At 40.5% G+C, this 230,686-nt stretch carries 218 protein-coding genes, 25 tRNA genes, 1 rRNA gene, 2 riboswitches and 3 other annotated features (1 of these 249 cut by a window edge); of the genes, 192 read left to right on the forward strand and 52 right to left on the reverse strand.

Annotation, left to right across the window (positions count from 1 at the left end; all coding sequences use genetic code 11):
- Window positions 1–7: 7 nt before the first annotated feature.
- The 34 genes from rrf (at window position 8) to IW510_RS00170 (ending at window position 12,676) form a co-directional block, all read left to right on the forward strand.
- Window positions 8–123: ribosomal RNA gene (gene rrf / locus IW510_RS00005) — 5S ribosomal RNA — on the forward strand.
- 15 nt (window positions 124–138) lie between these two features.
- Window positions 139–211 (forward strand) — tRNA-Val (locus IW510_RS00010).
- Between the two features lie 3 nt (window positions 212–214).
- Window positions 215–287: transfer RNA gene (locus IW510_RS00015), tRNA-Lys, on the forward strand.
- Between the two features lie 6 nt (window positions 288–293).
- Window positions 294–375, forward strand: a tRNA-Leu gene (locus tag IW510_RS00020).
- A gap of 5 nt (window positions 376–380) precedes the next feature.
- Window positions 381–453: transfer RNA gene (locus tag IW510_RS00025), tRNA-Thr, on the forward strand.
- Between the two features lie 7 nt (window positions 454–460).
- A tRNA-Gly gene (locus IW510_RS00030) sits at window positions 461–532 on the forward strand.
- A 12-nt stretch (window positions 533–544) separates the two neighbouring features.
- A tRNA-Leu gene (locus tag IW510_RS00035) sits at window positions 545–630 on the forward strand.
- 12 nt (window positions 631–642) lie between these two features.
- Window positions 643–716, forward strand: a tRNA-Arg gene (locus IW510_RS00040).
- Between the two features lie 11 nt (window positions 717–727).
- A tRNA-Pro gene (locus IW510_RS00045) sits at window positions 728–801 on the forward strand.
- Between the two features lie 16 nt (window positions 802–817).
- Window positions 818–890 (forward strand) — tRNA-Ala (locus IW510_RS00050).
- Between the two features lie 12 nt (window positions 891–902).
- Window positions 903–976: transfer RNA gene (locus tag IW510_RS00055), tRNA-Met, on the forward strand.
- A gap of 18 nt (window positions 977–994) precedes the next feature.
- Window positions 995–1,068, forward strand: a tRNA-Ile gene (locus IW510_RS00060).
- Between the two features lie 37 nt (window positions 1,069–1,105).
- Window positions 1,106–1,195: transfer RNA gene (locus tag IW510_RS00065), tRNA-Ser, on the forward strand.
- A 12-nt stretch (window positions 1,196–1,207) separates the two neighbouring features.
- A tRNA-Met gene (locus tag IW510_RS00070) sits at window positions 1,208–1,281 on the forward strand.
- A gap of 16 nt (window positions 1,282–1,297) precedes the next feature.
- A tRNA-Asp gene (locus tag IW510_RS00075) sits at window positions 1,298–1,370 on the forward strand.
- A gap of 4 nt (window positions 1,371–1,374) precedes the next feature.
- Window positions 1,375–1,447 (forward strand) — tRNA-Phe (locus IW510_RS00080).
- 11 nt (window positions 1,448–1,458) lie between these two features.
- A tRNA-Gly gene (locus tag IW510_RS00085) sits at window positions 1,459–1,529 on the forward strand.
- Window positions 1,530–1,534: 5 nt separating this feature from the next.
- Window positions 1,535–1,608, forward strand: a tRNA-Ile gene (locus IW510_RS00090).
- Window positions 1,609–1,610: 2 nt separating this feature from the next.
- A tRNA-Ser gene (locus tag IW510_RS00095) sits at window positions 1,611–1,698 on the forward strand.
- Window positions 1,699–1,704: 6 nt separating this feature from the next.
- Window positions 1,705–1,776 (forward strand) — tRNA-Glu (locus IW510_RS00100).
- Between the two features lie 20 nt (window positions 1,777–1,796).
- Window positions 1,797–1,886 (forward strand) — tRNA-Ser (locus tag IW510_RS00105).
- Window positions 1,887–1,898: 12 nt separating this feature from the next.
- A tRNA-Met gene (locus IW510_RS00110) sits at window positions 1,899–1,972 on the forward strand.
- 138 nt (window positions 1,973–2,110) lie between these two features.
- A tRNA-Asp gene (locus IW510_RS00115) sits at window positions 2,111–2,183 on the forward strand.
- Between the two features lie 11 nt (window positions 2,184–2,194).
- Window positions 2,195–2,265 (forward strand) — tRNA-Gly (locus tag IW510_RS00120).
- 8 nt (window positions 2,266–2,273) lie between these two features.
- Window positions 2,274–2,347: transfer RNA gene (locus tag IW510_RS00125), tRNA-Ile, on the forward strand.
- Window positions 2,348–2,367: 20 nt separating this feature from the next.
- Window positions 2,368–2,439, forward strand: a tRNA-Glu gene (locus IW510_RS00130).
- A 244-nt stretch (window positions 2,440–2,683) separates the two neighbouring features.
- Window positions 2,684–3,526 (forward strand): BglG family transcription antiterminator LicT, encoded by an 843-nt coding sequence (gene licT, locus IW510_RS00135; RefSeq protein ID WP_202055508.1) that lies wholly within the window; start codon window positions 2,684–2,686, stop codon window positions 3,524–3,526.
- Between the two features lie 138 nt (window positions 3,527–3,664).
- Window positions 3,665–5,560 (forward strand): beta-glucoside-specific PTS transporter subunit IIABC, encoded by a 1,896-nt coding sequence (locus tag IW510_RS00140; RefSeq protein ID WP_202055510.1) that lies wholly within the window; start codon window positions 3,665–3,667, stop codon window positions 5,558–5,560.
- A 127-nt stretch (window positions 5,561–5,687) separates the two neighbouring features.
- Window positions 5,688–7,118 (forward strand): 6-phospho-beta-glucosidase, encoded by a 1,431-nt coding sequence (locus IW510_RS00145; protein WP_202055512.1) that lies wholly within the window; start codon window positions 5,688–5,690, stop codon window positions 7,116–7,118.
- Window positions 7,119–7,374: 256 nt separating this feature from the next.
- Window positions 7,375–8,838, forward strand: a complete 1,464-nt coding sequence (locus IW510_RS00150) for a family 1 glycosylhydrolase (protein ID WP_202055514.1) — start codon at window positions 7,375–7,377, stop codon at window positions 8,836–8,838.
- A 91-nt stretch (window positions 8,839–8,929) separates the two neighbouring features.
- Entirely contained in the window at window positions 8,930–9,739 is an 810-nt protein-coding gene (locus IW510_RS00155; protein WP_202055515.1) for a histidine phosphatase family protein, read from the forward strand.
- A 159-nt stretch (window positions 9,740–9,898) separates the two neighbouring features.
- Window positions 9,899–10,378 carry a nucleoside deaminase gene (locus IW510_RS00160; RefSeq protein WP_202055516.1) on the forward strand — a complete coding sequence of 160 codons (480 nt, stop codon included), beginning with the start codon at window positions 9,899–9,901 and terminating at the stop codon, window positions 10,376–10,378.
- A 323-nt stretch (window positions 10,379–10,701) separates the two neighbouring features.
- Window positions 10,702–11,019: a cupin domain-containing protein gene (locus tag IW510_RS00165; protein ID WP_202055517.1), complete on the forward strand. Its 318-nt coding sequence runs from the start codon at window positions 10,702–10,704 to the stop codon at window positions 11,017–11,019.
- Window positions 11,020–11,089: 70 nt separating this feature from the next.
- Window positions 11,090–12,676, forward strand: coding sequence for a peptide ABC transporter substrate-binding protein (locus IW510_RS00170; protein ID WP_442896386.1), 1,587 nt, complete (start codon window positions 11,090–11,092; stop codon window positions 12,674–12,676).
- Window positions 12,677–12,750: 74 nt separating this feature from the next.
- Here the strand turns inward: IW510_RS00170 and IW510_RS00175 are convergent, their stop codons facing one another.
- Window positions 12,751–13,671, reverse strand: a complete 921-nt coding sequence (locus IW510_RS00175) for a helix-turn-helix transcriptional regulator (RefSeq protein WP_202055520.1) — start codon at window positions 13,669–13,671, stop codon at window positions 12,751–12,753.
- A 130-nt stretch (window positions 13,672–13,801) separates the two neighbouring features.
- Between IW510_RS00175 and IW510_RS00180 the strand changes: the two genes are divergently transcribed.
- The 15 genes from IW510_RS00180 to IW510_RS00250 all read left to right on the forward strand — a co-directional run bounded on the left by IW510_RS00180 (window position 13,802) and on the right by IW510_RS00250 (window position 31,331).
- Window positions 13,802–17,083, forward strand: a complete 3,282-nt coding sequence (locus tag IW510_RS00180) for a DUF5107 domain-containing protein (protein ID WP_202055522.1) — start codon at window positions 13,802–13,804, stop codon at window positions 17,081–17,083.
- 319 nt (window positions 17,084–17,402) lie between these two features.
- Window positions 17,403–18,407, forward strand: a complete 1,005-nt coding sequence (locus tag IW510_RS00185; protein ID WP_202055524.1) for an aldose epimerase family protein — start codon at window positions 17,403–17,405, stop codon at window positions 18,405–18,407.
- Window positions 18,408–18,507: 100 nt separating this feature from the next.
- A complete protein-coding gene (locus IW510_RS00190; RefSeq protein WP_202055530.1) occupies window positions 18,508–19,776 on the forward strand; it encodes an ABC transporter substrate-binding protein in 1,269 nt (422 codons plus the stop codon).
- Between the two features lie 131 nt (window positions 19,777–19,907).
- Window positions 19,908–20,801, forward strand: a complete 894-nt coding sequence (locus IW510_RS00195) for a carbohydrate ABC transporter permease (protein ID WP_202056546.1) — start codon at window positions 19,908–19,910, stop codon at window positions 20,799–20,801.
- A gap of 14 nt (window positions 20,802–20,815) precedes the next feature.
- Window positions 20,816–21,643, forward strand: coding sequence for a carbohydrate ABC transporter permease (locus IW510_RS00200; RefSeq protein WP_202055531.1), 828 nt, complete (start codon window positions 20,816–20,818; stop codon window positions 21,641–21,643).
- Between the two features lie 27 nt (window positions 21,644–21,670).
- Window positions 21,671–23,872 (forward strand): alpha-galactosidase, encoded by a 2,202-nt coding sequence (locus IW510_RS00205; protein WP_202055532.1) that lies wholly within the window; start codon window positions 21,671–21,673, stop codon window positions 23,870–23,872.
- A 249-nt stretch (window positions 23,873–24,121) separates the two neighbouring features.
- Window positions 24,122–24,817, forward strand: coding sequence for a DUF1003 domain-containing protein (locus IW510_RS00210; RefSeq protein WP_202055533.1), 696 nt, complete (start codon window positions 24,122–24,124; stop codon window positions 24,815–24,817).
- 170 nt (window positions 24,818–24,987) lie between these two features.
- Window positions 24,988–25,419 (forward strand): hypothetical protein, encoded by a 432-nt coding sequence (locus IW510_RS00215; RefSeq protein WP_202055534.1) that lies wholly within the window; start codon window positions 24,988–24,990, stop codon window positions 25,417–25,419.
- A gap of 299 nt (window positions 25,420–25,718) precedes the next feature.
- Window positions 25,719–25,830, forward strand: a riboswitch (SMK box riboswitch).
- Window positions 25,831–27,018, forward strand: a complete 1,188-nt coding sequence (metK, locus tag IW510_RS00220; protein ID WP_202055535.1) for a methionine adenosyltransferase — start codon at window positions 25,831–25,833, stop codon at window positions 27,016–27,018. It abuts the riboswitch before it with no gap.
- Between the two features lie 94 nt (window positions 27,019–27,112).
- Complete coding sequence (locus IW510_RS00225) at window positions 27,113–28,594, forward strand: MDR family MFS transporter (RefSeq protein WP_202055537.1); 1,482 nt, start codon at window positions 27,113–27,115, stop codon at window positions 28,592–28,594.
- A gap of 24 nt (window positions 28,595–28,618) precedes the next feature.
- Window positions 28,619–29,413, forward strand: coding sequence for an alpha/beta hydrolase (locus tag IW510_RS00230; RefSeq protein WP_202055539.1), 795 nt, complete (start codon window positions 28,619–28,621; stop codon window positions 29,411–29,413).
- 252 nt (window positions 29,414–29,665) lie between these two features.
- Window positions 29,666–30,226 (forward strand): alkaline shock response membrane anchor protein AmaP, encoded by a 561-nt coding sequence (amaP, locus tag IW510_RS00235; RefSeq protein ID WP_202055548.1) that lies wholly within the window; start codon window positions 29,666–29,668, stop codon window positions 30,224–30,226.
- A gap of 14 nt (window positions 30,227–30,240) precedes the next feature.
- The gene (locus tag IW510_RS00240; RefSeq protein WP_202056547.1) at window positions 30,241–30,435 is read left to right on the forward strand and encodes a DUF2273 domain-containing protein; all 195 of its coding nucleotides are present in this window, start codon (window positions 30,241–30,243) and stop codon (window positions 30,433–30,435) included.
- A 65-nt stretch (window positions 30,436–30,500) separates the two neighbouring features.
- Window positions 30,501–31,037 carry an Asp23/Gls24 family envelope stress response protein gene (locus IW510_RS00245; protein ID WP_202055550.1) on the forward strand — a complete coding sequence of 179 codons (537 nt, stop codon included), beginning with the start codon at window positions 30,501–30,503 and terminating at the stop codon, window positions 31,035–31,037.
- 51 nt (window positions 31,038–31,088) lie between these two features.
- A complete protein-coding gene (locus IW510_RS00250; protein ID WP_086349902.1) occupies window positions 31,089–31,331 on the forward strand; it encodes a GlsB/YeaQ/YmgE family stress response membrane protein in 243 nt (80 codons plus the stop codon).
- 185 nt (window positions 31,332–31,516) lie between these two features.
- On the opposite strand, the gene IW510_RS00255 is transcribed toward IW510_RS00250, so the two are convergent.
- Entirely contained in the window at window positions 31,517–32,173 is a 657-nt protein-coding gene (locus tag IW510_RS00255) for a TetR family transcriptional regulator (RefSeq protein WP_202055552.1), read from the reverse strand.
- A gap of 229 nt (window positions 32,174–32,402) precedes the next feature.
- Here IW510_RS00255 and IW510_RS00260 point away from each other — a divergent pair, with 229 nt between their 5' ends.
- The 3 genes from IW510_RS00260 to IW510_RS00270 all read left to right on the forward strand — a co-directional run bounded on the left by IW510_RS00260 (window position 32,403) and on the right by IW510_RS00270 (window position 36,799).
- Entirely contained in the window at window positions 32,403–34,121 is a 1,719-nt protein-coding gene (locus tag IW510_RS00260) for an ABC transporter ATP-binding protein (protein ID WP_202055554.1), read from the forward strand.
- On the forward strand, window positions 34,118–35,887 hold the full coding sequence (locus IW510_RS00265) for an ABC transporter ATP-binding protein (RefSeq protein WP_202055557.1): 1,770 nt from the start codon (window positions 34,118–34,120) through the stop codon (window positions 35,885–35,887). Before IW510_RS00260 ends, IW510_RS00265 begins: the two co-directional genes overlap by 4 nt.
- 687 nt (window positions 35,888–36,574) lie before the next feature.
- The gene (locus tag IW510_RS00270; RefSeq protein ID WP_202055558.1) at window positions 36,575–36,799 is read left to right on the forward strand and encodes a hypothetical protein; all 225 of its coding nucleotides are present in this window, start codon (window positions 36,575–36,577) and stop codon (window positions 36,797–36,799) included.
- A gap of 207 nt (window positions 36,800–37,006) precedes the next feature.
- On the opposite strand, the gene IW510_RS00275 is transcribed toward IW510_RS00270, so the two are convergent.
- Complete coding sequence (locus IW510_RS00275) at window positions 37,007–38,284, reverse strand: PTS sugar transporter subunit IIC (RefSeq protein WP_202055559.1); 1,278 nt, start codon at window positions 38,282–38,284, stop codon at window positions 37,007–37,009.
- 261 nt (window positions 38,285–38,545) lie between these two features.
- Here IW510_RS00275 and IW510_RS00280 point away from each other — a divergent pair, with 261 nt between their 5' ends.
- A complete protein-coding gene (locus tag IW510_RS00280) occupies window positions 38,546–39,427 on the forward strand; it encodes a hypothetical protein (RefSeq protein ID WP_202055561.1) in 882 nt (293 codons plus the stop codon).
- 204 nt (window positions 39,428–39,631) lie between these two features.
- On the opposite strand, the gene IW510_RS00285 is transcribed toward IW510_RS00280, so the two are convergent.
- From IW510_RS00285 to IW510_RS00305, 5 genes are all read right to left on the reverse strand, one after another.
- Window positions 39,632–40,195 carry a class I SAM-dependent methyltransferase gene (locus IW510_RS00285; RefSeq protein WP_202055563.1) on the reverse strand — a complete coding sequence of 188 codons (564 nt, stop codon included), beginning with the start codon at window positions 40,193–40,195 and terminating at the stop codon, window positions 39,632–39,634.
- Window positions 40,195–41,163, reverse strand: coding sequence for a TIGR01212 family radical SAM protein (locus IW510_RS00290; RefSeq protein WP_202055568.1), 969 nt, complete (start codon window positions 41,161–41,163; stop codon window positions 40,195–40,197). The genes IW510_RS00285 and IW510_RS00290 overlap by 1 nt, the downstream gene beginning before the upstream one ends.
- Window positions 41,163–41,828 carry a phosphatase PAP2 family protein gene (locus IW510_RS00295; RefSeq protein ID WP_202055569.1) on the reverse strand — a complete coding sequence of 222 codons (666 nt, stop codon included), beginning with the start codon at window positions 41,826–41,828 and terminating at the stop codon, window positions 41,163–41,165. Before IW510_RS00295 ends, IW510_RS00290 begins: the two co-directional genes overlap by 1 nt.
- Before the next feature lie 223 nt (window positions 41,829–42,051).
- Window positions 42,052–43,095 carry a DUF4097 family beta strand repeat-containing protein gene (locus IW510_RS00300; RefSeq protein ID WP_202055570.1) on the reverse strand — a complete coding sequence of 348 codons (1,044 nt, stop codon included), beginning with the start codon at window positions 43,093–43,095 and terminating at the stop codon, window positions 42,052–42,054.
- A 1-nt stretch (window position 43,096) separates the two neighbouring features.
- Window positions 43,097–43,759, reverse strand: a complete 663-nt coding sequence (locus IW510_RS00305) for a DUF1700 domain-containing protein (RefSeq protein ID WP_202055571.1) — start codon at window positions 43,757–43,759, stop codon at window positions 43,097–43,099.
- Between the two features lie 322 nt (window positions 43,760–44,081).
- Here IW510_RS00305 and IW510_RS00310 point away from each other — a divergent pair, with 322 nt between their 5' ends.
- Entirely contained in the window at window positions 44,082–46,121 is a 2,040-nt protein-coding gene (locus tag IW510_RS00310) for a LysM peptidoglycan-binding domain-containing protein (protein WP_202055580.1), read from the forward strand.
- A gap of 64 nt (window positions 46,122–46,185) precedes the next feature.
- On the opposite strand, the gene IW510_RS00315 is transcribed toward IW510_RS00310, so the two are convergent.
- Window positions 46,186–47,091 (reverse strand): LysR family transcriptional regulator, encoded by a 906-nt coding sequence (locus IW510_RS00315; protein WP_202055582.1) that lies wholly within the window; start codon window positions 47,089–47,091, stop codon window positions 46,186–46,188.
- Between the two features lie 139 nt (window positions 47,092–47,230).
- On the opposite strand from IW510_RS00315, the gene IW510_RS00320 reads away from it, so the two are divergent.
- From IW510_RS00320 to leuS, 6 genes are all read left to right on the forward strand, one after another.
- The gene (locus tag IW510_RS00320; protein ID WP_202056549.1) at window positions 47,231–48,460 is read left to right on the forward strand and encodes an MFS transporter; all 1,230 of its coding nucleotides are present in this window, start codon (window positions 47,231–47,233) and stop codon (window positions 48,458–48,460) included.
- 184 nt (window positions 48,461–48,644) lie between these two features.
- A complete protein-coding gene (locus IW510_RS00325) occupies window positions 48,645–50,687 on the forward strand; it encodes an oxidoreductase (protein ID WP_202055584.1) in 2,043 nt (680 codons plus the stop codon).
- A gap of 173 nt (window positions 50,688–50,860) precedes the next feature.
- Window positions 50,861–51,739 carry a shikimate dehydrogenase gene (locus IW510_RS00330; RefSeq protein ID WP_202055585.1) on the forward strand — a complete coding sequence of 293 codons (879 nt, stop codon included), beginning with the start codon at window positions 50,861–50,863 and terminating at the stop codon, window positions 51,737–51,739.
- 11 nt (window positions 51,740–51,750) lie between these two features.
- The gene (locus tag IW510_RS00335; protein WP_202055586.1) at window positions 51,751–52,986 is read left to right on the forward strand and encodes an MFS transporter; all 1,236 of its coding nucleotides are present in this window, start codon (window positions 51,751–51,753) and stop codon (window positions 52,984–52,986) included.
- Between the two features lie 75 nt (window positions 52,987–53,061).
- On the forward strand, window positions 53,062–53,814 hold the full coding sequence (gene aroD, locus IW510_RS00340) for a type I 3-dehydroquinate dehydratase (protein ID WP_202055587.1): 753 nt from the start codon (window positions 53,062–53,064) through the stop codon (window positions 53,812–53,814).
- 75 nt (window positions 53,815–53,889) lie between these two features.
- Window positions 53,890–54,107: a binding site (T-box leader), on the forward strand.
- A 137-nt stretch (window positions 54,108–54,244) separates the two neighbouring features.
- The gene (leuS, locus tag IW510_RS00345) at window positions 54,245–56,758 is read left to right on the forward strand and encodes a leucine--tRNA ligase (protein WP_202055589.1); all 2,514 of its coding nucleotides are present in this window, start codon (window positions 54,245–54,247) and stop codon (window positions 56,756–56,758) included.
- A gap of 144 nt (window positions 56,759–56,902) precedes the next feature.
- On the opposite strand, the gene IW510_RS00350 is transcribed toward leuS, so the two are convergent.
- Window positions 56,903–58,027: a hypothetical protein gene (locus IW510_RS00350; protein WP_202055591.1), complete on the reverse strand. Its 1,125-nt coding sequence runs from the start codon at window positions 58,025–58,027 to the stop codon at window positions 56,903–56,905.
- 187 nt (window positions 58,028–58,214) lie between these two features.
- Between IW510_RS00350 and fosX the strand changes: the two genes are divergently transcribed.
- Complete coding sequence (gene fosX, locus IW510_RS00355) at window positions 58,215–58,613, forward strand: FosX/FosE/FosI family fosfomycin resistance hydrolase (RefSeq protein WP_202055593.1); 399 nt, start codon at window positions 58,215–58,217, stop codon at window positions 58,611–58,613.
- Between the two features lie 349 nt (window positions 58,614–58,962).
- Window positions 58,963–60,570: a ribosomal protection-like ABC-F family protein gene (gene abc-f, locus IW510_RS00360; RefSeq protein ID WP_202055595.1), complete on the forward strand. Its 1,608-nt coding sequence runs from the start codon at window positions 58,963–58,965 to the stop codon at window positions 60,568–60,570.
- 75 nt (window positions 60,571–60,645) lie between these two features.
- Here abc-f and IW510_RS00365 read toward each other — a convergent pair whose 3' ends face one another.
- The 3 genes from IW510_RS00365 to IW510_RS00375 are packed head-to-tail and all read right to left on the reverse strand — an operon-like array spanning window position 60,646 to window position 62,771.
- Entirely contained in the window at window positions 60,646–61,464 is an 819-nt protein-coding gene (locus IW510_RS00365) for an amino acid ABC transporter substrate-binding protein (protein WP_202055597.1), read from the reverse strand.
- A gap of 13 nt (window positions 61,465–61,477) precedes the next feature.
- Window positions 61,478–62,113, reverse strand: a complete 636-nt coding sequence (locus IW510_RS00370) for an amino acid ABC transporter ATP-binding protein (RefSeq protein ID WP_202055599.1) — start codon at window positions 62,111–62,113, stop codon at window positions 61,478–61,480.
- A gap of 16 nt (window positions 62,114–62,129) precedes the next feature.
- Window positions 62,130–62,771 (reverse strand): amino acid ABC transporter permease, encoded by a 642-nt coding sequence (locus tag IW510_RS00375; RefSeq protein WP_202055601.1) that lies wholly within the window; start codon window positions 62,769–62,771, stop codon window positions 62,130–62,132.
- A gap of 90 nt (window positions 62,772–62,861) precedes the next feature.
- Window positions 62,862–63,111, reverse strand: a binding site (T-box leader).
- Window positions 63,112–63,161: 50 nt separating this feature from the next.
- Window positions 63,162–63,386, reverse strand: a binding site (T-box leader).
- A 258-nt stretch (window positions 63,387–63,644) separates the two neighbouring features.
- Here IW510_RS00375 and IW510_RS00380 point away from each other — a divergent pair.
- Window positions 63,645–65,282, forward strand: a complete 1,638-nt coding sequence (locus IW510_RS00380) for a peptide ABC transporter substrate-binding protein (RefSeq protein ID WP_202055603.1) — start codon at window positions 63,645–63,647, stop codon at window positions 65,280–65,282.
- Window positions 65,283–65,369: 87 nt separating this feature from the next.
- On the opposite strand, the gene IW510_RS00385 is transcribed toward IW510_RS00380, so the two are convergent.
- The 3 genes from IW510_RS00385 to IW510_RS00395 all read right to left on the reverse strand — a co-directional run bounded on the left by IW510_RS00385 (window position 65,370) and on the right by IW510_RS00395 (window position 67,032).
- Window positions 65,370–65,696 (reverse strand): DUF960 domain-containing protein, encoded by a 327-nt coding sequence (locus tag IW510_RS00385; RefSeq protein ID WP_202055605.1) that lies wholly within the window; start codon window positions 65,694–65,696, stop codon window positions 65,370–65,372.
- A gap of 264 nt (window positions 65,697–65,960) precedes the next feature.
- Entirely contained in the window at window positions 65,961–66,170 is a 210-nt protein-coding gene (locus tag IW510_RS00390; protein WP_202055607.1) for a hypothetical protein, read from the reverse strand.
- Window positions 66,171–66,420: 250 nt separating this feature from the next.
- Window positions 66,421–67,032 carry a 50S ribosomal protein L25/general stress protein Ctc gene (locus tag IW510_RS00395; RefSeq protein WP_202055614.1) on the reverse strand — a complete coding sequence of 204 codons (612 nt, stop codon included), beginning with the start codon at window positions 67,030–67,032 and terminating at the stop codon, window positions 66,421–66,423.
- Between the two features lie 396 nt (window positions 67,033–67,428).
- Here IW510_RS00395 and IW510_RS00400 point away from each other — a divergent pair, with 396 nt between their 5' ends.
- The 5 genes from IW510_RS00400 (at window position 67,429) to IW510_RS00420 (ending at window position 69,354) form a co-directional block, all read left to right on the forward strand.
- Entirely contained in the window at window positions 67,429–67,686 is a 258-nt protein-coding gene (locus IW510_RS00400; protein WP_202055616.1) for a CPCC family cysteine-rich protein, read from the forward strand.
- 66 nt (window positions 67,687–67,752) lie between these two features.
- A complete protein-coding gene (locus IW510_RS00405; protein ID WP_202055617.1) occupies window positions 67,753–68,133 on the forward strand; it encodes a hypothetical protein in 381 nt (126 codons plus the stop codon).
- Window positions 68,134–68,185: 52 nt separating this feature from the next.
- Window positions 68,186–68,560, forward strand: a complete 375-nt coding sequence (locus IW510_RS00410) for a DUF1801 domain-containing protein (RefSeq protein WP_202055618.1) — start codon at window positions 68,186–68,188, stop codon at window positions 68,558–68,560.
- A 127-nt stretch (window positions 68,561–68,687) separates the two neighbouring features.
- Window positions 68,688–69,107 carry a hypothetical protein gene (locus tag IW510_RS00415; RefSeq protein WP_202055619.1) on the forward strand — a complete coding sequence of 140 codons (420 nt, stop codon included), beginning with the start codon at window positions 68,688–68,690 and terminating at the stop codon, window positions 69,105–69,107.
- Window positions 69,100–69,354: a hypothetical protein gene (locus IW510_RS00420; protein WP_202055620.1), complete on the forward strand. Its 255-nt coding sequence runs from the start codon at window positions 69,100–69,102 to the stop codon at window positions 69,352–69,354. Before IW510_RS00415 ends, IW510_RS00420 begins: the two co-directional genes overlap by 8 nt.
- A gap of 118 nt (window positions 69,355–69,472) precedes the next feature.
- Here the strand turns inward: IW510_RS00420 and IW510_RS00425 are convergent, their stop codons facing one another.
- Together IW510_RS00425 and IW510_RS00430 are read right to left on the reverse strand one after the other, a co-directional pair.
- Window positions 69,473–69,865, reverse strand: coding sequence for an SH3 domain-containing protein (locus tag IW510_RS00425; RefSeq protein WP_202055621.1), 393 nt, complete (start codon window positions 69,863–69,865; stop codon window positions 69,473–69,475).
- Window positions 69,866–70,230: 365 nt separating this feature from the next.
- Window positions 70,231–70,848, reverse strand: a complete 618-nt coding sequence (locus tag IW510_RS00430; protein WP_202055624.1) for a hypothetical protein — start codon at window positions 70,846–70,848, stop codon at window positions 70,231–70,233.
- 193 nt (window positions 70,849–71,041) lie between these two features.
- Between IW510_RS00430 and IW510_RS00435 the strand changes: the two genes are divergently transcribed.
- The 4 genes from IW510_RS00435 to IW510_RS00450 all read left to right on the forward strand — a co-directional run bounded on the left by IW510_RS00435 (window position 71,042) and on the right by IW510_RS00450 (window position 75,308).
- Window positions 71,042–71,779, forward strand: coding sequence for a pseudouridine synthase (locus IW510_RS00435; protein ID WP_202055626.1), 738 nt, complete (start codon window positions 71,042–71,044; stop codon window positions 71,777–71,779).
- Between the two features lie 5 nt (window positions 71,780–71,784).
- Window positions 71,785–72,471, forward strand: a complete 687-nt coding sequence (locus IW510_RS00440; RefSeq protein ID WP_202055628.1) for a YjjG family noncanonical pyrimidine nucleotidase — start codon at window positions 71,785–71,787, stop codon at window positions 72,469–72,471.
- A 278-nt stretch (window positions 72,472–72,749) separates the two neighbouring features.
- Window positions 72,750–73,955, forward strand: a complete 1,206-nt coding sequence (locus IW510_RS00445; RefSeq protein WP_202055630.1) for a hypothetical protein — start codon at window positions 72,750–72,752, stop codon at window positions 73,953–73,955.
- Window positions 73,956–74,288: 333 nt separating this feature from the next.
- Window positions 74,289–75,308, forward strand: a complete 1,020-nt coding sequence (locus IW510_RS00450) for a hypothetical protein (protein ID WP_202055631.1) — start codon at window positions 74,289–74,291, stop codon at window positions 75,306–75,308.
- Window positions 75,309–75,503: 195 nt separating this feature from the next.
- Here IW510_RS00450 and IW510_RS00455 read toward each other — a convergent pair whose 3' ends face one another.
- Window positions 75,504–75,953: a GNAT family N-acetyltransferase gene (locus IW510_RS00455; protein WP_202056552.1), complete on the reverse strand. Its 450-nt coding sequence runs from the start codon at window positions 75,951–75,953 to the stop codon at window positions 75,504–75,506.
- A 128-nt stretch (window positions 75,954–76,081) separates the two neighbouring features.
- Here IW510_RS00455 and udk point away from each other — a divergent pair, with 128 nt between their 5' ends.
- The gene (udk, locus tag IW510_RS00460; RefSeq protein ID WP_202055632.1) at window positions 76,082–76,705 is read left to right on the forward strand and encodes a uridine kinase; all 624 of its coding nucleotides are present in this window, start codon (window positions 76,082–76,084) and stop codon (window positions 76,703–76,705) included.
- A 115-nt stretch (window positions 76,706–76,820) separates the two neighbouring features.
- Here udk and IW510_RS00465 read toward each other — a convergent pair whose 3' ends face one another.
- Complete coding sequence (locus tag IW510_RS00465; RefSeq protein ID WP_202055633.1) at window positions 76,821–77,156, reverse strand: hypothetical protein; 336 nt, start codon at window positions 77,154–77,156, stop codon at window positions 76,821–76,823.
- A 321-nt stretch (window positions 77,157–77,477) separates the two neighbouring features.
- Here IW510_RS00465 and IW510_RS00470 point away from each other — a divergent pair, with 321 nt between their 5' ends.
- The 27 genes from IW510_RS00470 to lepB all read left to right on the forward strand — a co-directional run bounded on the left by IW510_RS00470 (window position 77,478) and on the right by lepB (window position 105,013).
- On the forward strand, window positions 77,478–77,819 hold the full coding sequence (locus tag IW510_RS00470; RefSeq protein ID WP_202055634.1) for a type II toxin-antitoxin system PemK/MazF family toxin: 342 nt from the start codon (window positions 77,478–77,480) through the stop codon (window positions 77,817–77,819).
- A gap of 362 nt (window positions 77,820–78,181) precedes the next feature.
- Entirely contained in the window at window positions 78,182–79,138 is a 957-nt protein-coding gene (locus IW510_RS00475) for a Gfo/Idh/MocA family protein (RefSeq protein ID WP_202055635.1), read from the forward strand.
- 551 nt (window positions 79,139–79,689) lie between these two features.
- Entirely contained in the window at window positions 79,690–81,558 is a 1,869-nt protein-coding gene (locus IW510_RS00480; RefSeq protein WP_202055636.1) for a BglG family transcription antiterminator, read from the forward strand.
- Between the two features lie 4 nt (window positions 81,559–81,562).
- Window positions 81,563–81,904, forward strand: a complete 342-nt coding sequence (locus IW510_RS00485; protein ID WP_202055640.1) for a PRD domain-containing protein — start codon at window positions 81,563–81,565, stop codon at window positions 81,902–81,904.
- Window positions 81,905–81,931: 27 nt separating this feature from the next.
- Window positions 81,932–82,288 carry a glycine-rich SFCGS family protein gene (locus IW510_RS00490; RefSeq protein ID WP_086350006.1) on the forward strand — a complete coding sequence of 119 codons (357 nt, stop codon included), beginning with the start codon at window positions 81,932–81,934 and terminating at the stop codon, window positions 82,286–82,288.
- A gap of 594 nt (window positions 82,289–82,882) precedes the next feature.
- The gene (locus tag IW510_RS00495) at window positions 82,883–83,236 is read left to right on the forward strand and encodes a DUF4312 family protein (RefSeq protein ID WP_202055642.1); all 354 of its coding nucleotides are present in this window, start codon (window positions 82,883–82,885) and stop codon (window positions 83,234–83,236) included.
- Window positions 83,237–83,332: 96 nt separating this feature from the next.
- On the forward strand, window positions 83,333–84,112 hold the full coding sequence (locus IW510_RS00500; RefSeq protein WP_202055644.1) for a DUF4311 domain-containing protein: 780 nt from the start codon (window positions 83,333–83,335) through the stop codon (window positions 84,110–84,112).
- Window positions 84,113–84,138: 26 nt separating this feature from the next.
- Window positions 84,139–84,840 carry a DUF4310 family protein gene (locus tag IW510_RS00505; RefSeq protein ID WP_202055646.1) on the forward strand — a complete coding sequence of 234 codons (702 nt, stop codon included), beginning with the start codon at window positions 84,139–84,141 and terminating at the stop codon, window positions 84,838–84,840.
- A gap of 116 nt (window positions 84,841–84,956) precedes the next feature.
- A complete protein-coding gene (locus IW510_RS00510) occupies window positions 84,957–86,258 on the forward strand; it encodes a PTS sugar transporter subunit IIC (RefSeq protein WP_202055648.1) in 1,302 nt (433 codons plus the stop codon).
- Between the two features lie 90 nt (window positions 86,259–86,348).
- Window positions 86,349–86,609, forward strand: a complete 261-nt coding sequence (locus tag IW510_RS00515; protein WP_202055649.1) for a hypothetical protein — start codon at window positions 86,349–86,351, stop codon at window positions 86,607–86,609.
- Window positions 86,606–87,694 (forward strand): DUF871 domain-containing protein, encoded by a 1,089-nt coding sequence (locus tag IW510_RS00520; protein ID WP_202055651.1) that lies wholly within the window; start codon window positions 86,606–86,608, stop codon window positions 87,692–87,694. The genes IW510_RS00515 and IW510_RS00520 overlap by 4 nt, the downstream gene beginning before the upstream one ends.
- A gap of 9 nt (window positions 87,695–87,703) precedes the next feature.
- On the forward strand, window positions 87,704–88,813 hold the full coding sequence (locus IW510_RS00525; protein ID WP_202055653.1) for an amidohydrolase/deacetylase family metallohydrolase: 1,110 nt from the start codon (window positions 87,704–87,706) through the stop codon (window positions 88,811–88,813).
- Window positions 88,803–89,897 (forward strand): DgaE family pyridoxal phosphate-dependent ammonia lyase, encoded by a 1,095-nt coding sequence (locus IW510_RS00530; protein ID WP_202055654.1) that lies wholly within the window; start codon window positions 88,803–88,805, stop codon window positions 89,895–89,897. Before IW510_RS00525 ends, IW510_RS00530 begins: the two co-directional genes overlap by 11 nt.
- A 76-nt stretch (window positions 89,898–89,973) precedes the next feature.
- The gene (gene dagF / locus IW510_RS00535) at window positions 89,974–90,714 is read left to right on the forward strand and encodes a 2-dehydro-3-deoxy-phosphogluconate aldolase (RefSeq protein ID WP_202055655.1); all 741 of its coding nucleotides are present in this window, start codon (window positions 89,974–89,976) and stop codon (window positions 90,712–90,714) included.
- Between the two features lie 115 nt (window positions 90,715–90,829).
- Window positions 90,830–91,840 carry a sugar kinase gene (locus IW510_RS00540; RefSeq protein WP_202055656.1) on the forward strand — a complete coding sequence of 337 codons (1,011 nt, stop codon included), beginning with the start codon at window positions 90,830–90,832 and terminating at the stop codon, window positions 91,838–91,840.
- Window positions 91,841–92,123: 283 nt separating this feature from the next.
- A complete protein-coding gene (locus tag IW510_RS00545; protein ID WP_202055657.1) occupies window positions 92,124–93,128 on the forward strand; it encodes a hypothetical protein in 1,005 nt (334 codons plus the stop codon).
- 164 nt (window positions 93,129–93,292) lie between these two features.
- Window positions 93,293–93,751: a YaiI/YqxD family protein gene (locus tag IW510_RS00550; protein ID WP_202055658.1), complete on the forward strand. Its 459-nt coding sequence runs from the start codon at window positions 93,293–93,295 to the stop codon at window positions 93,749–93,751.
- Between the two features lie 337 nt (window positions 93,752–94,088).
- Window positions 94,089–95,168, forward strand: coding sequence for a D-alanine--D-alanine ligase (locus IW510_RS00555; RefSeq protein ID WP_202055659.1), 1,080 nt, complete (start codon window positions 94,089–94,091; stop codon window positions 95,166–95,168).
- 161 nt (window positions 95,169–95,329) lie between these two features.
- On the forward strand, window positions 95,330–96,700 hold the full coding sequence (locus tag IW510_RS00560; protein ID WP_202055660.1) for a UDP-N-acetylmuramoyl-tripeptide--D-alanyl-D-alanine ligase: 1,371 nt from the start codon (window positions 95,330–95,332) through the stop codon (window positions 96,698–96,700).
- A 358-nt stretch (window positions 96,701–97,058) separates the two neighbouring features.
- Window positions 97,059–98,615: a degradosome RNA helicase CshA gene (cshA, locus tag IW510_RS00565; protein ID WP_202055661.1), complete on the forward strand. Its 1,557-nt coding sequence runs from the start codon at window positions 97,059–97,061 to the stop codon at window positions 98,613–98,615.
- A 168-nt stretch (window positions 98,616–98,783) separates the two neighbouring features.
- On the forward strand, window positions 98,784–99,134 hold the full coding sequence (gene acpS / locus IW510_RS00570; protein ID WP_202055663.1) for a holo-ACP synthase: 351 nt from the start codon (window positions 98,784–98,786) through the stop codon (window positions 99,132–99,134).
- 35 nt (window positions 99,135–99,169) lie between these two features.
- On the forward strand, window positions 99,170–100,291 hold the full coding sequence (gene alr / locus IW510_RS00575) for an alanine racemase (RefSeq protein ID WP_202055664.1): 1,122 nt from the start codon (window positions 99,170–99,172) through the stop codon (window positions 100,289–100,291).
- Window positions 100,292–100,302: 11 nt separating this feature from the next.
- Window positions 100,303–100,677, forward strand: a complete 375-nt coding sequence (locus IW510_RS00580) for a type II toxin-antitoxin system PemK/MazF family toxin (protein WP_202055665.1) — start codon at window positions 100,303–100,305, stop codon at window positions 100,675–100,677.
- 321 nt (window positions 100,678–100,998) lie between these two features.
- Complete coding sequence (locus IW510_RS00585) at window positions 100,999–101,688, forward strand: hypothetical protein (RefSeq protein ID WP_202055666.1); 690 nt, start codon at window positions 100,999–101,001, stop codon at window positions 101,686–101,688.
- Window positions 101,689–101,739: 51 nt separating this feature from the next.
- A complete protein-coding gene (locus IW510_RS00590) occupies window positions 101,740–103,086 on the forward strand; it encodes a hypothetical protein (protein ID WP_202055667.1) in 1,347 nt (448 codons plus the stop codon).
- Between the two features lie 492 nt (window positions 103,087–103,578).
- Window positions 103,579–103,992, forward strand: coding sequence for a LysM peptidoglycan-binding domain-containing protein (locus IW510_RS00595; protein WP_202055668.1), 414 nt, complete (start codon window positions 103,579–103,581; stop codon window positions 103,990–103,992).
- Between the two features lie 139 nt (window positions 103,993–104,131).
- On the forward strand, window positions 104,132–105,013 hold the full coding sequence (gene lepB / locus IW510_RS00600) for a signal peptidase I (protein ID WP_202055669.1): 882 nt from the start codon (window positions 104,132–104,134) through the stop codon (window positions 105,011–105,013).
- Window positions 105,014–105,304: 291 nt separating this feature from the next.
- Here lepB and IW510_RS00605 read toward each other — a convergent pair whose 3' ends face one another.
- Window positions 105,305–106,783, reverse strand: a complete 1,479-nt coding sequence (locus IW510_RS00605; protein WP_202055670.1) for a helix-turn-helix domain-containing protein — start codon at window positions 106,781–106,783, stop codon at window positions 105,305–105,307.
- 177 nt (window positions 106,784–106,960) lie between these two features.
- On the opposite strand from IW510_RS00605, the gene IW510_RS00610 reads away from it, so the two are divergent.
- From IW510_RS00610 to IW510_RS00630, 5 genes are all read left to right on the forward strand, one after another.
- Window positions 106,961–108,304, forward strand: a complete 1,344-nt coding sequence (locus IW510_RS00610) for an FAD-dependent oxidoreductase (protein WP_202055672.1) — start codon at window positions 106,961–106,963, stop codon at window positions 108,302–108,304.
- Window positions 108,305–108,647: 343 nt separating this feature from the next.
- Window positions 108,648–108,869 carry a hypothetical protein gene (locus tag IW510_RS00615; protein WP_202055674.1) on the forward strand — a complete coding sequence of 74 codons (222 nt, stop codon included), beginning with the start codon at window positions 108,648–108,650 and terminating at the stop codon, window positions 108,867–108,869.
- A 510-nt stretch (window positions 108,870–109,379) separates the two neighbouring features.
- Complete coding sequence (locus IW510_RS00620; protein ID WP_202055676.1) at window positions 109,380–112,079, forward strand: YhgE/Pip domain-containing protein; 2,700 nt, start codon at window positions 109,380–109,382, stop codon at window positions 112,077–112,079.
- Between the two features lie 327 nt (window positions 112,080–112,406).
- Window positions 112,407–113,570, forward strand: a complete 1,164-nt coding sequence (locus tag IW510_RS00625) for a cation diffusion facilitator family transporter (RefSeq protein WP_202055678.1) — start codon at window positions 112,407–112,409, stop codon at window positions 113,568–113,570.
- A gap of 104 nt (window positions 113,571–113,674) precedes the next feature.
- Entirely contained in the window at window positions 113,675–114,172 is a 498-nt protein-coding gene (locus IW510_RS00630) for a hypothetical protein (RefSeq protein WP_202055680.1), read from the forward strand.
- 60 nt (window positions 114,173–114,232) lie between these two features.
- Here the strand turns inward: IW510_RS00630 and IW510_RS00635 are convergent, their stop codons facing one another.
- The 3 genes from IW510_RS00635 to IW510_RS00645 form a co-directional block, all read right to left on the reverse strand.
- On the reverse strand, window positions 114,233–115,000 hold the full coding sequence (locus IW510_RS00635; protein ID WP_202055683.1) for a nucleotidyltransferase domain-containing protein: 768 nt from the start codon (window positions 114,998–115,000) through the stop codon (window positions 114,233–114,235).
- A gap of 94 nt (window positions 115,001–115,094) precedes the next feature.
- Window positions 115,095–117,656, reverse strand: coding sequence for a metallophosphoesterase (locus IW510_RS00640; RefSeq protein WP_202055684.1), 2,562 nt, complete (start codon window positions 117,654–117,656; stop codon window positions 115,095–115,097).
- 3 nt (window positions 117,657–117,659) lie between these two features.
- On the reverse strand, window positions 117,660–118,937 hold the full coding sequence (locus IW510_RS00645) for a class I SAM-dependent methyltransferase (protein ID WP_202055686.1): 1,278 nt from the start codon (window positions 118,935–118,937) through the stop codon (window positions 117,660–117,662).
- Between the two features lie 120 nt (window positions 118,938–119,057).
- On the opposite strand from IW510_RS00645, the gene IW510_RS00650 reads away from it, so the two are divergent.
- The 3 genes from IW510_RS00650 to IW510_RS00660 all read left to right on the forward strand — a co-directional run bounded on the left by IW510_RS00650 (window position 119,058) and on the right by IW510_RS00660 (window position 122,492).
- The gene (locus tag IW510_RS00650) at window positions 119,058–120,302 is read left to right on the forward strand and encodes a WYL domain-containing protein (RefSeq protein ID WP_202055695.1); all 1,245 of its coding nucleotides are present in this window, start codon (window positions 119,058–119,060) and stop codon (window positions 120,300–120,302) included.
- A complete protein-coding gene (locus tag IW510_RS00655; protein ID WP_202055697.1) occupies window positions 120,283–121,269 on the forward strand; it encodes a WYL domain-containing protein in 987 nt (328 codons plus the stop codon). Before IW510_RS00650 ends, IW510_RS00655 begins: the two co-directional genes overlap by 20 nt.
- Before the next feature lie 335 nt (window positions 121,270–121,604).
- On the forward strand, window positions 121,605–122,492 hold the full coding sequence (locus tag IW510_RS00660; protein ID WP_202055698.1) for a helix-turn-helix domain-containing protein: 888 nt from the start codon (window positions 121,605–121,607) through the stop codon (window positions 122,490–122,492).
- A gap of 105 nt (window positions 122,493–122,597) precedes the next feature.
- Here IW510_RS00660 and IW510_RS00665 read toward each other — a convergent pair whose 3' ends face one another.
- The 5 genes from IW510_RS00665 to IW510_RS00685 all read right to left on the reverse strand — a co-directional run bounded on the left by IW510_RS00665 (window position 122,598) and on the right by IW510_RS00685 (window position 127,445).
- Complete coding sequence (locus IW510_RS00665; RefSeq protein ID WP_330932569.1) at window positions 122,598–123,269, reverse strand: ABC transporter permease; 672 nt, start codon at window positions 123,267–123,269, stop codon at window positions 122,598–122,600.
- Entirely contained in the window at window positions 123,269–124,207 is a 939-nt protein-coding gene (locus IW510_RS00670) for an osmoprotectant ABC transporter substrate-binding protein (RefSeq protein WP_202055699.1), read from the reverse strand. The genes IW510_RS00665 and IW510_RS00670 overlap by 1 nt, the downstream gene beginning before the upstream one ends.
- On the reverse strand, window positions 124,204–124,842 hold the full coding sequence (locus tag IW510_RS00675) for an ABC transporter permease (protein ID WP_202055700.1): 639 nt from the start codon (window positions 124,840–124,842) through the stop codon (window positions 124,204–124,206). The genes IW510_RS00670 and IW510_RS00675 overlap by 4 nt, the downstream gene beginning before the upstream one ends.
- A gap of 5 nt (window positions 124,843–124,847) precedes the next feature.
- Window positions 124,848–126,035, reverse strand: coding sequence for a betaine/proline/choline family ABC transporter ATP-binding protein (locus IW510_RS00680; RefSeq protein WP_202055701.1), 1,188 nt, complete (start codon window positions 126,033–126,035; stop codon window positions 124,848–124,850).
- Window positions 126,036–126,554: 519 nt separating this feature from the next.
- Complete coding sequence (locus IW510_RS00685) at window positions 126,555–127,445, reverse strand: VOC family protein (protein WP_202055703.1); 891 nt, start codon at window positions 127,443–127,445, stop codon at window positions 126,555–126,557.
- A gap of 430 nt (window positions 127,446–127,875) precedes the next feature.
- Here IW510_RS00685 and queA point away from each other — a divergent pair, with 430 nt between their 5' ends.
- The 3 genes from queA (at window position 127,876) to IW510_RS00700 (ending at window position 132,287) form a co-directional block, all read left to right on the forward strand.
- On the forward strand, window positions 127,876–128,907 hold the full coding sequence (gene queA / locus IW510_RS00690) for a tRNA preQ1(34) S-adenosylmethionine ribosyltransferase-isomerase QueA (RefSeq protein ID WP_202055704.1): 1,032 nt from the start codon (window positions 127,876–127,878) through the stop codon (window positions 128,905–128,907).
- Between the two features lie 228 nt (window positions 128,908–129,135).
- Entirely contained in the window at window positions 129,136–132,024 is a 2,889-nt protein-coding gene (gene lanM, locus IW510_RS00695) for a type 2 lanthipeptide synthetase LanM (protein ID WP_202055705.1), read from the forward strand.
- Between the two features lie 95 nt (window positions 132,025–132,119).
- Window positions 132,120–132,287, forward strand: coding sequence for a hypothetical protein (locus IW510_RS00700; protein WP_202055706.1), 168 nt, complete (start codon window positions 132,120–132,122; stop codon window positions 132,285–132,287).
- 221 nt (window positions 132,288–132,508) lie between these two features.
- Here IW510_RS00700 and IW510_RS00705 read toward each other — a convergent pair whose 3' ends face one another.
- Both IW510_RS00705 and IW510_RS00710 read right to left on the reverse strand, forming a co-directional pair.
- Window positions 132,509–132,841, reverse strand: coding sequence for a hypothetical protein (locus tag IW510_RS00705; protein ID WP_202055707.1), 333 nt, complete (start codon window positions 132,839–132,841; stop codon window positions 132,509–132,511).
- A gap of 31 nt (window positions 132,842–132,872) precedes the next feature.
- Window positions 132,873–133,121, reverse strand: coding sequence for a helix-turn-helix transcriptional regulator (locus tag IW510_RS00710; RefSeq protein WP_086350045.1), 249 nt, complete (start codon window positions 133,119–133,121; stop codon window positions 132,873–132,875).
- Between the two features lie 625 nt (window positions 133,122–133,746).
- On the opposite strand from IW510_RS00710, the gene IW510_RS00715 reads away from it, so the two are divergent.
- The 8 genes from IW510_RS00715 to IW510_RS00750 all read left to right on the forward strand — a co-directional run bounded on the left by IW510_RS00715 (window position 133,747) and on the right by IW510_RS00750 (window position 142,757).
- Window positions 133,747–136,380 carry a cation-translocating P-type ATPase gene (locus IW510_RS00715; RefSeq protein ID WP_202055708.1) on the forward strand — a complete coding sequence of 878 codons (2,634 nt, stop codon included), beginning with the start codon at window positions 133,747–133,749 and terminating at the stop codon, window positions 136,378–136,380.
- 225 nt (window positions 136,381–136,605) lie between these two features.
- Window positions 136,606–136,908: a TIGR04197 family type VII secretion effector gene (locus IW510_RS00720; protein WP_202055709.1), complete on the forward strand. Its 303-nt coding sequence runs from the start codon at window positions 136,606–136,608 to the stop codon at window positions 136,906–136,908.
- Entirely contained in the window at window positions 136,896–137,276 is a 381-nt protein-coding gene (locus tag IW510_RS00725; RefSeq protein WP_202055711.1) for a DUF3958 family protein, read from the forward strand. The genes IW510_RS00720 and IW510_RS00725 overlap by 13 nt, the downstream gene beginning before the upstream one ends.
- A 399-nt stretch (window positions 137,277–137,675) precedes the next feature.
- A complete protein-coding gene (locus IW510_RS00730; RefSeq protein WP_202056556.1) occupies window positions 137,676–139,628 on the forward strand; it encodes a KUP/HAK/KT family potassium transporter in 1,953 nt (650 codons plus the stop codon).
- A 234-nt stretch (window positions 139,629–139,862) separates the two neighbouring features.
- Window positions 139,863–140,720, forward strand: a complete 858-nt coding sequence (locus IW510_RS00735; protein ID WP_202055713.1) for a M15 family metallopeptidase — start codon at window positions 139,863–139,865, stop codon at window positions 140,718–140,720.
- 2 nt (window positions 140,721–140,722) lie between these two features.
- On the forward strand, window positions 140,723–141,448 hold the full coding sequence (locus IW510_RS00740; RefSeq protein WP_202055715.1) for an epoxyqueuosine reductase QueH: 726 nt from the start codon (window positions 140,723–140,725) through the stop codon (window positions 141,446–141,448).
- A gap of 85 nt (window positions 141,449–141,533) precedes the next feature.
- Window positions 141,534–141,956 carry a methylglyoxal synthase gene (mgsA, locus tag IW510_RS00745; protein ID WP_202055717.1) on the forward strand — a complete coding sequence of 141 codons (423 nt, stop codon included), beginning with the start codon at window positions 141,534–141,536 and terminating at the stop codon, window positions 141,954–141,956.
- 127 nt (window positions 141,957–142,083) lie between these two features.
- Window positions 142,084–142,179, forward strand: a riboswitch (THF riboswitch).
- Between the two features lie 26 nt (window positions 142,180–142,205).
- Window positions 142,206–142,757, forward strand: a complete 552-nt coding sequence (locus IW510_RS00750) for a folate family ECF transporter S component (RefSeq protein ID WP_202055719.1) — start codon at window positions 142,206–142,208, stop codon at window positions 142,755–142,757.
- A gap of 51 nt (window positions 142,758–142,808) precedes the next feature.
- Here IW510_RS00750 and IW510_RS00755 read toward each other — a convergent pair whose 3' ends face one another.
- On the reverse strand, window positions 142,809–144,581 hold the full coding sequence (locus tag IW510_RS00755) for an ABC transporter ATP-binding protein (protein WP_442896383.1): 1,773 nt from the start codon (window positions 144,579–144,581) through the stop codon (window positions 142,809–142,811).
- Window positions 144,571–146,307, reverse strand: coding sequence for an ABC transporter ATP-binding protein (locus IW510_RS00760; protein WP_202055720.1), 1,737 nt, complete (start codon window positions 146,305–146,307; stop codon window positions 144,571–144,573). Before IW510_RS00760 ends, IW510_RS00755 begins: the two co-directional genes overlap by 11 nt.
- Before the next feature lie 181 nt (window positions 146,308–146,488).
- Here IW510_RS00760 and IW510_RS00765 point away from each other — a divergent pair, with 181 nt between their 5' ends.
- The 5 genes from IW510_RS00765 to IW510_RS00785 all read left to right on the forward strand — a co-directional run bounded on the left by IW510_RS00765 (window position 146,489) and on the right by IW510_RS00785 (window position 150,470).
- Window positions 146,489–147,328 carry a putative ABC transporter permease gene (locus IW510_RS00765; protein ID WP_202055722.1) on the forward strand — a complete coding sequence of 280 codons (840 nt, stop codon included), beginning with the start codon at window positions 146,489–146,491 and terminating at the stop codon, window positions 147,326–147,328.
- A 211-nt stretch (window positions 147,329–147,539) separates the two neighbouring features.
- A complete protein-coding gene (locus tag IW510_RS00770) occupies window positions 147,540–148,649 on the forward strand; it encodes a 3D domain-containing protein (protein WP_330932570.1) in 1,110 nt (369 codons plus the stop codon).
- A gap of 237 nt (window positions 148,650–148,886) precedes the next feature.
- Window positions 148,887–149,093 (forward strand): hypothetical protein, encoded by a 207-nt coding sequence (locus IW510_RS00775; protein WP_236674562.1) that lies wholly within the window; start codon window positions 148,887–148,889, stop codon window positions 149,091–149,093.
- Window positions 149,094–149,114: 21 nt separating this feature from the next.
- On the forward strand, window positions 149,115–149,942 hold the full coding sequence (locus IW510_RS00780; RefSeq protein WP_202055725.1) for a MerR family transcriptional regulator: 828 nt from the start codon (window positions 149,115–149,117) through the stop codon (window positions 149,940–149,942).
- 48 nt (window positions 149,943–149,990) lie between these two features.
- Window positions 149,991–150,470 (forward strand): SAM-dependent methyltransferase, encoded by a 480-nt coding sequence (locus tag IW510_RS00785; RefSeq protein ID WP_202055726.1) that lies wholly within the window; start codon window positions 149,991–149,993, stop codon window positions 150,468–150,470.
- 131 nt (window positions 150,471–150,601) lie between these two features.
- Here the strand turns inward: IW510_RS00785 and IW510_RS00790 are convergent, their stop codons facing one another.
- Entirely contained in the window at window positions 150,602–151,360 is a 759-nt protein-coding gene (locus tag IW510_RS00790) for an IclR family transcriptional regulator (protein WP_202055727.1), read from the reverse strand.
- Between the two features lie 336 nt (window positions 151,361–151,696).
- On the opposite strand from IW510_RS00790, the gene IW510_RS00795 reads away from it, so the two are divergent.
- The 13 genes from IW510_RS00795 to IW510_RS00855 all read left to right on the forward strand — a co-directional run bounded on the left by IW510_RS00795 (window position 151,697) and on the right by IW510_RS00855 (window position 163,975).
- Window positions 151,697–152,470 carry a 2-keto-4-pentenoate hydratase gene (locus IW510_RS00795; RefSeq protein ID WP_202055728.1) on the forward strand — a complete coding sequence of 258 codons (774 nt, stop codon included), beginning with the start codon at window positions 151,697–151,699 and terminating at the stop codon, window positions 152,468–152,470.
- A gap of 15 nt (window positions 152,471–152,485) precedes the next feature.
- Window positions 152,486–153,355 carry an acetaldehyde dehydrogenase (acetylating) gene (locus IW510_RS00800; protein WP_202055731.1) on the forward strand — a complete coding sequence of 290 codons (870 nt, stop codon included), beginning with the start codon at window positions 152,486–152,488 and terminating at the stop codon, window positions 153,353–153,355.
- A gap of 14 nt (window positions 153,356–153,369) precedes the next feature.
- Entirely contained in the window at window positions 153,370–154,377 is a 1,008-nt protein-coding gene (gene dmpG, locus IW510_RS00805) for a 4-hydroxy-2-oxovalerate aldolase (RefSeq protein WP_202055736.1), read from the forward strand.
- 17 nt (window positions 154,378–154,394) lie between these two features.
- Window positions 154,395–155,183, forward strand: a complete 789-nt coding sequence (locus tag IW510_RS00810) for a 2-keto-4-pentenoate hydratase (RefSeq protein ID WP_202055744.1) — start codon at window positions 154,395–154,397, stop codon at window positions 155,181–155,183.
- Between the two features lie 12 nt (window positions 155,184–155,195).
- A complete protein-coding gene (locus IW510_RS00815) occupies window positions 155,196–155,387 on the forward strand; it encodes a 4-oxalocrotonate tautomerase (RefSeq protein WP_202055745.1) in 192 nt (63 codons plus the stop codon).
- Window positions 155,388–155,402: 15 nt separating this feature from the next.
- Window positions 155,403–156,401, forward strand: a complete 999-nt coding sequence (locus tag IW510_RS00820) for a VOC family protein (RefSeq protein WP_202055747.1) — start codon at window positions 155,403–155,405, stop codon at window positions 156,399–156,401.
- 241 nt (window positions 156,402–156,642) lie between these two features.
- A complete protein-coding gene (locus tag IW510_RS00825) occupies window positions 156,643–157,470 on the forward strand; it encodes an alpha/beta fold hydrolase (protein WP_202055749.1) in 828 nt (275 codons plus the stop codon).
- 448 nt (window positions 157,471–157,918) lie between these two features.
- Window positions 157,919–159,457: an adenosylmethionine decarboxylase gene (speD, locus tag IW510_RS00830; protein ID WP_202055752.1), complete on the forward strand. Its 1,539-nt coding sequence runs from the start codon at window positions 157,919–157,921 to the stop codon at window positions 159,455–159,457.
- Between the two features lie 302 nt (window positions 159,458–159,759).
- A complete protein-coding gene (gene sapR / locus IW510_RS00835; protein ID WP_202055754.1) occupies window positions 159,760–160,434 on the forward strand; it encodes a two-component system response regulator SapR in 675 nt (224 codons plus the stop codon).
- Window positions 160,435–160,452: 18 nt separating this feature from the next.
- Window positions 160,453–161,481 carry a two-component system sensor histidine kinase SapS gene (gene sapS, locus IW510_RS00840; protein WP_202055756.1) on the forward strand — a complete coding sequence of 343 codons (1,029 nt, stop codon included), beginning with the start codon at window positions 160,453–160,455 and terminating at the stop codon, window positions 161,479–161,481.
- Window positions 161,482–161,713: 232 nt separating this feature from the next.
- On the forward strand, window positions 161,714–162,040 hold the full coding sequence (locus IW510_RS00845; protein ID WP_202055758.1) for a DUF6442 family protein: 327 nt from the start codon (window positions 161,714–161,716) through the stop codon (window positions 162,038–162,040).
- Window positions 162,041–162,044: 4 nt separating this feature from the next.
- Window positions 162,045–162,251: a helix-turn-helix transcriptional regulator gene (locus tag IW510_RS00850; RefSeq protein ID WP_202055760.1), complete on the forward strand. Its 207-nt coding sequence runs from the start codon at window positions 162,045–162,047 to the stop codon at window positions 162,249–162,251.
- Between the two features lie 338 nt (window positions 162,252–162,589).
- Complete coding sequence (locus IW510_RS00855; protein WP_202055762.1) at window positions 162,590–163,975, forward strand: amino acid permease; 1,386 nt, start codon at window positions 162,590–162,592, stop codon at window positions 163,973–163,975.
- 121 nt (window positions 163,976–164,096) lie between these two features.
- On the opposite strand, the gene IW510_RS00860 is transcribed toward IW510_RS00855, so the two are convergent.
- Complete coding sequence (locus IW510_RS00860; protein WP_202055763.1) at window positions 164,097–164,678, reverse strand: YdcF family protein; 582 nt, start codon at window positions 164,676–164,678, stop codon at window positions 164,097–164,099.
- 397 nt (window positions 164,679–165,075) lie between these two features.
- Here IW510_RS00860 and IW510_RS00865 point away from each other — a divergent pair, with 397 nt between their 5' ends.
- From IW510_RS00865 to IW510_RS00875, 3 genes are all read left to right on the forward strand, one after another.
- Entirely contained in the window at window positions 165,076–166,560 is a 1,485-nt protein-coding gene (locus IW510_RS00865; protein ID WP_202055765.1) for a L,D-transpeptidase, read from the forward strand.
- Between the two features lie 80 nt (window positions 166,561–166,640).
- Window positions 166,641–167,033, forward strand: a complete 393-nt coding sequence (locus tag IW510_RS00870) for a HEAT repeat domain-containing protein (protein WP_202055767.1) — start codon at window positions 166,641–166,643, stop codon at window positions 167,031–167,033.
- Between the two features lie 181 nt (window positions 167,034–167,214).
- Window positions 167,215–167,394 (forward strand): 2-hydroxymuconate tautomerase, encoded by a 180-nt coding sequence (locus IW510_RS00875; RefSeq protein WP_202055769.1) that lies wholly within the window; start codon window positions 167,215–167,217, stop codon window positions 167,392–167,394.
- 194 nt (window positions 167,395–167,588) lie between these two features.
- On the opposite strand, the gene IW510_RS00880 is transcribed toward IW510_RS00875, so the two are convergent.
- Entirely contained in the window at window positions 167,589–167,849 is a 261-nt protein-coding gene (locus IW510_RS00880) for a zinc-ribbon domain-containing protein (protein ID WP_202055771.1), read from the reverse strand.
- A gap of 249 nt (window positions 167,850–168,098) precedes the next feature.
- Between IW510_RS00880 and IW510_RS00885 the strand changes: the two genes are divergently transcribed.
- From IW510_RS00885 to rpmG, 4 genes are all read left to right on the forward strand, one after another.
- Window positions 168,099–168,299 carry a hypothetical protein gene (locus IW510_RS00885; protein ID WP_202055773.1) on the forward strand — a complete coding sequence of 67 codons (201 nt, stop codon included), beginning with the start codon at window positions 168,099–168,101 and terminating at the stop codon, window positions 168,297–168,299.
- Between the two features lie 196 nt (window positions 168,300–168,495).
- Window positions 168,496–170,433: a threonine--tRNA ligase gene (gene thrS, locus IW510_RS00890; RefSeq protein WP_202055783.1), complete on the forward strand. Its 1,938-nt coding sequence runs from the start codon at window positions 168,496–168,498 to the stop codon at window positions 170,431–170,433.
- Window positions 170,434–170,652: 219 nt separating this feature from the next.
- Window positions 170,653–172,788, forward strand: a complete 2,136-nt coding sequence (locus IW510_RS00895) for a penicillin-binding transpeptidase domain-containing protein (protein ID WP_202055785.1) — start codon at window positions 170,653–170,655, stop codon at window positions 172,786–172,788.
- A 126-nt stretch (window positions 172,789–172,914) separates the two neighbouring features.
- Window positions 172,915–173,064, forward strand: a complete 150-nt coding sequence (gene rpmG, locus IW510_RS00900; protein ID WP_202055787.1) for a 50S ribosomal protein L33 — start codon at window positions 172,915–172,917, stop codon at window positions 173,062–173,064.
- Between the two features lie 208 nt (window positions 173,065–173,272).
- Here rpmG and IW510_RS00905 read toward each other — a convergent pair whose 3' ends face one another.
- Window positions 173,273–173,701: a hypothetical protein gene (locus IW510_RS00905; protein WP_202055789.1), complete on the reverse strand. Its 429-nt coding sequence runs from the start codon at window positions 173,699–173,701 to the stop codon at window positions 173,273–173,275.
- A 371-nt stretch (window positions 173,702–174,072) separates the two neighbouring features.
- Here IW510_RS00905 and IW510_RS00910 point away from each other — a divergent pair, with 371 nt between their 5' ends.
- The 10 genes from IW510_RS00910 (at window position 174,073) to IW510_RS00955 (ending at window position 183,176) form a co-directional block, all read left to right on the forward strand.
- Window positions 174,073–174,381, forward strand: coding sequence for a hypothetical protein (locus IW510_RS00910; protein WP_202055791.1), 309 nt, complete (start codon window positions 174,073–174,075; stop codon window positions 174,379–174,381).
- Window positions 174,382–174,575: 194 nt separating this feature from the next.
- Window positions 174,576–174,959, forward strand: a complete 384-nt coding sequence (locus IW510_RS00915) for a hypothetical protein (RefSeq protein WP_202055793.1) — start codon at window positions 174,576–174,578, stop codon at window positions 174,957–174,959.
- 210 nt (window positions 174,960–175,169) lie between these two features.
- Window positions 175,170–175,790, forward strand: coding sequence for an accessory gene regulator AgrB (locus IW510_RS00920; RefSeq protein WP_202055795.1), 621 nt, complete (start codon window positions 175,170–175,172; stop codon window positions 175,788–175,790).
- Window positions 175,775–175,885, forward strand: a complete 111-nt coding sequence (locus IW510_RS00925; protein ID WP_202055797.1) for a cyclic lactone autoinducer peptide — start codon at window positions 175,775–175,777, stop codon at window positions 175,883–175,885. Before IW510_RS00920 ends, IW510_RS00925 begins: the two co-directional genes overlap by 16 nt.
- Before the next feature lie 175 nt (window positions 175,886–176,060).
- The gene (locus tag IW510_RS00930) at window positions 176,061–177,362 is read left to right on the forward strand and encodes a GHKL domain-containing protein (RefSeq protein ID WP_202055799.1); all 1,302 of its coding nucleotides are present in this window, start codon (window positions 176,061–176,063) and stop codon (window positions 177,360–177,362) included.
- A gap of 12 nt (window positions 177,363–177,374) precedes the next feature.
- Entirely contained in the window at window positions 177,375–178,106 is a 732-nt protein-coding gene (locus IW510_RS00935; RefSeq protein WP_202055801.1) for a LytR/AlgR family response regulator transcription factor, read from the forward strand.
- Window positions 178,107–178,638: 532 nt separating this feature from the next.
- Window positions 178,639–179,028, forward strand: coding sequence for a bacteriocin (locus IW510_RS00940; protein WP_202055803.1), 390 nt, complete (start codon window positions 178,639–178,641; stop codon window positions 179,026–179,028).
- A 193-nt stretch (window positions 179,029–179,221) separates the two neighbouring features.
- Window positions 179,222–181,357 (forward strand): hypothetical protein, encoded by a 2,136-nt coding sequence (locus tag IW510_RS00945; protein ID WP_202055805.1) that lies wholly within the window; start codon window positions 179,222–179,224, stop codon window positions 181,355–181,357.
- On the forward strand, window positions 181,354–181,986 hold the full coding sequence (locus IW510_RS00950; RefSeq protein ID WP_202055806.1) for an ABC transporter ATP-binding protein: 633 nt from the start codon (window positions 181,354–181,356) through the stop codon (window positions 181,984–181,986). The genes IW510_RS00945 and IW510_RS00950 overlap by 4 nt, the downstream gene beginning before the upstream one ends.
- Window positions 181,987–182,243: 257 nt before the next feature.
- Window positions 182,244–183,176 carry a hypothetical protein gene (locus tag IW510_RS00955; protein WP_202055807.1) on the forward strand — a complete coding sequence of 311 codons (933 nt, stop codon included), beginning with the start codon at window positions 182,244–182,246 and terminating at the stop codon, window positions 183,174–183,176.
- A 216-nt stretch (window positions 183,177–183,392) separates the two neighbouring features.
- Here the strand turns inward: IW510_RS00955 and IW510_RS00960 are convergent, their stop codons facing one another.
- Window positions 183,393–183,791, reverse strand: a complete 399-nt coding sequence (locus tag IW510_RS00960) for a VOC family protein (protein WP_202055808.1) — start codon at window positions 183,789–183,791, stop codon at window positions 183,393–183,395.
- 209 nt (window positions 183,792–184,000) lie between these two features.
- Here IW510_RS00960 and IW510_RS00965 point away from each other — a divergent pair, with 209 nt between their 5' ends.
- From IW510_RS00965 to IW510_RS00985, 5 genes are all read left to right on the forward strand, one after another.
- Window positions 184,001–185,659: a MutS-related protein gene (locus IW510_RS00965; RefSeq protein WP_202055809.1), complete on the forward strand. Its 1,659-nt coding sequence runs from the start codon at window positions 184,001–184,003 to the stop codon at window positions 185,657–185,659.
- A 127-nt stretch (window positions 185,660–185,786) separates the two neighbouring features.
- Window positions 185,787–186,596 carry a TraX family protein gene (locus tag IW510_RS00970; protein WP_202055810.1) on the forward strand — a complete coding sequence of 270 codons (810 nt, stop codon included), beginning with the start codon at window positions 185,787–185,789 and terminating at the stop codon, window positions 186,594–186,596.
- Between the two features lie 188 nt (window positions 186,597–186,784).
- Window positions 186,785–187,549: an alpha/beta fold hydrolase gene (locus tag IW510_RS00975; RefSeq protein ID WP_202055815.1), complete on the forward strand. Its 765-nt coding sequence runs from the start codon at window positions 186,785–186,787 to the stop codon at window positions 187,547–187,549.
- Between the two features lie 292 nt (window positions 187,550–187,841).
- On the forward strand, window positions 187,842–189,851 hold the full coding sequence (gene metG, locus IW510_RS00980) for a methionine--tRNA ligase (protein ID WP_202055820.1): 2,010 nt from the start codon (window positions 187,842–187,844) through the stop codon (window positions 189,849–189,851).
- 66 nt (window positions 189,852–189,917) lie between these two features.
- Entirely contained in the window at window positions 189,918–190,283 is a 366-nt protein-coding gene (locus tag IW510_RS00985) for an HIT family protein (RefSeq protein WP_202055821.1), read from the forward strand.
- Window positions 190,284–190,339: 56 nt separating this feature from the next.
- Here IW510_RS00985 and IW510_RS00990 read toward each other — a convergent pair whose 3' ends face one another.
- Both IW510_RS00990 and IW510_RS00995 read right to left on the reverse strand, forming a co-directional pair.
- Complete coding sequence (locus tag IW510_RS00990) at window positions 190,340–190,606, reverse strand: DUF2187 domain-containing protein (RefSeq protein ID WP_202055822.1); 267 nt, start codon at window positions 190,604–190,606, stop codon at window positions 190,340–190,342.
- Entirely contained in the window at window positions 190,603–190,845 is a 243-nt protein-coding gene (locus tag IW510_RS00995) for a hypothetical protein (RefSeq protein ID WP_202055823.1), read from the reverse strand. The genes IW510_RS00990 and IW510_RS00995 overlap by 4 nt, the downstream gene beginning before the upstream one ends.
- A 447-nt stretch (window positions 190,846–191,292) precedes the next feature.
- Here IW510_RS00995 and IW510_RS01000 point away from each other — a divergent pair, with 447 nt between their 5' ends.
- The 5 genes from IW510_RS01000 (at window position 191,293) to IW510_RS01020 (ending at window position 196,326) form a co-directional block, all read left to right on the forward strand.
- Window positions 191,293–192,585, forward strand: coding sequence for a PTS sugar transporter subunit IIC (locus tag IW510_RS01000; protein WP_202055824.1), 1,293 nt, complete (start codon window positions 191,293–191,295; stop codon window positions 192,583–192,585).
- Entirely contained in the window at window positions 192,586–193,686 is a 1,101-nt protein-coding gene (locus tag IW510_RS01005; protein WP_202055826.1) for a DUF871 domain-containing protein, read from the forward strand. It begins immediately after the preceding gene.
- The gene (locus IW510_RS01010) at window positions 193,683–194,762 is read left to right on the forward strand and encodes an alanine racemase (RefSeq protein ID WP_202055828.1); all 1,080 of its coding nucleotides are present in this window, start codon (window positions 193,683–193,685) and stop codon (window positions 194,760–194,762) included. Before IW510_RS01005 ends, IW510_RS01010 begins: the two co-directional genes overlap by 4 nt.
- 17 nt (window positions 194,763–194,779) lie before the next feature.
- On the forward strand, window positions 194,780–195,241 hold the full coding sequence (locus IW510_RS01015) for a RidA family protein (protein WP_202055830.1): 462 nt from the start codon (window positions 194,780–194,782) through the stop codon (window positions 195,239–195,241).
- A gap of 89 nt (window positions 195,242–195,330) precedes the next feature.
- The gene (locus tag IW510_RS01020) at window positions 195,331–196,326 is read left to right on the forward strand and encodes a LacI family DNA-binding transcriptional regulator (protein ID WP_202055832.1); all 996 of its coding nucleotides are present in this window, start codon (window positions 195,331–195,333) and stop codon (window positions 196,324–196,326) included.
- Window positions 196,327–196,551: 225 nt separating this feature from the next.
- On the opposite strand, the gene IW510_RS01025 is transcribed toward IW510_RS01020, so the two are convergent.
- A complete protein-coding gene (locus tag IW510_RS01025) occupies window positions 196,552–197,142 on the reverse strand; it encodes a hypothetical protein (protein WP_202055840.1) in 591 nt (196 codons plus the stop codon).
- A 205-nt stretch (window positions 197,143–197,347) separates the two neighbouring features.
- Here IW510_RS01025 and IW510_RS01030 point away from each other — a divergent pair, with 205 nt between their 5' ends.
- From IW510_RS01030 to IW510_RS01085, 12 genes are all read left to right on the forward strand, one after another.
- The gene (locus IW510_RS01030; protein ID WP_202055841.1) at window positions 197,348–198,118 is read left to right on the forward strand and encodes a TatD family hydrolase; all 771 of its coding nucleotides are present in this window, start codon (window positions 197,348–197,350) and stop codon (window positions 198,116–198,118) included.
- Window positions 198,115–198,687 (forward strand): ribonuclease M5, encoded by a 573-nt coding sequence (gene rnmV / locus IW510_RS01035; protein ID WP_202055844.1) that lies wholly within the window; start codon window positions 198,115–198,117, stop codon window positions 198,685–198,687. Before IW510_RS01030 ends, rnmV begins: the two co-directional genes overlap by 4 nt.
- Window positions 198,684–199,571 (forward strand): 16S rRNA (adenine(1518)-N(6)/adenine(1519)-N(6))-dimethyltransferase RsmA, encoded by an 888-nt coding sequence (gene rsmA / locus IW510_RS01040; RefSeq protein ID WP_202055849.1) that lies wholly within the window; start codon window positions 198,684–198,686, stop codon window positions 199,569–199,571. The genes rnmV and rsmA overlap by 4 nt, the downstream gene beginning before the upstream one ends.
- Before the next feature lie 200 nt (window positions 199,572–199,771).
- Window positions 199,772–200,383: a hypothetical protein gene (locus IW510_RS01045; RefSeq protein WP_202055851.1), complete on the forward strand. Its 612-nt coding sequence runs from the start codon at window positions 199,772–199,774 to the stop codon at window positions 200,381–200,383.
- Between the two features lie 173 nt (window positions 200,384–200,556).
- Window positions 200,557–200,871 (forward strand): hypothetical protein, encoded by a 315-nt coding sequence (locus IW510_RS01050; RefSeq protein WP_202055852.1) that lies wholly within the window; start codon window positions 200,557–200,559, stop codon window positions 200,869–200,871.
- Between the two features lie 6 nt (window positions 200,872–200,877).
- Window positions 200,878–201,180, forward strand: a complete 303-nt coding sequence (locus tag IW510_RS01055; RefSeq protein ID WP_202055853.1) for a hypothetical protein — start codon at window positions 200,878–200,880, stop codon at window positions 201,178–201,180.
- Window positions 201,181–201,196: 16 nt separating this feature from the next.
- Window positions 201,197–201,820, forward strand: coding sequence for a DUF5081 family protein (locus IW510_RS01060; protein WP_202055854.1), 624 nt, complete (start codon window positions 201,197–201,199; stop codon window positions 201,818–201,820).
- The gene (locus IW510_RS01065) at window positions 201,813–202,139 is read left to right on the forward strand and encodes a WXG100 family type VII secretion target (RefSeq protein WP_202055861.1); all 327 of its coding nucleotides are present in this window, start codon (window positions 201,813–201,815) and stop codon (window positions 202,137–202,139) included. The genes IW510_RS01060 and IW510_RS01065 overlap by 8 nt, the downstream gene beginning before the upstream one ends.
- 2 nt (window positions 202,140–202,141) lie before the next feature.
- Window positions 202,142–203,179 carry a hypothetical protein gene (locus IW510_RS01070; RefSeq protein WP_202055863.1) on the forward strand — a complete coding sequence of 346 codons (1,038 nt, stop codon included), beginning with the start codon at window positions 202,142–202,144 and terminating at the stop codon, window positions 203,177–203,179.
- Between the two features lie 3 nt (window positions 203,180–203,182).
- On the forward strand, window positions 203,183–203,758 hold the full coding sequence (locus tag IW510_RS01075; protein ID WP_202055865.1) for a hypothetical protein: 576 nt from the start codon (window positions 203,183–203,185) through the stop codon (window positions 203,756–203,758).
- Between the two features lie 309 nt (window positions 203,759–204,067).
- On the forward strand, window positions 204,068–204,229 hold the full coding sequence (locus IW510_RS01080; protein ID WP_202055868.1) for a hypothetical protein: 162 nt from the start codon (window positions 204,068–204,070) through the stop codon (window positions 204,227–204,229).
- The gene (locus tag IW510_RS01085; RefSeq protein ID WP_202055870.1) at window positions 204,210–204,392 is read left to right on the forward strand and encodes a hypothetical protein; all 183 of its coding nucleotides are present in this window, start codon (window positions 204,210–204,212) and stop codon (window positions 204,390–204,392) included. The genes IW510_RS01080 and IW510_RS01085 overlap by 20 nt, the downstream gene beginning before the upstream one ends.
- Before the next feature lie 105 nt (window positions 204,393–204,497).
- Here IW510_RS01085 and IW510_RS01090 read toward each other — a convergent pair whose 3' ends face one another.
- From IW510_RS01090 to IW510_RS01100, 3 genes are all read right to left on the reverse strand, one after another.
- The gene (locus tag IW510_RS01090) at window positions 204,498–205,649 is read right to left on the reverse strand and encodes a pyridoxal phosphate-dependent aminotransferase (protein WP_202055876.1); all 1,152 of its coding nucleotides are present in this window, start codon (window positions 205,647–205,649) and stop codon (window positions 204,498–204,500) included.
- Between the two features lie 191 nt (window positions 205,650–205,840).
- The gene (locus tag IW510_RS01095) at window positions 205,841–206,563 is read right to left on the reverse strand and encodes an amino acid ABC transporter ATP-binding protein (RefSeq protein WP_202055878.1); all 723 of its coding nucleotides are present in this window, start codon (window positions 206,561–206,563) and stop codon (window positions 205,841–205,843) included.
- Entirely contained in the window at window positions 206,556–208,019 is a 1,464-nt protein-coding gene (locus IW510_RS01100) for an ABC transporter substrate-binding protein/permease (RefSeq protein ID WP_202055880.1), read from the reverse strand. The genes IW510_RS01095 and IW510_RS01100 overlap by 8 nt, the downstream gene beginning before the upstream one ends.
- Before the next feature lie 176 nt (window positions 208,020–208,195).
- Here IW510_RS01100 and IW510_RS01105 point away from each other — a divergent pair, with 176 nt between their 5' ends.
- The 15 genes from IW510_RS01105 (at window position 208,196) to IW510_RS01175 (ending at window position 221,914) form a co-directional block, all read left to right on the forward strand.
- Window positions 208,196–209,284, forward strand: a complete 1,089-nt coding sequence (locus IW510_RS01105) for an iron-containing alcohol dehydrogenase family protein (protein WP_202055882.1) — start codon at window positions 208,196–208,198, stop codon at window positions 209,282–209,284.
- Window positions 209,285–209,723: 439 nt separating this feature from the next.
- Entirely contained in the window at window positions 209,724–210,869 is a 1,146-nt protein-coding gene (gene tgt / locus IW510_RS01110; protein ID WP_202055884.1) for a tRNA guanosine(34) transglycosylase Tgt, read from the forward strand.
- A gap of 83 nt (window positions 210,870–210,952) precedes the next feature.
- On the forward strand, window positions 210,953–211,333 hold the full coding sequence (gene yajC, locus IW510_RS01115) for a preprotein translocase subunit YajC (RefSeq protein ID WP_202055887.1): 381 nt from the start codon (window positions 210,953–210,955) through the stop codon (window positions 211,331–211,333).
- A 177-nt stretch (window positions 211,334–211,510) separates the two neighbouring features.
- Window positions 211,511–211,798 (forward strand): post-transcriptional regulator, encoded by a 288-nt coding sequence (locus IW510_RS01120; RefSeq protein WP_202056566.1) that lies wholly within the window; start codon window positions 211,511–211,513, stop codon window positions 211,796–211,798.
- A 158-nt stretch (window positions 211,799–211,956) separates the two neighbouring features.
- Window positions 211,957–212,262 carry a TIGR04197 family type VII secretion effector gene (locus tag IW510_RS01125; protein ID WP_202055888.1) on the forward strand — a complete coding sequence of 102 codons (306 nt, stop codon included), beginning with the start codon at window positions 211,957–211,959 and terminating at the stop codon, window positions 212,260–212,262.
- A complete protein-coding gene (locus IW510_RS01130) occupies window positions 212,262–212,660 on the forward strand; it encodes a DUF3958 family protein (RefSeq protein ID WP_202055890.1) in 399 nt (132 codons plus the stop codon). The genes IW510_RS01125 and IW510_RS01130 overlap by 1 nt, the downstream gene beginning before the upstream one ends.
- On the forward strand, window positions 212,650–213,966 hold the full coding sequence (locus IW510_RS01135) for a hypothetical protein (RefSeq protein WP_202055891.1): 1,317 nt from the start codon (window positions 212,650–212,652) through the stop codon (window positions 213,964–213,966). The genes IW510_RS01130 and IW510_RS01135 overlap by 11 nt, the downstream gene beginning before the upstream one ends.
- A gap of 10 nt (window positions 213,967–213,976) precedes the next feature.
- Complete coding sequence (locus IW510_RS01140; protein ID WP_202055894.1) at window positions 213,977–214,480, forward strand: hypothetical protein; 504 nt, start codon at window positions 213,977–213,979, stop codon at window positions 214,478–214,480.
- A gap of 76 nt (window positions 214,481–214,556) precedes the next feature.
- On the forward strand, window positions 214,557–214,709 hold the full coding sequence (locus IW510_RS01145; RefSeq protein WP_202055896.1) for a hypothetical protein: 153 nt from the start codon (window positions 214,557–214,559) through the stop codon (window positions 214,707–214,709).
- 349 nt (window positions 214,710–215,058) lie between these two features.
- The gene (gene adhE / locus IW510_RS01150; protein WP_202055900.1) at window positions 215,059–217,656 is read left to right on the forward strand and encodes a bifunctional acetaldehyde-CoA/alcohol dehydrogenase; all 2,598 of its coding nucleotides are present in this window, start codon (window positions 215,059–215,061) and stop codon (window positions 217,654–217,656) included.
- 155 nt (window positions 217,657–217,811) lie between these two features.
- Entirely contained in the window at window positions 217,812–218,276 is a 465-nt protein-coding gene (locus IW510_RS01155) for a MarR family winged helix-turn-helix transcriptional regulator (protein WP_202055904.1), read from the forward strand.
- A 25-nt stretch (window positions 218,277–218,301) separates the two neighbouring features.
- Entirely contained in the window at window positions 218,302–219,159 is an 858-nt protein-coding gene (locus IW510_RS01160) for a DUF6544 family protein (RefSeq protein WP_202055905.1), read from the forward strand.
- Between the two features lie 564 nt (window positions 219,160–219,723).
- Window positions 219,724–220,899: an RtcB family protein gene (locus tag IW510_RS01165; RefSeq protein ID WP_202055909.1), complete on the forward strand. Its 1,176-nt coding sequence runs from the start codon at window positions 219,724–219,726 to the stop codon at window positions 220,897–220,899.
- A gap of 18 nt (window positions 220,900–220,917) precedes the next feature.
- Window positions 220,918–221,454, forward strand: coding sequence for a GNAT family N-acetyltransferase (locus IW510_RS01170; RefSeq protein ID WP_202055910.1), 537 nt, complete (start codon window positions 220,918–220,920; stop codon window positions 221,452–221,454).
- A gap of 7 nt (window positions 221,455–221,461) precedes the next feature.
- The gene (locus IW510_RS01175) at window positions 221,462–221,914 is read left to right on the forward strand and encodes a GNAT family N-acetyltransferase (protein WP_202055911.1); all 453 of its coding nucleotides are present in this window, start codon (window positions 221,462–221,464) and stop codon (window positions 221,912–221,914) included.
- Between the two features lie 81 nt (window positions 221,915–221,995).
- Here the strand turns inward: IW510_RS01175 and IW510_RS01180 are convergent, their stop codons facing one another.
- On the reverse strand, window positions 221,996–222,787 hold the full coding sequence (locus IW510_RS01180) for a MurR/RpiR family transcriptional regulator (RefSeq protein ID WP_202055912.1): 792 nt from the start codon (window positions 222,785–222,787) through the stop codon (window positions 221,996–221,998).
- A 237-nt stretch (window positions 222,788–223,024) separates the two neighbouring features.
- Between IW510_RS01180 and IW510_RS01185 the strand changes: the two genes are divergently transcribed.
- Window positions 223,025–224,473, forward strand: coding sequence for a glycoside hydrolase family 1 protein (locus IW510_RS01185; protein ID WP_202056569.1), 1,449 nt, complete (start codon window positions 223,025–223,027; stop codon window positions 224,471–224,473).
- A gap of 75 nt (window positions 224,474–224,548) precedes the next feature.
- Here the strand turns inward: IW510_RS01185 and fni are convergent, their stop codons facing one another.
- The 7 genes from fni to IW510_RS01220 form a co-directional block, all read right to left on the reverse strand.
- A complete protein-coding gene (gene fni, locus IW510_RS01190; protein WP_202055917.1) occupies window positions 224,549–225,595 on the reverse strand; it encodes a type 2 isopentenyl-diphosphate Delta-isomerase in 1,047 nt (348 codons plus the stop codon).
- Window positions 225,576–226,673 carry a phosphomevalonate kinase gene (locus IW510_RS01195; protein ID WP_202055919.1) on the reverse strand — a complete coding sequence of 366 codons (1,098 nt, stop codon included), beginning with the start codon at window positions 226,671–226,673 and terminating at the stop codon, window positions 225,576–225,578. The genes fni and IW510_RS01195 overlap by 20 nt, the downstream gene beginning before the upstream one ends.
- The gene (gene mvaD, locus IW510_RS01200; RefSeq protein ID WP_202055921.1) at window positions 226,666–227,667 is read right to left on the reverse strand and encodes a diphosphomevalonate decarboxylase; all 1,002 of its coding nucleotides are present in this window, start codon (window positions 227,665–227,667) and stop codon (window positions 226,666–226,668) included. The genes IW510_RS01195 and mvaD overlap by 8 nt, the downstream gene beginning before the upstream one ends.
- Window positions 227,664–228,605 carry a mevalonate kinase gene (mvk, locus tag IW510_RS01205; protein ID WP_202055923.1) on the reverse strand — a complete coding sequence of 314 codons (942 nt, stop codon included), beginning with the start codon at window positions 228,603–228,605 and terminating at the stop codon, window positions 227,664–227,666. Before mvk ends, mvaD begins: the two co-directional genes overlap by 4 nt.
- A gap of 18 nt (window positions 228,606–228,623) precedes the next feature.
- Complete coding sequence (locus IW510_RS01210) at window positions 228,624–229,979, reverse strand: tripartite tricarboxylate transporter permease (RefSeq protein WP_202055925.1); 1,356 nt, start codon at window positions 229,977–229,979, stop codon at window positions 228,624–228,626.
- A gap of 2 nt (window positions 229,980–229,981) precedes the next feature.
- Window positions 229,982–230,209 carry a hypothetical protein gene (locus IW510_RS01215; protein WP_202055927.1) on the reverse strand — a complete coding sequence of 76 codons (228 nt, stop codon included), beginning with the start codon at window positions 230,207–230,209 and terminating at the stop codon, window positions 229,982–229,984.
- Window positions 230,210–230,531: 322 nt separating this feature from the next.
- Window positions 230,532–230,686, reverse strand: partial view of a pentapeptide repeat-containing protein gene (locus tag IW510_RS01220; RefSeq protein ID WP_202055929.1) — the 3' end only. It continues 478 nt past the right edge of the window; the window shows 155 of its 633 coding nt (coding positions 479–633); its start codon lies beyond the right edge, outside the window; it ends in the stop codon at window positions 230,532–230,534.

A 230,686-nucleotide genomic window follows, 5' to 3' on the forward strand; every position in this document is an offset into this window, starting at 1 on the left:
ACACCAGTGTGGTGGCGATAGCGAGAAGGATACACCTGTTCCCATGCCGAACACAGAAGTTAAGCTTCTTAGCGCCGATTGTAGTGAGGGGTTTCCCCTTGTGAGAGTAGGACGCCGCCGCGCGATTGTTGTAATTATGGAGGTTTAGCTCAGCTGGGAGAGCACCTGCCTTACAAGCAGGGGGTCAGCGGTTCGATCCCGTTAACCTCCATATGAGTCGTTAGCTCAGTTGGTAGAGCATCTGACTTTTAATCAGAGGGTCACAGGTTCGAGCCCTGTACGACTCATAACATGCGGGTGTGGCGGAATTGGCAGACGCACTAGATTTAGGATCTAGCGCCTTACGGCGTGGGGGTTCAAGTCCCTTCACCCGCATAGAAGCCGGCTTAGCTCAGTTGGTAGAGCATCTGATTTGTAATCAGAGGGTCGAGGGTTCAAGTCCTTTAGCCGGCATAGAAATGCGGAAATAGCTCAGTGGTAGAGCACCACCTTGCCAAGGTGGGGGTCGCGGGTTCGAACCCCGTTTTCCGCTTTCGGCAACCTAGCCGGGGTGGCGGAACTGGCAGACGCACAGGACTTAAAATCCTGCGGTGAGTGATCACCGTACCGGTTCGATTCCGGTCCTCGGCATGAGAATAACTTGCACCCATAGCTCAACTGGATAGAGTGTTTGACTACGAATCAAAAGGTTAGGGGTTCGACTCCCTTTGGGTGCATTAGGTTTATACGGGAAGTAGCTCAGCTTGGTAGAGCACTTGGTTTGGGACCAAGGGGTCGCAGGTTCGAATCCTGTCTTCCCGATTTTAATTTGTGATTTGGGGCCTTAGCTCAGCTGGGAGAGCGCCTGCTTTGCACGCAGGAGGTCAGCGGTTCGATCCCGCTAGGCTCCATTTTCATATTTTCGCGGCGTAGCTCAGCTGGCTAGAGCGTCCGGTTCATACCCGGGAGGTCGGGGGTTCGATCCCCTCTGCCGCGATTGTTTTGCTTAGAGCCAGGACCTTTAGCTCAGTTGGTTAGAGCAGACGGCTCATAACCGTCCGGTCGTAGGTTCGAGTCCTACAAGGTCCATCGTGACATTGTAATAGATTAGACTATCAGCTATTATGGAGGATTACCCAAGTCCGGCTGAAGGGAACGGTCTTGAAAACCGTCAGGTGTGTAAAAGCACGCAAGGGTTCGAATCCCTTATCCTCCTTTTTAAAATTATCGCGGGGTGGAGCAGTCAGGTAGCTCGTCGGGCTCATAACCCGAAGGTCGTAGGTTCAAATCCTGCCCCCGCAATTGAAATAAGAATAAAGGTTCCGTGGTGTAGGGGTTAACATGCCTGCCTGTCACGCAGGAGATCGCGGGTTCGATTCCCGTCGGAACCGTTTTGGCTCGGTAGCTCAGTTGGTAGAGCAATGGATTGAAGCTCCATGTGTCGGCAGTTCGATTCTGTCCCGCGCCATTTCCATTTATGCGGGTGTAGTTTAGTGGTAAAACCACAGCCTTCCAAGCTGTTGTCGCGAGTTCGATTCTCGTCACCCGCTTTAATGGGCCTATAGCTCAGCTGGTTAGAGCGCACGCCTGATAAGCGTGAGGTCGATGGTTCGAGTCCATTTAGGCCCATTGGGGAAGTACTCAAGTGGCTGAAGAGGCGCCCCTGCTAAGGGTGTAGGTCGGGAAACCGGCGCGAGGGTTCAAATCCCTCCTTCTCCGTTTCATGGCCCGTTGGTCAAGTGGTTAAGACACCGCCCTTTCACGGCGGTAACACGGGTTCGAATCCCGTACGGGTCATAGCATTAACTTACCAGCATGGAGGATTACCCAAGTCCGGCTGAAGGGAACGGTCTTGAAAACCGTCAGGTGTGTAAAAGCACGCAAGGGTTCGAATCCCTTATCCTCCTTTTTAAAATTATCGCGGGGTGGAGCAGTCAGGTAGCTCGTCGGGCTCATAACCCGAAGGTCGTAGGTTCAAATCCTGCCCCCGCAATTGAGGTTGTGAAAAAAGCGTTTAGCTCTGAGAAATAAGTAGGAGTTATCGAAAATCGCACTTCGGTTTTCAGAAAACTGCAGCTTATTTCCGAGAGAGTTGCTTTTGGAACACCGTTCGTCTTCTGAAAAGAATAAAGGTTCCGTGGTGTAGGGGTTAACATGCCTGCCTGTCACGCAGGAGATCGCGGGTTCGATTCCCGTCGGAACCGTCCTTTTTACTGCGGGTGTAGTTTAGTGGTAAAACCACAGCCTTCCAAGCTGTTGTCGCGAGTTCGATTCTCGTCACCCGCTTTTTTTATGGGCCTATAGCTCAGCTGGTTAGAGCGCACGCCTGATAAGCGTGAGGTCGATGGTTCGAGTCCATTTAGGCCCATTGAAATACTTTTTATGATTGGCCCGTTGGTCAAGTGGTTAAGACACCGCCCTTTCACGGCGGTAACACGGGTTCGAGTCCCGTACGGGTCATAAGCGGTATAGTTACCGCTTTTTCATTTATTTTTATTGAAAGCGTTGACAAATCTATACCCATCATGTAATCTATTGGTATAGACGGTGCACAATTGAATAGTGTTGGATAGTGATTGTTTAAGTACAAGCTAAACCTAGTTATTTCAAAGGAGATGAATTATCGTCTTTTTTGAAGTGGTTAGGTTTTTTTTTGAATAAACGAGTAAAATAAGTATTTGTTTTATTCAGAATGGGGGAAAACATGTTAATTCATAAGATACTTAACAATAATGTAATCATCACTGTTGATGAACATGATCGTGAATTGATTGTGATGGGAAAGGGCTTGGGGTTTAGAAAAAAGCCCGGTGATTTCATTTCCAAGGACAATGTTGACAAGGTCTACCAGCTGACAAATGAGAAAATTTCCCTACAGTTTCAAGAGTTGCTGGAAGACTTACCAATGGAATATTTGGAGATATCCGATGAAATTATTGAGTATGCCAAGAAGGAAATCAATGAGAACCTGAATGAAACGATTTATATATCATTGACGGATCACTTGCATACAGCAATCGAGCGTGTCAAAAAGAATGTCGAAGTCAAAAATGTTTTGTTGTGGGATATCAAACGGTTTTTCCCTGATGAGTTTAAGGTTGGTATGATGGCTATCCAAAAAGTGAAAGAAAGATACGATGTGGAGCTGTCGGAGGATGAGGCTGGATTTATTGCATTACATATTGTGAATGCACAGCAGGATGGCGATGGATCAGGAAACACTTATGAGATTACAAAGATTATGCAGGAAATTATGAATATTATTAAATATTATTTTAAAATCTCATTTGATGAAAGCTCGGTCTATTTCTATCGTTTTACGACACATTTAAAATTTTTTGCCTATCGGATGCTTTCTAAAGGTCAATCTGAGGATGAGACCGATCAGGAATTATTGGAAATCATTAAAACTAAGTATCAAAATGCCTACAACTGTATTGAAAAAATCGACAAGTATCTAATTGCTGCTTATGACTATAAAATCTCGAATGATGAAAAGCTTTATCTGACTATTCATATTGCACGTTTAGTCATTAAAAATAGTTAAAATCTAATCAACCGAAGGAGGGACGAGGTACACCAAGAGAATACCCCTGCGATACCAAAATGGTATGGCTTTGGATCGTGACATTAAGTTGGCGAAACCTCTAAATAAAAAATACACATAAATTTGGAGGAAAAAACAATGGGTAAATATGATGAATTAGCAAAAAATATTGTAAAAGAAGTCGGAGGTAAAGATAACATCAATTCTTTGACGAACTGTATCACGCGTCTTCGTTTTAAACTGAAGGACGAGGGCAAAGCCAATACAGAAGTCTTAAAGAATATGGATGGTATCGTTACGGTAATGCAGGCTGGTGGACAATACCAAGTAGTTATTGGAAACCATGTTCCCGATGTACGTAAAGCGGTAGATGAAGTGATAGGAGTTTTGGAACCGGTGGCTAATGATGGCCCCAAAGGCAATTTATTCGATCGATTTGTAGATATGATCTCATCCATTTTTCAACCAATTCTTGCTCCTTTGTCTGCTGCCGGTATGTTAAAAGGTGTGAATGCTGTTTTAGCATTTGCCTTGGGAGCTACTTATTCAGCTGGTCCGACGTATGCAGTTTTCAATGCAATGGGTGATGGATTATTCCTATTCTTACCAATCTTTATTGGTTACACAGCAATGAAGAAGTTTGGTGGATCCCCGTTCTTAGGAATGATGATTGCTTCCAGTTTGGTTTATACAGGATTTATTGACGGATCAGCGACGGCTGCTTTTGCTGAAAGCGGGGGATTGAATTTCTTTGGTATCCCGTTCTCTATTCCAACTGCTGGTTATGGTTCAACAGTAATGCCGATTATTGCTTCCACAGCGTTTGCGGCGTTACTTGAGAAACAGTTACGGAAAGTTATTCCAGATGTAGTGAAGCTTTTCTTGGTTCCGTTTTTTGCAGCGTTGATTACAGTGCCGTTGACTTTCTTGGTAATTGGTCCAATTATGAATGTTGTGTCTGATGCTTTAGGAAATGGTTTAATTGCGTTGCAAGGCTTCAGTCCGATTCTATTTGGTGCTATTCTTGGTTTCTCTTGGCAAATTCTCGTTATGTTCGGTATGCACTGGGCGCTCATTCCGTTTGTTATTATTGCGTTGTCTCAAGGTCAACCAACACAGCTTCTAGTAGCTTCAGGTGGTGTATCCTTTGCGCAAACAGGTGCGGTTCTTGCAGTAATGTTGAAAACAAAGAACGCGAAGCTGAAAGAACTATCTATTCCAGCATTTATTTCAGGTATCTTTGGTGTAACTGAACCGGCTATCTACGGTATTACTTTACCGAAAAAGAAACCTTTCTGGGCTTCTTGTGTAATCGGTGGTATAACAGGTGCAATCGCTATGAGTTTAGGTATTACAGCATACCAAATGGGTGGTTTAGGTATCTTTAGATATACAGGTCAAATTTCTCCGGATGGAGATATCAAATTTGCAATTTGGAGCATGATTTTGGATGCTGTTGCATTTATTGCTGGTTTTGCATTAGCTTATGCTATTGGATTTAAGGATGATGAAGATGTATCAGCACCAATGTCAAAAGAAGAAGCGAAGCTTGCAGCAACAGGTCAACAAAACAAAATTGGTAAAGATGAAGTAGCTTCTCCGGTTAAGGGGTCTGTATTACCATTAAGTCAGTGTAAAGACCAAGCCTTTGCACAAGGTGCATTAGGTAAAGGTGTACTGATTGAACCAACAGAAGGTATCGTTAGAGCACCATTTGATGGAACTGTCATGACATTGTTCCCAACAAAACATGCGATTGGTCTGATTTCTGATCAGGGGATGGAGCTATTAATTCACATTGGTATGGATACAGTTCAATTAGAAGGTAAGCATTTTGAAGCAAAAGTAGCACAGGGCGACAAAGTGAAAAAAGGTGACGTATTAGTAACCTTTGATATTGAAGCGATTAAAGCAGCTGGATTTAGTGTAGAGACTCCGGTAATTATTACAAATACAGGGGACTATCTGGATATCGTTGAAACACAGAACGGAAAAGTAACTTCAGATGATACACTGATTACAGCCTTAGCTTAATCATATAAAGTTATTAAAATTAAGAATGACAGCTCTCGACAACTGAGGATGAGAGGCAGTGAGTTACTTGCTTTTATCCTTGGTTGACGGGAACGAATCATTTTTACAGTAGGAGAGGATTTTGTAGATGGCATTTAGAAAAGACTTTTTATGGGGCGGCGCAACAGCAGCCAATCAATGTGAAGGCGGATATAACGAAGGCGGACGTGGACTTGCGAATGTAGACGTTGTTCCTATTGGAAAAGATAGATTCCCGATCATTGCCGGAAAGATGAAAATGTTTGATTTTGATGACGAGCACTTCTATCCTGCGAAAGAAGCAATTGACATGTACCATCGTTATAAAGAAGATATTGCTTTATTTGGTGAAATGGGCTTCAAGACTTATCGTTTATCTATTGCATGGACAAGAATTTTTCCAAATGGAGACGAAGCTGAGCCGAATGAAGATGGCTTGAAATTCTATGAAGACCTATTTAAGGAATGCCGTAAATATGGTATTGAGCCATTGGTAACAATCACTCACTTTGATTGTCCAATGCACCTGATTAAAAAATATGGCGCATGGCGTAGTAGAGAGCTTGTTGGTTTCTATGAAAACTTATGTCGTGTGATTTTCAACCGCTATAAAGGGCTGGTTAAGTATTGGTTGACATTTAATGAAATCAATATGATTTTGCATGCACCATTTATGGGCGCGGGTCTTTACTTTGAAGAAGGCGACAATGAAGAACAAGTGAAATTCCAAGCAGCGCACCATGAACTGGTGGCGAGTGCGGTTGCAACAAAAATTGCACATGAAGTAGATCCGGAAAACCAAGTGGGCTGTATGTTAGCTGCAGGAAACTACTACCCTTACACATGTAAACCAGAAGATGTGTGGGCTGGAAAACAAGACGACCGAGAAAACTATTTCTTTATTGATGTGCAATCAAGAGGAGAATATCCTGCGTATGCACTAAAAGAAATGGAACGTAAAGGCATCGAAATCAAGATGGAGGAAGGCGATAAAGAGTTACTGAAGGCTCATACAGTAGACTTCATTTCATTCTCTTATTACTCTTCTCGTGTTGCAACAACGGATCCGGAATTGTTGGAGCAAACAGCTGGGAATATCTTTGCTTCTGTAAAGAACCCATACTTGGAAGCAAGTGAGTGGGGCTGGCAAATTGATCCTCTGGGCTTGAGAATCACAATGAACGATTTATATGATCGTTATCAAAAACCATTGTTTATTGTTGAAAATGGTTTAGGTGCGGTAGATACACCAGATGAAAATGGTTATGTAGAAGATGACTATAGAATCGAGTATATTGCAGCCCATCTCCAAGCGATGAAGGATGCTGTAGAACAAGACGGTGTTGATCTGTTAGGCTATACAACTTGGGGCTGTATCGATTTAGTTAGTGCCGGTACTGGTGAAATGAAGAAACGCTATGGCTTTATTTATGTCGATCGTGACAATGATGGCAATGGAACATTGAAACGTACCAAGAAAAAATCATTTGACTGGTATAAAAAAGTTATTGCCTCTAATGGTGAAGACTTAAGCGTATAGATTTCATTGAATAGTCTATTACATGATGTCTTTTAAGTTGTTTACTAAAGATGCGTCAGGTAAAAGATATTTGCTGGAATCTAGGAACAAAAAAATAGAATAAAAGGCTGAGACGATTTCGGATGTTGATTTCAGCCTTTTAGTTTTGATGGAATGAAACCGATTTATATTTTACTTTTTTATAAAAAAACATTTCCTATTGAGTGGTATGGTTTGATAGACCTAATCGTAAAGGAATTTAGAAGGAGACGAAAACATGGCATTTCCAAAAGATTTTTTATGGGGCGGAGCTACGGCAGCCAATCAATATGAAGGTGGTTATTTATCTGGGGGAAAAGGTCTCAGCACATTAGATGCGATTACCGGGGGAAGCCACACTGAGCCGCGAATGATTACTTACAAGACAAAAGATGGCGCTATTGCGTCCTGTACAAGAGAGCAGGCGCTGCCTGAGGGAGCAACTGGTTATATCGATCCGGAAAGATATTATCCAAGTCATGTAGCGACTGATTTTTATGGTCATTACAAAGAGGATATTGCCCTATTTGCTGAAATGGGCTACAAATGCTTTAGAATGTCGATTGCCTGGTCACGAATTTGTCCAAAAGGAACAGAAGAAATCAATGAAGAAGGCTTGAAATTCTACGATGACGTATTCGATGAGCTATTAAAGCATGGTATCGAACCCGTTGTAACGATTAATCATTTTGATATTCCAATGTATTTAGCAGATGAGCTGGATGGCTGGTCCAATAGAAAAGTAATTGATTATTTTCTGTTTTTCTGTGAAACCCTATTTAAACGTTATAAAGATAAAGTAAAGTATTGGATGACGTTCAATGAAATTAATTTCCTGAGAAGCTGGACACAGATTGGTATCCACAATAATGACCGCCAGTCAAAATATCAAGCAGCACATCATTTGTTTGTTGCCAGTGGGAAGGCTGTAAAATTAGGACATGAAATCAATCCTGATTTCCAAATTGGGATGATGGTTGCCTACATTCCAAGCTATCCTATGACTTGCCGTCCGGAAGATGTCATGGAAGCTTTGCAATTCAATCGCGAGCAGGAATTTTATATTGATGTTCAAGTGAAGGGCTATTACCCTGCACATAAACTGAAAGAATTTGAACGTGATGGAATTGTTATTAAGACTGAGCCGGGAGACGCTGAAATTATTAAAGAAGGAACAGTAGATTATATTGGCTTCAGCTACTATATGTCTACGGTTTCAAGTGCAGATCCGAAAGATGTAAAATATGTAGGCGGCAATCAAATGCCAGCTGTTAAAAATCCATATTTGGAAGAATCCGACTGGGGTTGGGCAGTTGATCCGTTGGGACTGAGAATCTCATTAAGCAGTTTATATGACCGTTACAATGTTCCGTTATTCGTAGTGGAAAACGGTTTTGGTGCAGTCGATCAGCTGGAAGCGGATGGCTCGATTAAGGATGAGTATCGCATTGACTACTTCCAAAAGCATATCCAAGCAATGAAGGATGCGATTGAGTTGGATGGCGTTGATTTAATCGGCTACACACCATGGGGCTGTATCGACTTAGTTAGTGCAGGAACCGGTGAGATGAAAAAACGTTACGGATTTATCTATGTTGACATGGATGACAATGGCAATGGTACACTGAAGCGATCAAGAAAAGATTCATTTTACTGGTATAAAAAGGCAATCGCAACAAATGGGGAAGATTTGTCAAAATAATACGAGAAAATTTGATAGTAAGTAAAAAAGATGGAGCGGGTCTAGGGGGCCAACCAACTCGTTACCGTCACTAAAGAATAGGAGCGAGAAGATGAAAAAGATAGCTAAAGCGATAGGAATATTAGGATTAACATTATTATTTGCAGGATGCGGAAATGGTGCAACGAAAACAGATACAGCAGAGAAAGCTGAAACACCGGAAGAATTAACTATTTACGTTGTTCGTCATGGGAAAACAATGTTGAATACAACAGACCGTGTGCAGGGCTGGTCAGATGCAGTATTGACACCGGCGGGTGAAGAAGTAGTTACTGCTGCCGGAATTGGTTTGAAAGACGTTGATTTCCAAAGTGCATACAGCAGTGACAGTGGTCGTGCGATGCAGACAGCTAAGCTAATCCTTGCTGAAAATAAAACAGCTTCTGAATTGAACTTGAATACAGACGAACGTTTCAGAGAGTTCAACTTTGGTACGTATGAAGGCGATTTGAATCATACAATGTGGCAGGATATTGCAGACGATCAAGGTGTGACATTAGAAGAGTTCATGAAAAATATGACACCTGAATCCTTTGCCAATAGTGTTGCGAAGTTAGATGAAGGTCGCGATGAAGAAGGTGTAAACTGGCCGGCAGAAGACTATAAGACAATTGCAAGTCGTTTGACTGAAGGTCTTGATGCCCTGGTTGAAGCTGAAATGAAAAATGAAGGCTCTGGAAATGTGTTGCTTGTTTCTCATGGTCTGAGTATTTCAGCAATGTTAGATACATTGTTCGATGACTTCAAGATTCCGGAAGGCGGACTGAAAAATGCCAGCGTTTGTACCATCCAATATAAAGATGGTGAATATACATTAGATAAAGTTAATGATTTGAGCTATGTAGAAGCTGGACAAAAATAGAAATAACTATCGAAGTGTCGAAGGAGCGTTTTCCGAAATACGGTTCATTCGACTTGCAGAGGCTGCGACAATTTTATGTCGAGCCTCTGTTTTTTCTTATAAAAAATAGTACAATAACAGGTATAGGATTTGATAGAAGGAAAAGTTTAGGAGGATTACATGGAAAACAGACATATTGATTTATTAAAAAGATGTATTGAGATTTCTAAAGATGCTCGTGCCCATGGGAATACGCCTTTTGGGGCTCTTTTAGCGGATAAAAATGGCAAGATACTTCTGGAGCAGGAGAATGTCGAAATCACGGAGCATGTCTGTATTGGCCATGCGGAGACAATGCTGGTAGCCGCCGCTTCAAGGAAGTTTGAAAAAGAATTCCTTTGGGAGTGTACCTTATATACGACAGCCGAGCCTTGTGCTATGTGTACAGGAAGTATCTATTGGGGGAATATCGGATGTATTGTTTACGCGATGACAGAGAAGCGTCTGTTGGAGCTAACTGGAGACAATGAGCAAAATCCAACCTTTGATTTACCTGCGAAAGAAATCTTGGCAAGAGGACAAAAGGAGATACAGGTCATCGGGCCATTTCCAGAACTGGAAAAGGAAGCAGCAGCTGTTCATGAAGGGTATTGGAACTAAAAAATGGTTATCTGAAGTGAGGTTGGGCCAAAAGTGTTTTGCTTCAAAGACTTGGCTCTTTAGAGCTTAGCATTTGATGAGATCGAAACGAAGTGTAGTGCAGCTTTTGGACCACCGTTTATTCGGATTTTAGGTGTAAGAAGAGTTGGATGTTTATTTCTGTCCCAGACACATTTTTTTGTGGTGAAGTGCATGAGCTAGTTATTTATTCAATAAAACACTAAAAATTCTGAATTTTCTAAAAAAACATTGACTTCTACTTTTAATAAAGCAATAATAAATACTATCACAGTAAAAATGATTGAGGAACAGGAGGAGATAAGATGATCATAAAACCAACATTACCACAGGAAATGAACATCTTCTTTGATCAGGAGAATCACCCAAACAAACGGGTGCAAATGGGAGTAATTACCTTACAACCAGGAGAAAAGAGACCGCTTGAAGGATTTTCCAGACACGATCAGGATGAATACTCTTATGTTATTTCAGGAGCTGCTCACACTATTTTAGAGGATGGTCAGGACTTGGTCGGGAAACCAGGTGATGCTCAGCTGATTGAAGCAGGAGAAGGGCACATTAACTATAACGATGGAGACGAGCCAGCAGTGGTTGTTTGGATGCTGGTGGAACGCGAGTAAAAAAGAAGGTACGGGGGATAAGAAAATGAAAAAACAATTGATGATAGCAGGAGTTGTCGCAGCGGGGTTGATGCTGACTGCCTGTTCTGGGAATGATGATAAGAAAGAAACGAAGGAGACGACACCACTACAACTGATGTCTGTTTCAGAGCTGACATCCTTAAATACTTCAGTCATGCTGGATTTTCCAGATGCGATTGTACAGACTGCTGCATTTGAAGGACTTTATGCTTTGGATGAAAATGACGAGGTTATTCCGGCTGTTGCTAAAGAGATGCCTGAAATTTCAGAGGATGGAAAGACATATACCATCAAGCTGCGGGAAGATGCGGTCTGGAGTAACGATGAACCGGTGACCGCCAATGATTTTGAATTTGCATGGAAGAAAATGATTGATCCGGCGAATGGCTTGGTATACAGCTTTTTAGTTGTTGAAACGATTGAAAATGGTGCTGAGATTTCCAATGGAGAGAAAGATCCGGATGAGTTGGGTGTCAAGGCACTTGATGATTATACGCTTGAAATTAAGCTGACAGATGCTAAGCCGTATTTCACCTCGTTATTGGCTTTCCCAACATTTTTCCCACAGAATGAGAAGGCTGTAGAAGAATACGGGGATGCTTATGGAACAACTAGTGAAGATGTTGTGTACAATGGTCCGTTTGTCGTGGAAAATTGGAAGCAGACAGATATGAACTGGGATTTGGTAAAAAATGAGAAGTACTGGGATAAAGAAAATGTGAAATCAGATGAGATTCATTACGAAGTGGTAAAAGAAGCCTCTACGGCTCTGAACCTGTTTGAGGATGGTCAACTGGATGTCGCAACAATCACAGGGGAAATTGCCAAACAGAACCAAAACAATGATGATTTCCACTCTTATCCAACTGCTACGATGAATTACATTCGTTTGAATCAGGAGCGGGCCGGTAAAGACACGCCGCTGAAAAATGAGAATTTGAGAAAGGCGCTGGCTCTGGGAATCGATAAGGAGACCTTGGTTAATAATATCATTGCTGACGGTTCTAAGCCGTTATACGGAGCGGTGACAGAAGGCTTTGTGTCGAATCCTGAAACGGGAGAGGATTTCCGTGCAGAAGCCGGAGATTTAATGACCTATGACAAGGAAGCTGCGCTTTCCTATTGGAAGAAAGCACAGGCTGAATTGGGAGATAAGGTCACTTTAGAGCTGATGGTAACGGACGACGGTTCTTACAAGAAAATGGGTGAAAGTATCCAAGGAGCATTGCAGGAGCTGTTTGAAGGACTGACAGTCGATGTTAAAGCACTGCCGACAGAAACAGCATTGAATTTTGGTAGAGAAAGTGATTATGATATGTTCCTGATTTACTGGACGCCGGATTACAAAGATCCTATTTCTACATTGAAAATGCTGTATAGCGGAAATGATCGCAACTATTCCAACCCAACCTATGATCAATTACTGGATGATGCGTCTACGAAATACGCATTAGAGCCTGAAAAACGTTGGGAGACATTGATTGCAGCTGAAAAAGAAGTGATTGAGACAACGGCTGGAATGATTATTATCAGTCAGAATCAACAATCTGTCCTGCAAAATGCAAACGTCAAAGGGCTGAATTATCACACTTTTGCTGCACCGTTAACCCTAAAAAATGTGTACAAAGCTGAATAAGATATAGTAAAAAAGACTTAGGAGCTGAACAGTCACTGTTTGGCTCCTGAGTCTTTCTTTTGGTTAGAGGACGATTATTGTGAGGTAACAGAAGGAGGGCTATCTTGGAAATCTTGATTTGACTGGTTTTTGGCACGGTATTCCTTTGGGGACATCTGCATAATTTTTTTGAAAATTCGGGAAAAATAGTACGGGTCTTGATAGCCGACTTTTTTTGAAATCTCATAAATTTTCAGTTTTGACAGCTTTAAGTATTTACATGCCTGCTCAATACGCATTTCAATTAAATAATCGATTGGGGATTTTCCGGTGTATCTCTTGAATAAAGAGCTTAGATAGCTTGCTGAAATTTTTAGATGCGCGACTAAATCGTTCAATGTGATTTCTTGTTCAATATGTTCATGCATGTAGCGGATGCTTTTTGTTAAATAGATGTTTTGCTGATCCGCCGTTAAATGATCCTTTAGAAAGTAAATTTCAGATAGTATCAGCTTAAGTAGTTGGGACATACAGATAACTGTCTCAAAAGAGCTGACAGTTTCTCCTAAATCGAATAAATCAATAAAATGTTTTTGGAGTAAAGAGTTCTTTTCTTTCGAACGAACCTCAATCATTTTCTTATCATTGAGATGGAAAGCATCGGCAAAATCTGTACTGAAATGCATCCATAGAATGGACCAGGGATCGTACTCGTCTGAATAATAATAATGTCCAGTTCTTCTGGGGATACAAAAAATATCTCCACGTTGGAGTGTTACGGCCTGTCCGGTGCTCAGCTCGACATGTCCTTTTCCATCAATACAATAAATCAGGATATATTCGTCCACACCGTTTGAGCGCTCCCGATAGTGGTATTTAGCATTAGGATAGTAACCAAGCTCCAATAAAAAGGTATTGGAAATTAAAGGATGGGAAGTCAGTTCGGTTGATGAGTCATAGGGAATAATAATATGCCGCTCATCCTTGAACCCGTCTTTTTTCTTAATAAAGTTCATAAACATTTCCTCCTATATTTTAGCATTATAGCAAGAGAGAATAATATAGTCCATGATTGATTGATTTAACCTATTTTTTTGAAAGGGCTGTCATATTATGATGAAGCTAATAAATTGATAGGAGGAATCAATGTTGAAGGGACAAGTAACTGCAATTGAAAAAAATCTAGTCATCCCCACATATCTAACTTCTGAACCGGATAAAAATCCACTGTTCTTTGAAAAGCGTGTATATCAAGGAAGCAGCGGAAAAGTCTATCCACTGCTGATAACCGAGAAAATATTTGATGAAAAAACCGAGGTTGAGTACCCGGCGGTGATTTTAGAAAATGACTATCTTCAGGTAACCATCTTACCGACGTTAGGCGGACGAATTCAAAGAGCTTTAGACAAAACAAATAACTATGATTTTGTTTATTATAATCACGTGATTAAGCCTGCACTTGTTGGGTTGATTGGTCCCTGGATATCAGGCGGCATCGAGTTCAATTGGCCGCAGCATCATCGACCAACAACCTTTATGCCGACGGAATACCAAATTGTGCAGAATACTGATGGCAGCCAGACAGTCTGGGTCAGCGAAATTGATCAGATGTACGGAACCAAGGGGATGGCTGGTTTTACTCTGTATCCGGATAAGGCTTATATCGAGATTACAGGGAAAGTATACAATCGAACAGATATTCCACAGACTTTTTTATGGTGGGCGAATCCGGCAGTTCCGGCGAATGACCATACCTTGTCAGTTTTCCCTCCGGATGTACATGCAGTAATGGATCATGGAAAACGAGCAGTTTCAGATTTTCCAATTGCTACAGGAACCTATTATAAGTACGACTATTCAGCAGGAGTCGATATCTCCAAGTATAAGAATATCAAGGTACCGACCTCTTACATGGCGTATCATTCTGATTATGACTTTATTGGCAACTATGACGAACAGCTGCAGGCAGGTCTGCTGCATGTTGCCGATCACCATATTTCTCCCGGTAAAAAGCAATGGGTTTGGGGGAACAGCGATTTTGGACAGGCTTGGGATCGAAATCTAACAGATGAGGATGGTCCGTACGTTGAGCTGATGACGGGGGTATTTACCGATAATCAGCCTGACTTTACTTGGCTCAAGCCATATGAAGAGAAGGAGTTCAAGCAATACTTTATGCCATATAAAGGTGTTGGGCGCGTCAAAAATGCTACGATTCAAGGAGCGGTCAATGTCGAAATTATTAATGGAGAGATTCAGTACACGGTGTATAGCACAGAAAAGCAGACACAAGCGACTATCAGAATCTTTAAAGACAAAGAGCTGCTATATAGCGAAACAGTAGACTTATCGCCTGAAAGCTATCAACAAAATAAGACCGGTGTGGCTGCAGCAGCGTTTGATGAACAGTTTGAGATTCAAGTGGTGAATCAGGAAAATCAGCTAATCGTTGCGTACCAAGGGTTCACTTCAAAAGAGCAGGAACTGCCCGAACCAGCGGAAGAGCTGCCGAAACCGGAAAAAGTCAAAACTACAGAGGAGCTGTTTTTAGCGGCCACACATATTGAACAGTACCGTCACGCAACCTCTGATGCAGAAGCGTACTATCTGGAAGGCTTGAAACGGGATCAGGAGGACATTCGCCTGAATAATGGCTATGGCATGTTCTTATATAAGCGTGGTGAATTTACCAAGAGCATCTCTTATTTGAAACAGGCCGTCCAAAAGCAAAAATGGAAATCACCTAATCCGTTGTATGGAGAACCGCTATTTAACTTGGGCTTGGTTCAGCTGCAGCTTGGTAACTATGCAGAAAGCTATGACAGCTTTTATAAAGCAACATGGAATGCTGATACGCAAAGCGCTGCATTCTTTCAGCTGGCTTGTTTGGAAATGAAGCAAGGCAAGATACAGGAGGCTTTGGATTTTGTAGAGAAATCTTTGGTACGTAATGCATATAACATGAGAGCAAGAGCTTTAAAGGCTGCGATTCAGCGGAAACTAGGGTTGGATTCAACAGAATGGTTATCAGAAACTTTATCAATCGATCCGTTGGACTTAGCCAGTCATTTCGAGCGTTATCTGGTTACTGTGGATACAACATGGAATAAGGTTATGAGAAACAGTTTAAACAACTACTTGGAGCTGGCATTGGATTACTATCATTTTGGCTTATATAGTGAGGCACAGATTATTTTAGAGGCGTGTCCATCAGATTCGCCGTTGCTGTCTTACTATCAGGCATATTTTTATCTTAAGCAGGGAGAAAAAGAAAAAGCCATTAAGGCCATCCGCAAGGGAGAGCTAGGCTGTCCGGATTACTGCTTCCCAAATAAATTGGCAGAGATTCATATTTTACAGACGGCAATTAATCTGCTGCCAAACGAGACGGGCTATGCGTCGTACTATTTAGGAAATCTGTTTTATGATAAACGCAGGTATGAGGAAGCTATTCAGCTATGGGAAAACAGCCGAGCACAGCTGCCAGACTTCCCAACAGTGTATCGAAATCTGTCCTTTGCCTATTTCAATCAGTTGGCTAATCTGCCGCAAGCTTGGCAGCTTATCAAGCAGGCTTCAGATATTGACCCGACGGACGCACGGATTTTGATGGAAAGAGATTTAGTTGCTCAGAAACTGGGTATCAGTGTAAGTGAGAGACTGGCAACGCTTGAGTCGCGGATGGAGACAACCGCTTATCGGGATGATTTGTTCATTGTATATATCAGTTTGCTGAACAATCAAAAGCGTTACAAGGAAGCCTTGGAGCTGTTAAAAGCTCGCCGTTTTCATCCATGGGAGGGGGGCGAAGGCAAAGTCAGTGCACAGTATATGTACAGTTTAATTGAACAGGCAAAAGAGCTGCTGCTTACTAATCCGAAACAGGCGATTCACTATTTACTGGAGTCACAGACGTATCCGGAAAATCTGGGCGAAGGCAAGCTGCCGAATGTAGAAGACAATTTATCTAACTACTACATTGCAAAAGCCTACGAGACGCTTGGGGATACCCAACAAGCAGCTGCCTATTACGAAATGGCCGGCTGTGGTACAAATGAGCCGGAGAGTGTTCTTTATTATTATGATCAGCCGGCAGACTCTATTTTGTATCGGGGCTTGGCCCATGAAGCGCTCGGGCATGAAGAGGCAGCACACAGCTGTTATTATCAGTTGATTCGCTATGGGAAGAAGCATTTGTTTGAAGAGGTTGCCTATGATTTCTTTGCGGTATCTATGCCGGAGACAGTGGTATTTAAGAATGATTTGACGAAAAATAATCAAGTATATTGCCGATATTTGATTGCGTTAGGGAATATCGGTCTAAAGGAAAATGAAAAGGCTGAAAAGCTGCTGCAGGAAATTTTGCTTGAGGTGCCAGATCATCAAGGAGCTATTCGACATTTGGCAATGGTTCAACAGGAAGGGTAAAAAAGTATAGAAGGATGGAACAGAAGAGTGGCCCCAATGTGTAAAAGCATGGGCTGCTGCTTCTGTTCTGTTGTTGCGTCGGCAGACAGATTAATGTATGTTAACCAGCAATTATGCTTAGTGCCATTGTGACTACTATGAGCGGTGAGTCAGTGTTATACTTGTTCCGGCGCAGCAAAAACGATGCAAAGAGGCTTCAATTTGGCATACCGGTCAGCGGTCATGCTAAGCTGGGAGCGACTTTGGAAAGGAGAGGGAAACAATCGAAAAGACAGAATTTAGCGTAGAGGTAACCGAAGAAAGAAACGGTCAGAAAAAATTGAGCACAATCAAAATAAGTAAAGCAGATTTTTCCATAGAGCTGTTCAACTATGGCGCGTCGGTTACTGCGCTTTATCTACCGAGGCGAACAGGAAAACTGGAAAACGTTATTTTGAGATTTCCGGATAAGCAGAGGTATCTAGCGGAGCGCAGTTTTTTAGGTGCTTCCGTTGGGCGTTGTGCCGGCAGGATTGCTGGGGGCGTCTATCCTCTTTTTAAGCAACAGCTTCAATTGGAAAAGAACGAAGGGGAAAATCATCTTCATGGCGGTAGTAAAGGCTTTAACACAGTTTGCTGGTCTTATGAAATCAGCCAGGAGGAAGGAGCAGTCACTGTTGTTTTTTCTCATACCTTTGAGGATGGAGCGAATGGCTATCCCGGAAATTTGTCTATGACAATCAGCTATACTATTTTCTCAGATAAGCGAGTCAAAATTAGCTACCAAGGACTGTCTGATAAGGATACGCTGCTTAATCCAACAAACCATACGTATTTCAATTTATCAGGAGGAGCAGACGCAACCGTTGCAAAGCATTACTTAAAAATACCTAGCGAACGATTTGCATTACTGGATCAGGCACATGTTCCTAGCTTCCCGTTGGCAGTATCCACCCAAACAATATTTGATATGAATCAACCTATACTATTACGAGATATTTTTGACAGTAAAAATCATCAGATAGTACAAGAAAAAGGACTGAATCATCCATTTTTTTTGAAGAGGGAAGCACATTCAGCGCAGCTGCCTATTGAGCTTTGGCATCCTGAATCTGGCAGAAGGTTAAGCATTCAAACAAGTAATTCCTTTGTTATCTGCTATACAGGGAATCATTTTGAAACTGGCAAGGAACCAGCCTTTCACGGAGGAATTGCGTTGGAAACACAGGAGTTGTATCAGGCGATGAGTGAGTCAAAGACGGGACAGGAAATCAAGCTGAAACGAGGTCAGATATTCTCAAGCTGGACAGAATGGACTTTTGGTTTGCTGGATGATTCAGTGTAAGAAAGTCTATCTTTCTGATTTATCGTCCATTCTAGAATTGAAAGCGCTATATTATACTGGATTCAAAGAGAAATACCAACAAATGAAAAAGGATGGATGAATGATGAAACCAATACTTAAAAAGCTTGCTCTGGGAATAACTGCAGCAGCAGCTGTTGGAATGCTTACGGCCTGTGGTTCAAGTGAAGGAGAGTCTTCCGGCGATACCACTCTTACTTTTCAAATTTGGGATAAAAATCAGCAGCCGGGGATGGAAAAAATGGCAGCAGCTTTTACTGAGGAAAATCCTGACATCAAAATAAAAGTAGAGGTAACGCCTTGGGATCAGTATTGGACGAAGCTCCAAGCATCCGCATCCGGTGGGGAAATGGCGGATGTTTTCTGGATGCACCCCGATCAAGTCTATAACTTTGCCAACGGTGAAGCGCTGCTGGATTTAAGCGATCAAATCAAAGAGAGTGATCTAGATATGTCGTTGTTCCCGGAATATATTGTTGACGGGTTTTCTGTCGATGGGCAACAACTGGCGATTCCTAAAGACTATGGTACGTTGGGGCTATGGTACAACAAGGATTTATTTGATAAAGCCGGTGTTTCCTATCCTGACGATACTTGGACCTGGGATACGTGGATGGAAGCAGCAGAGAAGCTGACAGATAAGGATGCAGGAGTCTATGGAATGATTGCTCAGCCGGATGGACAAAACTTCTGGTACAACCTGGTTTGGCAAAATGGGTCGGATTTGATTTCCAAGGACGGCAAAACAATTATGCTCAATGACAAGAAAACCGTGGAAGCAATAAAGTATGGGGTATCTTTCATTGATAAGGGCTATTCACCAACGGCTTCCGATCAAGCCAATACGACACCAGACCAGTACTTTGAGTCTGGAAAAGCTGCGATGATGATTGCGGGATCATGGATGGCAAGTGAATATACAGCAATTGATGGGTTAAATATTGATGTGGCACCGATGCCGAAAAATGTTGATCGAGGCAGCGTCTCTTCCGGTATGGGGTACGCAATTTCCGCTAATACTAAGAAGGCAGATGCCGCATGGAAATTTGTGAATTTCATGGCGGGTGAGGAAGCGAATCTGATTCAGGCAGAGTCAGGTGCAGCAATCCCAGCCTTGAAGGATACGCAGCAGCCTTGGGTAGACACTTTCCCGACTATTGATGCACAGGTATTTGTCGATGCAGAAGCCTACGGACATAACTCGATGCATGTATCTACACGAGATGCCTGGGCAAAGACAGAACAGGAATATATTCTGAAAATATTTAGTAAAGAGCTGAGTGTTGAAGAAGGCTGTAAACAGATGGCAAAACAAATTCAAGCAGAAATAGATGAGGCTTTGGATGAGTAACGGCAGTTAGTTTTCGTATTGACTAGATGACAGTTGAAGCTGCGGTAAGCAGCTTCTGAAAATAAACAGGAGAGAGCTGCTGAATGATTGGAAAATTTAGCAGCCTCTTTCTGAGAAGAGGGGACTTTCTTATGAATTCACTGTCTAATTTAAAAAAACAGAAGATGATGTGGGCGGGTCTATTCATTCTGCCAACAGTACTGTATGTCTGTATTATGAATGTTTGGCCAATCATACAATCCGTTTACTTCAGCTTCAACCAAATCAAGGGGCTTGGACAGCCAAAATGGATTGGACTTGATAACTATGCTAAGGCGTTTCAAGACCCGGATTTAAGAAGAGCGCTTTGGAATACATTTGTCTATACGCTTGTTACTGTACCTGTGGGAACAGCTCTTTCTTTAGTAACCGCAGTTTTTCTCAACAGTAAAATCAAGTTCAAATCTTTTTTTCGAGTGCTGTACTTCATTCCTGTGGTTTCAGCGCCTGCTGCTGTAGCAATGGTATGGCGTTGGCTGTATAACTACGATTCAGGGTTAATCAATTATTTATTGTCATTAATCGGGATTTCAGGCCCAAACTGGATTGCAGATAGTAATGTAGTATTAATTGCAATTATGATTGTCGGTATCTGGTCAGCGCTGGGCTATAATATGATTATTTTGCTCGGTGGACTTCAAGATATACCTAAAACCTATTATGAAGCAGCGGAAATGGATGGGGCCGGTCCAATCCGACAATTCTTCAATATTACGATACCAATGCTTTCCCCGACCCTTTTCTTTGTGGTTACAACAACCTTTATCAGCTCGTTGCAGGTATTTGACACGATTTTCATGATGGTCGACAAAAAGAATCCGGCATTACGATCGGCTGAATCAATTGTATACCTGTTTTATAGGGAAACCTTTGATTCTAACAATAAGGGGTATGGTGCAACTATTGCTGTTTTGCTCCTTTTGTTGATTTTGGTTTGTACGGCGGTTCAAATGAAGCTGCAAAAGAAATGGGTACATTATAAATGAGGGGGCGGAAAGCAATGAGTAAAAAAAGAGGAAAGGGCTACATCATTATTTATGTTTGTTTGAGTATCGGAGCAATCATCATGGTTTTTCCGTTTATCTGGAGTATTCTGACCTCATTCAAAACACTGACCGAGTCGTTGGCATTTCCACCAAAAATCCTACCGAACAGCTGGCAGCTGACAAACTATTTAGATGTTTGGCAAGCGTTGCCGTTTCCTAAGTTCTTCTTCAATACAGTTGTAATGGTCGTTGCTCGTGTGATTACATCAACCATTCTTAGTGCGATGGCCGGCTACGCATTTGCAAGAATCAAGGTAAAGGGGATGAATCTGCTATTCCTATTGGTTCTGCTTCCGATGATGGTACCAGGGCAGGTGTTTATTTTGCCGCAGTATCTGCTGATTTCAAAGGCTGGTTTGACTAATACTTTGACAGCTCTGATTATTCCGGGAATTGCCAGCACCTTTGGCACCTTTTTGATGCGTCAGTTCTTTATGAGTGTTCCTGAGGAAATTGAAGAGGCTGCGATTCTTGATGGGTGTAACTATGGACAGATTTTTTTAAAGGTGATGCTGCCGCTGGCAAAAGCACCATTGATATCCTTGTCTATCTTTACAGCGTTATTTGCCTGGAAGGACTTGATGTGGCCGTTAATCGTAAACAGTTCTCCTGATAAAATGCCGCTATCTTCCGGTTTAGCCTTACTCCAAGGGCAGTATACCACCAACTATCCACAGTTGATGGCCGGAGCTGTATTGGCGACAGTGCCGATGATTATTCTATACTTGATTTTCCAAAAACAATTTATTCAAGGGGTGGCATCAACCGGCTCTAAAAATTAATCAGAAGTGAAAGGAGCAATCTTACTGATGGGGATTGAATTCAGTGAAGCAAAAAAACAGTTTCATTTAAAAAATGATTATTTCAGCTATATTATGGAGATAACAGAGGAAGGTTACCTGCTGCAGGTTTATTATGGCGAACGTCTGGAGAGCTTCGAGCAACGCTTGGTCTATCCAAGAATCGACCGTTCATCATTTTCGCCTAATCCCTATGAGCTTTCTAACAGCGGTTTTTCACTCGATACAGTATTGCAGGAATGTCCAGGTTATGATACGGGTGATTATCGTGAAGGCATGGTGGATATCACCTATCCTGATGGTACAAAAGCAACTAGCTTGAAGTACAAAGGGTATCAGATAACGAAAGGGAAAAAGAAGCTGACAGGACTTCCCGCGACATATACAGATACGGAGGAAGAAGCAGAGTCACTGGAAATTGTCTTAGCAGATGAAAAACGAGGGTTAGAGGTTATCCTCCTCTATACGCTATTTAAAAACCACTCTGTTATGACAAAGTCTGCGCGCTATGTAAATTGCGGGACAGCAACAATCTCACTAAATAAGGCTCTGAGTATGTGTCTTGATTTGCCGGATTCGGACTATGAGCTGATTCAAATGCCGGGTGCTTGGGCAAGGGAAAAACAGCTTCGAAGAGATTCTCTGGTTCAGGGGCAGCATGTGTTGAATAGTAAACGAGGAGCCAGCGGTGTGACACAGCAGCCGTTTTTGGCATTGGCTTCACCGGAAACGACGGAGCGCAGTGGTGAGGTTCGTGCCTTTCACTTTGTCTATAGTGGTAACTTTACCATGAAGGTCGAGGTTGACACGTATGAACAGACACGTGTCTTAGTTGGCATTAACGAGTTCAATTTTTGTTGGCAGTTGGAGTCGGGAGCGGATTTTCAAACACCGGAAGTTGTGATGGTTTATTCGAATGAAGGGCTGAATGGGATGTCTCAGCATTTTCATCACCTTTACCGAAAGCATTTGGCAAGGGGAAGGTATAGAGACGAAGAACGTCCTGTGCTAATCAACAACTGGGAGACTACCTATTTTGATTTTGATGAAGAGAAATTGTTGAAGCTGGTAACAGATGCCGGGAAGATTGGTATCGAGCTATTTGTTTTGGATGATGGGTGGTTCGGTCAACGCCATTCTGACACGACGTCATTAGGAGATTGGATAGAGAACAAGGAAAAGCTGCCGGATGGTTTGCTGGGTTTGAGCGAAAAGGTGCAGAAGCAGCAGCTGAAATTTGGCTTGTGGCTTGAACCGGAAATGATTTCTGAAGAAAGCGAGCTGTTTCGAGCGCATCCTGATTGGCATTTGCATGTCGAAGGCTACCCAACTTCTTTAGGAAGAAACCAGCTGATTCTTGATTTCAGCAGAAAAGAAGTTCGTGAGGCAATCATGAAGCAACTCACAGCAATCTTAGATAAGGTGCCGATTGATTATATTAAATGGGATATGAATCGAAACATGACAGAGGTCGGCTCTCAGGGACGATTGCCTAAGCAGCAGCAGGAAACGGCTCACCGCTACATCCTTGGTTTGTATGAAATGCTGGAAGAGCTGACGACTCGTTATCCTGATATTCTGTTCGAGAACTGTTCCGGTGGCGGTGGACGTTTTGATCCAGGTATGTGCTACTATATGCCGCAAAGCTGGGCCAGTGATAACACAGATGCTATTGAGCGCTTGAAAATTCAGTACAGCACCAGCATGATTTTTCCACCAGTGATGACTTGTGCCCAGCTGTCAGATTCACCTAATCATCAGATTGGACGATCAACCGACATGGACACACGTGCGCTTGTCGCAATGTCTGCCAACTTTGGACTGATGATGAATTTGGAGAAAAAGACAGAAGAAGAACTGAAAAAAATAGCGATGTATATCCAGTGGTATCAAGCGAATCGTCAACTGATTCAATTTGGCAGCTTTTACCGATTGGAAAACCCTTATACGGGCAACTATGGAAGCTGGATGTTTGTCGATGAGGAACGCAAGCATGCTGTTGTAATGGTCTTTCAGATATTATCGCAGGCATCAAAGCCATTGAAAAAAATCCGTTTGCTTGGCTTAGATCCGTCGACTTTTTATGAGGTGGAAGGAATGGTCTTGTCCGGGGCAGAGCTGATGAATTTCGGCTTGTATCTTGGGCAGCGGCTTACAGGGGATTTCACTGCATTGAAGCTGGAAATAAGAGCAGTAGAGAAAAGGGAATAGGGAAATACGCGCTGGCATATGTTCATTTTAGCAATTATGCTAGGCACGTTTGGCTCCGATTATTCGTTCCTATATAGACGAAACGACCTGAGGTTTACTTATACCTCAGGTTCTTTCAGCTGTTTTTGTTCAATAGCTCGGCTGAAGTATTTTATCGCCGGCAGAGTCGAATGGTAAAAAATCATATTAGTGTCGAAAATCACTAAGAACGGGTACTATATAGAAAAAGGGTAAGGGGAGTTGAACAAAATGACGAAAAGAAAAGTAGAAACATTGGACAAAATTAAACTAGCAGATATAGAAATAGAAGTTCGAACATTTATTTTGCAGAATGAGCCTCATCTGACAGAGCAATCATTAATCAGCTATCCTCAATTGTTGAGCTATAGATTGGAATATGTCCGTTCTTTGTTGAAGAATGAAACATTGAAAAGCGAGCAGCTGAATCAGTTAATTGATAAGCAGCTGAATGATAATGAAGTAGTAGCTGATAATCTGAATAAAACGATGGCCGAAAAACTGACATTAGGGCAGAAAACAGCGGACGGAATTGCTAAATTCGGCGGCAGCTGGCCGTTTATTTTTCTTTTTATGGCGATTCTTATAGTATGGATTTTGCTAAATACGTTTGCTGTTTTTTTTCAACCGTTTGATAAGTATCCATTCATTCTGTTGAATTTGGCCTTGTCTTGTTTGGCTGCCATTCAAGCACCGATAATCATGATGAGTCAAAACCGTCAGGAAGACAGAGACCGGGAACAGGCAAAAAACGATTATAGGGTCAATCTGAAGGCAGAGATTGAGATTAACCTATTGCATGAAAAGGTGGATTATTTACTGAATGAGCAATGGCAGCACTTGGTGGAAATTCAAAATATTCAGCTGGAGCTTTTGGGAGAATTGCAGGAACAGATGGAGGTTGTGAAGGAGCATAACGCACGTTAGAATAACTATCTTCTTTGTTTGTAAATGCTTAGACATTTATGAACAGAAAGGTCAGACTTTTTTCGTTATTCCCCTGCCTGAGCGACCATATTACTTGATAGAATCCTTGGCTACCCCTTATAATAACATTATGAGCAGTTCGTTTGACTTGCTTGGAAGGGGAGATTTTTATGTTTGATTATACAGATACGGTTCTATCAGTAATGCAGAGGGTTGAGGTATATAACGAAATTTTCGCGACAATTTCCAAGGAAATCCAACAAGAAGGATATAAGCTGATTGCAGACAGAAAAAAGAAAGATACCTATGTCTTTTGTAGGAACAATATCAATCGCTTGTTCGTGGAGGACGCGAATTTCAGAAAGGTACTGAATCCTTATGAAGAAAAAGCTGCAACTTTACTTTTATGCCAAGGCTTGGATGAGTACAAACAAGGAGTCTATCTGTGGTTAGATGCAATGGATGAACAATGTGAGGTTGTCGACACAGTCAAATATGAACTGGGGCAAAGCGGTATTCAATCATCCTTTGAGCTGATTAATCAGGCATGCAAAGAAGCATGTGGTGGGATTGAAAGCGCCCATAGTGTGCATAAGATGTAATGGTATTATTTTTTTATTGTCCAAAACAACTGATTGTTTTTAGAAGAAGCAGCTATTTATGCAGCCTCTTCTTTTTTTCGTCAATAAAACCATTGGTACTAAAGGTAAACGCGGTTCGTGAAAAATCTTCGGCGCAGAAAAAGAGCTATCATGTGTTGACCGAGTTCAGCTTCACTCATTTTCGATTCGGCTGTTCTCTTGATTATCAAGAAATTGAGCATATTGGCCTATGCTTATGAAATACTTAAGGTTTATTTGAAGATAAAATGAGCTTTTTTCAAGATAGTTTGCTATACTGATATCGTTACAAGTTCCCGAAAGGATTTGCATGAGAGACTCTATCTAAAATAGGTAACAGTTTTGCGCAAAGATGCCTTGTAACCGAATAGTAATTAGGGGGAATATTATATTATGGCAGAGAAACATTTGTTTACATCAGAATCCGTTTCAGAGGGGCATCCCGATAAGGTTGCAGATCAAATCAGTGATGCAATTTTAGATGCAATCTTGGAACAGGATCCAACAGCCAGAGTAGCCTGCGAAACATCTGTAACAACAGGGCTGGTATTAGTCTTTGGTGAAATTTCAACAACAGCGTATGTCGATATTCAGAAAATTGTCCGTCAGACAGTCAAGGATATTGGGTATACGCGAGCGAAGTATGGCTTTGACGGTGAAACAGTTGCGGTTTTGGCAGCAATTGATGAGCAGTCGCCGGATATTGCTCAAGGAGTCGACGAAGCACTGGAGGTTCGCGGCGGAACAGATGAGAAGGATGAGATTGGCGCGGGAGACCAGGGGTTAATGTTCGGCTTTGCAGTCGATGAAACACCGGAATTAATGCCTTTACCGATTTCTTTAAGTCATCAGCTGGTTCGACGTTTGGCAGAGCTTAGAAAGAACGGAGAGCTGACATATCTTCGACCGGATGCAAAATCTCAGGTCACTGTGGAGTATGATGAAGCAGGTCAGCCGAAGCGCATAGATACAATTGTTATCAGTACCCAGCATGATGAGCATGTTACGCTGGAACAAATTCAAAAGGATATAAAGGAACATGTAATCAATTACGTGATTCCTGAAAAATGGTTGGACGAAGAAACGAAGTATTTCATTAATCCAACGGGACGTTTTGTTATCGGAGGTCCTCAAGGGGATGCCGGATTAACAGGGCGTAAGATTATTGTTGACACATACGGCGGCTATGCACGACATGGTGGCGGGGCATTTTCAGGAAAAGATGCAACAAAAGTCGATCGTTCGGCAAGCTATGCCGCTCGATATATTGCTAAAAATATTGTTGCAGCCGGTTTAGCTAAGAAGGTTGAGGTTCAATTGGCTTATGCAATCGGCGTAGCGCAGCCAGTCTCTATTTCCATCAATACCTTTGGAACAAGCGAGATTGCTGAAAGCAAATTGATTGAAGCGGTACGTGCAAACTTTGACTTGCGTCCGGCGGGAATCATCGAGATGTTGAATCTTCGTCGTCCAATTTATAAACAAACAGCAGCATATGGACATTTTGGTCGTACAGATATTGAACTACCTTGGGAGCAGACTGATAAGGTCGATGCACTGAAGGCAAGTTTGAAGGAATAAAGAGGCGGCCCTGTCATTTCATTGACAGGGCGCTTCTTTTTCTTTGCGCAAAATCAGCCATAGCTGGGAAAAAAATGGCAAAAGGGGAAGTAGTATGGAAAAGCAAACAAATATAAAATTAGTCACATTCGGTGTTTTTACAGCGACCTTTATGACGGCAATCGAAGGAACGATCGTTTCTACGGCAATGCCGACAATTGTCGGCTCACTGCAGGGAATGGAAATCATGAATTGGGTGTTCTCGATTTATCTGCTTACTAATGCGATGCTGACGCCTATTTATGGGAAGCTGGCGGATAAGGTTGGCCGCAAGCCAGTGTTTCTTATTGGTATCTCTATTTTTATACTGGGCTCCTCATTATGTGGTTTTGCGCCGAGCATGGAAACCTTGATTATTGCCAGAGCAATTCAGGGAATTGGTGCAGGTGCGGTGATGCCTGTTGCATTAACGATTATTGCTGATATTTATCCAATGGAGAAGCGGGCAAAAATCCTTGGGCTGAATAGTGCTGCTTGGGGTGTTGCCAGTGTTTTCGGCCCGTTAGCCGGGGGCTTTATTGTAGATACAGTCGGTTGGCACTGGATATTCTTTATTAATGTTCCTATTGGCTTGGCCTTGTTACTGCTTATTTCAGTCTATCTCATTGAACCAAAACGAGAGAAGACAGGCAAACCAATGGATATTCTTGGCAGTATGTTGTTGATGGTTTCGTTACTGCTTTTATTGCTGGGCTTTCAACTAATTGGTGACAATGGATTTTCAGTTAAAATTTTATTATTTTTCGTAGGGTCAATCTGTGCATTGTTTGGTTTTATAGCGGTTGAAAAGAGAGCGAAGGACCCAGTGATTTCATTGCATTTGTTCAAAAATCCAACCTTTGTATTCGTCAATCTGATTGCGGCCTTCGTCAGCGGCTTCTTGATGGGGGTGGAAGTCTATATCCCAATGTGGCTGCAAGGTGTTCTGGGAACGGCTGCGGGTTTAGGAGGACTGGCGTTGGCACCTATGTCTGTGTTATGGATGGTAGGTTCCTTTATCGCCAGTAATATGCTTGAAAAAACAACTGTAAAAAAAGTCTTGATGATAGGCTTGAGCATCATTTTAGCAGGCGGTATTTGTCTAATCTTAGTTTCTGTTAAAGCGCCTGTGTATCTATTTTTCTTGATTGCCGCCGGTTTGGGGATTGGGTTTGGTATCACAATCACAACAACGACGGTTACTGCTCAAAGCAGTGTACCCCATAGCGAAGTAGGGGTGGCCACTTCATTTAATACACTTTCTCGAACCATTGGTCAGACAGTCATGATTTCCATCTTTGGCGTGCTGCTGAACTCTGTTATGGCATCAAAATTGGCACAAAGCGGTTTACAGGTAGAAGCAACCATTATGAACCAACTGGTCAATCCCCATACAGCAAATGATATCTCTGCAGAGCTATTGAAGCCTTTGAGAGGGATTTTATTTAGTGGTCTGCATATGGTCTTTCTAGTCGGAATTGGTTTAATTGTTCTTTCCTTATTATTACTCTTATTTTTATCAAGACCCAAACAACGGAATAGTGTTAAAATAGGGTAATATGAAAAAAAGTGAGGGGTCGCAATGGCATTTTTACAGGCAAATATTTATTCGAACGTGTTGGGAATGGAAGTTATGCTGAATGTGGTGCTGCCGCAGCGAACGGAAAAGCTGATTGGTACCAGCACAAAGGCAAGCAGTGAGGATGTACCTGTTCTCTATTTGCTGCATGGTATGGGAGGAAATCATAGTGTTTGGGAGCGCAGAACGAATATTGAGCGTTATGCTGCTGATTATGGCTTGGCTGTAATTATGCCATCCACTGATTTAGGCTGGTATGCGGATACGCAATATGATATGAATTATTGGACATTTTTATCGGAAGAGCTGCCTGAGATTTGTCATGAGCTGTTTCCACAGCTCAGCAAAAAGCGAGAAAAAACCTTTGCTGCCGGGTTATCAATGGGTGGTTACGGTGCATTCAAGCTAGGCTTGCGTCAGCCGAATCGTTTTGCGGCAGTTGCTTCACTTTCGGGTCCGCTGAACATAGCGGCGCGTACAGAGGACTTGCTGCTGTTGCGCAAAGAAGCATATTGGGAGGGTGTCTTTGGTCCATTAAGCGAATTTCAAGAATCTGAGCATGACTTGATGTTTCTTTTGAAAGAGTCGGTGAAGGCACAGAAGAATCTGCCAGCTATTTTCTTAGCTTGTGGAGAAGAGGACCCATTACTTCATGCGAGTCAGGATATTTCCAGGGTTCTGAGCGAATTTAAAATTCCACATATCTTTGAAACCGGAACCGGCGGTCATGACTGGACGTTTTGGGATCAGTGGATTCAGACGGTTTTGAACTGGCTGCCAATCGATGACAATAAATAGGTATAAAAACACAACTTGCGGATAAGCAGCGACAGTAACTCCCGCTATCTAAAAAGTAATTTTAGATAAACAAATAGAGATAAAATAATGATATTTTTTTGAGCTAAGCCAGTATAACAAAGGCTTAGCTCATTTTTTTATTTATAGATACTGCAAAAAATAAAAGTGCATTACTTTTGAAAAAGAATTGGAGGCTCCTTAGAATAAGAATATAAGGTATTTGTTAAATTATTACGATTGGAGGGAGAGGCATTGGGTAAATTAAAAAAATTTGTTTTGTGCTTAATCATTCTTGTTGGGCTGACACTTTTGGCACCGTTGATTTTTTTCAATAATCAAGCAGGTGTGCTTTCCTTACCGCTAGCCTATCCGAATTACTCTTTATTCATTCATCCGGCACTTAATCTATATTTATTTTGGGCAAGTGTCATTTTGTTTGTAATGCTGGTAGGTGCGTTTTTTGCCGTTCTTTTTTTACCCAAAAAGGAAAAAGCTGTGATTGTTAAAGAAGAGCATGGTGAACTGAAAATAGAAAGGAAAAGTATTGAGAGTTATGTTGCAGCGAATTTGGATCGTGCCCAGTTCATTCAACAGCCGAAAATTAAGGTACGCATGACTAAAAATAAAATAGCGGTTACTATTTTAGGGCGTTTTAAGGCACATGACGGCATTGTTCCAAGTACAGAATTGATGATAGTGGATGTTAAAGAGGATATACAAAATCTTTTGGGTATAAAGGATCGACCGATTGATGTGGTTGTTGATTTTATCGACTATGCGGAAGAGAAGAAGAAAAAATCAAGAGTTGAGTAGAGAGGTGAATAATGATGAAAGAGATTTTTGAAAATTATAGATGGTCGATTATCGGTGGATTGAGCGGGTTTATTTTAGCAATATTGTTTCTAACAGTAGGTTTTTTTAAAACACTTTTGATTCTTATTCTAACATTGGCAGGTATTTATGCAGGTCTCTACTTGAAACGCTCAGGTATTGCTGAACATTTTTTTGATGATAAATCATAATAATTTCAATATTGAAATGGTTATAATATAATAATAATATATTAATTAAATAGGAGGTAACAGAAATGGATACAACAAAACCAGTAACAACACCAAATGCACCAGTACAAGAGGTAAAAGGCGAACTAACGTATGATGACAAAGTGATTCAAAAAATCATTGGAATTGCTTTAGAAAATATTGACGGATTGTTAACAGTCGATGGCGGCTTTTTCTCTAATATTGCAGAGAAATTAGTTAATACGGACAATGTTACTTCCGGTATCGATGTGGAAGTTGGCAAAAAACAAGTAGCAGTTGATTTGGATATTGTTGCTGAATATGGCAAAGATATTGCGAAGCTGTTTACAGATATTCAAAAGCTGATCGTTGAAGAAGTGAAGAAAATGACCAGTCTGGAAGTGATTGAAGTCAACGTAAACGTTGTGGATATCAAGACCAGAGAACAATATGAAAAAGATTCTGTAACGGTTCAAGACAGAGTAGGAAATGTCGCTGAAAGCACAGGTGAATTTGCTTCTAACCAAACGGATAAAGCAAAAAAGGCTTTAAATAAAGGAGCCGACAAAGCAAAAGAGCAAATGGAACCGCGAGTTCAATAAAACAAGTGAAGCTCGTAGGATATATATAATAGAAGAAAGAAGGAATTGGAAATGGGATTTATATGGTCACTTTTAGTTGGTGCCTTAATTGGTGTGATAGCAGGAGCAATTACAAATAAGGGCGGATCAATGGGCTGGATTGCAAATATTGCTGCCGGTTTAATCGGGTCTGCGATTGGACAAGCCTTATTAGGTAGCTGGGGACCTAGCTTGGCAGGAATGGCTTTAGTTCCTTCCATTATTGGTGCGGTCATATTGGTTGCTGTGGTTTCTTTCTTTGTTGGAAGAAAATAATAGACACGTTGTACTGCTCTATTCAATGCAGCAGCACGCTAAATTCATTTAGAGCCGCTGTACTTAGAGAACTGGTTGCAGCTTGATTTATCCAGTACAAGAAATCCCGTCAGAGAGTGAAATTACTAGCTCTGACGGGATGTTTTTTTGTAATCGACACCTGTTATTCTTAACGGTATCTGCATTTAGTCTGAATGATGGGCACCATCCAGAGAATCAAGGAACAGTGTAATCATTCGCTTGAAGGTATCCTTCTGCTTTTTCTGCTGGCGGTAGGCAAAGCTTTCTTCAACATACGTAAGCTCATTGTCTGTGACGTATTGCTTCATTAAGACAACCTGTTGATTCAGGTACTTATCGCCCTCAAAGATTTTACTGTACAGCTGTTTTTCTTCAGAAATATCAATGAGCAGCCCGAAAAGCAGATGCTGCAGTCCGTTGACCGCTGTATAGCTTGCTTCAATTGAAAAGCCTGCTGTACGAAGAATACCAAGCATTGTATTGTAACGTGTTAGACGAAGTGAAGAAGAAGGAATTGTGTTCATTTCGATTTCGAGCGCACAGGGAAACTTCAGATAAAGATCATAGTAATTTTCCATATAGGAGAAGAGGGTCTCTTTCCAATCAGACGATTCCTCCGGTGTTTCAAAATGCTGTTCAATTTCTTCAGCCATGCTTTGAAGCAATGCTTGTTTATTTTGGAAATACCAGTATAGAGCGGGCGCTTGAACACCGATTCTTTTAGCAATATTACGCATTGACAGTTTTTCGATATCAGGCGTTTCTTCTAAAAGCTGAAAAGCTGCTTCTATGATTTTTTCTCGGGAGAGTTTCGTATCCATTTTTTTCATCCTTTAGTCTGAATTTTGGTTAAATGACTTGTATTTTCTATAGAAAATATGGTAAATTATGGGTCAGTCTATTTTACAGTGTTAAATAAGTAGTAATTGAACGATCCGTTTGTGTCTCACGGGTCGTCTGTTCCTCTTTATAATAACACATTCCCCATTGAATAAAAGAGTTGCCTGATTAGGGGAAATGGACTAGTTATAATGGAAAGTAGGGGATAAAATGAATATTGTTATGGACCATGTAAAAAAGTATAAAAAAGAGACTGCTATAGCTTTGTTTACAGTAGTCATCATGGTCATGTCTGCTCTATGGCAGCCGAAGCTGCTGCAGCAGGTACTTGAGGCGATCATTAAAGAAGACAGTGATCAAATGAACTCATTGGGGATTTATCTGATTGTAATTGCCGGACTAGGATTGGTTGCCGGAGTTTTCAACACGATATTTTCTGCAAAAGTCGCACAAGGAGTCAGTGCTGATATTCGAGAAGCGGCTTTCCGAAAAATACAAACCTTTTCATTTGCGAATATTGAAGAATTCTCTGCCGGAAATCTTGTAGTTCGATTAACAAATGATATTACTCAAATTCAAAATGCAATAATGATTGCTTTGCAGTCGTTATTTCGAATACCGATTCTTTTTATCGGAAGCTTCGCGTTGGCGATGACGACATTGCCGCAGCTGTGGTGGATTATTGTACTGTTAGTTGTCGCAGTAATTATTATTACCTTGCTGTCGTTTTCTCAAATGGGTAAACATTTCATGATTATTCAGAACCTGATTGATAAGGTTAACAGTCTGGCGAAAGAAAACCTGTTAGGGATTCGCGTAGTGAAATCATTTGTTCAGGAAAAAAATGAACTGGCACGCTTCAGCAAAGTCAGTGATGACCTGACAACACATAATGTAATCGTTGGTACCTTGTTTTCTGTAATGATTCCATCATTTATGCTGGTAGCCAATTTGGCTGTCGCAGGAGCAATTTTCTTCGTTAGCGATTTGGCAAAGGACGATCCGACCCTAATCGGCGGCATTGCTTCCTTCATGAATTATCTGATGCAGATTATGATGGCGATTATTATCGGCGGTATGATGATGATGATGACTTCTCGTGCAGCCGTTTCAATCAAACGGATTAAAGAAGTGATGGATGCTGTTCCTGCAATCACCTATCCGGAGGTTCCGGAGCAGGATCTGGATGGAAGTGTTGTATTTGAACATGTCAGTTTCCGTTATCCCGGTGATGATACAGATACGTTAAAAGATGTTTCTTTCACCATTAAGCCAGGTGAACAGATTGGTATTGTTGGCGCGACAGGTGCCGGTAAATCAACCTTGGCTCAGCTGATTCCACGATTATTCGACCCGACAGAGGGAAAAGTAAAAGTTGGCGGAGTAGATTTGCATGATGTGAATGAACACAGTCTGCGTAAAGCAGTCTCTTTTGTGCTGCAAAAAGCGATTCTTTTTTCCGGCACAATTTCCGAAAATCTGCGTCACGGAAAACAAGATGCAGATGAACAGGATATGACTCGTGCAACTCAGATTGCTCAGGCAAGAGAGTTTATCGAGAAGCTGGCATTGCAATATGAAGCGCCTGTTGAAGAGCGAAGCACGAACTTCTCCGGTGGTCAGAAGCAGCGACTGTCAATTTCCCGTGGTGTGATTGGGGAACCGAAGATATTAATTCTTGATGATAGTACCAGTGCCTTAGACGCGCGTTCTGAGAGTCTTGTAAAGGATGCTTTGGAAAATGATTTAGGTCAGACAACAACCATCATCATTGCGCAGAAAATTTCTTCTGTCGTCAATGCAGACCGAATACTGGTTCTGGATAAGGGGCATCTTGTAGGTGAGGGGACCCACAAAGAATTATCGGTAACGAACGACGTATACAAAGAAATCTACGAAACTCAACGAGGAAAGGATGAGGTGGAATGACTGATTTAATCAAAGCAAGTAAATTCTTTTATCATTATTTGAAGAAATACAAGCTGTCCTTTCTAATCATATTTATTACAATCGTTGCAGCGACTTATTTGCAGGTAAAAGCACCTCAATTTATCGGTGAGGCGATTGAAGAGCTGACAAAATATGTATTCGCATTAAGTCAGGGTGTCGATGATAAGAGTGCCTTCATCAGTGTACTGCAAAAGCTGTTGATTTTTTATGTGCTGACTAGTGCAGCCAACTTCATTTACAGTATTCTTTTTACGCAGGTAGTAGGAAAATCAACCAACCGTATGCGAATCGGGTTGTTCAATAAACTGGAAAAGCTGACGATTCGATTTTTTGATTCTCATAAGGATGGAGAGATTCTTAGTCGTTTTACCAGTGACTTAGATAATATCCAAAACAGCTTGAATCAAGCGTTGCTGCAGGTATTGACGAATGCTGCCTTGATTGTCGGGGTACTGATTATGATGTTCCGTCAAAATGTTGAACTGGCGTGGGCAACGATTGCTTCGACACCGGTTGCTGTTTTAATTGCAGTTGTAATTATTCAGAAGGCGAGAAAATATGTTGATATCCAGCAGGATGAGGTTGGTAAGCTGAACGGATATATGGATGAAAAAATCAGCGGTCAGCGAGTAATCATTACGTATGGCTTACAGGAAGAAACAATTGACGGCTTTGTGAAGCATAATAAAAAAGTACGGGAAGCAACCTTTAAAGGACAGGTCTATTCAGGTCTGTTGTTCCCTATGATGCAAGGTATGTCCTTAGTCAATACAGCAATCGTGATTTTCTTTGGTGGCTGGTTGGCGCTGAATGGTGACGTAGAGCGAGCAGCTGGCTTAGGCTTGATTGTGATGTTCGTCCAGTACTCCCAGCAGTATTATCAACCATTGATGCAGATTTCATCTGGCTACAGTATGATTCAGCTTGCCGTAACAGGTGCGCGTCGTTTGAATGAAATGTTTGATGAGCCCGATGAAATCAATCCTGAAAATGGGAAAGAGATTACCGGCGTTCATGAATCTGTATCATTGAATCACGTTGATTTTGGGTATGATCCGGAAATTCCCATTCTGAAGGACGTATCCATCAATGTGAATAAGGGAGAAATGGTGGCACTTGTCGGACCAACGGGTTCAGGTAAAACAACGATTATGAATCTGTTAAATCGTTTTTATGATGTGAATGGCGGTTCCGTTACGTTTGATGGAACAGATATCCGTGAGATTGAGCTCAGCAGCCTGCGCTCTCATGTAGGGATTGTTTTGCAGGATTCCGTCTTATTTTCGGGAACAATCAGAGAAAACATTTCATTTGGTCATCCGCAAGCGAGTGAGGAAGAAATTATTGCCTCGGCGAAACAGGCCAACATTCATGATTTCATTGTTGGGCTTGAAAAAGGGTATGACACGGAAATTACTGAGGAAAACAATGTATTCAGTACAGGTCAGAAGCAGCTGATAAGCATTGCCCGTACCATACTGACGAATCCGTCTCTGTTGATTTTAGATGAAGCGACAAGTAACGTGGATACGGTGACAGAAGCGAAAATTCAAAAAGCAATGGATGAGGCAATTAGAGGACGAACCAGCTTCGTAATCGCCCATCGATTGAAAACCATTTTGAACGCAGACCGCATTGTTGTCTTACGCAATGGTGAAGTGATTGAAGAAGGAAATCATCATGAGCTGTTGAAGCAGCATGGCTTCTATTCCGAGCTGTACCACAACCAATTTGTTTTGGAATAAGAATGCTCCTAACCCTTTAAATACGAGGGTTAGGAGTTTTTTTATTCGTTTAATTTGGAATCTTCATGTCCTACTTCGTCCATAATCGCTTATTTGTAAATTTGAATATCATGCCAGTGAATGTTTTAAGATAAATTACATAGTTATATGATAGTTTTTTTCCAAAATAATAATAATCTAGCCTGTCTTGAATAATATTACTGGTTGTATTTTTTCACCTGAACATCATCTTCAAGAAACACTAGCCGACTTAATGTCTTCACAATTGTATGCTATACTAAGATAGTGACAGGAAGAGGTAATACTATGAAAAATTTGTATCCTGTAAAAGTGTATGCATCTGGTTTCAGATTATACTCTACAGAAAGAAAAGCGATGCTGAGCAAGCAACCAAACAAATTGGTCACTGTTCGATATATCGTAGCTGGGTTAAAGACGATCAGGCAGCTGTCAGACAGAAAATTTATATATGATATAAACTTCTTATCATTTCCAAAGGTCGAGTGGGCAATCACTCAATGCAACTTGTCTAATGTGATATAGAATAAATATCAATAGCTTCTTTTAGGAAATATTTAAGAAGGATAAACAGATGATCAAAACAGTTGGGTCATCTGTTTTAATTTTTTATTGGAAGTATAGTTGTTTCGATGAGATTCATAGGCATAAAGAAAAGAGGCTATATGTATGAGTTACTATTGGGGAAAAAAAGAAGAACTTTCTAAGAAAAGCAATGCATTTCATGAAGGACAAGAAGTATCTTTTATCTTAAAAAAGGAAATAAGAACAGGCAAGATAGAAGCATTAAGAGTTAATTCTGCAGTAATTAGCGTTAAAGCTCTGAGAACTCAGAAAGAGAAGTCTGAAAGAACAGTAGTCAGTTATGACAAATTGATGTCGGTTTATGAATAACAAGTTTTTTTACAGGAGCTTTATTTGGATAAATCTCTAAAAAGGAAGTATCTAGACTTGAGATAGGGAAGACCCAAAAACTTGCACCTATCCAGTAATATCTATTTGGTGAGCTGGGAAGGGAACGTTAATCCCCTAATTGAAAAATTTGTAATACCTTTACTATAAAAAAATCCCTTGTCCGAAATTGGACAAGGGATTTTCTGTTTAAGCTTCTTGTGCTTTTACTGAAGCTTCTTCATCGGCCATTCTTTTTTCCTCTTGAATAACAGAGATTTTAACGAAAGGCATGTAGATCAGTACTGAAAGAATTACGTTCACTGCTGCCAGAACGCCTCCGGAGATGCTGCTTGTTGCTAGTGCACCACCGATAATTGGCGGTGTTACCCATGGCGGCATAACCGTAGCCACTGGTACTAAGCCTAAGCTTGTTGCAAAATAAGCAACAGTTACCAGAACGATTGGCGTCAAAATAAATGGAATGAACATGATTGGGTTCAACACGATTGGCAAACCGAACATTGCCGGTTCGTTAATGTTGAAGATACCAGGTCCAATAGACAGGTTAGCGATAATCATGTTGGCTTTGCTCTTGCGTCCTACTAAGTAGATAGCAATCAGTAAACCGATTGTTGCACCTGTTCCGCCTAAATTGACAAAGCTGTCAAAGAAAGGCTTGTTAACGATGAATGGTGCTTCCTTACCTGCTGAAATAGCATTAACGTTTGCTTCAATCGCCGGCGCATTGATTGTCTGCATAAGCGGATCAATCATATTCGCTCCATGAAGACCGAAGAACCATAGGAATGGTGCGATAAATGCCAACAACAGAGCTGATGGATAAGAATTCGCCAAGCCCATGAATGGTTCTTGAACCAATGTGTAGAAAGAACCAACGATGTCTGTTACACCAAAGCCGGCGAAAATCGCTGCAACTAAGGCAAACAGTGAAATTGTAATCATCGCAGGCAGTAATGAAGCAAAAGCTTTCGCTACTGCAGGTGGTACACCTTCCGGCATTTTGATGATTAATTTTGGATTGTCAGCTAAACGAACGTAGATTTCAGTTGAAATAATCCCTACGATAATAGCAATGAACAATCCGGTAGAGCTCATTCCCAGAGCTCCGCCCAATGCGAAGAATGAGCCCAGTGAGATAACACCGGCTGCTGCGCCGTCTTTACGGTAATGGTTTGCTAGGTTATAAGCAAGTAAAAATGCAATCAGTACAGAAAGAATAGCAAACGTTCCGTTCCACGCGGCACCACCAAATCCTTTCCAGGCTTCTCCGCCAAAGATGGAATTCATTAGTTCCTGAAAACCGGGAATTGGCAAGTTGTTAATCATGACTGCCAGTGCGCCCAGAATCATCAATGGCATACTGATCATGAATGAATCACGAATCGCAACCAAATGACGTTGTGCACCGATTTTTGATGCAACAGGAATAAAATGTTTTTCCATAAACTCCACAAACTTATTCATAGTTGTCCCTCCTAATTTTTATTGAATCAATTGATCCATATTAATTATAATCCAATGATTTTCATAAAGAAAGAAATATGAAGATGAAATAAATGAATTCATCAAAATTGATTAGAAAATAGAAAAATATATCGAGAGATAGAAGGATACTATTGTTTTTTTGTTTTTAACTTACATTTTTATGATTTATTTTATTTTCTATTTATCAGTCATATGTTATTCGATATAATGATTATGTAACAAATAATAAAGAGGGAGCGAATGATGATGAAAAAGTGGACAGTAGTTTTGAGTGTTTTAGCTGCGTCATTTATGGCGGTTTCTTTCCAAAGTGTAAGTAGTGCAGAGGAGCAAAAAAGTGAGTATATTCAGATTCTTAATGATGATTTACGGATGTCGATAGAGGAGAATACTGAAGCTGTGATGAATGAGGCGGAACAGGCGTTGTATGATGAGTACCACTTATTTTCCCCTAGGTATTTAGGGAGTGTGGAAACGATGTACAGCTCAGGAAATATTATGTCCCTTGAAGGGTATCAATATTTGCCAAACCTTAAAAGCTATGGGGAACACGAAGGGTCGATAGGCGCGGACCCAAGACCACTGACGAAGCTGGCTCAATTGGAAGAGCTAAGCTTGGACAGTAATTTCTATTCTATTGAATTTCTAAAAAATCTAAAAAGCTTAAAAATCTTGGGATTGGATAATACACCTCGACAAAGAGGCTATGAAGAGCTGGATAGAATGGATAAATCGATTTTACCGCTTGTTGATTTAACAGTATTGAATCATTTAGATTCGTTAGAAGAAGTTTATATTGGGACAGAAGGTTATCTGCCGGCAATTACATTGAGAACAGGAAAGACAAGCTACACTATGGCAAATCCTATCTTCTTATCAAAACAATTTATTGAAGATGTAGTGGATGAGGAGGGCAATGTGATTGGCACGGAGGAAAGTCAATTAGAAGTTCGTTCGACGAATGAAGATTTTTCATTTGCAGATGATGAATTGACCTGGACGAATTTGTCACCTGAAATGACTGAATTGAGATTCTACTGGAACGCGGCTTCTAACACCTCTACTACTGATAATACGGCTTCTGTTAATGGCACAGCAATTATCCCGATTGTGTGGAAATAGGCAATGGTATGATATGAATAGAACAAAAAGGAGCTGTGACATTTTAATGTCACAGCTCCTTAAAAGCGAATAAACGGTGTTCCAACAGCAGTTCTCTCGAAAATAAGCCGAAGAATCTCAAAAACATGGAAAGCTATTTTCAGATTCTCCAGCTTATTTCTCGGAGCTAGACGCTTTTGTCACAACCTCTTTTTTGCTATATAGCTATTTCTTCTCAATACAATATAAAATCGGTGGTTGATTCGCCTGATTCACAAATTGATAGCTGAGCACATTGAATTGTCTCTGGGGAAGTGCTTTACAGAAATTCTTGACCATAGTCAACTCCTGCTCACCGCCTTCATGTCCATAATAAACAACCAGAATAATTCGTCCCTTGACAACCAGACGCTCAAGTATCGCTTCAATGGCCGTTCGTGTTGTATCAGGCATGGTAATAATCTCTTTGTCACTTTTTGGCAAATAGCCAAGGTTGAACACGGCCGCCTTGATTGGTGTCTCAGGAGAGATTATTTCAGCAATTGTTTCGTGCCCTTGATGGAAAAGGAGCGCTTGTTCAGATAGCTGATTCTCCTGTAGTCGTTTTTCAGTGTTTTGGATAGCAGCTGCTTGAACATCAAAGGCATATACTTTGCCAAGTTTTCCAACAAGCTCTGCTAAAAAGGCAGTATCATTACCATTACCCATAGTTGCATCGATGACTTGGTCAGCTGGCTGAACGATTTCACGTAATAATGTGTGGCTGAAATGAAGGGCTGTTTGGAGCATCAGACAAGCACCTTCTTAGCTAATCGAATATTATGTTTTCCTTGGTAGCTGTCACGTCTTTTTAGTTCATTATCGATGGCGTTTAGAACCTCCCATTTTTTGAGGCTCCACATTGGACCGATTAATGCGTCGTAGGGTGAATCACCTGTAAGGCGATGAATAATAATCTCCGGTGGAATCATTTCTAACTGGTCGCAAATGACGGTTACATAGTCCTCACGAGTCATCAGCTGCAGCCGACCTTCGTTATAGTCCCGCATCATTTTTGTGTTGGTCATAAGATGGAGCAGATGCAGCTTGATTCCTTGGATATCAGAATCAAGAATGGTTCTTCGGACATTTTCCCGCATCATCTCCATGCTTTCTCCCGGCAAACCGTTAATTAAATGAGTACATACACGGATATTGTGCTTCCGCAATTTCTCAACACCGTCAAGGTATGTTTGGTAATCATGGGCACGATTAATCGTAGTGCTAGTGTCCTCATAGGTTGTTTGAAGTCCTAGCTCGACCCATAAATAATAACGCTCATTCAATTCAGCAAGATAATCGACGACGTCATCCGGCAGGCAATCCGGTCTTGTTCCGATGGCCAACCCAACAACACCTTTCTCGTTAACCACTTGCTCAAAACGATGACGAATCACTTCAACAGGCGCATGCGTGTTTGTAAAATTTTGGAAGTAGACAATGTATTGTTCTACATTTGGCCATTTACCGTGCATCATTTGTATTTCTTTCTGAAATTGAACCGGTAGTGGATCGTGAGGGGCAACAATCATATCACCGGATCCGGAAACGCTGCAGAAGGTACAACCGCCTTTTGCTACAGTGCCGTCTCGATTGGGACAGTCAAAGCCGCCGTCCACAGGCACCTTAAAGATTTTTCCGCCAAATTGCTGGCGAAGTGCATAGTTCCATGTATGATAACGTTTGTTTGGATCATCTGTAAAATTAAATGGTTTCATCAGGATTCTTCTTTCTTCGAATGTTTATGTTTTGAATACCAGCTGAGCTGTGTTTTTTGATACAGCGGATAAGTCAACAGCAGCCAAGATAAGCCGAAGCAAAAGCCGCCGACAATATCACTTGGGAAATGGACACCTAGATAGATTCTGCTGATACCGATAAATAGGATACCGATACCTAACAATAGCTGCAGCACGCGACAAAGTGTTTTCTTTTTAATAAACAAAGGCAACAGCATAATGATTGTACCATAAAGCAGCATACTACCTGTAGAGTGGCCGCTTGGAAAGCTGTAGCTATGCTCGACTACCAGATGCTCCAATGTTGGTCTTTCTCTCATGAAGAAGAGCTTGATAAGTGAATTTAGAATGCCGGCAGTAAAGCCCGTGTTTAGCAGTAGCCAAAATGCTTCTATATAATATTTTTTCACTGCCATCACTCCTGCAAGGATAACAGCAAGGGCAGCTACGGTCATTGGATTTGCCAGCTTGGTATACCAGATGAAAAATTGGTTCAGCTCAGGATAGGGAGTACGTATGAATGCAGTAATACTTTGATCAAAGCTGTTTAAAAGTGCAGGTGAAAATTTGACAATTGCGCCTATAAAAATAAATAGCAACAGAAAAAAAGCGCCTGCGAATTGATAATAGTTTTTGTGTTTCATCAGTCGAATCCTTTCAAAAAAAATTAAGTCTGTATTGCGTATCTTATTTAGTATACCTCACGATGCATTTTAGAAAAACTAACGAATCGTGCGTTTAATGAAATGTTAATGAAGGAATTAGTAAGTAGAGAAGAGGGAGAAAAAATGATGTAGAAAATTTAAAACAAAAAGGCTGAGATATGCTAATCCCACCCTTTTGTTTTCTTATAGTATCTATTCGTTGTTAATCTTCGTCGATGTATTCTTCAGCTTCGGCATAATAATCTCCGTAAACGTTGATATTCCCTGTTTTTGTTTTTAAATTAAACTCTTTTTTTCCATTTCCGATAGTATAAGAGCCTTTATCTTCTCCAAAAAGGTCTCTATCTCCAAGGCCGGTGTCTGCATTGATTTTCAGATTTTTAACCTCTCCATAAAGAGAAATGTCGATATCACCATGCTCCATTGTTGCTTTCAGCTTGTCGGGATATTCCTCTCCATACATATAGATTGATCCGTTGTTTCCGGAAATTTCAGCTTCGCCACGTAGGTTATTGATTGAAATATCACCATTTTTTGAAGCAATTGTCGATGTTGCTGCTTTGACATTCGACAGGTAGATATCTCCTGTCGATGAAGAAAGGTCTAGGGAGCTGCCGACAAAATTGTTTAAGTCAATCTGTCCGTGCTCTGTTTTCAAAGATAGGTCATCAACAGTCGAATCGCCCCAGAAGTTGATACTGCTGCTGCTTCCGGTAACAGACATTTTATCTGAAGAAATGGAGCTGAAAGAAATGTCTGAATGCTTGATATCAACCTTGATTTCCTCATTAGAGAAATTAGATAGGTCGATGTATCCGGATGCGTCATCACTAACTGTAAGAACATCAATATCGTCCGGAACCATCAGTGTAATTTGAGAATTTTCCAGATGGAAACCAAAACGGAATTGATCAAAAGTCCCGTTCTTCTGTTTTCCGTTGACTGAAACAGTCAATGTATCGCTTGATTCAGAAACATCCAGAGAGCCCTTCAATGGTTCAGTGACACTGCTGCGGGCTTCCATGGAAATTGTATTACCGGAAGTTCCTTGGATAACATAGTCCGTATTTCCTGATAACTTTAAATCAAGCTTCTTGATTTTTTCTTTGTTTTTAATTGTGTAGTTTTCTTCCATGCTTTCTACCATAGAGGACTCAGCCCGCTGATAGAAGACCGCACTGCCGACTCCGCCGACAGCCATTGTTACTATACCAATAAGCGAAAAGATAATTGTTGTCTTTTTCATTTTAAACTCTCCCTCCAAACACGGCACCATGCCAAGCAATGTACCGTTTTACTGATGAAAAGAATAGTCTTGTCAGCGGCAATAAGATCATTGTACCGATAATCCCTGCTCCGCATAGGAAAATGCTGAAGAAGAGCTGGAACAGTCCGGCATCATTGAATCCGACAATCACTGAGTAGGCTCCTAGAATTGGTGACAGGAGGAAAATCAGCGCTGCAAGCCATAGGGAGAAAACGACGGCTGCAAAGGCGAAAAACATCCAAAACATAAATAGAAAATCGAACGCTAATAAAGCGCAAATCTTTAATGCTCGGAAGCCGGGTTTTTGCGGCCTATTTTTATAGTAAGGGTCTTCATCGTAGTAGTCATATGGATGCTCATTTTCATATTGCTCATACTCTTCATAGGATTGTGAGGAAGAGATTTCCTGCCAACCGTCTCTGGTCAAGCGTTTTTCCGGAACATCAATATCAAACTCTTGAAGAATCTCTTCGGCAATCGAGCGAGGTTTGCCCAAGCTTTTAGCCACCTGTTCTTCAGACTCTCCGGCAGCTGTTCGATCATTAAATATTTCTTCATATTTGTCTAAAATGGCAGCTTGTTGTTGATAGGAAAGAGGCTTTAAATATATTTTAAGTTCAATCAAAAAGTGCTCTTTATTCATTTTTTTTCCCTCATTTCTGTTCTTCCTTTTGTCTTTCTCTCATGTACACTATAAATATTTATTGAGGGAATAACAAGGGGTTTTTAGTAAAATCAGTCTAAGGTAAAGAGGCGAATCGGTCTAAAGTCTGAGAAGAAAAATTTGACTGGAAATCCCCAAAATATGAAACGACAAATAGCGGATATTTTCTTTTTTAATGTAAAAAATATAAAAAATAAATAATTAGTGTTATGTTGTGATATAACTTTAATTTTATATTGAAAAGAGGTATACTTATTATTGAGCAATTTTACGCTTTTATTAACATACGGAGGACTTAATAATGGAAAAGCGATCACGTAAAGAAAGAAGGAAAGCAGAACAATATCAGAAGGCTTCTATGCATTTGAAGAAGGGAACCACTGTATTTAGTTCAGCTTTAGCTGTTTCATCTATCGCCGGTACAACTGTACTGGGACCGCTCCTTGTTGAGGCAACCGAAGACGGTGCAGTCAGCGCTGAAATCACTCCATCTGTGGGTACATACATGGAACAACAGCAGGATGGAACGGTCAATACGCAAGAAAACTACAACGAGAATACAACGACAACAGAAGAATCAAGTCAGACTGAAGAAACAACAGATTCATCTGAAACAGAATGGAGTACGGAAGAAAGTACTCAGGAAGATTCGGGCACTATCTCTTCTGAGGATGTATCAGAAGAAACAGAAACTTCAGATAGTTCAATAGTAGATGAGATTGTTGGAATCGAGTCATTTGCTGCATCAGCAAGAAGCGGCGTCAGCACAGCTTCATTTATCGCCAGTATCGCCGGACAAGCACAAACCGTGGCAGCAGCAAATGATTTATATGCTTCTGTTATGATTGCTCAGGCAATTCTTGAGAGCGGCTCAGGTGCGAGTACGCTATCTCAGGCACCTAATTACAATTTATTCGGTATTAAGGGCTCTTATAATGGACAAAGTGTTTATATGAACACTTGGGAAGTAATTAATGGAGAGAACGTTATTGTTAATGCAGCATTTAGAAAGTATCCATCCTATACAGAATCTTTCTATGATAACGCGTATGTTTTGAGAAATACCTCTTTCCAATCAGGTGTTTATTTCTACTCCGGAACATGGAAAAGCAATACAAATTCCTATACGGATGCAACAGCATGGCTGACAGGCCGATATGCAACCGATCCTAATTATGGAACAAAGCTGAACTCTTTGATTGCTGCAAATAATCTGACGCAGTATGACACACCATCATCTGGTGGCGGTACTGGCGGAAACACCGGTGGAAATGAAGGCGGGAATACCGGCGGTTCAACAGGAAGTAGTACGAATGACACGATTCATACAGTCGCTTCCGGTGACAGCTTGTGGGCTTTGGCAAGCAGATACGGAACAACAATAGCGAATATCAAGAGCTGGAATAATCTTTCCAGTGATACCATCTATATTGGTCAAAAGCTGATTGTGAAGAAGGGCAGCGGCTCATCCGGTGGAAATACCGGAGGCAACACAGGTGGTTCGTCCTCTGGTGGTAGCTCCGGTGGTTCAACAGGGACAACAGATACGTACTACACTGTAAAATCTGGGGATAGTCTGTGGGCAATCTCAAGTGCAAATGGTGTGAGTATTGCAAACTTGCGCAGCTGGAACAATATCAGTGGAGATATCATCTATCCAGGGCAACGTCTGATTGTGAAAAAAGGCAGCGGTTCATCTGGTGGAAGTACGGGAGGCAGCACGGGTGGTTCATCTTCAGGAGGTAGCTCTGGCGGTTCGACAGGGACAACAGATACGTACTACACTGTAAAATCCGGGGATAGCCTTTGGGCAATCTCAAGTGCAAATGGTGTGAGTATTGCAAACCTACGCAGCTGGAACAATATCAGTGGAGATATCATTCATCCGGGACAACGTCTGATTGTGAAGAAGGGCAGCGGCTCATCTGGTGGAAGTACGGGAGGCAGCACGGGTGGTTCATCTTCAGGAGGCAGCAGCTCCGGCGGTTCAACCAGTACAACGGATTCCTACTATACAGTAAAATCCGGGGATAGCTTATGGGCAATCTCAAGCGCAAACGGCGTGAGTATCGCGAATCTGCGCAGCTGGAACAATATCAGTGGAGATATCATTCATCCGGGACAGCGTCTGATTGTGAAAAAGGGCAGCGGTTCTTCAAACAGCAGCGGCGGCAGCTCAAGTACTGGCAGCAGCACTAGTGGAAAAACTCATACTGTAAAGAGTGGAGATACCTTGTGGGGGCTGGCGATTCAGTACTCTACATCTATCAATCAACTGAAGCAGTTAAATAATTTATCTGGTGATGTTATCTTTATTGGACAGCAGCTGAAGGTTGCTTAAATTATTTTGAATCCAAAAGGAGCCAACCACGCTAAGTGATACGCTTAGCGGTGTCGGCTCCTTTTTAATTGAATGATTCTGTATATGGTGTCAGGCTTTTTTCCAGACAGTAATCATAGAATTTCTGAACAGCGGGTGTCTTTTTCTTATTCTTCTTTGTTGCAAGATAAATGAAGCGGGCGGGAATGTCATCAGCAATCAACAGCTTTTTTACAGGATAAGCAGAAATTGAAGGAATATCGGGCATAATGGAGATACCGTAATCACAGCCGACAAAGCCCAGCATACTATGGTCTTCCTCAACCTCACAGGTAATGGTTGGCTGAATATCTCTAGTATGAAGAATTTCATCAATATATGGACGAAGCCCACTTTGTTTGTTGTAATAAACAAAGGAGTATTCCGCAAGCTCATTCAGCGTGACGGCTTTCTTCTGGCTAAGAGCATGTGTATTTGGAACGACGATAACGATTTTCTGTTCTGTTAGGATATCAAAATGAATGTCGGTATCTTCATCGATTTTTGAGCAGATGGCTATGTCGATTTCGTCATTCTTCAGCTGCTGAAGGATATCGCTGGAATTTCCTTGAGAGAAGCTGAATCTGATTTTTTCGTTGTTCTTTATTGCTAGAAAGTCCTTTGCCAGCTTAGGCGTTAACGCAGAACCCATGGTATAGATAAAGCCTAGCTGAATCTGACCATTTTCGGGACTGGCAATTTCCTGAAGCATCTGCTTGCCGGAATATAGCTGATAAAGACCGGAAGAAACGTAATCATAGAAAATTTTTCCGTATCTGGTTAAATAGATATTCCGCCCTTTTTTTTCAAATAGCTCTACACCCAGTTCTTTTTCCAAGACAGAAATGGCATGACTTAGATTGGGCTGTGAGGTGTTCAGCTGTTCTGCAGTAAGTCTCATGTGCTCGTTTTCTGCCAATTTGACAAAATATTCCAGGTGTCGAAAATTCATATTTATCTTCTCCTTTGAAATGATAAATGAATTTTATCATATAAAGATAAAAAAAGCATTGGTATTTCTATGTCCATTGAGGTATCCTAATGTAAAGTTACAGCGTTTGAAAGTAGGTTTTAAAGTGAAAAACATCACAATGTTGAAGGAAGCCGGCAGAAAAAATCGTTATTTCCCATTAATCTGCAGCTTATATTTTAATTATATTTTTCAGGGAATGGCCGCAATCATCTTATCTCAAAATATGGATGCCTTGAAGCTGCAATGGCAGGCCTCGACCACTCAAGTGACGCTAGTCATGAGTGCCATTGGTTTGGGGCGGATTGTCAGTCTTTATTTCTCCGGTTATTTTTCTGATAAATATGGTAGGAAGAAAACGGTATTGATCGCTATCGTCTCCTACTTTATCTTTTTTGCAGGGATTCTTCTAAGTCCTAATTACCAGATAGCAGTTGTTCTGGCGATGTTTGGCGGATTTAGTAATGCGTTTTTGGATACCAGCACCTATCCGACGTTGGTAGAGGCCTATCCAAGTGAAAAGGACAACAGTTCACTGAGTGTATTGAATAAAGCATTCATTTCTTTAGGGCAGTTCATTCTTCCTTTTCTGACAAGAATAATTATTACTGAAAACCTTTATTTTGGTTGGCCGTTTATTTTGTGTATTGTCTGTCTGTTTGCGAATTTATTGGTCCTTAGAAAACAGCCATTTCCACCTTTAACAACAGTGAAGGACGAGGCAACAGAGGCACAGGTAAAAGGGCCGGAGGGTGTGAAATTCAAGATTGACGGTATTGCGCTATTGGTATTTTCATTTGTATCTGTATCAATGTTCAATATTTTTATTCTATGGATTCCGAAATTCGGAGAACAAATGAATATTGTCAATCAGCAGGACAGCTTGATTTTCGTGAGTGTCTTTAGTGTAGGTTCTTTTGTTTCGGTTTTCCTAACTTCAATGATCGTAAAAAAAGGTGCCAGTGTCACTCATTTGATGGTTGTTTGTACAGGAATTACGGCGCTATCCTTGATTTATATGATTTTACAGCCATCCTTTATCGGGCTGGTTATTGCTTCGCTTTGTGTTGGTATCTTTGCTGCGGGTGGTATTTGGCAGCTGGGATTAGCGTTGATTTTAGAATTTTTTCCTCAAAGAAAAGGCCGTATCACCAGTCTGTATTCGTTGGCAACATCAGTATCTGTCATGATAACCCCTTATATTACAGGGATAATGGCAGAGTCAGATATACGAACAGTATTTTGGTATAATGCCAGTTTGACATTGATTGGTTTGATGGCGACAATTGTGATAGCTGTTCGCTATAAAAGCATTGTAAAAGGAACGCATGCCTTACAACTGGATGATTAGTTGGGAGAGCGAGTAATAATAAAATAGTTGAACACAGGAAATTATTTCCTGTGTTTTTTTGTCTATTTGATAAATTTCATTTATCAAATATTCAATAATAAAGTATTAGTTTTTATCGAATGGATGTATTACACTATAGGTGACTAGATTGTGAAATTATTAATTTGAAGAAAGAAGGATACTCATGAATAACTATCAAGCGATTTTTGAACCATTGACAATTAGACGTATGACACTGAAAAACCGAGTGATTATGCCTCCAATGGGAACAAATTTTGCCAATATGGACGGAACGTTCAATAAGGAGCATCTCTCTTATTATGAACAAAGAGCCAAGGGCGGTACCGGCTTGATTACCTTAGAAAATGTCTGCTTTGATTATCCAATGGGAACAAATGGAACGTCTCAGCTTAGAATAGACAATGATCAATACATTCCCGGTTTGTGGAAATTTAATGAGGTGATGCATGCTTATGGTGCTGCTACTTCGGTACAGATTAACCACGCGGGTGCCTCTGCATATGGCTTGCGGTTGAATGGTCAACAAGCAGTTTCTGCTTCGGATGTACCAAGCAAAACCGGTAACCCAACGCCAAGACCGCTGACAGAGGAGGAAATCTATCATATTGTTGCTCGCTATGGTGAAGCAGCTTCTCGCGCACAGCGTGCCGGATTTGACTGTGTGGAGATTCATGCAGGCCACTCTTATCTGTTAAGCCAATTCCTATCACCTTTATACAATAAAAGAACCGATCAGTTTGGCGGCTCAGCAGAAAACCGAGCACGTTTTACGAAGCTGGTAATAGAAGCAGTTCGTAAGGCTGTCGGTCCATTCTTCCCGATTTCTCTTCGGTTCAGTGCCGATGAATTATTGGCGGGAGGAAATACACTGGATGACTCGATTGATATTCTTAAGTATTTCGCAGAAGAGGTCGATATCTTGAATGTATCGGCGGCGTTGAATGATAATTTACAGTATCAGATTGATAAGATGAACTTAGAAGATGGCTGGCGCTCATATATGGCGAAGGCAGTAAAAGAGCGTTATCCGGAAAAGGTAATCGTTACTTCGGGAAATATTCGTAGTCCTAGACGAGCAGCGGAGATATTGGAAAATGGTGAAGCGGATCTGTTAGCTATGGGACGAGGTCTAATCGCTGAACCAAATTGGGTCAATAAAGTAGAGAACAACCAGGAAAATCTATTGAGAAAATGTATTTCCTGCAATATTGGTTGTGCGGATCATCGGATTAATAAGTCAAGACCCATCCGTTGTACGGTAAATCCGGATCTTTATTATGAAGATGAATACAAACAGCATCAGGTAAAACAGCCATTGAAAATGGTGGTTATCGGTGGTGGAACGGCTGGACTTGAAGCGGCAGCAACTGCTGCAGAGGTTGGTGTATCTGTTGAGCTGTATGAACAAAAAGGCTACCTTGGCGGATTAGGGCAAGAGATTTCCCGCTTACCTGATAAAAATAGAATCAATGATTTCATTACCTATTTGGAAAATCGCTGTAAAGAGCTGGACAATCTGACCATTCATTTGAACCATTCCTTTACAATGGCTGATTTGGCCGGTAAGGATGTCGATATCATTGTTAATGCCAGTGGTGCAAAACCTTTATTGCCACCAATCAATGGCTTGCATGAAGTACTTGCTGAAGATGACAGAAAAGTCTTCTCTATCTTTGATGTTCTTGGAAACATGGAGAAGTTCAATGAGTTTGAAGGAAAAGAAGTCGTGGTCATCGGCGGCGGAGCTGTTGGTCTGGACATGGTCGAGTATTACGCCGAACGTGGGGCGAAAGCAGTCAGCATTGTTGAAATGCAGCCGGAGCTGGCAAAGGATTTGGATTTGATTACTAAGCTGAGTATGATGGAAATTGTTAAAGAGTACGATGTGAATGTCTACACCTCTACAAAGTTAATGCAAGTAAATGCCGATCACTTTAAAGTAGAGCTGCCAACCGGTGAAACAAAAGACTTATTCTTTGATTTAGGCTTTGTCTGTCTGGGAATGAAAGCTGAAGCACCATTGATGGACGAGCTGAGACAGTATGCACGTCTGAATGAGGCAGAGCTTGTGAATATCGGAGACAGTAAGGTTGCTCGTCGAATCATTGAAGGAACAAAAGAAGCAAGAGATATCCTCAAAACAATTGAAAAGGTCGAATATGATCTTACACAAAAAGCAGTCTTTTCCAAAATTAAAGAGGCTTAAATCAGGAAATAGGGACAGGGAGAAGCGGCAGGAAATGCTGAAAGTATCGAATAAACGAAAGAGCGAAGAAAGAAGTGTTCACCTCAGTGTGTTGCTTCTTCTCTCTCTTTTAGAAAAAGAGATACTGTTTTTCCATGTCCTATCAAAATAAACATAAAAGTGAGGAACTGAGCATGACAGAAAGATTAAGCGGACACACATTATTGATTGGATTGATTGCGACTCCAATCAGACATAGTTTGTCACCAACAATGCACAACGAGGCGTTTGCCAAGTTAGGAATGGATTATGCTTATCTGGCTTTTGAAGTCGGAAATGAAGAACTGGAAGATGCGGTAAAAGGCATTCGGGCGTTAGGCATTCGCGGTTCAAATGTCTCTATGCCAAACAAACAGGCGATTATTCCTTATCTGGACGAACTGTCACCCGCAGCTGAATTAGCAGGTGCAGTCAATACAGTTGTCAATAAAGATGGAAAAGGGCATCTAGTCGGCCATATCACTGACGGAACTGGAGCAATGCGCTCGTTACGTGAAGAAGGTGTAGAGGTTAAGGGACAAATCGTGACGATGACCGGCGCTGGTGGTGCGGGAACAGCGATTGCGATTCAGGCTGCTTTAGACGGCGTAAAGGAACTGCGTATTTTCAATATCGAAGATGCGGCCTTTGAAAATGCAAAAGAAACAGTCAAAAAAATCAATGAGAAAACAGACTGCAAAGCGACGCTGACTCCGTTGAGTGACCAAGAAGCGTTTAAAAAATCGATTGCAGAGAGCAGTATTTACATTGATGCAACAGGTGTCGGGATGAAGCCTTTGGAAAACGAAAGCCTAATCAATGATCCGGCAATGATTCATGATGAATTAGTTGTTTTCGATGTGGTGTATATACCAAAGGAAACAAAGCTGTTGAAATTTGCAGAAGCAAATGGTGCGAAGAAGACAGTTAACGGCTTGGGAATGATGCTTTACCAAGGTGCTGAAGCATTCAATCTATTCACTGGGGAAGAAATGCCTGTTGACTATATCAAAGAGTTGCTATTTAAGGATTAAGGGGAATGAAAATGAAAAACAAATATATGCCGACAGCTGTTGGGCTGTACATCAATTACATTGTTCACGGGATGGGCGTTATTATCATCTCTCAAAACCAAAACGCGCTGATGAACCAATGGAACACTGATTTAATGGGGATTGCAAAGGTAATTTCAATGCTGGGAATCGGCCGTTTGATTGCTATCATGATTTCGGGCCGTCTGTCTGATAAGTTTGGCAGAAAACCGTTTGTTTATTTAGGTATGCTGACCTACATTGCGTATTTCTTTGGTATCCTATTCAGTCCGAGTGTTGAACTGGCGATGTTCTTTGCAGTGATTGCCGGAATATCTAATTCGTTCCTAGACTCAGGAACCTATCCGGCGCTGATGGAATCATTTCCTAAGACAGCGGGTACAGCGAATGTTCTGATTAAAGCATTTGTACAAATTGGTCAGTTTGCTTTGCCGTTGATGATTAAATTCCTGATGTCTTCAGGACTATGGTTTGGTTGGTCCTTCATCATTGCTTCTGTACTGCTGGTATTGAACAGCATCTATCTATGGAAACGTTCATTCCCGGATCAGGATGAAAAAGAAGCAACAGAGAGCACGACAGAACAAGCACCGACTGTCACATTCAAATCAAAACCAAAAATGGCTGTTGAAGGTGTCGCTTTTGTTATTTATGGCTTTATTTCTCAGGCTACTTTCTATTTAATCAGTCAGTTTATCGGAACTTATGGAGAAAAGGCAGCAGGTATGGCCGCTGCTGATGCAGGTGTTCTCGTTTCCTATTATTCAATGGGTTCATTAGCCTGTGTGGCATTCACTGCGATTGTGGCAGCAAAAGTTCGCCCTGTATATTTGGTGTTAGTTTATACATTGGTTTCCTTTGCAACCATCTTGGTGATGTGGATGTTCCCAACACCAATGGTTTGTACGATTGGCGCTGCATTGGTTGGTTTCTTTGCTGCGGGTGGTGTTATGCAGCTTGGATTAACGGTTATGGGAGAAATGTTCCCGACCGGAAAAGGAACAATCACAGGAATCTTTTATACCTTCGGAAGTATTGCTTCCTTCGTTATTCCGGTAGCCGCTGCTCAAATTGCGAAAAGCAGTGTTCGTAATATCATGCTGTTTGATACAATCATTGCAGGGATTGGCTTTGTTCTCGCCGTAGTCATCTTTATCCGTTATCGTCAAACAGTAGATACCGGTGAAACGACTGAATCTATCTCAGAATCAAGTAAAGCTGTATCTTAAAACAATGAATCGAGTATAATAAAAACTAACGATGGATTTGAAGGATGTTACCGAACATAGGAGGCGTATAATTAGATGAAAACTGTTCAAGTAGCCGATGTTGTCATTGGTGAAGGCTTGCCCAAAATTATTGTTCCTTTAGTGGGAAGAAAAGAAGCAGCAATTCTGGAAGAGGCAAAGACACTTGCCCAACTGGATTGCGATATTATTGAGTGGCGCATCGATTTTTTTGAAGAAGTAACAGATGAAAAAAAAGTTGCTGAGCTGTCAAAAAAATTAAGAGAACAACTAAACAAGCCATTATTAGTTACTTTCCGTACTAAAAAAGAAGGCGGAGAGCTGGAGCTGCCTGATGACCAATATTTTGCTATTTATGAAGAAGTGATTGCATCTGGGAAAGCTGATTTGATTGATGTTGAGCTGTTTATGCCTGCTGAGGCATCTGCTCAGCTGATTGCAAAGGCGCACGAAAAGGGCGTCAAAATTGTGATGTGCAACCATGATTTTCATGCCACACCAACACAGGCTGAAATTGTCAGCCGCTTAAGAAAAATGCAGGAAAAACAGGCGGATATTTGTAAGATTGCCGTTATGCCTCAAAATCCTGCTGATGTTCTGACTTTGTTGGCGGCAACAGAAGAGATGAAGCGTGAATATGCTGATCGACCATTAATCACGATGTCAATGGGGGCTTTAGGGATGGTTAGCCGTGTAGCTGGTCAGACCTTTGGCTCTGCTGCCACCTTTGGAGCGGCAGCTAAGGCTTCTGCTCCGGGACAGGTGCCTGTGGAAGAGCTGCGAACAATGTTGAAGGTTCTCAAACATTAATCGTTGTTTTCAAGAGAAATTCGTCAAAACGATTGAATTATCCTAAGAAATTTGTTAGTATGAATCTCGTATATGAATACAACGATGATGAGGAGTAGTAGAAAGAACTCTGTGATAGAGAGCGTATGGTTGGTGGAAATACGCACAGAAGCTTTTGAACTCGCCTTGAAGTTGTTCTTTACTGAAATTTTTTAGTAAGTGAAGACGGCGGCGGCTGTTAGAACGCTGGAGATTCGTCTGTACAGACAGCGAATGAACTTAGGTGGTACCACGTTGATTAGAACGTCCTATGGGATTCTTCCCGTAGGACTTTTTTATTTTTAGACGCCTATAGTATCGGTGTGTAAGTATGACGACTCAGGCGGTGCCGTATTTAGGGAATAGCACATCATGTTTAAAGCATCAGATAAATGACAACAGGAGGAAGAACATGAATTACGATCACAAACAGATTGAAAAGAAATGGCAGAAGTATTGGGCAAAAAACAACCTGTTCAATACGCATGATGAGCCGGGCAAGAAAAAGTTCTATGCGTTGGATATGTTTCCCTATCCGTCAGGACAAGGGCTTCACGTAGGGCATCCGGAAGGCTATACGGCAACAGACATTCTGTCACGTATGAAGCGAAGTCAAGGGTATAACGTGCTTCATCCAATGGGTTGGGATGCGTTTGGTTTGCCGGCGGAGCAATATGCATTAGATACCGGGAATGATCCGGCTGATTTTACAAAGAAAAACATTGAGACCTTTAAACGTCAAATCAATTCTTTGGGCTTCAGCTATGATTGGAATCGTGAAGTCAATACAACTGATCCGGAGTATTATAAATGGACACAGTGGATTTTTACAAAGCTGTATGAAAAAGGCTTAGCATATGAAGCAGAGGTAGCTGTAAACTGGGTACCTGAGTTGGGAACTGTTATTTCCAATGAAGAAGTGATTGATGGTAAAAGTGAGCGTGGTGGATACGATGTTATTCGTAAGCCAATGCGCCAATGGATGCTGAAAATCACTGCTTATGCTGACCGTCTATTGGACGATTTGGAGCTGGTAGATTGGCCTGATAATATCAAGGAAATGCAAAAAAATTGGATTGGCCGTTCTGAAGGAGCAAATGTAACCTTCAAAATTGATGGCACTGATAAAGATTTTACGGTATTTACCACTCGCCCTGATACTCTGTTTGGCGCAACCTATGCAGTCATGGCACCTGAGTTGGCGCTTGTACAGGAAATCGTTACAGATGAGCAGCGTGAACAGGTAGCTGCCTATATCGATGAAGCATCTAAAAAGTCAGAGCTGAATCGGACAGACCTTGCCAAAGAAAAGACAGGAGTCTTTACAGGCGCGTATGCTGTAAATCCGGTCAACGGCGCATTAATTCCTATTTGGATTGCTGATTATGTATTGGCTTCTTATGGAACAGGTGCGATTATGGCAGTTCCTGCCCACGATGAGCGAGACTATGAGTTTGCGAAAACATTTGGTCTTGAGATTACACCTGTTGTAGAGGGCGGTAATGTAGAAGAGGCTGTTTACACTGGTGACGGTGCGCATATCAATTCTGATTTCCTAAACGGCTTGAACAAGGACGAGGCCATCAAGAAAATGAATGAATGGCTGGAAGAAAAAGGCTTTGGTAAAAAAGAAACCAGCTATCGCCTGCGTGACTGGCTGTTTTCTCGTCAGCGTTACTGGGGGGAACCGATTCCTGTGATTCATTGGGAGGATGGAACGACAACGACCGTTCCGGAATCTGAGCTTCCTTTGACATTACCTAAAACAGACGATATCAAACCAAGTGGAACAGGGGAATCACCACTGGCAAATATTGAAGACTGGATTAATGTGGTTGATCCTGAAACAGGAAAGAAAGGCCGTCGTGAAACCAATACAATGCCGCAATGGGCAGGCAGCTCATGGTATCATCTGCGCTATATTGATCCACATAATAAAACAGCAATTGCCGATCCGGAAAAACTGGAACGCTGGCTGCCGGTAGATATCTATATTGGTGGGGCAGAGCATGCTGTGCTGCATTTACTTTATGCCCGTTTCTGGCATAAGTTCCTGTATGATATTGGCGTTGTACCAACCAAAGAGCCTTATCAAAAACTGTTCAACCAAGGGATGATTTTAGGACAAAGCTTCCGTGATTCTCGCGGAGCATTGGTTCCAACAAACATGGTTGAAAAACGTGATGGTGCTTGGGTAAATATCGAAACCAGTGAGCAGCTTGAGGAAGCACCGGCAAAAATGAGTAAATCTCTGAAAAACGTAGTAAATCCTGATGATGTCATTGAAAAGTATGGTGCAGATACACTGCGTATGTATGAAATGTTCATGGGACCTCTGGAAGCAGCGATTGCTTGGAGTGAGAATGGTCTGGAAGGCAGCCGTAAATTCTTGGATCGTGTATGGCGTCTAATTGTAGACGAAAACGGTAAAATGCGTGACCGTATTACAACGATGAACGATGACAAGCTGACGAAGGTTTATCATCAAACGGTGAAGAAGGTTACAGAGGATTATGAACAGCTGCATTTCAATACGGCAATTTCTCAACTAATGGTTTTTGTTAATGAGGCAAATAAAGCGGAAGTACTTCCGTATGAATATGTAGAAGGATTCGTTCAATTGTTAGCACCGATTGCTCCGCACATCAGTGAAGAGCTATGGTCTATTCTAGGTAATGAAGAAAGCCTGACTTATGTACCATGGCCAGCCTATGATGAAAGCAAAATGGTCGAAGACGAAATTGAAGTTGTTTTCCAAGTGAACGGAAAAGTCAGAGACAAGGCAACTGTAGCACGTGGCTTAAGCAAGGAAGAGCTGGAAGAGAAAGCGAAGGCTTCCGAGCATATGAAGCCATTCCTTGAAGGGAAGACGATTCGTAAGGTTATCGTTATACCTGATAAATTGGTAAATATTGTAGCAAATTAAATTACAAAAACAGGGAGCTGGTGGACCTATGTCCGTCTGCTTCCTGTTTTTGTATGAAGGTAGGCAATGCTCCGTGCCTATCGACTGCCGTTAGCTGACACTTTGTGTGTCAATATATTAAAACAATACAGACTATCTTTCTATTTATTGTATAGAGAGAAGACCTGTTCTTTTGTCGAAGGTCATCTCTAAGTCCAGCAAATCTGCCATGTCGTTCAAGGGATAGCCTTGCCGCTGTAGTTGGTATTCCATCATTTCCTGCGCTATTAGATAGGTTTTTTCATTGCTTCGTATTTCTCCGGTAAGAGGATAGAAAATCTGTGTATTATCCTGATTATTCCAAGTAAGAGTGGTGTCCTCTGAGACTGTAACAAGCTCCCCTTCAAAAGTTTTAACTTTCAATTCTCCATCAGAGTATAACAAGTCAACTGCTTCTTTTTTTTGTTCTAAATAGACAGTAAGGTCGAATGTATGCAGCATATCGATAAGGTTTTCTTTTCTTACATAGCAAGCACCATCATCGTCAAAACGAATCCAGGAAAAGGCGGATGGCCGAGTGGATAGCTGTTCATCGAGGGCGTCACTCACATGGACTCTTGCCAGATAATTCGCAGGATACTGAGCCAGTTCCTTTTCCGGAATATTTGATAAATCATTTCCCTCTGTACGTTCAGAACATAAATACTCTGGGAAAACTGTATCGTAAAAACTAGTGTAATCACTATTCTCAATAAAGCTGTCTACCGGTAAAAGAGTACCATCGGAAAATAGAATACTTGCGAAAAACCATTCCTTATAGACATCAAATGATTGGTGTGGGACTAAGGGGTGTTCACTTTCATCAAAGTGCTGCAGCAAATCATAGACCTGATTGATATTTTCATAGGAATTGACGGACACAATAACCCGAACCCCGCTGTCATTAATAGACAAACCCAACTCAGGATACTTATTCCGCAGCCATTCGGCGTAATTTTCCAGCAATAGATGATCATAATTGTCAGTTAAGCGGTTTTTGAATTTGGGAATAACGCTGCCATCTCCTGAAAAACGGTAACGTGCGTCAAAGACTAAATCGGGATTTCCCTTTGGTGATATTTTGAAGTATCCATTATTTCTATCAGGATGTTCAACGATGACAAATTTTTCATTATATTTAGCCTTTAGAGCTTGTAAAATATCCCGACTGTTGTTCTTTAAAAAACAGCCTGTTAACAATAGCAGCATGCTAAGTAAAAAAATTCCTACGAACCAACGCTTTCTTTTCATTAATGCTTCTCCTTTTTCATCCTTTAGAATGATTATAGCATGTCTGGTTATACTGCGTTTTATAAGAATAATTTTGTGGTATCGAGGAAGCTGCCCAAGCTCGTTCAGTTTTTCTAATAATCTGGACGAAAAAAAAGAAGTGACCTATAATGAAAAAACGAAGCGAATTTTAATAGGAGGATAGCTAATGCAAGGAATCAGTCACATGACATTTATTGTTCATGATTTGAACAAGGCAGCTCTTTTTTTTAAAACAGTTTTTACTGCGGAAGAAGTCTATTCCAGCGGAGAAGAGACCTTCTCTGTCGCAAAGGAAAAATTTTTCTTAATTGATGATTTATGGATAGCAATCATGGAGGGGAAGAGCTTGCCAACAAGGACTTACAATCACATCGCATTTAAAATTGATGCAACGGAAGTAGATGACTATCTGGATAGAATCCGTTCGCTTGGTTTGGAAATTAAGGACGGTCGTGCACGTGTCTCTGGGGAAGGTCAGTCGATTTACTTTTATGACTATGACAATCACTTATTCGAGCTGCATACGGGAACACTTGAAGAGCGCTTGGCCCGTTATTGTAAATAGACAGATTGCAGAGCCGCACACTTCATGATACAATAACAAAAAAAGAAAAAGGTGGTGAATAAGCGTGATGGTCGTTATGTCAAAAATAACATATAGAGTTTTTGATTTTCTTGGGTTTATTTATTTTTGCTATAACATTATTTCCGATTTTTTCGTTCAAGGTACCAGTGTGTCTAAAAGTGAAGAAAAAATCAAATAAAGAGACCATTCAGACTTATTCATTTGAATTCTATAAATGAGTTAAATAACAAAGTAAGTCATGGGTAGTATTTCCTATGGCTTTTTTTGAACGAAAATTGACTTCAACAAGATTCCTGTAGAGAGACTGAGTGGCGGGAAGAGGAAGAAAATGTTAATACAATTACAAGGAATAGAAAAAAATTACAGCACATATCCGCTATTTGAAAATGTGAGCCTAAAGGTCGAAGCAGGGGAACGTATCGGAATTGTCGGAACAAATGGCTCCGGTAAATCAACGATTCTAAAAATGATTATTGGCTTGGAATCAGCAGATAAAGGAACGGTCAGTATTCAAAAAAATGCGGTGGTTGGTTATTTGGCACAGGTACCTGAGACAGAAGAAACGGTGGTCAGAGAATATTTGCTGGCTTCCTTTGACCGAGTGAATCATCTACACAAGCAGTTAAAGGTATTGGAGCAGAAGATGTGTGACCCGGAAGAGGATTTGGAAAAAACGCTGGGTCGATATGGGAAACTACAGGAAGAATTTGAAACAGCGGGCGGTTACGAGGTTGAGAGTCGCTTAGAGATGATTACAAACGGATTGATGGTCGCTCATTTATTAGATCAGTCCTTCAATGCTTTGAGTGGCGGAGAGCAGACAATTATTAATCTAGCGCGTATTCTTCTTCAGCAAAAGGATGTGCTGCTGTTGGATGAGCCGACCAATCATTTAGATGTTCAGCGAATTCGCTGGCTGGAAGGCTACTTGGTTCATGAAAAGACAGCCTGTGTGATTGTTTCCCATGACCGTCAGTTTTTAAATAATGTAGTAGGAAAAATTATTGAAATCGAGGATGGTCAGGCATGGACCTATTCCGGAAATTATACGGCTTATAAGGAGCAAAAGGAAGCACGGATAGAAAAACTGCGTAAAGATTTTGCAGAACAGCAGAAGGAAATTCAAAAGATGAAGCTGGCAATACGACGGTTTCGTCAATGGGGGCACGAAGGTGATAATGAGAAATTCTTCAAGAAGGCTAAGGAGCTGGAACGTCGCTTAGAGAAGATACAGAAGATTCCTAAACCAAAAGAGGACACCAGCAAGCTGGGAAGTAAGAATTTTCAAAAGAGTGATCGTTCAGGTAAAGAGGTTCTATTGGCGAAAAAAATTAGGAAGAACTTTGGTTCCCGACAATTGTTTGCAGAAAGTGATTTTGCTATTTATTGGAAGGAGCATTTAGCAATCATTGGTGAAAATGGTACTGGAAAAACAACACTGATGAAGCTGATTATGGAAGAAGAGGCGTTGGATAGTGGCGAATTGAAGCTGGGAAGTAAAGTGACGATTGGCTATCTGCCCCAAATGATTGCTTTTGAACAGCCTCAACGCACGATTCTACAGGAGTTTATGTATGAGTGCTCTTTAGGTGAACAGGAAAGTCGCAGATTATTAGCCGGCTATTCCTTCTATAAAGATGATGTGATGACTCAATTGCGATTTTTAAGCGGTGGCGAGAAGGTTCGTCTTGAACTGGCTAAGCTAATGCAGAAACAAGTTAATTTTCTACTGTTGGATGAGCCAACCAATCACTTGGATATTGAGACGCGAGAAGAAATTGAGGAAATTTTGGAAGAATTCGAAGGTACGTTGTTAACCGTGTCCCATGACCGCTTTTTCTTGGAAAAGATGTTTCAGCATTTCCTGTTGATTGATGAGCAACAAGTGACAAAATTAAGTGGAAATTATTCAGATATCTCTACATTAGAAAAGTAGAAAACATCCAGTCGAATCCGCGAATAAGCGGTTAGTCGACTGGATGTTTTTAATTATTGACAGTATTTTTTTATGTTAGCGGATGGCTGTGACATCTTCGCCAAACCAGGTTTCGGAGATTTTTTCCAGCTCACCGTTTTTACGCAATACAGCAAAAGCCTCATTAATTTTTTCTGCAAGCTGAGAATCTGTTTTTCGAATACCGACAGCGAAGGTTTCACTTTCAAAGTCACCGACAACGATAGAATAATCTGCTAGGTTATCTTCATGGGATAGATAGTAGTTGGCGTATACTCGGTCAATTAGAAGTCCGTCGATTCGTCCGCTTTTCAAGTCCATAAAAGCCTCATTGAATCCATCGTAGAGTATAGGTGTCTGATCTTTTACATAATCCTTCAGAATTTCCGGCTGATCTTCAAAGCTATGATAACCGGAGGAGCCGTTTTGAGCACCGAGTATTTTGTCCTTCATATCAGAAAATTGAGTAATACCATTTTTCTTAAGAGAAACAACCACCTGTTCATTTTTCATATAGTCATCGCTGAACAGTACTTTTTCTTCACGCTCTGCTGTTTTGGAGTACCCATTCCAGATTAAGTCAATCGTTTGATTTTGCAGCTCGTTTTCCTTCATTGACCAGTCGATTGGTTGGAAATCCACCTCAATGTCATAAAGAGCAAATACGGCTTTGGCAAGATCAACATCAAAGCCGATGATTTCACCTGATTTATTTTGAAAGCCCATAGGAACGAAGGAATCGTCCAGTCCGACAATGATTCGCTTATCTGTTTCGATTCTGTTCCATTGGTCAGTGTCTGATTTTTTTCGGCCACAGCCGACACTCAGGAAGAGCAGCAGAATGGTTGGCAGCAGCCAATAGCTTTTTTTATTCATTATGTGCTCCTTTCTATTGAACCGGTGCGACAGTTAGTAGTTGATCGGCAATGTTTTCAGCGAACTGCATATCATGGGTAACAACGATTTGGGTAATCCCTTGTTCCTTTAGCCCTAGAATGACTGCTTCGACCTGTTGACGCAGTTCCGGGTCCAAGGCACTGGTTGGTTCGTCATACCCTAGAACCTTTGGCTTCATGGCTAATGCGCGAGCTAGTGCAACACGTTGCTTTTGCCCGCCGGAAAGCTGGTAGGGATAAAGAGACTCTTTTCCTGATAAGCCGAATTTTTCAAGGAGACTAAGAGCCTCATCAATGCTTTCTTGTTTTCCCTGTTTTAATGATAGCGTAGGTGCAAGTGTAATATTGTCTAGCACAGATAGATGTGGAAACAATTGGAAATCTTGAAACACGATTCCGACTACTTGATCGGCGTTATCCATCGAAACCGGGTCAAAGGCTGTCCCGTCAACCAATAATTCCCCTGAATCGATTGTTTCTAAACCGGCGAGACAGCGCAGCAATGTTGTTTTCCCACCTCCGGAAGGACCAACAATTGTTAAAATTTCTCCGTCAGGTATTTCCAGATTCAAACGATCAATAATTGTTCGCCCGTCAAAGCTTTTTGTTAGATTCTTGATAGTTAACATAGTAGTGTCCTCCTTGTTATCTGTAGTATTGGTAATATTTCTCGATTTTTTTTGAAAGTAGTGTTAGGAAAGCTGTGAACAAAAGATAGATGACGCCCACTAAGGCTAACGGTAGAATGGTCACATCTCTGCTCATGGCAATCTTCCCGGCTCTTAGTAAATCACCAAGTCCGAGGACATAAATCAAGGAGGTATCTTTGACTAAATTGATTACTTCATTTCCGATAGACGGCAAAACAATTTTAATTACCTGAGGCAAAATGATTTTCTGAATCGTTTGCAGCTTTGTCAGGCGAAGAACTTTGGCTGCTTCGTACTGACCTTGTGGAATAGATTGAATCCCACCACGAAAGATTTCTGCAAAGTAAGCAGCATAATTAAGAATAAATGCAAATAATGCTGCATCGTACCGTTCAAATACGATGCCTACCAGCGGCAAGCCGTAAAAGACAAAAATCAACTGCAGTAATAATGGCGTTCCCCGCATCAGCCATACATACACATTGATCAGGTAAGTCAATGGTTTGAATCGTGTTTGCAAACCAAAAGCAACTAAAATCCCTAAAGGAATCGAACCAAGTAAGGTGAAGATAAACACCTTGATTGTCATCCCAGCCCCGCTTAATAAGGCGGGCAAAATTTCCCATACATAATCCATCTTACTTCCTCCAATATCATTTGATAATTCGTTGTTGAAAAGGTGTAGCTTTCCAACGAAAAATAAAAAAAGTCCTCTCAGCATTTCTGCCAAGAGGACGATTAACCGTGGTTCCACCTCAATTTACTGCCGTCTTACGAGAGCAGTCTCATGAGCATTCAATGAGTGAATGCTTCCTCTGATAACGGAGAGTACCGCAGCTTCTTACTGAATTGTCCTGTTCAGAAGCTGACAGGTACGGGTGTGTTCACTACTGGCTTTCTGATGCTTCTTTCAGCGTTTGAAGCATTCTCTGTTCAGAAAAGGGAGAGCAGTTACTTGTTCCGACCATTTGTTTTCATATATTTTATAGAATGTGTAGAAATAAAAAAGTCCTTTGGCATAGTTATGCCAAAGGACGAAGAATCGTGGTTCCACCTTTGTTTACTGCTATCTCACAATAACAGTCTCGTAAAGTCTTAGACTTTTGCTGTAACGGGCCAACCCGGATATACCTACTACGTATTCAGTATATCAACTCCCAGATGTGGTTCACTTTGATTTGTGTCTTCTTCCACCAGCCGAAGACTCTCTATAGACAAATAATTAAGCTACTCTTCTGTTCTTTGTTTTGTATTACTTTATCACCGACCTTCGATTCTGTCAACTGGAAAATAGAAGAAAAATTCAGGCATATAAGTTAAGAATTCGTTTCTTTTCAGGTAAAATAGTAGGAAGAGCAAAAATAAAAATACTTTTGTGACGTTCTTAACTTTCGCTTTTTTATACTGTTATCCTTTCGTAATAACTGGAGAGTAAAATTGACTGTTGATGGTTGGAAAGAAACATCGTTAAAAAGTGAATGGTAGTAAAGGAATAGAGGGAGGAAAGAAAATGAAAAAATTTAGTTTATTATTGGTCGTGTCAGCGTTGCTGCTTAGTGCTTGCAGTACCGGAGGCCAGAGCAGCAGTGATTCTTCCGGTGAGACGAAGGAAGTAAAGCAGGAGATTAATGTGGCTTCCGGTGGAGAATTGTCCACGTTAGATAGTGCCCACTATACAGATGTTTACAGCTCAGACATGATTGGTCAGCTGGCTGAAGGTCTTTATCGCTTAAACAAGAATCAAGACCCGGAGCTTGCGATGGCGGCTGAAGAGCCAACTGTTAGTGATGATGGCCTTGTGTATACATTTAAATTGAGAGATGCCAAGTGGTCAAATGGAGATTCCGTGACAGCTGATGATTTTGTTTATGCGTTTAAAAACGTGGTTGATCCGGCATATGGCTCCAGTAGCAGTAATCAAATGGATATCTTTAAAAATGGTCGAAAGATTCGTGATGGTGAACTATCCTTAGACGATTTTGGTGTGAAAGCCATCGATGACCAGACCTTAGAGCTAACATTAGAATATCCGGCTCCTTATCTTTCTCAGGCATTGGTCGGTACACCGTTTATGCCGAAAAATGCGACATTTGCAGAGGAAAAGGGAACCGCGTATGGCACTTCGTCCGATGATTTTGTGGGGAACGGTCCGTTTCTGATTTCGGGTTGGGATGGTACGACAGAAAGCTGGAAGCTGACGAAAAATCCTGATTATTGGGATCAAAAGAATGTAAAGCTGGATACAATAAATGTACAGGTCTTGAAAGAGATTGCAACAGGTACCAATTTATTTGATAGTGGCGATTTAGATTATACTGTTTTGGCAGATACCTATGCCTTACAATACAAGGATTCACCACAAGCGTATTTCATTCCTAAAGCAATGGTTGGCTACTTAAGTCCAAACCACAAAAGAGAAGTCACTGGAAATATTCATGCACGTAAAGCGATTCTTCAAGCAATTGATAAAGAAGCCTTTGCAACGGATATTTTGGGTGATGGGTCGACAGCCTTAAATGGCTTTGTTCCTAAGGATTTTGCGAAAGACCCAGATAGCGGGGAGGATTTCCGAGAAGAAAATGGCAATCTGCTGCCGTATGATCTGGATGCAGCGAAGAAGGAATGGGCGCTGGCGAAGGAAGAGCTTGGCAAAGATGAGATTGAGCTGGAGCTGATGTCCGCAGATTCAGCGATTGCGAAAAAGACCATCGAATATGTTCAAGGTCAGCTGCAGGAAAATTTATCCGGTTTGACCATCAAACTGAAATCCATTCCCTTACAAAACAGATTGGATTTACAAACAGAAGGCAGCTTTGATTTGGTTTTCGGAACTTGGACACCGGATTACGCTGACCCAATCAACTTCTTAGAATTCTACGATTCAAAGAGCGGCTTGAATACTGCCGGCTATGATAATGCTGACTATGATAAAGGCTTGAATGATGCACGAATCACCTTGGCAAACGAGCCGGAAAAACGTTGGGAAAAATTACTGGCACTTGAAAAAACGCTTGTCCAGGAGGATGCAGCAGTATTACCGTTGTATCAAGGTGCGATTGGGTACTTGAAATCTGACCGTTTGAAGGACTTACAGGTCTTCTCTTTCGGCAGAACCGTTTCTTATCGAACCGCTTATGTAGAGGAATAGTTGAATGACAATATGAAAATGAAAAACTGTGGTTCATCATCGAACCACAGTTTTTATTTGGATTTAAAAGAGATTCTCAAATGGAAATTAGGAATGTTCAGATATCTCTGTCGGCAATAGAATCGTTTCTCTCGTTCCATCATCAAAAGCAAAGACTCGTTCTGGAAATTCTGTTGAGTAGGCATAAGCCAAATCAACCGCCATCTCCACATCACTGAATTCTTGAGAAAATCTAAGTGTTACCCAACCATTATTGTTCGTTACGTCAAAAGCAAGCATGTTTGTTAAAGGTATCACACCCTTCAAATTCAAATCAATAATCAGCCAGATGCTGTCAATCAGCTCTCCGGGTAGACTGGAGACAACCCCCAGTGAAGCGTAGCGGCTGCGGCTTCTGTCAAATGTTTCAAACATAAAAACCCCTCCTTATTAGCTTATTGTTAGTATACCCCAAATCGAAAGAAGATTCCCCACATCTGTTTCTCTATTGAAAGAGTATGTTTAGGTGGAACGTGTAAGATGAAAAGAAGACATTTATACTTGGCTGCCGTGAGGCATGAAGCTGAAGCGAATATAAGAACTGACCGTTCGACAAAAGAAAAAGTGAATGAAATTCCCACTCACCTGTTAGTGTAGTGGTCATTTCATTCACATTATTAAGCAAGCCAGTAAAGCGGCTTATTTAAAGTCATATTCTTGACTTTTTTTCCAAAGGTGAAAACCTAGATATGGAACAAGTGCAGCAAGGCCATAAACGATAAACCAGCCATAAAGAGACACACCATTGTCACCATTTGCTTTCGTCTTACGATAAGCAGTTCCGAAAGACAAAAATTCTTGAACAATTACAATAATATACCAAGCCAACGCTAAAATACCAACAAACATTTTACTCCTCCTTTCAGTGCAATGTTTAAATTTTACCATAACACATTAAGTCTCGGGAGGATTATTTTAGTAAAAAGTAAGTTGGAAACGCTTAAAGAAGCCTATTTTTTTAATATAGTAAAATAAAACGGATACAATTGGTAAATTATGGATACAAATCAAAAAAGAAACAGCTGACTCACCGATAGTTTTTGGTGAGTCAGCTGCGTAAAGCCTTTATTCAATCTTTATCTTGAGGCAAGTGCCCTTGTTATTCTTTGTCTTCACCGATAACTTCCGGCTCTGCAGCTTCTGCTGGTGTTTCTTCAATGTTTTCTTGTGCTTCTACGACACTGACAATCTGTTCTTCGCCATCAGTAACAATGGTAAATTTGTCATTTTTCGAAATATCTGCAACCGTTAAAGCATCACCGATTGCTAAGCCGCTAATGTCGACCTCAACGCTTTCAGGAAGATTTTCCGGAGTTGCGGAGACGATGACAGAATATAGGTTTTGCGCAAGGACGCCACCTGACTTCACACCTGCTGACTCACCAGTCAACACGATTTCTGCTTCAACCTCTGTTGCTTCTGACATGTTTACCGCTAAAAATTCTACGTGCTTGATTTTGCTGGTAAAGGTATCAAGCTGTGTTTTGTAAACCAAGGTATTGATTTTTTTCCCGCCAACGCTTAGTGAAATTACTGTGTTGGCACCATTATCACGCAGGATTTTTGTTAGCTCTTTTTCATCCACTGTGATGGGTGTGCTTTCAACTTGATAGCCATAAACAACAGCAGGGATTTTTCCGGAGTGACGTAGCTCATTTCTAAGTGAACGGGGACGGACGGCTCTTTCTTGAACTTCTAATGAAACTGACATAACCTAAATTCCTCCTTCAATAGTGAGTGAATTTATTTGGCTAAACAAAAATGCAACATAAAGGAGATTTCACAGAATGCAAAAAGAGGGCGATTACAACATAATCGTCCCCTGGAAATTCCATTATGATACCTTTCTCTTCCAGGTCATTACGCTGTTTTTGAGAAACCTATGATATTCACTTTACTATTCAACCATAACGCGGTTTTGACATGAAGTCAAGGAAAGCGGCTAGAAGTCTTTTTTATAGGTAGAGGTATTACAAAATTCTTAAGGTTGAATTGAGTAAAAACAGGTTGAAATCAAAAGACGATTACTATTTCTTCAGAGAAGAATTCAGCTGGCTGTTTTAGTGAGGTATAATGGACATAGTAAGTAAGACAGGAGGAAGAGTAGATGGGGTATCGTTGTTTGTGTTGTGGTTATTTGACTTTACCGGTGCCGGATAGAGAAGCAATCGGATACATTTGTCCGGTCTGTTTTTGGGAGAATGATGTATTTTTGAAAAAGGATACACATAAGAGTGCTTGCAATCATGGAATGACCTTGCAGGAAGGTGAAAAGAATTTTATAGCTTTTGGTGCCTGCCAAAAGCGACTTGCCAAGTATGTCCGTGAGCCGAAGGAAGAAGAAATTCCTCCTTATTATGCTTAAAAATAAATAGTTATATTGGTTGATAGGCAATAAATTAATGAGAGAAGATTATATGGGAGGCATGAAATGAAAAAGACATCGGGGAAAACACTTATTTTGTATTTGCTGTCTGTTGGTCTAATACTGGCCATCGTCTATCTGCCAGATAGATTATTTCCTAAGGCGCAGACATTAGATTTTAGAGGGTACGTGAATGAGGTAACTGTTGATTCAGATAATAATGTCGTAACAATCTATGCAAATGTGATTCATTCTGAAGCAAAGGCAGAGATAAAGGCCTCTACTAAGATTTCCAGCAGCTATTTAGATGGCAGAGCATTTCCGATAACCAGTTTGAAAGAAGGCGACATGATTGATTTAGATTATAAAGGAGAATGGGGGCTGGACGATAATGGTGTGATGCAGGCTGAGGCAAAATGGCTGACGGTATGCCCGGGGAATAAGTAAGCCGATAATTTCGTTGAAATAGTCAAGTTGAACATAGAAAGAGGGACTGGAAATGCAACAAAAATATACGATTCTAGAGCTATATGGACAATATTCAGAGCTGCAAAAGGCTAAGCTGTCAGAGCTGTACGAGCTGATTACGACTAGTGGGGAAGAGTCGCTTAACCAAAGTTTGAAATGGAATCAGCTGTCTTTTGCTGCAAAGAACGGCACCCCGGTTCGAATTGATCGCTATTCAGAAGAAGAGGTAGCTCTCTTTGTCCATTGTCAAACAACGCTAGTGGAGCAATGGCGTGGCTTATTTGGTGACCGTTTAACTTTTTCAGGGAATCGAGCAATCCTGTTTTCTGTACACGAAGAGCTGCCGGTTGAAGAGCTGAAGGTTTGTCTGCAAATGGCGTTCAATTATCGAAAAGGAAAAAAGTAGCCGATTCGGAGAATGAAATGGAACGAAACCGTTACTGCTGAAACTACGAATAATGTAAAAAATGTGTTTGCTTCTGACTTAATTCTTCGCTATACTTTTATTTTGTAATTAAGGAGGAGTACAACAAATGAAAAAAACACAAAAATGGTTTGAAGAGCATTATATCAATGGTATAAAAAAAGAAATGGGGTATGACTCTGAGTCATTGAATCTTTCTGTGATGAATAACCCCAGCTCATTTGGTAAAGTCATGCTTTTCGGCGCACTGTCGAGTCTATCTCTGAGAATGTATAATCTGAGTATTGAAGAGGAAGGACTACTGTTCATCCAACGCAACGTGATGAACAATGAGCTTTTGACAGAAAAAAGTAATTTTATCTATCATGATGAAATTCAGACTATCCGATTTAAAAAGGGAATTTTGCAGGACAAGCTGCTTATCTTGAACAAAGAAGGAAAGAAGCTTCATTTCAAAATCAATAAGAAAATTGCGCGTGTGCCATGGCACAAAGAGAGCCTTGAAAAAGTTCAGCAAATGTATGCGTAAGAATGGTTTTGACAACCTCAAGAATGATTCCTGGCTGTTTACCTGTGTGGTTTATTCGTATATCAGCTTTGTTATTTCCTTTTCCAATCTTTTTGAGGCGCCAGGCTTTTCTTTGGGACTTCAAGTCTTAACGATTGCAATACTTATATACAGCAGGCTTAAAGGTCGAAAGAAATACGTTATTCCCACATATATCAGCTTGGTGCTAAATGTGCTGTTGGCGATTTTGGCATGGATTGTTCTTTAAAAGGGAATACACCTTGATGATAAATGCGTAACTAAATACGTCTGGACTGATAAATAGAGACAATCTAATCTTTGACTTTTCTGTCTAAAGATTAGATTGTCTCTTTCTTTATTGTTTATCAGATAATATAGCCGAATCGAGTACCGTTTTGAATTCTCCAAGGAACATAGCGACGTGTACCATTGGCTGAGCGATAGCTTAACCAAACATAACCGCCGGAGTAGCAATAGTAGTCATAGTATAGACTTTCGCCTCTGTAATAATTCGCTACTGTAGGTGCTGACATACTAGGGCTGTTTTTGACAGGACGCGTCCGATCCGGATAATACCTACCGGATTCTCGATACATAGTCAGGCGTGCTTCCGGAGAAAGAAGTGCACGTTCTGATGTTGGGGCTGCTTGGTTTTCACCACCACCTTTTTCAGCCGAAGCTTGTTCAGGAGCCAGAACAGGAATAATGACCGAAGCAACTAGTAACGCCAATAACACTTTTGATTTTAACTTTTTCATATTTAGAACTTCCTTTCAACGTGTTTTTTGAGTGGCCTCTCAATGACTTAACTATAATAGAGTCTATACCTTAAAAAATGGTTTAATCATATAAAGCTGTTTCTTAGTCTTATGTGTCAGTTTTAAGATTGAGGAATGTCAAAAACGTTTTACTTTTCATCTGGAACGTTTTTATTGAAAAGGGAGTTTTTCTAAACTGTTTTGTACAGCGCTTAATAATGGAACACACCACCTTATTTTTCACGATAGTTCTGTCGCTACATACCAGTCGGGAGAAACATATTGCAGGTGAAATTGCTAAGGAAATCGAGAATACAAAAACAGCGTCACGTTATCAATTTTATTTGATAACGTGACGCTGTTTCTTAGCGAAACGGCGCTAAAAAGCTTCCGCGTAAAGAAAGAATACCCCCTCTTGAAGTTTCGGTAAAGCTGATATAGTATTCTCTAAAAAGATTTTTCCAAAATAATTGCTCATTGTTAGTTTTTTTAGGAAATCCCGGATAGGCTCCTTGATAGTAGCCACGATCAAAAAAGATGAAGACTGGTGTTCCTCTGTAGTCATATTCAAGAATAGTCAACTCACCATCAGGAACAAAGGTGTTTTTCAGTATGTTTTCAGCTCTCGATAACACTCGATTGCTGTACAGAATGCTTTCGCTCTCTTTGGTAGAGTAGTCATCTGGTTTTTCTGAAAGCTGCCGTATGTCACGATCACTTTCCTTCAGTAGCATAGTCAACTTCTCCGTTAAAGCATTCTCTTCTGTAAAATGTTGCTTTGGTGGGCCAAAAATATGTTCGACGTCTTCAATCGTTGTTCTTGAGCTTCCGATTGTATCAAGCAAAGAATAGTCGCTTGGATAAATTTGAAAAACCAAATACCCGAAAATGATTAAGACGAATAAAATCGATAGCTTTATGATTCTTTCCTTTAAAATTATTTTTCCCACAGTCTCTTTTGTTTCTGCACTTACCTCTATCATATACTACTCCTTTAAAAAAATTGATTTAGTAAACTTTTTTTAACAACCGAAATTAATTATACAATAAGAGTAGTGTTTAGGAAAGAGAGGTTTTATGAGTTGCTTTCGAGGTATCCGATAGGTAAAAAGCAATCAAAGTTGTTTTTTCACGGGATTCCTGTATAATTTAGGATTATTGTGATGGAGAAGAAAGATGCGTTTAGATAAGGTATTGGAGCAGCAGCAAGTAGGATCGAGAAAGGCAGTCAGGCGCTTATTTCAGCGTGGTTTGGTTTGTGTGAATAATCAGATAGTTCGAGAGGAAGGGTTCAATGTGGAACCTGCTCTTCATACCGTAGTAGTCGCCGGAAAACAATTGGATTTCACCGGTCACGCTTACTTTATGTTGAACAAACCGCAAGGAGTGGTGACGGCTGTGAAAGACAGCGAGCATACAACTGTGATTGATTTGATTCGTGCAGAGGAGCGGACGCCTAAGCTGTATCCTGTTGGACGGTTGGATCGTGATACGGAGGGTTTGCTGTTGATAACAGATAATGGTCAGCTGGGGTATGAGCTGATGCATCCTGAAAAAAAAGTCGTAAAGCGTTATGAAGTCGTTGTCAATGGGGCGCTTGATGAATTGGATTACCAGCGTTTTGCAGAAGGAATAACCTTTATTGGCGGTGAACAATGCCAACCGGCAGAACTAACGATTTTGACCAGTTCCCCTGAGGAAAGTCGCGCATACCTAGATATAAAAGAAGGCAAATTCCATCAGGTAAAGAAGATGTTTTTATCGGTAGGAAAAAAAGTTGTTTTTCTAAAGCGTCTCAGTATGGGACCGTTAAGCTTAACGACGGAGCTTGCACCTGGTATGTATAGAAGGCTGAATGCTTCCGAGCTGAAGCAGCTAATGCCTTATTTTGAAACGAAAAATAGAAATGAGTGAATGGCATGAAATTTAAAACACTATTATTTGATGTAGATGACACCTTGCTGGATTTTCGAGCAACAGAGAGGCAGGCACTATATACGCTGTTTTCCGAAGAACAGTTGGAGCTGACGCAGGAGATTGAGCAGCAGTATCAGCTGATTAATCGTAATCTCTGGAAGGAATTTGAGCTAGGGAACATCACGAAAGAAACAATTAGTAAGACTCGATTCCAAAAGCTGTTTGAGCAATTCGGAAAAAAAGTGGATGGCGAAGAAATGGGCTTGAAGTATCAGCAGTTTCTAAGTGAAGGGCATGATCTTCTTGGGAACAGCCGCCAGATTTTGACGCAGTTGAAGCCTGACTATGAGCTGTATGTCGTGACAAATGGCATCGCGAAAATTCAATACAAGCGCTTGGATGATTCCAAGCTCCGTCCTTTCTTCAATGATATTTTTGTATCTGAGGAAATCGGGTATCAAAAGCCGATGAAGGAATATTTTGATTATGTATTTGAAAGAATCCCTGCCTTTGAACAGGAGAAAACATTGATTATCGGTGATTCGCTGAATTCTGATATCGCGGGTGGACAAAGAGCAGATATTCAAACCGTTTGGCTGAATCCTGCAAAACTGGAAAAAGCTTCCGGGATTGAGCCGACGTATGAGATTAAGCAGTTGGATGAGCTGCTTGCTATTTTAGGCAACTGAACGAAATAGTATAGCATCGAGAATTGTAGGGAAATAGACACAGACGAGGAGCAACATTAGCTCAAGTCTGTGTTTTTGTGTTTGGGAAAGAGCCGCAGCTATTGCTAAGGAGTGATGTAATTCATACGATATTTTCTAGCCCAATTTGAGAATGCTGGTAGCTAGTTATCAAAAACGATGTAGAGATAATCGCCATATTTTTTTTGCCATTCATGTACTGAGGGATACATTAATAGTATAATTTGTTATGTACATACTATAAGTAGAGGAGAATGGAAATGAAAAAAAGAGGTCTAATTTTATCTTCAATGTTAGCTGTTGCTGGGTGTTTATTTATTGGAAAAATAGACGCCTTTGCTGAAAATGGAGCAGCAAATCAACAAGTAACTGAAAATCAGTTGACACCCCAATATTGTAATGTAGGCGGAAAAATCACGAAGAACATTTATCATCAAGCCGAACTTGAAAAATTAACAAGTATCACTCATGGTGATACTTATACAGGGAATACCAGCTTAGATACTGTATCCACTGATTATGTCTATCAGCTGATGGGGGCTAATCTAACGAACTTTGTTGGTAGTGATGGTATTTTGAAATTGTACAACACTTCTGAGATGATGACAGCACAGATGGCTCAATCAGCAGCAGAATATTGGAACACCTTAGCAGGTGCTAAAATTGTGGAAATCGTTGATACTCAAGCGGAAAGTGATGAAACAATCAGTGATAGTGATGCAAATGGTGTTGAGGTAAATGGAAAACTCATTTACCCATTAGGCGGCCAAACGTATAGTGGTGAAGGAATCTTATTCTATCCAAACCATTGGCATTTGGATGAGACAACATTGCCGGAAGCATTCAAAAACAACTGGAAAGAAGCGACATTAATCCATGAAATTGGTCATGCTTTGGGGATTACTCACTTGGGCGGTGGTGTTGATGGAGAGAATGCAATCAGAGATAATGTTTTAGGTACCGAGTTCATGAGTTCTTGGGCGGTTGGGGTGTATGGAAGTCCGCTGGAAAATGTGAATGGTGTCAAGAGCAGTAAAATAGATGCTGCCGCTTTGGCGATGGCCGGCTTAACTTGGGAACAGCCAAGAAAATTGGCTTCATGGCTGTTTTCTGAGGAAGACGCCTCAGTTGTTTATAATAATGGGGACATCACTTCCTCTGTGCCTTATGGTGCTGAGCTTGATTTCAAGGGGAATTATATTCAATCCAAACAAGTGGTCGATCAGTATTTATTGATGGGTGAAAAGAACTATAATGTTTATCTTGTAGATGATGATGTCCTTGTAAATCGTTATTTTGCACGAGTACCAAATCATACAACGACCAAAACTTTAGACATAAATAACAAGGTTATTCATGTTATTGGCTACTATCCATCCACGAAAGGCAACCCGTATTATAGAGTTGAGGTGGGAAATCAGGAATACGTAATTAACTCAGCAGCGTTTAGTGATAAAGTTGTTTAGTCCACGGCTATTAGCTGTTGAAGGATACTCGAAAATCGTCCATTAATTTGGACGGTTTTTTTTGTATGTCTTGGTTACAGAGCCTAATACATTGGGGAAGATAAAATGAGCTAGTGGGAGGACGTTGGTTATTAAACTGATTTATGGAAGTAAGTAGTTTGGTATGCAAGTGGCTGAGTGGAGAGTGAAAATGATTCTAAAAAATGTGATTGCTCAGTTACGTGAAGTACAACATTTTTTGAATAGGGAAATGTATATGCCAACTTGATATTGTAATAAATATATAATTATTGTAAATTAAATATATCTATAATAAATGGGGGAGTTACTAATATGCCAGAGCAGTTTTACAAGAGTGATACACCAGAAGAACGGCATGAGAAAAGGGTATTTCAACTGAAAAAGGAAATAGCCAGAGAGACAAATCCGGAAAAACGTGGAGCACTTCAAGCGCTGTTGAATGAGATTGAGAAAAAATTTTATTTGGAGCAGCAGGAGGCGAGAATAAGGGCTGCTAAATTGTACAGAAGTAGGCGTAATAAGAAATTAGTAAGTATTGTTTTGTCTGGGGTGTTCATTATAGCAGCGGCGGCTGTGGGTCTGTATTTTATTGGTAAACCCACGAACGAAAAGCCATCAAGTGCTAAAACAACAATTGTTGATGATGGAACAACTGTTGCAGATACTTCTGGTACAGCGGTAATTACAGACCCTATCGTTCATGATCGAGTGACGGAGTTAAAGAAAGGTCAAGTGAGAGCCTATCGATACCATGTCGATCATTTAACGGCTGGTGAGTATCTGTTAAGTGATGCAATGCTCAAAGACGATACTGGTGTTTATGGGTATCAGAAATATCTGAACGATATGCTGAAAAGTGGACAGGCGAGCCAAGAGACGATAGATAAGGCATATTCAGAGGCAGAAGCAAGCCTGACCAGTTTGGTTACTGACCAGCATTATGGACAGAGCTTTTATAAGCGAGAAACAGCTAGCTCGAATGCTTATACTGTAGCGGTTACTGAGTTTTATGCAGTGAACTTCGATGAGTTTATGATGGATATGAAAATAGAAATCAACAATTTGGATGAGTATATATCCGCAGTCAATAGCTACGATGATTACTTAGTAGGCATATACACAGATTTGGCACAAAGGGGAATGGGCACCAAAGCTTTTCAGCTGGCTTCTGATTGGCCGTTACCGATGTACACGATTTCTAATCCTGCCAGTAATGCTTACCAGAATAGAGATTATCATTGTCAGGCATTGGTTCAACGAGTGAGCGATACTGGACGATTGGAGATAAATGCTGCAGGGATGGCAGAGCTAAAGGGAAATCCGTTAGTATAGGGTCTGCGGTAAGCGTGCTTCACTCCTAAAAAAAGTTCACTATATTGATGCGTTATGTCCTTTAGTTTGAAGGGAAAGAAGGCTAGTTAAAAACAGCAGTGAAAACTTTTTCGAAAGAGTTCTCACTGCTGTTTTTGAATGAAAGAAGATGTCTATTTTCATTGCCTGACTATTTTAATGTCTGGTTGCTGAGTTCTATAAGTCAATACTCAAGCGGACCATATCGTTTAACACAATCTCATTATCAACAATTTCTTCTTCGTAGTGTCGAACAAAGAAATCTCGATCAATCCATGTCATGCGAAACCCGCACTTTTGATAAAGGTGCAGCTGCTCATAGCCAGTGCTGCCTGTACCGACCTCCACCGTTTTTATTCCCTGCTTCTTCGCAGTTTCGAATGCAAAGGCAATTAATTTTTGTGCATAACCTTTGCCTCGATGAGCTTCTGATACAGCAATGTTGACTAGCTCAAGCGTATCAGGCCGAGTAGGAATCAAAACCATGATACCTACTAATTCAGGGTCTGAGAGACTGAATACCTGTCCTCTTTGTGTATAGTCATCAACGTGTTTTTTTGAAGGATCGGCATCCAATAAAAGTGCATAATGTTCTTCCGTTAAGGTAGTAACTGGCGTAATCGTCATCATATATCTCCTTAAAATTATTTTCAATGAAGAAAAGTTTTAAATTTCTGTGGTATTCTGCTCACTTTTTATTATAATAGAAAAGGACGATAATGGCTATTTGCTGAAAAAGAAAGAGGTTTAACTTCATGAAAAACAATCGACCGATAATCATTGGAGTAACAGGTGGTTCTGGTAGTGGGAAGACGAGCGTCAGTCGGGCAATCTTCAACCATTTTCCTAACCATTCAATTATGATGTTGGAACAGGATTCTTATTATAAAGACCAGAGTCATTTGAGCTTTGAAGAAAGACTGACGACAAATTATGACCATCCTTTTGCCTTTGATACCGATCTGTTGATCGAGCATTTGAAACAATTATTGAATTATGAATCTATCGAAAAGCCAGTTTATGATTATGTGGAGCATACAAGAAGCTCGGATGTGATTATACAGGAACCGAAAGAGGTTATTATTCTTGAAGGAATCTTGATTTTGGAAGACCCTCGATTACGTGAGCTGATGGATATCAAGCTATACGTAGATACCGATGATGATATTCGAATTATTCGCCGGATTAAACGAGACATGGAAGAGCGCGGACGAACACTTGACTCTGTGATTGAACAGTATTTGACTGTCGTTAAGCCAATGTATAATCAATTTATTGAGCCAACGAAAAGATATGCGGATGTCATCGTACCGGAAGGCGGAGAAAATCACGTAGCCATTGATTTAATTACAACAAAGGTTAAAAGTATTTTGGACTGACACGATAAAGATTGAACGAAACACAGTGGAATAACGGAAATAAGGAATAAAAAATAGAAAAGCAGTCGGCATATTTGCCGACTGCTTATTTGATTTTAGAATAAAAGCGAAAATCTTATTCGTGAGATTGTGTATGAAGCGTATTAATAACTTCAAGTGCTTTGATAAAATCCTTCCGTAAAACTGCCCATTTTTCATATTTTTGCATTGAAAATATGAAATTATCTGAGCGATCATCCTTTACGATCTTTAAAGAAAAGTTTTTGTTATGTACGCAGAGAAAATCAAACGTAAATGACTCATCTTTTTCATCATAATCATAAGTGCATTCTTTAATATAATCCAATGCCAATGCCTTTTTAGAAAGTATCCCACACCTTTCCATCAGGTAGGTCAGTTCAGATTGATTGAATGGCCGATTAGGTGAAATCTTGATTGAGTATATATTCATGCAGCACTCCTTCTGTTCTAAATATTCACATTTTTAACTATCATCCCCTGAGCAAATGAAATCGCCAAAATCATATGCACACTTGATTTTATCATATGTCTTGACAGAATTCTAATAAACTTGGACAAAAAGCACTTTCCACAAATAAGTGCAAGAAATTGTGTGTTAAAACAAACATAGTTATTACGGATAATTTGTCGGCTATTTTACTGCGAATTATCAAATTTTTGCATTTTCAAGCAAAATGTTGAAAAATAAACCTGTATGAATCATGTTATAATTTGTAAAAAGATTTTTTCTTGAAAAGGGGGGATAGAAAAAATGATGCGAAGGGGAGAAATATTTTACGCTAATCTTTCGCCGGTTATTGGATCAGAGCAAGGTGGTATTCGACCTGTACTGATTATTCAAAACAACAAGGGCAATTTATTTAGCCCAACGTTGATTGTTGCACCGATTACACGGAATATACGAAAGAAAATGCAGCCAACACAAGTGAAAGTCAATATTCCTCATGAGGAAGAAATGACTCCTTCTTTGGTTCTTCTGGAGCAGATTCGAACATTGGATAAGGAACGGATGTTGCAAAAAATTTGTAAGCTACAGGATGGTGATATGGAAAAGGTCAATCAAGCATTAAAGGTTAGTATAGGTATTCGATAGGCTAGTTTAGCTAATACATAAGAATAACAGTAGGTGAATACAGCTGCGAAAATGGGTAGTTTTGGTGGTTTGTTTGTAAGGGTCTAATACTGTAATCGATTGCCGAGGTCAGCTGATCTCGGTTTTTTTGTTGAAAAGCGTCATACATTGAGGCTGCAGAAGAAGTCTTCTAAGGCCGGCAGCCACTTTGCCTATTCCATAAAAGGCGAGGTGCAGCTGATTGTACAGCTTAAGCTCAGGTTATAAGCGGCTTGCTTTTTTTGCACACAGTAGGGAAGTAGAAATCAACTTCCTTCTTTTATGGTTTGACGTTTTTTTATTTAGAGGTATAGTGTGAGTAGAAAGAAGCAGGAGGTATAACTATGAAAAGGGTTCGCTATGGTATTTTAAGTACAGCGCAGATTGTTCCTCGATTTGTTCGAGGGATAAGAGAAAGTAAGGTGGGGGAAGTAACGACGATTGCTTCAAGAGACTTGGAGCGGGCAAAGGAAGCTGCTGAGAAGCTGGAAATTCCAAAGGCTTATGGCAGCTATGAAGCACTTTGCTTGGATCAAGAGGTTGACATCGTTTATATTGCTACCTACAATAAGGGACATTATGAAGCCGCTAAGCTGGCACTGACACATAAAAAACATGTTTTATTGGAAAAACCATTTACCTTGATAGCTGCGGAAGCAGAAGAGTTGTTTGCTTTAGCAAGGAAAAATGATTGTTTCCTAATGGAAGCGCAAAAAGCTGTTTTTCTACCAATCACTAGTCAGGTGAAACAAGTGATTGAGCAAGGGGCAATTGGTCGTGTCCGACATATTCGGTCGGTTACTGCCTATCCTAATATTGAACACCTGAAATGGTTTCATTCACTTGATGCGGGTGGCGGTGTGCTCCATAGCTCCGGCAGCTATCCTCTTGAGTATATTCAATATATACTTGGGAGTGCTCCAAATGGATATACCGGCTATTCTTCAATGGAAAAAGGAAGATCGGATGATCAATTTGAGCTTGTTCTAAAGTTTCCCGGACAGGTGTTGGCGAGTGTTTTTATTACCGTGCAGCTGGATATTCCGAGTGAAATGGTTATCTATGGAGAAAAGGGCAAGATTACAATTCCTTATTTTTGGAAAACAGACCATGCAGCTATTTCCTATAATGATGGTCGTGAGGAATCGTTAACGAGTACTGTCAGCAGTGAGTTTGTATTTGAAGTCAATCATGTGAATGAATGTATACTTAGCGGCTTGCAAGAAAGTCCGATAATGACCGAAAAGTTAACAGTTGATACGGTAGGCCTTGTGGAAGAAATGTATAAGCAATGGCTGTAAAATAAGAAAAATCTAAGGTTGTTTGTGTTATTAGGTAATTTATGATAAAGTATGTCTCATGCGACGAGTTGACTCAACCAGATGATTGTTTCAATCATTTCGATTTTATCGACTAGTGGTTGGTTGATGCAGAGGCACCGATGTTTGGTCATCAACTACCGGATTGTAGTCGTGTCGGATGAGGTTTTTGTGGAGAAAATTCATCTATTTATAGTAATATAAATACTGCAAAAAAAAGAAGATGAAAATCTTCTTTTTTTATTTTGCAAAATAGAGAAACAGACTGCTTGAAATTGAGTTAAGTGCAATTACTTTTTGTGGTATGCTTTGTTCAAGAGTTGCACTTAATTTTTATGGCAAGTCCTTAAATATAAAGGTTTTTTTAAGGGGAACAGTTTTTTTGAATGAAAAATAGAGGTCTTCTTTTGTGTTTAAGAGAAAAAAATTGGGCTACGGTTGCACTTACAAAAGTGCAACTTTTTTGTATTGTTACTTGTGAAGAATCGAGCTATAGTTGCAGGTGTAAGGGAAGAAATGAAGGTGAGTAGAAGATGTCACTGCACTTATCAAAACGAGAAATTAATATTTTACTGATGCTTCTGGATTTGGAGAACAGTATTACGACAAAAGAGCTGGCTGAAACCTTTAGTGTAAGCGTAAGGACCATCAAATACGACTTGGACAATGTACGTGCATGGTTTCAGGAAAGAAACATCAGCTTGCAGGCAAGGCGAAATAAGGGCGTTTGGTTAGAATTGCCGGATTCTGAACGATTGACTTTGAAAAATGAAATTTTGGAAGTCGACCGTTTTGAAACCTATCCGGATCAAGAGCTGAGAATGAATCAATTGATTTTTCATCTGATTCTTTCGGAGAAGCACCTGACCTCTCAGGAATTGGCGGATGAGCTTCAGGTTAGCAGAAATACGATTCTAAAGGACTTAGATCGCGTTGAAGAGTTCATTGAAAGATATGAACTGCAGTTGGATCGGCAAAGTCGTATGGGCTTTTCCATTTATGGTGAAGAGAGCAAGATTCGGTTGTTGATGGAGTATATCAGTCAGAAGGAAATTACAGAATACGACATTTACCAAATCATGAGTCATTTTGTTCAAGCGGGTAACCATAAACGATTGATTGATGTTCATGTGGGTGGTAATACGATTTTTCAGGAAATCTATCAGGTGTCACTAAATGAGATGACCCAGTTGCTTGACCCATCCTTATTGGATCAGTTCAACTATGCAGAAATACTTTCCATTACGCTCAGAGTGGCAATTGCTACATCCAGAATGCAGCTGCAGCATACAATGAGTGGCTATAAAATTCTGTCAAATCAGGATGAATTAATGCAAAAGCAAGAGCTGCCGTTTTTATTAATGAACAAGGTCTTTGAGCATTACGAGCTGCCGCTTTTGGCAGATGAATATTTTTATATCTATAGTGATGTGTTCATTACGAACAGTCATCAGGATATCGCTGAACTGACGGAGGAACTGATTCGAGATGTTTCTGAGGAAATTAGTTTTCCTTTTTACCGGGATCGTCAACTGTTTACCAATCTATTCGCTCACTTATCCTTACGATTAACAAAGAAACATCTATTTATCAATGAATACAATCCCTTTGTTGATGATATCAAAGCAAAATATCCTCAGCTGTTTAATGCAATTAAGCATGCCAGCAGTCGGGACATAGAGAATGCAGCATTGTTTATTAATGACTCATTCATTGCTTATATCGCGTTACATTTCTTAGTGGCTTATGAAAAAAATCAGCATGAAATCAATGTTGTTCGAATCGTCTATGTCTGTTCAACAGGGCTGGGAGTAACCAGTTTAATTGAGCAGAAGATTTTGGAAGAGGTTTCCAATGTAGAAATTGCCGGTTTTGCTTCTGTGCTGAATGCGACAGATATCATTGAAGAAAAAAATCCCGACCTTGTTCTCAGTATTTTTCCTATTGAGGTAATAAACCGACCGTTTATCAAGGTAAATCCATTACCGACTGAAAATGATATTCAACAGATTCAGGAGGAAGTGAATAAGATTCTGACAAGTGTTCGAGATGGGAGTATTCCACGGTTGGTACCACGCCAACCGCTAAAGGAAAATCGCGGACTGGAAGCAGAGAGTAGAGATATCCTGGTACGATCCTATGTGATTTATGAAGAATTACTTAAAGCTTTTGCCGGGAAATTGAATGATGGTTACAAAGAGGCTTTCTTACTCCATGTGATGTTGATGGTCCACCGGATCATTTTCGATGGTCAGTATGAAAATGAAGGGAATATCGTAAAAGAGACCCTGATGGCTCAGCAACAACTTGTAGAGCAAATCGAGCGGATTTTTGCCAAGAATAATTTAACCGTGAATCAAGCAGAAATCACAGCTTTATTGAATTACATCAGAGAGGAGTGAGACTATGGAATTTACAGAAGATGCAAAGAAAATTATCAACGAATCAGAAAATCGCGAAGAGCTAGAGGCCTCAATCGCAAAAACTGAGGAGCTTTTACAGACCGCAGCTATTGTACCCACTGAGCTGCAATGGACAATTCTAATCAACCATGTCAATGAAATGATTAAGCGCTCAAAGGCGGACGAAAAGATGGCGGGTGTTGATCCGGAAATGTTTGAAGAGGTATCAAAGGATGCACTATCAATTGCGGACGAGTTGGTTAAGCATATCGGCAATTTACCAATAGACGAAATGTATGTATTATCCATACACTTTGAGGCTGCAAAACAAAACGCGGCTGAATAAATAAAAACAATCTAGGAGGAAAAAACCATGATAACAGTAGTAATCGCAGATCGTTTAGGAAAAGGACAAAATGTAGCTAAAGGTGTAGAAGCAGCCGGCGGACGTGCCGTTGTTGTTCCCGGAATGGGCGCAGATATGCGTTTAGGTGATGTCATGCAGCAGGAGAATGCTGATATGGGTATCTCATTCTGCGGAAGCGGCGGTGCCGGTGCATTAACTGCAGCAAATAAATACGGCTACCCTGAGCGTCACGGTATGCGTTCTGTTGAAGAAGGAATTACAGCAATCAACGATGGGAAAACTGTACTGGGCTTTGGCTTCATGGATCAGGAAGAATTAGGCAAACGTCTGACAGAAGCATTTGTAAAAAAACACGGTGAATAGGAGAGGTTGTGATAGAAGCGTTTAGCTCTGAGATGTCAGTTCCACTTACTCAAGGTTCTTTAGTGGAATGATATATGCGACTTGCAAAAAAGCTGACTGTTCGTGAACAGTCGTTCCTTAGACATGCAATTGCTAAATAAAAAGGACAATTTAAAAATAGATTCTCATATTTTTGATATTGTTCGGTTTATTTCCGAGAGAGCTGCTTCTAGAACACCGTTTATGAGGATTTGTGTGATTAACATTGTCTTACAAAAACAACAAGGAGGGCCATTATTCTTGCGTTTAGGCGAACAACAAGTGCTTCTACGAGTCTATCGATTCTCGAAGCAAAGCATTAAGCCTGGACCGCTTGGATACCGGACCTCCAAAATAAAGGAACAGTAAATCAAAGAATCAAAGCTGTTCCCACAAAAATAACAAGGAGGGCCATTATTCTTGCGTTTAGGCGAACAACAAGTGCTTCTACGAGTCTATCGATTCTCGAAGCAAAGCATTAAGCCTGGACCGCTTGGACACCGGACCTCCAAAATAAAGGAACAGTAAATCAAAGAATCAAAGCTGTTCCCACAAAAATAACAAGGAGGAAGAACTGTGAGTGCAACGACAAAGACATCTCAGATCGTGAAAGTTTCAGGAAAAGGGGAAAATAAGGCGGCGGCATTTGCCAGTGCGTTAAGCAGTGTGTCAAAAAAGATTCTGAAAGAATCAACAGATGTATTGCTGAGAATCGAACCTAAGGACGTAGAAATCCTTTCAGCGGTAGAGAAGAATTATACGGAGCGCTTCCTGTTCTTCTTCTTTCCAAGAAAACGTACAAGCTACGAAGTGGAGTTAAATGTTGAAGTAGAGATTAGTATGATCGATATGGCAGATGTGCCATTCAAACAGGTGGATGCGCAGGACCCAAATGGTGTCTCCGTGCCGTTCACAACAAAAAAAATATAAAATTGACGATGCTGCCTGCTTTTCTTTACTTAAGAACAGGACAAACAGCTAGCGTACATGGTCAAAAAATAAAAAAGGAATAAGGAGGAAAAGCGAGTGGACTTAATTGTTATTCTATTTAAATCAGTTATTATTGGCGGACTACTTGGCTTTGCAGCGGGTGTCGGAGCGGCAAGAATGTTCCATGCACCGCAAACACAAGGGTTAGGTGCTTTTAGAACATTGGGGGAAATGAACGCAGCAGAAGGGGACCCGGCGTCACATTTTTCATTCGGTTTGGGGTTCTTCTTTAATGCTTGGGCTTCTGCAGTAGGGGCCGGTGCTTTCACACAGGATGTGACACACCGTATCATTCCTAACTGGGCAGCAGCAGCATTATTAGTAAAAGATAAAGATGTCACGAAAACGATGCATGATCCTAAAAAAATGGGGATTGCCGGAGCGATTGCCGGGATTATCACAGTGACCTTTTTGAACAGTACAGCAGCAGCGATTCCTGAGTCACTACAGGTAACAGCCGTAGCCGTATTGGTACCAGCTGCAACGATTCTAATTAACACAGTTATGCCGGTATTGTTCTGGCTAGCTGCATTGGATGCAGGGAAACGTACCGGTTTCTGGGGAACATTATTTGGCGGTCTGTCTCAGCTAGTTATGGGGAATGCCGTTCCAGGTGTTGTTCTGGGGATTTTAATCGGTAAAGGTGTCGATGAATTAGGCTGGACTCGTATGACAAAAGGTATGATGGCAGCGATTATTCTATTATTCGTATTCAGCGGATTCTTCCGTGGATTCGATATGCAGCTAATCGAAAGCTTCAAGATGACTGTACCGAACTGGTTGAACAATCTGCATGATGTGTTCACAGTGAAATAAGCTTAAAGCAGAAGGAGGAGCAAATTATGGATGAAAAAGAAAAAACAGAATGGTCACAAGATGAAATAGAAATTCAAGAAGCATTAAAAGCAAAAAGCTTCTGGTACGCTGACTGGTCTTTCCCGATTATCGTTGGATTGATGGCAGCAGCAGTTTTCGCAGGAACACATATGTATGTCGTTCATGGCGTAGGAGCATTTAACGAAGTATCAATCGTTGCAATGTTGAAAGCCGGTTTGGATGGCGGTTCGTATGGTGCAGCCGCAGCATTCGGTGCGAGCTTCTTGTTTGCCCGCATTTTAGAAGGTTCATTAGTAGGTATCCTGGATTTAGGTGGATCAATCCTGACAGGTCTGGGTATCGGTGTACCGGCAATCCTGCTGAGTATGAACATTGACGCACCGATTAAGAACTTCCCGTTAGCATTATTGACAGGTGCTGTATTAGGTCTAATGGTGGGTGGCGTAATTATCTTGATTCGTAAGTTCACTATCAATCAAGGAAACTCAACGTTTGGTGCTGATATCATGATGGGTGCCGGAAATGCAGCCGGTCGTTTCTTAGGTCCGCTAATCATTTTGAGCGCAGCAAGTGCTTCTATTCCAATCGGAATTGGTTCAACAATTGGTGCAATGATTTTCTACGCATGGAAAAAACCAATTGCAGGTGGAGCAATCCTTGGAGCGATGATTTTCGGGGCATTCTTCCCTGTTGAACTAACACAATAATTAGTGCAAAATCCATTTTTCCAAAATTTGGAAATCCGTTTACATTATAATGTTATCGTGGTATTATGTACTCGAACTAGTTATAATATTATAATCTTTTGAACAGGGGAAACAAGATGGATGGGTTTATGTTATGGATGGAGCAGCATTTGATGCCAATGGCAAACAGGTTTGGTTCGCAGCGTCACATGCTTGCTATTAGGAAAGGATTGATTGCGACAATTCCACTGACGCTGGTCGGTTCTTTCTTCACGCTTTTTCAAAATATTCCAATTGATGCATATATGGAGTTTATTGCACCATATCAGGCAGTCATGGATATTCCGTCACGTTACACAATGGGAATGCTGGCTTTGTATGCGACCTTCGGGATAGCGTCATCTCTGGCAGCTAGTTATAAGCTTGATACTTTGATGTGTGGGATTTTATCGTTGCTGTCCTTTTTAGTAACAGCGGCACCGCCGACAAGAGTATTTGAAGATGTTCCTGACGTTATCAATGCAGGGAGATACATCAATTTAGCCAATTTAGGAGCTGCTTCATTGTTTGGGGCAATTATGGCAGCTATTGTCACTGTTGAAATCTATCGTTTCTTTGTTGAAAGAAACATCACGATTAAGATGCCGGAAGGCGTACCGCCTGAAGTATCTAATTCGTTTATTGCTTTGATTCCGGGAACAGTTATTCTATTGCTTTTCTGGGGATTACGCCACATCGTTGGATTTGATTTGAATGCATTTTTGAGCAGCCTTTTGATGCCTTTGAAAGGGGTTCTTGCTGGAAACAGTCTATTCGGCGGTTTGTTGACCGTATTCTTGATTTGTTTCTTCTGGGTATTAGGGATTCATGGTCCGGCAATTATGGGACCGGTTATCCGTCCTTTCTGGGATATGTCAATCGCTGAAAACAACGAAGCTTTTATTAATGGAGTTGCAGCCAGTGATCTGCCAAACATCTTTACAGAACAATTTCTACAATGGTTTGTATGGATTGGCGGAGCAGGTACGACGCTTGCCTTAGTTGTTTTGATGATGTTTTCAAAATCTAAGTATTTGAGAAGTCTAGGTAGAATGTCATTTCTTCCCGGCGTTTTCAATATCAACGAGCCTGTGATTTTCGGTACACCAATCGTAATGAATCCAATTATAGGTATTCCTTTCATTGTTGCACCACTAGTTACAACAACATTATCTTATGTATTAACAGTTACAAATGTTATACCAATGATGGCAGTTCGCTTAGCCTTTACACTACCTGCACCAATTGCTGCATGGCTGAGTACAGACTATAGTGTTATGGCCGGAGTATTGGTTGTGATAAACTTTATTATTACATTAGCTATCTATTATCCCTTCTTCAAAATTTATGAAAAGCAGCAGCTGGCGAAAGAAATGGAAAAAGGAACTGAAGCTGAGTAGATAGAAAAAATGAGAAGGGTGGAACAGTACAAATGTGCAGTTCGACCCTTTTCATTCAATCAATGTAAGTGATATAAGGAGGCATAAGAAATGTGGATATGGTTCATTCTGGTGTTTATCGTTGCTCAAGTAATCATAGAAAAAGAGATACTGCCAGCCAAAATGAGGACTGCTAGGTTACGCATAGTGTGTCTGTATTCGATTGGCGGGATTACATTGGCAATCATTGCCGGTCTAATTGTTAATCAACCATTATTTGTTGTAGGTACGGTGACTATTTTCTTTGGCTCATTAGTATCCTGGAAAAATAGAGAAAAATTTGAAAAGATGGAGCGTGGCGAAAGCAGATGAAACGAGCTTTAGGAGTGTCAGTATACCCTGACCATAGTGATGTAGAGAAAGACAAGGCCTATTTGAAAAAGGCAGCAGATTGCGGCTTTACTAGAATTTTTATGAGTATGCTGGAAGTAACAGACGGCAAAGAGGCCGTGAAGAAAAAATTTCAACATCTAATCGGCTATGCTAAGGAGCTGGGATTTGAAACGATTTTAGACGTTGTTCCTGCTCTGTTTGACGAATTGGAGATTTCTTATGATGATTTATCCTTTTTCCACGAGCTTGGAGCAGATGGAATTAGGCTGGATGCAGGCTTTGATGGAAACAAAGAAGCAAAGCTGACGTTTAATCCATTTGATTTAGCCATTGAGCTAAATATGAGTAATGATGTCGCATACTTAGATAATATTTTGACCTACGAAGCCAATAAACCATTCTTGTATGGCTGTCATAATTTTTATCCTCAGGAAGGTACCGCTCTTCCATACGACTTTTTTGAAAAATGCAGTGTTCGTTTTAAAAAGAACGGTATCCGTACTGCCGCTTTTGTTACCTCACAAGCAGGGATAATTGGCCCGTGGGATATTAATGATGGACTTCCTACCTTGGAGAGTCACCGTCATCTGCCTATAGAAGTTCAAGCGAAGCATTTCTTTGCGACCGGCTTGATCGACGATGTCATTATTGGAAATGCCTATGCTTCTGATGAAGAGTTGGAAGCGTTAGGAAACTTGAATCGCTATCAGTTGGAATTCAGCATTGAATTTACAGAGGCTGTCAACGACGTTGAGAAGACAATCGCCTTGAACGAGCAGCATTTTCGCCGTGGGGATATCACAGATTTGATGGCACGTTCTACAGAAGTTCGTAAAAAATATAAAGAGGATGAGAATCCGGCCCACGACAATGAGCAAGAGTTCCAAATTGGCGATATCGTTATTGGAAATGATGCTTTTGGCAAATATAAAAATGAATTGCAGGTTGTATTACAGCCTCATACAGACACACGGAAAAATAAAATTGGCAGTGTCGCTTCGGATGAGCAAATGCTGCTGGAATTTATCAAACCATGGACAAAATTCAGATTGAAAGAAAAGTAGGGATAGCAAATGACTTATGATCTACTAATAAAAAATGGAAAGACGATCGATGGACAGCCGATAGAAATCGCCTTGTCAGAAGGTAAGATTGCAAAAGCGGCTGCTGCAATCGACGAAGAAAGCAAAGAAATCCTTGATTTAGAAGGGAAATCCTTTATTTCAGCCGGCTGGATTGATGATCATGTACACTGCTTTGAAAAAATGACATTGTATTATGATTTTCCAGATGAAATTGGTGTGAAAAAGGGTGTTACGACAGTTATTGATGCAGGAACAACTGGGGCAGAAAATATCCATGAGTTCTACGATTTAGCTGTTCAGGCAAAAACGAATGTCTATGCTTTGGCAAACATTTCTAAATGGGGCATCGTGGAACAGGATGAACTGGCAGATTTGACGAAAATTAAGGAAGACCTGATTAAAAAGGTTTTGACTGAACTACCGGATTTTGTCATTGGCATTAAGGCACGTATGAGTAAGACGGTTATCGGTGAAAATGGGATTACCCCATTAGAGCTGGCGAAAAAAATCCAAAAAGACAATAACAATCTGCCGCTGATGGTTCATATTGGTTCAGCACCGCCTGAGTTGGATGAAATTCTAGCACATATGTCTAAAGGAGATATTCTGACCCATTGCTTTAACGGCAAGCCGAATGGTATCCTAGATCAGAAGACAGGGAAAATCAAAGATTTTGCATGGGCTGCTTTTGACAAGGGTGTTGTTTTTGATATTGGACACGGCACCGACAGCTTTAACTTCAATGTGGCAGAAACAGCCTTGAAGGAAGGCATGAAGGCAGAAACAATCAGTACAGATATTTACATTCGTAATCGTGAAAATGGCCCGGTTTATGACTTGGCAACAACGATGGAAAAACTTCGTGTTGTTGGTTATGACTGGACAGAAATCATTGAGAAGGTAACGACTGTTCCGGCAGCGACTTTCCATTTAGAGACGAAAGGTCGTCTGGAGTCAGGCTACGATGCGGATTTGACGATTTTTACGATTGAAGAGGGCAGTAAAACACTGACAGATTCAAATGGCTTTACCAGAGAAGCAAAAGAATTGATCAAACCTGTGAAAACCATTATTGGAGGCGCGGTTTATGACAATTAGTTATGAAAAGTTCGATTTGAAAGAGGTTATCAATGCGTCGGGAAGAATGACAATTTTAGGCGTATCAAAGGTTTCTGAAGCAGTTTTGGCTGCACAGAAATTTGGCGGAGAGCACTTCTTTGAGATGAGTGAGCTTAGCATACAAACAGGCAAGTATTTGGCGGATTTATTGAAGGTTGAAGATGCCCAAATCGTTTCTTCTGCCTCTGCAGGGATTGCACAAAGCGTTGCGGCGCTGATTGGGCAAGGTTCCGTCTACCATGCTTACCACCCTTACACGGAAAAAGTTGCCAATCGAGAAATCATTTTACCTAAAGGGCATAATGTCGATTATGGTACACCGGTAGAGGTCATGGTTGCGCAAGGCGGCGGAAAAGTGGTTGAAGCCGGCTATGCAAATATGTGCTCAGCAGAGCATGTTGAAATGATGATTACGGAGCAGACAGCAGCAATTTTGTATATCAAGAGCCACCATACTGTACAAAAGAGTATGCTGAGCGTGACAGAAGCAGCAGAGGTAGCTCGTAAGAATAAATTGCCGTTGATTGTTGATGCGGCAGCAGAAGAGGACTTGTTCAAGTATGCTGAAGCAGGCGCTGATTTAGTCATCTATAGTGGAGCAAAAGCGATTGAAGGCCCAAGTGCCGGTCTGGTCATCGGCAAGAAGGAATATATCGATTGGATTCGTTTGCAGGGTAAAGGTATCGGACGCGCAATGAAAATTGGGAAAGACAATATTTTAGGCTTTACTCAAGCAGTAGAAGATTACTTGAAAAACGGCAGTGAGTCAGGTGCTTCCATGAAAGAGCGTATGGTACCATTCATCACTGACTTAAATGACATCAAAAATATCACGGCTTCTGTTGTTCAGGATGGAGCTGGTAGAGATATTTATCGTGCGAGTATCAAGGTGTCCGGACCGAAATCAGCGAAGGAAGTTATCCAAGAGCTGAAAACGGAAAATCCTGCCATCTATACGAGAGAATACCAAGCAAATAATGGTATTATTGAGTTCGATGTTCGTTCTGTCAACAGTGAAGAAATGACGAAAATTACGAAACGTCTGACCGAAATCATGAACTAGATTGGTGAGCGGGGCAACGTTTGGTTTAACAAGAAGAACACATAATAGAATAGATAAACAAGAGGAGATTAGAAGAATGTCAATTACACCAAATTATTTAGAAGATCGTTTATGTTTAAATGTTTTAGCCAATTCAGTAGAAAATGCGAAAGCTTGTTACGAAGCAGCAGACGGACATGTGATTTTGGGCGTACTATCTAAAAACTACGCGACAGATGAAGCAGCGATTGAGGATATGAAGAAATATGCAGCGGAAACAAATAATGCGTTATCCGTAGGACTAGGTGCCGGCGATCCAAACCAAAGCCAAATGGTTTCACGTATTTCTAAAGATTTACAGCCGCAGCACGTCAACCAAGTATTTACCGGTGTGGGAACTTCTCGTGCTTTGTTAGGTCAAAATGAAACAGTTGTGAATGGACTGGTTTCTCCGACTGGTAGAGTAGGTTACGTAAATATCGCAACAGGTCCATTAAGCTCACAGGCTCCGGCAGGTGAAGTGCCAATTGAAACAGCAATCAAAATGCTGCAGGATATGGGCGGCAGCTCAATCAAATACTTCCCAATGAAGGGCTTAGCGCATAAAGAAGAATATAAAGCAGTGGCAGAAGCTTGTGCAAAATATGATTTCTACCTTGAGCCAACAGGCGGCATCGACTTGGAAAACTTTGAAGAAATCGTTCAAATTGCTGTTGATGCAGGCGTGAAGAAAATCATTCCACACGTATACAGCTCAATTATCGACTCAGAAACAGGCGACACACGACCAGAGGATGTAAAAACCTTACTGGACATGATGAAAAATACATTAAAATAAAAAGATAAGCTGATAGAACAGCCCTTAAACCAGTCATCAAAGCGCAAAACGTTGAAAGACGGATGACGATTGTTTAAGGGCTGCTTCAGGACGCTGGATAAGGCAGGAAAAAAAGATGAGAATTTCAGCTTTTGGCGAAATCATGATGCGTTTAACCCCTCCCGAATACTTGATGCTTGAACAGACGAAGGATTTGCGGATGGATTTTACAGGAACAGGTGTCAATATTTTAAGTAATTTGTCACACTTTGGTTGTGAGACTAGCTTGATTACGAATCTTCCGGATAACCGTTTGGGTGAAGCGGCAAAAGCCAGTGTGCGTCAGTTAGGGATTAATGACAAATGGATTGGTCAGGAAGGCAATCATATCGGTTCTTATTTTGCTGAGATGGGGTACGGTCCTCGTCCAACCCAAGTTACTTATCAAAACCGCCACAGCAGTTCATTTGGTGTCAGCGATGCAACAGATTATCCCTTTGATGATTTTTTGAAGGAGACGGATTTGGTGCATATTTGTGGAATTTCCCTGAGCTTGACAGACCAAACAAGAGCAGCAGCTTTTGCGTTGGCAGAAAAAGCGCATAAGCAAGGAAAGAAAATCTGTTTTGATTTCAATTTCCGACCAAGCTTGAACAAAAATAATGAAGCAGCATTTATGCGTGAGCAGTATGAACGTATTCTTCCATATTGTGATATCGTATTTGGCAGTCAAAGAGATTTAACCGATCTTTTGGCGATGCCTGTCGATGAAGCATTAGATAGTACTGAGCAATTCAAAAAATTGGCAGCAGAATTTATGTCGACATACGGAATCGAACAGTTTGCAGGAACATTTAGAACCAGACAAGATGATAAATACTATCTTTCAGGTTTCCTGTTTTCGAAAGACGGCTATGAGCTGGCGGAGCCAAGAGAAATTATCAATCTTGATCGAATTGGTGCGGGCGACGGGTATGCTGCAGGTGTTCTGCTTGGCTATGCTGAGGATTGGGCGCCTGAAAAGACTGTTGCATTTGCGACGGCGAATGGTGTCTTAGCTCATACGATTCAAGGCGACGTACCATTGACGACTAGAAAACAGGTCGAGCATATTATGAATCACCCAACAGTTGATTTGATTCGTTAAGTGAGACTGAAGGCTGTTAGAGGGTGGCGTTCTGAACTATAAGAATTAGGTGAATGAATGCTGCAGCTTAGTTTATTTGGAATAATTGTTCTGCCGAAATGTCTGTCTCCGGATTCGACATTTCGGATTTTTTGTTGAGAAAAGAGAGTAAAAGATAGAAGAAAGTGGAAAATAGGAGCGGCTTTTCAGATAGTTTTCTAACTTACTTTCGTTTCTAAGCGTTTTTCATTATAATAGAGAGGATAGCTCGTGATGAGCTGAAGTAAATGCAGGAGGAAACACGATGTCTGAGGATTTTTGGAATGCTTTGGAAAATGAGCAGACGCTGGAAAGTATCCGTAAACGTCCGGGTATGTATATTGGCGCTCTAGGCTTATCTGGCTTTGAAAATATGATGATTCAGCTTTTTGATGAATTATTAAAGCTATCTGATTCACCGGAGCAGGCACAATTGAATATTGAACTTTCTGAAAATCAGATGATTCTTTCCTTAACCTGTAAGAAGAAATGGCGTCTGGGTTTGGAAAGTGAATATGGAAACACTTCTTACCTGCCCATTCAGGTTCTATTGGCTTTGTCTGAGCAGTTAGGGTTAAGCATAGAAACGCCTAGAAAAAGAGATATTCGAATTTATCAAGGAGGTATGCTGGTTAAATCGGCAGAGGTCGCTTCAACGATTGATGAGTATCGTTTGGAGCTGGCTTTCACACCGAACCAAGCGTTTCTGGGCTCAAAACAGGTGTCCTATTTTGTCTTGTTCAATCGTTGCCAGCAACTGGCAATGCTTTACAGTGGGTTGGCAATCAAGCTGTCGGATGGAGGCAGCCAGAAAAACTATCTGTGCTATGAGCAAGGGCTTGTTGAATATATTTTTCAGAAGGACTATGCATTGACTCGTGGGATTCGCCCGTTGGTTATTAAAACAGCAAGAGAAGGCGTGTCCATTCAAGCAGTGATTTCAAAGAATCCTTCTGCAAGTATCAGAGACAGCTTTGTGAATGGCCATCTTCCGATTGAAGGTGGAACCCACCTAGATGGGTTTATCCAAGGCGCAGTTGATGGCATGAATCGTTTTTTGGAAGAAACAAGCCGTATGAAGATTATGACGATTGAAAATTTTCCGGAACGCTTTGATTTTGTTCTTTCAATACAGGTCGAGCGGCCGCGATATGCCGGAGCTGTGAAGCAGAAAATTAGAAATCCGGAGCTGTATAAGGTCTTGCGCGAAGCAATCGCAGAAGAAGTCTCGCGCTTTTTGACTCGCTATCCGTCTTGGTATGTCAGCTGAGGCAGCTTTTTCAACTATAAAGGAATTATAAAATTTTTATGACTGTGAATTCAATGATACCAAGGATTAGCAGTGGAACAATTGAAACACAGTCTAGCTTCATGAGCGTATTGTTCGAGAGCTGAATGAGCTCGTTCAGCTTTTTTAAGAGAGGGTATAAATAGATGAAATTATTTATTGATGGAGATGGTTCGCCGGTAAAAGAGGCAGCGATAGAGATTGCCTGTAAGTATCATCTGGAGGTAATCATAGTCACTAGTGTCGATCATTATTCGCTGAAGGAATATCCTGAGGCTGTGTCCTTTGTTTATGTGGATAAAGGCGCTGACTCAGCAGATTTTCGAATTCTAAAGCTGATTCAAAAGGGTGATATATTAGTTACCCAGGATTATGGACTCGCTTCTCTTGTTCTGCCTAAAGGGGCATTAGTACTCCACCAGCTGGGGCGGGAGTATACAAAAGAGACCATTGACCAACTGCTGGAGCAACGCTATTTTAGCGCAAAGGTCAGAAAGAGCGGTGGTCGAACGAAAGGGCCAAAGCCCTTTACAGAAGCTGACCGGGCAGCCTTTAAAGAAAAATTAATCGAAGTGATTGAAAGAGAGTTAAAGGTAAGCGAATAACGGCAGATGCAATTTTCGTAAATACCTTCTTATCGCTTATAATCACTGTGATTGCTTACTCTATAAGCAGAGCAGGTCCCTACTTGGGACTTGAGGTTAACCGCTTCTGTTCCACCCTCAATGAGAAAATAGATTGTACCTATTACAAAAATTGTTTTTATGCTAAAATAATGAAAAAGTAATTTTTTACTATAGAAAACATGGCTTTATATGGGGCGAACAGAAAAATGAGGGATACCGAAACATACTGTTGTCTGAAAACTAAGGCAATGGTCATTGTGTCATGTCGTTCATTTAACCGTAGTCATATAACAGAATGGTTTAGGAGGAAAAGGATTTGAAAATTGTATTGCTCTATGGCGGAAAAAGTGAGGAACATGAGGTTTCTATTTTATCGGCTTTTTCCATTTTAAAAGCAGTTTATTATAATTACTATCAAGTTCAATTAGTATATATAAGTAAAGAAGGACAGTGGGTTAAAGGACCTGTGCTGACAGAAGCACCTGAAGACGAAGCTGTTCTGCACCTTACTTGGAATCCTCAAGGAGAAGAGTCGGACGGAGATAATTTTACTGGAAAAGTTATCACACCCTGTGAAATTAAAGAAGAAGACTCGATTGTTTTTCCAATCCTTCATGGACCGAACGGCGAAGATGGAACGATTCAAGGCTTTTTAGAAACGATGGATATTCCTTATGTTGGAACCGGCGTTCTTGCCAGTGCAACAGCAATGGATAAGATTATGACTAAATACTTGCTTCAAACGGTGGGGATTCCTCAAGTACCATTTGTTCCGGTACTGGAAAATCAATGGAAGGAAAATCCAAAACAAATTTTTGAGCAGTGTGAAGGCTCCTTGATTTATCCGATGTACATCAAACCGGCAAACATGGGTTCCAGTGTTGGTATCAGCAAGGCGGAAAACAGAGCAGAACTTCAATATGGCTTGAAAGAAGCATATAAATATGATTCAAGAGTGATTGTTGAACAAGGGATTGAAGCACGAGAAATTGAAGTGGCAATTCTTGGAAACGAAGATGTGCGAACAACATCGGCTGGGGAAATCGTGAAGGATGTAGAGTTTTATGACTATAATTCCAAATATATAGATAATAAGATTACCATGCAGATTCCCGCAGAAATTCCCGCAGAAGTTCATCAGGAAGCGCGAAAATATGCGAAAAAGGCTTATATGGTTTTAGATGGCAGCGGATTGAGTCGCTGTGATTTCTTCCTGACAAGTAAAAATGAACTATTTCTCAATGAGTTGAACACGATGCCTGGATTCACTCAATTCAGCATGTATCCATTACTATGGGAAAATATGGGCTTAAAATACAGTGATCTGATTGAAGAGCTGATTCAGTTAGCCTTGAATCGGTACAAACAGCGTCGACATACGACAACAGAGGCTTGATTAACCATATAGAGCGGATGAAGCAAGTCATAATACTGTTGACTTTAGAATTTACAGCCGGGGCATTTTTATGAATAGATGCCCTGGTTTTTTAATGGGTTAGATTAGAATAATAAATAACCAACCATTCAACTTACGATGAAAACAGGAGGAATCATGTGATGAAACTTAGTTTTTGGGAAATTGCACAAGCTGTACAGGCTGAAAATGATTGGAAGCAGTGGGAAGATTTTTCAGTAACGGGTGTAGAATTTGATAGCCGAATCATCAAGACAGGTAATCTGTTTGTGCCATTGGCAGGCAATGCCGACGGCCATCAGTTTATCAATAAGGCTCAGGAGAACGGCGCAGCAGCAGCTTTTTGGAGTAGTAAAGAGGAAGCACCAAACGCCTTTCCCATTTTAAAAGTAGCTGATACACTGGCAGCGATGCAAAAGCTTTCTGTTTATTATTTAAAGAAGCTGTCACCCTCTGTTATCGGAATTACCGGGAGCAATGGAAAGACAACAACAAAAGACATGGTCGAAGCTGTCCTTTCACAAAAATTCAATACCTACAAAACACAGGGCAACTACAATAATGACATTGGTTTGCCGTATACAATTCTGCATATGCCTGATGAGACTGAAAAGCTGATTCTTGAAATGGGGATGGATCACGCAGGAGAAATATCGTTTTTATCAACCTTGGCACAACCGGATGTCGCAGCAATTACCATGATTGGCGAAGCACATATTGAATACTTAGGCTCCCGTCAGGGAATCGCTGCAGCGAAGATGGAAATCGTCGATGGCTTGAAAGCAAGCGGCCTACTGCTTGTACCAAACGAAGAGCCTCTATTACAACCGTTAATAAGCGGTCTGAGTCAAACGGTAGAAACCTTTGGCTGGGAAGCGGCTGCGACTTATCAAGGAGCTGTCAGAGAAAGTGGTAAGGAGTATACAGATTTTACTGTTTCCGGCTTTTCTGAGGACCTGCGTATTCCAGTACCAGGTTCCTATAATGTAACCAATGCATTGATTGCTGTTGGAATCGGACGCTGGTTCGGGCTGTCAGAAGAGGAGATTCGTCAAGGACTGGCTGATTTAATCGTAACGAAAAATCGAACAGAATGGCTGAAGGCTGCAAACGGAGCAGATATTTTAAGCGATGTTTATAATGCAAATCCAACAGCGATGAAGCTGGTTCTGGATAATTTTAGAACAATGCCGACCAATGGCAAACGTTTGGCTGTTTTGGGGGATATGCTTGAGCTTGGACCGGAATCTAAAACGATGCATTGTTCTGTGGGCGAGTATTTGAAGCCTCAGGAAATAGCAGAAGTTTTCTTATATGGTGAGGAAATGCAGAGCTTATATGAGAAGTTGCAAGCAGCGTATGGTGAACACATCTATCATTATGAAAAAGAGCAAAAAAATAATTTGATTCAGGCATTGCAAGCAGTTCTTGAGCCGCAGGATATGGTGGTCTTAAAAGGGAGTAACGGCATGGGCTTAGCTGAAGTTGTAGCAGCTCTGCAAAATGAAAGTTGATTTTCATAAAACTTGCTGAAAAGCTTGAATTATGCTAAAATTAACTGTTGTCAGAAGATTTGAATAGAAATAGATGGCGGAGTATAGCGCCAATTATTTATATAAACTTGAACAGCTGAACGATTCCGTTTGGCTTTTCTGTTGTCAAACTTCATACGATAGGATTTTTCGATAGAGTTGATAAGATAGTTTGATAAAAGAGTATATCTCTATTTGACATAGAGTGAAGCAGCCCTCCACTGTTCGGCGGTCGGCTTCATTCAACGAAGCAAACTCCGCGGCTGGATTTATTGACTTATTGAAACGTTTAAGCATTGGGGCAGAAGCCCCCGAACAATAAGATATTAGGAGGATCACATTGAAATTTAGCGAACTTGGTTTATCATCAACATTACTATCTGCTATTGAACGTTCAGGATTTGAAGAAGCAACACCGATTCAGGGGGAAACAATCCCTTTGGCTTTAGAAGGAAAAGATGTTATTGGACAGGCTCAGACAGGAACTGGTAAAACAGCTGCCTTTGGTCTGCCAATGCTTGAAAAGATTGACACGAATAATCGTGTACTGCAAGGCTTGGTTATTGCACCAACAAGAGAGCTTGCTATTCAAACACAAGAAGAGCTTTATCGTCTTGGTAAAGATAAAAAAATTCGTGTACAGGCTGTATACGGAGGGGCAGATATTGGTCGTCAAATCAGAGGCTTGAAGGACCATCCACATATTGTTGTGGGAACACCGGGCAGACTGTTGGATCATATCAATCGCCGCACATTAAAATTAGGTACTGTAGAAACATTGGTATTAGATGAAGCAGATGAAATGCTGAACATGGGCTTCTTGGAAGATATTGAGAAAATTATTTCTCAAGTACCTTCTGAACGCCAAACACTGTTGTTCTCAGCAACAATGCCGCCTGCCATCAAAAATATCGGTGTGAAGTTCATGAAAGAGCCTCAACACGTAAAAATCAAAGCGAAGGAAATGACTGCTGATTTAATTGATCAGTATTATGTTCGTTCAAAGGATTATGAAAAATTCGATATTATGACTCGTTTGTTGGATTTCCAAACGCCTGAATTAACCATTGTTTTCGGTCGTACAAAACGTAGAGTAGACGAGCTGGCACGCGGATTAGAAGCGCGCGGTTATAAAGCTGAAGGAATCCATGGTGATTTGTCTCAGCAAAAACGAATGAGCGTTCTGCGTTCATTCAAAAGCGGCAATCTGGATATTCTAGTAGCGACAGACGTTGCTGCCAGAGGACTGGATATTTCCGGTGTTACCCATGTATACAACTATGATATTCCTCAAGATCCTGAAAGCTATGTTCACCGTATCGGCAGAACTGGGCGTGCAGGAAAAGGCGGTATGTCAGTTACCTTCGTAACACCAAGTGAAATGGGCTATCTTCACGTGATTGAATCATTGACGAAGAAAAGAATGTCTCCATTGAAACCACCGACCGCTAAAGAAGCATTCCATGGAAAACTGGGTGCGGCATTAGAATCAGTTGGCGATAAGCTGGCTGAGAATGGTTTGGATAAATATCTTGACTCGGCTGATGCGTTGCTTGAGAAGTATTCTCCTCAAGATTTGGCTGCGTTACTTCTTAAGACAATCTCAAATGATCCGGAAGACGCAGTGCCGGTAAAAATCACGCCTGAACGTCCGTTGCCTTCACCGAAAAGCGGCGGCTTCAACAAGAACAAGCGTCACAGCGGAGGCGGTGGAAACCGTCAGCGCAAAGACGGTCGTTCATACCGAGGCAAGAACAATAAGAGCAGCAATGGAAATGGGAATAACAATAGTGGCGGCGGAAACGGCAGCTACAACAAAGGGAAGAAAAATTATTCTTCCAAACGCAGCAATGACAAAGGCAGAGGCTTTGTCATTCGCGAAAAAGGAAACAACTAAGTAAAACATACGATTTCAGACGGCGGGAAAGGCCTTTAGCGACCATATCCCGCTGTCTGAAATTTTTTTATTATTTCTTTTCAGAATTTCTTTGGGGTTCTTGTAGGAAAAATTCTTTTTTTTTGTTAGAATGGATGTAATTTATTGATTTGGAGTGCAGGACAGATTATGATAAAAGGGATTGGAATAGATATTGTTGAGCTTTCAAGAATTGAGAAAATCATTGACAATCGGTCATCCTTTGTCAAAAGAGTGTTGACTGAAAATGAATTGGAAATCTTTCATCAGCTGTCTAAACGCCGTCAAATCGAATTTTTAGGCGGGCGCTTCTGCTGCAAAGAGGCCTTTTCAAAAGCCTGGGGCACTGGAATTTCCGGTGTTGGCTTTCAGGAGATGGAGATATTGCAGGATGAAAGCGGTGCACCTAAAATGACGAAGTCACCGCATCAGGGAAAAGTGTTTGTATCGATTTCCCATACTGAAACAACAGCGATAGCACAAATCGTTTTGGAAGAGTGACCGAACATAATCAAATGAAGATGGAGGGATACATAATGGTCAGCGGTAGTCACCGACCTACAAAATTAATTATTGATACACAGGCAATCTCTGAAAATGTGTCTCAAGAAGTGGCAAGATTACCGAAGGAAAGTGAGCTTTTTGCAGTAGTTAAGGCAAATGGCTATGGACATGGGGCTGTTCAAACGGCTCTCAGTGCACGCAGGGGAGGCGCTACGGGCTTCTGTGTATCTTTATTGGATGAAGGGATAGAGTTGCGGGAAGCAGGCATAACCGAGCCAATCCTCATTCTTGGTGTAGTGGAATCAATGTACATAGATTTAATAGTAAGATATGAGTTATCTGTCACTGCAGCGACACAGGAATGGCTTGAAGAAGCACAGCAGATTTTAGCAGAAAAACCGTTAGCGCAGCAGCTGAAGATACATATTAAAGTAGATACCGGCATGGGTCGAATTGGTTTTACCTCCGGCAAGAGCGCCCTATTGGCTGTAGAGACAGTTCGTTCAAATCCTGCAATGGAATGGGAAGGAATATTTACTCATTTTGCTACAGCTGATGCGATTGATGCAGAATACTTTACGAAGCAAGAGCAGATGTTTAAAGAAATAATTCAACAGCTGCCGGAACAACCGCGATATATCCATAGTGAAAACAGCGCAGCTGCTCTGTGGCATCCTGAAAGTCCCGGAAACATGATTCGATTTGGCATTGCAATGTATGGCTTAAATCCTTCAGGACGAGCAATTACGGAGACGTATCCATTGAAGCCTGCGATGCAGCTGAAAACCAAACTGATTCAGGTCAAGGAGCTGCCGCAAGGAGCCGGTGTAGGGTATGGGAAGACATATACCGTATCCGCGGAGAAAGAATGGATTGGTACTTTGCCAATCGGTTATGCGGATGGTTGGCTGAGACATATGCAGGGGTTTTATGTATTAGTCAATGGGAAGAAATGTGAAATTATTGGAAGAGTGTGTATGGATCAGTGCATGGTTCGTTTGCCTGAATATGTGCCTGACGGAACAGAAGTGACATTAGTCGGGGAAAGCCAAGGAGAAGTAATCACGATGCAGATGGTTGCCGATCAGCTTTCAACGATTCATTATGAAGTCGTTTGTACATTTTCACAGCGCATACAGAGAGAATATAAATAGGGAGGATTACCATGGTCAAACGCGGGGATATCTATTTTGCTGACCTCTCTCCTGTTGTGGGTTCGGAACAAGGCGGGATTCGCCCGGTCTTGGTTATACAGAATAATTTGGGGAATCATTTCAGCCCAACGATTATCGTTGCGGCTGTCACAGCTAAGATGGCTAAACCAAAATTACCTACTCATATTGGAATTAACTCAGGGGAGACGGGAATCGAAAGAGATTCAGTGATTTTATTGGAACAGATACGAACGATAGACAAAGCAAGGCTGAAAGAAAAGGTCTGCCACCTTGGTATCGAGGTAATGACAGATGTAGACAGAGCTCTGGGAATCAGTGTTGGAATACTGGAAGCAGAAGAAGCAGTGGATACATATCAAATATAATGGTTATGACATTTAGAAAATGGATCAGCCAATTGCTATACATAGTGAGGAATGTTGAGAAGCAGTCAATCACAGTTTGTTCTCTGCAGGAATCTTAATAAAGCAGCTTTTTTGAATCGTTGACAGGGCTGAAAAGCCCTTATTAGAGAAATGAATTTCAGAACTTATTGCATACGGATTACTTAGTAGGATGTATCATAGAAAAAAAAGTTGGCAAGAATAAAGTGTAATGTTACAATGGATTATGTATAATTGGGTAGAAAATAGATAACTTCACACAAATGATTCGTGTTTTTATTATGTTATAAAGGGGTTTTTTATTTGGTCATAATCATTATAGGTGTTTTAGTCATCGCTCTCCTGGCCTTTTTCAGCTACGAGTTGATTAAGAGAATTAACCTGGATCGGCTGCCGGCTGAAAATGCTAAAATGCAAAGAAAAATCAATGTATACAGACAGCAGGAAAATAGCCGTCTGATTGTCTCCATCATCGTTGCACTAATACTCATTTCATTGTTTTTATTAGGGATTCTTTATCAACAGTATACACTGGAGCAAGATAATGAATCATTGAAGACGGAGATAGAAACACGTGACAGCGGCAAAATTGCTTCTGTAGAAGAATACACGGAAAACAGCTTGAAATTAGCTGATTTTTCGTGGGGAAAAATTGTAGAGAATCAAGATGCTGCAGCTTTAAAAAATTATGAGCTGCAGCTTTCCAGAGAATGGCAGCCTTTTTTCGGTGATGTCAGTGTGACGATTGTTAGAAGTCAGAACACGAATTCACTGACGATTTCAGTCTTCTCTTCCTCGCTGGCTTACTCCGGTTTCACTACAGCAGAAAAAAATGTAGAGAAGTTCGTAAAGGAGCTAGGCAGCGTACCGGAAGTCGCAATGTTGGATTTCAATTTTACATATCGGGATAAAACGAATACATTGACAAAAGCGTCGATGGTTTACTCTAAGGATGCCCAAGGTGAAGGGTTAAGCAAAGTTGAACTTAATTAGTAATTGAAGATAACGTGAACGTAAGATAAATTAAGATGGGGTGTAGAACAAATGGCAAAGAGACGGTTAATTAAAAAGATTAACGAAGTTTCTGATGAAGAATTGGCACAGGATGTGCTAAATTCGGAAAGCAGTACGGAAGAAATCGGAAGTTCTGCTGTTTTAACAGAGCAGCTTGAGAAGCAAGAGCAGGAAATCAGACATTTACGTGAACTGCTTGAAGAGTATCGTTTGCAAGAAGAAGATTATGAGAAAGAAAGAGATGAGAATTTCAAGCTTTCTCAGCAAAACAAACAATTAGCACAAAAAGTGGAGACACATCAAGATGAAATGGATGCTCTGGCGGATAAGAATGACGAGCTGGAAACACTATTGAATCAAAGAGAAGCAGAAATTGATGAGCTGAGAAATAATCAAGTTTCATCTGCTTCTACAGAAACAGAAGCATTGAAGCAGCAGATTCAAGAGCTACAGGAAGAAAATTCTGAAGCACAAAGACAAATCAGCAACCTTGAAGCTGAGCTTCTAGTGAAAAACAAAGAGCTGGAAACGAAGATTTCAGAGAAAGAGCAGGAAATTGCTCAACTGCAGACTGATTTATCATCTCGCGGCGTAGTGACGGAAAAACAAGAAGCATTGGAGACGGTGAAAATGGAATTAGAAGAATTGAACAAAAAGCTTCAGACACGTGAAGAAGAAAATCAGGCTCTTACCCAAAAAATTGCTGATCTTCAACAAAAACTGACTCAATTAGAAGATGAAAACAACCAGTTGAACAGTCAAGCTGCGACGCTGACAACAGATGTATCTGTTGCAGGTGCAAGCGAGCATGTTCAAGAGCTGAAAAAAGAATTAGCATCAGTTCTTAAAGAGAAGAGCGAAGTGGAAAGCACACTTGGCCGTATCCAAGCAGTGAATGATAAATTATCTGTTCAAAAAGATGTTTTTGAAGCTGAGTTGGCGACATTAAGAGACAGCTACAAGCTTAAAGAAGCTGAGCTTGAATCAGTTAAATCTGATTTAGGTGCGTTGCAAAGCGGTTCTGCATCAGGCGAAGTAAGAGGCGAGCAATTAGCTGAGCTTCTTCAAGCGAAACAACAAATCAATGATTTGTTGCTGAAAAATCAATCGTTGCAGGAAGATGCGCTGAAATCTCAACAAGAAATCGGTGAAGTAATGGTTTCTGCTAAGAAAGAAGCAAACAGAATCATCAGTGAAGCTCAGGTTGAAGCGAAACACATGATTAACTCTGCTGAATTAGAAATGCTGAATATCGGCAATCGTGCGAAAAATATTTCAAATGAAGTAGAAGAATCTAAGAATGAAGTAATGACAATTTATCGTGAGCTTGAAGAAAGATTGAATAAGCTTTCTCGATTAGATAAAAATAATGGCTAACAAACTGGCTAAATAGAGAAACGGATCAAGCAATTGATCCGTTTTGTCAGATTTCAGTAAAGGGTCTCCATTACGCCTTCAAGCAACTAGGCAACAATTGTTTCTACGAGTCTAACGATTCTCGAAACAAAGCATTAAGCCTGAACCGCTTGGCTAACGGACCACCAAAATGAAGAAATGAAACAATCACTTGATTCATTTCCTCAAAAATTAGTAAGGAGTACCATTACGCCTTCAAGCAACTAGGCAACAATTGTTTCTATGAGTCTAACGATTCTCGAAACAAAGCATTAAGCCTGAACCGCTTGGATAACGGACCACCAAAATGAAGAAATGAAACAATTACTTGATTCATTTCCTCAAAAATTAGTAAGGAGTACCATTACTCTTTTGCAGGACCATCTAGAAGTAATGGATAACGGACCACCAAAATGAAGAAACGAATCAATTACTTGATTCATTTCCTCAAATTTTAGTAAGGAGTGATTCAATATGAAAAAGAATAGTATAAAAGCGATTGTTTCATTGTTCTTTTTTAGTGGAATCATTGGACTGGCTACTTATTTTGTGAGTTCAACTCAGATTGAAGGCTCTACGCCTGAGACGAGTGCAACATCAAGTGAAGAGAATAAAGATGCTGAAGTGACGGCAACAAGTGTAAGTGCTGATTCTTCAGATAAGGGTGTTGAAGATACACCGGCATCAGAGGAACAGGCAGTTGTTTCTGAGGACGTTCAGCAGCCTGTTGAGCCGGAACGGGAAACGGAAATCTACACGGTTCAGCAAGGACAGAACCTTTGGGAGATTGCTCAGTCAACAGAGATGTCTTTGCAGGATTTGATGAATACCAATCAATTAAGCAGCAGTGCAATTTTTACCGGACAAGAATTACTGGTAAAGAAATAATCTTAAAATAGAATGAGCAAGAGAGTTTTCAGTTTGTTTATCAAAACTGAAAACTCTTTTAGTATTTATCGGTTTTTATGGTAAATCAGGCAGCATTTTGTTATCCTTAAATGGACAAGAGTGTAAATTGAGGTGCAGCATGGACGAGTTTGTAGAAAACTTAAAAAAGATGAAACGTCAGGGGAATTCCCAAGAAGGAAAACGCCCGATAACAAATAAACGAAAAAAGATAGATTTGACTAGTCAGGCAAAAATGACTGAAGAAAAAAGAAAATTGAAGAGACAGCCTGAACGAGAGTTGAAGAAACGTCCGGAAAGGCAACGAGAAAGCCGTCAGAGACCGGAAAGTAACTTAGTTCCTCCGAGTCAAGAAAAGAAGAAAAGACCGTTAGAGAGAAAGACAGCGCCAAAGAAGAAGAGACGTAAGCTAAGTCCTGAAGAAATTGAACGTCGGAGAAAAAAGAAACAGAAGGAACAAATTTTGGAAATCATCAAATTTATTCTGCCGGTCATCATCATGGCAGCGATTGTTTTCATTTTCATCTTCAAGACATCTCCTCATATGGTGGATGGCGACTCAATGAATCCAACATTGATTGATGGAGATAAGGTAATTGTTACTCGGACGAAGAAACCGGAGCGGTATGATATCATTACGTTCGATCCTCCGGTGGACAGTGATTTTCAGTACGTAAAACGTGTGATTGGAATGCCGGGTGATGCAGTTTGGGTTAACGGTTCTGATTTGTTCATTAACGAGGGCGGAAAGGTTCCTGAGAACATTGAAGAAGCTTCGGCGAATGAACTGCCTGATGGAACAATCAAGGTCACACTTTCTTCTAAGGCTTTGGAGCAGATGGGAAATATTGAAAAAATTCCGGATGACTGCTATTTTGTTTTAGGTGATAATCGAAACAACTCAACGGATAGTCGAGATTTTGGTTTAGTAGGAAGCAGTTCGATTGAAGGCGTTGTTTCATTTCGTTATGGACCGATGGGCTCTATTGGTTGGGTAAACTAGAAGCGAGGGTGCTTGTTTCGTTATCAAAATGCTATCTTTTAGTTATTTTATAAACTAATTTAGTTTTTTGATTATACAAAAGAAAAAATAATAAAAAAACATCACAGGTGGATGAGTAAGCACACCTGTGATGTTTTTATTTATTTTTTTGTGATTTCTTTCAATTAGTAAAAGAAGATAAAACCGCTATTTTTGACAACAATTCTCAGTAAATTTCGATTTTTCTGAGAAAATAGAGAACTTTAGGAAGTTTTCTTTGCTATAATGAATTTGTCAATATAGATGCTCAGATTATTTGTTCAACAGCTGTAAAATCAGTTGCTCTATTTCGTTCATATCATAATTATTACCAATGTCAGAAAAAACATAAGTTATTTTCTGTTTTTCGGAGATATGTTCACTATAGATATTTGATAGCAAGATATCATAATAGCTATCCTCTTGATATAGCTCAGCTTTGATCGGGTATTTATGACCAAGTACGTTATCCAGATGCTGTATAACTAATTCACCGATAAACGGATTTAATGAATGGTAGACACCAATCACGATTTTTTCTTCATTCAGCTCTGCAATGTGATTTAGGATGATTGTATAGTTGATTTCTGTAAATCTATTTTCAAAACGATCCTTATCTTCACTGGAATCAAATTTTTCAGAAGCCAGTTCCATAATTTCATTAACTTCATTTCCGGAAAACGGATGTCGCTGTGCGTGAATAATTGATTCAATCGTCCAGTTATCAAAAGGCAGGATGAATCCATCGAAGTAATACAGTCGAGAATGCAGCTGGAACAATAAATTTTCAATATAAGATAGTCTGGAAGATGAAGCATAGCTGGACAGATAGCCTTGCTGCTTCAAGTATTTCAAGATTACTTTGTTCATGTAATTAAGATACGAGCCGTTTTCTCTTTGTGCTTCCGCAAGACGAAAAGCAAACGCTGAGTTTGGCGAGAAATTGTTCATTGAACAAAAGAAGTCATAAAACATATATGCTTCATAGATAGAATAGGGACGATCAATTTTTTTCATATATGTATGGAAAGATAGGTTTATTTCTTCAAATAAAGGGCGATCCGGGTAATCATAATTCGGACTAATGACGGGATTGAATTCTGTCGTCATTCGACGTAAAGAAATTTTCATCCACAGCTTTATTTGAAATACTTCAGTTGGGTCAAACGTTACACTCAACGACTCCTTCAATGTATCCACGAAGCCGAGATATTGATTCGATGTCTCTTTTTCCAGTTCTGTTTTATCTTCAAAAAGGAACCAGAAGAAATTAAAGAAAAAGTAACGAATCTGCTTCTCCTCACCAACCAGTTTTCCTCTTTTGATTTGTAAGCGAAACTCTTTCAAGAGCTCATTCAGTTCCGTTACCTTTCTATAGTAGGTTGCAGAGCTGATAGCGTAGGTTAATTGGAAATAATCGCAGCTTACTTCATTTTTTTGGAAAAGCTGATTAACCATTTGAAACTTTATAGATTTATCAAGAAAAAGAAGGACCACTTTTTTTAAAGGGAATCCAAGTTCTTTTTTCAAGTACAGGTTATCGCCTTCGGCAGAAATTTGTACTTTATCAGATATGCCGTTTTCATCCAGAAATTGGCGTAAAAAAGAAAGATACTCATTTAGAGTAGGTAAACTTATTTGAAAAGCTTCGATTAATTTACTTTTGGTCGACTGTCCTTGATTGTTGTATAAGAACAATAAAATATCATTCATATAGTCATAGGGCTTTTCTAAAAAATCTCGTTTTAGCATGATAGACACCTCACTTTAAGCATACTTGATTCATGATAAAATGGCAATATTAATCTGAGAAAAGAATATTATTAGCGACTGCGGATTTCCTTTTTCATCGAAGTTATATATACATAGAACCAATGGGTGTTTCAGACTCTGGTATGAATAGAGTTTACCAGAAGGGAGAATGGAATTTTGAGAGTAGTAATAATTGGAGCTTCCCATGGCGGGATTCAGGCAGCCTTAACAATAAAGAGACTAGACCCAAAAGTAGAAATCATACTAATAGAGAAAAGAAATAACATTAGTTATGTTTCCAGTGGGATTATTATAAAATTGAATGACATGGTAGAAGAGCTTGACAACGTGCGCTATATTTCAGCTGAAGATTTGCAGCAAATGGGGATTGCTGTTCACTTGGAATCTACTGTAATTTCGATTGAACCGGAGAAAAGAGCTGTTACTTATGAATTGTTGACTGGCGAACAATCCATTGTAACATACGACAAGCTAATTCTTGCAACCGGCTCAAACCAATTTTCATTAAATCTTACTTTACCAGATAACGATCGAATTTCCTACTTTAAGAGCTACACCAGCTCTTTAGAAGCGTTACATAAGATAGAAGAAGCAAAAAGCATATCGATCGTTGGTGGCGGATATATTGGTATTGAGTTATGTGATGCGTTGAAAAACAAAGGAAAAGAAGTTCATCTCATTGAAAGTGCAGATACAATTTTGTTTCGTTATATTGATAAGGAGCTTTCCGAAATACTTGAGCAAGAGATGATGAATGCAGGTATCCAGCTTCACTTAAACGAAACAGTATTGAACTTCAAGGAAGTCGATCAGCTTCCATTTGTAACAGCAACAACGACGGAAGAGATTGAGAATGAGTATGTTGTAGTTGCGGTCAATGCTCGACCGGATACGAGACTTGTTCAGGAATTCTTAGATTTGAACTCTAATGGTACAATTCGTGTAAATAACCATATGCAAACAAGTGATCCAAATGTTTATGCCTTGGGTGATGTTGTGTCTTATCCTGTTCATAACAGCTACCGTCAATCCTTTATTCCATTAGTGAATAATGTCGTGCGAAGTGCCACCGTGGCAGCGATGAATGTGACAGGTAATCCAATGAGCTATACAACAACTCAGAAGACAACTGCCACACATGTCTTCGGCTATTATATTGTCAGTACAGGGCTTACAGAAACAGAAGCCAACTTTGAAGGGATTGAGGTAGAGAGTATCTTTTTGAAGTTACCCTATCAGCTGCCTTATTTAGAATTGCAGGAAGAGGTTTATATTAAATTAGTATTTTCCAAAGCAGGCAATTGTTTAATTGGCGGTCAAATTATGTCAACCAAAGATATTACTCAGATTGTGAATACCTTGTCTTTAGCAATTGAAAAGGAAGTAACCTTGAATGAGCTGGTGACAACGGATTTCTATTTTAATCCTACCCTGAATCGTCCGATGGGCATCATCAGTCAGGCAGCGTATGAGTTCATGATAAAAAAATACAAAAAATAAGTACGTCTAGTAAACGCCTTTTTTCCGAATTTTTAGTTATTCGGAAAAAAGGTGTTTTTTGCTATGGAGTATGGAACCTTTACTCTCGGAGAGCTGTGAATAACAAGTACTCGCTTATTGCGCTTTTCCAGTTGTTGGCTTCAAGAGCGTTAGGACTCTTAGGGAATAAGTTGCGGCCAGTATTCTAATCAAGAACCCTATGTGCCAGTCTCAGGTTGACTGCTTGAGAGCTGTCTAAACTCGTTTTGTTTTTATGCGTTCATTGGTCAGAAATAAATCAAATTATTATTACTTATGGCGGATTCATCTTATAATAGAGAAAATGTTACTGGGAGGAATAGCTATGAAAAAACAAGAGCAGCTTTTCGTTGATTATATGGAGGATGGTACATTGCCAGAGCATAAAGAAGAAATGAAAACACTTCTTCAGGAAATCGTACAAAGAAAACAACGAGGAGGTTTGGATAAGGCTTATTTGACTGGCATTTTACCCCGTCTTTTTTCTTATCTGAATCCTGACAAGGTAGCAGAAGCGAAAAAGATTATCGAGCAGTACACAAGCTGACACATCTATAGGTAGGAAGCCTCATTTTTAATCGAAAAAGCTTTGGAGACAGCTGCACAAGTATTTGAGGTATGAGTTTATCAAAGCTGAAGGTCTTTAGATAAGCCATAGAGCTCAGCAACGCACGCAGCTGTCTTAAGCTTCCTAGCTATGAAACTTACAAATTAAGAAGAAATGCTGCTGTTTACAGCATAGCGAATGACGGCAGCGTAAAGAAAAGTATGGACTGTTCTGGAAAAAAACTGCAAGCGAGTATAACGAGAAGAATTGATTGTTCGATAGAACAGCCAATGCTATTTTCGTATGCCTATCATTTGGATAAAGGGGACAAAGATAGCAGCGCTGGCAGCTTTTCGTGTAATGAAAACTTTAGAGATTCTTTAAAACAGCAGGGCAGTTTTGCGACAAATCCAAAAGGTTGTCTAAAAATGGTCTTCTCCGGAGAATTCAAACTGTTGCAGAAAAAGAAGATGTGCTAAAGTAAGTCCGTTATAAGGAGCAGGTGAGAGTATGAGACATTTAAAAAACACATTTAAACTTTTTATTTTGGACTGGAAACGAATTTGGAAAAATCCAATTGCCGCATTGCTAATCATTGCGTTGATGATTATTCCTTCCCTCTATGCATGGTTTAACATCAAAGCGTTGTGGGATCCCTATGCGAATACAGGTGAGCTGCCTATTGCAGTTTACAGTGATGATCAAGCTGCTTCGTTTCAAGGGAAGACAATTAATATTGGGGATGAGGTTCTAACCAATTTACATGAAAACAAGCAGTTGGGCTGGCAGTTTGTTGATTCAAAAAAGGAACTGGATGAAGGCGTGAAATCCGGAAAATATTATGCAGGCATTTATTTACCTAAGAATTTTTCAAAGGACTTATTAAGCTTTACAACCGGAGAAATCAAGAAGCCGGAAATCATCTATTCCGTGAATGAAAAAATCAATGCCATTGCACCGAAGATTACAGACAAAGGGGCGACGTCATTACAATCAGAAATATCTTCTCAATTTATCAGTACAGCCAGTAGCACGCTGATTAAGGTATTTAATGAGATTGGTTATGATATTGACTCTAACCTAGTTAGTATCAATAAGGTAAAAAATCTGATTTTATCGACAGATGAAAATATTGATACCATCGATTCCTATGTACAGGAGGTTGTTGCGCTTCATGACAAAATGCCGGAGATAAAGAATAAGTTGGCAAAGGCGGACGAGTTTGTCGATTATATTCCTCAGATTGATGCGTTGACAACGAAGGTGACAGAGCTGAACGACAAAATGCCGACCATCAAGGAGCAAGCAAAAGTTATTTTGACCTTGCAGGATAAGATTCCTGAAATCCAAAATGCCGGTACACAATTGGCCATGATTGATGATGATTTCGCCTCTGTTGAGCAGGTTATGAATGAAGGAATCGAGGAAGCTAAGCAAGGACTGACGATTATTCAGACCGTTCAAAAATCCTTGCCGGATATCCAAAAGCTGGGAGAACAGGCGGATCAGCTGGGAACAGTGACGCTGGATGGTGCAACGAAGCTGCAGACAGCATTACCGAGCATTGCCAGCAGTGTGGAGGTAACCTTAGAGTCTGTAAAGAACATCAGCACAAATATTTCTTCTATTACTAGTCAGATGGAGCAGATTCTTGCAGATAATGAACTGACTGCCGAAGAGCGAGCTTCCTTGAAGCAACTGCTGGCACAATTTTCAACCAGCTTGAATGGTCAGTTAACGGCTGTGCAACAGCTAGCTGAGATGCTGACAAACATTCAACAATCAGCCGGCAATCAAGACCTTCAAGGAATTATTAATCAGTTGGGTAGCATCAGTACACTTATACAGGGCTTAAAGAACCGTGTAGATACGATAAATGTGGACACAATCACGACAGCTGAGCTGCAAGCGGTTTTGAATGAAATCAGTACGACTGCAAGTAATATTTCTTCCGCAGCAGGAAGTATCAATACCGATCAAATCACGGCAACGGTTAATACATTACTTACGAACGTAATTGATACGATTACAACGGCAAAAGGTGTGCTTTCCCAAGCACAGCAGATTGATTTTGCGTCACTCTTAGCGAATACAGAAAACACCGTTTCAAATGCAATCGGTATTCTGGAAAAATATCAAGGACAGATGCCTGCTATTAAACAGGAAGTTCATGATGCGAATACGCTGTTGAATGGTCATATGGAGACAATTGTTAATGGCATCAATAAGGGTGCGGACCTGTACAATAATGACTTGCCTGTCGTTGAGCAGAAATTAGGATTAGCGGCTGATTTCATTAAAAATGATTATCCGGGAATCAAATCAGATATCACGAGTACCTTAACGATGGTTGATGACAAGCTTCCTCAGGTAGAGGCCGTCCTAAATCAGGCCAATGACCTAATCAAGAACGACTGGCCCAATATCAAAGCCGGTCTGCATAAAGCAGCTGAAGCGATACGTAAAGGGGAAAGTGAAGTCGACTTAGGAGAGGTTATCAAGCTGTTGAAGCTGGATGCAACCTCAGAGAGCGAATTTTTCACTGCACCAGTTGAAGTAAAAGAAAATCAAATTTATCCAATCGCGAACAATGGCTCAGCAAGTACCCCATTTTATACCGCCCTTTGTTTGTGGGTAGGGGCAGTGCTCTTTTCAAGTATTGCCACAACGGATTATTATTTAGAAGAAAAGGACAAGAAACGTTTCACAAAAAGAGAGATGTTTTCTGCTCGTATGTTGACATTCATCGTTATGGGGCTGGCTCAAGCGTTAATTGTGACCTTAGGGAACTACTTCTTATTGGGTGTAGATGTCAAAGATCCGGTCTTCAGTGTTCTATTTGCATTATTGATAGCCCTGAGTTTTATGACACTTGTGTATGTTCTGGTTGCACTTTTCGGCAATGTCGGTAAAGGGATTGCAATCATCATCCTTGTGCTGTCTATCTCAGGCGGCGGCGGTAATTACCCTATTCAGGTATCCGGTAAATTCTTCCAGTTTATTAATCCATTTCTGCCCTTCACTCATGCAGTTAATCTGTTGAGGGAATCAGCAGGCGGTATTTACTGGCCAAATGCGTGGAAGGCAATCATTATATTAACTGTTTTAATGATTGTGGTAGGAATTTTAGGAACCTTATTCTATCCAATTTTGCAGCCGAAAATGAAAAAACTGGCGGAAATCTCACATAAGAGTCATATCTTCCATTGATTTTCTTAAGTGTAGAATGAGTGTGGCACAAAAAATAATGAGTAGCGTTCAACTAAAAGAACAGAAAAAGCGAAAAGTATCGAAGAAAGAACACTCGATGCGGCTTTTTCTGTTTTTTTTGCCTGTCATAGAGGTATCTGAATGGCGATAACAAGACAGTTTGTTTAAAACTAGGCAGTCCTAAGATTTATGAGAAGGGGAGCAGAGACTGCAAACTTTGGTTTTTCTAAATAATAAAAAGATGCTAAAAAAGGGTGAATATGGTGTGCAAATCAAGTCTAACTGAGGTATATTTTTAAAATACTCTAAAAAAAGTTGGGATAGCATATGATAAAAGGAATGATTCGTTTATTTGAAAAAAAATATGGGAGAGGGAAGGATCCGCGTACGAGCTTTGGAATATTCGCCGGAATTATGGGGCTTATTTCAAATCTAATTCTAGTCATTGGAAAGTTCTCTATCGGCTTCTTTTCCGGAAGTGTATCGATTATGGCCGATGCAGTCAATAATCTTTCAGATATGATTTCTTCCGTCTTAACCTTGGTTGGTTTTTATATTGCCGGGAAGCCAGCTGATAGGGAGCATCCCTATGGACATGAGCGCTTTGAATATATCAGCGGAATGTTTGTGTCTTTGATGATTACATTTGTCGGCTTTCAGTTTTTACTTACTTCAGTTGACCGTATTCGTGTCCCTCAAAGTATTGGGTTTTCCTGGGTTACGTTGGTGGTACTCCTGTTGTCAGTATTCTTGAAAATCTGGCAAGGAGCGGTGTATCGTGATATCGCCAAGAAGATTAACTCAGACACATTGATTGCGGCGTCAAAGGATAGCTTAAATGATGTATTTACAACGATTGCCGTGTTGATTTCAACTGCAATTGAAGGGGCTACAGGCTTAAGGTTGGATGGCTACATTGGTGGAGCTATTGCAATTTACATTATTTTTAGCGGCGTGCAGCTGCTTTGGGGATTCATCAATGAGCTGATGGGAATTCGTCCGGAGCAGTCGGAGATTGATCGAATGAAGGAATTTCTCTCGTCTTTTGAAGAGATTGTTGGTTATCATGATTTGCTGATTCATCAATATGGTCCTAATAAGATATTTGCCTCTGTTCACATTGAAGTCGACGACCGCTGGGATTTGAATAGGGCACATCAGGTCATTGATCAAATTGAAGCTGTATTTAAAGAAAAGCTGGGTGTTGAGTTGGTTTGCCATGTAGATCCGGTCAACCTATACGATGAGCAGCAGCAATTTGTTCATCAACAGGTGAAGAAAATTATCGCTGCCATTGATCCTGTTCTTAAGGCGCATGACATTCGTTTTATCACTCATAACGAGAAAGATGTGCTGTACTTTGATTTGGTTGTCCCGAACAAATATAACAGAACAGATGAAAACATAATGGAAATAATTCAAAAAAATATGAATGAATCTGTTGGTTCGTGTGAAATTAACATAACTTTTGATCATAATTACCTACTTTAAAATAACTATCGTCATTTTTCTCATAAAATTTCTGTTTTCCAAAAAAAACTGATACGTAAATAAGAAATATCCATGTTATTCTTAACGATAAGGAGTTGAGAGAGATGGATTTTACATTTTTGGCAGTCATGTACTTTTTTGTCGTTGTGATTATTGTATTGAGCTTTTTATTGGTTAAGGAAAAACAGCTGATGTATCGTTTGTTTGATGAACGTGATGTTCTTAAAGAGGACCTTGATGCGTTGAAACTTGAGAAGGCGCGAAGAGACCAAGGCGGTATACAGTTTGAGGAAGAAAGCTTCACTCAGAGGATGGAAGAACCGGAATATGAGGAAGAGCCGCTTCCAATAGTAGAGGAAGCACCTAAACCCAGAAAGCATTTGGAATCAGTATTTGCTGAAAATGGTTCAACAGAAAGAACCCACTTTAGATCAAGAGAGCGGATGATCGATAAAGAGGTTGCAGATAGAGAACCTATGAGGAAAGAACCCGTGAGAAATGATGTACCAGAGAGAACGGAAGAGGAAGAACCATTTATTGTCTTAAATAATAAAACGTTCTCACGCTATGAGGATGAGCTTTTTAGAAGAGAAGAATCGTAATTACCGAAAAACCACCTGAACAGAAGCTGCTGTTCAGGTAGTTTTTTTGTTTTTTTTAAACTAATCATTTAATCCGTACCACTTTAAAAAGAAATGATTGAGATTATTTTCCGATAAAGATTGGAAAGAGTGAAGCGAGGAAACGGACTCTGTATGATAATCAATCTGCTTCACTATAAATTGATCAATTACTGGAATTTTTTCTTCCAAGTCCATTTCTTCTCCTGCCCGTTTCCGCTTGAGTAGTTCAGCGACAGCTAGGAGGAATTCTTTTGAAAGCCGCGGCTGTTTCAGCAACTCCTCAAAGGGAACTGGCGGCAATTGAGCGAATTGATCAATCCACATGCATGCCAGCAGCGGACGCAGTACATAGAAGTATTTTTTTATTTTGACCTGATCGCCCTGTAAATACTCTCTGTAGTTTCCTTTGGCCATATGCAAATAGTGATAAATCAAGCTTTTGCTATTTAGCTCTTGCTCAGACAGTGCAAGGAGTTCTTGGTGAAAAAGCGGGTCGGCAAGGTACACTATCGGCGAATGAAGCCACTCCAGCAAGGAGGGATTGCATTTTTTTAGCAATAACAAGGTTTTATCTAAATCCCATCCGCTGATGTCCAGCTGATCAGAAATCGGGTATTCTAGGGTATCCTTGGTTTTCTGCAGCTGCAGATACCAGTTTTTGGGACGTGTATAGATGAAGCGAACATCATAATCACTGTCCTTTGAGGGAAATCCCCATGCCCGACTTCCAGACTCGACAGCATAAAGAATGCGAATATTTTCAGCTGTCTCAATTTTTTTTAGCTCTTGAATGATTGTATTTTTCATGTGGTTCCCTCCTTCAGTAAGACATGTTGCTCAGCTGTATGAAAATAGTTTTTTCCAAAGTAATCATATAGTCGTGCGTTATGCACCGAGCTCATTATAGACGCGGGTCCAAGTCTCTTTCTTTCTCGAATTCAAAAATCATACCGGCTAGTAAATCCATATACTCTGAGTTTTCTTCTGAAATATCAGTTTTTGGAATCTTTAACAGTTCTTCAGCCAGTTTCGCTTCCTTTATTGAGGCAGCCAGCTTGCCTTTAATTTTTTTATCTGCAATCAGTTTGCTGTAGCGCTTTTCAGAAAGATAATCATAGCCGTAAATCAATGTAAGGTAATCTGTGTTTCGAACCTTCATGAATGGTGCAGTTTTATCATTGTCGGTAGTATCCGGTTTGATGACGACGCCCTCCATCTGGTTCTCAACGGTAATTGTTTGGAAATACGATTGAGCCTCTTCTAATGCAGTATCTTGAGTCAGATCAAGCACCAAGTAAGGGTCTTCTGACAGCCATGGATAGACAGCAGAGGTAGCCCATGCAGGGATTTCTTCCTGACCATCCGTATAGATAATTTTAAGCAGGTTAAAGGGTTTGTAAATCAATTCCCCTTCATAGCCGTAAAGCTCAATTTGTTTTTTATAGGTTTCCAAGTATACCTCTTGTTCAACCATAGGAACCTGTCGTTTTTCTGTTTCCGTCAATAGGCCAAACTGTCCGGCAGCGTAGCTACCATAAAGCGTAGATAGCGTTTTTTTGTCCTTATGATGCCAGTCTTTTTTATACTCAGTTTCAGCCATTTTCTGAATTGCCTGTTGATAAGTCTGTTCAAAACCGCTTTCTTGAAGCATCGCCAGTTCTTTTTCGATTCCTAAAGCAATCGGCTGATATTCTTTTTCAATCAATCCTTGTCCCATTGCGCTCCAGGGCATTAACTCTCCATCCAATAAAAGAGTCTCAATGTCGTTCTCGGTCATATAGGCTTCGAATTTTTGCAATAGCTGCTGATAGACAGCGGTTAGGTCCAGACGTTGAATGATATAGCCGTTTCTGGATATTGCAAAGCATTGATCAATATCTTTAGAAAGATAGATATTACAGCGGGAGCCCATATATTTTGGCTGTAAAACGACCTTGTTGACGCCATTTTCTTTGAAATAGTTCAATCCCTGCTCTAAAGACTCCAGCTCATTTTTCTCCAAATCGGCTGCTGATGGAGACATCGTTCCTGAAAGATACTGTACTTTATTTTTCGCCATATAGCGTAGACGTCGCTGCTGGTCTTCCGGTAAGGTCTGCCAAGAAGGTTTTTTTGGTTTTGAAAAAATCAATGGCAGTTCTTCAGTCTGTCCTTCTCCTTCAGCGGTAGCTACTGAATAGAGCATCGTCTTATAAGGCAGTATTTTAACCGCTGTTAGTCGGTTGTTTGCAACAGCTCCGGTATCAATGCTTCGTTTGTTCTTAAGTCGGAAAGCCTCCTTCGATGCAACATGACCAAAAATATGAAGCGGTAAGTTGAAGTAGCTTTCAGTTTCTAAAAACATTAGTTGCGGTTCAATCGGTTTTTCACGATCCAATCTGAAGTTACGCTGTCTTCTTTTGGCAGCAGTATTTAGTTTCCCAAGATATTTCTGCTTGCAGGGTGCATGTGTAACGATAAATGATTGCTGGTCCCCGCCAATTCTACGATAGAAGGGTTTCGCTTGTTCAACAAGAGTAAAGAACTTCTCTCTTAGCTCTGTATCTTTTTGCAGAACAGGGATGGAATCAAAATAGTTGTTCAGTGTTTGCAGGTCGACGCCCTTAATCTCACCTTTCAGATAATGATAGACAAAATGCTCGTGGTTTCCAACGGTCAGGAGAAAATGCTCACGGTTCGCATAAAGGAACTCAATGATTGCCGCTGTTTGTTTGCCTTTGTCAATCCAGTCACCATTTAAAATTAGTTTCCCCTCATGCTCATTGACTGTCAGCTGACCATCTGTCAAGGTATGCCCCAAACGTGTTAATAGCGCTTGGAAGGTTTCGACACACTCATGGATATCTCCTACGACAGTATAGGTCTCTTCCGGAGGAAGGATACAGGCAAGGTATTCTTCTTTATCTGTAACTTCAATTTCTATTTCAGAGAAATCCTTTTTAGGAATTCGATGGATGGCGTGATAGTTTTCTTTTGCAAGCGCCGGTAATACTTCTCGCTTTAAACGTTGGATATGAGTGCTGATTAATCGACGAGAACGTTCGCTGGCATAGAAATCATCTCGGTTTTTATAATCGAAAATGACCGCTTCAATGTTGTAATTTTGTGCTTTTGCAATTTCAAGTATCTCTTGACGAAACTCTTTTGCCAACCCTGTAGTATCAACGATAACAAACTCTGCTGCTACAGGATAGGTCGTAACGAATTCAAGTTTTTTACGTAAATATGGAAAAGCAATGTTGCTGGCTTCCAACATGATTTGATCGTATTTATCATAATCATGCCCCAAAATTTCCTGACGAAGATCATCAGAGGAGATGTACTGTACATTACTGTAAAAGTTATACTCTGGCTCTTCAAAGCCAAGCTGCTTCATAAGGACTTCTTTAGAGAAGGTGGTTTTTCCACATTCTGTAGGTCCAATCAGCAGGAAGATTGTATGTGTTTTTGTCTGAATAAGCATTAATCAGACCTCCATTTCTTTTCTTAAAATACGGGCACCCTGTGTTGTAGAGATGCCGTTCACTTTATCGCCAATTGCCAGAAATTCCAGTGTATACTGATTCTGATCAACGAGCGCAGTTACCCATTGCTGGAATTCAGGCCGGGTCATTTCCCATTGATGGTCCTCATGTCGTTTCTTGTCATCGGTCAAATCGTAGTGCAGATTAAATTCTTTGTTTGGTGTTGAAAGAACCAGCTGATGGATATTTTTTTCTAAGACTGTCTTGATTAGTATTGCTGCTTCTTCCTGCGGCATGTGCTCAATGACTTCCATCAACAGGACATCGACTGTTTCAGCAATGTTCAGCTTTTCCCAGTTTGCTAAAGAAGAATAGAAGGTCACATTTTCCAACTCTTTTCGTTCCGCTCTTTTCTGAGCAGTTTCGAGAACTTCAGGGTCAATATCTACAGCATAATAAGGCAGCATTCCTAGTTGTTTACTAAAGGAAGCAATATAGAAGCCTTCACCGCAGCCAATATCTAAAATAGGATAGTCAAATGTCAATAAAGATTCTGCCAGATTGCGTCGCTGCAGTCCTGTACCGCCGAAGCTGAACTCGATGTTATAACGATCAGTAGCAGAAGCTTCTTCAATAAAGCGCTTAAAGTAATTACGCCGTCCCAGGAAATTACGAATAAACAGATTTCTGATATAAAAGGGTGCATCAATCGCATTAAGCGACTGGACATATTTTTGAATCAAGGTTTCTGATTCGTCCAAAAATTCCTTGGCAAACAATGCCTGAAAGAGTAAGAACAATTGAGCCGCATGAAGCAGGTCGTGAACCGGACGAGCGGTTTGTAACGTAAGGCTGCCGTGTCCTGACATCATTTCTGTATAGTTGAATTGAATATCGGGAAATTGACGCTGGAAAAAAACCAGAAAATGTTCTCGCTTCATTGCGATGAAGGGTAACTCTAAGCTATGCTCAAAGCCTTCTGTATCCTTTTCTTGGCGTTTTAGCGGATGTCCGAGAAACTCCGTAATCAGTGAAAGATACACTAAAGGAGCTTGATATTGTGCCGCATTTAGGTAATGAAATTCTTCTTCCCGATTTGGTCGAAAGGATAATGTTGTTGTTCCTTGGTCGGTAAAGTAAGCGAGATACTCCTGCTCATCGTGATACCAGCCGTAACCCATGCCCTTTCGAATGCGTCTCAATTGAACACCGCTAGCTGGATTTTTATAAAGTATGTAAGACAACGCCGGATTTGTTGACGTTAGTTTCATGATTGCCATAAGTAGAACCTCCTGTAAGTTTGTATCTTAATAATAAAGCATAATTGCAGAACTATCTTTTAAAAAAAGTTGCGCAGTATGACCCGATTTGTTTAAAATGGATGGAAAGGAGAGGTTGTTATGGCGAAGAAATTTCAAGAGTTAGTCAAAAAGTTTGATACGATTCGTAAATATACGAGAGATTTCTATGTATACGGTTTTAAAGAGCGGGATGAATTTTCCTATGGGAGTCAGCGTGGTTATGATAATGAGCGTCGCAGGATTGAAAGCTATTTGTCGGAATGGATTGAGACAGAGGTTGTTTATGGAAAGAAAAGAGTCCGTCTGGAAATTGATCCCCACAAGACAACGAATAATCCATTAGCTCAAGTGTGGCAATCGAAATCCTTCACAAAAAATGATATTTTCCTGCACTTTGTTCTACTTGATATTTTTTCAGATGGAGAAAAATGGACGATTCAAGAGCTTGTTGACCAAATTGATGAGGAATATTTGTTTCATTTTAATGATGGTTATCTTTTAGATTCCTTGACAGTCAGAAAAAAAATCAAAGAGTATACAGGCTTGGGAATTTTTCAGGAGGAGAAGATTGGTCGAGAATGTATCTATTCATTGGTACCGCCATTGAAGCTTGATGCAGATATTCGCCGGGCAATCAGTTTTTATAAGGAAATATTTCCAATCGGTATTTTAGGTGAATACTTATTGAGAGGTCAAGAGACCCAAGTCGCGCCCTTTCAGTTTAAGCATATTTTTCCGGTTCAGGTGCTGGATAGTCAGGTTGTTGTAGAATTATTGGAGGCCATTCGAACAAAAAGAGAGGTGTCTTTTAAAACTGACAGGAATCAGTTTGACCGCTTTATTCCGGTAAAGATTTGTTCCAGCTGTGAATCAGGTCGACAATATTTAATTGGTCGAGTAGTAGGGAAGCGTCATCTCTATTCCATTCGTATCAGCTTTATCGCAGATGTTAAGCTTGGAGGTGCCGCAGAGCAGTTCGAGCAGGTGCAGCAGCAGTTTCAGAAGCAGCGAAGTCTAACTTGGAACGCAGCGTTTACGTCCAGAAAAACACAAAAGCTAAAGGTGTATCTTGAAATTGATGAAGAAAAGGAGCAATACTTAATCCGGCGGTTGGAGAAGGAAAAACGAATGGGCACGGTGACACGTACCGGAGAAAATGAATATCAGTTTTCGATTGCCGTCGTAGATATGGTGGCACTCAATCCGTTTTTACGAACCTTCTTTGGTCGAATCAAGCGGATTCAGTGCAGCAATCGTAACTGGGAACAGCAATTTTGGAAGGATTACCAGCAGATGTACACGCTGTATTTTGGAGGTGAACAAGATGAGTCAACTGTTTCATGAGGTTTATGGAAAGTATTTTCGTTTGCTTGCGACAGTGTTGCAATCTGAAACGCATAGTGAGGAATCAATCAGAAGGATATTGGAGATAGAGGGGTTTGGTGAGACTGCTTTTAGTTTGCTTCCTTCGTTAGTATCAGAGGAGGAGAACTGGCACCTGCTAAAAAAAGCGGAAGACGGGTATCAGCGCATTCTGAAGAAGCAGCCGCTGCATCCGGTAACAGAGTTGGAAAAGCGCTGGCTAAAAACAATGCTGGAGGATCGGCGCATCTATAATTTTTTGCCTAGAGCGCGTGTAGACGATTTATTGGAGGAACTGACAGCATTTGAAAGTTTATTTTCTGCTGAAATGATTGATTATTTTGATCGTTTTCAAGAGGGGGATCCTTACGGAGAGCAGCTGTATGAAGAGCATGCGAGAACACTGCTTCAAGCCATTGTAACAAAAGGATTAGTCAGTATTGAGTATCAAACGTTTGGGAGTCAGACGGTGATACAGCATACGGTATTTCCTGAAAAGCTGGAATACTCTCAAAAAAACGATAAATTTCGTTTGAAAGCGAAAAGAAAAACAAAATCAGGGAACTGGGAACGTGTGACCTTCAATCTATCCGAAATTGTGGGTGTTGAGCCTCTGGATACAATAGACGGTACACAGCGGTCTGGAAACGTAAGAGACAAGTACATTAATTGCCTGTTGAAGGATGATCGAGATACGCTGGAGCGGGCGATGTTTCATTTTTCGAATTATCGAAAGGTTACTCAGAAGACGGAAAATGAGTATGAGTATCAGCTGACAATTTACTATCCGTCTCAAGATGAAACGGAGCTGCTAATAAATATTCTGTCATTTGGACCATTTTTACAAGTGATTGAACCGCAATCATTTATTCGACAAATGAAGTATCGATTGAAGCGGCAAAAAGAGCTTTATTTTCCGGAGCCAGTGAAAAATGTTGAAGAAAACTGATTGTGTTGGATACTTAGCGTACTATCAGTAAACCGTGAAGCAGCTCTTGGTTGTTTTGTGCCTTCAGCTGGCTGTCAACTGTCCTTTTTCAATGTAGCTCTGATGAAGTGTTAGCTGTTTTGAAGAGATAGTAAGGGATTAGCTGTACAGGAAAATTTGTAATAGGGAGCATGGATGAGTAATCATCAGCATGCTTCTTTTTTGTTCTTAAACGATAGAAAATTGAAAGCTAAAGCGATGATAGGAGTCAATTACGAACACATCCGATTTAATACGGCACAAATTGTCGGAAGTTTTATTTTGATTTGGATTACACTAATGATGGTGGTGAAGAAATGAGTTGGATTGAAAAGTTGAATCAGGCAATCGATTATATCGAAGTGAATCTGGACAGTGAAATATCTTATCAGGAAATTTCAAAAATCGTCGGCTGTTCAATCTACAACTTTCAACGAATTTTTTCGTATGTGGCAGGTCGCCCATTGTCTGAGTATATCAGAAACCGACGATTAACGATGGCTGCTTATGAAGTGATGAACACGAAATGCCGATTGATTGATATTGCAATGAAATATGGATATGTTTCACAGGATTCTTTTGCCAGGGCATTTAAAAACTTTCATGGAATCGTGCCTTCGAAGGTAAGAAGGCATACTGTACAGCTAAGATCCTGTCCGAAGCTTCATTTTCATATCAAAATCAACGGGGAGAAGTATATGAATTATAAAATCGAACACTGGCCGGCATTTAAAATCATAGGCTATCGTTATACTCTCTGGGAACAGGAGTCGGTTCAGACAATTTCTGATGTGTGGGAAAATATCTGGGAAAGTGGGCAGATTGATCAGCTGATGGAATTGATTCAGAATTTGGAACAGCGACCTGTAGGACTTCTTGGGGTGACGACTGATTTGTCAAAAGGAGCGTTTGAATACATGGTTGGCGTCATGAAGCATGTGGCGAATGAACCAACAACGTCTTTGGATGTGAAGGAAATAGAGATTCCCGCTGCAACATGGGCAGTTTTTGACGGAAATGAGAAGATTCCCGGAACGACCGAACACATATACCAACGAACCTACTCAGAATGGCTGCTGGGTTCAGGCTATCAACTGAATCCGCTGCCGGTCATTGAATGTTATCTGCAAGATGACAGGAAAGAAATCTGGATAGCTGTAAAAATGGGAAACACAGGCATGAGAGGAGAATCGTTGGGCCACTAAGCTGGGGAAGAATATACTTTGTGCAAAAAAATCTGCCCATAGCAAGAAAAAAGAGTTTTGGCAATTGTCAGGAAATGACTGCCAGAACTCTTTTTGTTTTGTATTTTAAGAAGAATGTTTACTTGCAGGATCGAGACGATGCTCAATCATACCAAGTATCCAGTCTGTGAAAATTGCCATCAACGCTGTCGGTAATGCTCCAACTAGAATGATAGAGGTACCATCTGTCGCATTGGTCCCGCGGATAATGATATCGCCTAAACCGCCGGCGCCGACAAAGGCACCAATGGCCGTAATCCCGATAGCTACTACCAAGGCATTACGAATTCCCGCCATGATGACAGAGACAGAAAGCGGTAATTCGACCATATACAAGCGCTGCAGCTTGGTCATACCCATTCCTTTTCCGACATCTAGGATGTTGCTGTCTACCTGCCGCATACCTGTATAGGTGTTTTTGATGATTGGAAGCAGCGAGTAGAGGAATACAGTCACAATAACGGTATTAACTCCTAACCCTAAGCCCAGCATCAAAATTGACAGCATCGCAAGAGAAGGAACCGTTTGAATCAGATTAGCAATGCTAATGACCCAGCCAGCCAGTTTGTAATGACGAGAAATGAAGATCCCGATAGGAATCCCAATAACTGCCGCAAACAGCACACCATAGACAGAGATTAGAAAGTGACGAACGACTTGACTGAAGACATAGCTGCCGTTTTGACTAAAGTAGTAGAAGAACTGCTCGACAAGATTCATATTTTGCAGATTTTCCATTAGTTGCCACCTCCATCAGTATCAAAATAGTGATTATCTTCTAGAAATTTCTCCGCTACAATCGCGGGTTCCATCAAGTCATTATCTGCCTGATAGTTCAATTCCTGCATTTTTTCTGTTGAAATTTTTCCGGAAAGCTTACTTAAAATATCTTTCAAATCAGGATTATCCTTCAAGATAGCATCCGTAGCAACGATACTGGCGTCATAAGGAGGGAAGAATTTCAGGTCATCCTCCAGCATGACTAAATCATAACTGCCAATCCGTCCGTCTGTAGAGTACCCAAGAACGACATCCATTTTACCTGCTGCAACAGCATCATAGACTAGCCCAATCTGCATTGGGAAAACACGCTTGAAATCAAAGCCGTATTCTTCAGTGAAGCCTTTGTAGCCATCCCCTTGTCGGTCAATCCATGACGTATCTGCACCGGCTGTTAATTGATCAGCTACATTTTTCAAGTCACTGATTTTCTTCAAGTTATATTTTTCTGCGGTTTCTTTGGTCACCATGAAGGCATAGGTATTAGCAAAACCATAAGAAGGGAACCAAGTCTGCTGGTAACGAGATTGAAACTCTTTTTTAACAATTTCAAATGCTTTTTCGGGCTCCTTTTCAGGAGGCAGCTGCAGTGTACCAGTTAAATCTGTTCCGGTGTAACGAGAAGCTGAGATACTGGTATCCCCATTTATCATGGATTGATGAATAACGGTTGTCGTTGCTAAATTATTAATGATTACAGCGTCTTTATCCGTATAATGTTCAATCATTCCTTTGACAACATTGGCCAGAATCTGAATCTCAGAGGTCGAGCCTCCGGCAATACTGATTGTATTCTTATCATTTCCGCTTGCCAGCCCAGGTAATGAGCAGCTGCTCATTAAAACCGTCGTAGCTAGGAGCGCTAAACTGAGTAACATAGTTTTTAATTTTTTCATTCTGATTCACCTCTCAATGCGACAGGAGTCAGTCGTTTTTCCAGCAAGCCTAAAAGAAAGTCTGCTGCCAAAGCGATTAATGCAACAGGGATTGTCCCACCGAAAATTAAATCGGCACGATAGAGATTTAACCCGCTGAAAATAAAGTCACCTAAACCGCCTGCACCGATATATGAGGCTAGAGTAGCCCAGGCGACAACATAAACTGCTGCCAAACGAATACCGGACATGATGGTAGGGATAGCGATTGGCAGTTCAACCATGAAGATTGACTGTGTATTTGTCATCCCCATTCCTTTGGCTGCGTCTTTATAATCAGGATCCACATTTTTAATCCCAATATAGGTATTTCTTAAAATGGGAAGCAATGAGTAGATGAACAAAGCTACGATTGCCGGAAAGCGTCCGACACCAAAAATTGGAATCATCAAAGCCAATAATGCTAAGGATGGAACAGTTTGTAGGGCACTTGTCAGTCCAATCACGATTGACGCAGTTCGCTTTGTTCGTGTTAAAAGGATGCCTAAAGGAACTGCAAACAAAACCCCGAGTCCTAGAGAAACAGCAGAAATAAAAATATGTTCTCCGGTTCGGGCAATCAGTTCGCCGCCTTTTTCCATTAAAAATTCATTCATGCTTTCTACACCTCCGTTTGAGGCGCAGTGCTATTTTCTTCCACTGTGTTTTCAGAAGCGATTGTAGCCAACTCTTCTTCGCCCCAGATGACATCATAAACGATATCTACAAGAGAAGCCCTAGTCAGGATACCGACGACCTTTTTCTTGTCGTCAACGACAGGTACATATTTGAGTCCACGTTTGAGAATTCGCTGCAAGGTGTCTCGTAAAAGAGAGGATTCTTTCACAAAGAAAACATCTTTATTGACAATATCGCTGACACTCGTTGCTTTTGTCCGTTGTCTGTCGAGCGTTTCGACATCAATGAAGCCCTTCAAAATGCCAAGTGCATCGACAACAAGCAAAGTATCTACCCGTTTTTCTCTCATCACTTTGATGGCATCGGATAATGTTTTTTCCGGTGTAATCGTAATCGCATTGTGAGACATTACTTCTCCAACCGTTGTTGTATTGGATTTCGCCTGAATCAAGCGGTCTTCACCAATCAGCTCTTCAACAAATTCATTTGCCGGCGCGCTTAGGATATTATCAGGTGTATCAAATTGAATCACCTTTCCTTCACTCATGATGACAATTCGATTTGCCAGCTTCAACGCTTCATCCATATCATGAGTAACGAAAATAATTGTTTTACCTAGGCGTTCCTGCAAGTCCTTAATCAAATCTTGAAGAGAGTCTCTGGTAATGGGGTCTAAGGCACCGAAGGGCTCATCCATTAGAATAATATCTTGATCCGCTGCCAAGGCACGAACAACACCAATCCGCTGCTGTTGTCCACCAGATAACTCATGAGGATAACGATCCAGCATTTCACGTGGCAGTTCTACTAAATCAATCATCTTTTCGGCAATTTTGTCTCTTTTTTCCTGCTCTACCTTGAGCAGTTTAGGGACGATTGTGATGTTTTCTCGAATCGTCATATGAGGCATCAATCCGATATTTTGAATCACATACCCGATTTTCCGCCGTAATTCGACAGGGTTGATTGTTTTAATGTCTTTGTCATTAATCATTATCTTTCCCTTTGATGGATCGGTCATTCGATTAATCATTCGCATCGAAGTCGTTTTTCCGCTTCCGCTGGTTCCGATAAAGCAAATGAATTCCCCTTTTTCAAAGGATAAATTGATGTCTTCGACGGCTACTTTTCCGCCTTTGTAAATTTTGTACACATGTTGAAATTCAATCAATATACTCACCTCTAACTTAATAGTTCCTCAATAATAGTATGCTTCAAATAAATAGTAAAAACAAATGAGAAGCCTCTATTTTCAGGAATAGTCGAGGGATTTCATCGGAAGGAAAAGAGACAGCTTTTTTGTAAAAAAAATAAAACAAGCGTTCTTTTTTCTATGTAAATGATTTTCAAAATACTTTTCTGAAAAAGATTTTTTTTCACAAATATATCTCCTCTAAAGGTAATGAAGCCAGTCGATTGAGCCTGATTAAAAAAAGCCGGAAATCAAAAAAAAGATGTGGAAGAAAATAGAATGAGTAACGAGTCATTTTTAAGATACGAACTGAGGAATAATGGATGAAAGAAGCCATTTTTCTCTAAAAAATAAAGTTTTTTTTAAACGGTGGTTTTTTATATCGGTTGATAAGGTGATTGCTTGAAGAAAAGCCAGCAAAATCAAAGAAAATTCGCTGGCTTCATCGTAGTAACATACGCATTATCAGTAAAAAAAGTAAGTGGATGCGATGTATGGTTATTTTTCTTCATAGAGATGTTTTTCGATTTCCACTCGTTGGTTTTCCAAGAATGGAGGAAGTGCGAGATGCTCACCCAATTCCTCCAACGGCTCATCAATGGTAAATCCAGGAGCGACTGTAGCAAATTCGACTCGATTTCCGCCAGGTTCACGAATGTAAAGACTTCTGAAGTAGCCTCGATTGATGATTTTTTCTATCTGCCAACCTTGGTGCTTTGCTTTTTCATACAATGCATCTAAAGCGGTATCGTCGGCCATAGCAAAAGCAACATGGTCCATACTGCCACGCCCCATCCTCATCGGCTCTTGTGATGATGTTTTTACTACATTGACAAAATCAGTTTCATTTAGTGTAATGCGATTGCTCTCTGACTTCCAGCCTAACAGCTGTTCAAAAAAATCTATTGTCTTTTTTGGTTCTGATACGTGAAATTCTGTGGAAAGTAGTCCAAGGATTTGTTTGTTTGCAGGAATATCATTGGCTACCTGCAGTGTTGCGTCCGAAATGGCTTGATTGACCTCTACTAGATGAATTTCTACGTGGTCTTTATCAAAAAAGGATAATTCCTGCTCTTGTTCCTGATAATCAACAGATGCATTAGCGAGTCTATTTTTCCAAAAAGACAGACTGCCGGCTGGTATTTTTAGTCCAATTGTACTGAGAAAATGGTTGTTATCATATCGATGTCCGAGCATGGGAACAATGAAAAAAGTGATAACAGAGCCCGGTGCACCGTAATAATTTCCGTAATAATCATGAATCATTCGATGATTGTCTTGATTGACTGTGTGCTTCACAACGCGCAGACCTAAGAGTTCAATATAGAAGGCACGATTCTCTTCACTATGACGTGTGAGTAGAGAAACATGGTGGATAAAGGGTGTCATACTATCAGTCTCCTTTCGTATCCTACTTACTTAAAGTAAGTATAAGCCTTTTTTGATTTTCTGCCAAGATATTCGTTTTCTAAGAAAATCACTGTCATTTCTATTGAATTCGCTTAATGAAAAAAGCGATATCGTTGAATGGATGTTTTTTATTGGAGGGAGTAAGTGCATTTTCAATGACTAATGAGATGCAAGTTTATTTTTGACTATTCTGACTGTTTAGTTGGTGAGAAGAAAGACGCCTGATATCAGACTTATTGACTGCTGCATGTAAACGACTACTGTCATGTACTTTCATTTTGGCTGCCCTTCAGTTATTGGGGATTCACAAACCTTAGGATTACCTTGTGGAAAAGTTTTTGCTTTTGTTTTAGCGTCGTAAAAATGTTAGAATAACCAAGGACAAGAGTTAGAGAGTGAGGATAAATACATGCTTAGTACAGAGGATTTTGATTTTGAGTTACCGGAAGAGCTGATTGCACAAACACCGTTGGCAGATCGTACCGCATCACGTTTGCTTGTGCTGAATCGTGAATCAGGGGAGATAGAAGATAAGCATTTTAGCGAAATCATTGATGAGCTTAATGCAGGAGATGCTTTAGTCATGAATGATACACGAGTGCTCCCTGCGCGTTTATATGGCGAAAAGCCTGATACTGGCGGGCATTTGGAGGTTCTTCTATTAACGAATACCGAAGGGGATACATGGGAGACGCTAATTAAGCCGGCAAAACGGGCGAAGGTAGGAACAAAAATCAGCTTTGGAGATGGTCGCTTGAAGGCGACAGTTATCAAGGAACTGGACCATGGCGGACGAATTATTACCTTTGATTATGAAGGAATCTTTCTTGAAATTATTGAATCTCTTGGTGAAATGCCTTTACCACCTTATATAAAAGAACGTTTGGATGATCCAGACCGTTATCAGACTGTATATGCGAAAGAAAGCGGCTCAGCAGCAGCACCAACTGCAGGGCTTCACTTTACGCAAGAGTTATTGGAAAGAATTCAAGCAAAAGGGGTTGAACTGGTTTATTTGACGCTTCATGTTGGTTTAGGGACATTCCGTCCAGTATCAGTGGACAATATTTCTGAGCATGAGATGCACAGTGAATTCTATCGATTAACAGAAGAATCTGCTGCAAAGCTAAATGAAGTCAGAGACGCCGGTGGGAAAATCATTGCTGTTGGGACAACATCAATCCGTACGCTGGAAACAATCGGTACGAAATTTGATGGGAAAATCAAAGCAGACAGCGGTTGGACAAATATCTTTATTACACCTGGGTATGAGTTTAAAATTGTTCAAGCTTTTTCAACGAATTTTCATTTACCAAAATCAACCCTGGTTATGCTGGTGAGTGCATTTGCAGGAAGAGAGTTGACATTGGCTGCTTATCAGCATGCCATCAATGAAAAATATCGTTTCTTTAGTTTTGGCGATGCCATGTTTGTTAAATAGAAGCAATAAGTTTATACCGAGAACGCTGCTTCGAGCGGTTCTCGGTTTTTTTATTGCACTCAGAACCACTTCTTCGCCTTTTTTTGCCTTCTAAGCGATAAAAATTATATTATATTAAAAACGTATATTTTTCTTTAGGTATGAAGTATAATGTTTTTGGGATGGAATTTTATTTAGCTTGAAAAGTTTGAATAAAATCATGCGATTGGATTTAGGAGTGGCGGATAAATGGAAACTATTACTTATAGCTATGCAGCATCGCTAAAGGAAAGGATTAATTGTTGGGAGGAGCATTACTCGGCGACAGAAGATTACCAAAACTTTCGAACACTTAAAGAGAGAAAAAGCTTATTGACTGCTGAAGATTATCAGAAAATGCTTCGATCCAACGGTTTGGATGAAGCACAGATTGATATCGGACTTTCGTCATTCAGTGAGGAAAAAGCGAAGCTATTGATTTGTGAAATTGAGGAAGAGGAATGGTTCTCTCTGCATCAGCAGCTATTTGCTTCAGAGCAGGATCATACGATACGAACCATCGAGCTTCAAACTGCCTTGCGTTTTCATGCGGATTATTACCGAGAACAAATTGGGCAGTACTTGAAAAAATATTCGAATCAACTGGAGGTTACCTCCTCTGCGTTAGCTGATTGTGTTGAGCAATTTCAAGATGAACTGTTTTTTATAGCGAGGAAAACCCTTGCTTGGGATGTGCATCAGGTTGTTGAACAGTGGTCGTCTGAAGGGCTGACAAAGGAAGCTGAATTTGAAAAATACATCATGGATTATTTAGGAACGAAGGATAGTGTGTACAATTTCTTCAGTGCCTATCCGGTTCTTGCCAAGCTGTTAGCCTGTCGATTGCAGTTTGCCTGTGATAACTTTGCGGCATTTATTGACAGTATTCTAGCGAGCGCAGACCAGTTGTCCATGCAGTTTTCCATTCATGGGCCTTTTCGAATAGATCGGCTTATTGTTGGGAAAGGAGATAGTCATCAAAAAGGAAAGACTGTGATTGAGTTTAGAGTCAATGGGCGAGAATTGATGTTTAAATACAAAAATCTTGAAATTGCTCATCGCTTTAATCAGCTTCTAAGCTTTTTGGAGACAACAATTCCAACTGTTGATTTTTATCAAATAAATAGAATCGTGGAAACGACATACACGATTGAAGAAAAAGTGAGGTATACTCCCTGCATAAGTGATGAGGAGGTAGAGCTCTTTTATAGTCGGTATGGTCAGCTGCTGGCAGTTGCTTACTGGCTTGGTGCAACAGATTTGCACATGGAAAATGTGATTGCCTGCGGCAGTTATCCGGTCTTGATTGATGTGGAGACGCTGATTCGTCCGAAGCTTTTCGCGGAAAATAGTTGTCAAACAGGGCAACAGGCACTTGAAAGAGATTCTGTTCTGACGAGCGGTTTGGTTCCTCATAAGCGAAGCTTCAGGCAAACAGTGGCTATTGATGCCTTGTCAGGACAGAGACAAAAATTACCCTACAAGGTTAGGCAACTACGCCAAAGCAGTTCCAGTGATATTTGCTTTGAATTGACAGATGGCTATATGGAGGGAGCACAAAATGTACCGATTTTAAATGGTGCAGAGGTTGATTATATGGCGTATCGTGAGGCGATTGTAGCTGGATTTCAATCAATGAATGAGGCACTGTTGAAGCATAAAGCTGCCTTTCTTGAACAAGTAAGTACACTGTTTGCGGATGTACCAGTTCGTGTAATCCTGCGCGACACACAAAGCTATGGTGAGTATCTGATGTTTGCGGCTCATCCGGAATGTATGTCTAACTATGTCGAGCGAGAACGAGTGATTGGTAATTTATGGCGGACAGAGCATGTACCGGAGGATTTGGTCCTAGAGGAGATTGAAGCAATGACAGTTAACGATGTCCCTTTATTCCAGATTAACTCCTCCGAACGAACAATTATAGCAAATGGCCGTCCGATTATAGTGGCCGAAAAAAGTCCTCTTGAAGCGGTGCGTTGTCGAATCAGCGCAATTGACAGTAAGACGGTACAACAGTCGATGCTTCTGCTGAAGGAAGGTCTTGAGCTTTTGCACTATGAGCTCCAGTCGTTTCCAATTAAATGTACGCACGAGTCATACCCATCCGCGGGAATAAAGCGAGCAGTAGAAATTGGTGATATGGTCGTTGAACAGCTTTTCCGCGAAAGCGGCACACAGCGGATTTTTACATTGAAGGTGACCTTAGGAGCTAAGCAAGAGCCAATTATTTCTTATTCAGATGAAAATCTATATGATGGTTTAGGTGGAATCTATCTCTTTTTGCTGACCTTGAACCACTTCGTACCAAAACAAGCTTACCAGAGCAGCCTAGAGCAATTAGAGAAACAGCTATTTGATGGGAAAAGCACAGATGCGTCTCAGGGAATTGTCACAGGACTGGGCATGAGGATACTATTGGACTTTTTTGCTGCAGAGCTGCTTCAGGAAAAGAGATACGAAGAGCGGTTGTTAGAAAGCTTGTGTGAGCTTTCAGAGCAGAATCTGTCAGGAAAAAGCGATTGGCTTGGTGGAACAGCCAGCCTATACACGCTTTTGAGTGAAATCTATAAGGTATATCCTTATCCGATTATAAAAGATTTGCTGGTATCTCATGGGAAAAGCTTTGTATTGGAAAAAATGGAGGATGCCAGTTTCGCTCATGGTTATGCAGGTGTATTGTACGCCCTGGAAAAAATGGATGAGGTTCTTCAAGATAACGAGCTGGAGAAAAAAATCGGTCAATGTCGATTCATGCTGTTGAGCAGTTACGCAAATGAAGAAATGCACAATCTCTCGTGGTGTAGAGGAGCAATCGGTTTGAAGAGTGTGTTGACGATAGGGAATGAGGAAGCGGAGACAAAACGTTTAAGAGCAAATATTTTGGATGATTGTATCTGCCATGGTCAGGCGGGAATTCTATCGGATGAAGAGCTGCTGAACAGCTCTCTGGTTACGAATCCCTTTATTCGATTGACTTCGGATGAAGATCATTTACCACTTGATTTATTTACCGGTCTCTCAGGTATTGGGTATCAATTGCTACGGAGTATTTTTAACTCGAAAGTTCGGTCAATTCTCTTTTTGAAACAAAAGTGAACAAAATGAAAAAATAGCTTTACTTTAGAAGGGGAAAGAATTATAATTTATTTGTGAATTAACGAATTAGGGAATAAGAGGAGGAGTTTTTTAGAATGAGAGAAGTATCGATTGAAAAAATGGAAGCGAAAACAGACGAAAAGAGAATGGATTGTGTCGTAGGTGCCGGATTTGAACGAAATGTTGCAGAAGACTCAAAAAGAGCTGACGAAACCAAATCTGACTTCTTTTATGGGTGGTCACGAATCATTTGTCTGTTTTAATTGAAGCAATAGTATAACGATAATTAAAGGATGAGATGTAAATAACGTCTCATCTTTTTTGTCTGTTCAAAAGCATGGATGGGCAGCAGAAGAAAGCAATTTCTCGTGACCGCTTGAAATTGTTGGGCCTCTTTTTTCACCTTAGCTGGCTACAAACAAACGATCGTCTTTTCTAAAAAAACAAAAAACCTGAAGTCGGGGAGACTTCAGGTTTCAACTTTTTAAATTACTTTTTTTAACGAAGTAATCATTAAAGCTTCTGTAGCAGACACAATCAACATGATAAAGTTCATCATCCAAGAATACGCTGTCGAACTATGAGTAGCTACCTCATAGAACAAGATATTGAATGCGAACAATGCAACGACAGTTACGATAAACGCCGTAAAGCTGGCAGTTGCTAAAATTTTTCTACCACGTTCATCTTTCCCTTCCTTACTGAAAAAGAAGTAGATGGAGTAGACGAAAAATACAAGTGATAGTGCTCCTACTAATAAGCTAGACCAATGATTCACAGGTAAGTTATCGAAAAAATTTGTTAAAGAATCTGTCATGAATGTTTATTCCTTCCGCTAGTTTGGATAGTTATTCTGATTCTTCTTGTGGTTGGTCTGTCAATCTTTTGAAAGTAAAAATCTTTTCAATTGGCACTTCAAAAACCTCAGCAATATCATGAGCCAGTAATAGAGAAGGGTTGTATCTATTACGCTCAAGCTGGATAATTGTCTGTCTTGATACGCCTACTTTGTCAGCTAATTCCTGTTGGGTCATACGCTTCATAGCTCTGTAGACGTGGATGGAACTCTCAAAAGATGAGTTCTTCTTTTTAGGCAATGCAAATCCCTCCAATGCTCGAATTGTAGTTAAATAATAGAAAGTGCATAGTCAATATACCATATCTTTGTTTAGGTGACAAATAAAACATAGCAAAAAGCCAAGCTTCTCGAATAGCTTGGCTTAAATAAATGGAAGGCTTCAGTTACACTAAATGTTTTATCCCTGAAAATGTGTTTCTGTTCTTTTTAACACAAATCTGTTTCTTTTCTAGTTGAATGCTCATGAGGTAAATGAACACCAAGTTTATCTTGATAATATAGACATACTTCTGTGTAATGCACATGTTTCTTTTGCTTTAACTGGTTGTAATTGTAACAAAGTTGAATATTTTACTTCCAACAAACTTCACTTGATTGTACTGTATTTATTGAAACTCGAGAAATTCGTTTAGTATAACTGAGTTGCCACCTTCCTTTCATCTATATAATAGCATAATAAGAAAGCGTTTACAATTATATTGAAAAAAGAAATGTATACTTATTTTGAATAGTAGAAGAAGAATGATTTCAGACAGGCATAGATGATTTGTCAAGCGTTTTTATTGAAGGAATAAAAAATGTCATGTTATAGTGGATGTAGAGCACGACTATTTAAATAGGAAGAAATTTACTGGAGGGATAGGATGGATAGTTATAAGAAGTCGATAAAAGAGGTCTTTGAAGAGACAGGAGCCAATGAACAAAACGGTCTGTCATCAAAGGAAGCGCAGGAACGTCTTGAGAAAAATGGTGCGAATAAGTTTAAGGAAGTAAAGAGAGAATCAATCTTAAAAAAGTTTTTATTTAGTTTGAAGGATTTTACAACAATTATTTTATTGATTGCCGCTGCAATTTCATTCTATACAGCAGTTGTCACAGAGCATGGTGATTATTTTGAAGGAATTCTTATCATAGCAATTGTTATCATCAACTCAGTACTGACAATCGTTCAAGAGGGAAATGCGGAAAAATCGCTGGATGCTTTAAAAGATATGAATAAGCAAACAAGTACTGTCTTACGTGACGGAAAAGTTGAAGCTGTTGATGCGGAGGAAGTTGTCGTTGGTGATATCCTGATATTGGAATCAGGCTCAATGATTACTGCTGATGCGCGCTTGTTTGAAGCCTCTCAGATGAGGGTAGAGGAATCTGCCTTGACAGGAGAAAGTGAACCGGTTGAAAAAAACGCGGAGTACATAGCCGACGAGGAAGAATCTCTAGGCGATCAAATCAATATGGTTTTTAAAGGCTGTACGGTTTCTAATGGTCGAGGTCGAGCGATGGTCACTGCTACAGGAATGGATACGGAGATGGGGAAAATTGCCGGACTATTAGGTGATCATGAGGCAGGAAAAACACCCTTACAGATTCGCCTAAATCAACTAGGCAAGCGTATCAGTATCCTTGCATTGGCAGCCGCAGCACTTGTATTTATTATCGGAGAGCTGCAAGGAGAGCCGGTACTGGATATGTTTATGACCGCTGTGTCTCTTGCGGTAGCCGCAGTTCCGGAAACCTTGACAGTCATTGTCACGCTGACACTGGCTTATGGCGTACAGAAAATGGCAAAGAAGAACGCCATCATTCGCCAACTACCAGCAGTGGAAACTTTGGGAACTGCCAATGTTATCTGCTCAGATAAGACTGGAACATTGACCCAAAATAAGATGCGGGTTCGCCGTGTCTGGTCTCGGGGAGATGAAGTAACCGATACAGAGGATGCAATGACAGATGAAGCGATGGAAGTCTTGAAGATGGCGACGCTTTGTACGGATGTTACGGTTGAACGAGAGAACAATGATTTAGTTGTTAAAGGTAATCCAACAGAAGCAGCAATCGTTCGTGCTGTGGAGGAAAACTATCATACGAAAGAAGAGCTGGAAGAGAAGTATCCGAGAATTGCTGAGCTGCCTTTTGATTCAGACCGAAAAATGATGACAACCGTTCATCAAATGGGGAAAAAGTATATCTCCATTACAAAGGGAGCCTTTGATGTACTGTATCCGCGTTTCCGTTATGGCGATGTCGACCAGGCAGCAATTGTTAATGACCGCTTTGGGAAACGTGCCCTGCGGGTTATTGCAGTAGGCTTTGCTGTCTATGATGAAGAGCCGCAGGATATTTCTTCAGAAGCTTTGGAGAAAAATCTTCGCCTGTCTGGATTAATCGGTATGATTGACCCGCCAAGACCGGAAAGTAAGGGCGCAATTGAGAAGGCTCGAAAAGCCGGTATCAAAACAGTTATGATTACAGGAGACCATGTGGTAACTGCCGGAGCGATTGCGAAGGAGCTTGGGATTTTGACAAGTAAAGAAGAAGCAATGACGGGCAGTGAATTGCGCAAGCTGAGTGATGAAGAGCTGGATGCTCGCGTAAAAGAGTTGTCTGTCTATGCGCGTGTAACACCTGAGGATAAAATTCGCATTGTCAAATCTTGGCAGCGAACAGGGGCAGTTGTAGCAATGACTGGTGATGGTGTAAATGATGCGCCGGCGTTGAAGGCCAGCGATGTCGGTTGTGCAATGGGAATTGCAGGGACAGACGTTGCGCAAGGCGCGTCAGATATGATTTTAACCGATGATAATTTTGCAACAATTGTTGATGCGGTAGCCCAAGGTCGAACAGTGTATAGAAATATCCGTAAGGCTATCAACTTCCTGCTAAGCTGTAATGTATCTGAAATTTTTATCGTGGTTATCGCCATGCTGTTAGGCTGGGGCGCACCGTTCACAGCTGTTCAATTATTGTTTGTCAATGTTGTGGCAGACGGACTGCCTGGTTTTGCACTTGGTCGGGAACCAGCCGAAAAAGGTGTTATGAGTGAGGCACCGATTCCAAGAAATGAAGGAATCTTTGCCAGAGGTCTGTGGAAAAAAATCGGTATTAATGCGGGTATCTTTACTATTGTTACACTGCTTGGTTTCTACCTCGGAGCTTATGTTGATGGGGTTTCTCATTGGGTAAGTGCCAGCCCGGAAGTCGGTCAGACGGTGGCTTTCCTTGTTCTGGCTTACTCATCAATTCTCCACGTGTTTAATGTCAGAAGTACAGAATCTATTTTCAGAGTCAGACTTTCTTCAAACAAATCATTGTTTGAGATGGCTGTTCTGGCGATCATCATCACTACAGTTATTGCTTTGCTGCCAATCACTCAAGAGTTGTTCTACTTAGTTCCAATAGGACTTACTCATTGGGAGCTAGCTATCGGTTTGTCGATTGTACCGATTTTCGTCAATGAAATGATTAAGTTTCATTACTCTGATGAAGAGGAAGACTAATTCTTCGCTCATTATTGGGCGGTTAGGTCAATCTAATAACTACTGAAATAGTTTCTAAAAAAATACTTATAGTGTGGCTGTCTATCCTTGGTGATAGACAGCTTTTTTTTTGTGAAAAGTAATCATAATTTTTGTTTTTTTGAAAAGAAGTAAGAAAAACAAGCGTAATGTTATGGTAAAATAATTATATATTTGGTATTCATTAAGTAATAAGGAGTGGATGGTATGGGTGAAATTAATAGCAATCCAGTAGTGGCACGATGGTTAGCGACTGCTATGAGTAATGGTATAGAACAATTGGCACAAGGTGGAGCAAGAAGTCTTGCTGAGCAAACGACGGTTCAGGGAAATAAAAAAGCTAAGCAACCCGTGGCGCAGCCGAATCAATGGGTGCAGCAATTAACCGCATCATTGATGAAGGATAGTGCCAATATTCAGAGTGTGGCTACTGAGTTTGCAGTGTTAGATACGAAAATAAGTGATGTATTTCATCCGAATATTTGGTGGGGAATGAAATGGATAAAATAGAGAAGATACTTGCAAAACGAAGAAACATCAACGAAGAGCTGTTTGATTGTGAACAGGATGAGCGCCGCTTAAATGATTTTTCGGATTTTTTAGCGTACCATGTCCATGGTTCTGTTGTATTTATTGAGGAGTTGAAGGAAAACTATCAGGAAGGAGAGCTTTTTTCTTTACTGGAAGAAACCTCCCATCGTACGAAGATGGCTTCCTATCAAATGATGGATGAGCTGGAGGATGCTCACCGCAGTATAAAAGTGGAAAAAGCTGCTTTGACAGAAAAAGAGAACGAGTTAGCATTGGAACAACGGCGGTTAATCATTGCGGAAAAAGAAAATACCTTATCTAATAAATATGAAGTAAAAGATGCTTGAAGGCTTAAGTTTAGTATAAACTAGCCAGTAGATTATGAAGTGCTGTATTTTGTCAATCTCCTCCATTTCATGAAAATTGAAAATACGGCATGAAATTTACAGCTTTTTCAAGTTATATGTTGCCAAATATTAGGAAGAGTATTATAGTGAGTAGCAAATGAATCCTTTCTGTCTTTTTGGGTGTTTACTCAGTGGACAATAAGGCAGAGTATGTGTGAGTCTGTACCGGTTAGTCAGTGGCTAGAGTAGTGCACTACTTATGAGCTGAAGCAAGTGGATTGGTTTGGCTTTTTGTTTCAATATCTTTGAATTAGCTGTAGGAGGAGAGAACAAGTGACAAAGCAGTTTAAGGCGTCCAATAATCACCGTAAGTTGACTGCTGCGGGTGTATTGGTAGCGATGGGGGTTGTTTACGGAGATATCGGAACAAGTCCACTTTATGTAATGAAAGCCATTGTTGGCGATAATGGCGGTATTTCGCAAGTATCTGAGAACTTTATTATAGGAGCTGTGTCTCTGATTTTTTGGACCTTGACGATTTTGACAACCGTAAAATATGTGATGATTGCGCTAAATGCAGATAATCACGGCGAAGGTGGGATTTTTTCCCTTTATACATTAGTTAGAAAAAGCGGGAAGTACTTAATTATTCCGGCAATGATCGGAGGCGCAGCCTTGCTCGCTGACGGGGTGCTGACACCTGCTGTAACTGTTACGACTGCGATTGAAGGGCTGAGGGGAATTCCGCAGTTCTTTGATAGGTTCGGCATGGATCAAAATATTATCGTTTGGATTACGCTATTTATTATTCTAATTTTATTTTCTGTGCAAAGATTTGGAACCGATGCAGTGGGGAAAGCCTTTGGGCCAATCATGTTCGCTTGGTTCACTTTTTTAGGCTTGATGGGTCTGATTAATTTCAGTCAGGATTGGACAGTTCTGCGAGCGATAAACCCGTATTATGCCATTGAGCTGCTGTTTAGTTCTGAGAATCATCTAGGTATTTTTATTCTTGGGAATGTCTTTCTTGCAACGACAGGAGCAGAGGCACTGTATTCCGACTTAGGACACGTTGGAAAGAAAAATATTAGATTCAGCTGGCCTTATGTGAAAGTCTGCTTGCTGCTGAACTACCTTGGTCAGGCCGCTTGGATTTTGAACGCAAAGGGAGATCCTACCGTTGCAGAAATAGAATCATTGAATCCTTTCTTTCAAATGATTCCGGAGTCTTTCACCTTGTTTAGTGTGGTCTTTGCAACATTGGCCGCTGTTATTGCTTCACAGGCGCTGATTTCCGGTTCTTTTACACTTGTTTCAGAGGCAATCAAGCTGAAGCTTTTGCCTAGAATGAAAATCATTTATCCCGGAACAAACATTGGTCAGATGTACATTCCGGTGTTGAATTTAATCCTTTGGCTGGCGTGCTCCGCTATCGTTATCGGATTTAGAACATCGACACATATGGAAGCTGCTTATGGGCTTTCAATCACGGTTACCATGTTGATGACAACTGTTCTGTTGATGTTCTTCTTGAAACAACGAGGGCTGCCAAAACCATTTGTCTATTTGATCAGCCTCTTTTTTGCAAGTATTGAAACAATTTTCTTTATTTCAAGTATTGCAAAATTCTTCCATGGCGGTTATGTAGCTGTAGGGATTGCTTTGTTGATTTTATCCATCATGACGATTTGGGAGTGGGGAAATCTTATCAAGGAGAAGACCTCAGATACAGTACCGATTCGTGATTATGTCGATCAGCTGCGGATGCTGCGTGAAGATCAGGGAATTGCTTATTACCAAACAAATGTTGTCTTTATGACACCTGACCTTATCAGCGATGAAATTGGACGGGCGATTATGTACTCCATATTGGACAAACGTCCGAAACGAGCAAAGGTCTATTGGTTTGTTAATGTTGAGGTAACAGACGAACCGTTTACGAAAGAATATTCTATTGATATGATGGGAACTGATTTTATCGTTCAGGTACAGCTTTATCTGGGCTTTAGAGTATCCCAGGAAGTGAATGTCTACCTGCGTCAGATTGTTCATGATTTGATGAAGGAAGGACGACTGCCTAGGCAGCCGCAGAAATATACCATCACACCGGGACGTGAAGTCGGTGACTTCCAATTTATTCTGATTCGCGAAGAGTTGTCAAAGGTGACCGAATTGAAGAAATGGGATCGTCAAATTATGCAATTGAAGCTTGCTATTAAGAAAATGACCATCTTGCCGGAAAATTGGTTTGGTTTGGAATACAGTGATGTGAAATATGAATCTGTTCCGCTGATTATAGGAAATACGAGAAAAACACATTTGGTTGAAAGAAAACGAGAAGAGCTGGAATAACCGCAGCTTTTGATTGGGTTTGACCAATGTGAATGAATAATTATAGAAGCGAGTGGGGCGATAATCAGTCCCGCTCTTTTTTTGCCTTAAAACAGAATAACTGTTTTTGTCAGGACTCCGTTTTCGTATTAAATAGAAAGAAGGATATCTGCAGCCGTATTTCTTAAATTCTTTTTGGGTTTTTGGTTTTAAGTCGCCAGAACCGTTTTTTATCAGTATAATAAGGAAAGAAAATTGAATAATGAGAGAATCATTATTTTATATAAGATGGGCGGAACGAAAATGGGTAGAAGAAACAAACGATATCTAAAACTCAGTATAGTTGCCATCGCTTTACTATTGCTGTCCTTTTTCTATTATGAAAATAATCAGAGGAAGATTGCAAGGTTGATGGAGAGCACCTTAGGGACGACAACGAGTGAAGCAATTGTGGCAACCGTTGATACCAAAGAGCAGGAGAATGCAATCACAGAGGAATCAACAGAAGCAATAACGGAGTCTTCGACTGAAGTGTCAAAAGAAAAAGAGGCTGAGGAACGTTTGACACCGCAAAATATGAAGGAACCAATGAAAGTTAATGGGATTATCATTGTCAATAAACGTTATCCGCTTCCTGAATCCTATGATCCGGGAGAAAGTAAAGAAGCTGTTGCGGCCTTCAAGCGAATGAATGAGGAAATGAGAGCTTTGGGACTGAAAATTGCAAAGGAATATAGTGGGTATCGAAGCTATTCGGAACAGGCAGCCTTATATCAAAATTACGTGGCAGATGATGGGAAGTCAGAAGCAGAGCGCTACTCATCACGTCCGGGGTATTCGGAGCATCAGACTGGCTTGGCCTTTGATTTCATTGATACAGCAGGGGAACTGGTCAGCTCTAAAGCAGAGTCAGATTGGATTGCAGAGAATGCTCACCGCTACGGTTTTATTGTCCGCTATAAAGAAGGTCAGGAAGACATCACCGGCTATATCGCCGAATCTTGGCATGTTCGTTATATTGGTGAGAAGGATGCTGCGAAAATTTATGAGCAAAATGTGACGCTGGAGGAATATCTAGGGGTCGAAGGCGGAGAGTATAGTGAGGAAACATAAACATGTATAACGTAACTGAAGTCACAGAGAAGTTGGCAAGTAATCAGAAGATTAATTATGATCGTGTGTTGAAAAAGATGATTGAGAAATGGGAACAGGCGGAGATTCGTCCAACCATTTTACTGCATAGTTGTTGTGCTCCGTGTAGTACCTACACGTTAGAGTATCTGACAGAGTATGCGGATGTTACCATCTATTTCGCCAATTCCAATATTCATCCGCGTTCTGAGTACCAAAGAAGAGCCATTGTTCAAGAAAAATTTGTTCAGGATTTTAATGAAAAGACCGGAAAAGAGGTTGGTTTCTTAGAAGCACCGTATGAGCCGAGTCAGTTTATTAAAATTGTACAGGAGAATAATCTCTCAGAAGAACCGGAAGGTGGGAAAAGATGTTCTTCCTGTTTTCAAATGCGTTTAGATATTGTTGCAGAGAAGGCGCAGGAGCTGGGGTATGATTATTTTGGCAGTGCTTTGACACTTTCCCCAAAGAAAAACAGCCAGCTGATTAATGAAATCGGTATTGATATTCAGAAATTTTACAAAACAAATTATCTGCCGGGGGATTTCAAAAAGAATAACGGCTATAAGCGATCAATTGAGCTGTGCAAGGAATATGATGTCTATCGTCAATGCTACTGCGGGTGTCTATTTGCCGCACAAAAGCAAGGCGTTGACTTGAAGCAAGTAAACAGGGAGGCCGCAAGCTTTCTGTCGGATAGAGAAGTATAGTTGTTTGAGGTGCAGGTCAGGAAGCGTACAACAGTATCAGACAGATACTTGTGGTATAGTTGGTGAAAAGGAAGGATGTTAGAAGATGAAAATAGCATTGATTGCCCATGATCGAAAAAAGGATTTGATAGTAAAAATGACCTTGGCATATCTGCCGATTTTGAAAAGGCATGAGCTTTTTGCGACCGGTACGACAGGACAAAGAATTACTGATGCTACAGGACTTTCGGTACATCGCTTTAAGTCAGGACCGCTTGGCGGAGACCAGCAGATTGGTGCAATGATTTCAGAGGATAATTTGGATATGGTAATTTTCCTACGTGATCCATTAGCTTCTCAACCGCATGAACCTGATGTGAATGCATTGATTCGCCTAAGTGATGTGTACGAGATTCCGTTAGCAACAAATATTGGTACAGCGGAAATACTTCTTCGAGGACTGGATGCCGGCTTTGCTGATTTTAGACAGGTGGTTCACGAAACTGATAATCATCCGATCTCTCTTTAGAGGGATCGTTTTTTTTTCGAAAAAATTGGAAATGGGCATCAATAAAGCGTTTTAGCCTGCCGCTCCTGATTGCCTTTGAAGAAAGTCTGTGCTATAGTCCTTTTAGGCTTAATTGCCTAAAAATAAATACAGAGTAGAAAATAAAGCGTTAAGTGCTGCGGGGATGGGATGTCGCCCTGTGGACGAAGGAGAAATCCGCGGTTTTATTTTCGCATTCGCTGCATTGACTTGTAGCAGCTCTTAAAGGAGATGCTAGGAATGAAAAAAAGAGTTTTAGAAACACGGAAGCTGACGGTATTGGCATTACTGATTGCGGTAATTGTTGTCTTTACGCGGTTCTTTTCTTATGAAACACAGGACCTAAGAGTCAGCCTCACATTTATCCCCGAAGCCTTGATGGCTATGCTGTTCGGTCCTTTTTGGTCCGGAATAGGCAGTGCGATTGCAGATGGTGTCGGTGTGATTCTTTTTCCAAAAACGGGGGGCTATTTTCCCGGATTTACGTTGAATGCCTTTATCGCAGGGGCAATCTATGGCTTCTTTTATTACAAGAAGGAGCTGACTTGGTTTAGAGTGATTATGGCTACCTTGCTGGTAACGATTATCAATCATTTCATTTTGACGCCATTATGGTTGAGTTTAATGTATGGGATTGATTTGAGCATCGTTGGCTGGTGGATTCCTCGAATTATCAAGAATGTTATCTTTTTCCCAATCCAAGTGGTGGGGACCTACTATATTGGGGCGAAACTGCCCTATAAGCAATTGTTGAGTAAATTAACACCTGTTCATAATAAATAAAAAAAGAGGAGCCTTCCGCCATCCCCGGAAGGTTCCTCTTTTTGTACAGCGTTATTGTTTTTTTGCTGTCTGCTGTTCAAACTGGGCTTCGTAAAGCGCTCGATAATACCCGTTTGGTACCGCAAGTAATGAATGATGATCGCCAATTTCGACAATTTTTCCCTGTTCCATGACTAGGATTTTGTCGGCATTCTTGATGGTGGATAAACGGTGGGCAATAACAAAGCTGGTTCGGCCTTTCATGATTTCCAAAAAGGCGGATTGGATATGCTTTTCAGTCAGAGTATCTACCGAACTTGTTGCCTCGTCAAGAATCAACATTGGCGGATTACTAATCATCGTTCGCGCAATCGTCAAGAGCTGTCGCTGACCTTCGGAAATTTTAATTCCATGGCTGCCGATTTCTGTATCCAGCCCTTGTGGCAGCCGCTGAATGAATTCAGCAGTATGGGTTTTCTGCAGTGCATGTCGAATAGTATCGTCTGTTGCTTCACTATTTCCATAGGTCAAGTTATCGCGAATCGTGCCATCAAAGAGCCAAGTATCCTGCAACACCATACCGAAGCCTTTTCTTAAGCTGTCTCTGGTAATCCTGTTGATTGGCTGCTTGTCTACATAAATCATGCCTTTGTCTACATCGTAAAAACGCATCAGCAAATTGACGAGAGTTGATTTGCCTGCCCCGGTCTTCCCGACGATTGCAATCGTTTCTCCGGCATTGACCTCTAATGTAAAATCCTCAATTAATGGCCGTGTCGGTGTGTATGAGAATGAAACATGGTCAAAGGTCACTTCTCCGGAAATGTTGGTAAGTGTTAACGCCTGTTTGTCATCTGGTGTTTCCGGTTGCTGTTCAAGAATCTCAAAGGTTCGTTCAATCCCAGCTAAAGCAGTTTGAATCTGAGTAATCATTCCTGACAGCTCAATGAAGGGCTTAGTAAACTGAGTGGAATAAATGGTAAAGCTGGAAATTACTCCAACAGTTACCGCAGTGCTGCCATTCAGGATAAGCAGTCCGCCAACCAAGCCAATCGCAACATAGGAAAGGTGATCGATGAAGCGAGACAGTGGATTTGTCAGAGAAGAAGAAAACTGGGCCTTCTGTCCTTGAACATACAAATCCTGATTCATTGCTCCAAACTGCTGCTCCATTATTTGTTCCCGCTGAAAGGCCTTAACAATTTTCTGGTTGCCAATCATTTCTGAAACAAAGCCGGAGATGGTACCGACGATTTTTTGTTGTGCGGCAAAGTTCTTTTGAGAGGCAGTAGCCACTAGCCAATTGACCAGGAAAATAATCGGTGTTGTGACAAGTACAACCAGAGTCAGGATAAAGCTAAGTCGTACCATAAAGATAAAAGCAATAATGACAACTGCGGCACCTGAAAACAGTTGATTGAAAACAACCGTTCCGGCACTGGATATGTTGTCCATATCATTTGTAAAGCGACTGATAATATCGCCATGCGCATGCCGATCATAGTAATTTAAGGGCAATTGATTCAGTTTGGCAAAGGTGTCTTTTCGCAGTTCTGCGACAGAAAGATAGGAAAGTCTGTTTCCCAGTAGTTGGATTAGCCATTGGCTGATGACTGTAACTACTAGAATTCCTCCGAGTAGAGCAAGGATTGTATAAAGCTTGGAAAAGTCGACCTGAGAAGAGCCAACCATTGTATCAACCGCTTGTCCGACCGCATAGGTCATCCAGACTGTCGCCAGCCCACTAACAATTCCCAATATAAGAGAGAGAATCAGCTCTAATCGATAATGGAGTAGGTATGGAAGAAACTTATTAAATGAACGAGTACTTGTTTTATTCATCATAATTGGCATCCTCCTGAGATTGAACAATTTCTTGATAGTGTGGCGAAGACTGCATCAGCTGTTCATGTGTACCAAGACCAACGTTTTTACCTTCATCTAAGACCAATATTTGCTGAGCCTGCCGAATGGAGCTGATACGTTGTGAAATGACAATTAATGTCGTCTTTTCCAATCGTTCGTTTAGAGCAGTACGCAGCTTAAGGTCTGTCTGATAATCAAGTGCACTAAGAGAATCATCTAAGACAAGAATGCTCGGTTTTCCAATTAGCGCACGTGCAATTGTCAGCCGTTGCTTCTGGCCGCCGGAAAAGTTTTTCCCGCCTTCATAAATTGGGGTATCCAATCCTTGTTCCAGCTGTTCAACAAAATCCTTACACTGAGCAATGTCCAATGCCTCCCAACATGCTTCATCATCTGCATCGTTTACTCCCCATTGAAGGTTTTCACGAATCGTACCGGAAAAAAGAACCGCTGTTTGGGGAACCATAGCAATCTTTCGACGCAGTTGATCCAGCGACCAGTTACGAACATCTACTCCATCAACTGTTACCGTTCCTTCGGAAACGTCGTAAAAACGAGGAATCAATTGTGTCAAGGTACTTTTCCCACTGCCAGTAGCACCGGTAATACCAAGCATGCTGCCTTTAGGAAGCTGTAGGCTGATATTTTTTAGGGCAAGCCCTGCATCCGCTTGATAGCGGAAGGAGACATTTTCAAAGACAACTTCTGTATCCTCGTTTTCTCTAGGTGATACAGAGACAGTGTGCTCCTTAGTAGTAATGCTAGGTGTAACGGCAAAAACCTCATTGACTCGGGATGCAGAAGCAGAGGCACGAGTGAAAATCAGAACAAGATTTGACACAACGATTAGGGCCAGCAGCATTTGATTCATGTAGTTGATTAACGCCAGCACCTCGCCTTGTTGTAATGTGCCGATTGAGACCTTCCAGCCGCTGATATAAAGCAAGAAGATAATACCTGCATTCATAATTAAGGTTGTTGCAGGAGTCAGAAAAGCAGAAATTTTGGAGACACGCAAGTAAATATCTGCTAGATCGTCGGTTGTTTGATTGACCTGCTTCATTTCTGTTTCTTTTCTGGCGAAGGCTCGAATGACACGAACTCCGCTAAGGTTTTGATTCAGCTGAAGATTCAGCTTATCAATCATTGCCTGTATTCGCTTATACAGTGGTACAGTGATGCGAATGATGAGAAATAGAATAAGACAGAAAACGGGTAATAGGAGCAAGAAAAGTAATCCCGCCTGTGCGTCAATATAAAAGGCCATGACCACCGAACCAATGCTTAAGAATGGTGCACGAATCACTAAACGTATCAGCATGGCCAGCGCCAGCTGCAGCTGATTGATATCGTTTGTTGTTCGAGTAATCAAGGTATCTGTACCGAAGTCGTTCAGTTCTGCATGAGAGAGTGTGTTAATTTTGCGAATCAACTGGTCACGAAGCTCAGTACCAAAGCCCTGTGAAGCGATGGATGAATAATACTGACAAATCATTACGCAGACTAAGCCTATCACAGACATAAGAACCATCAGCCCTGCCATTTTCAAGACATATCCACTATCGTCGGCTTGAATGCCATTATCCACCAAACGAGCCATCATCAAAGGAAGAACCAGTTCAAAACAAGCCTCAAGGAACTTGAAAAACGGCCCGAGAATAATTTGTTTTTTGTATTTTTTAGCGTAAATTAATAATTGAAACATCTTTTTCCTCCTTCTATCTGTTCCATTGTATCTCAATTACTTCTGCAATTAAAGATGCTCGCTTTTCTTGTTACTTATTTGCTACAATGAATAGAAGCTGCAGGTATTCAGGTTTAATAGATTAACTTAAACGAGTGCTATGGTTGTGGATAGTTATCTGATAAGAAGGGAATGTGATAATGTGGATCAATGGTCGGAACTTATTTTATTATTTTTTATTTATTCGTTTATTGGCTGGGTGTGGGAAACAATCTATTGTTCACTCAAAGCTGGAAGATTTGTGTATCGGGGCTTCTTAACAGGTCCTTACTGTCCCATTTACGGGTTTGGTATATTAGGAGTTCTTTATTTTCTTGAACCGCTCAAAAATAATTTGGTGCTCTTGTATTTTGCTTCTGCTGTGCTTGTCAGTGTGTTGGAGTATCTAACTAGTTATGCACTGGAAAAAATGTTCCATGCTTCCTGGTGGGATTACAAGGATGTACCGTTAAATTTGAACGGGCGGATTGCTTTGCCGATTTCGGCATTTTGGGGGATCGCCTGTGTGTTGATTGTCAAGGTCATCCATCCCCGTATCCAGATTGTATCAGACTACCTAGTGGCTCAATTCCATTGGGTGCTGCCAGCGCTGTTCTCAGTTATATTAGTAGCAGATTTGATTTATACAGTAACCAACATGCAGGCCTTCCGTCGAATGACAAAGGAAGTCAACGACCTTTTGGAAACAAGAACCCGAGAGCTGTCAGAGAATGTTGCTGAAAGAAGTGAAGCACTGAAAGCTGAATGGGAAGAATGGAAGCAAACCTTGGAACAGGAAGTTGGGGAGCGGACAGCCAAGCAGCAAGCTTTTCTGGATGAATTGAAGGAAAACAGCGCAGTAAGCCAACGTCTGCAGCGCTTGAATTTTAGTCAACGTCGTTGGATTAAAAACTATCCTAAGCTCTCATTGAGAGATTTGGAAAATCCGGAGAGTGTAAAACGTTTAGTGACTTCATTTAGAGAAAGAAGAAAGAAAATGTAACAGATAAAGAACTGTGTTTTATTAAGGGAAAGACGCTGATTGGCTGAATAACTTCTTCCTATATGAATTGGATTTGTTTCAAATAGATACAGATGAATATTACAGAAATTCTTAAGTTTTCTTTAAAATGTAATAATTTGTAACGTGACTGAAACAATATAAACTCTTAAGATTAGTATAATAAATAAAGTTAGGATTTATTATAGGAAAGGTGTTGGATTCAGTGGGAATTAAAAAGCTGATGCCCGTATTATCGGCAATCATCTTATTAAATCTGGCCTTCCCTTCTGTTATTGCGTGTGCAGAGTCACTAGATTCTTTGGAAAATGAAGAACAACAAGCGACAGAGTTGGGACAAATTCTTAATCAAAATATCGATACAGCATTGACTGAAGTAAATGAGAAATATGCTGAAATTGCAAAGTTAAAAGAAGATATTGCCAGTGCAGAAGAGACAATCGAAAGCTCTGAAGCAGAGATTATTGTAACAGAGGAAAATATCGATCGTCGTAAGGATGCCATTGGTGATCGAATGAAGACGATTCAGTTAAATGGAGAAACTCGTACATGGCAGGTTCTGCTTGAAGCGGAAAGTCTTTCAGACTTCTTCAACAGAGCATATGCAATGACTGTTCTGCAAAATGCTGAGAACGAAAAGATTGAAAGTTTGGCTGCGGAGAAGGAAAAACTGAGCGAGCTTCAGGAAACCGTTAAGACAAAGCAGGCAGAGCTTCAAGTAAACCAAGAGAAGCTTCAGGAAGAAGCACAATCTATGGATATTGAAGTAGCAGCTTTGAAACAGGAGCTGGCGAGCAACGATGAAACATTGCAGCTGATTACGAATAAAAAAATCGCTGAACAAACCCGTTTAGATGAAGAGGCGAAGGCAGCTGAGGCAGCAAAAGCTGCTGAGCAGGAACGTTTAAGTGCGGAAGCAGCGGCAACAGAAGCTGATTCTGCTGCTGAAGAAGCTCAAACGCCTGAATCTTCTACAGAGCCTTCTAATCCAGGAAATGCCGGTGGCAGTGCTGAGGGTGGACAGGTAATGTATATGGAATCAACTGCTTATTCATTTAATGAGCCAGGTTCCGGTTATATTACAGCGATTGGCATCGATTTACGTGTTCAAAGTAACGTGATTGCTGTTGATCCAAGTGTTATCCCACTTGGTAAGCTGGTAGAGGTAGAAGGATACGGATTTGCAGTAGCCGGTGATACCGGTGGTGCAATCAAAGGACACATCATTGACGTTCACTTCAATTCTGTTGAACAATGTCGTCAATGGGGACGTCGTCACAACGTAAGAGTTGTGGTTCAATAAGAAAAAGTCGAGACAGAGTGAACTCTGTCTCGTTTTTTTTTGCTTGACTATAAAGGAATTATAGAAATTTTATGTCTGTGAATTCAGAGATATCGAGGGTTAGGAAGGAAATCGTTAGGCTGCTGTCTAGCTTCACGAGCTCGTTCAGCTTTTCTTATTTTTATCAAAAAAATATATTTCAAGAATTGGTCTCTTGGCTTAGAATAGAAGAAAGACAAATAATGGAGCGCAGAATATATGATTATTGGAATAGAAGTAATGTTTTTACTCATTGGTGTAACTTATGGAGGAAATTTCCTTCTTTATCGCTTTTTTAAAAGAAAGCAAGAGATACAAGGGATGGAAAAACTAGCCATCCTATTTGGCATCAATATGCTGATTTTATTATTAGACAGCGCGCTGATTGTATTGGCTGTTTTGATCGAGAAAGGCGCTGTAAGCTGAAAAATTATTGGAGTTGAGAAGATGTTTAAAATAGGAGAGTTTTCAAAATTATCTCAAGTATCGGTTCGAATGCTCCGTTACTATGACGAACAAGGGTTGCTGCCGCCGGCAAAGGTCGACCAGGAGAGCGGCTATCGCTTTTATCATGTCAGTCAGCTTTCGACCTTACAAAAAATTGTTCTATTAAAGAATCTCAAATTCTCAACTGCTGAAATTAAAGCATTGATTGCTGATAATTTAACTGATGAGTATTTTCAGCAGCAATTGAGAAAGAAGTATCAACAGATTGAGGCAACGATTCTTGAAGAACAGAGGCGTCTATTGCAGTTGGCAAAGACAATCGAACAAATTGAAGAGCCTGAAGAGCAAAATCTGCATGTCATTTTTCGGGCATTGCCAAGTGAAGCGGTTGTCAGCCTTCGTAAGATTATCCCCAGTTATTATCATGAAGGTGAGCTATGGCAGGAGTTTGGTAAGCTTTTAGAGGCAGAGCAGCTGGATTATCTCAAACAGACACCAGACAACTTTACTGTTTTTCATGATGAGTGCTATCAGGAGGAGGGCGTAGATATCGAAATCTGCTTGAAGGTCAAGCAAATTTTGCCGGTCAAAGAACCGTTAACTTGTTACCAAGCAGAACGAATCCCTTTGGTTGCGTCCATTTTTGTTATAGGTTCCTATGACAATATCAAAGGAGCGTATCATTATTTTGCTGATTGGCTGGCAGAGAATGAAGAGTATGAAATGCTGAAGCTGTCTCGTCAGGTTAGCCATCGTGGCCCGGATACAGAGACTGATCCGAGGAACTACCTGACGGAGATCCAAATACCTATCACAAAAATTTCTTGACTCTCACATAATGAGAGGGTCTATCCTGTAGCTACAGGAGGGATGAACATGGAACAAACATTTACAGTACAGACGATTGGTACGATTGAAAACGACGAAAAGGGTGCTTACATTCAATTGCTGCCTAAGTTTATCGAAGGCTTGGAAGGACTAGAGGGCTTCAGTCACTTGAAAGTTATTTATTGGCTTGATGGGATGGACTTACCGGAGATGAGAGATATTTTACAGGTAGCCAGTCCTTACAAGAAAGCACCTGACGTATTAGGTATTTTTGCTACACGAGCACCTGTCCGACCCAATCTTTTGGCACTTTCAACGGTAAGAATCATTGAAGCAGATTTGAAAAACGGTAGAATTCATGTAGATGCTATCGATGCGGAGCATGGCAGTCCCTTGTTGGATATAAAGCCATATACGCCTAGTGAAGATCGCGTGGAAAATCCGGAGGTGCCTTACTGGAGTGAGCATTGGCCCAAAAACGTGGAGACATCCGCAGCATTTAATTGGTCCAAGGAGTTCAATTTCTGATGATTGACCTGTCATCACCAAAAAATGAATAGAGTGAATGCTGAAAAACATAGTAGTTGGTATCAGCAGTAGTTAAATAATGGAGATTCTTTAAAGAGTGATGAATACTTTTGGAGAATCTCCATTATTTCTTATTTCCAATACCCTAAATTTTTTGAGGACTCCATGGCAGCTTGCTTCAACAACGGGATTAGCTCGTTGATTTTTTTAGTTGTGAAACGTGTTGTCGCACCAACCAACGAGATAGAGGCAACGACTGTTCCTGTATAATCACGGACAGGAACAGCAATGGATGAAACATTTTCTGTTAGCTCATTTTTACTATAGGCAACGCCTGAAGAGCGAATTTGTGCCAGTTCTTCCTTGAGCTTAAACGGATTTGTAATAGTGTCTGCTGTGTAGGCGGTCAATTTGTTTTCAATAATCTTGTCCCAAAAAGAAGGCTCTTGATAGGCTAATAATAGTTTTCCCGAGCTGGTTGCATGGGCAGGATTACGACGACCTAAATGAGTTTTCATTTTTGTGTGGATGGAGGACTCATCCTTTTGGATATATACAATCTCCATGCCATCAAGAATAGCGATATGTCCGCTTTCGTTGGTTCGAACAACCAATTGACTTAGGGCAGGAGCCAGTTCTTGTTGAATACGCATTGAGCTTAAGGTGATTCCGGCAAGACTCAGGATGGCTAATCCTAATACATATGCTTGACCGTCGCTGCTCTTTCGTACAAAGCCTTCGCTTGCAAGAGTCGCTAGTGTTCTGCTGACGGTACTTTTTGATAACTTTGTCAAGGTGCTGATTTCTGTGACACGCAATTTACTTTTTTCGGTAGAGAAGCATTTTAAGATGATTAGAGCGTTTTTTACAGACTGAAGCTCTTGAGACATGGTTTTAACCTCCTTGTTCCTGTATGTGAAACACTACTGCTGAAAAACATAAAATGAAAGCGCTGTCTATAGTGGCATTATAACTGAAAAAAGAAAAAAATCAAGAAGTGTTGCATAGAGCGGGAAAGCAAGATTGTTGTTTTATCTATGCGATTCTATAATGAAACAGAAGACAAGGACACTTGACTATGCAGCAAGGCAAGATAGCTGTTGACGTAGGAAAGTGAATGCAGCGAGAGAGAACAGGCTTTCAGGAAAATAATTTATCGAAGGAGTGTTTCAGTTCAGCTGTAGTATAGGTAATAGAAAAATACTGGCGAAAAAGGAGGCAATCAAATGACAATCGATGCAAACCGTTTATCTGCTCATCTGTCACAGGCCTTTATCACAAAGGGGAGCACACCGTTGACTGAGGTAGCTCCAGGATTAACGGTACAGGAAGCATACCTTGTTCAATTGGCAACCATTGAAAAGGAATTGGCGCAGGGGAGGAGAATTACCGGCAAAAAAATTGGGTTAACTTCAGCCGCGATGCAGCAATCACTAGGTGTAAATGAACCAGATTATGGTCACTTATTGGATTCAATGGAAATCCAAAATAATGGAAAGGTTTCGCCGGAGCTGGTATTGCAGCCAAGGGTAGAAGGCGAGATTGCCTTTATCCTAAAAGAGGATCTCAAAGGACCCAATGTGACTGCTTTTGATGTAATCCAAGCAACGGACTATATTGTACCGGCAATCGAAATTGTAGACAGTCGTATCAAGGATTGGAAGCTGACCTTGCAGGATACGGTAGGTGATAACGCTTCATCAGGGCTGTACGTGCTTGGAGAAAATCAATTTCGCTTACCAGATGTGGATTTGAGAGTAGTAGGAATGGCTTTGTACAAGAACGGTATTCTTCAAAATACCGGAACTGGTGCAGCGTGTCTGGATAATCCTATCAATGCGGTGGTTTGGCTGGCCAATAAGTTGGCTAATTATGATATTTATTTGAAAAAGGGAGAGGTAATCTTGTCCGGAGCACTATCTGCGGCAATCCCAGCTGAGGCAGGAGATTTCTTTGAAATGAAGTTCAATCAAATGGGGAGTGTAAATGTCAGTTTTTAAAAGGAGGAAAGACAGGTGGTAAAGATAAAAGCAGGAATTATTGGTTCGGGAAATATTGGAAGCGATTTAATGATGAAGCTGCTTCGATCAAAGGTAATTGAACCAACCGTTATGATAGGACTGGATAATCAGTCTGAGGGAATGAAGCGTGCACGGGAGCACGGGCTAAAGACATTTGCCGGGGGAATCGATCAATGGGCTCAGGAAGCGCCGGATACAGCAGATATTCTTTTCGATGCAACTTCTGCAAATGCGCATATTCATAACAATCAAGTAGCGGAACAGCTTGGAAAAGTTATGTTGGATTTGACACCGGCAGCAATTGGTCCGTTTGTTATCCCTCCGGTGAATTTGACTGAGCATATCATGAAGCGAAATATCAATATGGTGACTTGCGGCGGTCAGGCAACCGTTCCGATTATTGCGGCAATTAATAGCGTTCAGCCCGTTGCATATGGAGAAATTATTGCAACTATTTCCAGTAAAAGTGCCGGACCGGGAACAAGAGCAAATATCGATGAATTTACTGAGACAACAAGTAAAGCTATTGAAGAAATTGGTGGGGCAAAAAAAGGACGTGCGATTATTATTTTGAATCCGGCAGACCCACCTATCCTGATGCGAGATACTGTTCGTGTGCTAGTCGAGAATCAAGCAAAAGTAACAGAAATTTTATCTGCAATTGAAGCAATGGTACAGGCAGTTCAGGAATATGTACCAGGGTATCATTTACGAACTGAGCCAATTATTGAAGACAAAGAAATTACTGTTTTTCTTGAAGTAGAAGGAGCCGGAGATTACTTACCGAATTATGCAGGAAATTTGGATATCATGACATCAGCAGCAACTAGAGTAGCTGAGAAAATCGCACAAATGAATGGATAGAAGGAGGGGAAGACGTGTTTGATGATTTAGATGTAATCATTACTGAGGTCGCGTTGCGTGACGGCAGCCATGCGGTAAGCCATAGCTTTACAGAAGAGCAGGTTCGTCAAGTGGTTGGTGCACTGGATAAAGCCAGAGTCCCTTATATTGAAGTTTCTCATGGAGATGGTTTGGGTGGAAGTACACTGCAATATGGTCTTTCAAAAGTTGATGAATTTAAGTTGATTCAAGCAGCTGTGGAAACGGCTGAGTTTTCAAAAATAGCGGTTCTATTGTTACCGGGGATTGGCACCGTTCACGAGCTGAAAAGGGCAAAGGATTTGGGTGCCTCACTAGTCAGAGTGGCTACCCATGTCACGGAAGCAGATGTTTCCGCACAGCATATTCAAGAGGCCAGAAAAATGGGGCTGACGACCTTTGGCTTCTTGATGATGTCACATATGGCACCTATTGAAAAGCTGGTTGAGCAAGCAAAACTGATGGAAAGTTATGGTGCAGAAGCTGTTTACATGACTGATTCAGCTGGTGCCTTGCTTCCGGACCAAGTCTACGAACGGATTTCTGCGCTGAAGGACGCATTGACTATTGAGGTGGGCTTTCATGCACATAATAATTTGGGGCTGGCTATGGGCAATACGCTTGAAGCGATTCGAGCGGGTGCAACACGAATCGATGGCAGTATTCGATCACTTGGTGCCGGCGCCGGAAATACTCAGACAGAGGTTCTTGCTGCAGTTCTTGAGAAAAAAGGGATACGGACAGGAATCGACCTCTACAATATTATGGATGCTGCTGAGGATGTTGTTGCCCCATTATTGAAAACACCACAGGAAATAACAAAGGATAGTCTGACGATGGGGTATGCCGGAGTTTATTCCAGTTTTCAGCTTCATGCTAAGCGAGCAGGACAGAAATACGGGGTTGATCCACGGGATATTCTGATTGAATTGGGCAAACAAAAGGTCGTTGGCGGACAGGAAGACATGATTATCGATGTAGCCAAACGAATGGTTAATCGCTAGAAAAGGAGGGCAGATACTTGGAGTTGGAGAAAATAGAGAAGCTGGTTAATCATCTGTTGAGCGCTCAGGACAAGCACACTGAAATTAACAAGCTGACTGAGACACATTGTCCGGATTTGACAATCAAAGAAGCATACGCCATACAGAAAGCACTTATAGAAAAAAGACTGGCTCGTGGTGAAGCAATCGCTGGACCTAAAATGGGGCTGACCAGTCAAGCTAAGCTGCAGCAGATGGCTGTTGATGACCCCATTTATGGCTACGTACTTGATTCAATGCTAATTGAAGATGGCGGCACGATAGCAATCAACGAGTATATCCATCCTAAGGTGGAGCCGGAGCTGGGCTTTGTTTTAAAAGAAGAGATAAAGGGACCGGGTGTGACAAAAGAAGATGTTCTAGCAGCGACGGACTTCATTTTTCCTGCAATAGAAATCATCGACAGTCGTTATCGTAATTTTCAATTTACGCTACCTGATGTGATAGCAGACAATGCTTCTGCAGCAGGAGCTGTATTCGGAACCTCTATCAAAAAACTTGGAACACTGGACTTAGAGACTATTGGTGTGGTTCTGGAAATAAATGGAAAAGTAAAGGAAGTCGGTGCCGGTGCTGCTGTTCTTAATCATCCGGCAGAAGCCGTTGCCCGACTGGTAAATATACTAGCAGAACAAGGGAAATCCGTAAAACCCGGACAGCCGATACTTACAGGGGCTATGACTGCAGCTGTAAAGATTGAGGCGGGAGATTACGTTGAAGTAAAATTTGGAGAAGGAGTAGGAGTGGTTCGCTTGTTTGTATCGTAGGAGGAAAGGAAAATGCCGTTTATTCACATTGAGATTCTTGAAGGTCGCTCTGAAGAAAAAATAGAAGAATTGATAGTTGAGCTAACAAAGACGACGGAACAAGTCTTAGGCTCATCGAAGCAAAGTATTCGTGTAATTGTTAATGAAATACCGAAAACCCATTGGGGAATGGGTGGAATATCTGCTAAAAAATTAGGAAGATAAAAGGAGAAATTAATCATGACAACTAAAAATTTGGAACCTTTATTCGAAGTCGCTCAATTAGCAATGGTCAACCTTTACACACCGAAGTTGGAAGAGTCAATCAAGTTTTTTGAAGTGATGGGCATGATCGTCGTTCATACAGATGAAGAAGGCAGTGTCTACATGCGTGCCTATGAAGATCCTTACAAATACAGCATGAAGCTGACACCGCACCATGAGGCTGGATTGGTCAAAGCCAGCTGGCGAGCAACCAGTCAGGCGGCTATGGATCGTCGAGTAGAAGTATTATCTAATCTCCCTCAAGGAAAAGGCTGGGTTGAGCCGGCATACGGCAGAGGAAAAGCCTACGAGTTTACTAGTCCGGACAATCACTTATTTGAAATCTTCTTTGATGTAGAGTATTACGAAGCGCCGGAAGAATTAAAATCTAAACTAAATAACCGTCCGCAACGTCGCCCGTTGACCGGTGTACCAGTTCGCCGCTTGGATCATATGAATTGCTTAGCGAAGGATGTAGACAAGAATGTCGACTTCTTCACCGAACACCTTGGCTTCAATGTGCGTGAGTATCTGGCAAAAGAGGATGGTTCAAAGGGTGCTGCATGGTTATCTGTTTCACCATTGGTTCATGAGATTGCCTTTATGACAGATGGTATGATGGAAAAAGCGGCACCGGGTCGTCTCCATCATGTGGCTTATTGGTTCGGTGATCCTCAAGATTTAGAATACCTGTCAGATGCGTTGACGGAATTGGGTATCCCTGTTGAGGCAGGTCCGCTGAAGCATGGTGTGTCTCAGGCAAAATGTATGTATGCCATCGAACCGGGTGGGAACCGTATTGAGCTCTTTGGTGATACTGGCTACTTAATCTTTGATCCGACTTGGAAGCCGGTCGAGTGGAACATTGATGATGCTGAAAAAGCAATCATTTGGTATGGGGCAGGCTTACCACACAGCTACTTCCGTTATGGTACACCAGTGATTGAAGATTCAGAAATCAAACCATTTTATTAAGTATACAACTGAATAATTGCGGTCAGGACAAAGACAGCTGTATTTTCGGTTTTCAGGTAACTGTTACTGAAAAAAAGCTGCTTTGCTCCGGCCGCTTCTATGAGTTTAGCATCAACATCGTGTGAATAAGTTTGTTTATTTACACCGTTTTAGTTGAAGTAAAAGAGCATAAATTTTTGAAAAGAAGAGTACAGAGGAACGTTAGGCGTCCACTATAACATTTATATAGGGAGAGAGAAGAATGGAACAGAGACCGGAAATTGCGAATATGATTCAAACAGGAAATTTTAAGACGAATTACCATGATGTTGGAAATAAGGATGGCGAGAAAATCGTACTTCTTCATGGCTCGGGTCCCGGGGTAACTGCTTGGGCGAATTGGAATAAGCTCTTCACGCTTTGGGATAAGGACTATCATATGTATGCACCGGATATGGTGGGCTTTGGCTATACAGAAAGACCGGCAGGCATTAGTTATAACATGAATGTCTGGGTACAACAGACTATCGATTTTTTTGATGCAGCAGGGATTGAAAAAGCCAATTTGATTGGGAATTCTTTTGGTGGTGCCTTGGCTTTATCCATAGCAATCAAGTATCCGGAGCGAGTAAACAAATTGATACTGATGGGAAGTATGGGCGTCAGCTTCCCCATCACGTATGGGTTGGATCGTGTATGGGGCTATCAGCCTTCGCTGGCAAATATGGAGGAGCTGTTGGAAATCTTTACTTACGATCATTCTTTTGTTACACCGGATTTAATCAAAACACGTTATGAATCCAGTAAAAAAGCAGAATTTCATGAAAGCTTTTCTTCAATGTTTCCAGAGCCGCGCCAAAACAGTGTGGAGGCGATGGCAGGTAATAAGGACTATATCCGAGATATTCCTCATGACACCTTGGTTGTGCATGGTCGTGAAGACCGCGTGATTCCCGTGGAAACGTCGCTGGAGCTTGCGAAAACAATTAAGAATTCAGAGCTGCACATTTTTGGAAAATGTGGACACTGGACGCAAATTGAGCAAACCCAACGATTTGCAGATACTGTAAAAAGCTTTATTGAGAAGTAAAAGAAAGCGTAAAATCGTGTAGGACCAACGATTTTACGCTTTTTCTCAGGCTGCTTTCCCTATCCTGTATTTGATTCAAAACAGCTAGTATGGTATATTGTATTGGAAATTATTTTGAGTAAAGTAAGTGAAATTAAATAGCTGAGGTGTGCTTTTTGAGCAGTGTGACGATATCTATCTAGACTAATTTAATAACCAAAAAAACGATAGTTTATTTTGGTGTGTCTATAGGTATTCTTACATCCTCAAAATATTTTAAGTACACTTACGTATGTAAAGGTCTTTGAATAGGATTGAACGGTTGGGAATTTCCCAGCCTTTTTTATTTCCTTTGATAGCCAATAGAATAGTAGATAACATTAATTAAATTAGTGCGGATAGTCATTTCATCGAGAGTAAACAACGAAGGGATGGACTGGTTCAACGCACATAAGCGGAACCGTAACGAATGAATATAGCGAAAAAAATTAAGAAACAAACGAATTTGAGAGAATCAGAAGAGGTCATTGAAATCCTACTGATTGAGCTTTACTTACGACATCGTTTGTCAACAAGATGTATGGCAGATAGAGTGAATCTGCCGCTTCCGGTAGTCTCCGCAATAAGAAAAGAGCTGAAGAGAGCAGGACTTGTCACAGAACAGCAAGGAGCGGTTCTCACTAGGAGGGGGCGTCTCTATGTGGAACAACAGCTTGGCTGGTTAGCCATTGATTCCGAGAAGTATCTCAGGCTTTTGGATTCAACTTTAGAGAAGGAAGCGTTAAAGAACGAGCTGGTACAGGAATTAGAGGCTGCAATAAGTAATCGACCTGTAGTCGAAGTGGCTTACGACCAAGCGTTCGCGACACTTGAAACAATCGTTGATCGCGCCTTTCTGTTGCTGACAGACTGTACATTTCCAAAGAAACACATATTATTCCTAGGTGATGACGATTTGACATCATTAGCAGTTGGCCTGCTAGTAAAAAAAATCCAACGAAGAGCAATTGAAGAAAGTATCAGGCTGACGGTGTATGAGCTGTCTGCGGGAATCATTGATTGCATTGAGACTACAGCTGAAAAATTGGGTCTAGTTATCTGTTGTGAACAAGTTGATTTTCGTCAAGGTTCGTGTAAATGGTTTAATCATCAATTTGATTCAATTTTTGTCGATCCGCCTTATACACTTTCCGGCTTGAAGCTGTTTTTGTCACGTGCCGTTTCCAGCAGTAAGCTTGGGAACAGTAAAATCTATTTATCCTTTGGAGAAAGGGACCCGGAGAGTCAATTGGCAACTCAGCATTTATTCAGCCAGCAAAATCTGCTCATCGATCAGATTCGACCAAAGTTTAACCATTATTCAGGTGCTTCGATTATCAATGGTGTGAGTACACTCTATGAATTGTCGACACAGGCGGACAGCTATGCCAATATTTTAGCTGAAAAGCCATACCTTGAGCTCATGTATACAGGAGAGCTGAATCCTCGTAATACAGTATATCGATGCCAAAACTGCCAACAAACTTATATCATAGGTGCTAAACAGACATTCAAAACGATTGAGTATTTAAAAGCACAGTGTTGCTCTGCCTGCGGCTCGGATAATTTTTTGCGAGTATCCCGTGAGGCGGCAGCCGCGACTGTTTCACATGAAAAGTGGTATCTGGGCGATCATTATTTAATAGAACTAAAGAGCTGTCCTCAAGAGCTTTTGGCATCTGTTTCGACTGTCGAGCAAACGATGCTGGCCATTGTAGAGACCTGTGATTTAGCAGCAGTAACTCACTACTTTCATCAATTTGAGCCATGGGGTGTCAGCGGTGTGGTGGTTCTTAAGGAATCTCATTTTACGATTCATACTTGGCCGGAGGAAAATTATGCAGCTGTCGATCTTTTTGTCTGCCAAGAGCTTTCTTCCAAAGAACAATTTATTTCATTAGTAACCGATTTATTTGGTGCAGGGGAAATGGTGTATCAGATGGTTAAGCGGGGGGAACGAATGGGATAGGTAGACTGGCTTGTCTTTGGTAACAATAATTTCTTGTAAGTTTCCGCTCTGTTCCGTTTTTCTATATCGAGCGACTCGTTCGGCTTTTCCGTTTGTCTAGCTTCACGAGTCAGCTCATTTGACGATAAGATAAACTGTCTTCAGTGGTAAAGGACACCACTGAGCCAGTTTACTATATCGCGCATGAGCTAAGCGACTCGTTCAGCTTTTCCATGTATAAAATCGGCTAAAAGGCCTATATAAATGACGGAAGATTTCTGATAATGTAAAATAGAATGTAGAAGATTAACGGAGGGGATTACATGGCGAAAATCATGATTGTGGAAGACGAGGCGACGATTCGCGGCTTGATTATGAAAGAGTTGGAAAAATGGGAAATGACTGTATTTGGTACAACGGACTTTCATCAGGTGTTTGAAGATTTTCAAAGCGAAGAGCCGCAGCTGGTTCTTTTAGATATCAACCTTCCTGTATACGATGGGTATTATTGGTGTCAGAAAATTCGTGAGGTCTCTAAGGTTCCAATCATCTTTATTTCCAGTCGGAATACAAACATGGATATGATTATGGCAATGAATATGGGAGCGGATGATTTTGTGACGAAGCCTTTCCAGATAGACGTGTTGGTTGCTAAAATCAATGCACTTTTGCGTCGTTCATACAATTACTCTGAGCCGGGAAATGAGGTTATGGAGCACAACGGAATCACTCTGAACTTAGATAATGGCAATATGGAGATTGCCGGAGAAACGATTGATCTCAGCAAAAATGAATACCGTCTGCTTTATTTGTTGATGAAGAAGCATGGAAAGATTTTGACCAGAGAAAAACTACTTCGTTCTCTTTGGGAGGATGAACGTTTTGTTGACGACAATACCTTAACAGTAAATATCAACCGTCTAAGAAAGAAAATTGAACAAGCGGGTATTAATGGATACATTGAAACCAAGGTAGGTCAGGGATATATTGTTCCTTAGACTGGTTAGGAGAAAGATATGGCATTTTTGAAATACTTAAGGGATCAATGGCTTTTTATCTCCGGCTGGTTGTCCTTTATGGGCTTAACGAGCTTGATTTTATGGCTGTCTCCGTCGCTGCACCTTAGCTTTTCATCTATCGGCTATTTACTGCTTTTAGGCTTGCTATTGTTGCTGGCAGTTTTAGCTATTGATTTTTTTCTGAAAAAAAGATGGTGGAAGGCTCTTGACCCAAATGGGCAACCCCCGATGCTGGATCAATACTTAAAAAATGCTTCCCGCTCAGATGAAAAGCTGGTACAGGAGTATGTCAATGGTTTGTTGATTGAGCACAATAAGGTCATGGAGCAAGTAATTGATAATCAGGAGGGGTATAAGGACTACCTTAATTCATGGGTTCATGAGATTAAAGTTCCTTTGGCTGCGCTACACCTGTTACTGGACTCCTTTGAGGATGATATTTCTGATGAAGCGTACTATCAAACTGAAAATGAATTGGTCAAAATTGATGAACATGTCGATCAGGTTCTATATTATTCCAGATTAGACAGCTTTTCCAGAGATTATTTGATTCAGGAATATTCATTGAAAAAGCTTGTTCAGTCTGTAGTAAAAACACAAGCTAATTATTTTATTCAAAAGAACCTTCGCTTCTCACTCCTTGGAGAGGATCAACGTGTGCTTACTGATGGGAAATGGCTGGAGTTCATTTTTAAGCAGCTGTTAAGTAATGCCGTAAAGTATACGCCGGCAGGAGGAGAAATTACTGTTCAATTGTCTAAAAATAAAGAAGGGGTTCTTCTTTCACTTACAGATTCAGGAATTGGTATTCCAAAAAAGGATATTCACCGAATTTTTGACAAAGGCTTTACCGGAGAAAATGGTCGGTTAAGTGAACAGCATGCGACAGGCTTGGGACTTTATTTGGCAAAAAGCTTATCCGATAAGCTTGGACATCAGCTGGCGGTGGAATCAGAGGTAGGGAAGGGCACAACGTTGCAGCTCTTCTTTCCGGTTATCAGCTACTATCAAGAAGCTCGAGGTTAAGTAGCGACGAGATAGTTGACTGTTTTTGCTAGTTAGAAGAATCACTATAGAAGATTAATGAGTAGAACGCTAATTGTTCTGCTCATTTTTTTTTGAAGAAAAATCATGCCAAGTTTTATTGTCAAAAAAATGTTGACAATAAAACTTGGCATGTTATACTTGTTTTGACAAGTAAACTTGGTATTTTTGGATAAGGTCTTATTACTTTAAAGGAACAGCAGGAGGAAATGAAATGGATAAAGAAGAATTACTGCAAAGAGCGCGAAACTCTAAAAATGGTGAGAAAGATGGAATTGAGCAGCAACAGATGTTGGAGGGCGCGAGATATGGGGCACTTGTGTTTAGTGTTCTCATGGTTGTGCTGATGCTTTATACTCTTGTGAAGTGGCGGATTACAGAGCTTACACTGGTGTTGGCAATTACTTGGTTGTATTTTCCGGCAGCTATGTATGGAATGTCTCGCTTAGCTGATAAGAAGGAGCGTCCGACGAAAACGATGGTGGTCTGCTTTATTGCCGGTATAGCATTGCTAATTTCCTACTTTGTGAAGAGTTGGTGATGAGATGAATGAAGAATTAATCCTTAAAAATCATTTGAAAGAAGCAAGGAAGGAAAATCATTTATCACAAGCACAATTGGCAGAGCTTGTAGGGGTTTCAAGAAATACCATCAGCTCCATTGAAACGGGGCAGTTCAATCCAACGGCTAAATTGGCCTTGATTTTATGCATTGCCTTGGAAAAGAAGTTTGAAGAGTTGTTCTACTTCTAATAGGCAAAATTGATTTACTCGCATAGATGAGTCCGCGGTAGAAGGCAGGCCACTTCTCAAAAGGAGGGTCTGTCTTTATTGTCGTGGTAGGCAAAGGAAAATATCTGATTGATTGCTGTCTATCCATGTCTTGTTTTTTTATCATTTTCTTATTGTACATCGTACAGGTTTATTGTTAGACTATTGGAGGAATGCATTTGACAGGTGCTTGGCAAGAGGTATATTTACTGATTAAGCGATAGAACACCTGCCATCTTTTTCTTTGCGTTCTATTATCCAACCGTTGAGATGTATAGAGGGGATAATTGGGGATGTAAAACTATTTTTTGGAGGAAATCATGTCTATATTTAGAAGAAAAGCGCTGACAGCACCAACAGCTGAGAGCAGTGGAATGAAAAAGGAGTTAAAAACCAGTGATTTAATCATGTTGGGAATTGGTGCAATTGTTGGTACAGGTATTTTCGTTATTACAGGTGTAGCGGCGAAGGAAAGTGCAGGACCCGCGTTAACACTGTCATTTTTAGTGGCAGCCGGTGCAATCATTCTTTCCGGATTATGCTATGCAGAGTTTGCTTCGCGGATTCCTGTATTGGGCGGTCCTTATGCCTATATGTATGTAGTGTTTGGCGAAATCGTCGCGTGGATGACAGGCTGGTTGGTCATCTGTGAATTTTTCTTGGCAGTGTCCTCCGTTGCTTCCGGGTGGTCGGGCTATGTTCAAGGCTTTTTGAGTAGTCTGGGCGTGGAATTGCCGCAGGCTCTAAGCGGTGCGTACAATGCTGCAGATGGAACCGTCGTTGATTTGATTGCTGTACTGGTACTGATATTTGTTACCTTTTGGGTATCGTTAGAGGCAAAAACTGCGTTGCGTCTGAATAATCTGATGGTTTATGTAAAGTTTGGTATTATTTTATTATTCATTGTTGTAGGTGTTTTTTATGTCAAACCTGATAATTGGCAGCCGTTTATGCCTTTTGGTTTTTCCGGTGTAATCAGTGGTGCAGCCATTGTATTCTTTGCTTTTCTTGGTTTCGATGCCGTAAGTATGGCTGCGGAAGAAGTGAAGAATCCTCAGAGAGATATTCCAAGAGGGATTATCGGTTCAATTCTTATTGCGACCGTCTTGTATATTGTTGTGACATTAATTCTAACTGGGATTGTACCGTATACTTCGTTAGGTGTGAAAGATCCGGTAGCCTTTGCGATGCGTTTCGTTGAAAAGGATGCAGTGGCAGGCATTATTTCTGTTGGTGCGATTTTAACATTGCTGACGGTTACGATTGCCATGATGTATAGCTTGGCTCGAATTGTTTATGCCATCAGCAAGGATGGACTATTACCAAAATTCATGAGTAAAATTGATCCAAAGAGACGGACACCGAAAAATGCGACATACGTTGCAGGTGTTGCTTCAATGCTTTTTGCAGGTTTCTTTCCGTTAAATCTTTTGGCTGAGCTGACGAATATTGTGACACTGATGTACTTGATTTTCATGGGCTTTGGAATTCTCCGCTTAAGAAAGATGTTTGGTGAACCAAAGAAAGGCGAATTTCGAATTCCTTTCGTTCCTGTCTTGCCATTGGTTTTAGTGGTGGTGAGTGGAGCACTTATGCTGCAGCTGCAGGCCGCTACTTGGCGCGTATTTGCCGTTGCATTGGTTGTGGGCTTCATCATCTACTTTGCGTATGGGTATCGCCACAGCAACCTGAACAAGCAGGATTGATAGAATAGAGAATAATAAAAACAGAAGGCACAAAAATCGCTGAAATGATTTTTGTGCCTTCGGTTTTCTGTTTGTTTTATTGCTCGAGAGCTGACCAAGCTCGTGAAGCTTTTCTGATTTATCAATGGGAAAAAATTACTGCGAAGCCTAAGGCTAATACCTCGCGGCTGTACATATTCGCTGTAACTGATGTCCGAGAGCGGGCGGGTAAGCCGCTGACCTCTTTGAGACCTAAACGTCGTGCCAGCAGTTTCGAACGATAGATATGAAAATCACTGGTGATAATCACTGTTTTTCCAAGGTCCTCTTTTTCCATAGCATTGGCAATATTTTCTTTTGTACTTGTAGATAAATCCTCTTTGACAATTTTTTCCTGATCAACATTGTGTTCAATCAGATAGTTCGCCATGACATTGGCTTCGGAATCCGGCTCATCCTTCCCTTGACCGCCGCAGACGATAATCGTTGCCTGTGGATTTTCTTCTATATAGGTTAATGCTTCATTTAGCCGTTCCTTTAGCACACTGCTTGGGTAAGCTGTTTCTTTACTGCTGCCTTTAACCTGTGCGCCAAGTATCAGCACAGTGTCAGGATTTTCAGCGGGTGTATCTTTTGTTCCTTGTACAATCAATAACAGCATGGTACCGGCATAGATAATGCCAATCCCAATTAAGAGAGCCAACAACTTTAACATTTTTTTCATCCTACCCCTTCTTTCTTCACTTATATAGTTTAGAGCATGACACATGCAAATTTTTTTATCTTTACAGACTTTAAATAAATTTTAAACATCTTTAGCTATTCTTGAAGGATTTCTAACAGAAAGCGTTAAGCATTTTGGAACTTATAAAAAGCAAATAAGTAGAAAACATTTAAGTATTCCTATATGATTGATAGGTAGTATTGCTGATGAACAGTTGCTGAATTGACTATTTTTTCGAAGAGATTCTAAAAATTCGCAAAGAAAGTCTACGATAATCCTACGGTTTGTGGTAAAATAGGAAAATGTCTAGTTATAGGAATTATCTATTTTGTAGAGTGGAATAGTAAGGGCATGTGTTGGTTGAACTAGTATAAAAATAAAAAGGAAGATCGATGAAATGGAAGAAAAAGAATTAGAAACGCGGAGTACACGGAGTGCCCGAACAAGTGGCAAGCAAAATAATAAGCAGCCTAAAAATAAGAAGAGCCGTTCTATATACATACCGATGATTGCAGCAATTATGATATTTACTCTATTTTTATCTATCGGTTATGTATTTTTCCAGTCACACTTTTTGCCGACAGCAGAAGCGAATGGTGTAAAAATCGGCTGGATGAATGTTGATGCCGCTCAAAAGAAATTGGAAGAGCTTAATGACTCCAAACAGGTTGTCATTGAATCTGCCAATGGTGAGCAGCAGGTAATTGAATTACCTGAAAAGTATAGCGTAACAAAAGAATTTTTGGATGAGAACATGGGGCAATCATCTATTACATTGCCAATCAATGAGACATTCAAAACGGACTTGGAAACAAAGTTGAATGAACTGACTTTTGCGGAAGGTGCTCCTAGTCAAGATGCATACATAGAGCGTGGAGAAGCAGGATTTCAGATTGTTGCTGAGCAGTATGGAACCATTGTTGATAAAGAAAGTCTAATGAAAAAAGTTCTTGAAGATGTGGAGAAAAACACAGGGAATTATACGTATAATGTTGCTGATTTTTATCAGAAGCCTGCTGTTTTAAAGGATAGCGAGGAGCTGGCTAATCAGCTGACTGCTTTGACACAGAAAGAAAATAAGACGATTACAGTGGCAATCAGTGATAAGACAGTGGACATTCCCAAAGAAACACTTCAGACTTTCCTTAATGGCGATGGCAATGCAGATGCTGCAGCGATTGAGGCTTGGGTAGTACAAATTAGTCCGGAATATTCATCCATCAGTCAGCCTATCACATTTACAAATGTTCATGGTGAGACACGACGCTATCAAAACAATGGTAGCTATGGCTGGTCAATTAATACGGCAGAAACAGCAGCATTGATTGCGCAGGCAATAGATAGCGCGAATGTTACTGAAACGGTTACAGCAGTTATTGATGGAGACATCAATCAATCTTCTGTGGTCAATCAAACCTATGTTGAAGTTGATTTGAACGATCAAATGATGTACTTTTTCCAAAATGGTGTGAAGACAGTGGAGACACCTGTAATCACTGGCCGATACAACAAAGGAACTGCTACAGTACCAGGCTTCCATACCATTCTTTATAAGGATACAAATACGAAATTGGAAGGCTCAATGTTAGATGGCTCAAGATACAGTGTGCCGGTAACTTACTGGATGCCATTATTGAGTTATGGCGGTGTAGTTACTCAAATCGGTCTCCATGATGCAGATTACAAGCTAGAGCATTTTGGGAACAAACAAGCGTATATGACTGATCTTGGAAGTAACGGCTGTATCAATACGCCAGGTGAGGCAATGGCTCAAATATTTGAAGGCTCCTATCCGGGAATGCCGGTCATCATCTATGGAACAATCTACGATGATGCACCTAGTGAGTTCGATAAGCCTGTTGATCACGGGGAACCAGTATAGGATAATCAACAGACCGAGGGATATAATCTTTCGGTCTGTTTTTTTATGGAATGGAAATATATTTAACTAGGAGGAAGAAGGTGAATATGATTAAACCTATCTATAAGCCGTTAGAAGAAATAAGCGAGAAAGAAAGTAAAAGAATCCTTGCAAGCGGAACAGTTGAGGAACGAATGCTGCTTCCGCTAAGAGTCGGTGAGTACAGTACGGATTGGAAGCAGGCACAGGATTGCTGCCTCTCTTTAATGGATGACCCGGATGAGCGTGTGCGGGCAAATGCCGCTTTAGGGTTAGCCTATGTTGCACGGACAAAGGGAAAGCTTGAAAAACATAAAGTGAAGCCGATATTGCTGCAGCTTCTAAGGGAGTGTGACGCGTATCGTTGGCGAATTATTGATTCTATTGAAGATATCAATCTCTATCTTGGTTGGAAAATTGGCATAAAGGCGATGAAACGAATACAAGAAAATTAGGAAAGCTGAATGGGCTCGTCCAGCTCATGAAGCTGGACAAACAAGAGGAAATCGATAGATGAGTCTTGACAGTATGTAACTATTTAAGCTGCTTGATTGTAAAGGAATAATCATAGCAGAAAAGAGTGAGGATAGTGTATACTGGTCAATAAACGAATTGAAAAAGAGAGGAAGAATGAAGATGCCATTTGTACATATTGAATTGATTGAGGGTCGTAGCGAAGAGCAGCTAACGAATATGGTAAAGGAAGTAACGCAAGTTGTTTCGAAAAATACTGGAGCGCCGGAGCAAAATATCCATGTAATTGTCAACGAAATGAAAAAGAATCGTTACGCACAGGGCGGAGAATGGAAAAAGTAACAGGGGGATTAGCGGTACACTGCCAAAGAGGCTGAGGAAGCCTTTCTTACTGTACGATTCAACTAGATGTAGAAAGAGACAGGACACGCAGTGTGTTTCTTCAAGAAATACGCATTTTTTGGACCGCCGTTTATCCGTGTTTAGATACGAAGAGAGTTTGGAACTTTATTTTTGTCCCAAACTCTCTTTCATTTTTATTCAGCAGTCGGCTCGGTAGTGGCAACCAGGTACTGGTCAATCATTGCTTTTGTCATCTCTTTTCCATGATGGCAAACCGGACAAAGCATATAATAAGCGGAGGATGTCGTGAATAATGGTATCCAGAAGAGCGTAAATTTCCTGCCGATTTGTTTTGCTTCCATCACTACATCGTTGTTGCAGTTTCCGCAAGTACAGCGGACAATCGTTTCTCCTAAATCCTTTTCAAACCCTCGTGATCCCCAAACAATAAACATAAATAATCTCCTTTTTCCCTTTTATAGACTTTTAGCATAGCAAAGTTTATCTAGCTAGGCAATACCGTGAAACAGTTGTTATTAAATTAATAGCTAAAACGCATGAGAAGCGTTGACCGTGTTCAATAGAAGGAATCAGGAATGGGCATTTTATTCAATTGTTTGCAGAAAGAAAAATGGAAAAGTTGAATTTTCTTGAGAAGGGCTTGCTTTTTTTTTACAGAAGTGATTAAATTAGAACATACTTGATTGAAGCGAAAGACAACTGAACCTGAGAGCAATCTTTTAGAGAGAAAAACCGCGGCTGAAAGTTTTTCAGATGAAGCACAGGGGATGACCACTTTCAAAACCTTTGTTGAAGCAAAGGCGGATCGTACCGTTATCACGTTCAAGGAACAAGGAATATTTGTCTTGTTTAAAATTAGGTGGAACCACGAATCTTCGTCCTAGTATCTAGTCATAGATACTAGGACTTTTTTATTGTCCGGCTTCACGACTAAGCTCGTTCAGCCTTTCGTCGTTCAAGCTATCCGTTTCAACTAATTTTATTTCATTGCCATTCCTGTTATCATTCAAGTGAACAGGTACTATAGGTATGAAAGAACGTTGCTTTTCAATCAATGAAATCAGAGGAGGAATAGATACTATGTCAATCAACATCACATTTCCTGATGGTGCAGTCAAAGAATACGAGGCTGGCATCTCAACTTTGGAAATCGCAAAAGGAATCAGCAACAGTCTGGCAAAAAAAGCTTTGGCTGGAAAATTTAATGGAGAACTGATTGATTTGGAACGTCCAATCGAAGTAGACGGCTCGATTGAAATCGTTACACCGGATCATGAGGATGCGCTAGGTATTTTGCGTCATTCGGCAGCGCACTTGATGGCAAATGCATTGCGTCGTCTTTTCCCAAAAATCAATTTTGGCGTGGGACCTGCTATTGATAGCGGCTTCTACTATGATACTGATAATGGCGAGGCACCTGTTACAGCAGAGGATTTGCCTGCTATCGAAGCTGAGATGATGAAAATTGTTAAGGAAAACAATCCGATTGTACGTAAAGTCGTATCAAAGGCTGAAGCGTTGGAATTATTTGCAGATGACCCATACAAGGTAGAACTGATTAATGAGCTGCCGGAAGACGAAGTGATTACAGTATATGATCAGGGCGATTTCGTTGACTTGTGTCGTGGTGTTCATGTGCCTTCAACAGGCCGTATCCAAATCTTTAAGCTGCTTTCAGTTGCCGGAGCATATTGGAGAGGAAACTCTGACAATCATATGATGCAACGTATCTATGGAACAGCTTTCTTCGATAAAAAAGACTTGAAGGAATTCATCAAGCTGCGTGAAGAAGCGAAGGAAAGAGACCATCGTAAGCTTGGAAAAGAGCTGGATCTGTTCATGATTTCTCAGGAGGTTGGTTCTGGGCTGCCATTCTGGCTGCCAAAGGGTGCAACAATCCGTCGCACTATCGAACGCTATATCACAGATAAGGAAATCAGTCTTGGTTATCAGCATGTCTACACACCAATTATGGCTGACGTGAATCTATACAAAACATCCGGTCACTGGGATCATTACCATGAAGATATGTTCCCACCAATGGATATGGGCGATGGCGAAATGCTGGTGCTGCGTCCGATGAACTGTCCACACCACATGATGGTTTATAAAAATGATATCCACAGCTATCGTGAGCTGCCAATCCGTATTGCCGAGCTGGGTATGATGCACCGTTATGAAAAATCAGGTGCGCTTTCCGGTCTGCAGCGTGTACGTGAAATGACCCTGAATGATGGGCATACATTTGTTCGTCCGGATCAAATTAAAGATGAATTTAAACGTACACTGGAATTGATGGTAGCCGTATATGCAGATTTCAATATTACGGACTATCGTTTCCGTTTGAGCTATCGTGATCCTAATAATACAGACAAGTATTTTGATGATGATGCAATGTGGGAAAAAGCTCAGACAATGCTGAAAGCAGCGATGGATGAGATGGAGCTGGACTACTTTGAAGCAGATGGTGAAGCAGCCTTCTACGGACCAAAATTGGATGTTCAGGTAAAAACAGCTCTTGGCATGGAAGAAACATTGTCTACCATCCAGCTGGATTTCCTATTACCGGAACGCTTTGATCTGACTTATGTCGGAGAAGATGGAGAAAATACACATCGTCCAGTCGTTATCCATAGAGGAATTGTTTCAACGATGGAGCGCTTTGTGGCATATCTGACAGAGGTTTATAAAGGAGCCTTCCCAACGTGGCTGGCACCTGTTCAAGCAACAATCATTCCGGTTTCTGTCGAAGCACATTCTGATTATGCGTATGAAATCAAAGAACGTTTGCAAGCTCAAGGTCTAAGAGTGGAAGTGGACGATCGCAATGAAAAAATGGGCTACAAGATTCGTGCTTCACAAACGCAGAAGGTTCCTTATCAATTAGTTGTAGGGGATAAAGAAGTAGAAGAAGCAACAGTGAATGTTCGCCGCTATGGCAGCAAAGAAACATCTGTAGAAGAATTGAATATTTTTGTAGACAGCATGGCAGCCGAAGTGCAAAACTTTAGCCGTTAAAGTGAACTTTAGAATACGACGACATCCCTAGGTTCTAAACAAGGGGTGTCGTATTCTTTTTTATAGAAAAGAACATACTCTCTGTCCAAAGAAAAACTTCAAGCTGATTTTGATAGAAAATTTTAAATATTTGCTTAGACCTGCGGTTTCCTCTATGATTTTTAGTCATTATTCGTTAAAATAAGAAGGCAGGACTTTTCCTGAGTGAAAGGATACGATATGAAGAATATGAACTTTTTAGATAAATGGAAAAAAAATCAAGAAGAACCAAGTACATATAAAGCGAGAAAGTCTCACATCCCCTTTCGATTGAACTTTCTATTTTTTATTATCTTCGGTTTGTTCGTCTCGCTGATTGTCCGTCTGGGCTATCTCCAAATTGTGGAGGGAGACAGCTATGTGGAACGAATTGCTCAAGGATCGAATTTAGTTGTCCAATCCGGGGCGCCGCGGGGGGAAATCTATGATGCCAACGGCAAGATTCTGGTAAGTAACAAGTCTAATCTGGCTATTACATATACTAGAGGGAAAAATGTACAGGCTGAGGATCTTCTGGAAATCTCCAATCGAGTCAATGAACTGATTCATGTACCGGCGGACGATCTGACAGAACGGGATAAAAAGGATTACTGGTTGGCGAACAAAGATAATCTTAAGGCTGCACAGGATCGTTTGACAGATGAAGATAAAAAAGACGAAAATGGCAATACAATTACCGACCAAAGCACACTGTATGCATTGACCGTTGATAAAGTAACAGAAGAAGAAATCAATTTTGATGAACAGACACTTCAGGCGGCAACGATTTATAAACGAATGAACTCTGTTTCTGAATTGAATACAACATTTATCAAGAATACAGAGGTTTCAGAAGATGAAGTAGCAGTTATTGGTGAACATACTGCCGAGATTCCAGGTGTCTCAACGGGAATGGATTGGTCACGGGAATATCCGGAAGGCTCTCTTTTACGAAGTATTCTTGGAACGATTTCTACGGAAAAGACTGGTTTACCGGCTGAAGAAGCCGAAGAGTACCTTGCGAAGGGCTATGCACGTAACGACCGGGTCGGAACGAGCTATCTTGAGAAGCAATATGAATCGGTTCTTCAAGGAACGAAATCTAAATCTGAAGTATCCCTTGACAGCAGCGGAAAAGTAACGAGCCAAACCTTGCTTTCAGAGGGAGAAAAAGGGCAAAATTTAAAACTGACAATTGATGCAGAGTTTCAAAAGAAGCTTGAGGAAGTCGTTAAAGCACAATACGAACAGCTAATCGCCAGCGGAAATGCGCCGTACTCTGACGGGGTGTATATCGCGGTGACGAATCCGAAGACCGGAGCAATCTTGGCTCTTGTCGCTTACGATCATGACGTGGCTACAAACGAGCTGACCTCGAATCCTTTGGCAACCATCAATAAAGTTTTTGTACCGGGTTCTGTTGTTAAGGGAGCTACCCTGACGGCCGGCTATGAAAGCGGCGTAATTCAAGGCAATGACGGAATGGATGATGAGCCAATCCAGATTGCCGGAAGTAATGTGAAATCTTCAAACTTTAACCTGTATTCCAAGATTCCAATCACTGCACAACAGGCATTGGAGTATTCATCCAACTCCTACATGATGAAGCTAGTCTTCAAAATGCTGGGAACGGAATATACACCGAATATGATGGTTCCATATACGACGGGAGATTCTCGTGTATTTGAAATTCTGCGGAATGCGTATGCGGAGTATGGGATGGGTGTGACCACAGGTATTGACTTACCTGGTGAATCGACAGGTTTGGTTAATACTGACTTTGATAATCCTGAAGTTGCACCAAATGCCGGAAATTTACTTGATTTATCCTTTGGTCAGTACGATAACTACACGGCTTTACAGCTGGCACAGTATGTTGCAACAGTGGCGAATGACGGTAAAAGAATGCAGGCGCATATCGTTGAAGGAATCTATGAGAACAATTTGGATGGAACCTTAGGAGCGCTGAAGGAAGCTGCACAACCTAAAATATTGAATGAAGTGAATATTTCAAGCGATCAAATGAATTTGATTCAGCAAGGCTTCTATAATGTTGTCTATGGGAATAGTGCTTATACAACTGGGAAATACATGAGCGATTCGTTAATGACTATAGCAGCTAAGACTGGTACGGCGGAAACTACTTACGTAGATGCAAACGGTGTAGCCCATGAAACAGTTAATAGTAACGTAATTGCCTATGGTCCCTATGAGGATCCGGAGATTGCAGTAAGTGTTATCCTGCCAAATCTAAATAACAATAGTGAAAACTTCAAGAATAACCAGTACATGGCAAAAGCGGTAATCAATGCTTATGCGGAAATGTACAAGCAGTAATTTTGTAAAGGAGTTCTCCTTTACAAAATTACTAAAAAGTCTGGTAATTCATAATGAAACATGGTATGATAACTGAGGCTAAGAAATCTCTTAGAATAAAATGAATTGAGATATGGAGGGAAAGAAATGCGCGTAAACATTACTTTAGAATGTACTTCTTGTAAAGAACGTAACTACCTTACAAGCAAAAATAAACGTAACAATCCGGATCGTATGGAAAAGCAAAAATATTGCCCACGTGAAAGAAAAGTTACTTTACACCGTGAAACTAAATAAGAAATTTAACTATAGGCTCAATCCTTTGTGTGGCAAGGGATTGAGCCTTTTTACTTTGTCTAAAATCACAATTAACTACGTTTTTACCTACGTTCAGAAATTCATATACTTAGCATGTCGCTCATTTGCTAGTTGTGACTTTTAAAAATGGAGAAACTGCAAAATAAAAAATCCCTGTTACTCGATTGAGAGTAGTAGGGATTTTATGTTACCAATTCTGCATTACAATTGGACCACTATATGTTGCGACATAGTTACCACTTTGATATTTGGAATTTCTAAATTGTAAAGTACCTGCATACCAACGTTTGAAAGTGTTATTGTATTCTGAATAATATGTGGTACTAGCAAAACTAGGACTCGTACTAGTTATTGTTATAACTTTTGTGTAAACTACACTTCTTGTTTGGCTTGGTGTACTTTGATTTGAAATAACAGATGAAACATTATAAGCACTATCTAACTCAATAAATGAGTCGTCATTGATTGGGATTTTGAGTGTTTCCCCAGTTTCTTTTACTTCGACTTTGTTTGTTTCAGGACTATAGGAATAATGGGAATTATCAGACTCGGCAAAAGAATGTAAAGGCATGATAATAGTACCTAAAAAAAAGAAACCCAACAATATTTTTTTCATAATAGAACTCCTTCCAACTTAATACTACAATTATAATTTTTTTAATTCTATTTATAAAAATAACTCTAATAATAGTTTTTCAATTTAATCGCTACGATTATTTTGAGATAGTTGTAAAAACTGGAAGACATCTGTGTTACTTAAGTAGAATAAGAAATTTTAGCTATATTTGGTTTTTGACAGAATAGATACTGTTTTCGTCTTTATACAAAATAATCAATTACAGCTTTTTTATTTTGTATAAGATGGCTTCTCCATGTTCACTTCAGCGACGTTTATTGTTCAAATAAGTAAAGAAATGGTTGTTCACATTGCCTTTCCCTCTGTTTGATGAATAGTGTATGATATAGGAAAAGGTTGGTGGAGGAAAAATGAAGAAATACATCGATGTACTTTTGTTTTTGTTAAATGCAATCATTTATGGGCTTGTGAGCCCGGTTGTTATAGCTGTTCTTTTGTCGTGTTTTTATCCGCAGCAGGGAACAGGTGGGGCCAATCAACCATTTCCGCTGGATATTTTCCTAATTGTACTAGTGTTCTTTCTCCTTTTCACAGGAGCTTATGGTGCAATCAATGTATACCTTATCAGGCAGTATCCGCAGAAAAAAAGAGAAATAGTTGTGGCATGCGTGCTTCTTATGGTTGGTACTGTAATTCTATTTGTTGCTATGCGTTCTTAAAATTGAAATCCTTTCCTCGTCCTCCATTGAATATGGGGGACGATTTTTTGTGCAAGCATTGTTGTGAAGTAAATTCCTGTTAGGATGAACGATTTTGACAGAAAACGATTCTTTTTGGAAAGGAAAGGAGGGGAGCTGGAATTTGAGGGTAGACTGATTGTGTAAACAATTTAGCTAGGAAGGGAGGAGAATAGTTGGAAAAACAAGCGTCAATATCGATTGTTTTATTGGAGGAGATGAAGAAGGCGAACGATGGCCGCTTGCTGTTATTGGATCTTTTTTTGCTGGAAGAGAGTCAAAACTATCATCAAATGATTGTGCTGAATGGAGATACTCTGTTTATTCGAAATGAGCATGACATCGATATATATAAGAGCAGCTGTGACATAACCATGGAAAAAGGAAAGCAATATCTAGTGTTCACGTCTAGATTATCTGACCAATTTAAGAAAAAGCTTTTTTTTCTTTTCCAGAGTTACCATTCACATTATCAAGTTCTATCAAAAGATACACGTACTTTCCAAGAATTTCCCTATCGAATTGAAAAAGTCATAAGTGTTAAAATCGGTTTTTATTAATATGCTTGAAAAAATTGGCTAAATCGTTAGAATAATTAAAATCTAAAAAGCTATGTTTATTGAGGGCTATACGATTTGGACAAAAAAATGAACGATTTTGCCAAATAGATTGTTTATAAGTGGACGAAAAAGAAATAGAACCACGTTTTTTTGAGGGAATGAGTAATGCCAAGTATTTTTTTTGTAAGATAAAGAGGAGAGGTGAGCAGAATGGAACAATCAATGACAGAAAGAACAGTAAAGAAAGCTGTTGATTACTTAATCGGCACAACAGAAATATCTAAAGTGAATTACTTGAAATGTAAGTTGGGAATGGAAGTCTTTTTTCTTAATTTTACAAAATTGGTTATTATCTACAGTACAGCCTTTTTTCTTGGTTTACCGAAAGAAGTAGTTATTTTTCACAGCTCTTTTATGTTGATTCGTTTTTTTTCTTATGGTGCTCATGCAGTGTCCAGTTTTGCCTGTACAAGTATCAGCTTACTGCTTTTCGTAGGAATCCCTTATGTATTACAAGAAGGCTTGCTTTCATCAGAGTTACTACTGCTAATTAATTTAGTCAATTTTATTTTATTAGCAAAATATGCCCCCGGAAAAACAAAGAAAAATTTTCTGGGAGACAAGGAACATCAACGACTGTTGAAGCGGCGTTCATTAATAGGAAACCTTCTTGTGTTGCTAGTGTTTCTTACAATTTCAGATTTAAGGATATGCAATCTAATTGTTTTAGGAAGTTTTCTTGCAGGGCTGCTGGTTGTTCCGCTGACGAACAATTTATTTTCAATTAAATTCAATAGTAGAAAGGATATGAGAGAATGGGAACGATATTAATGAATTTGTTTGTGGGGATTGGTACATTAAGTATTCAAAATTGTTGTCTGTTTACAAATTATGAACCGGAAATTCCGGAAGAATTGAAATCATAGAAAGAGCGCCATTATTCAAAAAATAGAAAGTGAGCCCTGCTAGGTAGATGGTATGAAGTGAGTGACCATCTGCCTTTTCGCTGTTTTTATAATTGTTTCTTTTTAGTAGATATATGAATAGTCAATGTAAAGTATTTCCGTTATACTGGATATATGAAAGATGAGGTGTTTGGTTATGTGGGATTATCTTACATTGGTTGGTATAGGTCTGCAGCTGGTATCTGCATATATTGGAAACAGTTTGTTTATTGGTAAGCTGAGAATATCTAAGCGAAGGATTTTGGAAATTCTAGCCGCAAGTATAGTGGGGAGTATTTTATTTCAATGGATCGGCGTGTATACAGTTATTTTTTTGTTTCTCGTGAATAGCTACTTCAACTATAAATCACTTAAAAATTGGATTCCAAGTATCGGAATACATTCCTTGGTCATGATTTTTAATGTGTTGGCAGATCATCTTAGTTCATGGGTCTTGAATTCCTTTGAGATTTCTCGTGACTATTCGCTATTATGGGTACTTTTGGTTCATATGCTGATTGCAATAGCAATTTCTTTGGTATTCATCTTTTTAGCGAAGAAAATTTTATCACGTTATCTTCTGAGAAATTTAAATTCGAATGAAGGAAATATTGTATCATTCATTTTCTTCTTCACGTATGGTGTTTACTTAATTTGTATTTTTTTAGGTGTAAGATTAGGAAATACACTTGATTTAATCCAGCTAAACCTCGTTTTTTTCATTTTTTATCTGCTCTTCACTTTGGTTGCCTTTTCTATTTATTCACGCACATTGCGTAAAGAGCTGAGGATAAAGCAAACAAAGGCAGAGTATGAATCCATACAGCAATACACAGAAGGCTTGGAGTCTCAATACAATCAAATCCGTAAATTTCGACATGACTATCAAAATATTCTTTCTTCGTTAGACAGTTATATAGAAGAGGACGATTGGGATGGCCTGCGAAATTACTACCAGAAAAGTATTCGGAAGTCTTCACGTTTTATTACCGTCAATAATTTTCGATTAGATGATTTAAGTAAAATAAAAGTAATGTCTATAAAAAGTTTATTGGTTTCCAAGCTAATCTATGCACAGGAGTTAGAATTGGATGTTTCCTTTGAAGCGAGGGAAGATATTCACAAAATACCGGTAGATCCTTTGCTGTTAATCAGATTGCTGGGAATATTGCTAGACAATGCCATTGAAGAGGTTTCAAGTCTTGGCTATGGCGTAGTAAGAGTCGCAGCTATTTCTCACACAGATGGGCTACAGCTGGTTATTGAGAACACCTGTCGAAAGGATATTGAACCATTATTCAAGCTGCAAAAAAGCGGATATTCTACTAAAGGTGAGAATAGAGGCCTGGGCCTAAGCAATGTTACTGAGCTTGTAAGTGATATGCCTATGCTGATGAGTGAAACAATTATCGAAAATGATACCTTCACTCAAATTATCTATATATCAGAAGAAAAATAAGGAGAAAAAATAATGTTATCTATTATTATTTGTGAGGATGATAGTAAGCAGCTTCAGCGAATGGAGCAAGTAATCAATAATTATATTATGATAGAGGAACTGGATGCAGAGCTTGTTTTAGCAACAAAAGATCCAGATGAAGTGCTGACGTATGTGAATGCTTCCCAAGGTCAGACAAGGCTGTATCTTTTAGATGTTGACTTGAAGCATGAACTGTCCGGCTTAACGCTGGCAGCGGAAATAAGAAAAGTCGATGATATTGGCAAAATTGTATTTGTCACAACACATGGCGAATTATCATATTTAACGTTTACCTACAAGGTAGAGGCGATGGATTACATCATAAAGAGCCAGCCGGAAGAAGTTGAACGGCGTGTCAGAGAGTGTATTGATTTGGCCATCAGCAGGTATTTGATGGATGGTGATGGAAAAAACAGTAAGTTTAAAGTAAAGCTTGGAGATACGATTCGATCAATTCCATATGAAGAAATCATGTTTTTTGAATCAGGCATTTCTCCACATAAAGTAGTTCTGCATACGCAGAGCAGACAGCTTGAGTTTTACGGGTCCATTCGTGAGCTTGAGGACAAGGATGAGTGTCTCTACCGCTGTCATAAATCGTTTGTCGTAAATGTGAACAACATCAAACAAATCAATAAGGTAGAGCGCATCATTGAGATGGTGAATGGCGAAGAGGTACTCCTATCTATTCGAGCCATGCGTAAACTGAAGAAAATAGATTAGATAAGAATGGCTGAGCGCTACTGTCGCTCAGTTTTTTTGTGGAGTAAATGAGGGCAATAGCTAGAGGATTCTGTTGATAGTGTGGAAAATCCGGTAGGGAGAGCGGCTTGGAATGAAGCTTTTTGAAATAGCCGATTCGGGACAATTCGTATAATACAATGACGATTATGAAGTCAAAACTGTTCAATAGCATTTTTATTGGACGTTTCTGACAAGCAAGGTTGTTTTTCTGCGCAAAGCATAGATTATGGAGAAATCTCTCTATAATAAATGGTGTAAGGTAGATAAAACAATCTACACAAAAAATAAAAAGTATTCTATTGGAAAAGAAAGACGGTACTTGGCCGCAGCACGAATAAGAAGAAGGCGGATTTTCAAGCAGATAAATCACTTAATAAGGAGGGAAGTATATTTATGAATAGCTGCACACTATTCAGTATCTGCCAAGTTTGAATCTATCATGTCATTTACTAATGCTGTGGATACCATCTTAAGCTGAGGATATAGACTACTAAAATTGGAGGAAATTATTATGAAAAAAATCGTTATTGCAAGTTTTATTACTTTGGTAAGTGTAACAAGTTTGATGGCACCTGTTGCCCAGGCTGCTGAACCAACATTATATGCGGAAAAAGGCTTTGGTGAAAATGTAGACAATCTTACAGCAGTTGTTGAAACAAAGGATTCCCCATTACAACGTCTAACTTCTAGTGGTGTTGATGGTGGCTGGTGGCGTCGTGGGAAAAACGGCAGCTCAAATATTTCTGAATACCAGCACTATTCTAAACAAGGTCATGCATCATGTGAAAATGGAAATGGCACATTCAAATCCGGCGGGTGGAAATCAGCATATACTTGGAGTAAAGCAAGTGTTGGTTGGACGGTACTAGGTGGAAACAGAGCTTACTATAATCATAGATAAGAATTGTGAAAGTGGGATAGAGACAATTATCTGAGGAAATAAATTAAAAAATAAGCAGTGAAAGAGCAATGGGTACCACTAAATAATTGCTCTTTCTTCTGTTTTAAAACATAGTACGTGAAGTTGACGTATCAGAAGCCCCACATTAATGGATAACTACATAAAAAATCACAAAGGCACGGAGGAACCGAGGATGAAAAAGACACTTTATATAGGGATGATTGCTCAAATTGTTTTGACTGCATTCATATTCCTTTCGATTATGAACCAGTTGCAGCTAAACACTATCTTATACAGGAATCAATCAAAGATTACCATTTTAGAAGCCGAACGGGAAAGTAATCTTGTATTGGAGGAACAGGCGCAGCTTGTATTAGATGCTGCTGAAAAATATAAAGTAATGGTCAATAAATACATCTTCACTGATGATAATGATTTATCCATCTATACAACAGACGTGACATTGAAAGATCGTATCCGCTTCCGTGAATCGACAGAAGACCAGCAAGCAGAGTATCTGTCACAAAAGGATTTTGTTTGGAATGATGCAGGGCTGACGATGAAAATTATCTCGATGGATGCGTTCGCCAGAACAGGGATTTCAGGTGTATATTACATTTCCGCTGCTAGCAGCAATGATCGAGAGCAATTTCTTGAGGAGCTTCGAACCCATATTGGCGAGGTAGAGTATTCTGCATCGAATGACTACTACTATCGAGTATTTTCAGACATTTTGGGTAATTATCTAGTGCTTATTGTCTGGGTGATTCTTTTCCTTATCAATCTGTCTGTTCTAATTCAATACCTAATGAGAAGCAGTACAAAATTGGCTGTTCTCAAGTCATTTGGATGGAAAAATAGAGAGGTATTAGGCTCGTTTATTGCTCCATTGTTAAAGATTGGTAGTTTGCTGATTGGAGTTATTTTTACTTTGACCTACGGGTACTACTACCTGAAGGATGGCGGATTTATTTCTGCCGTACCATATTTCACCGTATTAGTGAGTGCCTTCATGCTGCTTATCTTCATGTATATAATCGTCCACTGGGGCTTCCTACACTCAAAAGCCTGCAGGCAAGTGAATAGTATCAAGGGTCAAAATTTTTCCAACCTAGGAATCATTTTCAATTTATTTTCAAGAATCTGTGTGTCACTTGCTATCATTCTCATTGGTTTAAATGTGATTGAGCTGAAAAAAACGATTGAGGACTATCAGAAGCAGGACGCTTACTGGGAGAAAACCCGAAGTGTTTATGCAGTAGAGCTGCGATACATTACAAATAATATGGAAAAATATCGCCCCTACGAGAAAAATTTAAAAGCGTTCTTTGAGAAGGCGGAAGCAGAGCAAGGATTATTTTTGGTGGATGCTTCCAATTATGAGCGGCTGTCGAATAATGAGTTTATTTATAGAGCAAACACGTCGGATCCAGTTGAGGAAATTGCTTCTCCAAATGGCCGTAGTATGACGATTAATGCCAATTACTTAACGCATAACCCCATTTATAAATCAGACCACACACTGGTCAGTACAGAAGACTTTGTTTATGAACAGGATACGCGAAATCTTTTGGTACCGGAAAAATTTCGAGAATACGAAGAAGCAATTCGCATGTATCATACAGAGGGCTTTGAATTTCAAAAGTATATCTTCAATGAATTGCCTGAAGAAACAGAAGAAGTTGTACCGTTAAAAATCAATATTGTCTATGTAAAGGACACGCAAAAGTATTTTACATATAATCCCCAGATTGACAGCAAGGATTTCACAATTATTGATCCAATTACAATTGTAGATACCGGAAATATAGATGCAACCTTCTACGCGTCTTGGCTGACAAGCCAAGCTTTTGTAAAATCAGAGGCGACTGATGGCTACAGCTTCATCTTGCCATCGGTGATAGCAACGAACACCTTGCCGAATATTCAAAATACCATTGCGATTTACAATTTCAGAGCAGAGGAGATTAACCAGAAAAAATACTTATTGCAGACATTACTGGTTATGTTAGGTGTATTGATTATTGTCTTAATTGGAAACATCTATTTTTCAAATCATTTAATTATCGAAAAAAATAAATATGGCATGTACATCAAAAAGATTTCAGGTTACCGTTATCTTGAACTGATTGCACCGTTGCTTGCGATCCAACTGATATTGAACGGTCTGTTGACTGTTGTCGTGCTGCTAACAAATTATTCTGAAACAACAGTTGTGCTGATTGGAATATGGCTGTTCTTCGATTTATTGATTACGACAGTCAGTCTCATTCATACGAGGAAGCTAATTACCATTTTCGAATTATCTAAAAAGGGGGAACAGGTATGATAGAAGTGAATCAGGTAGTAAAAGTTCAAGGGAAACGAAAAATACTGGATCAAGTATCTTTTCAAATAGAAGAAGGCGCATTTCTTGGGATATTTGGAGAGAGTGGGACCGGGAAAACAACGTTGCTAAATATACTTGGCTTGTTGGAGAAGCCATCGGCAGGGGCAATAACATTTGATGGAATTAAGAATCCGACGAATCGTGAAGTAGAAAAATTACAAAGAGAAAAAATAGGCTATGTGTTTCAAAACTTCGGGTTATTAGCAAATGAAAGTGTCAGAAATAACTTAGTGATTGGCTTGAAACGATTTCGTTACACCAAGCAAAAAAGAGAGCAGTTAATGCTGGAAAGTTTGGAACAAGTTGGGTTGTCTAATATTTTGGATAAGAAAATATTTGAGCTCAGTGGTGGTGAACAACAGCGGGTCGCTCTGGCAAGAGTCATTTTGAAGAAACCCAAGTATGTGTTTGCTGATGAGCCAACCGGAAATTTGGACGAAAAAAATTCTGAACGAGTGTTTCAAATTCTAAGAAATTTTCAGACTGAACACAATGCCACCGTTGTTTTTGTGACACATAATCAGGAGTTGATTAAAAAAACTGAAAAAATTCTTCAGTTGCCTATGTAAAGCTAGTTTAAATCGATTAAAGCCGCGAGTAAGTCATTCGCGGTTTTTTGTTTGACTCTAAATCAGAGAGAGTCAATGCTTAATGACGCAGAAGGTGATAAAAGACGCAGCTAGCTTTAGTCTGTATTTAATGAAATAAATTTGATAGATGATACTGTTTTTTTACCGATATGTTAAGAATGATTTGTTTTTCATACGTTTAAAAAAGAAGTCCTTTGTGCTATGATTTTTGTACAAATGTACAGGGAGTGATCGTTTTGTATAAGAAAAAAATGGTAGTATTAGGGTTAATTACAGCTGGCTTATTAGGCGGGGCTAGTGAATCATTGGCAAGAGATGAGAGAAATCCGATTAATCATGAGGAATATCACCCAACTGACTATATTTTAGCGCCTTCCTCAGTAATTCGTGAAGCAATTTTTTCGAGCATTGAAGGAGAGCTGTATTCACAAAGAAGGGATGACGTATTAGCTGAACTGGTTTCACAATATACTGCACATTCAACTATTTCTAAAGAATATGGAGCGTATGCTGAGCATTTTGGTTGGGAGGATGTAAGAGAAACTAGAAGCTTTGAGGGAGTCAACTATCTGACTAATTTGAAAGAAATCAGTCATGAGGGCGGAGCCATCTATGATTTACGTCCAATTAGTGATCTGGTTGAATTAACAGCTATTGAAATCGATTTGCAAGCCGGTGTTAGCAATTTGAACGCATTAAGTCGATTGACGAATCTCACGACGCTCCATTTTTCTACTCGTGCAGATAGATATTATGAAGATGTAACGAATGGAAATCTAGCTTTAACGGATATTTCTGCGTTGGATAACATGGATCAACTTGAAGAAATTGATATTAATTCAAGGGGAGAGTTACAGCCAATCGTATTAAGAAGAGGAACAACTTCCTATGAGCTGTTTGATCCAATTATTGTGTCGAAGCAATTCGAAGGGGCAACAATCGAATACTCTTCTTATGATTCAGATTTTAGCGTTCAGGACGGTACACTAATTTGGAACAATATCACTGAAGGAGTAGAAGTGATTGACGAAGATGGGGAAAGCTACTTTGAAGAAGCGCGGACCGAAGAAGTGACATTCAAATGGCTTATCAAGGCTAAGCCGGATGCAAGAGGCTGGTACAGATTCATTTATGAAGGAGACGCAACGATTCCGATTGTATGGAAATAATTATTCAAGCCAAGTATACAAGAGAGTGACGGTTCCACTTTGATTTTCTCATAAGTTAACTGCAGAAGCTTGATTCAGTTCTTTCGAGATATTTTTTCGAAAGCAAATCAGGCTCCTGCAGTTTTTTTGTAGCTAATTATTCGTTTAAGGATGAAAAATCGTCATTTCTTCAAGCGATTCTACTTGTGGCAGCTTAGGTTAGGCTCGTGTTTTCTACTATACGGCCATCCATGTAGGCTCTAATGTATTGCCATCCGGGTCTTGTACTTCAAGACCATACATCTGCTCTTCCGGTATCCCCATGTCTATATGAAAATAATCGCCGCCGTTTAATTTAGCTATTTCCGCAAATTTTTTCACAGCATCCGCACTTTCCATGCTGAAGGCGGTCAATACACTGCTGGTTGTTTTTGTATCTGCAATTTTTTTGTCCTTGATAAACTGTTTGTAAAAGTCATGATCGAGGAGCATAATCCAAAAATTATCATCCCAGACCATGGAGCTGGTTTGTTCATTGGAAAAATCTTTATTCTGAACAAATCCTAGTGCTTGATAGAATTCTGTTGAACGTTGCACATCTGTTACTGGAAAATTAACGAAAACCATTGTAGCCATGGAAATCCCTCCAATTTTTAGTTGATTACTTACGGCACAAGAATCTCACGTACGGGTAGCTTTGTCAAAGACGATGCTTAAAAAAGTTGAACAAAAGAAGGCGTTACCATCTCTATAAAATTTATTTTGGAGCAACCTCTTCTTGAAGGGATTTTACACGCCAAATTAGTCGTGATACACTTATTGGATACTATGAAGGAGTGTTGGAAATGAATCAAAGTATTTGGTGGGTTGTTGCCTTAATTCTGTTTGTTTTGCTATTGATGTGGGCAATTGATGTTTATTCGAATTATAAGCTGAAGCAGCGCATTCATTTTGAATGGGGGAAACGTCCGGCATGGACACGGTTAGATAAAGAGGAGAGCCTGAAACAGGCATGGAAATATGCACAGAGCTATCAAAGCTTTGATAGCGAGATTGACGATATTTCTTGGTATGACTTAGATATGATGGATGTATTCGAATCAGTCAATGCCACCTACTCCAGTGTTGGTTCAGAAGCGCTTTATCAACAGATGAGAAATTTTGATTTTAACCAAAAATCGGCAGAGCAATTGGAAGAACTGCTCAGCTTTTACCAAGAAAATCCGAAGCTGCGTGAAGAAATACAATTTCGCTTTGCTCAGCTGGGAAAAAAAGACAATAACTTTGTAAAGCACTATCTATCCACGACAAAGGGAAAAGAGTTGTCTGGCTTCTATTTACATGTTTTGCTGGGGCTGCTTCCGATTATCGGCTTGCTGCTGCTTGCATTAGGTCAGACGTTTGGTGCTATTCTGACTCTGGGGAGTATTTGTTTTAATGTTATCTACTATTTAAGAAAAAAAGAATTATTAGAAACAGAGCTGAACAGCATGCGCTATTTTGTTCAGACACTGGGTGTTGCCAAAGCGGTCAGCAAGGTTGAAACACCTGTTCAATCAGCGTTACAGAAACAGCTGGCACCGCTAAAAAATATTTTGAAGTTTGGTGCTTCCTTTCGAGTAAAATCGAATTCAGAGGCTGAGTTGATGTTCGATTACGTGAATATGGCATTGATGGTTCCGTTCATTTCTTATAATTTTGTTTTGAAGCGATTGTCGGAGCATCATGAGCAGGCGGTGGCACTTTGGGATATCTTAGGTAAACTGGAAGCTGCCTATGCTATTTTGAATTTTCGAACCTATATGCCTCAAACGACAATTCCTGTGTTTGAAGCTGGTGGTGTTACTGCAGCGGGAAGTTATCATCCTTTGTTGAGTGAAGATGCGGTAGTAAATCCAATTGATTGGCAAAGAAACACCCTTGTTACGGGATCGAATGCTTCCGGAAAATCAACCTATGTAAAAAGTATCGCCATCAATTGCATATTGGCTCAGACGATCCATACTGTCGCAGCTGAAAGTTTTGTGATGGAAAGAGGACATGTACTGACTTCTATGGCAGTGGAGGATGATATTTTTGAAGGCGACAGTTATTTTGTTGCAGAAATCAAGTCCATCAAACGAGTCATGGATCAGGTCAAGCGAGAAACACGCTGCTATTGCTTTATCGACGAGATTCTTAAAGGAACAAATACGATTGAACGAATCTCTGCTTCTGCCAGTATCGTCAATTGGATGAAGGCCTACGATTCGTTAGCTTTTGTCGCAACGCATGATATTGAGCTGACAGAAATCTTGAAGAAAACCTGTGAAAATGTTCATTTTGAAGAGCGTGTAGAAGAAAACGGTATTTTGTTTGACTATAAATTGAAAGCTGGGAAGGCACGAACACGTAATGCCTTGCAATTACTAAAAATCATGGATTATCCTGAAGAGGTAGTAGCTGCTGCTAAGCAGGAAGCGGCCTTTTTCGATGAACACCGCAGTTGGAATGTGATTGAGTAAAAGCAACGAAGCCATTCACTAAGGTTATGGATTGTACCTTTCATTTTTGTCACAGGTCTTATAATTTTGTTCCTGTATTTCTGCCCCTTTCTCCAAGTATAATCAGATGGAGAAGGGAAGGATTTTAATGAATATAGAAGCAAAAACTGGAAAAAGAGGCTTGACGACCTTTGATTTGAAAGTATTGGGCATTGTTTTTATGTTTATCGACCATATCTATGAGATGTTTTCAATTATGGGAGCGCCTGAATGGTTGGATTGGTTTGGCCGACCGGTAGCAACACTATTCTTTTTCATCAGTGTGGAAGGCTTTACCCACACTCGAAATAAGGAGCAGTATTTGAAAAGGCTGTGGCTTGGATTTCTTATAATGAATATCGGCAATTATTTGGTTCAGTATTTCTTTTCAGTAGGAAATCTAGGGTTAGTGAATAACATTTTTTCAGATTTATTTGTGGCGGTTTTGTCGATGTATGGTATTGAACTGATTACGGAAGGCTACAAAACGAAGAAATATGGAACCCTGTTCAAAGGAATTCTATGTATTCTAAGCCCCTTGCTGCTTTCAGCGATTATCCTGCTTGCGATGACAAACGGCTCCATGTCGATTCTGATGATTGGCTATGTTTTACCATCAACTATTTTATCAGAGAATTCCATCATGGTTTATTTGGCTACCTTGCTTTATCTGTTTAGGAAGAACAGAGTGCTACAGTGCATAGCAATTGCTGTTGTGGGGGCATTGTACGCAGGAGTCAATGTCACAGCGCTGTTTACGACCAATACGCAGTGGATGATGGTTCTGGCGATTATTCCGATTGCTTTGTATAACGGTCAAAAGGGAAAAGGGATGAAGCAATTTTTCTATATCTTCTATCCTGCTCATATCTGGATTTTATACATCATTGCGTCTCTGATTTACACGCATTTTTATTGAGAGTCAAGATAAGAGCGCACTGTGTCAATCCTAAAGGACAGCCTTATTGGTTGTTTTTAGGATTGATTTTTTTATAGAAATAACCGGCAAAGGAATCTGTTGCTTGAGCTGGGTTGCTCAGCTTTTTTATTTGTCCTGAGGCAAATCAATGCTAGAATGAAGGTTGTATTGAGAAAAGGAGAAGAGTTATGAAGCTGAGTATTCGACATCGCTATATAAAGAAAATTCCGGTATTGGAAGTTACGCCGGAAGACACAAAAAATCAGGCGTTACCGTTGATTATTTATTATCATGGCTGGCAGTCCGCCAAAGAGCTGTCCTTGACACAGGCAAGAAAGCTAGCCTCCAAAGGTTTTCGAGTGATTTTACCTGATGCGATGAATCATGGTGAACGTAAAACGGGAGCTATTTCAACGATTCCATCTATTACTTTTTGGTCAAGTATTCAATATAATCTTATTGAATTCTCCGTGTTGGTTCGATTTTTTGATCGCTTAGAGCTGATTAAGGATGGCAAAGTTGGGGTTGGTGGCGTCTCAATGGGAGGAATCACGACTAGCGGAATACTGACTCAACATCCTGAGGTTCAGGTGGCAGTTTGTCTGATGGGAACCCCCTATCCGGTAAGATATATTCAGCGAGTAATGAAAAAGGCAGCAGAGATGTCCGTCTTTGTTCCAAAGGATTTGCCCTTGCTGCTGAGCTGGGTAGAAAAGTATGATTTATCTCAAGTACCTGAGAAGCTCGACAATCGGCCGGTTTTATTCTGGCATGGTACAGAAGATGAGAAAATTCCCTATGAAGATATGGCTGATTTTGAACAGCTAATTGCCAACAAAGAATACAGTAAAAATGTTCAATTTCTGACAGGTACGGGTGAGGGACATCTGGTTCAAGGAGAGCTGATGGATCAGGTTACAGAATTTTTCACTCAAAAATTGATGAATCCTTGAGATTGATGGACAAATGTATCTTTCAAGCGGTCGGACCTCTGCAAATAGAAGCATAGGGGTTCGATTTCTTTTAGAGAATCGACAGGGAACAGAGCCCATTTCAGTGACCACTGATTTTATTTTGATGTATCGACTATTTATATCGGCAACTTAGAAACTTGGAAGTGAAAACTCTTTGTAAACAGTATGCTTTTACTGGATTTATATAGTTATAATAAAAAGAATTATGGTATACTGTTTAGGAGTGAAAATCAGGAATTATGGAAAAATTATAGAAGGAGGATGTTTCTACATGACACAAAAAGAAACATTTTATATTACAACACCTATATACTATCCAAGTGGGAAATTACATATTGGAAATTCGTATACAACAATCGCCTGTGATGCGTTGGCGCGCTATAAGCGATTGATGGGCTTTGACGTCTTTTATTTGACTGGCGTGGATGAGCACGGACAAAAAATTGAACATAAGGCGAAGGAACTAGATGTAACGCCTAAAGAGTATGTAGATAAAATGGCGGCAGATGTTCAGAAGCTTTGGAAAACACTGGATATCAGCTATGATAAGTTTATTCGTACAACAGACGACTACCATGTGAAAGCAGTGCAAATGATATTTGATCGTCTGCTGGAACAAGGAGATATCTATCTAGGGGAATACGAAGGATGGTACTCTGTTTCCGATGAGGAGTATTTCACGGAAACACAGCTTGCTGAGGTTTACCGAAATGAAGAAGGTAAAGTGACTGGCGGAAAAGCTCCAAGTGGTCACGAAGTCGAGTTAGTGAAAGAAGAGTCATACTTCTTCCGTATGAGTAAATATGCGGATCGTTTACTTGAATATTACAACGAGCATCCTGAATTTATTCAGCCTGAGTCTCGTAAAAATGAGATGATTAACAACTTCATCAAGCCTGGCTTGGAGGATTTAGCTGTTTCTCGGACAACCTTCTCATGGGGTGTCCCATTGACAAAAGATCCGAAGCATGTCGTTTATGTATGGATTGACGCGCTATCTAACTATATTACAGCATTAGGGTACGGTTCCGAAGATGACAGCCTGTTCCAAAAATATTGGCCGGCAGATGTTCATATGGTTGGGAAAGAAATTGTTCGCTTCCATACGATTTATTGGCCGATTATGTTGATGGCATTAGACTTGCCGTTGCCGAAGAAGATTTTCGGTCATGGTTGGTTATTGATGAAGGACGGAAAAATGTCTAAATCTAAAGGAAATGTCGTTTATCCTGAAATGCTTGTTGAGCGTTATGGCTTGGATGCGCTGCGCTATTATTTATTGCGCTCCATTCCGTTTGGCAGTGACGGAGTATTCACACCGGAAGACTTTGTTTCTCGTCTGAACTATGACTTGGCAAATGACTTAGGGAACTTGCTAAATCGTACCATTGCTATGATTAATAAGTATTGTGATGGTCATGTTCCTGAGTACAAGTCAAAGGTAACACCATTTGACAGCGAGCTGTCAACAACTGCCGCAAACGTTATTGGAAAATACCATGAAGCAATGGAGAAAATGGAGTTCAACACAGCAATTGCAGAAGTTTGGACATTAGTCTCCCGTGCAAATAAATATATTGACGAAACACAGCCTTGGATTTTAGCGAAGGATGAAGAGAAGAAAACGGAGCTGGACAGTGTGATGGTTCACTTGGCTGAATCTCTGCGAATTGTTGCAATCTTACTGCAGCCGGTAATGCCTGAAACGCCAAAACGCATCTTTGAGCAGCTGGGACTTGATCCGGAGAAGATGAACATGGGAGCGATTCACTTTGGTGAATTCCCGGTAGGTGTGAAGGTAACAAGTCAAGGAACACCAATCTTCCCTCGTTTGGACATCGAGACAGAAGTTGCCTATATCCAACGCAAGATGGCGCAAGGGGCCAAAAAAGATGCAGAAGAAATCAAGTGGGACCCGGAAGAGACTGAGTTGCATTCTGTAAAAGAAAAGCAGATTAAATATGAAGACTTTGACAAGGTTGAGATTAAGGTAGCTGAGGTTATTGACTGTAAGAAAGTTAAAGGTGCAGATAAACTCCTACAATTCCGTCTGGATGCAGGAGATGAGCAGCATCGTCAAATTTTATCGGGGATAGCTGAATTTTACCCAGATCCTAGTGCACTGATTGGCACAAAAGTAACAATTGTTGCGAATCTTAAACCAAGAAAAATGCGCGGGCAAATCAGTCAGGGAATGATTCTTTCTGCTGAAGATAAAGAAGGCAGACTGCAAATCATCGAAGCACCAAAAGATATGCCAAATGGTTCAATTATTGCCTAAAAATTACAGGAGAGAGACAAGAAATTATTGTCTCTCTTCTTTTTGCAGAAGAGGAGGAGTAGATAGATGAAAGAGTGTCTTTTTTGCGACATAACTGATTTCATTCTTGAAAATGAGCTGGCAGGGGCTTTTTTTGACAAGTATCCTGTCAATGAAGGACATTTATTAGTGATTCCAAAAGTACATCGGCAAGATTTTTTTGAATTGTCATCAGAGGAAAAGAAGGCAATTGATGCGCTTTTGATAGCTGGAAAAGCTTATTTAGAGGAGCATTACAGGCCTGCTGGTTTCAATATTGGTTGTAATTGCGGGCTTGCGGCTGGTCAAAGTGTGATGCACTGCCATATTCATTTAATTCCACGGTATGAAGGAGATATGACTGAACCAAAAGGTGGCGTTCGTGGTGTCATTCCTGAAAAGCAAAGCTATTGAATGAGGAATAGAAGAAGCTATGCAGTAGATGAAAATCTGCTGCATAGCTTCTTTAGTTACATATCTTCAAAAATCATTTTATAGTTGATAACAAGTCGGCTGTTATACTTTTCTCTACTGGCAATCGTCAGTTCATGACAACCAGAGATATCAATTAGACAGCTATTCGTATATTTTTTCAAAAGAATCCCCTGAAGAGAAGAGTGAAGCAGTTCAGAGTAAAAGGAGAGCGTCTGCCCTTCAGAAAATCGTTGGTTGACAGATGTTTCTTGGTATAGGGAAAAAGATGTTTTCCCCGGATTATTTTTTACAAAAGGCTTCATTGTTTTGCTTCCTCCTCTTTTTTTAAAGTGATGATTTGCTGAATCTTAGTTGTATTCGTCGAAAACTCCGTTTGCATCGCTGCAAATTGTTGACAGTAGCTGCAGTCTTCAACTGTCCCAGTCTCATGTGTCAGCTGCTCACGATGAAATAAAATCAAATCAGAGCATTGACGGGCCAGAAGAATCTGTCTGGAGCGAACATGATGTAATGCTTCTTTCCCTAGATTTGTAAACGACATGTTATCCCTCCTTTAGTGATTCAAAAGAGTATCTGATGCTTCGTCTATCGGTTGTTAAAACAGCAATAAGGCACATGATAAAGCAATCTTTTTGATATCCTTCTTTCTTATTATACGACGATATAGAGAGTAGTCAGAGAGAATCTTAATAAAATCTTAATCTTTTGCTACTCCTGTTTAGAGCTTTAAATGGTTGCAACAACGCGTTTTGCTGCGAAAAAAGTATTTCTTAAAACTGAATTTAGATTTCACATTTTTAGCAGTGACAAACGAAGGGCTTATAAGTGTTTTCCTGTTTGCTTATTCTAAGACAACTGATTACTGGAACAGATTGATTCTCACAATAAAATAATGTAAGCGGTTGAAAAGGTGTTGACATCTTATTTTTTTGCGCTTATAATCAAATCACGTTAACCGGTTAATATAAATAGATTAGGAGGATTTAAAATGAAAAAGATCATTGATTTATTGGATCGAAAGTTTGTCCCGATTGCGTCAAAAATTGGTTCTCAAAGGCATTTAGTTGCTGTTCGAGATGGGTTTGTTGTAATCATGCCGCTGATGATTGTTGGCTCGCTTGCTGTACTTATCAATAATTTACCAATCGATGCTTATCAAAACTTGATGAATTCGATTTTTGATGGAGATGGTTGGAAAAACTTTGCCAGCTATATTTCACAAGGGGCCTTCAATGTGATGTCATTGATTGTTGTCTATACAGTTTCTTCCGCTTTAGCTAAGTCTTACAGTAAAGACGGTGTAACTGCAGGTGCCATCTCATTAGCTTCACTTGTTACAATCATGGCTTCATTCTCAACGGAAGATGGCGCGACATCAGGTTTGCCATTTGCTTGGATGGGGGCACAAGGATTGTTTATTGCAATTTTTGTTGCATTGATTGCTACAGAGATTTTCGTAAGATTATCAAGTAATAAAAAGCTAGTTATCACAATGCCTGAGGGTGTACCACCGGCTGTAGCTAAATCATTCTCATCATTGATGCCAGGTATGCTGACAATCATCTTCTTTGCACTTATTCGTGTGTTATTCAATGTTGCAGGTGTAGAAAGCATTCATCAATCCTTTTATGACTTACTGCAAGCGCCAATTGTAAAGATGGCGAATACATTGCCAACTGCATTACTAATCGTATTTTTAAATCATTTGTTCTGGTTCTTCGGATTGAATGGTGGTAGTATTCTTGAGCCAATTATGCAAAGTGTTTACTTACCTGCTATCGATCAAAATATTGCGGCGTTGGAAAAAGGGCTGGATATTCCAAATATCGTGACGAAACCATTCTTTGATTCATTTGTTTACTTAGGTGGAACAGGTGCTACTTTAGCGTTAGTAGTCAGTGTTTTGTTGTTCACTCGAAAAAATAAACCGTATAAGGTTGTTTCTGAACTGTCTTTAGCACCGAGCTTATTCAATATCAACGAGCCTGTGATGTTTGGTTTCCCAATCGTATTGAATCCGTTGCTATTCATTCCATTCTTATTGGTTCCAATGATATTGACAGTAATCTCTTATGTTGCAATCAGCACTGGGCTTGTGCCAAAAACAATCGTACTGGTTCCATGGACGACGCCACCTGTTATCGGAGGTTTCCTAGCAACAGGTTCATGGCGCGGCGGTGCATTGGCACTTGTTAACTTTGTTATTGCGGTCGTTCTCTATATGCCGTTTCTAAAAGCAGCTGAAAAACAATTTTTACAATCAAGTGAGGGGGAACAGTAAATGACTAGAGGGCTTGGCTTTTCTATCTATCCTGAAAAGACTCGCGCAGAGGAGGACATGGCGTATATTCGATTGGCCGCAGCGTATGGCTTTAAAAGAATGTTCACCTGCTTTCTTTCCGTAGAGCTTACAAAAAATGAACTTATAGAAAAATACAAGCCATTGATAGGTCTGGCAAAAACATTGGGTATCGACACCTACCTTGATGTATACCCGTCGTTCTTCACTAATATGGGCATAGCTCTAGATGATTTGTCATTCTTTAACGAACTGGGGGCGGCGGGTTTTCGTTTGGATCGCAGCTTTTCCGGTTCAGAGGAAAGCTTAATGACCTACAATCCGGAAGGGCTGATTATTGAGGTAAACATAAGTAACGATACAAGCTATGTAGAGAATATTTTGGATTTTCAACCGAACAAAGATTGCTTGGTTGGTTGTCATAATTTTTATCCGCAACGTTATTCTGGCTTAAAGGAAGAGTATTTTATTCAGGCAACTAAACGCTATAAAGACCTAGGCCTGCATACTGCCGCCTTTGTCAGTAGTCAAACGGGTAATATCGGACCTTGGGATGTGTCAGAAGGGCAGCCAACATTAGAAAGGGATCGTCATTTGCCGATTGATCTTCAGGCGCGGGCCATGTGGGCGTGTGCAGATATTGATGACATCATCATCGGCAATGCTTATGCGACAGAAACAGAGCTGAAGCAGCTTTCAGAAATCCAGCCTTATGTAGTCAATTTTTCAATCAACCAAGTAGACACGCTATCCGAAATAGAAGCAAAAATTTGTTTTGATGAGCTGCATTTTCAACGAGGAGATATTTCCAGCTATATGGTGCGGTCGACGGCTTCCAGATCCAAGTACAAAGGACATATAATCGAGGCAAGACCGGCAGATAAAACAATCAGAGTTGGAGATGTATTGGTTGCCAATGAAAGCTATGGCATTTATGCGGGTGAGCTGCAGATTGCGTTAGAAGAAAGAGAAAATGATGGTGTTTGGAATGTTGTTGGATCGATTCCGAAAGAAGAACACTTTATGTTGCCATACATCACACCATGGAAAAAATTCATTTTTAGAAAAGAAGGGATCTTGTGAGAACACCGGCATTGCTCGTAGATAAACAAGTGGCTTTGAAGAATATTCAAGTCATGCAGGAAAAAGTTGATCAGAAAAATCACATCTTGCTAAGACCTCATATCAAAACCCATAAGACACCTGAATTTGCCATCAAGCAAAACCAGCTAGGCAAGTCCGGCATCACCTGTGCGAAATTAAGTGAGGCAGAGGTGATGATTCAACATGGGGTTCGAGATATCTTTCTAGCATATCCACTTGTTGATAGAGAGAAAATCCGTCACTCACTGCGACTCGCTGAACAGATTGATCGTTGGATTTATAGTATCGACACCTATGAGGGCGCACAGTTATTATCGGAGGAAGCCGTGGAGGCTGGCCGATTGGCAGAAGTCAGAGTTGAAATAGATACTGGTTTATTTCGCTCTGGATTAGCACTGGAGGAAGCGGTCGACGCGATAGATAGGTTCAATAAGCTTCCAGGTTTGCAAATCACAGGGATATATACCTACCGAGGTTCAAAGGCACGTACTGGAGAAGTAGTCAAAGATACTTTTCATGCTGGTGTTGAAGAGGCAGGGCTGATGGTCGATTTAGCTGAAAAGCTAAGAGAACAGGGACTGCCAATCAAGGATATCAGTGTAGGCTCTACACCAACCTTGGAAGGTGTATTAGCTGTAGAAGGAATCACAGAAGTCCGACCAGGAACCTATATTTTTAATGATGCGATGCAGGTCGCTTATGGCGTTTGTTCCATAGAAGAATGTGCCGCAGCTGTTCTAGTGACGATTGTAAGTATTCATGGAGATCGTGCAGTAGTTGATGGCGGAAGCAAAAGCTTTGCGACCGATGTTCAGCCAACAGGAGGTATCGTTCCAATCAATGGCTTTGGTATCGTCAAAGGACATCCGGCAATCGTTTTTGAACGAATGAACGAAGAGCATGGCGTGCTTCAATTAAATGGTGAGTCGCTTGCCATTGGTGAGACGTTGGAAATTATCCCTAATCATATTTGCAGTACAGTCAATTTATATGACTATTACTATTTTCGAGATGGAGAGCAAGTAGCAGTCAGCGCTCGAGGAAAAACGCAATAAAAAGCAGGAGGACAATCATGGGAATCATTGAAGAAAAACTGAAAAAAATGGGGATCGAACTGGAAACAGTGCCGACACCTGTAGCAGAATATGTACCATCAAAACGAGTTGGAAACCTTGTTTACACTTCAGGGTGCGATTGTAGAAAAAATGGGCAGCTGATACTTAAAGGCAAGCTAGGTAAAGAGCTAGATGTCGCACAAGGAAAAGAAGCGGCAAAACAAGTTGTTGTCAACATTCTGGCAGTCCTACAAAAAGAACTGGGTAGCTTGGACGAGGTCAAGCAGGTTGTAAAAATGCTGGCATTTGTTAACTCAACAGACGAGTTTGTTGAACAGCCTTACGTGATTAATGGTGCTTCAGAATTTTTAGTCGAGGTATTTGGCGAAAAAGGTCGTCATGCACGCTCTGCCATTGGGACGAACACATTGCCATTTGATACACCTGTAGAAATCGAACTGATCGTTGAAATAAATTAGTGGATATAGCTGTTCCTCTTCTCAAGAGATCGTTCCTTTTGTATAATTGACAGGGACATGCAAATGCTGAAGAAGGAGGGGGAACAGGTATGAGTCGGGTGACAATCAAAGATATTGCGGAGCAGGCGGGCGTTTCCAAAACAATTGTTTCCCATTACTTAAACAATAATTTTAAATTTATGAGTGAAGAAACAAAAAATAGAATCGCTCAAATCGTGAAGGAAACGAACTACATTCCCAGAAATAGTGCGAGGAATTTGAAGTTCAAAAAAGTGAAGGTAATCAATATCATTGTGGCGAATATCTCAAGTTCGTTCTCTACCAATGTAATCAAGTATATCGATCGCAAAATCAGTTCACCGTCTGTTCAGGTAATCGTTTCTTATTCAGATGATGATGGTGAAAAAGAAAAGAATTTGATCGAGCAGGCAATTGCTTCGGATGTGGATGGTATCGTATTGTTTCCTACAGGGACAAATACTGAGTATTATCGCATGCTTGATGAAAAAAAAGTGCCAATCGTTTATGTCGATCGAATTCCGTTAAATGTTGAAAATTATTTCTGTGTTCTTTTGGACAATCAGGCAGCAATGGCAGAGGCGGTTCGGGTCTTGACTGATCGTGGTCATAAACAGCTTGCATATCTTAGCTTGCCTTTTCAAGAGGAAGTGACACCAAGAACAGAAAGACTGGAGGCTTTTCAGGATGCTGTTGCTGATTTGAAAGGTGTTCTGCCAAGTATTCTCTCTGGTTCAGAAGAAAGTCTCGGCGGAAAAATCGAAACGATGTTAAAGAGCAGCAGCTATGCACCAACGGCTTTTATTGCCTCTAATGACACTTGCTTGGAAAGTCTGTTGCGCGTGTACAAACAAACGGGCAAAACTAAAAAGATAGATATCATCTCTATTGATGGCTATGAGCTGTACATGATTTTGGATCAGATCATTTTGACGATTGAACACCCTATTCAGGAAATTTGTGAGCGTATCTTAGCTTGCTTGGATATCGAGGCAGACAACATAGAGAAACAACTGGCTAAAGGAAAACAAGTCTTCAGATTTGAGCCGGTATTCATTTCTTCTTAATAAAGTTGATTACATGACATCTGTTTCATGTGACCATATATTCTCCTATAAACTCCGTTCAAAAAAGAGAACGAAAGAAACGAAATCGGTTGAGGCTGATTTCGTTTCTTTCGTTTTTAGGGCTAGAAGCCTTGAGCATTATAGAAAGTCGTTATTGATTATTTTTAACAAAATTTTTCTGCTGGTTCATATCTTTGAGAGCAATCAAGACTGCTATATTTTTGGTCAACGATAAGTACTTTTTGCTTTTTTCAATCCCCGAATTTTCTTCGGCAGAAAAAGAAAGAACAAGGTATGCGGCATACTGACGATTGCCCATAATAGAGGTCGGCTGATAAAGCCGTACTGATACAACCATTTTAATAGAAAATGAAAGGCCGTAATACCGACAGACAATAGAATCAACGTCAACCAACGAGAGTCAATTGTTGTGTGTGAAAGCAAGAAACGACCAATAAACGGGTAGCTATAGAAGAAGACACCAGCTATGGTGACGCGCCAGTTTTTGACAGCAGCATCAAGGTTAAGAACAAAAAAGAGTAATGACAATAGAAGCGCAATTGGTGGGAAAAACGCAATCATCGCTGAATAAATACTTCCCCATAAAATCATCAAAGGTCCTTTAATAAGCGCCGTGATACCAATTAGTAAAGCGATTAGCAGCAGCTGTTGTGTTATACCGGCATACGTGAGCATAGAAAAAAGTATCAGTAAACTCCAATGCCAGATCGTCTGTGTCTGTTCTTTGCGGGTAGTTGATACTTTTTGCTGAATGTGTGACTTAACAAGTTCAGAAGCTGAAAATGATTGTTTCATAGATTCACTCCTAACATTAATAAGATGTAAGGGTAGTGTAACAGGAAATGTTTTGCCAGACATCAGGCTTGGGACTGACAAGGAATATCGTTTTTTGAAAAATAGTTGAAAACCAAAAAGAAGAAAAGAACTTTTCTTGATTTCAAGTGTTTTATTCGGCTTTCTGGTAAAATGAGAGGGAGTCTAACTGGCAGGAGGAAGAAAAATGATTTTTGATTCACATACCCATTTGAATGCAGAGCAGTTCAATGATGATATACCGGAAACAATTGAACGAGCCAAAGAATTAGGCGTTACCGAAATGGCCGTTGTCGGCTTTGATACACCAACGATTGATAAATCTTTGGCCCTAAGCAAGGAATATGCAGATATATACAGTATTATCGGCTGGCACCCAACAGAAGCCGGAAGCTATACAAAGGATATAGAGGCAAGGCTTCAAGAGCTTTTGGATACGCCTAAAGTGGTTGCTTTAGGTGAAATCGGTTTAGATTATTATTGGATGGAAGACCCGAAGGATGTACAGGACCGTGTCTTTCGTCGGCAAATTGCTATCGCAAAGGAAATGAAGCTGCCGATAAGCATTCATATGCGGGACGCAATTGAGGACACCTATCGTGTGCTCAAGGAAGAAGGAGTTCAGGACATTGGCGGGATTATGCACAGCTATAGCGGAGACAGCGAGTGGATGAAGCGATTCCTTGATTTAGGCATGCATATCTCCTTCAGTGGCGTAGTTTCTTTTAAAAAAGCAGTGGAAGTACAGGAAGCAGCACAAACAGCGCCGCTTGAGCGACTGCTGGTGGAAACAGATGCACCGTATCTGGCACCAGTACCTTATCGCGGAAAGCGGAACGAGCCGGGCTACACGCGCTATGTCGTGGAGAAAATTGCAGAGTTGAGAGCTATGCCGTGGGAAGAGTTGGCACAACAGACAACCAAAAATGCGCATCAGCTATTTAGGATTGACAAATGACAGAGAAAATGAAGATTGAAGAGATCATCGTCGTTGAGGGAAAAGACGATACACGCCGTTTGTTGGAGGTTGTCGAAGCAGATACGATTGAAACGATTGGCTCTGCCATCAATGAGGATATTTTGGCTCAAATTGAGCATGCTCAGGAAATGAGAGGAGTCATTATTTTCACTGATCCGGATTATTCAGGAGAGAAGATTCGTAAGACGATTATGGAAGTCGTTCCTGATGCGAAGCACGCGTTTCTGTCGCGCCGATTGGCTGAACCGAAGCGTCGAGGCAGCAGCTTAGGCGTCGAACATGCCAGTGATGAAGCCATTATTGAGGCCTTGAGAAAAGTTGTCACACCGGTTTTCGAATCAGATGACTATGAAGAAATACCTAGACAAGTGCTGCTGGACTATGGTTTAATAGCAGGGGCACGCTCAAAGGAGCGTCGGGAGAAACTGGGAGATGAGCTGCGTATTGGCTACACTAACAGCAAGCAGCTGATAAAACGTCTGCAAATGTTCCGAATAACCAAAGAAGAGCTGAAAGAAGCGATGGATAAAGTGGAGGAATCACTGTGACTGATTATAAAGAAATTGCAACACCATCCAGAACGAAGGAGATTTTGAAGAAGCATGGCTTTTCTTTTAAGAAAAGCTTAGGCCAAAACTTTCTAACTGAACCAAACATCCTACGAAAGATTGTCGAGACTGCAGAGATTAACCAAGAAACGAATGTCATCGAGGTTGGACCGGGGATTGGGGCGTTAACAGAGCATTTGGCAAAGAACGCTGCTCAAGTTCTGGCATTTGAGATTGATGATCGGTTAATTCCTGTACTTGAGGATACTTTAAGTCCTTACGACAATGTAACTGTTGTTAATCAGGATGTTTTAAAAGCGAATTTAATCGAAGAAACGAAACAGATATTTACAAAAGAGCTGCCAATCAAGGTGGTAGCGAACCTGCCTTATTACATCACGACACCAATCATGATGCATTTCTTGGAATCTGATTTAGATGTTGCTGAAATGATTGTAATGATGCAAAAAGAAGTCGCTGACCGAATTTCTGCGGTTCCAGGTACGAAAGCCTATGGTTCACTATCGATTGCTGTTCAATATTACATGGAGGCAGCTGTCGCATTTATCGTGCCGAAAACAGTATTTGTCCCTCAACCGAATGTGGATTCTGCCATTATCACCTTGAAGAGAAGAGAACAGCCGGCAGTTGAAGTCAGTAATGAGAAGGAATTTTTCAAGCTGACAAAGGCTTCTTTCCAGTTGCGCAGAAAAACACTTTGGAATAATCTGACCCATTTTTATGGCAAAGATGAAGCAACTGTTGCATGGCTGAAGACCAGTCTTGCTGAAGCAGAGATTGATCCTTCAAGACGTGGAGAAACATTGTCACTGGAAGAATTTGCTCGTCTAAGTAATACTTTGGAGAAGAATAAGTCATTATAATTAAGAGGTTGTTAGATACGCATACAAATCCTTGTGCGTGTCTAACAACCTTTTTCTTGTACTCAAATTCTAAAATATACAAGAAAAAGACAACTATTAAAATTGGAAAGGCTTTCTTAATAGATGTGTCTTGACACCTCTGTTTATTTTGAATAAAATAGGCTTCATAGATGTGTCAAGACACATTAGGGAGGAAGAAAATGAGAAAAAATTCTGTTAGACAATTAACGATTTCTGCATTACTAATTGCAATGGGGATTATCATTCCAATGGTTATGCCTAGAATCACCATCGGACCAGCGTCTTTTACATTGGCTAGTCATGTACCTGTCTTTTTAGCAATGTTCATTTCGCCGGAAGCAGCGATTGCTGTTTCGCTGGGGACTGGATTTGGCTTCTTTTTATCTGCAACACCAATTATTGCGCTTAGAGCATTGTCTCATTTGGTTTTCGCTGTTATTGGCGCGATGTATTTGAAAAAGCATCCTGAAGTTGCACTAGGTTCAAAACAGTTTTCTTTATTAAACGGTCGCTTTCAATTATTTAATTTTGTGATTGCATTGATTCATTCGGCGATTGAGCTGGTGGTCATTACTGCCTTTTATACAATGGGAAATCTTCCTGAAACTTATTATACAGATGGCTATATCTATTCGATTTTACTATTGATGGGTGTCGGTGGAATTATACACAGCATCGTTGATTTCAATATTGCCTACTTCCTAGCAGGAAGCTTAAGCAAGGCCTTCGATATTCCTGTGTTTACCAATGCGAAAAAACTGCTGCAGAAGCAAGTTAGAGAAAATGCTTAACTAAATAGACATACTGAAATTTGGACAAGGACAACGGATGAGCGAAACCGTTGTCCTTGTTTTTTTTGCAAAAATATAGTTTGAAAAAAAATTAAACAATATTTCATTCTAATTTATATGTGTCATGTGATACAATTGTTTTAACAAAAAGACGATTGGAGAAGATGAGGAGAATGGCTAAAAAAAAGTATCCTGAGGCACGGACAAAGTATAATGAATACAATTCGGTTGTAACTAAATTGAAAAATTACAAAAGTACGATACAGACAAATATCTCTTTAAGTCTTTCAACAGGGGATATAGGCAGTGATGTTTCCGGTGACTATTATGATAAATTTGCTGAAAAAGAACAAGAATGGCGAGACCAAGTAGATCAAGTGGTTACAGATTTTGACAACTTTCAGATCAGTCTGCAAACATGTATTACAAATGCGGAAGCAAAGGCAACGCTTTGGTATGACAGAATAAGTATGACGGAAGAGGAGTAATTTGCTATGAATGATTTTGTTGAAGTAAAGGAAGGCTTGACTGATACAATTGGCACATGCCAGACAATTAACGAAGGATTAGATAATTTGAGTGAGCTAATGCAGGAAATAGACACCTCTTTATCTTCAAATGAATGGACAGGGGAATCCAAGGAAAAATGTCAGTTCATTCATGAAACGGTTAAAATTTACTATGATGCCATACAATCATTATGTGAAGAGATGGAAAAGCACTGCAAGAATCTGATTGACAATACAGATAGTTTTGTTGGTGATTCTGAAAATGTCCAGATGCTACAATCAATTTAAGCGGGAGGATACAAAAATGTATGATATATATGAGTTGTATATTTTAAATAGTGTGATTGATGGAAAAGATGTCTTTTCTTTACCGTTGTTTTCAGAAATGAACATTTCTAAGTTAGTTGCTGATACGATTAAAGAGCGAATGATTGAAAAAGGTTTATTGGAAAATCACTCTAGTTTAACAATGAACGGGGTGAGGACCGCGCAACGTTTGCAGGAATTTAAAAATGCGAAGAGTTATTTCCAGATTGATACAATAACGCTGGGAATCATCAATGATCAAGAAGCTATCTTAATTGTTGAGAATCCATTTTATCAGAATTATGAAATTAAACGAGTAGATATTTCGAAAGGGGTCCAGCATTTGCAGGATGCCTATACCTTTTTGAAAAGTGAGACTGTTTCAGCAGAAATAGAGGAAACTGAGATGCGATGCTCGGAGAGAAAACTGGAAAGATTGGGATATGACAAGAAACTGAGTGTGAAGCTTCATTCAAAATCGGCAGACAATGAAGCAAAAGCATTGTTTTTTAAGAAAGAAGAATCCTTTTATATCTATGATTATCTTAATCGCAGGTTATACAAAAAAAATTATGTCTCCTTTATAGAGTTTTTGGAAGAAAGGATGAAAATACATGGCTGATAAACTGAATTTTAACAAGGAATTGATGGAGGAAATCAGTGGGAAGTATCAAAGCTGTACCACAGAAGCTGAAACAATCCTCACAAATTTGAAGAAGTTGAAGGACCAGTTGAATGATAATTATGAAGGACATGGCAGTCCTCTTTCTGATGATGCAGTTTCCAAGATTATTGAGCATGTGGAATTTCTAAAGAAATGTTATAGTAGTACAGAGCAGTTTGTCACACAAACGCAGACGACAATGGCTACATTAGATAGTGCCCTTATGAAGCCGAGTGATTTAATTGGTTCCACAGCAAGTTCAGGAGGTGGGAAATAACAATGCCTCAAATAAAGACAAGAAATGAGAATTGGTTGGATCGCTCGAATAGACTTTATAACAACATATCTAGTGAAATAACAAAATTATATAATGCACAAAAGGAAGCTCAAGATGCAGTAGATGCGGTTACTGCACAAGGAGACATCGGTTCATTATCATTGCCCGTTACGATTGCTCAAGTGGAAGAGTTGAATGAAAAACGTCGGACATTAGTCTCTTTTTGTAATGGTGTTCATTATGAGATTTCTGAGTTGATAGATAATCCATTTTCAGTGGGAGTATCAGAAACGATTCAAGCGGCCTATGAGTTAAACCCTTCAGATATCACAGTCAAAACAGGGACACAGTTCTTTTTCTTTGATAAAAATACATCATTGACAGATTTAATCAGTTCTACGATTATAGATGATGAGCTGAAAGCCGATTTTCAGGAAAAAGCGAAAAATCTGGACAAAGATAAATTATCCGATACATTACAGGAAGACATCAAAGAAGCTCGTTTCTGGAAAGATGAATTTATTAAAGCAGAAGACTGCAGGAAGGTTGCAGAAGAAGTTTTCACACCAGAGGTACGAGCTGGTTGGGATAGCATGTCTGCAGCGGAACGAAAAGAGATTATTGAAAATTATGTAGATCAACTTAGTAAGGTTTTAGGTGATGGAAGTAAGATTCATGACAAGGTTGTCTATGATGCTGACGGCTATGGTTACGCTTCTAATCCAAGTAAATTTCTTTTCTGGTGGACGGGCTCTCGGACTGTCAGTATTAATCCGGAATTTGTTGATGATCCTCAAAAAAATTACTCTGTTGACAAAGTGATTGACACACTTACTCATGAAACAAGACATATTTATCAGAATGAAGTACGTGAAAATCCTGGAAAATATAATGCTCCAGAATTAGTAATAGATGATTGGAGCGCTGAGTATATACAAGCAAAGGATGATTATCGTAACTATTACCAACAATCGGTGGAAGAGGATGCCAAAGCTTTTGCGGCATTAGCAAGACCATCAACAGCCAAGCTAAAGGAGTAATCTATGAAAGGAAGAAAAATGAGAATCTTTATAATACTAGTTATGGTTTTCTTGCTATCGATAGGAGGGTACCTAATATTTAAGAATTATCAATCTAAAAAAGCAGATAGTGAAACTGAAGAAACAATAAAAGAAGCTAAAGTCATCAATACTAACAGTAAATTAGGCTTAGAATTTTTTTCACTGAAAGATAGTGGTGGGCAAGATATCGATACTAAGGAAGACAGTGAGATGAAAGATATAGCTCCGGGGGGAGTATCTGTTGACGATGGACAGGTATATGGTTATTATTTCACGTATGCTGGCAAAGAGCGACTAACCCAAGTAGAATTACATTCTGCGAATTATCATATATTTGGAATAAAAGTGACGGATGAGATTACTTCTGTAGCAGAAGTAATGGAAGCTTATGGATATAAAGAAGTTGAACCGCTTTATGTTTACGATGGAACTTTAACAAAAGCATACAGAAAATATGATATTAGCCTGACCTTCGAAGTAAAAGAAGGGGAAAAAGAAATTAGTTTTATTCTTCTTTCAGCATCAAGTAAAAAAGAAGACGATGGAAAAATGTATTGAAAAGTATAACTAGTAGGGCTAATCCGGGCAATATTATTCCATCCTACTTCTAAAATCCTGTTTATGAGGTAAATGATGAAACAAAAAAACAAAGTAGTTATAATAGTAGTTGGAATCATTTTGATTTTTGGTGCCTGCTTCTATCTAATAAAAAAATACCAACAGATAAAAACTAAAAAAGTACAAAATGAACTGATACAGTAAACAATTAAAGAAGTTGAAATCTTGAAAGCTAATAGTCATTTGGGTTTGGACTTTTTTTCATTGAAGGATGGAAAGAGGAAGAACCCAGAGGGAAGAACAAGTGCAATGAGTGATATGGTACCTGATTTTATAAGGACAGACGATGAACAGGTAGAAGGAATGTATTTTTTCTATGATGGTATGTATCGATTAACGAATCTGGATATGGGCTTTGGGGATTACGATCTGTTCAACTGTAGAAAAAGTTATGAAGAAGTACCAATATGAAGAAGTCGCTCCTTTTGTAAGTTATGAAGGGACATTGACCAAAGAGTATAAGAAGTATGATATTGGTATTACTTTCAAAGTAAATGAAGCGGAAACGAAAATTTCATCTATTTTGATTCGTGTATATAATGCGAAGGAGCATGAAGGAATCCTTTATTGGTAAATAATTTAATAGATTTTATTTAGTCAAATAAGGTACTTGTTTTTCAAAAACGCCTCGCTTGGAACTGAATGTGAGAACATTCAAATCAAGCGAGGCATTTAATTATTAAAAAATCATTTTCTCTATTCGATCAAAGGCTTCCTTGAGTTCTTCAAGATTTTGTGTAGCGGCAAGCCGTACATGATGATTGCCGGTTGTTTCACCGAATGCTTTTCCGGGAATGACAAGTACGTTGGTTTCTTTCAACAGCTTTTCAGTAAAAGCAACAGAATCCAAGCCGGTCTTCTCAATGTTGATAAAGGCATAAATCGTTCCTTGGACTGGCAGCATAGAAAGAAATGGAATTGCTGCTACACGTTTCTCTACATACTCTAAGCGTTCTTTAAAAACAGAAACGACTTCTGGAATCAGCATGTCCGAATGCGCCAGAGCAAAGATGCCAGCCTGTTGCGAGGGACTAGGCGCGGAATAGGTCACGCTCTCGTTGATTAGCTTCGCTGCATCATTGATATAGTCCGGTGCAATCATATAACCAATCCGCCAGCCTGTCATCGCAAAGGCTTTGGAGAAGCTGCCAAAGGTGATGGTGTGCTCAGGAGCAAAGGTGGCCATTGGTGTGAATGTGTCATAGAAACAAAAGGCTTCATAGACTTCATCGGAAAGGATATAGAAGTCATGTTCAATCGCCAACTCGGCAATCGCTTTAAAGGTATCTGCAGAAAAGACTGCCCCCGTTGGATTGTTTGGTGAATTGATAATGATTGCCTTTGTTTTATCGGTAATTTTTTCTTTCAGTAAGTCAATGTTGATTTGAAAGCCATCTGCTTCAAAGGTTGGTAAAAAAACAGGAACGCCTCCGGCAAAAAGAACCTGATCCTTGTAAGGCGAAAAGTATGGCTCGTGAATGATGACCTCGTCGGCAGGATCAAGAATGACCTGCAACGCAAGGTACATCCCATGAAGCGCGCCAACAGTTGCTCGAACTTGTGAGGTGTCAAAAGTAAGATCATATTCTTTTTTGTAGAAATTAATGACGGATTCCAAAAAGGCTGTACTGCCTCCGGAGGCCGTGTATTTTGTATGACCGGCTTTCGCGTCAGCAAATGCGGCGTCAATAATTCGTTCATCGGTAATCAAGTCAGGGTCACCGATAGAAAGGTCGATTAAATCAGGCACCTGTTTTGCCAGTGTAGCAATATCCATTAAAATATTTTCAGCTGGCTGTTGGTGTCGTTTGGCAATTTTTGAGCTATCCATCTAAAGAAACATCTCCTTCATTTATCCATCAATATATGATTTTTACTGCTCTGCAAAAAACTTCTTCCTCTATAGTAAAACATTCCACCGAATAAGCAAAGCGATTCTTTGCGCTTCAGACTTTAAAAGGGAAGCCGTTCCCTCTGCTTATTATTCAAAGCAGAAAGAACGGCTGATAACCATTTCTAAGTTTATAGAACCTTTTTCAGGAAATCCTGTGTTCTTGGATTTTTTGGCTGACCAAAGATTTCTTCTGGTGTCCCTTCTTCCTGAATAATACCGGCATCCATGAAGATTACTCGGTCTGCCACTTCACGGGCAAAGCCCATTTCGTGAGTGACAACGACCATCGTCATGCCCTTAACAGCCAGTGCTTTCATTACAGACAACACTTCTCCGACCATCTCAGGGTCTAGTGCAGAAGTTGGTTCGTCAAAAAGCATAACATCAGGATTCATCGCAAGAGCACGTGCAATTGCGACACGTTGCTGCTGACCGCCTGACAGACTGGAAGGATAGCTGCTGCTTTTTTCCTGTAAGCCTACCTGCTCCAGCAGTTCAAGTGCTTTTGCTTCTGCTTGCTTTGGGTCTTCCTTTTTGACTTTGATGGGGCTGATTGTCAGGTTTTCTAATACTGTTTTGTGAGGGAATAAGTTAAAGCTTTGAAATACCATACCCATTTTCTGGCGCAGCTCATCAATATTAGTGCTTTTATCCAGCAAATTTTTCCCTTCAAATTCGATTTTTCCGGCTGTCGGCTGCTCCAGCAGATTCAAGCAACGAAGAAAGGTACTTTTCCCACTTCCGGAAGGGCCGATGATAACGACCACTTCACCAGCATTAACAGTCAAATCAATGCCTTTTAATACTTCATTTTTATCAAACGATTTATGCAAATTTTCAATTTTAATCACTTGTGCTCATTCTCCTTTCAGCAACACCTAAAAGACGGGAAATCGTAAACGTCAATACAAAGTAAATCAATGACACAACTAGGTATGGAAGGAATGGCTTGAAGCTTGCCCCCTGTACATTTCCGGCTTGGAAAATCAGCTCGGATACACCGATAACTGAAACGACAGAAGATTCCTTGATAACCGTAACGAATTCATTTCCCAGTGCAGGTAAGATATTTTTGATTGCCTGCGGCAGAATGATGAAGCGCATAGCCTGAGATTGACTCATTCCCAATGAACGTGAGGCTTCCATCTGTCCTTTGTTTACCGCATTGATACCGGCACGGACGATTTCTGCTACATAGGCACCGCTATTTAGGGTTAATGCGATACAGCCGGCGGCAACCTTAGAAAGATCCAATCCTAAAACGCCTGTTCCGAAATAAACGATAAAGATTTGAACCAAGAGTGGCGTTCCTCTAACATATTCAATATAGATAACAGCCAGCGCTCGTAAGATTTTTGATTTTGACAGCTTCATTAATGCCAGTAAACCACCGAAAATTGTTCCGAATAGTACACCGATAAACGCAAGAAAAATCGTATAGCCGGCACCGTTTAAATAGAATTTTCCGTATTTCTGAATGAAGCCTTCATTATCATCAAACATCAATTCAGCAGCATCTTTTTTGTAACCATCTAATAGATTGTCATCGTTAATTGTTTTGATAGAGGCGTTAACCTTTTCTCTCAAAACAGGTGTGTTTTTAGTCATTGCAATCGCAGTCTGCTTTTCTCCTTCTGTAAAGGAAACATCAGCAAACACTAAGTCTTCATTTCGGTCAACATAGGCTTCTGCAACAGGGCCTTCAAGAATGATTGCATCGACCTTCTTATTTTTCAGGTTCATAACAATATCGGGTACTTTTTGAAGCGAGGTAGGAATTGAACCAATCAACTCATTTTTTGCCAGGTCTTCCTGTGTTGTTTGCTTTTGTACACCGACTTTAACGCCAGAGAAATCACTTGTCGAATGATATTTGTCTTGGTCATCCTTACGAACAATCACACGCTGTTGAACGGTCATATATGGATCTGAGAAATCGACTTCTTTTAGACGTTCAGGTGTAGGTGCCATACCTGAGATAATCAAATCAATTTTGTCTGTTTTCAAAGCGCCTAGTAATGCATCAAAACCAAGCTCTTCGATTTTCAGTTTGACACCAAGGTCTTCAGCAATCTTTTCAGCGATGGATACGTCGAAACCAACAATAGTGTCTTTGCCGTTGACATCAGTATGAAACTCATACGGCGCATAGTCAGCCGAAAGGCCAACAATCAACTCCCCACGGTTGATGATTCTGTCATAAACGGGATCAGTTTCTTCTGCTGAGGCTGAATAAACAGGGATCAGTGCTGAGAGCACGAATAAGACGGATAAAATAAGAGCAGATAATTTTTTTAATAGGTTCATATGCTTAACTCCTTTTGAAATTTTATGCAGTAATTATTCTTAAAAAACAGCATAAATGTATAAAAATTTATTGTTTTTCGATGTGGTTTATCATATCATAGTTTGTATAAAAGGAAAAGACCAAATTGCCATTGATTTAATGTAGTGAATAAAAATAATTTAAGGGGTAAAAATATATGGAACAGTCGTTAATCGTCAGAGGAGCACCACAGGAATACGAATGCCGAACAGGTGCATGGAATGATTTAGAGAAACATTTACAACGTCGACACATTAATCGAGTATTGGTGCTTCATGGCAAATTTTCATGGGAGGCAGCCAAACCATTCTTTCCGGAGCTGAAAGATACCTATACTTGTTTTATGACCTATAATGGAAGCTGTACCGATCAGGAGGCAGCGACTATTTCCACATTAGTGAAAAATGAAAAGCTGACAGGAATTGTTGCTGTGGGCGGTGGGAAAATTGCTGATTTGGGTAAGGCCATCGCAAATAGGTGTGAATTGCCGATATTGATTTTACCTACGTTAGCCGCTACCTGTGCAGCATACACTCCCTTAAGTGTCATTTATAATGAAGATGGTTCTATGGACCGCTACGACGTTTTTCCTGTAAGTAACGCGTTGGTTCTGATTGAGCCGGAGGTGCTGCTTCATTCACCAATTGATTTAATGATTGCCGGAATCGGTGATACCTTAGCCAAGTGGTATGAAGCAGACACAATGATTTCACAGCTGGAGGTTCATCCAATTGAAATTGAAGTTGCTTCATTTGCAGCAAGACAGTGCAGAGACGTGCTGCTTAGAGACAGTAAGCAAGGGCTTCAGGCGATGGAGGATGCTGTAATTAACCAAGCCTTCCTGAACGTAATTGAAACCAATATTTTACTTGGCGGCATGGTTGGCGGATTTGGTGATGACTATGGTAGAACTGCAGGCGCTCACTCCATTCATGATGCATTGACCATTCTCCCAGATAGCCACAATCAGCTGCATGGCAACAAGGTTGCTTATGGTGTATTTGTCCAGTTAGTAATTGAAGAGAAGTGGTCAGAGATTGAGAAGCTACTGCCCTTCTATGGCTCAATCGGTTTGCCGGCTTCGCTTTCAGAAATGGAGCTTCGGCTTTCTGACCAAGAATATCAAGCCGTTGCAGAGCGTGCAGCAGAACCACACGAGACGATTCATTATATGAAGGAAATAATTACCCCAGATGTCGTTCAAGATGCCATGAGGGCATTGGAAGTATTCATGGCAGAAAAATAATCGCTAAAAAAAGTAAGCAGTGTTCCGCTGGAAGCAAGTTTAACAGGAGAAATATCTGTTACCCTTGCTTCCGGCAGGCGGTGCTTTTTTATTACACTCAAGGTGCTTTTTAATTTTTTCTCAAACCGACCTCTTCATCATAATCGGTGAGTAAATAATCAGCAAATGATTTGCGGTTCGTTGCTGCCACCCAAAATAAACGGTCGTTTATATAGAAAAATATACGGCAGCAAAGCCGTTGTTCCTTTCCATTTTTATCTTAAGAAATCAGTGAATCTTGTCGATGCTTTAACTATAGGAACAATGCTGAAACGAAAAAAATTGGGATTTCATAAAATATACCTTAAATAGAAAAGTGATTTTATAGAAATCTTGCAAAGATACAGGAAAAACAGTATGATGGGAAAGGACGAATTTTGAAGAGAAAGTAGGGAAATGAATGACAGAACCAGCCATTCGTTATCGTTTAATAAAAAAAGAGAAACACACAGGTGCACGACTAGGTGAATTGATTACACCGCATGGTACATTTCCTACACCGATGTTTATGCCGGTAGGAACTTTAGCTACAGTGAAAACTATGGCGCCGGAAGAATTAAAAGAGATGGGTGCCGGTGTAATTCTAAGTAATACCTATCATTTATGGCTGCGACCTGGTGAAGACTTGGTAGAAGAAGCCGGGGGATTACATAAGTTCATGAATTGGGATCAACCTATTTTGACAGATTCCGGTGGCTTTCAGGTATTCTCACTAAGTGATATGCGAAATATCACCGAGGAAGGCGTTCATTTCAAAAACCACTTGAACGGTTCCCCAATGTTCCTGTCTCCTGAAAAAGCGATTGATATTCAAAATAAACTGGGCTCAGATATCATGATGAGTTTTGATGAGTGCCCACCGTTTGATGAAAGCTATGATTATGTGAAGGACTCGATTGAACGGACTTCACGTTGGGCTGAAAGAGGACTGAAGGCACACCGTAACCCTGATCGTCAAGGGCTGTTCGGCATTATTCAAGGTGCCGGTTTTGAAGACCTTCGTCGTCAAAGCGCTAAGGATTTGATTAGTATGGATTTCCCAGGCTACTCTATTGGTGGTCTGTCTGTTGGCGAGCCAAAAGAAGAAATGAATCGAGTGTTGGAGTTCACAACACCGTTGATTCCCGAAAATAAACCTCGTTATTTGATGGGCGTGGGAACAGCTGATTCGTTGATTGATGGAGTGATACGTGGTGTAGATATGTTTGACTGTGTTCTTCCGACACGAATTGCCCGCAATGGAACTTGTATGACATCACAAGGTCGATTGGTTGTGAAGAATGCTCAGTATGCACGTGATTTCCGACCACTTGATGAAAAATGTGATTGCTACACTTGTAAAAATTATACGAGAGCCTATATCCGTCACTTGATTAAATGTGATGAAACGTTCGGTATTCGTTTGACGTCTTATCATAATCTATACTTCTTGTTAAATCTGATGAAGCAAGTGCGTCAGGCAATTATGGACGATCAGCTTTTAGAATTTAGACAAGCCTTTTTTGAAGAGTACGGCTTTAACAAAGAAAATGCGAAAAGTTTCTAAAAAATATAGTAAAACGCTAGTGTTCTCAAGGAAATTTTGTTACAGTTAAAATTAGATTAATTATATATGGTGAGGTGAAAAAAATGGGCGGCGGAATTACAATGATTTTTACATTAGTCCTTTTGGGCGGTATGATGTTCTGGATGTCTCGTTCTCAAAAGAAACAGCAGCAGGAACGTCAGTCACTTTTAAATAGTATGAAAGTTGGGGACAAAGTAGTAACAATCGGTGGTTTGCACGGGGTTGTTTCTGAAATGGACAATGTCAGCAAAACAGTTTTCATCGATTGCGAAGGCATTCTTTTAGAATTTGACCAAAATGCAATTCGTACTGTAAAACCAAATACTGCAGCGACATCAACAGTAGTTGAACAAGAGCCTGTTGTTCTTGAAAAACAGGAAACAATTACTGAACCGACAGAATCAACAGATTCAGTGGACTCTGTAGACGAAACGAAAGAATAAACACATTGTTTATTAATTTAGAAATTACGAAGGCTGAGCTGCTGAAATGCGGCTTGGCCTTTATGTCCGAATAAGATAGGGAAAAATGTCTTATTTGAGCTGAAATCAGAGGGCGTTTTACTAGAAGCGTCATTCTTCTGCAAAGTTTTTCTGTACGAAGTTAGGGAGGGGATTAAGATTCAAGCTCAAAAGTTATCTTGGCATCAAAAGGTACTTTTATCAAAAGAAATCAAAATGAAATGCCGCTCCTTTCAAGAAAACGGCTATCAAGGGGTAAATGAGAATGAACTACTCGACTACCTGCTTTTATACCGCTGGAAAAATCGTCAACGATTATCCATCAAAGAATGCAAACGTGACATTTTACATATTGAGCCAAATGATTTCTTCGACTATCAGCAGCTAGTTGCTCAAACAAGTCCATTCCAGCTAAACGATTGGACAGATATCAAGGATCTTTTATAAGAAGAGCCTTGTGAGGAAAAAGTGAATATAGACAGAACAGCACTCGGGAAATGCCAGACATTTTTGAGGGCTGTTTTTTTGGTCTTTTTTACATTTTTAAAATACTCTTGATACGAATAGTTAGTTAATTTAAACTATAGAAAAGGAGTGAATTACAAATGAGTAACTTAGATGTGAATGTGACAATCGCTGGTGCAGCTTCACAGCAGTTCAGTCAGGCGGCCAGTGCGTTGAATAGTGTTTCTTTGCCGGCAGCCAGTGCCGGACAAACAAATGTCTCCGGACAAAGCAATGCACAAAACACGATACAACGGATGAGTGTTGTTGGTCAACAGATATCCAATGCGTTGGCTAGAGATGGTAACAATATCCATTCTGTTGCGGAAGAATTTGCCGCAATCGATCAGAAGCTAGGCAAGGGATTCGATGGATTAACTATTCTATCTGGACCAGGTAAATTTTGATGGGAATCACGATAGAAGAGGAACAAATCAATCAACAGCTTTCCAAGGTGGAAATAAATCAAGAATTAAATCGTAAACAGCAATGGCGGTTAGAAGAGCTGGAACAAGATTGTCAACGTTTATCGATGCAGCATGATGTTTTTCTTTCTACCATTCTTCAAACAGCAGAGGATGAGGAGATGAAGCACTATTTCCTATCCGAAGAGGATGAAGTCAAGGGGCTACATCGACAGAACTTTTTGGAAATCGAAAATGATCGAGAGGAATTAAGGCAGGAAGAAAAGCAATTATCACTAGCTGAAGATGAATTGTTATGGGAAAGAAAACGGATTGCTATGAGTAAAGAGGATGATAAGGAGAATCTCTATAAAGAAGGAGAGAAAATAGATGGGGCTTAGTTATTTTGTTGGTGAAGTTCAAACACAGTCAAGCGCCGCTGTAAAACTGGCAAATGAGTATATTCAACATGCGGGCACATTGAAAGATAGTGTGAATCACTTTTTGAATGCACCACTATCAAGTAAAACCTATGACTCAGCCAGAAATTATTTTAGGGTCGTATATCCACCGCTATCTAATGCGTTGACCTTGGCAGCAGAATCACTTAATGAAGCGCACACGAAGTATCCGGCGATGTATCAATCGAGTGTCGGTGGTGGAGATACGGAAGAAGATCGGTTACTGGAGCAGATACAGCAAGGAAAGCAACTGAGAGATTCATATCTTGAAGTGTTAGACAATCTAGAGAAGTCAAATCCACGGATGGAACAAGCGTGTATGCGAGCACAGGCTAGTATTGACAAGCTACAGGAGAGATTAGATAAGTTCTATGATTTTAATAGCGAGTCAGCCAGTATATTTTCTGAGGCAGAAGCGAATATAGCAAACTTGGAGGCGGCGATTGCTGCGTTGAGTAAAGGTGGCGCATGGAATGCTTCTTCCGGAACATTTGATATTTCGAGATTGGATATGACGTGGGTCAAGCCGGTTCAGAAAAAATGGAGTGAGCGAGAAAAAAATAAAGGGAAAAATGTACAGCTAGAAGTTAAGGAAGGCAAAAATTCGTTAGGTGGAACGACATACGAAGTCTATACTAATGGGATTTTTGATGGAGATGCAACAACAGTGTACAATGAGCTTTTGAAAAATGAAATGGCGGCAATACTGAGACAACGTATTGCAGAAGACAAGCTCAGTCAATTCGTTCTTTTTATCGGAACTTCTCTTACTTTTAGTAGTGGTATAAAAAGAATTATTAGTGAAATTGTTGGAGCGGTTGGTAACAGAGTACTTGTCAGGTTTAATGATGGCTCTTACGGAGCCGTCACTGTTTCAGGTGGTGTAGCGATCGAAAGCGGATCAGCTACTTTAACTGATACACTAACTTTAAAGGATTTTGTACAATTCTCAAATAATGGGAAGATTACCAGTAAGACTTTTGGTAAGCCGATAGAAGGTCGAGTGGATGGGAAGAAATCTAAAATCAGAGTAGATGCAGAACCAGATGGGGATAAAATTCAAATTCAGACTGGGCATGGTAAAAGATCTCCTTTGGATTATAGAATAGATGTTGATAAAATTACAGATAGAGCTAGTATTTATAATGAAATTCCTAAATTTATAAAAAAAGGAATAGGTAAAGGAAAACTTGACGAATTAGTAGACAATATTTACCGTGCTTGGGTTTGGTTAAAAGCAAAATAGAGGTGAGAATATGAAAATATATGTAGAAACATGTGGAAAGAAAACAACTCTGGGGTATCGTGAATTAGCTGAAGCTATGTGGTTTAAAGAAAAAAATGGAAAAGAGTTAGAGATATCTCATGTTGGAAATGATGAAACATTACAAGAAAATTTTTTCTTAACTTTGAAAATAGATAAATGGCTCAATGATAGCCGTTGGAAACTCATAAAAAATCCTATTGAGAATGAAGATATCGAAATAGAGGCCCTGCGTGAAAAAGATGTAATTGAATTGGGTTCAAAACATATTACTATTCTTACTGTAGACAAGAGAGCACTGTACATTCTGGCAATCAAACTTGCAAAGGATTTAGGCGGGAGAATAAGTGAGGATGGATTAGAAAGTTGGCAGTCTGTAGAAATGTTTGAGAAGAAGCATAAAGACATACTATGCTTAACATATGATGAAGCCAATGAATTAAGTTTAAAAGAAGTAGTAACGATGCTGGCAGAAGAGGAACCGTGGGAGTATTGACTGAAAAAAAGGATTCCTAGCGCCTACAAGAACTTCAAATTAATGCATTTTATGTACTAAATGACGATATAATGGTATGGAAACATGGTCGACCTCAAAAGAATTTCAGCAGAAATATTCTGAGTTGCTGTCAATGAGTTTTGAAGAAGCAAACAAGCTTAGCTTGAAAGAAGCGGAGACGCTAGCGTATGTGAAGGAGTCTTGGGATACTGATATGGAAGATGATTAGCTCATCCTGTTTAGTTTTGAAGAAACCTTGCCGGAATCGACGGGTATGTACTACAAAAGAATGTAGTATATGACTAGATTGTGGAATTGTGAACAAAATAAAGTGTGTTATTAAATGGAATAAGGAAATAATCGTTTTGAGACCCATCCACTGAGTTGAAAATGAAAACTCAGTGGATGGGTCTTAATATTATAATGTTTTTCTGTTGAAAACGCTTTGAAAAATAAATTTTTATAAACTGTGAAAAAAATCACAAAAAACTATTTACAAGAAAACGAGAATGTTGTATGATGTGAATGTGAAATAGTTAACAAACAAATTAATGATAAATTTTCTTAGGAGGATTACAATGGCAAAAACGAAGAAAAAAGAAGAAACAAAAGCTCTTGACGTTCAAACAATGATTGATGAGCTGGCTGCCAAAGCAAATGTTGCTTTGAAAGAAATGGAAAGCTTCGATCAAGAAAAAGTTGACCATATTGTACACGAAATGGCAATGGCTGCTTTGGATCAGCATATGCCTCTTGCAAAAATGGCAGTTGAGGAAACTGGTCGTGGAATCGTTGAAGATAAAGCAATCAAGAATATGTATGCTTCTGAATATATCTGGAACAGTATCAAACATAACAAAACAGTTGGCGTAATCAGTAACGATGAGCAAACAGGTTTGATTGAAATCGCTGGACCTGTTGGAGTTGTTTGTGGTGTTACACCTACAACTAACCCAACATCTACTACTATTTTTAAAGCAATGATCGCTTTAAAAACTGGTAACCCAATCGTTTTTGCCTTCCATCCAAGCGCTCAAAAATGTTCTGCTGAAGCAGCTCGTATCGTTCGTGATGCAGCGATTGCAGCTGGCGCTCCTGAGAACTGTGTACAATGGATTGAACAACCATCAATCGATGCAACTTCTATGTTGATGAACCACCCTGGCGTTGCAATCGTATTGGCAACAGGTGGTCCTGGAATGGTTAAATCAGCTTACTCAACTGGTAAACCGGCTTTAGGTGTTGGTGCTGGTAACGTACCTGCATACATCGAAAAATCTGCAAAAATCAAACGTGCAGTAAACGATTTAATCGTTTCTAAATCTTTTGATAATGGTATGATTTGTGCGTCTGAGCAAGCAGTTATCGTAGACAAAGATGTATACGCAGCTGTAAAAGCTGAATTTGAAGCACATCAAGTATACTTCGTGAAACCAAACGAATTACAAAAACTTGAAGATGCTGTAATGAACGAAGGTAAATATGCAGTAAACCCTGCAATCGTAGGTTACTCTGCTGAACATATCGCAAAATTAGCGGGTATCAAAGTACCTGCCGGAACTAAAATCTTAGTTGCTGAGCTTGAAGGTGCCGGACCTGAGTACCCACTTTCACGTGAAAAACTATCTCCAGTTTTAGCAATGATGAAAGCAAAAGATTCAGCACATGCCTTTGATTTATGTGAAGCAATGCTTGAATTGGGCGGATTAGGACATACAGCTGTTATCCATACAGAAGACGAAGACCTGCAAATCAAATTCGGTATTCGTATGAAAGCTTGTCGTGTATTGGTTAACTCTCCATCTGCTGAGGGTGGTATTGGTAACATCTACAACGAAATGATTCCATCATTGACACTAGGTTGTGGTTCTTACGGTAAAAACTCTGTATCTAAAAACGTATCTGCAATCAACCTGATCAACATCAAAACTGTGGCGAAACGGAGAAATAATATGCAATGGTTTAAATTACCACCAAAAATTTTCTTTGAAAAGAACTCATTACAGTACTTGCAAAAAATGGAAAATGTTGAACGTGTTATGATCGTTTGTGACCCAGGTATGGTTCAATTCGGTTATGCTGATACAGTTCGTAAAGAATTGCAAAAACGTAAAAATGATGTGAAAATCGAAGTATTCTCTGATGTGGAACCTAACCCATCTACAAATACTGTTTATGCCGGAACAAAAGTAATGGCAGACTTCAAACCAGATACAATCATCGCTTTAGGTGGGGGTTCTGCAATGGATGCTGCGAAAGGAATGTGGATGTTCTATGAGCACCCAGATACTTCATTCTTCGGCGCGAAACAAAAATTCTTGGATATCCGTAAACGTACGTACAAGATTGATAAACCTGAGAAAACTCAGTTTGTATGTATCCCTACAACTTCAGGTACCGGTTCAGAGGTAACACCTTTTGCCGTTATTACTGATAGCGATACGCACGTGAAATATCCATTGGCTGACTATGCTTTGACTCCGGACGTAGCAATCGTTGACCCTCAATTCGTTATGTCAGTTCCTGCATCAGTAACTGCTGATACTGGTATGGACGTATTGACACACGCGATTGAGTCTTATGTATCTGTTATGGCATCTGACTACACTCGTGGACTAAGCTTACAAGCAATTAAACTTACGTTTGATTATCTTGAAAAATCAGTGAAAACTCCTGATATGGAATCTCGTGAAAAAATGCATAACGCTTCTACAATGGCTGGTATGGCATTCGCGAATGCTTTCTTGGGAATTTGTCACTCAGTAGCGCATAAAATTGGTGGAGAATATGGTATTCCTCACGGACGTACGAACGCAATTCTATTGCCTCATATCATCCGTTACAATGCCAAAGATCCTTCAAAACATGCAATGTTCCCTAAATATGACTACTTCCGTGCAGACACAGATTACGCTGACATTGCGAAATTCTTAGGTCTGAAAGGTAAGAACACTGCGGAATTGGTAGACGCTTTAGTGAAAGCTGTTGCTGACTTAGGTACTGCTGTAGGAATCGACATGAGCTTGAAAGCGCAAGGCGTGACTCAAGAAACATTGGATTCTACTGTTGATCGTATGGCTGAATTGGCTTACGAAGACCAATGTACAACTGCTAACCCTAAAGAGCCTCTAATCAGTGAATTGAAACAAATCATCATTGATGCTTACAACGGGTAATTAGATTATTTAACGCACACTTGGAATTTTTCCAAGTGTGCGTTTTTCTGTGTATCTAGGTGATTTGGAGTGACATCATAAAGGGTGTATTGACATAAAAGATAACCAGTTATATAATTAGGTAACTAGTTATCTTTTTAGAGGAGCGATTTATAATGAATATACCCGAAAGAGAATACATATTTGCCAGCATTTTTACATTGGCAAACAGAGTGCAGAAGCTTGGCGATAAGCTGGAAGATTATATGACAATCAAGCAATGGATGTTGATTGCGGTTATTTCCAAAAGTGAGAATCAGGCACTTACGGTGAGCGAAGCGGCTGAAATAATCGGCAGCTCCCATCAAAATATCAAAAAAATGGCTGTGATTTTAGAGAAACAAGGTTTTCTTGCGCTTACGAAGCACCCGCAGGATCGGCGGGCAGTTGTTCTTTCGATTACAGATTATTGTCGAGCCTATTTTGCTGAACGGGGAGCGCTGGAAGAAGCCTTTTTATCAGACTTGTTTCAAGGAATTGATGAAGAGAGCATGACAGGCTTGTTCAGAGGAATTCTTCAGTTGCAGACAAATATCGAACGGATGGAGCAGCAGCATTTGGGTGAAACGGATGGAAAATAGTTATAAAAAAAGAAGGTGGAATAAAATGCTAATCGTTGGACTTATACTGGTGCTTTTTGGAATAGGCGTCGTTTATCTAGCAATTCCCGGAGGCAAGCTTTGGCGACAATATCTGAATGAAGTTACTGTGTCAATTAAAAAAACGGAGAAGGAATCGCTTGAGCCGAAAAGCTTTACAGCAGAAACAATCAAAGAGCTTCCCGATCCGTTACAAAGGCATATTGAGAACGCTGGTTATTTGGATAAACCATTAATGAGTAACATGCTGATTCATTTTTATAATACGAAGTTTCGCTTATCTCAAGAGAAGGAGCCAATGGCTATTGATTTTCAACAGGTCAATTTTGTCAGCCGTCCGGATCGCCACGCATTTTTGACTGCGCGGATGTTCGGCTTGCCGCTTCAGGCAAAGGACAGTACGATTGATGGGGTTGGGTCAATGACTGGTGTTTTGGCTAAGCAGGTTCAATTGTTTCAATCAACAGGACCGGAAATGGATCAAGGGCAGTTGATTACGGCACTGGCAGATGCAGTATTTATGCCGGCATTGTTTTTACAGGATTTTGTTTCGTGGACAGCGGTTGATGACACGACAGTTGCCGGAACAATTACTTGGAAGGGTGTATCCGCTACAGGTCAATTCACTTTTGATGACCGAGGCAACATCGTTCGCTTTGATACGGAAGACCGTTACATGGATGATAATGGAAAAGGCAGCAAGCTCGTTCCTTGGTTTGTCACTTACGAGAAGTATCAAAAACAAAACGAGTTTTTTTTACCTAGCAAAGTGACTGTTAATTGGGTGTTGCCGGAAGGAGCCTACACTTATTTCGAAAGTGATCGGATAGAGGTTGAGCATTCCATAAAAAGTGTAAATAGATGATTTAGCAATTCGCTGACCCCAGAAAAAGATTATTTGAGAACAAGAAAATGAACATCACTAACGCTAAAGGTATAAAATAAGTGTTTGACAGTAAGTAAAGCGACATGGTAACATAACGAAGTAAGTGTTTTATTACTTGTTTGTTTTTTTCATAGTTTTGAAGAGACAAACATTAACTTAATGAAGAAAGGAGAGACATGATTATGATGAACCAAAACAAACATATCAGTAGAAAAATGAAGAATGATTGTGTAATAGGTAATGCTGTTAGTGTGTGTGGAAATGATTTTCATGTACTCTCTACAGTATAAATTTCATCTGTTTTCAGATAAAAAGACCCGTTGATCATTTTTCGAGATCAACGGGTCTTTTTGTGCTTTTCAGCACGGAAGAAATAGTGAAAGGTTAAATTTAAGCGGAGGTGTTACCAATGATTGGAACAAAGAGAAAAGTGAGCGTAACAAACGTATAGGTCAGAACAAAAAATCATCTGTCCTCTACGTCAAAATAAACATGCTGTGGTGGAATAAAGAAATTACCGCAGCTGCTGAAAGAGGAAGCAGAATGTTAACATTACAAGGAAAATATAACGAAGCAGCAGTCTATACAGATTTAGTCAGTGAAGGAACAATTGGTCAGATTATTGGCTTGTGCAATCAGGCGTTTACTAAGGAAAGCACCATCAGAATCATGCCGGATACCCATAGCGGAACAGGCTGTGTGATTGGAACGACTATGACAATTGGTGATAAAGTAGTGCCTAATCTAGTTGGTGTAGATATTGGCTGTGGTCTGTATGTCGTGAAAATGAAAAAGAGCGTGAAGCTGAACTTTGATAAGCTGGATCGAATTATTCGTACCAGAATCCCAAATGGCAGTCAGACACATAGTAAAGCTGCAGCAGATTTTGAGCTTGGTGGTATCCATGCGCCGATTCATAAAGGCTGGGCTTTGCGGAGCTTGGGAACATTGGGTGGTGGCAATCACTTTATCGAGGTTAATGAAGGAAAAGATGCCTATTATTTGGTGATTCACAGCGGTAGTCGTGTACTTGGAAAAGAAGTTGCAGAGTATCATCAGGAAGTGGCCTATCAAGCACTATCAGACCGAAGAAAAGAACTGAAGCTGGAAAGAAAACATGCGCAGAAGAAAAATAATCTGCAGTTGGCAGAAGAGCTGGAACGAGAACGGGAAGAAATCAAAATGCCTTATGAATTGTCCTACTTAACCGGTGAGGCAATGACACACTATTTGTCAGATATGAAGATTGCCCAAGAGTATGCAGCTGAGAATCGCCGCTTGATGGGAGAGATTATCCTAAAGGGGATGAAGTGGAAGAAGGCGATTATTGACAGCTTTGATTGCCCTCATAACTATATTGATATGACACAGGGGATTTTGAGAAAAGGAGCGGTCTCTGCTCAAAAAAATGAGCAGCTGATTATTCCGTTGAATATGAAGGATGGCAGTATCTTGGGTGTCGGAAAGGGTAACCTGGAATGGAATTTTTCAGGTCCTCACGGCGCAGGTCGGCAGATGAGTCGTTCCGAAGCAAAGAGACAAATCAGCCTTGAAAGCTATCAGCATGTCATGAAGAATATCTGGACAACCTCCGTTTCGAAGAAAACGGTTGATGAAGCACCGAAAGCATACAAGCCTGTTAAACAGCTGCTGGAAGATATTCAGCCAAGTGTTGAAATACAGGAAATTATCAAGCCCCTTTATAATTTTAAAGGTTAAGAAGGTTGGAAAAATACGATGAGACAAAAAATCATTATGAAAAGAGAGCTGAATTCAGAAAATCAGCCCTATAGAAAATCAGTAGAGCAGTTTATCAATCTTGAAAAACTATCAGCGAAGCAACAAAAAGAATTGGCTTGGTTGTTGTGGGAAACCTTTCATGGAACGATAGATGATCTTGGAGAAACACCGGAAGAAATGGAACAAGAGGTGACAGCAATGCTTAACGGAAAGTACGGCAAGTTTCTTGGTGAACACTCTTTTATCTCTATTGATGCCAAAAGCGGCGAATTTCAAGGCTGCGGACTAGTCAGCTTCTTTCGAGAAATACCTTTGATTATTTATGTGTCAGTCCGTTCGCAGGATCGTGGCAAGCGGCTGTCGACCGTGATTTTGAAGGAAGTAATCCAGTCATTATCTCAGGAGTTTGACGCAGCATATCTGGTTGTCACAGAAGGAAATACCATTGCAGAGAATATCTATCATCAATTGGGCTTTGTCGATGTAGGTAGAGATTGGGACACTGTATTGAATAAAAATGAAAAGGGAGAATGATGCACCTATGACAACGATTCAACTAAAACCAGTAACGAAGGAAACGATTGATTCATGTCTTTTGCTGTCTGTGCTTGAGCAGCAGCAGTCATTTGTTGCACCCGTGGCCAAAAGTCTGGCATATGCTTATGTAAATCATGAGTATTGTCGACCATTTGGTATTTATGACGGTCAGGAGCTGGTCGGTTATGTGTCAACCATTTATGATCCGTCAGACGGTATGTATTGTATCTGGCATATGCTGATTGATAAAAACCAGCAAGGAAAAGGTTATGGGACAGCCGCATTGGCGGAAGTCATTGCCTATTTTCAAACAGCACCGTTTGGGAAAGGAACAAGTATTGGCTTGTCCTGTCATGAACAAAATACAACTGCGCTAAATGTCTATCGTAAGCTTGGTTTTAAAGAAACTGGCGAGAAGGATGATGAGGGAGAAGTTATCCTGATTCGTTCGCTATAGATGGAAATGGAAAGCTAACCAGAAAAGGAAAGCGGGGCAAGAAGCCTCGCTTTCCTTTTTTTGTAGGACATGGCATTAATGTCAGTCATACAAACTGACATATCTGCGTGTGAAGTAATCAAAAAAGAAAGTCAGCGGGTAAGTGCCGATTTGGACATAATTCTCCTTTGTTACTCGAATGGTCTGTGTAAATTGATTGGTTAACGTGTTTTTAGTATTTTGTGTAATGAAAATGGAATCAGCAGGACTCTGGCTGATTGTTCGAATCAAGGCGGGATTTTTTGTCAATAAGGTACCGTAAGAGGAAATGACAATAATCAATGCCTGTTTATCCAAGTGCTCAATCAAGTCCTTTTGCAGCTGTTCCGTTTCTCCTATATAAAGGATTTTTCTGCTGGATAAAAAGGAGGTTTGTACCTCTTTGGCTAACTCAAGTGTTGCACTGTAGCCAATCAATACCACTTCAGAAGCCGTGTGAATTCTATGAAGGAGCTGATCAATTTCTTCAATGTCAATCGTTTCAAGGACGTCCTGAATCGATGCAGTGATTTCTTCACTATAACTGGTTAAATAAGCCTTAGGGTCTTTTTGTAATAGTTGAAAATCTTTTTCATTCATTCGTAAGCCGCTATAAGGTGTGAGACTGTTGAGCTGCTGCAGGGCATCTCGCAAGTCTGCGAAAGAGGCAAAATGAAAATGGCGACCAAAGCGTGTCAATGTTGCAGGGGAAACAAAGCATCTGTCTGCAATTTCAGAAATCGTCAGAGCAGGAATCTCTTCTGTGCGGGTAAGAAGAAAAATAATGATTTTAGAATAAGTAGTATCTTTTCCATGTGTATTCAAATAGGTTAAAAAATCAAAAATATCAAACATAGACAGCAAACACTCCAATCAATAGATGTCATTTTCATAAGAGTGAAAATGGTTATGAAAAATGAAAATAGCTGTAAAAACAGGAAAATCAAATGTGCTCTTCCTGTGATAAGATAAAGGAAATCAAGTGCCTCAATTATACACTATATATAATTTTGGTTAAAGAAACGGGCGAATAATGATTCGTTTCTTTTGTTGGATGGACAAAACTTGAACAGAAGAGGAAGGATGAAAAGAATGAGCGGATTTCCTAAGGATTTTTTATGGGGTGGCGCAACAGCAGCCAACCAATTTGAAGGAGCTTTTTTAGAAGACGGTAAGGGCTGGTCAACAGCAGATACGGCGCGTTACATTAAAGAAAATGGGACAGATATTCATGCTATTACAAAACCGATGACGACAGCCGATGTTAAAGCGGCAATGGCAGATAAAGAAGGTGTTTATCCAAAACGTCATGGGATTGATTTTTACCATCGTTATAAAGAGGATATTGCTTTATTCGCAGAAATGGGCTTTAAAACATTCCGATTATCAATTTCATGGCCTCGGATTTTCCCGAATGGTGATGAGAGTGAACCGAATGAAGCGGGTTTGGCCTTTTACGACAAAGTATTTGATGAATGCTTGAAATATAACATCGAGCCGCTAGTAACCATTTCCCACTATGAGTTTCCACTTGAATTGGCATTTAAGCAGAATGGGTGGGAGAGTCGCGAGACAATCGCAGCGTTTGAAAAATATGCTCGTGTTCTTTTTGAAAGATATAAGAATAAAGTGAAATATTGGCTGACATTCAATGAAATCAATATTATCGGAATGACTGGCTATTTGAGCGGTGGTATCTTGGCTGATAAAACAGAAAATCTGTTACAGGCACAATTCCAAGCAGCTCATCATCAATTTGTGGCTAGTGCACTAGCTGTAAAAGCATGTCATGAAATTATTCCGGATGCGAAAATTGGCTGTATGCTGGCAAGAATGGAAGCTTATCCAGATACCTGCAACCCAATGGATGTCATGGAAAGTATCTACAGTGATCATACCAATCTGTTCTATTCAGATGTACAAATTCGTGGGTATTACCCAAGCTATATGAATAAATTCTTCCGTGACAATAATATTGTGATTAAGAAAGAAGCGGGAGACGATGAACTGCTGAAGGAAGGCACTGTGGATTATATGTCCTTCAGTTACTACATGAGCAGCATTGCAACACACGAGAAGGATAGCGATCAGGTTGGCGGAAATCTGCTGGGTTCGAAGAAAAATCCTTACTTAAAAGCGAGTGACTGGGGTTGGCAGATTGATCCTGTCGGCTTGCGGGTGACTTTGCATAAACTTTACGACCGCTATCAAATTCCGCTTTACATCGTAGAAAACGGATTAGGTGCAAAGGATGTTGTAGAGGCAGATGGCAGTATCCATGATGCGTACCGCATTGATTATCTTCGTGACCATATCAAAGAAATGGAAATTGCGATTGATGAAGGCGTTGAGCTGATGGGCTACACACCTTGGGGCTGTATTGACCTTGTCAGCGCAAGTACCAGCGAAATGTCTAAACGCTACGGCTTTATCTATGTTGATCTGGACGATGAAGGTAAAGGTACGTTGGCTCGTTCGAAAAAGGATTCCTTTGACTGGTATAAGAAAGTTATTGCCAGCAATGGTGCTGATTTGACGTAATAAGTAGATTAAACAAAAAGAAGGCCTCGCTTATTGAGCGAGCCTTCTTTTTGTTTATTTCGGCATAGTTACTGACTAACTACGCTGTGCATACTGTCGCCAAGGAATACCGCGGCTCTCACACCAATCGATAAGTGAACGATTGAAGATTAGGTCGGTTGTTACTAAGTCCGCCGTTTTTCTTTTTCCCAGAAGGGTATAAAGCATCCTGATTTCATCCTGCCATTGTCGCACTAAATCAATGGTTGAATCCAGACCATTTGTAAGCAGTTCATTTAGAATAGTTCCTGCAATACCTGCACTTTTAGCACCAAGGCTTAGGCATTTGACGATATCCAATGAATTTCTGATGCCGCCGGACGCTAATACCGCCATATCCTTTTGATGGCGGTAAGATTCCAACAAAGAAAGGACAGTTGATTGCCCCCAGTCTGTAAGAAAATCCAGCTCGCGTTTTTTTCGACGAGCGTTTTCAATTTGAGTAAAGCTAGTGCCACCCTGACCACTGACACCAACGGCCTTCACACCAATTTGATATAGCTGTTCAATGGTTTCACTGCTCATACCAAAGCCAACTTCTTTTACAATGACCGGAACGGAGAGGCCATGAACGATTTCCTCGATAGTGGTCAGCCAATTACTGAAATCTCGATCCCCTTCAGGCATAACCAGTTCTTGAGGCACGTTTAGATGGATTTGCAGCCCATCCGCCTGAAAAAGGTTGATGGCTCTTTCTGCATCCTGTAACGAAGCACCTGCTCCGAGATTGGCAAAGATTATGCCTTTTGGGTTTTCCTTTCGCATAATGGCAAAGGATTCAGTTGTATCGGAATCTTTTAGTGCTGCACTGACAGAGCCTGTCGCAATCATTACATGGGTTTCTCTTGCAAGAATTCCCAGTTGCTGGTTAATGCTTTTGGTTTTCTCACTGCCCCCCGTCATGGCATTAATATAAAAAGGCTGAGGAAGAGAGAAACCAAGAAAGCTGGTAGTAATATCTACAGCGGCTAAATCTGTCTCCGGTAATGAATGATGGACAAAACGAAGGTGATCGAAATCATTTTCGTGTTCCTTATGAAAGGCTTTTGCCAAGGATAAATGTTCATCTTTTCGATTCTTCATGCTCTTGACCTCCATAGAAATAGACATGCAGCGGTAACGGTGTGATTTCCTGTTTTTCCCATGCGCTGACTAAGGGTAAGATGCCCGATTTTTGTTTAAATAGTACAATACCGCAGTCACCGCCGCCTGCACCGGATGATTTTGCAGCGCCACCAAATTGTTCCGCTAAATCACAAAGCTTCTTCAAGGCAGGGGTTTCAATGATTACACCTGTCAAATCCGTGAGTTGAAGCAGCAGCTCACGGTTCTTTCTTAATGCTGTCTGGATCGTGCGGATATCATTTGTTTTGAAGCCGTGAATCATTTGATTGACACAGACTTTACTTTCAGCCAGAAAGGATTGATAGGACAGTTCTTTATTCCCTTTTGACTGATGGACCTGATCCACTAAATCTGAAGTGGAAGCGGGGCTCCCTGTCCAGCCAATCAGAAGCCTTAACTGTTTTGGTACGGGAAGCGGCTCAATCATTAGGCTCGGCCAATCACTGTTTAACAGCTGATGTAGTGTCAGATGATTTAATTGTTCCTTGACCCATGGATGATTGAAGGTGGAGAAGGCAATCCAACCCCCATAACAGCTGGCAGCAATATCACCACATGAACCATTTCCTTGTACCGCCAAATGGGCAAGTGCGGACAGCTTGAATATTTTCTCGTTGTCTAATTCTAAGTGATAAAATTCGTTCAGTGCTTTTACTGTAGCGACTGTGACAGCACCACTTGAACCGAGACCGTATTTTCGTCCATTGGCATTATCCAATTCACTTGTCACCTTCAGATGATAAAAGGAAAGCGGAGCTCCCTGCTCCTGTGCATATTTTTCTGTCAGGCGGATGGCTTCCAAAATATAGTGGAATGGATTCTCACGGATATCTAGTACGAGCTCATTATTCTTTCTTGTCCAGCGTACAGGAATCGAACGATATTGCTCTGACTGAATACTGCCTTCGCCTTGTGCTTTTTCAAGAGTGACTGTAACGAATTGATCGACAGCCACAATCACAGCTGGATGTCCCGGTTCAACGACTGCGTATTCTCCTGAAATAAACAGCTTGCCGGGTGCAGAAATTTCAATCATATGTCAACGACCTTTCTGAATCAAGTATCTCTATCCCAGGTCCCGCATGTGCCAAGACCAATTGATTCTCGTTAAATTCCTCAGCAAACCGAGCTGTTAGTCTGTCAGCATCCTTTTTTTGCACAAGGACTTTGACATTAGGACCGGCATCCATGGTGAAGTAGCAAGGGATGCCTTCTAACCGACAGGCTCGAACGAGATTCATGGCTTTTAGACTGTCTGGAGACCAATAGGTAAATGGCGGCGTTGCGCCAAGTGTCGTAGCATGCATACGCAGGGCATTCGATTCAGCTGTTTCTCCTAGCAAGGTAAAATCCTTTGTTGCGATTGCTTGCTTTGCGCTCACTAAATCATCTGCAACAGCTGTCAGCCAGCCTTCATAAAAAACAGAAGTTTCGACTGTTCGCTTCATGCCGTCTCTGCTGGATACATCCTTTTGTGCATCATCAACTAAAATAAATAGCATTGCCAACTCCTGTTCCCAAGAATCGGAAGGGATTTGAACAGCGTAGGAGGTAGTGTCTGAATCGCCTTTCTGCCATTCAGAAAAGCCACCAAAAATACTACGACAGGCAGAACCGGAGCCTCTTCGTGCCAACATAGAAAGCTCTGTAGGTGAGAGTGACAGGTCTAACGCTGCACTGCAAGCCCCCGCTAAAGCAGCTAATCCGCTGGCAGAGGATGCCAGACCTGCAGCTGTTGGAACAAAATTGTTGCTTGTTATTTCTGCAAATTGCGGAACGTCGTATTTATGACGAATAAGATCGAGAAAACTGCTGACCTTCTTTGTCTGTTTTTCGTTCTGCAGTTGACCGTCTAAGTAAAAGCGGTCAGCTGTAAGCTCTGAAGTAAACCGTACACTGGTTTCAGTATAGAAAGCATCCAATGTTAAGGAAAGACTGCTATTCATGGGCAAAATCAACTGTTCATCCTGTTTTCCCCAGTATTTAATTAGTGCGATATTGGTATAAGCTCTCGCTGCTCCTATGCTCATGCTTGTGCCTCCAATGTCTGAATCCAAGTACTTACTGCACCGGAAGTTTCAAGTGCAGCTGCAATTTTTTGTGCAGAAAAAGAAGAATCTGCTAGAGCAATCACACAGCCGCCGCGACCGCCGCCTGTCAGCTTTGCGCCTAGTGCGCCGGCATCATTTGCCGCTGCGATTAATTTCTCAATCATCGGATGGCTGACAGTTAGCTCAGTGAGAAGCTGCTGTGCTTGCTTCATAATACGGCCAAGCTCTTGCGTATTATTGGCTAAAATCACTTTCTTGCTCTTTCGTGTAAGCTGTCCTAGTGCTGTGATTTTTGCACTGGTGTCGTGTTTGTTTGTTTCGAATAGGTGGGCGACATCCTTTACAGCTGCTCGTGTCTGCCCTTTGATTCCTGTATCTGCGACAACCAACCAAGTATCGCTCATATCCATTGGAAAGGTTTGTAAAGCGTCACCTTTGATAAAGAAAATTGGCTGTTTTCCACTGGTAGCTGCAGCATCAATCCCGCTTGGGTTTCCGTGGGCTATCTTTTCCGCTTTGCTCACTAAGTGTGCTAACTCTTCCTCGGAATAGGAGTAGTTGTAATAGTCAAAGAGACTGCGAATGACTGAAACAGCAACCGCAGCACTAGAACCCATGCCCCGTTCAGGAGGAATTGTACTGGTAATTGTCAAAGAAAAGTCTTCCTCTTTCTTTAAAAATGCCAGCGTTTGTAAAATACTTTCTTTTATATTATGAAGCTGCTTAGGTGCATCTGCCAGCTTGCCGGAGAAATACGTGCAATTTATCTGCATTTCTTCTGCGGGCACAGCAACAGTAGTCACAGCAGCGGCGTGAAAGGGAAAGGCAATAGCCGGCTCTCCATAGACAACGGAATGTTCACCAATGAGGATGATTTTTCCTGTGGCATGGCCAATCCCTGAATGAGTGTTTTTCATTTTATACATCCTTTTATATCAAAATAATAAATGAGCGGTAATCCAAGGAGCCGCATAGAGTATCATAAACTGAACGCCATAGTTCACGCCCATAGTGTTTAGCGTGCCGCAGACGATTCCAACAAGGAGCACACCGAAAATATTGATAAGTCCGGCATCCATATAAGCCAGTAGAAGAATGAACCCGATGAATAGTCCTAAGATTGCTTCATGGGGGATTTTCTTCAAGACAAAGGCAGTCATCTGCTGCGCATATTTCATCGCGATAAAGTACGTAACAATCGATGTAATCACTGCGGCTAATAAAATAGAAAAAATAAATTCACTTCGAGATAGCAGGTGATGAATATTATTGTCTAATGTAAAGACAGGCGGCGCGTTAAACAGAGCATTTGCCGGACCTACTGCTACCGGAGATAGCGGAATGCCCAGTGCAATCAATGGAATGATTACGCCTGAAAGGTAGGTAGCATGAGAAAGGGCACTCATGGATGTGATGGCCATACTGGCTTTTTTCACAGGGTCTTTTTCTTTGTTGGCAGTGATTTCACCAAAAAGAATCGTTAATCCTACAGGACTTAAAAAGAAAAGAAAGTTAGACAACAATGAAACAACCGCACTGGTTCCAGCTTCTTTTTTCGTAACTGTTTTTAGTGGATGTTTTAAGCTGTCTGATTCATTCACTTTTTTGATGGTGATTTTTTTCTTGTCATGTCGCGGCAACTGATCCCGTTTCTGTTTATTCAACAGGCCTAATAATGAAACAATCAAAGGACCAATGGTGATGCCTAAAAAGAAAGAAGTTGTTACATTTTTCTCTTGCGGAACGGCACCAATACCCCAGTATAAATAACGTAAGCCTTGAAAAAGAAGGGCCAGTGGAATAATACTTAATAAAGCAAATAATTTATTTTTTCCGATAAGAGCCAGAAAAACAGCACCAAATACGAATAGTAATGACGCATAAGCTTTTACGGACTCGGAAAACGGCGCTAAAATGTTTGCCAGTAAAAGACTGACTGGAATGGCAACTACAGTACCAATAATCGAGCCTGTTGCCATCTTTTTGATACTGGTTGCAGCGAGTCCTTTATCCTTAAGGAAAAGAGCGTGCTCAATCATCGGTGTGGACATGACACCGCCGGGTAATCCGACAAGAGCCGTTGGGATGGCGTTCATCAGATTCAATGTAATGATTGCGGCAATAAAGAATGTCAGAACGACAATCGGTTTCACACCTGAGAGAACCAAGGCTAATGTGACAGGCATCAGGACGGATGTTTCGTCTGTACCGGGAACAAAGCCGATAAAGGTATAAAGAACAATTGCACCAAAAATGGCCAAGAGCATCTGCAGCAATAAAGAGATATCCATAGCTATTCCTCCTCCTCTTCGATAACTGTACGTTTAGGCTTGATTACAAAAGCCGAGAGTAAAAATCCTAGAACAGCACCGCCGAGACCGAAAAACAATTGTTTGGTCTGGTCAGAAGCAGGGGCAATAAAATAGCCGCCCATGGTAAAAACACTGCATAAAACAATGGCAAGGATTAAATCCTTGATAGTAACGAGATCTCCCCAAATCTCAATAAATTCTTTCTTCACTTTTTTTCTCCTTTCGATTTGTGAAATAAAAGGATTGTGGCAGAAGCAATCAGCTTTTGAAATTAGATAGACATCAGTTCGCATTTCTTCGAAGAAGTTCGCGTTAGACGGCCATTATTTCAAGTTTGTGACAGCCAGGCACAAAAAAGAAAGCAGACTTCATAACGTTAGCCATTCGTCTGCATTTTTTTATTTCACAAGTTTAACCTTCATTAGTTTATCGAAAAAGAGAAGGCAAGTAAAATTCTTTTACTCATTTCTAAAGAAAACGTTAAGCCTATCAAGTAGGGATTTAACTGGATTTCAAGGATAAAATAACAGGCTACTTGAGAATCATTCCCAGTGTTTCGGCAATCGTTAGGGCCTGTTCTGCATTAACAATTATTCCTCGGAGAGACTCAGGTGAAAGAGCAATCGTATCAAAATGATTTTCTGAAAAATCGAGACCCTTCAAGGGTGTGTTGAACCATTGGCTTT

It is taken from the genome of Enterococcus sp. BWR-S5 (genome assembly GCF_016745255.1).
Taxonomy (GTDB): Bacteria; Bacillota; Bacilli; order Lactobacillales; family Enterococcaceae; genus Enterococcus_L.

Coding starts and splice junctions, on each gene's coding strand:
- licT (WP_202055508.1), top strand. CDS start 2,684: ATGTTAATTCATAAGATACTTAACAATAATGTAATCATCACTGTTGAT.
- IW510_RS00140 (WP_202055510.1), top strand. CDS start 3,665: ATGGGTAAATATGATGAATTAGCAAAAAATATTGTAAAAGAAGTCGGA.
- IW510_RS00145 (WP_202055512.1), top strand. CDS start 5,688: ATGGCATTTAGAAAAGACTTTTTATGGGGCGGCGCAACAGCAGCCAAT.
- IW510_RS00150 (WP_202055514.1), top strand. CDS start 7,375: ATGGCATTTCCAAAAGATTTTTTATGGGGCGGAGCTACGGCAGCCAAT.
- IW510_RS00155 (WP_202055515.1), top strand. CDS start 8,930: ATGAAAAAGATAGCTAAAGCGATAGGAATATTAGGATTAACATTATTA.
- IW510_RS00160 (WP_202055516.1), top strand. CDS start 9,899: ATGGAAAACAGACATATTGATTTATTAAAAAGATGTATTGAGATTTCT.
- IW510_RS00165 (WP_202055517.1), top strand. CDS start 10,702: ATGATCATAAAACCAACATTACCACAGGAAATGAACATCTTCTTTGAT.
- IW510_RS00170 (WP_442896386.1), top strand. CDS start 11,090: ATGCTGACTGCCTGTTCTGGGAATGATGATAAGAAAGAAACGAAGGAG.
- IW510_RS00175 (WP_202055520.1), bottom strand. CDS start 13,671: ATGAACTTTATTAAGAAAAAAGACGGGTTCAAGGATGAGCGGCATATT.
- IW510_RS00180 (WP_202055522.1), top strand. CDS start 13,802: ATGTTGAAGGGACAAGTAACTGCAATTGAAAAAAATCTAGTCATCCCC.
- IW510_RS00190 (WP_202055530.1), top strand. CDS start 18,508: ATGATGAAACCAATACTTAAAAAGCTTGCTCTGGGAATAACTGCAGCA.
- IW510_RS00195 (WP_202056546.1), top strand. CDS start 19,908: ATGAATTCACTGTCTAATTTAAAAAAACAGAAGATGATGTGGGCGGGT.
- IW510_RS00200 (WP_202055531.1), top strand. CDS start 20,816: ATGAGTAAAAAAAGAGGAAAGGGCTACATCATTATTTATGTTTGTTTG.
- IW510_RS00205 (WP_202055532.1), top strand. CDS start 21,671: ATGGGGATTGAATTCAGTGAAGCAAAAAAACAGTTTCATTTAAAAAAT.
- IW510_RS00210 (WP_202055533.1), top strand. CDS start 24,122: ATGACGAAAAGAAAAGTAGAAACATTGGACAAAATTAAACTAGCAGAT.
- IW510_RS00215 (WP_202055534.1), top strand. CDS start 24,988: ATGTTTGATTATACAGATACGGTTCTATCAGTAATGCAGAGGGTTGAG.
- metK (WP_202055535.1), top strand. CDS start 25,831: ATGGCAGAGAAACATTTGTTTACATCAGAATCCGTTTCAGAGGGGCAT.
- IW510_RS00225 (WP_202055537.1), top strand. CDS start 27,113: ATGGAAAAGCAAACAAATATAAAATTAGTCACATTCGGTGTTTTTACA.
- IW510_RS00230 (WP_202055539.1), top strand. CDS start 28,619: ATGGCATTTTTACAGGCAAATATTTATTCGAACGTGTTGGGAATGGAA.
- IW510_RS00240 (WP_202056547.1), top strand. CDS start 30,241: ATGAAAGAGATTTTTGAAAATTATAGATGGTCGATTATCGGTGGATTG.
- IW510_RS00245 (WP_202055550.1), top strand. CDS start 30,501: ATGGATACAACAAAACCAGTAACAACACCAAATGCACCAGTACAAGAG.
- IW510_RS00250 (WP_086349902.1), top strand. CDS start 31,089: ATGGGATTTATATGGTCACTTTTAGTTGGTGCCTTAATTGGTGTGATA.
- IW510_RS00255 (WP_202055552.1), bottom strand. CDS start 32,173: ATGGATACGAAACTCTCCCGAGAAAAAATCATAGAAGCAGCTTTTCAG.
- IW510_RS00260 (WP_202055554.1), top strand. CDS start 32,403: ATGAATATTGTTATGGACCATGTAAAAAAGTATAAAAAAGAGACTGCT.
- IW510_RS00265 (WP_202055557.1), top strand. CDS start 34,118: ATGACTGATTTAATCAAAGCAAGTAAATTCTTTTATCATTATTTGAAG.
- IW510_RS00270 (WP_202055558.1), top strand. CDS start 36,575: ATGAGTTACTATTGGGGAAAAAAAGAAGAACTTTCTAAGAAAAGCAAT.
- IW510_RS00275 (WP_202055559.1), bottom strand. CDS start 38,284: ATGAATAAGTTTGTGGAGTTTATGGAAAAACATTTTATTCCTGTTGCA.
- IW510_RS00280 (WP_202055561.1), top strand. CDS start 38,546: ATGATGATGAAAAAGTGGACAGTAGTTTTGAGTGTTTTAGCTGCGTCA.
- IW510_RS00285 (WP_202055563.1), bottom strand. CDS start 40,195: ATGCTCCAAACAGCCCTTCATTTCAGCCACACATTATTACGTGAAATC.
- IW510_RS00290 (WP_202055568.1), bottom strand. CDS start 41,163: ATGAAACCATTTAATTTTACAGATGATCCAAACAAACGTTATCATACA.
- IW510_RS00295 (WP_202055569.1), bottom strand. CDS start 41,828: ATGAAACACAAAAACTATTATCAATTCGCAGGCGCTTTTTTTCTGTTG.
- IW510_RS00300 (WP_202055570.1), bottom strand. CDS start 43,095: ATGAAAAAGACAACAATTATCTTTTCGCTTATTGGTATAGTAACAATG.
- IW510_RS00305 (WP_202055571.1), bottom strand. CDS start 43,759: ATGAATAAAGAGCACTTTTTGATTGAACTTAAAATATATTTAAAGCCT.
- IW510_RS00310 (WP_202055580.1), top strand. CDS start 44,082: ATGGAAAAGCGATCACGTAAAGAAAGAAGGAAAGCAGAACAATATCAG.
- IW510_RS00315 (WP_202055582.1), bottom strand. CDS start 47,091: ATGAATTTTCGACACCTGGAATATTTTGTCAAATTGGCAGAAAACGAG.
- IW510_RS00320 (WP_202056549.1), top strand. CDS start 47,231: ATGTTGAAGGAAGCCGGCAGAAAAAATCGTTATTTCCCATTAATCTGC.
- IW510_RS00325 (WP_202055584.1), top strand. CDS start 48,645: ATGAATAACTATCAAGCGATTTTTGAACCATTGACAATTAGACGTATG.
- IW510_RS00330 (WP_202055585.1), top strand. CDS start 50,861: ATGACAGAAAGATTAAGCGGACACACATTATTGATTGGATTGATTGCG.
- IW510_RS00335 (WP_202055586.1), top strand. CDS start 51,751: ATGAAAAACAAATATATGCCGACAGCTGTTGGGCTGTACATCAATTAC.
- aroD (WP_202055587.1), top strand. CDS start 53,062: ATGAAAACTGTTCAAGTAGCCGATGTTGTCATTGGTGAAGGCTTGCCC.
- leuS (WP_202055589.1), top strand. CDS start 54,245: ATGAATTACGATCACAAACAGATTGAAAAGAAATGGCAGAAGTATTGG.
- IW510_RS00350 (WP_202055591.1), bottom strand. CDS start 58,027: ATGAAAAGAAAGCGTTGGTTCGTAGGAATTTTTTTACTTAGCATGCTG.
- fosX (WP_202055593.1), top strand. CDS start 58,215: ATGCAAGGAATCAGTCACATGACATTTATTGTTCATGATTTGAACAAG.
- abc-f (WP_202055595.1), top strand. CDS start 58,963: ATGTTAATACAATTACAAGGAATAGAAAAAAATTACAGCACATATCCG.
- IW510_RS00365 (WP_202055597.1), bottom strand. CDS start 61,464: ATGAATAAAAAAAGCTATTGGCTGCTGCCAACCATTCTGCTGCTCTTC.
- IW510_RS00370 (WP_202055599.1), bottom strand. CDS start 62,113: ATGTTAACTATCAAGAATCTAACAAAAAGCTTTGACGGGCGAACAATT.
- IW510_RS00375 (WP_202055601.1), bottom strand. CDS start 62,771: ATGGATTATGTATGGGAAATTTTGCCCGCCTTATTAAGCGGGGCTGGG.
- IW510_RS00380 (WP_202055603.1), top strand. CDS start 63,645: ATGAAAAAATTTAGTTTATTATTGGTCGTGTCAGCGTTGCTGCTTAGT.
- IW510_RS00385 (WP_202055605.1), bottom strand. CDS start 65,696: ATGTTTGAAACATTTGACAGAAGCCGCAGCCGCTACGCTTCACTGGGG.
- IW510_RS00390 (WP_202055607.1), bottom strand. CDS start 66,170: ATGTTTGTTGGTATTTTAGCGTTGGCTTGGTATATTATTGTAATTGTT.
- IW510_RS00395 (WP_202055614.1), bottom strand. CDS start 67,032: ATGTCAGTTTCATTAGAAGTTCAAGAAAGAGCCGTCCGTCCCCGTTCA.
- IW510_RS00400 (WP_202055616.1), top strand. CDS start 67,429: ATGGGGTATCGTTGTTTGTGTTGTGGTTATTTGACTTTACCGGTGCCG.
- IW510_RS00405 (WP_202055617.1), top strand. CDS start 67,753: ATGAAAAAGACATCGGGGAAAACACTTATTTTGTATTTGCTGTCTGTT.
- IW510_RS00410 (WP_202055618.1), top strand. CDS start 68,186: ATGCAACAAAAATATACGATTCTAGAGCTATATGGACAATATTCAGAG.
- IW510_RS00415 (WP_202055619.1), top strand. CDS start 68,688: ATGAAAAAAACACAAAAATGGTTTGAAGAGCATTATATCAATGGTATA.
- IW510_RS00420 (WP_202055620.1), top strand. CDS start 69,100: ATGCGTAAGAATGGTTTTGACAACCTCAAGAATGATTCCTGGCTGTTT.
- IW510_RS00425 (WP_202055621.1), bottom strand. CDS start 69,865: ATGAAAAAGTTAAAATCAAAAGTGTTATTGGCGTTACTAGTTGCTTCG.
- IW510_RS00430 (WP_202055624.1), bottom strand. CDS start 70,848: ATGATAGAGGTAAGTGCAGAAACAAAAGAGACTGTGGGAAAAATAATT.
- IW510_RS00435 (WP_202055626.1), top strand. CDS start 71,042: ATGCGTTTAGATAAGGTATTGGAGCAGCAGCAAGTAGGATCGAGAAAG.
- IW510_RS00440 (WP_202055628.1), top strand. CDS start 71,785: ATGAAATTTAAAACACTATTATTTGATGTAGATGACACCTTGCTGGAT.
- IW510_RS00445 (WP_202055630.1), top strand. CDS start 72,750: ATGAAAAAAAGAGGTCTAATTTTATCTTCAATGTTAGCTGTTGCTGGG.
- IW510_RS00450 (WP_202055631.1), top strand. CDS start 74,289: ATGCCAGAGCAGTTTTACAAGAGTGATACACCAGAAGAACGGCATGAG.
- IW510_RS00455 (WP_202056552.1), bottom strand. CDS start 75,953: ATGACGATTACGCCAGTTACTACCTTAACGGAAGAACATTATGCACTT.
- udk (WP_202055632.1), top strand. CDS start 76,082: ATGAAAAACAATCGACCGATAATCATTGGAGTAACAGGTGGTTCTGGT.
- IW510_RS00465 (WP_202055633.1), bottom strand. CDS start 77,156: ATGAATATATACTCAATCAAGATTTCACCTAATCGGCCATTCAATCAA.
- IW510_RS00470 (WP_202055634.1), top strand. CDS start 77,478: ATGATGCGAAGGGGAGAAATATTTTACGCTAATCTTTCGCCGGTTATT.
- IW510_RS00475 (WP_202055635.1), top strand. CDS start 78,182: ATGAAAAGGGTTCGCTATGGTATTTTAAGTACAGCGCAGATTGTTCCT.
- IW510_RS00480 (WP_202055636.1), top strand. CDS start 79,690: ATGTCACTGCACTTATCAAAACGAGAAATTAATATTTTACTGATGCTT.
- IW510_RS00485 (WP_202055640.1), top strand. CDS start 81,563: ATGGAATTTACAGAAGATGCAAAGAAAATTATCAACGAATCAGAAAAT.
- IW510_RS00490 (WP_086350006.1), top strand. CDS start 81,932: ATGATAACAGTAGTAATCGCAGATCGTTTAGGAAAAGGACAAAATGTA.
- IW510_RS00505 (WP_202055646.1), top strand. CDS start 84,139: ATGGATGAAAAAGAAAAAACAGAATGGTCACAAGATGAAATAGAAATT.
- IW510_RS00510 (WP_202055648.1), top strand. CDS start 84,957: ATGGATGGGTTTATGTTATGGATGGAGCAGCATTTGATGCCAATGGCA.
- IW510_RS00515 (WP_202055649.1), top strand. CDS start 86,349: ATGTGGATATGGTTCATTCTGGTGTTTATCGTTGCTCAAGTAATCATA.
- IW510_RS00520 (WP_202055651.1), top strand. CDS start 86,606: ATGAAACGAGCTTTAGGAGTGTCAGTATACCCTGACCATAGTGATGTA.
- IW510_RS00525 (WP_202055653.1), top strand. CDS start 87,704: ATGACTTATGATCTACTAATAAAAAATGGAAAGACGATCGATGGACAG.
- IW510_RS00530 (WP_202055654.1), top strand. CDS start 88,803: ATGACAATTAGTTATGAAAAGTTCGATTTGAAAGAGGTTATCAATGCG.
- dagF (WP_202055655.1), top strand. CDS start 89,974: ATGTCAATTACACCAAATTATTTAGAAGATCGTTTATGTTTAAATGTT.
- IW510_RS00540 (WP_202055656.1), top strand. CDS start 90,830: ATGAGAATTTCAGCTTTTGGCGAAATCATGATGCGTTTAACCCCTCCC.
- IW510_RS00545 (WP_202055657.1), top strand. CDS start 92,124: ATGTCTGAGGATTTTTGGAATGCTTTGGAAAATGAGCAGACGCTGGAA.
- IW510_RS00550 (WP_202055658.1), top strand. CDS start 93,293: ATGAAATTATTTATTGATGGAGATGGTTCGCCGGTAAAAGAGGCAGCG.
- IW510_RS00560 (WP_202055660.1), top strand. CDS start 95,330: ATGAAACTTAGTTTTTGGGAAATTGCACAAGCTGTACAGGCTGAAAAT.
- acpS (WP_202055663.1), top strand. CDS start 98,784: ATGATAAAAGGGATTGGAATAGATATTGTTGAGCTTTCAAGAATTGAG.
- alr (WP_202055664.1), top strand. CDS start 99,170: ATGGTCAGCGGTAGTCACCGACCTACAAAATTAATTATTGATACACAG.
- IW510_RS00580 (WP_202055665.1), top strand. CDS start 100,303: ATGGTCAAACGCGGGGATATCTATTTTGCTGACCTCTCTCCTGTTGTG.
- IW510_RS00590 (WP_202055667.1), top strand. CDS start 101,740: ATGGCAAAGAGACGGTTAATTAAAAAGATTAACGAAGTTTCTGATGAA.
- IW510_RS00595 (WP_202055668.1), top strand. CDS start 103,579: ATGAAAAAGAATAGTATAAAAGCGATTGTTTCATTGTTCTTTTTTAGT.
- lepB (WP_202055669.1), top strand. CDS start 104,132: ATGGACGAGTTTGTAGAAAACTTAAAAAAGATGAAACGTCAGGGGAAT.
- IW510_RS00605 (WP_202055670.1), bottom strand. CDS start 106,783: ATGCTAAAACGAGATTTTTTAGAAAAGCCCTATGACTATATGAATGAT.
- IW510_RS00615 (WP_202055674.1), top strand. CDS start 108,648: ATGAAAAAACAAGAGCAGCTTTTCGTTGATTATATGGAGGATGGTACA.
- IW510_RS00620 (WP_202055676.1), top strand. CDS start 109,380: ATGAGACATTTAAAAAACACATTTAAACTTTTTATTTTGGACTGGAAA.
- IW510_RS00625 (WP_202055678.1), top strand. CDS start 112,407: ATGATAAAAGGAATGATTCGTTTATTTGAAAAAAAATATGGGAGAGGG.
- IW510_RS00630 (WP_202055680.1), top strand. CDS start 113,675: ATGGATTTTACATTTTTGGCAGTCATGTACTTTTTTGTCGTTGTGATT.
- IW510_RS00635 (WP_202055683.1), bottom strand. CDS start 115,000: ATGAAAAATACAATCATTCAAGAGCTAAAAAAAATTGAGACAGCTGAA.
- IW510_RS00640 (WP_202055684.1), bottom strand. CDS start 117,656: ATGCTTATTCAGACAAAAACACATACAATCTTCCTGCTGATTGGACCT.
- IW510_RS00645 (WP_202055686.1), bottom strand. CDS start 118,937: ATGGCAATCATGAAACTAACGTCAACAAATCCGGCGTTGTCTTACATA.
- IW510_RS00650 (WP_202055695.1), top strand. CDS start 119,058: ATGGCGAAGAAATTTCAAGAGTTAGTCAAAAAGTTTGATACGATTCGT.
- IW510_RS00655 (WP_202055697.1), top strand. CDS start 120,283: ATGAGTCAACTGTTTCATGAGGTTTATGGAAAGTATTTTCGTTTGCTT.
- IW510_RS00660 (WP_202055698.1), top strand. CDS start 121,605: ATGAGTTGGATTGAAAAGTTGAATCAGGCAATCGATTATATCGAAGTG.
- IW510_RS00665 (WP_330932569.1), bottom strand. CDS start 123,269: ATGGAAAATCTGCAAAATATGAATCTTGTCGAGCAGTTCTTCTACTAC.
- IW510_RS00670 (WP_202055699.1), bottom strand. CDS start 124,207: ATGAAAAAATTAAAAACTATGTTACTCAGTTTAGCGCTCCTAGCTACG.
- IW510_RS00675 (WP_202055700.1), bottom strand. CDS start 124,842: ATGAATGAATTTTTAATGGAAAAAGGCGGCGAACTGATTGCCCGAACC.
- IW510_RS00685 (WP_202055703.1), bottom strand. CDS start 127,445: ATGACACCCTTTATCCACCATGTTTCTCTACTCACACGTCATAGTGAA.
- queA (WP_202055704.1), top strand. CDS start 127,876: ATGCTTAGTACAGAGGATTTTGATTTTGAGTTACCGGAAGAGCTGATT.
- lanM (WP_202055705.1), top strand. CDS start 129,136: ATGGAAACTATTACTTATAGCTATGCAGCATCGCTAAAGGAAAGGATT.
- IW510_RS00700 (WP_202055706.1), top strand. CDS start 132,120: ATGAGAGAAGTATCGATTGAAAAAATGGAAGCGAAAACAGACGAAAAG.
- IW510_RS00705 (WP_202055707.1), bottom strand. CDS start 132,841: ATGACAGATTCTTTAACAAATTTTTTCGATAACTTACCTGTGAATCAT.
- IW510_RS00715 (WP_202055708.1), top strand. CDS start 133,747: ATGGATAGTTATAAGAAGTCGATAAAAGAGGTCTTTGAAGAGACAGGA.
- IW510_RS00720 (WP_202055709.1), top strand. CDS start 136,606: ATGGGTGAAATTAATAGCAATCCAGTAGTGGCACGATGGTTAGCGACT.
- IW510_RS00725 (WP_202055711.1), top strand. CDS start 136,896: ATGGATAAAATAGAGAAGATACTTGCAAAACGAAGAAACATCAACGAA.
- IW510_RS00730 (WP_202056556.1), top strand. CDS start 137,676: ATGGGGGTTGTTTACGGAGATATCGGAACAAGTCCACTTTATGTAATG.
- IW510_RS00740 (WP_202055715.1), top strand. CDS start 140,723: ATGTATAACGTAACTGAAGTCACAGAGAAGTTGGCAAGTAATCAGAAG.
- mgsA (WP_202055717.1), top strand. CDS start 141,534: ATGAAAATAGCATTGATTGCCCATGATCGAAAAAAGGATTTGATAGTA.
- IW510_RS00750 (WP_202055719.1), top strand. CDS start 142,206: ATGCTAGGAATGAAAAAAAGAGTTTTAGAAACACGGAAGCTGACGGTA.
- IW510_RS00755 (WP_442896383.1), bottom strand. CDS start 144,581: ATGATGAATAAAACAAGTACTCGTTCATTTAATAAGTTTCTTCCATAC.
- IW510_RS00760 (WP_202055720.1), bottom strand. CDS start 146,307: ATGTTTCAATTATTAATTTACGCTAAAAAATACAAAAAACAAATTATT.
- IW510_RS00775 (WP_236674562.1), top strand. CDS start 148,887: ATGATTATTGGAATAGAAGTAATGTTTTTACTCATTGGTGTAACTTAT.
- IW510_RS00780 (WP_202055725.1), top strand. CDS start 149,115: ATGTTTAAAATAGGAGAGTTTTCAAAATTATCTCAAGTATCGGTTCGA.
- IW510_RS00785 (WP_202055726.1), top strand. CDS start 149,991: ATGGAACAAACATTTACAGTACAGACGATTGGTACGATTGAAAACGAC.
- IW510_RS00790 (WP_202055727.1), bottom strand. CDS start 151,360: ATGTCTCAAGAGCTTCAGTCTGTAAAAAACGCTCTAATCATCTTAAAA.
- IW510_RS00795 (WP_202055728.1), top strand. CDS start 151,697: ATGACAATCGATGCAAACCGTTTATCTGCTCATCTGTCACAGGCCTTT.
- IW510_RS00815 (WP_202055745.1), top strand. CDS start 155,196: ATGCCGTTTATTCACATTGAGATTCTTGAAGGTCGCTCTGAAGAAAAA.
- IW510_RS00820 (WP_202055747.1), top strand. CDS start 155,403: ATGACAACTAAAAATTTGGAACCTTTATTCGAAGTCGCTCAATTAGCA.
- IW510_RS00825 (WP_202055749.1), top strand. CDS start 156,643: ATGGAACAGAGACCGGAAATTGCGAATATGATTCAAACAGGAAATTTT.
- speD (WP_202055752.1), top strand. CDS start 157,919: ATGAATATAGCGAAAAAAATTAAGAAACAAACGAATTTGAGAGAATCA.
- sapR (WP_202055754.1), top strand. CDS start 159,760: ATGGCGAAAATCATGATTGTGGAAGACGAGGCGACGATTCGCGGCTTG.
- sapS (WP_202055756.1), top strand. CDS start 160,453: ATGGCATTTTTGAAATACTTAAGGGATCAATGGCTTTTTATCTCCGGC.
- IW510_RS00845 (WP_202055758.1), top strand. CDS start 161,714: ATGGATAAAGAAGAATTACTGCAAAGAGCGCGAAACTCTAAAAATGGT.
- IW510_RS00850 (WP_202055760.1), top strand. CDS start 162,045: ATGAATGAAGAATTAATCCTTAAAAATCATTTGAAAGAAGCAAGGAAG.
- IW510_RS00855 (WP_202055762.1), top strand. CDS start 162,590: ATGTCTATATTTAGAAGAAAAGCGCTGACAGCACCAACAGCTGAGAGC.
- IW510_RS00860 (WP_202055763.1), bottom strand. CDS start 164,678: ATGAAAAAAATGTTAAAGTTGTTGGCTCTCTTAATTGGGATTGGCATT.
- IW510_RS00865 (WP_202055765.1), top strand. CDS start 165,076: ATGGAAGAAAAAGAATTAGAAACGCGGAGTACACGGAGTGCCCGAACA.
- IW510_RS00875 (WP_202055769.1), top strand. CDS start 167,215: ATGCCATTTGTACATATTGAATTGATTGAGGGTCGTAGCGAAGAGCAG.
- IW510_RS00880 (WP_202055771.1), bottom strand. CDS start 167,849: ATGTTTATTGTTTGGGGATCACGAGGGTTTGAAAAGGATTTAGGAGAA.
- thrS (WP_202055783.1), top strand. CDS start 168,496: ATGTCAATCAACATCACATTTCCTGATGGTGCAGTCAAAGAATACGAG.
- IW510_RS00895 (WP_202055785.1), top strand. CDS start 170,653: ATGAAGAATATGAACTTTTTAGATAAATGGAAAAAAAATCAAGAAGAA.
- rpmG (WP_202055787.1), top strand. CDS start 172,915: ATGCGCGTAAACATTACTTTAGAATGTACTTCTTGTAAAGAACGTAAC.
- IW510_RS00905 (WP_202055789.1), bottom strand. CDS start 173,701: ATGAAAAAAATATTGTTGGGTTTCTTTTTTTTAGGTACTATTATCATG.
- IW510_RS00910 (WP_202055791.1), top strand. CDS start 174,073: ATGAAGAAATACATCGATGTACTTTTGTTTTTGTTAAATGCAATCATT.
- IW510_RS00920 (WP_202055795.1), top strand. CDS start 175,170: ATGGAACAATCAATGACAGAAAGAACAGTAAAGAAAGCTGTTGATTAC.
- IW510_RS00925 (WP_202055797.1), top strand. CDS start 175,775: ATGGGAACGATATTAATGAATTTGTTTGTGGGGATTGGTACATTAAGT.
- IW510_RS00930 (WP_202055799.1), top strand. CDS start 176,061: ATGTGGGATTATCTTACATTGGTTGGTATAGGTCTGCAGCTGGTATCT.
- IW510_RS00935 (WP_202055801.1), top strand. CDS start 177,375: ATGTTATCTATTATTATTTGTGAGGATGATAGTAAGCAGCTTCAGCGA.
- IW510_RS00940 (WP_202055803.1), top strand. CDS start 178,639: ATGAAAAAAATCGTTATTGCAAGTTTTATTACTTTGGTAAGTGTAACA.
- IW510_RS00945 (WP_202055805.1), top strand. CDS start 179,222: ATGAAAAAGACACTTTATATAGGGATGATTGCTCAAATTGTTTTGACT.
- IW510_RS00950 (WP_202055806.1), top strand. CDS start 181,354: ATGATAGAAGTGAATCAGGTAGTAAAAGTTCAAGGGAAACGAAAAATA.
- IW510_RS00960 (WP_202055808.1), bottom strand. CDS start 183,791: ATGGCTACAATGGTTTTCGTTAATTTTCCAGTAACAGATGTGCAACGT.
- IW510_RS00965 (WP_202055809.1), top strand. CDS start 184,001: ATGAATCAAAGTATTTGGTGGGTTGTTGCCTTAATTCTGTTTGTTTTG.
- IW510_RS00970 (WP_202055810.1), top strand. CDS start 185,787: ATGAATATAGAAGCAAAAACTGGAAAAAGAGGCTTGACGACCTTTGAT.
- IW510_RS00975 (WP_202055815.1), top strand. CDS start 186,785: ATGAAGCTGAGTATTCGACATCGCTATATAAAGAAAATTCCGGTATTG.
- metG (WP_202055820.1), top strand. CDS start 187,842: ATGACACAAAAAGAAACATTTTATATTACAACACCTATATACTATCCA.
- IW510_RS00985 (WP_202055821.1), top strand. CDS start 189,918: ATGAAAGAGTGTCTTTTTTGCGACATAACTGATTTCATTCTTGAAAAT.
- IW510_RS00990 (WP_202055822.1), bottom strand. CDS start 190,606: ATGAAGCCTTTTGTAAAAAATAATCCGGGGAAAACATCTTTTTCCCTA.
- IW510_RS00995 (WP_202055823.1), bottom strand. CDS start 190,845: ATGTCGTTTACAAATCTAGGGAAAGAAGCATTACATCATGTTCGCTCC.
- IW510_RS01000 (WP_202055824.1), top strand. CDS start 191,293: ATGAAAAAGATCATTGATTTATTGGATCGAAAGTTTGTCCCGATTGCG.
- IW510_RS01005 (WP_202055826.1), top strand. CDS start 192,586: ATGACTAGAGGGCTTGGCTTTTCTATCTATCCTGAAAAGACTCGCGCA.
- IW510_RS01015 (WP_202055830.1), top strand. CDS start 194,780: ATGGGAATCATTGAAGAAAAACTGAAAAAAATGGGGATCGAACTGGAA.
- IW510_RS01020 (WP_202055832.1), top strand. CDS start 195,331: ATGAGTCGGGTGACAATCAAAGATATTGCGGAGCAGGCGGGCGTTTCC.
- IW510_RS01025 (WP_202055840.1), bottom strand. CDS start 197,142: ATGAAACAATCATTTTCAGCTTCTGAACTTGTTAAGTCACACATTCAG.
- IW510_RS01030 (WP_202055841.1), top strand. CDS start 197,348: ATGATTTTTGATTCACATACCCATTTGAATGCAGAGCAGTTCAATGAT.
- rnmV (WP_202055844.1), top strand. CDS start 198,115: ATGACAGAGAAAATGAAGATTGAAGAGATCATCGTCGTTGAGGGAAAA.
- IW510_RS01045 (WP_202055851.1), top strand. CDS start 199,772: ATGAGAAAAAATTCTGTTAGACAATTAACGATTTCTGCATTACTAATT.
- IW510_RS01050 (WP_202055852.1), top strand. CDS start 200,557: ATGGCTAAAAAAAAGTATCCTGAGGCACGGACAAAGTATAATGAATAC.
- IW510_RS01055 (WP_202055853.1), top strand. CDS start 200,878: ATGAATGATTTTGTTGAAGTAAAGGAAGGCTTGACTGATACAATTGGC.
- IW510_RS01060 (WP_202055854.1), top strand. CDS start 201,197: ATGTATGATATATATGAGTTGTATATTTTAAATAGTGTGATTGATGGA.
- IW510_RS01065 (WP_202055861.1), top strand. CDS start 201,813: ATGGCTGATAAACTGAATTTTAACAAGGAATTGATGGAGGAAATCAGT.
- IW510_RS01070 (WP_202055863.1), top strand. CDS start 202,142: ATGCCTCAAATAAAGACAAGAAATGAGAATTGGTTGGATCGCTCGAAT.
- IW510_RS01075 (WP_202055865.1), top strand. CDS start 203,183: ATGAAAGGAAGAAAAATGAGAATCTTTATAATACTAGTTATGGTTTTC.
- IW510_RS01080 (WP_202055868.1), top strand. CDS start 204,068: ATGAGTGATATGGTACCTGATTTTATAAGGACAGACGATGAACAGGTA.
- IW510_RS01085 (WP_202055870.1), top strand. CDS start 204,210: ATGAAGAAGTACCAATATGAAGAAGTCGCTCCTTTTGTAAGTTATGAA.
- IW510_RS01090 (WP_202055876.1), bottom strand. CDS start 205,649: ATGGATAGCTCAAAAATTGCCAAACGACACCAACAGCCAGCTGAAAAT.
- IW510_RS01100 (WP_202055880.1), bottom strand. CDS start 208,019: ATGAACCTATTAAAAAAATTATCTGCTCTTATTTTATCCGTCTTATTC.
- IW510_RS01105 (WP_202055882.1), top strand. CDS start 208,196: ATGGAACAGTCGTTAATCGTCAGAGGAGCACCACAGGAATACGAATGC.
- tgt (WP_202055884.1), top strand. CDS start 209,724: ATGACAGAACCAGCCATTCGTTATCGTTTAATAAAAAAAGAGAAACAC.
- yajC (WP_202055887.1), top strand. CDS start 210,953: ATGGGCGGCGGAATTACAATGATTTTTACATTAGTCCTTTTGGGCGGT.
- IW510_RS01125 (WP_202055888.1), top strand. CDS start 211,957: ATGAGTAACTTAGATGTGAATGTGACAATCGCTGGTGCAGCTTCACAG.
- IW510_RS01130 (WP_202055890.1), top strand. CDS start 212,262: ATGGGAATCACGATAGAAGAGGAACAAATCAATCAACAGCTTTCCAAG.
- IW510_RS01135 (WP_202055891.1), top strand. CDS start 212,650: ATGGGGCTTAGTTATTTTGTTGGTGAAGTTCAAACACAGTCAAGCGCC.
- IW510_RS01140 (WP_202055894.1), top strand. CDS start 213,977: ATGAAAATATATGTAGAAACATGTGGAAAGAAAACAACTCTGGGGTAT.
- IW510_RS01145 (WP_202055896.1), top strand. CDS start 214,557: ATGGAAACATGGTCGACCTCAAAAGAATTTCAGCAGAAATATTCTGAG.
- adhE (WP_202055900.1), top strand. CDS start 215,059: ATGGCAAAAACGAAGAAAAAAGAAGAAACAAAAGCTCTTGACGTTCAA.
- IW510_RS01155 (WP_202055904.1), top strand. CDS start 217,812: ATGAATATACCCGAAAGAGAATACATATTTGCCAGCATTTTTACATTG.
- IW510_RS01160 (WP_202055905.1), top strand. CDS start 218,302: ATGCTAATCGTTGGACTTATACTGGTGCTTTTTGGAATAGGCGTCGTT.
- IW510_RS01165 (WP_202055909.1), top strand. CDS start 219,724: ATGTTAACATTACAAGGAAAATATAACGAAGCAGCAGTCTATACAGAT.
- IW510_RS01170 (WP_202055910.1), top strand. CDS start 220,918: ATGAGACAAAAAATCATTATGAAAAGAGAGCTGAATTCAGAAAATCAG.
- IW510_RS01175 (WP_202055911.1), top strand. CDS start 221,462: ATGACAACGATTCAACTAAAACCAGTAACGAAGGAAACGATTGATTCA.
- IW510_RS01180 (WP_202055912.1), bottom strand. CDS start 222,787: ATGTTTGATATTTTTGATTTTTTAACCTATTTGAATACACATGGAAAA.
- IW510_RS01185 (WP_202056569.1), top strand. CDS start 223,025: ATGAGCGGATTTCCTAAGGATTTTTTATGGGGTGGCGCAACAGCAGCC.
- fni (WP_202055917.1), bottom strand. CDS start 225,595: ATGAAGAATCGAAAAGATGAACATTTATCCTTGGCAAAAGCCTTTCAT.
- IW510_RS01195 (WP_202055919.1), bottom strand. CDS start 226,673: ATGATTGAAATTTCTGCACCCGGCAAGCTGTTTATTTCAGGAGAATAC.
- mvaD (WP_202055921.1), bottom strand. CDS start 227,667: ATGAGCATAGGAGCAGCGAGAGCTTATACCAATATCGCACTAATTAAA.
- mvk (WP_202055923.1), bottom strand. CDS start 228,605: ATGAAAAACACTCATTCAGGGATTGGCCATGCCACAGGAAAAATCATC.
- IW510_RS01210 (WP_202055925.1), bottom strand. CDS start 229,979: ATGGATATCTCTTTATTGCTGCAGATGCTCTTGGCCATTTTTGGTGCA.